Origin of the sequence: Streptomyces corallincola, assembly GCF_019104725.1 — a bacterium.
GTDB classification, from domain to species: domain Bacteria; phylum Actinomycetota; class Actinomycetes; order Streptomycetales; family Streptomycetaceae; genus Streptomyces; species Streptomyces corallincola.
Window position 1 is genome coordinate 1 of sequence record NZ_JAHRXF010000006.1, and the last position, 213,628, is coordinate 213,628.

Below are 213,628 nucleotides of genomic sequence, written 5' to 3' on the forward strand. Positions count from 1 at the left end.
CCCCCCGCCCCCGGGCGGGCCGCCCCACCCCCCCCCCCCCCCTCGTCCGGCCCCCGCCCCCGCAGGGGGGGCGGCCGGGGGGGGGGCGCCCCCCCCCCGCCGCCCCCCGCCCCATCCCCGTACCGCCCACCCCCGCACCACCCGCTCCCGCGCCACCCGCTCGGCGTAACTCCCGCCCCGCCGGGGCATCGCACGGCCCAACCCGGCGTGCGGCACGCACCGGCCACGGGTCGGATGAGGGGTGTGCGAAGCCATATAGCCTCCCCCCGCCGCCGCGCGCGCTGGTCGGTCACCGGCGCCCTCACCGGCCTGCTGCTCATCCTCACCCTGCCCGGCGCGCTGCCCTCCGCCGCCGAGTCCCTGCCCCGGCGCGGCAGCGCCTACATGGGCATCGGAGTCCTCACCCACGACAACCTGGACGTCCTCGCCGAGGACGCCGCGGCGATGGCGAGCCAGACCGCCGCCACCGTCACGAGCGCGGAGAACGCCACCCGCGTCACCCAGACCGAGGGCGTGGACGTCTCCAGCTACCAGGGCACCGTCGCCTGGCCCACCCTGTGGAACAGCGGCGTGCGCTGGGCCTACACCAAGGCGTCCGAGGGGACGTACTACAAGAACCCCTCCTTCACCTCCCAGTACGACGGCGCCCTCAAGGCCGGAATGGTGCGCGGTGCCTACCACTTCGCCACCCCCGACACCACGGGCGGCGCCGCCCAGGCCGACTACTTCCTCGCCCACGGCGGCGGCTGGACCAAGGACGGCAAGACCCTGCCGGGCGCCCTGGACATCGAGTGGAACCCCTACGGCGACGACTGCTACGGCAAGTCCACGACCGCGATGGTCACCTGGATCAAGGACTTCCTGAACCGGTACAAGGCGCGCACCGGGCGCCACGCCGTGATCTACACCGCGACCAGCTGGTGGACCCAGTGCACCGGGAACTACGCCGGGTTCGCCGCCAACAACCCGCTGTGGATCGCCCGTTACGCCTCCACCGTCGGCACCCTCCCGGCCGGATGGAAGGTCCAGACGATGTGGCAGTACACCTCGTCCGGGGCGACCGTGGGGGACCACAACCGGTTCAACGGGGCGCTGGACCGGGTGAAGGCACTGGCCACCGGGTGAAGACGTCGGTCACCGGGTGACGCGCGCCGCCCGGCGCGGGGACGCCTCGCGGTCATGACCCGTCTCACGACATCATGATCCCGAACGTCCCCGCGACGCCCGCCGCGTAGACCAGCACCGCGAGCGGCAGCCCGCCCCACAGCCGCCAGCCGCGTCGGCGGAAGGTCGCCCCGAGCGCGGCCCCGACCGCCGCCGCGAGCCCCGCCCACGGCAGCAGCATCGTCAGCAGGATGCCGCCGGTGCCGCAGCGGAACACCGGGTTCTCCAGCGAGCAGTTGTCCGTGGAGAAGACGGACACGAAGAACACCAGCGCGTTCACCAGACACGCCAGCGCGCACAGCACGCAGACCACCACCACGTACGCCGTCGTCCACGGCGCCGGCCGGTGGACCCCCGTTCCGGCGTACGCCCCGCCGCGCACCCCGCCGGCCCCGCTGTCCCGTCCCGCCCCACCGTTCACGCCCGCCCCCTCGCCCCGCCGTTTCCCCGTAACGGGTCCACCGTAGGAGCGGCCCCCCGACGCCCGCCTGAGTACGCGCACTCAGGTGGGCGTCCGCGCTGCTCGGGCGTCCCCTGCCCGCCGGGTCCGGGCCGGTGCGGGGGACGCTTCGGCAGCGCGGTCTGCGTCCGGTGCTGCGTCTTCTTCTCTGTGGCCCGCCCGCCGCCGACGGCAGTCTGCTGCAAAACACGGCATGGAGGCGACAGTGACAGCAGGCCCGGCCCCCGCTGGGGCACCGACCGGCGGCGACATCCCCACCGCATCCTTCGCACAGCGCCGCCTGTGGTTCCTGGACCAACTGGCGGGTCCCTCCGCCGGGTCCACGCTGCCCCTGGCCCTGCGCCTGCGCGGCCCCCTGGACGCCGACCGCCTGGAACGCTCCCTCGCCGCGATCACCGAACGGCACGAGCTGCTGCGCACCCGCTTCACCGCCGTGGACGGCGAGCCGGTGCCCGTCACCGACCCGCCCGCCGGGTTCGCCCTGGAGCGGACCGACGCCACCGGCCCGGACGACCTCTTCGCCCGCCACCTCGGCCGCCCCCTGGACCTCGCCGTTCAGCACCCCGTACGCGCCGTCCTCGCCCGCGTCGCACCCGACGAGCACCTGCTGCTGGTCGAGGTGCACCACATCGCGGTGGACGGCTGGTCCTGGGGCATCCTGCTGGACGAACTCGCCGCCGGATACCGGGGCGAGACCGTCACCGCGCCCGGCACCCGCTACGCCGACTTGGCCCGCGCCGAGGCCGGACGGCTCTCCGGCGACCGGCTGCGCCGCCTCACCGGCCACTGGCGGGACCGCCTCGCCGGACTCGCCCCGCTCGCCCTGCCCACCGACCGGCCCCGCCCGCGCGTCTGGGACGGCTCCGGCGCCGCGCTCCGCTTCGACCTGCCCGCCGACCTCGTCACCGCCGTGGACACCCTGGCCCGCTCCCGCCGCGCCACCCGCTACATGCTCCTGCTCACCGCCTACCAGGCCCTGCTCGGCCACTGGTCCGGCACCACCGACGTCGCCGTGTGCAGCACCCTCGCGGACCGGGGCAGGCGCGGCGCCGCCGAGCTGATCGGGCCGCTCGTCAACACCGTCGTGCTGCGCACCGACCTGTCCGGCCGCCCCGGCTTCGCGGACCTCCTGGACCGGGTGCGCGGCCGGGTCCTCACCGACCTCTCGCACGCCGAGGCCCCCTTCGACCACGTGGTCGGCGCGGTCGGCGGCGAACGCGACCTCTCCCGACACCCCCTCGCCCAGGCGTCCTTCACCCTGCTCAACAGCCCCCTGCGCCCCGTCTCCATGCCCGGCCTGGCCGTCGAACTGGTCGAACCCCCGCTCACCGAAACCCCGTTGGACGTGTTCCTCGACCTCACCCTGCGCACCGACGGCAGCATCGCCGCCGTACTCCAGTACGCCACCGCCCTGTTCGACCCGGCGACCATGCGCGGCTTCGCCGACTCCTACGTGGCGCTGCTGCGCGCCGTCCTCGACGCCCCGGACACCCCGGTCGGCGAACTCGCCGCCGCGCTGCCCCTGTTGGCCTCCGCCGCCCGGCCCCGCCCCGAGTGGCACCGCGCGTCCGACCGGCCCGCCGGACCCGCCGAGCCGGTCCGCTACGCCGGTGCCCCGGACGCCACCGCCCTGATCTGCGGCGACGACCGCGCCACCTACGCCGAACTCGACGCCCTCACCGGCGGTCTCGCCGCCGCGCTCGCCGCCACCGGGGTGGTCCCCGGCAGCCGGGTCGGGGTGCTGCTGCGCCGGGGCCTGTGGTCGGCCGCCGCCGTGGACGGCGTCTGGCGCGCGGGCGGGGTGTATGTCCCGCTCGACCCCGAACTCCCGCCGGAGCGGCTCCGGTTCATGGCGGAGGAGGCCGATCTCGGCTGGGTGGTGGCGGACGCGGCGAACCTCGAAACCGCCCACGGACTCGCCCCCGCAGTCGTGGACACCGGCACCGTCACGCCCGTGGCCGACGCTCCCCGGCACATCCCCGACCCGCGCGAACTCGCCCATGTCATCTTCACCTCCGGCTCCACCGGCCGCCCCAAGGCCGTCGGTGTGGAACACGCCGCGCTCGCCTCGCACGTGGCCGCCGCCCGCGCCCGCTTCGGGATCACCGCCGCCGACCGGGTCCTCGCCTTCGCGTCGTTCGCCTTCGACGCCTCCCTGGACCAACTGCTGCCCGCGCTGACCTGCGGTGCCACCGTGGTCATGCGCCCGGACGAGCCCTGGCTGCCCACCCAGGTCCCCGAGATCGTCCAGCGGCACGCGCTCACCGTCGTCAACGTGCCCCCGACCTACTGGGCCGAGCTGACCCTCTCGCTGGACCGGCGGCTCGCCGCCGCGCTCACCCCGCTGCGGCTGCTGGTCCTCGGCGGCGAGGCCGTCCCCGCCGACACCCTCGCGCTCTGGCGGGCGGCCGTCCCCGGGGTCCGCGTCTGCAACGCCTACGGGCCCACCGAGACCACCGTCACCGCCACCACCTACGACGCCGGGGACCCGCCCGACGGCGCCGTGCCCATCGGCCGCCCGCTCGGCGGGCGCCGGGTGCACGTCGTGGACCCCGACGGCACCGAGGTCCCCGTCGGCGCCACGGGCGAACTTCTCATCGGAGGAACCGAGTTGGCGCGCGGCTACCTCGGCAGGCCCGCCCTGACCGCCGAACGCTTCGTGCCCGACCCGTTCGGCGCCCCCGGCGGGCGGCTCTACCGCACCGGCGACCTCGTCCGCTGGGGCGCCACCGGGGACCTGGAGTTCCTCGGGCGCCGCGACGACCAGGTCAAGATCCGGGGCTTCCGGGTCGAACTCGGCGAGGTCGAGACCGTGCTGCGCGGCTGCCCGCAGGTCGCCGCCGCCGCCGTACGGCCCGACCGCGCCACCGGCCGCAGCCTCGTCGGCTACGTCGTCCCCGCCGACGCGGGCGACCCGGCCACCGGCACGGAGGCGGGCGCCGGTCCGGCGGCCGTGGACCGGGCCGCGCTGCGCGCCTGGTGCGCCCGGCACCTCCCGGGGTACGCGGTGCCCTCCGAGTTCGTCGTCCTGGACGCCCTCCCGGTCGGCGTGTCCGGCAAACTCGACCGGAACGCGCTGCCCGACCCCGCGCACGCCCGCTCCGCCGACGCGGCCTACGTCGCACCCCGCGACGCGACCGAACGCGTCGTCGCGGAGGTGTGGGCCGATGTGCTCGGCGTGGACCGGATCGGCATCGACGACAGCTTCTTCGACCTCGGCGGCCACTCGCTGCTCGCCACGATGGCCGTCTCCCGGATCGCCCAGCGGCTCGGCCGCGAGATCGAACTCCGTACCGTCTTCGAACACCCCACCGTGCGCGGCTTCGCCCCGCGGGTCGCCGCCGCCCGCCTCTCCGGCACCGCCGAGATCGTGCCCGCCGACCGCACCCGGCCGCTGCCGCTGTCCTTCGCGCAGGAACGCCTGTGGTTCCTGGACCGCACCTCCGACCACGGCGAGTCCTACCTGCTCTGGTACTCCTGGCGGGTACGCGGCGGCCTGGACCGCACCGCCTGGCAGCAGGCCCTGGACGACCTGGTCGCCCGGCACGAGGTGCTGCGGACCGCGCTGATCGAGTCCGACGGGCGGCCCGTGCAGCAGATCTGCGACCCGGTCGGCGTGCCCCTGCTGTGGGAGAGCGCGCCGGACGCCCCCGAGGAGACGGCCCGGCTGGACGCCGTACGGCGCCGCGCGGTCGCCCTCGCCACCCGGCGCTTCGACCTCGCCCGGCCCCCGCTGCTGCGGGCCGGGGTGTGGGAGCTGGCCGACGACGACCATGTGCTGGTGCTGTCGCTGCACCACGCGGTCACCGACGGCTGGTCCAAGGGCGTCCTGCTGGACGAACTCACCGCCCACTACCGGGCCCGGCTCACCGGCGGGCCCGCGCCACTGGCCGAACTGCCCGTGCAGTACGCCGACTTCGCCGCCTGGCAGCGCGAGCGTGCCGACAACGGCGCCCTGGAACCCCAACTCGCCTACTGGGAAGAAGCGTTGGCCGACGCGCCTGCCCTGGAACTGCCGACCGACCGGCCCCGGCCGCCCGCCTTCACCGGACGCGGCGGCGCCGTCGAGGTCGAGCTGGACACCGGACTCGTGGGCCGGGTGGACGCGTTCGCCCGGCAGCGGGGCGCGAGCCGCTTCATGGTGCTGCTCGCCGCCGCGCAGGCCGTCCTCGCCCGCTGGACCGGACAGACCGACGTGTCGGTCGGCACCCCGGTGGCCGGGCGCGACCGCGTCGAACTGGAGCCGCTGATCGGCTACTTCGTCAACACCGTCGTCCTCCGCACCGACCTCGCCGGACGGCCCGCCTTCTCCACCCTCGTGGACCGGGTGCGGGACACCGTCCTCGGCGCCTTCGACCACCAGGAGGTCCCCTTCGAACGCGTCGTGGAACGGCTCCGGCCCGCCCGCGACCTCTCCCGCAACCCGCTGTTCCAGGTCATGGTGGACGTCCAGGACGCCGCTACCGGCGGTACCGGACGGCTGCCCGGACTCGACACCGCCGCCTTCGAACTCCCCTGGGGATCGGCCAAGTTCGACCTGACCGCGACCTTCCTCGTCCGGGACGACCGGTTCGCCCTCAACATCGAGTACGCCGCCGACCTCTTCGACGCCGACAGCGCCGCCCGGTTCGCCCGGCACGTCGGCCGCCTGCTCGCCGCCGCCCTCACCGACCCCACCCGCAGAGTGGACGAGGCACCCCTGCTCACCGCCGGTGAACACCGGGACCTCGTGGCCGCCGCCGGACACGACAGCGCACCGGCACCCGCGTTTAGCCCGGCCGGACACGCGGACCGCGTCGCCGTCGTCTGCGGCGACCACCGCCTGGAGTACGCCGAACTCGACGCGCTCACCGGCGGACTGGCCGCCGATCTGGTGGCCGCCGGGGTCGCACCCGGTGACCCCGTGGGCGTCCGGGTCGGCCGGAGCGTCTGGTCGGTGGCCGCGATGCTCGCCGTCTGGCGCGCCGGGGGCGTGTACGTCCCGCTCGACACCCGGCTGCCCGCCGAGCGGACCCGCCTGATGCTGGCCGAGACCGGCGCCCGGCACATCGTCACCGACCCCGGCACCCGCGACGGCGTCACCGGCCTCGACGCCGTCACCGTGGACGTCGGCGCCGTCACCCCGGCCGCCGACGGCCCCCGGCACACCCCCGCACCGGACGACCTCGCCTACGTCATCTTCACCTCCGGCTCCACCGGCCGCCCCAAGGCCGTCGGCGTCGAACACCACGCCCTGGACGCCCATGTGGCCACCGCACGGGCCGAGTTCGCGCTCACCGAGGACGACCGGGTGCTCAGCTTCGCCTCCACCTCCTTCGACGCCTCCCTCGAACAGCTCCTCCCCGCACTCGCCGCCGGGGCCACCGTCGTCGTACGCCCCGAGGAGATCTGGGCACCGGAGGAACTGGCCGAACGGGTGGCCGCCGAGCGGATCACCGTCATGGAACTCACCCCGTCCTACTGGGCGGAGGTCGTCGCCCGCATCGACACCCTCGCCCCGCACCTGACCTCACTGCGGCTCCTGGTCACCGGGGGAGAGGCACTGCCCGCCGACCCGCTCGCCCGCTGGTTCGCCGCCCTGCCGCAGGTGCCCGTCGTCAACACCTACGGCCCCACCGAGACCGTCATCTCCGCCACCGCCCGCCGGGTCGAGCACGCCCCCGAGGGCAGGGTGCCCATCGGCCGCGCCCTCGGCAGCCGCCGCGCCCACGTCGTGGACCCCCTCGGCAACCTCGTCCCGGACGGGGTCCCCGGCGAACTCCTCATCGGAGGACCTGAGTTGGCGCGCGGCTACCTCGGCCGTCCGGCACTCACCGCCGAACGCTTCGTACCCGACCCGTTCGGCGCCCCCGGCGGGCGGCTGTACCGCACCGGCGACGTCGTACGCCGACTCCCCGGCGGGGAGCTGGAGTTCCTCGGCCGCAACGACGACCAGGTCAAGATCCGGGGCTTCCGCGTCGAGCCCGGCGAGGCCGAAGCGGTGCTGCGTGCCCACCCCGGAGTCCGCGCCGCAGCTGTCCTGGTCCGCCCCCTGCACGGCGAACCCGCGCTGATCGGATACGCGGCCGGTGACGGGCTCTCCGCGGAGTCCCTCGCCACCCACTGCCGCGCCCAACTGCCGCACTACCTCGTCCCGTCCGCCTTCGTACTGCTCGACCGGCTGCCGCTCACCGTGCAGGGCAAGCTCGACACCGCCGCGCTGCCCGCACCCGCCGCGCCCGCCGCCCGCGCCTTCACCGCACCGCGCACCCCGGCCGAGACGGTCGTCGCGCAGATCTGGTGCGAGGTGCTCGACCTGCCCCGGATCGGCGTCCACGACGACTTCTTCGCCCTCGGCGGACACTCCCTGCGGGCCGTCTCCGTGGCCTCCCGGCTCCGTACCGCCTTCGACTGCCCCCTCCAGGTGCGGGACGTCTTCGAACACCCCACGGTGGAACGGCTCGCCGCCGAGGTGGAACGGCGCCTGCTGGAGCTGATCTCACAGATGAGCGACGACGAGATCGACCTGTCCCTCACGGCGGACTTCTAGCGCGGGCTTCGAAGGTCCCGTCCGCCCGGCGACGCCAGGCGCGCCCGCCCGCCCGGACCCGCGAAGTACCGCCTCTCCAGAACCTGTTGTACCCGCACCCTGCGCACCTCGCCGTACCCGCCCCGACACACCAGCTTCCCAGCGTGAGAACGGAGTGCCCCCATGACCACGTCCGACGTGCGTCCCGGCCCCCCCACCCCCGGCGACGGCCTCTCCCCGGCGGCCCGGCGGCTGCTGGAGCAGCGGCTGCGCGGCACCGCCGCCGTCCGTGACGACGGTCCCCGGCGCGTCACCGAGCGCCCCGAGCGCGTCCCGCTGTCCCCGGCGCAGCAGCGGCTGTACTTCCTGGACCGGCTCGACCCCGGTGCCGCCACCTATCTGCTGCCCGCCGCCTGGCGGCTCACCGGCCCGCTGGACCGGCCCGCGCTCCACAGCGCCGTCGCCGAACTCGTCGCCCGGCACGAGCAGTTGCGGGTGGTGTTCCCCGAGCACGAGGGCGTGCCGCACCAGCGGGTGCTGCCCGCCGACGGCGCACCGCTCACCGAGGTGGACGTGACCGGCGCGTCCGGCGCCGACCGGGAACGCCGCCTGGACGCGGCCGTGCACGCCGCCGCCGTACGCCCCTTCGACCTCGCCCGTGAACCCGCGTTCCGCGCCACTCTCGTCCGGGCCGCCGACGACGACCACGTCCTCGTCCTCGGCATGCACCACATCGTCTCCGACGGCTGGTCCCTGGACCTGATCGTCCGCGACCTCACCGAGCTGTACCGGGCGCGCCGCGCCGGACACGACGCCGCGCTGCCCCACCTCCCGCTGGACTACACGGACTACGCCCTCTGGCAGCGGGAGAGCGACGAGTCCGCCGCACTCGACCACTGGCGTTCCCGGCTCGCCGGACTCACCCCGCTGGACCTGCCCACCGACCACCCCCGCCCCGACACCCCCGGCGGACCCGGCGCCGCGCACACCGTCACCCTGCCCACCGCGCTCACCGACCGGCTCGCCGGGCTGGGCCGACGGCACGGCACGACCCCGTACATGACGGTGCTCGCCGCCTTCCAGGCCGCGCTGGGCTTCCACACCGGGCAGAGCGACATCGCCGTCGGCACGGTCGTCGCCAACCGCGAGCAGGCCGCGACCGAACAGCTCGTCGGGTTCTTCGTCAACACCCTGGTGCTGCGCGGCGACCTCTCCGACGACCCCACCCCGGCCGCGCTGCTCGCCCGGACCCGCGACCGGGTGCTGGAGGCGTTCTCCCACCAGGCACTGCCGTTCGAGCGGGTCGTGGACGCCCTCAGCCCCGACCGCGACCTGGCCCGCAACCCGCTCGTCCAGGTCCTGTACACCCACACCGACACCACACCCGGCTCCTTCGCCCTCGGCGCCGCCACCGGCACCCCGCACCCGATCGCCCTCACCACCGCCAAGTTCGACCTCACCCTGGACCTGCGCGACGGCAACGGCCGCACCGACCTGGTGTTCGTGTACCGGCCCGACCTGTTCGAGGAGGCGTCCGTCGCCGCGCTCGCCGCGCACACCGTCCGCCTGCTCGACGCCTTCTGCGCCACGCCGGACACCCCGCTCGGCTCCATCGACCCGCTCACCCCGGCCGAGCGCGCCCACCTCCTCGGCCCGGACGGACCCGCAGGCGCCCTCCCGGACGGCGGACCCGCGCCGCGCACCGCCGCCGACCGGGTCGCCGGACACATCGCCCGCACCCCGGACCGCACCGCCGTCACCGGCTCCGGGCAGAGCCTCACCTACGCCGGACTCGACGCCCGCGCCTCGGCGCTGGCCGCCCGGCTGCGCGCCCTCGGCGTCACGCGTGGCGACCTCGTCGGCGTCTGCCTGGACCGCACCCCCGACCTGGCCGCGGCCCTGCTCGGCGTCTGGCGGGCGGGCGCCGCCTATCTGCCGCTCGACCCGACCCACCCGGCCGCGCGCCGCGAGTTCACCGTCACCGACTCCGGGATCACCCTGGTCGTCACCGACCGGGCGACCCGCCCGGCCGTCGAGGGCCTGCCCGTACGACTGGTCCCGGTGGAACCGGACGACGACCACGAACCGGCCGCGCACACCGCCGACCCGCTGCCCGCCCCCGACGACCTCGCCTACGTCATCTACACCTCCGGCTCCACCGGCCGCCCCAAGGGCGTCGAGGTCACCCACGGCAACCTGGCCTGGCTGCTCGGCGCCGCCGACCGGCACTTCGACTTCGGCCCGGACGACGTGTGGACGCTGATGCACTCGCCCGCGTTCGACTTCTCCGTGTGGGAGCTGTGGGCGCCGCTCGCCACCGGCGCGCGGGTCGTGGTGCTCGGCGCCGACGAGGTCCGCGACCCGGTCGCCGTTCACCGGGTGCTGCGCGCGGAGGGCGTCACCGTCCTCAACCAGACCCCGGCCGCCTTCAAGGGCCTGCGCGCCCACCTCGCCGCCGAGGGCGCCGACCTAGGCGAACTCGCCCTGCGCACCGTGGTGTTCGGCGGCGACGCGTTCGACGTACGGGACTACCGCGACTGGTTCGCCGCACCCGGCCGCCGCCCCGAACTGGTCAACATGTACGGCATCACCGAGACCACCGTGCACGTCACCCTCCGCACGATCACCGCCGACGACGTGGCCGCCGAGGTCCGCTCACCCATCGGCCGCCCGCTCGCCGGACAGCACGGCCGGGTCCTGGACCGCTGGGGACGGCTCGTGCCGACCGGCGCCACCGGCGAGCTGTACGTCAGCGGCGGCGGAGTCGCCCGCGGCTACCGCAACCGCCCCGAACTCACCGCCGCGCGCTTCCTCGACGACCCGTTCGCCCCCGGCACCCGGATGTACCGCACCGGCGACCTGGTCCGCGTCCTGCCCGACGGACAGCTCGGCTACGTCGGCCGCGCCGACCACCAGGTGAAGATCCGGGGCTACCGCATCGAACCCGGCGAGATCGAGACCGCGCTGCGCACCCTGCCCGGTGTCGCGGACGTGGCCGTGGTCGCCCGCCGCGACGGCGACGGCGCCCGGCTGGTCGCGCACGTCGTCACCCCCGAGGCCCGCCCCCTGGACGCCCCCGCGCTGCGCGAAGGGCTTCGGCTGACCCTGCCCGACTACATGGTCCCGGCGCTGTTCGTCCGCCACGAGCGGCTCCCGCTGACCGCCAACGGCAAGGTGGACCGGGCCGCGCTGACCGCCGTCGAACCCGCCGCCACCACGCGCGGCGGCCACGTACCGCCCGAGGGGCCGGTCGAGCGGGCGCTCGCGGGGGTGTGGACACAGGTCCTCGGCGCCGAACACGTCGGCCGCACCGACAACTTCTTCGACCTCGGCGGCGACTCCATCCTCGCGCTGCGCCTGGTCGGACTCGCCCGGCAGGCCGGACACGCCTTCAGCGTCGCGGACGTCTTCCGCGCCCGCACCCTCGCGGACCTCGCCGCGCTCGCCACCGACGCCGAGGAGATCCCTGAGCCCGTCGCGCCGTTCTCCCAGCTGGACCCCGCCGACGCGAGCCGCCTCCCGGAGGGCCTGGCCGACGCCTACCCGCTGACCATGCTCCAGGCGGGCATGCTGCACGAGATGCTGGCCGACCCCACGCGCGGCGCCTACCACAACGTCACCGACCTCAAGATCAACGTGCCCGAGGGCTTCGACCTCGCCGCCTTCCAGGCCGCCGTGGACGCCGTCGTCGCCGGACACCCGATCCTGCGCACCTCCGTGGACCTCGTCTCCTACCGCGAACCCCTCCAGCTCGTGCACCGCGCCGCCCATCTGCCCGTCGGCTACACCGATCTGCGCGCACTGCCCCGAACGGAGCAGCGGGCCCGCCTCACCGCCTTCGTGGACGAGGAGTTCGGCCGCCGCTTCGACCTCGCCGCCGCACCCCTGGTCCGTATCCACCTGCACCACGTCACCGACCACGACCTGCGGCTCGTCCTCACCGACTGCCATGTCGTCCTGGACGGCTGGAGCCTGACCTCGCTGATCGCGGACCTGCTCGCCCTGCACCGCGAGGCCGTCGCCCACCGCACCGCGCCCCGTCCGCCCGCAGCCCCCGCCTTCGCCGAGTACGTCGCCCTGGAGCGGGCCGCGCTCAGCAGCGACACCTCGCTCGGCTACTGGCGGGACCGGCTCACCGACCTCGACCCGGTCCGCCTCGCCCGCCGTCCCGACGGCCCCGAGCCGGGGCAGCCCCCGGTGCACGAGGTCCGCCGTTCCTACGCCCACCTCGCCGAGCGCATCGGCCGACTGGCCAAGGAGGCGGGCGTACCGCGCCGTACGGTGCTGATGACCGCCTTCCACCACACCATGAGCCTGTTCGCGCGGGCCGACGACAGCGCCCTCGGCCACAGCATCGGCCTGGTCACCAACGGCCGCCCCGAACTGCCCGGCGCCGACCGGATGCGCGGGCTCTTCCTGAACACCGTCCCGTTCGGCGTCCCCCGCCCGCGCGGCAGCTGGCTCAGCTACCTCCGCGACGTGTTCACCGCCGAGCAGGAGATGCTCCCGCACCGCAGGGTCCCGCTCGTGCGCATCGCGGAACTCCGGCCCACCGAGCCCAGTTGGACCGACGCCGTCTTCAACTACGTCAATTTCCACCGGCTTTCGCACGACTCCTGGGACGACTCCCTGGAGATCGCCCGCACCATGTTCCCGCTGCTGGTCAACGCCGGCGTCAACGCGTTCACCCTGGACGCCGACCCCGAGTACGTGACACCGACGACCGCCGGGCAGGTGGCCGACGTGTACTGCGCCCAGCTGGAGGCGATGACCGCCGATCCGCACGGCCGCGTCACCCGGCCCGCCCTCACCGGCGCCGCCCGTGCCCTCGCCCTCGACGTGTGGGGGCGCGGCCCGGACCTCCCGTCCTCCCCGCTGCTCTTCCACCAGCACGTCGCCGGACACGCCGCCCGCACCCCGGACGCGGTGGCCGTCGAACACGGGGACCAGTACGTCTCGTACGGCGAACTTCAAGCGCGGTCAGAGGAGTTGGCGCGGCGGCTGCGCCGGCTCGGCGTCGGCCCCGAGACCGTCGTCGGCATCTGCGTCGAACGCGGCCCCGGACTGCCCCTGGCCGCCCTCGGGGTGCTCCACGCGGGCGGCGCCTTCCTCCCGCTCGACCCCCAGCACCCCGCCGAACGGCTCGCGTTCATGGCCGAGGACAGCGGGATGCGGGTACTGCTCACCGAGTCGGGCCTCGCCGGTACCGTGCCGTTCGACGGGCCCGTCCTGCTGCTGGACGACGCCCCGGACCGTGACCTTGACCGCGCCCCGGACCGCACTGCGGACGGCGGGCCCGACGCCGAACCGGAGACCTCGCGGTCCGCTTCCGCCACCGATGGGCCCGGCGCCGACACCCTCGCCTACATCATCTACACCTCCGGCTCCACCGGCACCCCCAAGGGCGTCGCCATCCCGCACCGGGGCCTGTCGAACATGCTGGAGGGGCAGCGCGACCTGATCCGGCCCACCGCCGGGGACCGGGTGCTCCAGTTCGCCTCCTTCGGCTTCGACGCCTCGATCCTGGAACTGACCTGGTCCCTCGCCAACGGCGGCCGACTGGTCACCGCGTCCAAGGAGGCGCTGCGGCCCGGCCCCGACCTCGCCCGCACCCTGCGCGAACACCGCGTCACCGGCGGTATGCTGCCGCCCAGCGCGCTCGCCGTCCTCGGGGACGACGACTTCCCCGACCTCCGCGTCCTCCAGGTCGCCGGGGAGTCCTGCCCGGCCGAACTCGCGGACGTCTGGGCACGCGGCCGACGCTTCCACAACGTGTACGGCCTCACCGAGACCTCCGTGTGGTCCCTCGCCGCCGAACTCGCCCCCGGCCAGGGCCGTCCCGCCATCGGCACCCCGATGCGCAACACCCGCGTCCACGTCCTCGACGACGACCTCCAGCCCGTCCCGGCCGGGGTGCCCGGCGAGATCTACCTCGGCGGCGACGCCGTCGGCCGCGGCTACCTCGGCCGTCCCGCCCTCACCGCCGCGACCTACGTCCCCGACCCGCACGGCGCCCCCGGTGACCGGCTCTGCCGCACCGGCGACCTCGGCACGCACCGCCCGGACGGCTCGGTCGAATGGCTCGGCCGCCGCGACTCCCAGGTCAAACTGCGCGGCTTCCGCATCGAACTCGGCGAGATCGAGCACGCGTTGCGGGCCCTGCCCGAGCTCCGCCAGGCCGTCGTCCTGCACCGCACCGACCTGCCGGGCGGCGAACCCGCCCTCGTCGCCTACGCCGTCGCGCACGACGGCGTACGGCCCGAACCCGAGGAACTGCGCCGGGCGCTCCGCGCGTCCCTGCCCGGCTACATGGTGCCCGCCCGGTTCGTCCTGCTGGACGAGATGCCCGTCAACCGCAGCGGCAAGACCGACAAGCGCGCACTGCCGCTCCCGGCGGCCGAACTCACCGGTGAGGAGAGCGAGTACGCCGCGCCGGGCACCCCGGCGGAGAAGATCCTCGCCGAGGTGTGGCGGGAGGTCCTGGGGCTCGCCCGGATCGGAGTGCACGACGACTTCTTCCGCATCGGCGGGAGTTCCCTGTCCACCGTCCGCGTCTCCCTGATGGCTGCCGCCCGTGGACTCACCGTGTCCGTGGGGGACCTGATCGAGCACCCCACCATCGGACGGCTCGCCGCGCACGCCACCCGCACCGCCGACGCGGGCGTCCCCGCCGCCGTCACCTCCGAGGTCCGGCTCCGCGAGGGCACCGGCAGCCCCCTGTGGTGCGTGCACCCCACCGGCGGCAGCGCCGCCTGGTTCGTCCCGCTCGCCCGCGCCCTCGCGCCCGGCCGCCCCGTGCACGCCTTCCAGGCGCGCGGCCTGCTCGGCGGCGTGGACCCGAGCACCGTCACCGGCATCGCCGCCAACTACGTGGCCGAGATGACCGAACGCGACCCCGACGGCCCGCACACCCTGCTCGGCTGGTCGATGGGCGCCAACATCGCCCTGGAGATGGCCACCCAGCTGCACCGCGCGGGACACCGCGCCGACCCGCTCGTCCTGATCGAGCCCTACCTGCCCAACCCGGCCGCCCGCGCCCGCCTCACCGGCGTCACCGACGACCTGCGCGCCGCCCTCCAACTCCGCGACAGCGTCCGGGAGATGGAGCCGTCCGCGCAGCGCGACCGGACCACCGCCGAACTCACCGCCGTCCTCCTCGGCGCCGGGATGAGCCCCGCCGAGGCCGCCCTCGTGGAGAACGCCCCCATCGAGGTCTGGCACTCCCTGCTCGCCGCCCTCGCCGGATACGAGGTCCGCCCCTACCCCGGCCACATCCACCTCGTCGTCGGCAGCGAGGCCGCCGGACTGCCGCGCGGACGGCACATGCCCGGCCTGGACGTGGACTACGACACCTATGTGCGGCGCTGGCGGGAGGTGGCCGGTGACGGACTCACCCTGCACATCAGCGACGGCGACCACATGTCGATGATGGCCGAGCCGAGGGTCACGGGCATCGCCCGCGTCCTCGACGGACTCGCCGCCGGTTCCGCCCCGAAGGAGACCCGATGATCGCCACCACCGTGGCCCCGGCCGCCGTCTGCCCGATGTCCCACGGGGTGTCCGGCACCGCGCCGCTCCCGGCACCCGCCCCCGCCTCCGCCTTCGACAAGGCCGCCACCTTCACCGAGCGCTACCTGCTCGCCCCCGACATGGTCGCCGCCCCCTACGCCCACCTCGACGCCCTCCGCGACCACGCCCCGGTGCACTGGAGCCCGATGCACCACGCGTGGCTGGTCACCGGGTACGAGCAGGTGATGCGCTGCCTGCGCGACCCGGCTGTCTCCGCCGACCGGGTGCGGCCCCTGATGGACGCCGTACCGCAGGGCGCCCGCGACGACGCCGAGCGGGCGTTCGGCATCCTGTCCCGCTGGATGGTCTTCAACGACGCGCCGCAGCACCGCCGACTGCGCCAGGTCTTCCAGGAGTCGTTCGCCGCGCGGGCCGTGAACCGGTACCGGGCGTTCACCGAGAAGGCGACCGCCGCCGTCCTCGCCCGCCGTGCCGCCCCCGGCCGCACCGGCGACCTGATGGCCGACCTCGCCAAGCCGCTGCCCGCACTGGTCTTCGCCCGCTGGCTCGGCATCCCGCGCACCGACTCGGCCGCCTTCTGGTACTGGAACGCCCGGGTGGCCGATCTGGTGCTGGGCACCGCCCAGGAGGAGAGCGAGTACCGCGCCTCCCTCCAGGCGCTGGTCAGTCTGGAGGACTACCTCGCCTCCCTGGTCGCCCGGCGGCGCGCGGAGCCCGGCGACGACCTGATCAGCCAGGTGCTGGCCGAGGGCCGGGTCGGGGACACCGTCACCGAACTCGAATTCGTCGGCATGCTCACCCAGATGGCGTTCGCGGGCGGCGAGACCACCAGCAACCTCATCGCCAACACCCTCCTCGCCCTGCACCAGAACCCCGACGCGCTGACCGCCGTACGGGAGGAACCGGAGCTGGTGCGCGGCGCCGTCGAGGAGACGCTGCGGCTGGACGGCCCGTCCAAGATGTCCATCCGCACCGCCAGGGCCGACCTCGGACTCGACGGGCACACCCTGCGCGCCGGGGACCGGATCTTCCTGGTCACCGCGGCCGCCAACCGCGACCCGGCCCGCTTCCCCGACCCCGGCCGCTTCGACGTACGGCGCACCGGCGCCACGCACCTCGGACTCGGGTTCGGCGCGCACTTCTGCATCGGCGCCGCCCTCGCCCGGCTGGTCGCGTGCGCCGCCGTCTCCGCCCTGGTCCGCGACCACCCCGGCCTCACGGTCACCGACCCGGCCGCGCTGACCTGGCAGCCGTCCCTGCTCAACCGCAGCCTCACCGCCCTGCCCGTCCGCTACTGACACCGGCGAGCACCACCCGCCGCGCCGCCCGGCCGTACGCCGGGCGGCGCGGCACCCCGACCCCGAAAGGCACCCCCTGATGGCCACCACCCTCGCCGGAGCCGAACCCCGCCTGTGGGCACCCGCTCGACAGCGGCCCTTCCAACTCCTCTGGCTGGGACAGTCGTTGTCCCTGCTCGGCGACGGGTTCAGCGTCGTCGCCTTCTCCTGGCTGACCCTCGGCCTGACCGGCTCCACCCTCACCCTCGGCTACGTCCTCGCCTTCCAGGCCGTACCCCGCGCCCTGCTCACCCTGGTCGGCGGCACCCTCGGCGACGCGTGGTCCACCCGCACCCTGATGATCGTCTCCAGCTGGATCCGTGCCGTGCTGATGGCTGCGGTCGGACTCGCTGGGCTCGGCGGGCACTTGACGGTGTGGATGCTGTGCGCGGCGGCGGCGCTGTTCGGCGCGGTGGACGCGTTCTTCCAGCCCGCCCGCGTCTCCATCCTGCCCTCGGTCGTGGACAAGGGGATGCTCACCCAGGCCAACGCCCTGCTCGGCGCGGGCTCCCGCACGGCCGCCGTCCTCGGCCCGGCCGTCGGCGGCGCTGTCATCGCCGTCACCGAGGCACCGGTCGCGTTCGTGGTGGACGCGGTGTGCTTCGCGCTGTGCGGATGGTGCGTCGCGGGCATCCGAACGGCCAACCGGACCAAGCGGGTTGACGAGTCCCCGGCGCCCGCGGCCGAGGCGCCGCCGTCCCTGGGCGCCCGCATCCGCGAGGGTGTCGTCTACACCCTGCGCGACTCCCGGCTCCGCACGATCGTCGCCCTCGACACGGCCGTGAACTTCTGCTACGCCGGACCGTTCACGGTCGGTTTCGCCACCCTCGCGGACCAGGTGCTGCGCGGCGGCTCGGCCACCCTCGGCATCCTCAACGGCTCGCTGGCGGGCGGCGCGATGCTCGGCACCCTCGCGGGCGGCGCGCTCGGCGGCCGTCCCCGCGTCGGCATGCTGGTCGCCGCGCTCGCGGGCTGGCTGGGGGCCGGGATGGCCATGCTCGGCCTGGTGCACAGCACCCCGGCGGTCGTCGGCACCGTCCTGGCGATGGGCTTCGCCATCGGCTTCCAGGGCGTCTTCGGCCTCAGCTGGATTCAGCGCAACATCCCGCAGAACGTCCTCAGCCGCGTCATCTCCGTGGACATGGTCCTCGGCTACGCCGCCGCCCCCCTCTCCCTCATCGTCTGTGGCGCTCTGGCCCGCGTCAGCACGGCCGCCATGTTCGGCCTGGTCGCGGCGGTCCTGGCGGTGACGGCCCTCATGGTCCTGACCTCACGGGAGGTCCGGGCGATGCGCTGACCCCGGCGCACCGGGGCGGTCGCGCGCGGTGTGCGGTGGTGGTCGGGTATACGGCCCCACGGAAGTCCGCGCGGCTTCCGCCGGGCGCCGACGACCCCTCCGCAGTCCTGCTGCCGACCCAACTCCCTTTGCATGCAGCTCACGTCGGCGCGTGTGTGCCCGTCATCAGTGCCGCAAGGTCCTCCGGGGCCAGGAACGAAGGGGGCGGAGGCGGGCCCCAGTTGAAGAGGCCCTGGGCGCCCTCGAAGGTCTCCGGGGTCCAGAGCTGGTCGTCCACGACGCAGTCCATGTCGGAGTAGTACTCGGAGAAGTTGCCCGCCGGGTCCTTGAGATACCAGAAGAAGTTGGAGCCGGCGTGGTGGCGGCCGAGGCCCCAGATGTGCCGCTCGGGGTGGCCCTCCAGCATGCGAGTGGCTCCGCGCCCGACCTCGTCCACGTCGTCCACCTGCCAGGACGTGTGGTGCAGGAAGGCGACCGGGGCACGCAGCACCAGCACGTTGTGGTGGTCGGTGGAGCAGCGCAGGAAGGCGCCCTCGCCCGCGATGCGGTCCGACAGCCGGAAACCGAGCCCGTCCAGGAAGAACCGCTCGGTCGCGGCCACGTCCGTCGTGCCGACGACCACGTGCCCCAGTTTGCGCGGCTGTACCGCGCCGGTGCGCAGCACGCCGGGCGCCCGGCCGACCCGCTCCAAGCGGCCCGGCCCGTTGTACGGCGTCGCGGGCAGCGTCCGCTGGGTCTGCCGGTGCTCGGTGCGGACGACCACCCGGACGCCGGTGACCGGCTCGACCGCGCCGAGTCCCTCCGCCGTCCACTCGGCCGCCGTACCGAGCCGTCCCAGTGAGGCCGCGATCCGGCCGAGGTCGTCGGCGTCGTCCGCGCCGACGTCGATCTCCACCAGCCGACGCGTCGGGCTCGGTACCAGGCGCAACTGTTCGCCTCCGTCGGTGGTGGCGAACGCCCGCTGGTCCGCGCGGGTGTCCAGCAGCGGGCGCAGGCCGAACTCCCGGTAGTAGTCGCCGGTGCTCGCTACGTCGGGGACTCCGACGACCACGCGGGACAGTCGGTGCAGACTCATGGCGTCTCCTCGTTCGGTTGCCGGTGCGTTGCGATGCCCTGTCGTCGTGCGCGTACGGGGTTCAGCCGGTCACGAAGCTCTGCCGCAGTTCCCCGATTCCCTCGATCCGGCTGGTGAGAACGTCGCCCGGTGCCAGGAACCGCTGCGGCGACCGGCCGAGGCCGACCCCGGCGGGCGTACCCGTGAAGATCAGGTCACCGGGGTGCAGCGGCAGCACCGCCGACAGCCCCTCGATCAGCTCGGCCACCGGGAACAGCAGGTCGGCCGTGGTGCCGTCCTGCACCTGCTCCCCGTTGACCGCACAGCCGAGCCGCAGCACGGCCGGGTCGGCGAACTCGTCCGGCGTGACCAGCCACGGCCCGGTCGGCGCGAAGCCGGGGTACGACTTGCCGAGGCTGAACTGCGGTGCGGGACCGGACAGTTGCAGTTCGCGCTCGCTCAGGTCCTGGCCGACGGTGAGACCCGCGACGTACTCCCAGGCGCGCGCCGCCGGGACGTTCCGGGCGGTACGGCCCACCACCACGACGAGTTCCACCTCCCAGTCGGTGCGCCCGCCGTCCGGCAGCCGGACCGTGGTCACCGGACCGGACAGCGAGGAACGGAACTTGGTGAAGACCGGCGGGAAGCGGTCGGGGCGGTCGAAACGCGACTCCGCCGCGTGCTCCGCGTAGTTGATGCCGATGGCGAAGACCTGCTCCGGGGCCGGGGCGGGCGCGCCGAGGTCCGCCGCGTCGAACTCCGCCGCCCCGGCCGTGTCCGCCCCCGCCGCCCAGGCCAGGAAGTCGTCCCAGTGCGCGAACACCGCCTGCGGGTCGGCCGCGAACCGGCCGCCCGACTCCTTCTCCACGTCCACCGCCCGCACCGGAGCGTCACCGGTGAACAGCGTGAGCCTGCCCGCGAGATTTCCGATACGCACCGCCGACCTCCTCCGCCGGGCCCTCCGGCCTGCCGTCCAGCCTGGACCCGCAATATCGGTAGGTCAAGATAATTTCGACATTTGAGCTGCACATCGAACACCCTTACGCTGTTCGATGTGCAGCGAGCGACGACGACACGGACCGAGCAGACCTACACCGCGCTGCGGGCGGACATCCTCGCCGGGCGCCGCCGACCCGGAGACCGCCTGCCTTTCGCGGAACTCTGCGCCGCCTACGGCGCCAGCATGGGCGTGCTCCGCGAGGCCCTGTCCCGGCTCACCGCCGAAGGGCTGGTGGAGAGCCTGCCCCAGCTCGGTTTCCGGGTCCGCTCCGTCTCCCTGGAGGACCTGCGCGAACTCACCGACGCGCGCTCGGAGATCGAGACCCTGGTGCTGCGCCGCGCCATCACGGACGGCGGCCTCGACTGGGAGTCCCAGGTGCTCGCCACCCACCACCGCCTGGAGCGCACCCCGCAGGCCGACGCGGACGACCCCGAACGGCTCAGCGAGGAGTGGGTCACCGCCCACGCCGCCTTCCACACCGCCCTGCTCGCCGGATGCGCCAACCAGCGCCTGCGTACCGTCGCCCACTCCCTGCGCGACGCCGCCGAGCTGTACCGCCGCTGGTCCGTCCCGCTCGGCACCGGCAGCCGCGACATCGCCGCCGAACACCGCGAGATCCTCCGCGCCGTCCTGGACCGCGACGCCGACGCCGCCGTCACCGCCCTGGACGCGCACATCCGCCGCACGACACGGGCACTGGACGACGGGACGGAACCGGCGGAGGACCGAGAACCGTGACCCGCGCGCCCCGTCGCCCGGTCAAGTGCGGTGCGGCAAAAGGTCGTTGACGCGCTTCGGGCCGAACGGCCCACCGCGAAGAACGTGTTCACGGACAGCGCCCGAACCGGCACCCCGCCTCACACCCCGCGCAACTCCGCCGACCTGGCGCACAGATCCGCCCGGTTCACCGCTCCCGTCTTCGTCATCAGACTGGCGATGTGCTTCTCCGCCGTACGGGGTGAGATGAACAGCCGGTCGGCGAGGTCCTTGTTGGTGAGGCGCTCAGCGAGGAGCCGGAAGACCTCGAACTCCCGCACCGTCACGCCCTGCGCCCGCAGCGCCTCCGGGATGCCGCTCGTACCGGAGCGGTGCTGGTGGACCGAGGCGCCCAGGCGGCGCAGCGCGGCCCGGCAGGCGCCGGTCACGGCGGCCACGTCCCGTTCGTGGAAGTGGTGTTCGGCCCGGCGCAGCCAGCCGACCGGGTCGCCCCAGCCGTCCGCGTGCGCCGCGTCCGCGATCAGCCGCAGCCCGAGATGCTGGGCCACCGGATACGGCTCCGCCAGCGCGAGCGCCTCCGCGACGGCCGCGTCAGCCCGCTCACCCGCGCCCTCCCGGCCGAGCAGCACCGCGTCCGCGAGGAGCACGAACTGCCGGTTCCAGCGCAGCCGCGCCGGAGCGGTCGCCGCGACCTCCTCGTGCCCGGCACGGTCCGCCTCCCCGGCGAGCACGTCCAGCAGCAGCGCCAGCCCATGCGTACCGCCCAGGTGGAACGTGGACGGGTTGTCCGCCTCCAGGGCGCGCAGCACGCCGAGTTCGGCCCGGCCGCGCTCCACGTCCTCCTCCAGCAGCGCGCAGAACGCGCGGGCCAGCCCGAAGCAGAGGGGTTCCTCCTGCGACCCCGGCCCGTCCCACTCCGCGAACGCGGCGAGCGCCGCGTCCATGCCCGTACGGTCGCCCCGGTGCGCCGCCAGGGTGGCCTGCGCCATCAGGACGTAGCGGACGGCGGGCGCGAGACGGAGCCTGCGGACGACGGCCAGGGTGTCCGCGGCGGCCGAGGCGGCGCCGTCGTACTGCCCGCGCAGCACGCCGTCGAGTACGAGGATTCCGTCCACGGTGTGCACGATGGAGACCGAGCCGAGGCGTAGCGCCTCCTCGCGGGCGGTGAGCAGGCCCGAGGCGTCACCGGTCGCCAGCCAGGTGCCGCCGCCCATCCGGGTCGCCGCGTACATCCGCTGGAGCGGCAGCCGGTGCCGTTCGGCGGTGGCCAGGGCCTGTTCGAGCATCGCCCGCGACTCCTCGGGGTCGCGTTCGCGGGCCACGGTGGCGAGCAGTTCGCGGGCCTGGCAGACGACGACCGGCAGGCCGTGCCGCTCCGCGGTGTCCACGGCGGCACGGGCCAGCTTCTCCGCGTGCTGGGTGCGGTCCTGGCCCGGCGTGTCCAGTGCCAGGTAGGCGGCGGTGACGTCCACGGCCGCCGCCACCCCCTCGTCCGGCGCGGTCGCCAGCACCTGCCGGGCGCGGGCGATCTGCCGGTTGCCGTCGGCCCAACGGCCCGCCGTGTGCGCGACCTTGGCCAGCCGGGTGTGCAGGGTCGCCAGCCGGGCGGCGCTCAGCCCCGAGCCGCCGAGCGCGTGCAGATCCTCCGCGAGATCGAAGGCGCGGGCGAAGTCCCCGGACTCCGCGAGCGCCGGAAGCAGATGCTCCAGCACCCCGGCCCGCGCCTGCGCGTCGCTGCCCGAGGCGAGCAGCGACTCGGCCCGGCCGAGCAGCGTCACCGCCGACCCGAGTGCGCCCGCCGCCAGCGCCCGCGCGCCCGCCTCCGCGAACAGCTTCCCGGCCGCCGCCGTGTCCCCGGCCGCGCTGCGCAGCCCGGCCGCGAGCGCGCACCAGTCGCCCTCCAGCTCCGGGTGCAGCGCCTCCACGGCCTCCGCGCCGCGCCGGGCCAACTCGGCCCGGCGGCCCGGCGTCATCTGCGTGAACAGGGCCTCCACGGTCAGGGAGTGGCGGAACGCGTACCAGTCGGGCGCGGGCTCGTCCGGCAGCACCAGCCGGGCGGCGACCCCCGCGTGCAGATGGCTGAGCAGCGCGCGGTCCTCGACGCCGGTCATGCGTTGCAGGACGGTCAGCGGGAATCGTCTGCCGAGCACGGCGGCGGCCGACAGCAGGGTCAGCCCCTCGCCGCCGAGGCGGTCGATACGGCGGAGGATGCCGCGCGCCAGTGTCGAGGAAACGTCACTGCGGAGGTCACCCACCGCCCGCCAGCCGTCCAGGCCCTGTACCAGCGTGCCCGAGCCGATCATCGACTGGAGCAGTTCCTCGACCAGATACGGGCTGCCCGCGCTGTCCTCCCACAGCCGCCGCAGCACCGGCTCGGGCACGTCCTCGGGGGTCCGGGTGCCGAGCTGGGCCGCGATCATGTCGTGCACCTGGGGCCGGGTGAGCGGCGGGAGTTCGACCAGGGCGGCGGCCCCGCGCCGACGCGCGGACTGGGCCAGGTCCAGCGCGTCGCTGAAGTCGGTGCGCACCGTCGCCAGCAGCAGTACGGGCGTGTACTCCAGGTTGTCCACGAGGTATTCGAGGACGCCCAGCGTCTCGGGGTCGGCGTCGTGCAGGTCCTCCAGCAGCAGGAGCTGGCCCTGTCCGCGCGAGGCGGCGATCAGCAGCCGCAGCACCGCCTCGCCCAGGATCACCATCGAGCTGCTGTCGCGCTCGCCGGTGTCCCAGTCGGGTATCAGCCGCCCGAGGACGGGACGGTACGGCCCGAGCGCCAGGTCGTCCATCGGCTCGCCGCCCCGGAACAGCGACATCAGCGCCTCGGTCAGTGGCCGGAACGGCACCGCCGGACCGGTCGTACTGCTGCGGCCCCGCAGCACCCGCATCCCGGCACCGAGCGCACCGCCCACCGCCTCGGCCGCGAGCCGGGACTTGCCGACACCGGCCTCACCGACCAGGAACACGACACCGCCGCGCCCCTGCCGGGCGTCGGACACCGCTCTTTCGAGCAGGCCCAGTTGGGGGTCCCGCCCGACCAGGGAGGGTGCATGGGAGCGCATGAAGGCTGATGATAATCAGAATGTGGGGACGTGGGGGAGGTTGCGTGAACACGGCTGGTTCCGGGCGCTGTGGCCGGAGTCTCCCCTGGTGGGCGGCGGGTTTCCCGGAAGCGGCGGTTCCACGCCCTGGTTCGGGGCGCGGCGCGGGCGGGGACCGGTGGCGCATGGCGCCCGAAACGGGCGATGCGGTGCGGGAGACGGCGGTGCGGATGGCCGGGGTGCGGACGGCGGCGGTGGGGAAGGCGGCGGTGCGGGAGATGGTGGTCCGGCAAGGAAAACGGCGGGACGGACCCGTGAGGCACGGAGTCGTCCCGCCGTGGTGGCCCACCGCCGGTGTTCCGGCTACCGGGGAGCCGAGACCGAGGTGTCCATCGAGCTGAGCGTGATCACGATGCCGCTGGTCAGCACCATTCCGGCCAGCACGCGAGCACGGGCGCAGGCACGGTTGCGGCCCTTCAGCGTGATGCCGCCCGCCGCGTCCTGCTCGGCGCCCGCGGCGACACCGGTCCGCTCGGCGGCGGTGGTGTCGAGAGCGGCGGCGTCGAGGGCGGAGGCGGCGGTGGTGAAGTGCTGGTCCATGACGGTGGTCCCCTTCCGAGGTCCCGTGCGGGCGAGCACGGGGGAGTGAGGTGGAGCAGGGTCGTGGTGCGGGTCTCGCTGGGTTGCTCGGGTTGCTCGGGTGACGCGTGTGGTCGGCCGTTCCCGGGCCGGGGCGCCGGGTGGCGGGGGAGGGGGTCCCGTACGGGGGAGCCCTCACGGGAACTCCCCTACGGGGAAGCCCTGTCGGGGATCTTCCCTACGGGGAAGCCCTCATCGGGATCTCCCTCACGGGAAGCGGCCCTCGGGCCGGTGGCCGGACCGCGCCGGAATCGCACTCGGGTGTTCGAGGAGCAGGACGGACGGGACGGCGTCGGGGCGGGCCAGTCGCAGCAAGCCGTAGCCGATGCCGGACAGGCCGTCCAGCAGGCCGGGGGAGGGCACGTGGTCCGGGGTGGCGCAGTGGTGGGCCTGCGCCTCGACCAGGGCGAGGGCCTGCCCGCCGAGCCGGGTCAGGGCCGGTGCGGCGGCCGGGTCCCCGGCCCGCGCGAGCACGGTCAGTGCTTCCAGGGAGCCGAGCGCGCCGTCCCCGAGGCTCAGACCGGGTGACACCTCCGCCTCCGTGAGCGCGTCCCTGAGGGCCGTGGGTAGTGGGTGGCCCGGCAGTGCCGCCGAGGCGGCCACTGCGCCGGCCAGCCCGGAGGACCAGGAGGTGTCCCGCCAAGTCGTTCCCCCAGTGGATTCGGAAAGAGCCGAGGTGAGCAGGGCGTATGCGGTGGCCGTGTGGGCGGCGGCCCGGCCGGGGCGGTGGACCGCGTACCGGAGCAGCGCCTGCGCGATGCCGGTGCCGCCGTCCGCGAAACCGTGTCCCAGGCCGGTGTCGGCCGTCAGCGCGAGCAGACGGTCCGCCACCGCGTCGGCCAGGGCGAGGGCCTGCGGGACGCCGGTCGCCTCGTGCGCCGACAGCGCGGCGGCCAGCGCACCGGCGGTGCCGGACGCGAACCCCGGTTCGGGGCAGGCGGCCACGGCGTGCGCCAGCGCGGTCAGCGCGTCCGGCAGACAGCCCGTGAGGTCCTCGTCCAGCAGAGCCGACAGCCGTACCAGGGCGTGCACGGTACCGCCCAGCCCGTCGTACGCGCCCGGTCCGGCCGCCGCGCTCAGCTCGGGGTCGGCTGCCAACGCCCTCAGCAGTGAGGGCAGTTGACGTACGGCCTCCCGTGCCAGGGGTGCGTACCGGCCGCCGCCCGTCAGCGCGTCGGCCTGCGCCAGGAACAGCGCGACGCCGGTGTAGCCCTGCGCGAGCCCCGCGCCCATCGGCAGCACCGCCCAGTGCGGACCCGAAACCCGTTCCAGGCCCAGCCAGTTGGTGCGTCCGCCGGAGCGGACGGCGCGGGCCGCGATCTCGTCGGCGATCCCGCAGGCCGCCGCCAGCAGCCCGGACGGCTCCGGCACCACGGCCGGTACCGGTGTCACCGCCAGCGCCGAACGCGGCCCGGCGAGCGGGGAACCGGAGCCCCGCGCGGCGAGGGTCGCCGCCACGATCCACTCCTGGTCGTGGCAGTCCACCTCGTCCATCCGGGCCACCTTCTCCCGGACCGCCGTCAGCGCGGCCACCGGCAGCAGACCCGGCACCCGGGTCCCGTCGCCCGTCAGCACCCCCGTGTCCGACGGGCGATGCGCGAACAGGGGTACGTCACCGCGCCACAGGTCGGCGGTCTCGTGCTCGACCAGCCGCCCGCGCACCGGGTCGCCCTCCGACTCGGTCCACAGCACCGCGAACACCCCCTCGCGGGCCAGGGCGTCGCCCAGCAGGGAGGGATGCGTGGACTCCTCCAGCAGCGTCGCGTACAGCCGGGTGGCGCGGACGATCAGCCGGGCCGGGCTGTCGGCGCGGCGAGCCAACGGACCGTCCTCGGCGGTCAGTTCGGCGCCGTGTTCGGCGATGGCCGCGTAGGCGGTGCGGAACCCGGCGAGCAGCGCGGCCCGATGGTCGGCGCCCTCCAGCGGGCGGCCCTCGGGTAGCGGCTGGTTCTGCGCCGCCGGGCTCGGCAGCGGCGCCCGTACGGCCCGCATGGTGTCCGTGCCGCAGTCCTCCCAGCGCAGTCCCTCGCTGGGGAAGGTGCCGTCGGTGGACCGGCCGAGTGCGGAGATGTCCAGCGCGCCGTGCTCACCGATCAGCAGGTGCGGCAGCAGACAGGTGCGGTGCACGGAGGCGTGCAGGGCGTCCGCCGCCGGGTCGGCGCCCGCCGTCATGGCCTGGCCGAGCCCGGTGTGCAGCAGCGTCTCGGCGTCCACCAGGACCGGCTGGTCGCCGCACGCGATCACGTTCTCGTAGTGCATGTCGGCGCCGTCCACCGCGTACAGCAGGGCCAGCAGGGCGCCCTGGCGCCGGTAGAAGGTGTCCGCCTCGGTGACCGTACGGCACCAGCGGTGCGCGACGAACTCCAGCCAGCCGTATCCGTCGCGGCGCACCCCGCGCGGGGAACGCAGCAGCAGACCGGGGACCTTGGCGTTGAGCCAGGCCGTCAACTCGTCGAGCAGGGCGTGTTGTTCGAGGGTGCGGGGCTTGTAGACGACCCGGTCGCCGTGCTCGAAGCGGAGGATCGCCACCGACCGGTTGCCGTGGTGCGCATCCCCGAGCCCCAGGTCGGCGGCGGCCAGGCGGCCGGGGTCGCGGCCGTCCAGCAGTTCGGCGGCCAGCTCGCTCCGGTCGGCCTGGAGGCGCCGGACCAGTTCGGCCGCCGCGTCCACCGCGTCCAGCGCGGTCTGCGCCATCATGCGGGCCAGCACCGGGTAGGCGGCGAACAGCGTGGTCAGGCCGTGGCGGGTGGCGGTCGCCGTGACGAACGAGGTGAACCGCTCGCGCGGTCCGGCACCGGCGAGGCGTCCGGCCCGGCGGGCCGAGGACAGCTCGTGCACGAGGGTGCGGGCGGCCTGTCCGACCAGCTGATGGGTCAGGCGCTCGGTGAACGCCCGCCGCCAGACGGCCCGCTCGGCGTCCGCGACGCCCTTCAGCAGGCTGTCGAGGCGGAGTTCGGCGGCGGTGACCAGGGGGCGGACGACGGGGGCGAAGGCGCCGGGGCCGTCCGCGCCGGACTCCGTCTCCTCGTACCGGGTGACGACGTCCTCCGCCGCGTCCAGGGCCTCCTCCACGTACCGTGCCCAGCGGGGCCGTTCGGTCCGGGCGGCCAGCCGACCGGCGGGCTCCAGAACGAGGGCCGCCGCGGTCGCCGCGTCCACCCCCAGGTGGTCCAGCCGTACGGCGAACCCGTCCGCGTCACCGGCCGCCCAGGGGGCGGACACGGCTGCCGCGTCGGCGGGCGCCGCCGGGAGGCCGGGGGCGGCGAGGCGTTCCACGAGGGTCAGCGCCGGGGCCCACCAGGAGAGCGGCAGGCCGGCGCTCCGGGGAGTCGGGAGGCTGGCTGTATCGGTCACGAGAAGAAAGGTCGCAGAGGCCGTACGACCCCCACATGGGGAACCAGCCCCCATATTCTCTGCGGGCCCCCACCCCACCTCCCCATGCCCCGGGGGAAGGCCCGTAGGGGAAGGGAGAAGGTGCAGGTCAGCTTATGGGCACCCACGGTCCCGACAGGGGTGTGGACAGGCGGGAGAAAAACCTCCGGGGACTCCTTGCGGGCCCCGAAACCCCGTAGGTACCCATCCGCGACCCCCATACGGGCACGCCCCCACCCCTACGTGACACCCCGGCCCCGCCCTCAGCGCCCATGCCGGGGACCGGCGACCCCCATCCCCCACCCGTACGGGCCGTGCCGGGGGTCGGGCCGGGGGTCGCTGCGGCCCGTACGGGTAGGGGCGGGGTGTCCCGTACGGGTCGGAAGCCCCCTTCTGCCTCCCCGACACCGACCCGGACCGCCCTCGTACCCCCGTGCGGCGGGCAACGCCGGACAAAGCTGGGTGCCGACTACGGATGCCGCTCCCGCCCGCCGACGGCAGGCTGCGGTGCAGTACCCACACCGCACCCGGTGCCCCGTACGGAGCCGACCGGGCGAACTACCTTCCAAGGAGCAGAAGATGGGAGCACCCGTACCCGTCGGAGTGACCGCGCTCGACCCGGTTCTGGAGGCGGGCACGCGCAGCACCCTGCACGCCTGCCCCGAGCTGGCGGTGTGCGGGCCCGACGACGCCCGCGTCGCCGTCCTCACCGTGGACCGGCTCGGGCCCGCCGAACTCGACATGGTGCGCACCACCCGCGCCACCCGGAACCACCCGGCCGTCGTGCTGGTGGCCGGTGCCCTCGCCTCCGGTGACGCCCTGCACGCCCTCGCCGCCGGGGCACGCGGCCTGCTGCTGCGCCGCGAGGCCGACGCCCCGCGCCTCTCGCACGCGGTCGTCGCCGCCGACCGGGACGACTGCACGCTCCCGCCGGAACTGCTCGAAGAGGTCCTCGACCGTCCGAACGGTGCGCGTGGCGGCCACGGCGGCTGGGCCGAGGGCGCGCTCTCCGAGCGGGAGCGGTCCGTGCTCCAGCTGGTCGCCGACGGGCACGAGACGGCCGAGATCGCCCAGCGCCTCGCCTACTCGCCGCGCACCGTCACCACCGTCGTCCACGACATCACCCAGCGCTTCCGGCTGCGCAACCGCGCGCACGCCGTCGCCTACGCACTGAGAGCGGGCCTGCTGTGACCCTCACCCTGACCGGACCCGAGGCCGTCATGGCCACCGTCGCCCTCCCGCACACTCCGGCCGTGGCGGAGGCCGCCCCCGTCGAGGACGCGGAAGGCACGCGTGTCGCGCGGCTGAGGCTGCGCGTGCTGAACGCCCGGCACGCGGACCGGGTCCGGGCCGCCGCGCGCCGCGCCGGGTTGACCTGCGTACCCGACGTGCCCGGCCCCCACGCGGTCACCGTGATCGTCGCGGACGACGTGGAACGGGCGCTGTGCGCGGCCCGCGAGGGCGAGCCGGTGCTCGTGGTGAGCGAGACGGTGACCCGTGCAGGGCTGATGCGCGCCGTGCGCGCCGGAGCGCTCGTGCTGCGCACCGCCGACCTGGGCGCCGAGAACCTCCTCGCCGCCGTACACGGCGCCGGACGCCCGCACCAGAGCATCCCCTACCCGGTCCTCTCCCACCTCCTGACCTCCGGCCACCGCCCCGCCGATGAGGCCCCGGAAGCCGCCGCGACCACCCTCACCGGCCGCCAGACCACCGTCCTCCGCCTCATGGCCGACGGCCACGCCAACGCCGACATCGCCCGCCTGCTCTCCTGCTCCGAACACACCGTCAAGAACACGGTCTACGAACTGATGTCCCGCCTCCACGCCCGCAACCGAGCCCACGCGGTCGCCCACGCGGTCCGGCACGGCCTGATCTGAACCGGGGTTCCGGTGCTCCGTCGTCGCCCGTCGCCCGTCGGTGGCTCTCGGGGCGGACCTTTTCCGCTGGCGCCGCGTCCGCCCGAACTGGTCGAATGCGTACGCCGCACGCGCGCACCGGTGCGCGGGGAAGCGATCCGTCGCTCGGGCGAGAGGAAGTCGAGGCGCCGTTGTGCGAGGTCCGGAGAGTCCACGTGCCCGAGACGCCGCGATCGCCGCCGCCCGGACGCTCGGGCTGGCCGTGGAGGACGCCGTCGTGCTGCACGACTCCAACAGGCTCACCCTGCGGCTGTCGCCCTGTGACGTGGTCGCCCGGGTGGAGCCCGGCGGTGGGAGCACCGCCGCGTTCGAGGTGGGGCTGGGGCGGAAGCTGGCGGACGCCGGGTGCCCGGTGGGCGAACCGGCGCCCCGAGCGGGGGAGCGGGTCCATGAACGGGACGGGTTCGCGGTCACGTTCTGGACGTACTACGAGCCCACCGGACCGCCGGAGATCCCGCCCGCCGCGTACGCGCGGGCGCTGCGGCGCCTGCACGCCGGTATGCGCACCCTCGATGCCCCGGTCCCCCGTTTCACCGAGCGGGCCGAGCGGGCGGAACGGCTCGTCGCGGACCCGGAACGCACGCCGGGACTGACCGGCGCGGACCGGGAGTTGCTCGGCCGTACGCTCCGTACGCTCAAGGTGTCCATCGGCGCGCACCGCTGCGGCGAGCAACCGCTGCACGGCGAGCCCCACCCCGGCAATGTCCTCGCCACCGCGCGCGGACCCCTCTTCATCGACCTGGAGACCTGCTGTCGCGGGCCCGTCGAGTTCGACCTCGCCCACGCCCCGGAGGAAGTCGCCGCGCACGTTCCGGAAGCCGATCAGGCCCTCCTGGACCAGTGCCGCCTTCTCGTGCTCGCCATGATCACCGCGTGGCGCTGGGACCGGGAGGACCGGTTCCCGGACGGACACCGGCTGGGCGTGGAATGGCTCGCACGGATCAGGGACGCGGCCGGTAGCCGGTAGCCGGTAGCCGGGTAGCCAGTGTCAGTGCTTGGTAGCTCAACGGCATTGAGAGAGAAGCTACTTGGCGTACAACGCCCGCGGTTCCATGCGCTCCTCCACCGCCCGGTCACCCTCGCGCCGCACCACGTACGCCGCCCTGCCCGGCAACTCCGCCACTGTTTCGACCAGTTGGGTGCCCCTGTAGACCAGTCCCACCCCGTCGTCCGTGCAGTGGGCGGTGGGGATCGTGCCGTCCGCGACCAGGCGGTGGATGAGGGGGCGGCGGCCGGGGTCGGAGTCGTAGTGGACGCCGTTGCCGTAGGGGAGGAAGCCCAACCCGTTCGTGACGGGGCGGAGTTCGGGGCCGAAGGAGTCGGTCGCGCCGCCCTCGTACCAGCACAGGGAGCCCGCGCTGACCCCCGCGAGGACCACGCCCGCCTGCCAGGCGCGCCGCATCACCGCGTCCAGCTCGTGCACCCGCCACACCGCGAGCAGATTGGCCACCGAACCGCCCATCACCCACACCACGTCATGGTTCAGCACCGTGCCCTCGACGTCCTCGACGTTCGGCATGGGAAAGAGCTGGAGCGGCGTGAGGTCGTACCCCGCCACGCGTGCCGATTCCGCGACCCGCGCGGTGACGTGCTCGGCGTCACCGGTCGCCGTGCCCACGTAGAGGACTCGGGGGCGCCGCCCGTGCACGCCGGAGAGATCCACCGCTTGGTGGACCAGGGCGTCGAAGAGGAGCCGGGTGCGGGTGCCGGGGCGGTGGCCGCCCGAGGTGGCGAGGATGGTGGGTTCCGGTGCCGTCACGGGCGCGATCGTAGCGTGACGGACGGTCCCCGCGGGGCCACCGGGACGGCCGCGCGATACGGCCGAGGCCGGTCAACGGACGTGCGGGGGTGGGCCGTTCGGTGACCCACCCCCTGCCCCGTCCGCACCGTCGCTCCTACCCTCCCCTCCGTAGCGCCACCGCCGCCGCGTACCCCGTCGGGACCGTCACGTCCCGCAGCGCCCAGTGCGGATCGGGCGCCGCCGGACGCGGCCCCGTGCCGACGTAGTCCAGCGCCGGATCGCGCACCAGACCGGTGCCGAGCCCCTTGAGGTACGCCTCCTTGCGGACCCAGGCGCGGGTGAAGGATGCGGCGCGGGCGGGGGCCGGGAGGCGGGCGAGTTCGTCCGCCTCGACGGGGTGCAGCGCGGACTGGGCGCTGAGCACGGCCTGGGCGGTGGCCAGGCCCTCCACATCGACCCCCACGGGTTCCTCGGCCAGCGCCACCAGCACCAGGCCCCCGCTGTGCGACAGCGAGAAGTGCACGCCCGGTGTGCTCAGCGCGGGGCGGCCGTGCGGTCCGCCACAGCCCGCGCACGGCTCACGGACCAGCGGCAGCGCCTCCGCCCGCATACCGAGCAGCACCCCGAGGACGCTGCGCAGCGCCGCGTGCGCCACCACGTAGGCGTCCCGGTCGCGGATGTGCCGGAAGGCGCGGGCCCGCGCCCGCTCCTCCGCGTCCAGCAACTCCTGGGCGCGGACCAGGGATTGGTCGTCCAGGGCGCCGACGCGGGCGAGATACAGCTCCAGCGGGCCGTCCAGCGCGCGCGGCGGCGGTACGTCCGGACGGCGTCCGAGACCCGACAGGTCGAGCACGGCCGGGCACAGCAGCCCCGGCGGGGCGTGCGGGGCGTACACCGGGTCGGTGCGGAGCCCGCCGGGGTACCGGTCAGACATCAGCCCCGGCCAGTCGGCGGCGCAGGCTGAGCGGGCGCATGTCCGTCCACACCACGTCGATGTGGTCCAGGCACTCCCGCCGACTGCCGCGCAGCCCCTCCGCGTGCCAGCCCGCGGGCAGTTCCAGACCGGCGCGCCAGATCGAATACTGCTCCTCGTCGTTGCGCACCACGAGGTACACCTCGTCGCTGTCCGGGCCGACGTGCTCGCCGCCCGTCCCGGTCGCCAGGTCGTCGTGCGTCACGGTGAACCTCCCACACAGGTGATGAGCCGGCCGCAGGTCAGGGGCCGACGGGTCCCACCGCACACACCGACGCCCGTGGGGGAGGCCCCGTACGGGCATGTCACGTCGTACGGAGCCGTCCGGCGGAGCGCGGTCCGGCGGCGGAACGTAGGCCAGCGTGCCTCCGCTCCCGCCGCGCGGGCAGGGACGAACGCGCTGGACCGGCCGCACGCGTTGCTGCCGGATTTTCTCTGGTGACGCACCCGCCCGGCGCGGGACGGTGCTCTCCGGCCGCTGAGGGCCCGGAACCGGTGCGCACCGCACCGGGCCGTGACCCGGCCGAGCCGCGCGAGAACCGCGCACCCCCTTTCCGGAAGGAGCCACGCGATGTCGGACGAGCACGCACCAGTCCTGCTGCCGGGCGGAGGCTGGCGGCTGTGGGAGCACTTCGCGCTGCGCGGCCCCGGCTTCCCCGCCGACGGCGTCCTGCGCCTCGCCCCCGCCGGACTCGCCGAGGCCGCCGACAAGTTCGGGCCCGGCACCGAACTCACCGGCCCGGACTGGCAGGCGTTCACCGACGAGCTGCGCGAGGCCGCCGTGGGCACCGCCCGCCACCTCCAGGAGATCGCCGCCCGCCCCCGCTTCCAGGCCGCGCTTGCCTGGCAGAACCCGGCCGTCCTGCGCACCGGCATCGCGCCGTTCCTGCGCTGGACGCCGACCGCCGACAGCCGCAGCAGCATGCCGAGGCAGCGGGAGGAACTGGTCGCGCACTACTGGCAGCGGTTCTGCGTGAAGAACGACACCATCGGCTTCTTCGGCCCGGTCGGCTGGGGCCGTTGGGACACCGCCGCGCAGGACGCCGTCGCCGTGCACCCCGGTGCGGGCTTCCTCGCCGCCTCCGAGGTCTACTTCTCCGGCTGGGCCATCGACGCCATCGCCCAAGTCCTCGCCGAGGACGCCGAGTTGATGCGCTGGATTCCGCCGTGCCGGGTGTCCTTCGTCCGCGTCGAGAACGGCACGGTACGTGTCCCCGGCCGCCCCGCGCAGCAGCCGGACGCCCGTACGCTCGCCGTCCTGGGCCGCTGCGACGGCACCCGCACCACCGACGCCGTCGCCGCCGAGCTGGGGATCACCCCGGACGAGGCCGCCGACACCGTCCGCGCCCTCGTCGCCCGGCGCTGGGTACGGTGGAGACTCGACGTGCCCGCCTCCACCCACCCCGACCGGGCCCTGCGCGCCATCCTCGAACGCGTCCCCGACGGGGAGGCCCGTGACCGCGCCCTCGGCCGCCTCGCCGTCCTGGAGCGCGGCCGGGACGCGGTGCGCGCCGCCGGGCACGACGCCGACGCGCTCACCGCCGCCATCGGCGCCCTGGAGGCCGACTTCGCCGCCCTCACCGACAGCGACGCCCAGCGCGCCAAGGGCGAACGCACCGCTCCCTGCCGGGGGTTGGTGTACTCCGACGCCCGCCGCGCGGCCACCGCCACCGCCGGTGCCGGACTCCTCGGCCACCTCGAACCGCTCACCCTGTGCCTGACCGCCGCCCGCTGGATGACCAACCGGTTCGCGGAGGGCATCCGCGCCCGCCTGCGCACCGCCCACGACCAACTCGCCTCCTCCGGTGCCCCGGTGGACCTCGGCGCCCTGTGGCTGCACACCCTGCCCTCCCCGCACCCGGAGGCCGGCGACCTGATCGACGCCGTACAGGCCGAACTCCGCGCCAAGTGGGCCCGCGTCCTCGACCTCCCGGACGGTGCCCGCCGCGTCCACCGCACCACCGCCGAACTGGCCGACGGTGTACGGCGGGAGTTCGACGAACCCGGCGACGGCTGGTCCCTCGCCCGCTACATCAGCCCCGACGTGCTGGTCACCGCCGAGGACGACGCGGCCCTCGCCCGAGGGGACGTGCGACTCGTCCTCGGCGAGATGCACTGCGCGCTCAACACGATGGGCGCCTCCCTCTTCGTCCACCAGCACGCCGACCGGGACGAGCTGATCGCGGAGACCACCCGCGACTTCCCCGGCCCGCGCCTGCTCCCCATGCTGCCCAAGGAACTGCCCCTGAAGTGGTCCTCCCGCAGCCGCCCCTCCCTGGAGCGCCCCGAGGACCACTACGTCGCCCTCGTGGACCAGACCGGCGACCCGCACCGCCCGCACACCCTGCTCGGTGCCGACGTCACGGTCGAGGACCGCGCCGGACGCCTCTTCGCCGTGCTGCCCGACGGCACCGCCCACGACCTGCTCGACGTGTACGCCAACACGCTCACCCAGCGCGTCATGGACCGCTTCACCCTGCGCCCCGAGGGCGACCACACCCCGCGGATCACCGTGGACCGGATGACCCTGGCCCGCGAAACCTGGCAACTCCCCGTCTCCGGAATCGACTTCGCCGACGAGAAGGCGGAGGCAGCGCGGTTCGTGCGGGCCCGGCACTGGCAGCGGCGGCACGACCTGCCCCGGTTCGTGTTCGTCGTCTCCCCCACCGAACCCCGTCCGTTCTACGTGGACTTCGACAGCCCCGTCTACGTCACCATCCTCGCCAAGGCCGCCCGACGCCTCGCCCGCAAGGACCCCGACGCCCGGCTCAAGATCAGCGAGATGCTGCCCACCCCCGAGCAGTCCTGGCTCACCGACGACGCGGGCAACCGCTACACCTCCGAACTCCGCTTCGTCGCCGTGGACCAGACCGTCACCGGTCCCAACTCAACTGCCCCCGGCACCCGTTCCGGCGAGGGGGACGCGTGATGATGCGCACCCTCGCCGACGACCTCCTCGCCCACGGCGCCCGGAACCCGGACCGCGTCGCGCTCAGCACCCCCGAGGGCGAGACCACCTACGCCCAACTCGCCGCCCACATCGAGGAGATCACCCGAACCCTGCTCGCCCACGGAGTCGGACCGGAGACCGTGTGCGCGGTCGGCGTCGAGCACGGCACCCGCGCGGTCGCCGCGATGGCGGCGGTCCTGCGCTGCGGGGCGGCCTTCCTCACCCTGGACGTGCGGCAGCCCCGCGAACGCCTCACCGGATTCACCCGCAGCGCGGGCGCCCGCCTGCTGCTGACCACGTCACAGCTCGCCCCCGCCCTCGACCTCGGCCTGCCCGCCGTCCACCTCGACCGGCCCGGCCCGACCACCGCCCCCGTCCGCCCGCCGTCCGGTGCCGACCCGCGCGCCCTCGCCTACGTCAGCCACACCTCCGGCAGCACCGGCGAGCCCAGCGCCGTACTCATCGAACACCGCGGCCTGGACGGGTACGTGAGGGACACCGCCCGCGCCTTCGGACTCGGCCCGGACACGGTGGCGCTGCAGAGCGCGCCGCTCGGCTACGACGCCTCGCTCCGCGACACCTTCGTACCCCTGCTCGCCGGGGCCCGTCTGGTCGTCGTGGACCGGGCGCGGCTGCTGCGCCCCGAGGAGTTCGTCCGCACGGTGCGCGAGCACCGGATCACCGCCCTGCTCAGCACCACCCCGTCGTTCCTCGCCCACCTCGCCGGACAGCCCGGCGGCGACAGCCTGGCGGGCGTCGGGCTGGTGGCGTGCAGCGGCGAGTCCCTGCGGCCCTTCCTGGCCGCCGGGGGACGGGCCCTGGTGCCCGGCACGCTGATCAACCAGTACGGGCCGACCGAGTGCACCATGACCACCACCCGGTACGCCGTGCCCGCCCACGTCCAGGACGGCGACCCCGTCGGCACCGCCCGCCCGGACACCGTCGTCCGTGTCCTCGACGCCGACCTGCGCCAAGTGCCGGACGGCACGGTCGGTGAGGTCCACATCGGCGGCGCCGGGGTGGCGCGGGGCTACGGCGGCCGACCCGCCCGGACGGCCGCGAGCTTCGTACCCGACCCCTACGGGCCGCCCGGCACCCGTCTCTACCGCACCGGCGACCTCGGCCACCTCACCGACGGCGTCCTGCACTACGCCGGGCGCACCGACCGGCAGGTGAAGATACGCGGCCACCGTGTGGACCCCGCCGAGGTCGAGGGCGCCCTGCTGGGCCACCCGGAGATCACCGGTGCCGTCGTCACCGCGCACCGCGACGACCGGGCCCGCGTCCACCTCGTCGCCCATGTCACCGGCGCCCTCACCGGCACCACCGACGCCGAACTGCGCCGCCACCTCGCCCGCTCACTGCCCCCGCACCTGATGCCCCGCCGCTTCGCCCGCCTCGACACCCTGCCCACCAACCGCGCGGGCAAGGCCGACCGCCGCCTCCTCGCGGCAACTCCCGCGGGGGGCACGGCATGAACGCCACCGACCTGCGCACCGCACGGCGGTACAGGCCAACTCCACTACCGGGCACTGCCGTTGTCGGCGGCTACGACACGGCGGGTGTCAACTCCCCACTCACCGACGGTGGACCCGGCTCCGTATCCGGCACCGGCACCGCACCCGCACCGTCCGACTCCGTGCTCGGTCACGCCGACCTCCTCGCCGCCGCCGCGCGCATCGCGCCGTACGCCGTCCACACCCCGCTGCTGCCCGGTCCCCGCGCGGCGGGCGGTCCACGGGTGCTGCTGAAGGCCGAACACCTGCAACCGGCGGGCTCGTTCAAGGTGCGGGGGGCCGCCAACGCCGTGCTCGCGCTGGGCGCCGACCGGGTGGTGACCGGCTCGTCCGGGAACCACGGCATCGCCCTGGCCCGGCTCGCCGGTACCCTCGGCTTCCGGCTCACCGTGGTCCTGGCGGCGGGCGCCGCACCCGCCAAGGCCGCCGCCATCCGGGGGCTCGGCGCCGAGACGGTCACCGTCGGCGGGGGAGTGGCCGAACGGGAGGACCGCGCGCGGGAACTCGCCGCCCGCAGCGGAGCCGTACTGATCCCCTCCTCCGACCACCCGCTGGTCGTGGCCGGACAGGGCACCGTCGGAACCGAGATCCTGACCGACGCCCCCGACACCGAGACCGTCTACGTCCCGGTCGGCGGCGGCGGACTCCTCGCCGGAGTCTGCCTCGCCGCTCAGGGCCGACCCGTAAGGGTCGTCGGCGTGGAACCCGCCGGGACCCCGCGCTACGCCCGCTCCCTCGCCGCCGGGCACCCCGTCCGGCTGCCGCCCGGCACCACCGTCGCCGACGGACTGCGCGGCCAGTACCCCGGCACCGTCACCTACCCGGTCGTCCGCGACCGTGTGGACGAGCTGATCGCCGTGGGCGACGCGGAGATCCTGGCCGCCGCCGCCCTGCTCCACCGGCTCGGCACCGACGCCGAACCCAGCGGGGCCGTCGCCCTGGCCGGAGCACTCCGGGCCGGGCGCCGCGAACACGCCGTGGCCGTCGTCTCCGGCGGCAACACCCCCGACCGCCTGCACACCCTCCGCACCACCACCTACTCCGAGGAGCACACGTCATGAGCATCGACACCGCCAACGCCGCCGCCGTCTCCACCCTCGACCTGCTGGTCGGCATCTTCCGCGAGGTGCTGGACCTGGCCGACCTCACCCCGGACACCGACTTCTACGAGGCGGGCGGCGACTCCCTCACCGCCTTCCAGATCACCGGCCGCCTCCAGGACGCCCTGGGCGTGGACGTGCCCGTCTCCCTGGTCTTCGCCTACCCGACGCCGCGCGACCTGGCCGAGGTGGTGGACGCGGACTTCGGCGCGGCCTGACCGGGCCGTACGAGCGGATTCCCCCCGACCGCGTCAGGGGGCGCGGCTCCCCACAGCCGCCCCCGGCCCCTCCACGCACCCCGCACCGCGCTCCACCCCCCTTCTTCGCAACGGACTCGACCGCCTACCCGCCAAGGAGAGCCCCGCCATGACCGAAGACCTCGCGCCGTCCCTCGGGCGCTGGCGGCTGTGGGACCAGTTCGCCCTGCGCGGACCGGGCTTCCCCGCCGACGGTGTGCTGCGCCTCGCCCCGGCCGGACTGGCCGAGGCCGCCGACAAGTTCGGCACCGCAGATCCCCTCGACGGCACGCCCTGGGGCGAGTTCACGGGTCTCTTCGCGGACACCGCCGTGGAGAACGCCCGCGTCCTCCAGGACATCGCCCGCGATCCCGCGTTCCGCACGGCCGTCGCCTGGCAGAACCGGCCGGTGCTCACCTCGGGCATCGCGCCGTTCCTGCGCTGGACGCCGACCGCCAACAGCCGCAGCAGCATGCCCAGGCAGCGGGAGGAACTGGTCGCGCACTACTGGCAGCGGTTCTGCGTGAAGAACGACACCATCGGCTTCTTCGGCCCGGTCGGCTGGGGCCGCTGGGACACCGCCACGGAGGGCGTCACCCTGGAACCGGGCGCCGGACTGACCGCCGACTCCACGGTCTACTGGGCCAGTTGGGGCATCGACGCACTGGCGAAGACCCTCGACGACGACCCCGCGCTCCACGAATGGACCGCGCCCCGGCGCGTGCCGTTCCTCGTCCTCGACGGCGACCGGGTCCGGGTGCCCGGACGGCGCCCGGTGACCGTCCCCGAGGAGACCGCCGCCGTCCTCGCCCGCTGCGACGGCATCCGCACCGCCCGCGCCCTCGCCGCCGAACTGCCCGGCACCGACGTCCCGGCCGTCCTCGCGGACCTGGTCGCCCGCCGCTGGGTGGTCCGGCGGCTGGAGATCCCCGCCGGAACCCACCCCGACCGCGCCCTGCGCGCCTGGCTGGAGACCGTCGGAGCGCCCGAGCCGCGCGAGCGGGGCCTCGCCGCCCTGGACCGCCTGGAGGAGGGCCGCCGCAAGGTCGCCGCCGCCCGCGACACCGACCAACTCATCAGCGCCATGAGCGAGTTGGAGGAGACCTTCGTCGCGCTCACCGGCACGCCCGCCGTCCGGGAGAAGTCGGCGTCCACCGCGCCCTGCCGGGCCCTCGTCTACTCCGACACCCGCCGCTCCGTCACCGCCCGGCTCGGCCCCGCCGTCCTGGACGCGCTGCACCCGCTGGGCGCCCTGATGGACAGCGCGGGCTGGCTCACCGCCCGGCTGGCCGCGGCCGTCGAGGCGGAGGCCCGTACCGTGTACGCCCGGCTGGCCGCCGAGGGCGGACCCGTTGACCTCGCGTCCTTCTGGTTCGGGTGCCTCCCCGTACTGCACGGTCCGGCCCGCGCGGCGGCCGACCGCCTCCAGGGTGAGTTCGCCGCCCGCTGGAGCCGCGTCCTGGCCGTACCGGACGGCGCCCGCCGGGTGGACGTCGCCGTCGAGGACGTGGAGGCCCGGGTGCGGGCGGAGTTCGGCGGCGAGGCCGGTGGCTGGACCGCCGCCCGCTACCTCAGCCCGGACATCATGCTCGCCGCCGACGGCGCCGACGCCGTGGCACGCGGCGACTTCACCCTCGTCCTCGGCGAACTCCACCTCGCCTCCAACACCCTCGGCGCCTCCCTCTTCACCCACCAACACCCCGCTGTCGAGGAGCTGTTCGCCCTCACCGACCGCGACCACCCCGGCCCGCGCCTGCTGCCGCTGATCCCGAAGGAGAACCGCTCCCGGCTCTCCGTACGCGTCCGCCAGACCCTCGTACGCCCCGAGGACCACCAGGTGGCGCTCGCGGACTTCACCGCCGACCCGGCCCGGCCGCGCACCGTCCGCAGCGCCGACGCCACCGTCACCGAACGCGACGGACACCTGCTCGTGCGGCTCCCGGACGGCTCCGAGTTCCCGGCCCTGGACGTGTTCGCGCACGTCCTGACGACCCTGGCGATGGACCTGTTCCGCCCGCTGCCCGCCACCAACCACACCCCGCGGGTCACCGTCGGCCGACTGGTCGTCGCCCGCGAGACCTGGCAACTGCCCGCCGCCGAGGCCGGGTTCGCGGACGAGAAGGACGAGGCCCGGCGCTACGTCCGCGCCCGCCGCTGGCGCGAACGACTCGGCCTGCCCCGCTTCGTGTTCGTCGTCTCCCCGACCGAACCCCGCCCGTTCTACGTGGACTTCGACAGCCCCGTCTACGTCACCGTGCTCGCCAAGGCACTGCGCCGCCTCGCCCGCAAGGACCCCGACGGCAGGATCACCGTCACCGAGATGCTGCCGACCCCGGAACAGTCCTGGCTCACCGACGACGAAGGGCGGCGCTACACCTCGGAGCTGCGGTTCGTGGCATTCGACACGGCAGGGGAGGGGTGAGGACGGCCGACCGGCGTGCCGGTGCGCGGCCACGCACCGGCAGCCGCCGCTACGGCTCGGCGGGGTGGCGCGCCCGGCCGCGCAGCGTGCGCAGCACCGCCCACACCACCGAGACGAACGGCACCGCCACCACCGCCCCGATCACCCCGGCCACGATGCTCCCCGCGATCACCGACACGGCCACCACCAGCGGATGCAGCCGCACCGCCCAGCTCATCACCAGCGGATGCAGCACATGCCCCTCCAGCTCACCGATGAGCACGATCAGCACCAGCACCGCCGCCGCCGTCAGCGGACCGCGCCCCGCTAGCGCCACCACCGTGGCGATCCCGAGCGCCACCGGCGAGCCGACCAGGGGCACGAACGCGGCAACGAACTCCAGCAGGGTCAGCGGCAGCGCCAGCGGCACCCGCAGGACGAACAGCGCGACACCCACCAGCGCGGCATTGGTGGCCGCCACGATGATGATCCCGCGCGTGTACCCGGCGAACGTCCGCCAGGCGGCGCAGCCCGCGAGATCCCACACCGGCCGGGCGTGCCGGGGCAGCAGCTCGTCGCAGATCCACTCCCACATCCGGGGCCCGGAATGGATGAAGAAGATCGCCGCGAACAGCGCCAGCGCACCGGCCGTGATCACCTCCACCACCCGGCCCAGACCGGAGACCGCGCTGCTCAGCAGGCTCGCCCGATGCCCCGAGAGATACGCGGTCACCTGGCGCTGCAACTCGGTGAGCTGCCCCGGACCGATCCGGAACGGCGGTCCCTGAAGCCACACCTCGATCCGCCGGACACCGCCCCGGAACTCACCGGCGAGCCGCGCCCACTCGCCCGCCACCGCGTTCCCCATCAGCGCGAGCAGCCCCAGCACCACCAGGGCGCTCCCGACCACGGTCACGATCACCGCGAGCGGTCGCGGCATGAACCGGTCCAGCAGATCGGCCAGGGGATGCAGTACGGAGGTGATCACCAGAGCCAGGAACACGGCCACCGCGATGAGCTGGAACCGGCCCAGCACCCCGAAGACGCCGTACACGATGGCGCCGACCAGGATGAGCCGCCAGGCGTAGGCGGCGGAGACGCGCAGCCACGGCGCGGGACGACGGGGTACCGGCACGTCCGGTGCGGGACGAGCTCCCGGTGGGAGCCGTACGGAGTACCCCGGCCGACTGCTGGGCACCCCACGGCCGGTCCCGCGTCCCGCTCTCGTGCGCCGCCCCCGCCCGGTACCGCCCACCACGCCGACCGCCTCCGCCCGGATGCTGACTCTCCGTCACGTCCCGAGAACGGTAAGCGCACGGTGGAGGGCGGGGCGGACAACGCGCCGGGGCGGGTCATCGGCGGAGAGGGCAGGATTCGAACCTGCGTGGGCCTCGTGAAAGGCCCGACCTTGGAGGCATGCTCTGCGGTCCCCGATCAGCCACTCCGGGCACCTCTCCCTGTGACCGGCTTTCCGGTTTCCCGTGCCGCTCACAAGAAGAACTGTGCCGGAGGAGGCTGACAGCACGCTGACGCGTGGCTGACGTGGGAGTCCGGACGCGGGATGGGGAGACTGCGGGATTGCATGCGGCGTGCGGATGGCGGCGTACGGCGTGCGACAGGCCGCATGCGGTCAGCACGCGCTCGGCCGCTCCGGGCCGTCCTGCTCGACGGACTCGACGGACTCGACGGACTCGACGGGGTTCACGGGCTCCCTGCTCTCCGCGCCACCACCGTCCCGCTCCGGCGGCCCTTCCGCCCTCTCTGGGTCGCCCGTCCCCGCCACCGCCCGCCTCCGCCGAGCCGTCCGCGACCTCCGCGCCTCCACCAGCAGCGGAAGCGCCGACAGCGCCACGATCGCCAGGATCATCGGCAGCAGGAAGTCGTCCACGTCGGCCAGGGACGAGCCCAGCAGATACCCGGCCAGCACCACCGTCTGCGACCACAGCACCCCGCCGACGGCCGCCCACAGGGTGAACGTCCGGGTCGGCACGCCCAGGGCGCCGGCGGCCGGATGCAGGACGGACCTCAGCAGCGGGACGAAGCGGCCGATCACCAGCGCCTTGCGGTAGCCGTAGCGGGCGAGCAGTTCCTCGGCCCGTGCCGCGCTCTGCCGTACGCGCCGCCGTGAGGTGCGGGCGAGCAGGGGACGGCCGCCGTGCCGTCCGATCAGATAACCGACCTGGCCGCCCGCGACCGCGCCGACCGCCGCGCACAGCAGCACCTGCCACAACGCGAGACGCGGCGCCCCGGCCCCGCTCGCCGCGCACAGCACCCCGGCCGGGAACAGCAGGGTGTCACCGGGCAGCAGGAAACCCACGACGAGCAGCCCGGACTCCGCGAAGATCACCGCCAGGACGCCCAGCGCGCCGAACGCGGCGAGCAGTGACGCGCTGTCCGTGGGATCGACGGCGTACACCGCCACTCGCCTCCCGTAATCCGCCGATACATCGCTTTCCGCCCAGTGTCCCGTGATCGCCGCGCGGGCGCGCGCAGAGCGGCCGGGACGCGCCGCGGAATACCTGCCGCCGCTTCGCGCCGTGTGTCGCCGAGTGGACGTGCACCAAGCTGGGCATATCCCCTGCGCGACCCCTCCGGACCGCCGTAGACTTTCTCTTCGCGGCTGCGGGGGCAGTCGCAACGGGGGGAGCACATCATGTCCGGCGATCAGTACGGTCCTCATCAGGGGCACCAGGACCAGCACGGGAACCAGGGGAACGAGGGGACCCGGCCGCCCGGCGGCAACCCGCCCCCGCCCCAGGCGTCCCCGCCGTCCCATCCGTACCCGACGCCCCCGCCCGATCAGGACTACCACGGCTACCAGGTGCAGCAGGGCTATCAGGGCGCCCAGGGGCATCCGGGCTTTGGCGGGGTGCCGCCCCGACCCGCCGCGCCGCCCCTCGCCCCGCCGGACGGCGCCCGTGCCGCCGCCGTCGCACTGCTCAACCTCAGCGGCCTCGGCCTGGGGTACGCCCTGCTCAGGCGTTGGCTGCCGATGGCCGTGTGTCTCGCGGCCACGGTGGTCCTCCTCCTCGTCGCCCTGCCCGCCGACGCGGACGGCGTCTCCAGTGGCGCCCTGGTCGCCTACGGCGTCGTACTGCTGCTCGCGGCCGTGCACGGTGCCTTCGTCGGCCTGCGGCACCGCCTCACCTGGCCCGGCCGCGCGCCCCTCGCCCTGCTGCTCGGGTTCGTCCTCCTCGCCGTACCCGTGGGCGGGACGCTCTGGTACCGGGACGCGCACGAGGAGGCCGTGCAGCAGGCGCTGCTCGACCGGCTGGAGCGGGCCGACCGGCTGGTGACGGCGTCCGGCGGGGAACGGTTCGAGTCCGCCCGGTCCGACTACGGCACCGCCCTCGGTGTGTACCGGGACCTCGCCGTCCACCACGCGGGCAGCCGCGCCGCCGACCGGGTCCCGGACCGGATGCGCACCTTCTACACCACCGTCGGCGCCCCCTACGGCCACCAGGACTACTGCGACGCCGTCGCGCCGCTGAAGTATCTGCGCACCGTTCCGCGCACCATGCCCCGCGACCAGCTCGGTTCGCTGACCCGCTGGCCCGACGACCGGCTCGCCACCTCGCTGTACGCGTGCGGCTCGGACGGGCTCGCGCGGGACGGCGCTGCCGACTGGGTGACCAGCTTCGGGGACCTTCTGGGCACCTTCCCGGACTCCGCGCCCGCCGCGAAGGTCGCCCCGGCGGTGGACGCGGCGGTGGCGAGCGCCGAGAAGGGCGTCTCCGGGTCCCAGCCGTGCACCGCCGTGCAGCGGCTGCACGACCTGTCCACACGGATCACCGGCCTGGTCCCGTCCGCCGGGGGCGCGAGCGGCGACCTGACGGCCTCGGCGGGCCGTGCCGGGCGCAGCGGGGATGCCGGGGAGTACGCCTGCGGCGTCCAGCAGTACAAGGACAAGGACTTCGCCGCCGCGCAGAAGACGATGGAGGGGTACGTCTCCGCCGACGCGCGCGGCAAGAACCGCGACCGGGCCAAGAAGATCGCCATCGGTGCCGAGGTCGCGCAGACCCTCCCGGACGCGGGCAGGTCGCTGCCCACCACCGACTCCGGCGGCAGCATCTCCGTCACCGTCAAGAACGACAGCCCCGACGACGTCACCGTCCTCTACACCGGCCCCGTCACCGGCAGCTTCACGCTGAAGGGCTGCGGCAGCTGCCGGGCGTACTCGTTCAGCAGCACCCTGCTGATCGGGTTCAAGCCCTGCAACGACAGCGGCAAGAACTACCCGCAGCGCACCCTCAGCCTGCCCGTCGGCACCACCTACTTCGTGCACAAGCCGAGCAGCACCGCCGCCCGGCCCGCCTCCGACACCGCCAAGCTCCGCTCCGGATACGTCTACACGGAGTGCGCGTACACCACGCAGACCCTCGGCGGCTCGACCCTCTGACCTCCGCCGGGGTGCCCGTCAGCCCGCCGCCGGGCGCAGGAAGGCCGACCAGCCGCCCGGCGGACTCTCCCCGACCTCCAGCGAGCGCAGGACGCGCAGCATCTCCGGATTCTGCGCGTCCAGCCAGTCCACGAACTGCCGGAACGACACCAGTCGCACGTCCGGCCAGTACGAGATCTGCCGCAGCGCCTGCTCGGCCGCGTCCATGTAGATGCCGCCGTTCCACTCCTCGAAGTGGTTGCCAATGAACAGCGGCGCCCGGTTGGTGTCGTACGCCCGGCGGAACCCGGCGAGGTACGACTCGGTGGCCTGCGACCGCCAGGCGGGGTGATGCTGGGCGGGGGCGCGGGTGGAGTTGCCGGACTGGTTGGCCAGGATGTTGTAGTCCATCGACAGGACCTCGAAGGAGTGGCCGGGGAACGGAATGCTCTGCAATGGCAGGTCCCACAGCCCGCCCCGCCGCACCGGCCAGCGCTGCACCCCGCCCGGCGAGGACGCGTCGTACCGCCAGCCCAGCGCACGGGCCGTCGGCAGCAGGCTGTCCTGGCCCAGCAGGCACGGGGTCCGGCCGCCGATCAGCTCGGTGCCGTAGTCGAAGGGGAGCGGAGGTTCGTCGCGCCACCCCGTGTGGGTGCGCCAGGACGTGACGAAGGTACGCGCCTGGTCGATCTCCGAGCGCCACTGCTCCGGTGTCCAGTTGGCGACCGAACCGTCGCCCGAGCAGAAGTGGCCGTTGAAGTGCGTGCCGATCTCGTGCCCTTCGAGCCAGGCGCGGCGGACCAGCCGGAGTGTGTCGCGGATGTGCGCGTCGGAGAGGTAGCCGATGTCGGAGGCGCCGACCGGGTTGCCCGGCGGGCGGTACAGCCCCTTCTTGGATTCCGGCAGCAGATAGAGCCCGGAGAGGAAGAACGTCATCCGCGCGTCGTGGGCCCTGGCCAGGTCCAGGAACCGGGCGAAGAGTCCGGTGCCGACCTCGCCCGCGCCGTCCCAGGAGAACACCACGAACTGCGGCGGGGTCTCGCCGGGTTCCAGCGGGACGGGTGCGTCCGGCTGGCGGGGCTGTCGGCCGGTGTGGGCGGTCGAGCCGTCCCCGATGGCCCGCGCCGGTTCGGTGCCCGCCAGCGGGCCGCCCGCGTCGTCCTCGTCACCGGGCCCGTTCAGGGAGACGGTCGCCAGACCGAGCCCGGCGGCCAGCCCGAGGCGTACCGCGCCCCGGCGGGTGATTCCACTCATAGGCATCCCAACCCGCGCCGTCGCCGGGCGCGTTGTGCGCTCCCCCTGTGCTGTCCACGACACACGGCACCGTAGAGTCGATAAGCGTATGAAAGGGGCATTTGCGGCGGCGTGGCGGGCAAAGGCGCCGCCAAACCCGGATCACGCCCACCGGACGCCGGGTCCGTGGCGCGCTCAGGGCGCACTGTCGGTCCGGGGAGCGCTCAGGGGGCGCCGTCGGGTCCGGGGTGCGCTCAGGGCGCCGCCCGCTCCACCAGCCACTCCAGTGCCGCCTCCGCCCCGGCCAGCGCCGACAGGTGGCCGTCCTCCGGCCGCTCCCGGAACTCCGCGCCCGGACAGCGCGCCGCCAGCCAGCGGCCGTGGGACACGGGGACGACCCGGTCCCGGCCGCCGTGCAGGATCAGCACCGGGGCGGTGGCGGTGGCCGGGTCGCAGCCCCACGGGCGTACGTAGGCCAGGTCGTCGTCGATCAGACCGTCCGGACCCCCGGCGACGGCCGGTCCGACGACCTCCGCGAACCACTTCCACGGTCCGGCCAGGGCCGCGTGGTCGGCCGGGGTGAACATCTCCGGGTCGTAGTCCGCCGTCGCCACGTGCCGCTCCTTGGCCGCCCGGCCCGCCACGGCCGCCGTCAGCGACGCCCGGCAGGACGGTGCCATCCCCGCGAACCAGTCCAGCCCCGCGGCGCCGTACGGCGCCAGGCCCGATCCGGCCGCCACCGCCGTCACCCGGTCCCGCAGCACCGCCGCGCACGCCAGGGCGTGCGACGCGCCCCCGGAGTGGCCCAGCACCGCGAACCGCCCGATCCCCAGCGCGTCCGCCACCCGCGCCGCGTCCCCGGCCACCGAACCGAGGGTCCGCCCCGGCACGCGCGTGGACCCGCCGTAGCCGGGCCGGTCGAACCCCACCCAGCGCACCCCGAGCCGGGCGGACGCGGCGAACAGCGGCCGGGGCGGCGTCCCCACGTTCGGCGTGCCGTGCTGCCACAGCACCACCGGGCCACCGGCCGGACCGGTGTCGTACACCCGCAGCCGCCGCCCGCCGGGCAGTCCGATCTCCAGGTCGGTGATGTCGTACGCGCTCACGGTGGGGCACCTTCCGGTAAGGGGGACAGGTTCACCGGTGACGACCGCGCGGGGCGCCGGAACTCATCGGTCGCCCCACCCGCCGGGCCCGTACGCCTCCGGAGCCGTCAGGCGCCCACCACGGCCGGGCCGCCGCGCTCCGCCTCCTCCGCGTCCCACGGCTCCGGCGGGCCGTCGGGCCACTCCGTCTGCTCGCGGGCCAGCCACTCCAGGTACGGCGGCGACTGCCGGGCCGCCTCCCAGTAGGAGTCCGCCAACTCCGGGTAGTTCTCCTCCAGTTCTTCCTCCGTGCGGGCCGCGAGCAGCAGGCGCACGCCGATCGGGTCGCCCGCCAGAGGACGGATGGCGAGGTCGGAACGCGGACGGGCGGTGGGCTGGCTGACCGTGACCACCTCGCCGATCGCGGCCAGGGAGTACGCCGTCAGATAGTCGCCGTGCAGCAGATCGGCGTCCAGGCCCGCGCCGCGCAGCACCCTGGACAGGCCGTCCCACTCGCCGTCCACCGAGCCGTCCACCATCCAGCGGTCCCCGGCGAGGTCGGCCAGCGCCACCACCGGCCGTTCCGCCGCCGGATGATCGGCGGCCAGCGTCACGAACTGCGGCTCGCGCTCCACCAGCACCCGCACGCACAGCCCGGCGGGGACGCGCAACGGACTGCCCTCCACCTCGTGCACGAACGCGAGGTCGAGACGGCCCTCGGCCACCAGCCGCAGCAGGGAGTTGGCGGAGACGTCCATCCGCAGGCTCGGCTCCACCGCCGGAACCCGCTCGCGCAGGCGGCGCAGCCAGCCCGGCAGCGCCCGGCTCGCCGTCGCCCCGATACGCGGCCGGGGCCCCGCCGCGTACCGCGCGGCGGCAGCCCGCGTCTCGGACACCAGCGCCGCCAGCTCCGCGACCAGCGGCCGGGCCCGGCCCAGCACCAGCCGCCCCAGCGGAGTGGGACGGCTGCCGGTGCGGTCACGGGTGAACAGCTGACCGCCGAGGGTCTGCTCGATGCGCCGCAACTGGGTGCTCAACGAGGGCTGGGCCATGCCGAGTTCACGCGCGGCCCGATGCAGGCTCCCGGCGTCGGCTATCGCGCACAGCACTCGCAGGTGTCTCACCTCCAGCTCCATGCCGGGAGCCTAAGCGTGCCCTGTGAGAGGGCGCCAGATGTGCAAACACCTTCGAATCAGCACGAGTTGGGGATCGATAGCCCCGCGCTATCCCCACTTGCCATCATTCCGGAGGCCGTTGTGCTGACTCAGACTCTTGGTGACCGATCGTTCACACACCCCACACGAACGAGAAGGAGCCCCCACATGACCACGTCCAAGGCCCCCAGGAGACTCGTCGCGCTCGCGCTCGGCGCCGGTCTGGCCGCGGCCGCGCTCGGCACCGCCGCCCCGGCCGGAGCCCAGACGCCCACCGCTTCGGTCTCCCGCTACACCGGGTCCGCGGAGGAGGCCAAGAACAACAAGGCGTTCTTCGACGCCGTCCTCGCCTCGGTCGCCAAGAAGCAGGCCGCCAACCCGAGCCTGAAGGTCGTCACCGTCTACTACAACGCCTCGCAGGCGCCGAGCTTCCGCTCCCAGATATCCAGCTCCGCCTCCATCTGGAACAGCGCCGTCTCCAACGTGAAGCTGGCGTCCACCTCCGGCTCCGGCGACTTCGCGTACTACGAGGGCAACGACTCGCGCGGCTCCTACGCCTCCACCAACGGCCACGGCAGCGGCTACGTCTTCCTCGACTACGCGCAGAACCGCCAGTACGACTCGATCCGCGTCACCGCGCACGAGACCGGCCACGTCCTCGGCCTGCCGGATCACTACAGCGGCCCGTGCAGCGAGCTGATGTCCGGCGGCGGCCCCGGCACCTCCTGCACCAACCGCACCCCGAACTCGGCCGAGCGCTCCCGCGTCAACCAGCTCTGGGCCAACGGCCTCGCCGCGGCCGTGAAGAAGCTGAACGCCACCCGCTGAGTGCCACCTTCTGAGTGCCGTCCGGCTCCGGCCGGACGACCTCGCCCGCACCACCTCCGCCGGACCCCACCCGGCGGGGGTGGTGCGGCGGTCTGCGGCCCGGTGGGGCGGTAGACCGGTGGCTGGTGGCCGGTGGGGCAGTGGACTGGTGGCAGGTGGGTGGTGGCCGCTGGGTGGTGGCCGCTCAGCGGTACGCGAGCCGTGCCACGCCCCGGCTCAGCACCACCACGCCCACCACGATCACCGCGAACCCGCACGCCTCCGGCAGCAGCCACCACCCCGTGCGGATCGACTCCCCGAACAGCGCGACACCGAGCGCCAGGCTCACGATCGCGTCCCCGATGGTGAGCGCCGGCTGCGCCGCGTACAGCGGTCCCGCCTGGAGCGAGTTCTCCAGCAGGACCACCGAGACCGCGCCGGTGAGCGCGAAGCCGTAGGTCTGCCAGGCGGACATGAAGGCCGCGAACCCCTCGTCCGCGAACGTGCCCGTCGCCGACTTCAGCAGGGCCGCCGTGAGCGCGTTGCCGACCGCCGACGCCCCCGCCAGCAGCGCCGCCCGGCGCGCCTGGGGCCGCCCGCGTCCGGCCAGGGTCACCGCGGCCACCATCGCCCCGACGCACAGCACCAGCGCGGGCACCCAGCGGGTCATCGGCGCCTGGTCGGCCGCCCCGCTCGGAGCGGCCGACACCAGCAGCAGCGCCAGGCCCGCCACCACCCCGGCCACGCCCCACCACCCCGAACGGGGCAGCCTGCGGTGCATCAGCGGACCGGCGATCATCAGCGCGAACGGCAGCTCCAGGATGAACAGCGGCTGCACCAGCGCCAGCGGCCCGTTCACCAGCGCCAGACTCTGGAACACCGCCGCGCACGCCACCCCGAGCATGCCCAGCACCCAGGCGGGCCGCCGGATCAGCTCGGCCAGCAGCCGCAGACCGCCGTGGCGGCTCACGGACGCCGCCTTGCGCTGGAGCGCCGTACCGGCCGCGTTGCTGGCCGCTCCCGCGACGGCGAACGCCGCGGCCAGTTCGATCACGACCGCCTCCCGCCCGCGGGGACACCCCGGCACCAGTTCCGATCTTCGGAATCTCAGCCTACGTAAGCCCCGCTGGACGCGCCCCCGAAGCGGGCGCGGGCCGTCGCGCCGGAGCACGCCCCACCGCGCGCCACTCGGCGCGCACCCCGCCAGCGTCACTCGTACGGGGCATATGCCCGACGTGTCGCGCGGTGCGGCGCATGACCCGGTGAGAGGCGGACAGACACCCGGCATGGAGAACCCGACACCGAGCGGTCCGGTACCGGCTCCGCGCCCCTCGCCCCCGTCCGACGTGATCCTCACGGCCGATTTCGCCTCCGCCGCCCAGTGGGTGGCCGGACGCTCCTGGGCGTATCCCGGTGGCGGCCCGGTCAACCCCGGTGACAACAAGCTGGACCACCTCGTGGCCGACCCCGCCTACTCCCGCTCCGGGGTGTTCAGAGCCAGACGGCGCCCCGACGGCGACTGGAACACCGGGCTGCTCACCACCGAGGGCAGCACCCAGGGGTTCATGGTCCGCGCCGGGGACGTCCTGGAGGCACGGGTCAGGCTGCCCCGCGAGACCGGCGCCTGGCCCGCCATCTGGACCTGGCGCGACGGCGGCCAGGAGATCGACGTCTTCGAGTACCACCCCGACAACCCCGACCTGCTGGAGTTCAGCAACCACCTGCGCGGCTCCGGCGACTACTTCCGCTCCGCCGCCGTCCGCCCTGGCGCCTGGCTCGACCTGCGCACCGAGTTCGGCGCGAGATCGGTCGTCTGGTCGGTCAACGGCACCCGCGCCTACGCCGACGGACGCGGCGTGGGACGCGACTGGCACGCCTACCTCATCGTCAACCTGTCCGTCTCCGCGGGCCGCTACCACCCGGCACCCGCCCGCACCACCACCGAGATGTCCTTCGAGGTGAGCCGCCTCGTCGTACGGCGGCCGGGCACCGTGACGGACCCGGCCGCACCGAGGATCGCGGAGGGGGCGGGGGAGGGGTGACCGCGGCCCGCGGGCCCGGAGGAGGGACCACCGGGACGCGCGGGCCGGCAGAAGGAACGACACGACTGGGGACGCGCGGGCCCGCAGGAGAGCGGCCGGGACGCTACTCGCTCCGCCACTCCCCGTACGGCACCCGCGCCAGCTCGCTCAGTTCACCGACCGTGCTCCACTGGTTGCCGCCCAGCCGGGCCAGCGGGCGCAGCCGCCGGATGTCGGGCGCGCCGTCCACCAGGACGCCCTCGTCCACGGCCACGTGCACCACCCGGCCGAACACCACGGTGGAGTCGCCCAGCCGGAGCGTGGAGTGCAGCACGCACTCCAGGGCCACCGGGGAGGCGGCCACCCGCGGCGGGCGCACCCGCAGCGAGGGCTCGCGCGCGATGCCCACCGCGTCGAACTCGCCCTCGTGCCGGGGGAAGTCCGTCGCCGTCGCGTTGATCTCCGCCATCAACTGCTCCGGGGCCAGGTTCACCACGAACTCCCCGGTCTCCTCCGCGTTGCGCAGCGAGTCCTTGCGGCCCACCGAGGTGAACTGCACGATCGGCGGATCGGTGCAGGCCACCGTGAAGAAGGAATGCGGGGCCAGGTTCGCCGTCGCCCCGTCGGCCGTGACGGTGGAGACCCACGCGATGGGTCTCGGGACCACCACGGCGGTCAGCAGACGGTAGAACGAGCCGGGGTCCATGACCTCGGGCGAGTGATCGACGCGCATGGGAGCACGCTATGCGGCCCGCCGCGCGCCGACGGCACCGGGTGCCCCCCCGGGGCCGGGTCCGGCGCCGCTCAGTCAACCGGCCAGGTGTGCACGGGGGCGTTGAGATGCATGTAGTCGATGTACAGCGCGGTCATCCGGCGCAGCGCCTCGTGGCGGCCCGCGTGGTCGGCGTCCTCGATGCGGTGCAGCATCTCCTTCTGCCACACCGCGCCGTTGCGGGCCGTGACACACCGCTGTTCGACGATCCCGAGCAGCGGCTCCCGCCAGGCCGCGTCCATCCCGGACCGTTCCAGACCCCGGTGGGCCAGCGGAAGCAGCCGCCGCAGCACCAGTTCCGGCACCGGCACCTCGCCCATGCCCGGCCAGTACAGCAGCGCGTCGATGCCGTGCCGGGCGGCCGTGTGCAGGTTCTCCTCCGCCGCCGCGAACGACATCCGCGACCACACCGGCCGGTCCTCCTCGGCGAGCGCCCGCGTCAGGCCGTAGTAGAAGGCGCCGTTGGCGAGGGTGTCCGCGACCGTCGGACCGGCGGGCAGCACCCGGTTCTCCACCCGCACGTGCGGGCGGCCGTCCGCGACCGCGTACACCGGGCGGTTCCAGCGGTAGATCGTCCCGTTGTGCAGGCTCAGCTCGGCCAGCTCCGGCACGTCGCCCCGGTCGAGGGTGTCCAGCGGGTCCTCCTCCTCGCACAGCGGCAGCAGCGCCGGGAAGTACCGCAGGTTCTCCTCGAACAGGTCGAAGACACTGGTGATCCAGCGCTCCCCGAACCACACCCGCGGCCGGACGCCCTGCACCTTGATCTCCTCCGGGCGGGTGTCCGTCGCCTGCTCGAACAGCGGCACACGGGTCTCGTGCCACAGCTCCTTGCCGAACAGGAACGGCGAGTTCGCGGAGAGCGCCACCTGCACCCCGGCGATCGCCTGCGCCGCGTTCCAGTAGGCGGGGAAACTCTCCGGGGACACCTGGAGATGGAACTGCGTACTCGTGCAGGCCGCCTCCGGGGTGATCGTGTCCGCGTACGTCCGCAGCCGGTCCACGCCGTCCACCTCGATGCGCAGATCCTCCCCGCGCGCCGCGAACACCTGGTCGTTCAGCAGTCGGTAGCGCGGGCTCTCCGACAGCGACTCCGCCCCGATGTCCCGCTGCCGCAGGCTCGGCAGGATGCCCACCGTGACCAGCCGGGCGCCCGCCGACGCCGCCCGCTCGTCCGCGTGGTTCAGCGCGGCCCGGATCTCCGACTCCCAGGCGTCCGGGCCGCCCGCCGTCAGACCGCGCGGCGGCACATTGATCTCCAGGTTGAACCGGCCCAGCTCGGTGGACCACGCCGGGTCCGCGATGGCCTCCAGCACATCCGTGTTCCGCATCGCGGGCTCGGCCCGGTCGTCCACCAGGTTCAGTTCGATCTCCAGCCCGACCCGCGGGCGCTCCCCCTCGAAGCGGTCGTCGCGGAGCATCCGCGCGAACGCGTCCAGGCAGTCCCGCATCTTGATCCGGTACCGGCGGCGGTCCTCGCGCGTGAACACGAGCGCCGGGACGTCCCGTCCCATCGGCCCTCCAGGGTTCCGCTCCACGGACCCCTCAAGCGTCGCACCAACGGCCGTACGCCACCACGCGGACCCGGCACGCCCCCCATGCCGTTCGCGCGGCGCGGGGCGACCCGGCCCCGGCTACAGCGCCCGCGCCACCAGCAGCGCCACGTCGTCGTGGTCGTCCGGGTGCCGCAGCCCGTACAGCAGCAGGTCGCAGGTCTCCTCCAGCGGACGCGACGGCCGGTCCAGGAAGCCCAGCAGCACATCGAGCCGGTCGTCGATCGGATGCTGTCGGGTCTCCACCAGGCCGTCCGTGTAGAGCACCAGCAGATCGCCCGCGCCCAGCTCCAGCGTGACCTCCTCGAACGCGACCCCGCCGACCCCGAGCGGTGCCCCCGTCGGCAGGTCCAGGAACTCCGGCGGCCGGCCCTCACGGGCCAGGGCGGGCGGCATGTGGCCCGCGTTGGCGAGCGTGCACCGCCGGGTCGCCGGGTCGTACACCGCGTACACGCAGGTCACGATGTAGTGCTCCAGATCGCACGTCACCCGGTCGAGATGGCGCAGCACCTCGCCGGGCGCCAGGTCCAGGTCCGCGTACGCGCAGGTCGCCGTGCGCAGCCTGCCCATCGTCGCGGCGGCGTCGATGCCGTTGCCCATCACGTCGCCCACCACCAGCGCCGTCTTCCCGCCGGTCAGGGTGATCACGTCGTACCAGTCGCCGCCCACCTCGCTGGTCGCCTGCGCCGGTTCGTAGCGCGAGGCCAGCTCCAGACCGGTGTGGTGCGCCGAGTGGTCCGGGAGCAGACTGCGCTGGAGGGTGAGCGCGGTGTTGCGGACGCTCTGGTACCAGCGGGCGTTGTCGATGGCCACCGCCGCCCGCCCGGCCAGCTCGGTGGCGAGGACCACGTCGTCCTCGTCGAACGGCAGCGGATTCGCGGTCCGCTTCAGGTCCAGCGCGCCCAGCACCTCGCCGTGCGCGATCAGCGGCACCGCCAGGTACGAGTGCACCCCGGCCTCCCTCAGCAGCGCCGTCGCCTCCGCGCTCCGGGCGATCCGGCCGAGGTCCTCCTCCGCCACTCGCCGCACCAGCACCGGCCGCCCGGTCCGCACGCACAGCGTCACCAGCCGGTCGCCGTCGTACGCCGCGAGATCACCCGGCGCGTCCGCCGCGCGCAGCGCCACCGACGGCCGGGCCGCGCGCAGCGCCAGCGCCCGGAACAGCTCGGGACCCGCGTCCGAGCGGCGCACCCGGCGCAGCGCCAGCGCCGCGTCCAGCACGTCCACCGCCACCACGTCGGCCAGCTCAGGGGTGCAGATCCCGGCCAGCTCGTGCGCGGTCTGGTCCACCTCCAGCGTGGTGCCGACCCGCGCCGACGCCTCCGCGACCAGTGCCAGCCGCCGCCGCGCCCGGTCCGCCTCGGCCGCCGCCCGGTGGCGCTCGGTGACGTCCACCACGGACGCGGCAGCCCCCAGCACCCGGCCGCCCGGGTCCTCAAGACGGTAGAACGACAGCGACCAGGCGTGCTCCCGGTCCGGGTCGGACGCCGGCCGGCCCACATGGAACTGGTCCAGCAGCGGGGTGCCCGTGGTGAGCACCTGACGCAGCGCCGACTCCACACTGTCCGCGTCCGGGAACGGCAGTGTCTCTCGCAGATGGCGCCCGATGTGCTCCTCCGCCGGGATGCCGTCGAGCCGCTCCAGCGCCGGGTTGACCAGCAGATACCGCAGATCCGGGTCCATCAGGGCCAGCCCGATCGGGGACTGGCTGATCAGCCGCTCGCACAGCGCGAGATCCGTCTCCACCCGCTGCAGCAGCGAATGGTCGGCGGCGATCCCCAGCGCGTACACCGCGCCCCGGTCGTCCAGCAGGCGCATCGTGCGGAACTCGGTGAGACGGCTGCTGCCGTCCCTGTGCCGGATCGGGAAGGCACCGGCCCAGCCCCGCCCGGTCGCCAGCACGTCCGCGAACAGGCCGACCGCGGCGTCCAGATGCTCGGGACGCACCAGCATCCGGGCCGCCTGCCGCCCCAGCGCGTCCCGCGCCGCGTACCCGAACAGCTCCTCCGCCTGCGGGGTCCAGAACACGATGCGGCCCTGCGTGTCCAGCACCACCGCGGCCACGCTCAGCACGTCCAGCAGACCGGTCGGCGGCGGCGACCCGGGAGTCCGCCCCGTGCCGCCGTCGTGCGCCGCGTTCACCGCCATGACCGTCCACCTCCAGCGGCCGGCCACCGTACGGGCCGGCCCCGCCGACGCCAGGGGGACGCCGGTGACCGGGTCCCTCCATGCTGCCCCCAACCGCGCCCGCCCCCCAGTCGGGGCCGCCCCCGCCGCCATACCGCGTCCGGAGCCCGGGCGGTCCGCGCGGCGGGCGGGACCGCTGGACAGGCAGTACGCCGGGGGAGGACGGAGGATGGAACAGATGGAACCTGGGCGAGAGGGCTTCGGCACGTCGGCGTCCACGGGAGACGACTCCACGGGACCGCGCGACGTCCTCGACGCCTCCACCGACGCGGCGGCGGTGCTGGCACCGGACGGCACGGTGACCGGCTGGACCCGCGCGGCGTGCGAACTCCTCGGCTTCCGCCCCGCGGAAGTCGTCGGACGGCCCGCCGCGGCCCTGCTCGCCGGACCCGCCGACCTCGCGCGCGCCGCCGGTATCGCGGAGCACTGCCGGGCCGGTACGGGGTGGAGCGGCCTGGCCGCCGTACGGCACAAGGACGGCCACACCCTGGAGATCGACCTCCGGGTCTCCGCGTCGTTCCCGCTGGACGGCCGTGAACGCTTCCTGCTGTCGGCCCGGAGACGGCAGGCCCGCTGGCCCCTCGGCCGCTCCGTCCTGGACGGCTTCCTCACCCACTCGCCGATCGGCATGGCCGTCCTCGACCCAGACCTGCGCTACCTGTGGCTCAACGAGACGCTGGAACGGTTCGGCGGGGTGCCCCGCGGCCACCGGCTCGGACGCCGGATGGGCGACGTACTGCCCGGCCTGCCCGCCGAGGCCCTCGAAGGACTGATGCGCAAGGTCCTCACCACCGGCGAACCCGTCACCGACTACGAACACGTCGGCTGGAGCTGGGCCGACCCCTACCGCAGGCACGCCTACTCCACGTCGTTCTTCCCGCTGCTCGACGCCGACGGCACCGTCACCGCCGTCTGCTACATGGTCCTGGACGTCACCGAACGCTGGCACGCCCGGCGGCTGCTCACCCTCGTCAACGAGGCGGGCACCAGCATCGGACGCACCCTGGACGTGGTCCGCACCGCGCAGGAACTCGCCGACTTCGCCGTACCGAGGTTCGCGGACTTCGTCATCGTGGACCTGCTGGAACCCGTGCTCAGCACCGAGGGGCACGGCGCCTGGCTCACTGACGCCGGACCCGCCCCGGCCCGCCCGGCGATGCGCCGCGCCGCGCTCGCCTCCGTCCGCGAGGGCGCCCCCGAGGCCGCCGCGCGCGTCGGGGACGTGGTGGACTTCGTGCCCCCGCCGAACGACGGCACCCTGCTGGTCAGCGGGGCCCCCGTGCACATCCCCTACCTCGACCCGGCCGATCCGCTCTGGCTGGCCGAACAGCCCCTGCGGTCCGAACGCATCCGGGAGTTCGGGATGCACTCGCTGATCTCCGTGCCCATGCGCGCCCGCAACACCGCCCTCGGTCTCGCCACCTTCGTACGGTCCCTGAACCCGCTGCCGTTCGGCCCCGACGACGTGCTGCTCGCACAGGAACTCGTGGCGCGGGCCGCCGTCTGCGTGGACAACGCCCGCCGCTACACCAGGGAGCACACGGCGGCCCTCACCCTCCAGCGCAGCCTGCTGCCGCACGCCCTCACCGGCGGCACCGCGATGGAGGTCTCCTCCGCCTACCGGCCCGCCGACCCCACCGGTGGGGTCGGCGGCGACTGGTTCGACGTGATCCCGCTGTCCGGCGCGCGCGTCGGACTCGTCGTCGGGGACGTCGTCGGCCACGGCATCGCCGCGGCGGCCAGCATGGGCAGGCTCCGGACGGCCGTGCAGACCCTCGCGGACATGGAGCTGCCACCCGACGAACTCCTCGCCCACCTCGACGACCTGGTGCTCCGGCTGGGCGAGGAGGAGGGCGACTGGGCCACCCGGGGCGACGCCACCTTCCTCGGCGCGACCTGCCTGTACGCCGTCTACGATCCGGTCACCCGACGGTGCGCGATGGCCCGTGCCGGACACCCGCCGCCCGTCGTCGTCACCCCCGACGGGCGGGCCATCTATCCCGAGATCCCCGCCGGACCGCCCCTCGGACTCGGCGGCATGTCCTTCGAGTCCGCCGAGGTCGAACTTCCCGACGACAGCCTCCTGGGCCTCTACACCAACGGTCTGATCGACGGACCCGGCCACGACCTGGAGGCGGGCATGGCCCGGCTGGGGGCCGTCCTCGGCGAACGCGGGCCCGGTCTCGCCGCGTTGTGCGCGTCCGCAGTGGAACGGCTGGTCCCGGTGCCGCAGCCCGACGACGTGGCCCTGCTGCTGGCCCGCACGCACACCCTCGGCCCCGACCGGGTGGCCTCCTGGGACATCCCCCGCGACCCGGCCGCCGTCGGCCGCGCCCGTGCCGACGTCACCCGCAAGATCAGGGAATGGGGTCTGGAGGAACTGGGCCTCACCACCGAACTCATCGTCAGCGAACTGGTCACCAACGCCATCCGCTACGCCGAACCCCCGCTCCGGCTGCGCCTGTTGCGCGATGCCCGGCTCACCTGCGAGGTGGCCGACTCCAGCAGCATCGCACCCCGGCTGCGGCACGCCCGCAGTACCGACGAGGGCGGCCGGGGCCTGTTCCTGGTGGCCCAGCTCGCCCACCGCTGGGGCGCCCGATACACGGAGGACGGGAAGATCATCTGGGCGGAGCAGGAGATTCCGTAGCGGGGTGCGGGGTGCGGGGTTCGGGGTGCGGGGTGCCGGGTGCGGGGTGCCGGGAACGCGGCCCCGGTGGGAGGCGTACGGTCCCGGAGGTGCAGGCGGCTCGGAAGTGCGGGCCGATCCGAAGAGTTCGGGCGTCCCACGGAGCATCAAAAGATACGGACCATTCGGTTTGTTGGGCGCCCCGTCCTTACGTCCAGCTGGGCGGGGCGAGACGGTACGCATCTGCTTGAAGGCGCTTCTTTTCCGGTGGCAGGATACGTACCTGTCGGTTTCCTTCGCCGGGCCGGCGTTCATCGCGCCAGTGCGGAGGAAGTGTCGTGGCCCTGCAAGAACGAGCGATCAGGACGAGACGCGCCATTTTGGTGGCGGCGGCCGAGCTGTTCGCCGAGGTCGGCTACGAGGGCGCGACCATCGCCGGGATACTCCAGCGGGCCGGTGTCACCAAGGGCGCCCTCTACTTCCACTTCTCCTCCAAGGAGCAGCTCGCCCAGGCCGTCCTCGCCGACCAGCTGAACGCGGTGCCCGTGGCGCCAAACCGTGAACTGGAGCTCCAGCGCGGCCTGGACGCCGCGTTCCTCCTCGCCCACCTGCTCACCTCGGGCGACCCGATGGTCCGGGGCAGCATCCGGCTGACCGTGGACCAGGGAGGACCGCACGACGGGCTCGACCGCCGGGTGCCGATGGCCTCGTGGATCGCCCACAACACCGTGTTCCTCGAACGCGCCAAGGAGAAGGGCGAGTTGCTGCCGCACGTCGAAGTGCCGGTGGCGGCCGAGGCGTTCGTCGCCGCGTTCACCGGCGCGCAGGTCCTGTCGAAGATCATGAGCGATCACGCCGACCTGACGGAACGGCTGATCGCTCTCTTCCGCCACGTGGTGAGCGGTATCGCGGTGCCGTCCGTGCTGCTCGGACTGGACATGTCGCCGGACCGGGGACGACGCGTGTACGAGGAGATCGTGGCCTCGGGGGAGTGGTGAGCGTCCATTCCGGCGGGCCGGGGCGCGGGGCGTGCCGCCCGACACGTTTGTGATCGGCCGCCCGCACCATCGGGTCCCCACCCCCACGCCCGCACCGTCTCTTGCCGTGGTGAGTGACCGTAAAACATACTGGCTTGGCGGTTTGTCGGGGCGAGTTCATGTGGGACCACGGAGACGCCCGCACAGGTACGTCACTCGGGGGAGCGAACGGCATGGTCAAACAGGCACGGGCGGCGCGTACCCGGCAGCTCCTCCTGGAGGCCGCGGCGGAGAGCTTCGTCCAGCACGGATACACGGGTGCCTCCCTGCCCGTGATCAGCGGCCGGGCCGGGGTCAGCGCGGGCGCGTTGCACTTCCACTTCCCGAGCAAGGCCGATCTCGCCGCCGCCGTGGAGGACAGCGCCGCGCTGCGGGTACGGGCACTCACCGCGCGCGGTCCCTCGGCCGGCGGTGGCCCGCTCGCCACCCTGGTCACGGCGATCCGCGAACTCGCCGCCGCGCTCCGGGACGAACCGGTGCTGCGGGCCGGGTTCACCCTGGGCGGCGATCCGGCCCGCGTCGGACGCGCCCCCGCGCTGGACGCGTGGCACGCCTGGGTCCGCGAGACGGCCGGGCGGGCCCGCCTCGCCGGTGAACTGGCGGACGGTGTCACCCCGGAGAGCGTCGCGGGCGCGGTCCTGGCCGCGACCGTCGGCGGAGAGGTCGTGGGGGGCCGCGACCGGGAACTGGTGGCGCCGGAGCACCTGTTGGAGTTCTGGACGGGGCTGCTGCCGGTGATGGCGTCGGGCGCAGCCATTCGGTCGAGTAGCTGAATCGATTCTTCGCGTGCGGGCTCGGTAGGGGCCGGGTGTGTGCCCAGTGGCCGGGTGCGGGCTCGGGACCCGGTGTGCGGCCCGTCTCCGGGCGGAGTGGGGTCGTACCCGTGCGGGTCTCCGGGCGGAGTGGGGCCCGTGCCCGTGCGTGTTTCCGGACGGGGCGGGGCCCGTGCCCCTGTCCGTCCCCGGGCGGAGCGGGGCCCGTGCGCGTGCGTGTTCCGGGAAACGGCTGGTCCCCGGCCCGTCCGGGTGTGGCGTACCCGTCCCGCACGCGTCCCGTGACCACACTGATCGTCGTACCGCATCACGGCCGCAGTGAGGGGAACCCGTTCACCCATGCACATCGATCTCACAGGACGCACCGCCCTGGTCACCGGCTCCACCCAGGGCATCGGTGCCGCCATCGCCGCCGGACTCGCCCGAGCCGGGGCACGGGTGGCGGTCAACGGACGGAACGAGGAGCGCGTGGCCGAAAGCGTGGCGACGCTGGGCCGGGAGGTACCCGGCGCGGAATTCGTCCCCGTGGCCGCCGACGTCAGCGACGAGGAGGGCGCCGCACGAGTGCTGCGCCAACTGCCGCAGGTGGACATCCTCGTCAACAATCTCGGAATCTTCGGCTCCGCCGACCCGCTGGAGATCACCGACGACGAGTGGCGCCGCTACTTCGAGGTGAACGTTCTCGCCGCCGTCCGGCTGACCCGGCAGTATCTCCCCGGCATGACCGAACGCGGCTGGGGGCGCGTCCAGTACATCGCCAGTGACTCGGCGGTCGTCATCCCCGCCGAGATGATCCAGTACGGCATGTCGAAGACCGCGCTCCTCGCGGTGAGCCGGGGCTTCGCCAAGAAGGCGGCGGGCACCGGCGTCACCGTCAACTCCGTCATCGCGGGCCCCACGCACACCGGGGGCGTCGAGGACTTCGTCTACGAACTCGTGGACCGGGACCTGCCCTGGGACGAGGCCCAGCGTGCCTTCATGCGCGAGCACCGGCCGCAGTCCCTGCTCCAGCGGCTGATCGAGCCCGAGGAGATCGCCAACATGGTGGTCTACCTCAGCTCCGACCAGGCGTCGGCCACCACCGGAGGGGCGCTCCGTGTGGACGGCGGCTACGTGGACGCGATCCTCCCCTGATCCCCGTACCGGCCCGGCCGCCGTTCCCTCGTACTCCGCGCCTCGGGCCCCGCGCCTCCGTACTCCGCATTTTGCGCCCCGCACCTTCTTGCGCCCCGGCCCGCCGCACGACGGACGTCGCGGACGGGCCGGGGCGCGCGGTGCGCCGGGTGCCGGTGTCACCGGGCGAGCGGGCCGGGTGCCGGTGTCACCAGAGGACGGGGAGGGTGCGCGGGCCTCTGATCAGGCCCTCGCGCTGGAATTCGACCTGGTCGGCGGGGACCGCGAGCCGCAGATCCGGGAAGCGTTCCAGCACCGTTGAGATCATCACCTCGGCCTCCATACGGGCCAGCAGGGCGGCGAGGCAGAAGTGCGGGCCGTGACCGAAGGCGAGGTGCGCCGCCCCGGACCGCTCGAAGTCCAGGGCGTCCGGGTCCGGGAACACCGACGGGTCGCGGTTGGCGGCCACGTACGCGTTGTAGACGACATCGCCCTTGCGGATCAGCCGCCCGTCCAACTCCACGTCCTCCGTGGCGACGCGCGGGATTCCGACGCCGTTGCGGTGCGGAACGAAGCGATACAGCTCCTCGACCGCCTTCGGCAGCAGCGCGGGCTCCGCACGGAGCCGTGCCAGTTGCTCCGGATGGGTGAGCAGGGCGTACATCATCGAGCCGCTGTTGTTCCGGACCGCGTGGCCACCGCTGACGTAAATGGCCATCGCCAGTGAGATCGCCTCGTCGTCACTGATCTCCCCGGAGGCCGCCGCCGAGGCGAGCACGGTCGCCAGGTCCTCGCCCGGGTCCGCGCGGCGCCGCGCGAGCAGCTCGACCACCCGGCCACGGGTCGCCTTGCGGGCCGCGTCGAGCCGGTCGGTGTCGGCGGACTGGGAGAGCAGCGCCTCGGAGTTGGCCGCCCACTCGTGCCAGTCGTCCTCGTCCGCGCCCAGGAAGCAGCAGACCACGGCGATCGGGAACGGGGTGTACAGGTGCTCCATCAGGTCGCCGGGCCGCCCGGCACGCTCCATGCCGTCGAGCATCGCGTGCGCGGTCCGCTCGGCCATCGGGCGCAGCCGCTCCATGCCCTTGCCGGTGAACGCCCTGGACACCACCCGGCGCAGCCGCGTGTGCCGGGGCGGGTCGATGTACTGCAACCCCGCCGTCTGCGAGGCCACCGCCTCCGGCGCCATGCTCGTCACCTCCCGGCCCACGACCTCCTCACGGGAGAAGCGCGGGTCGGAGACGACGAAACGGACGTCGTCGTACCGCGTGACCAGCCACGCCTCACCGCTGCCGTACGGCAGCGTGATCCGGGTGATCGGCTCGTCGCGCAGCACCTCGTCCAGGAACGGATCGGGGTCCAGCGCGGGCAGATCGTCCACGGCCCACGGCCGCACGCGCGGCTCGGACGAGGGGGCGACGGGGTCGAGCGTCATGGCGCATCACTCCTGACGTGCGGTGGTACGGGTCGGCGGGGTGAGAGTGGGAGCGGGGTGGACGTGGACGTGGATGTGGGGGCGGGGTGGCTCGCACTGCCGGGGCCCGCTACCGCGTGGCCGGGTGCGGGTGGCAGGTGGGGGCCGCTGGTCAGCAGGTGCCGTGTTCCTCGCCGGTGAGGCCGCCGGGCGGTCCGCCTCCGCCGTCGAGGCCGGGGGGCCGCCGGACGACGATCCGTCCCGGCCCGGCGGCGGTACGCGGGCGGTGGGCGCGGTTGGGGGAGCGGGCATCGGGCGGGTCCGGGGTACGGCGGTCCCCGTGGGCGGCCTCTCTCGCGCGCCGATGGGACCGGTCTCCCGGAGCCGTGTCGTCCCGTCCGGGGTGACACGGGTTCCCGGACCGCCGCGACCCGTCCGGCGGCCCGGATGACCCGGAGCGCTCGGACGACCAGGACCGTCCGTCACCGTCGGTCACACCCTGTCCCTTCGCCGTTCCTCCCCGTAGCGTGCCGCAGGCGGCCACGGGCCGCACGCCGGGAGGAAACCGTCTCGGGGGGCCGGTTCGCGCATCGCGGCAGCACACATGGCGTCAGCACATACAGCTCCGGAGCACATGGAGCCGGAGCACATGGCGCCGGGGCACATGGCGCCAGCACACACAGCTCCAGGCACATAGCGCTGGAGCACATGGGGTCAGCACACACAGCTCCCGAGCACACAGCGCCGGGGCACACAGCTCCCGAGCACACAGCTCCAGGCCCCACGGAGCCAGACCCCACAGGAACAGTGCGCCCCCCACATAGCTGCCCCGCACATGTGCGCCCCCGCCACCCCAAGCCGCACAGGAGTGTGCGGCCCCCCTATGGCCGCGTCCCACACCCCCGCCAAAGATGTCCGCATGCGCCCCAGTCGAAGGACCACCCTCCTGTCCGCAGCCCTGCTGGCGGCCACGGCGGTGACGCCGGTCGCCGTCGCCCGTGCCGACGCGGGTCCGCCCGGCCGGAGGCGGCTCACCGTGCCCGGTGCCGAACGGCAGCAGGTGTCCCGCCACCCCGACCTGACCACCGCCGCACTCACCGGCACCCCCTACACCGAACAGGCGGACTGGGCGGGCCTGCACGCCCAGGGCACCCGCAACCCCACCGGAGTGCCCGGCGTCCAGATCGACGGCTGCTTCCCGGACACCTCGCGCCTGAACGTGCTGCACGGCTGGAACCACGACGCCCAGTTCGTGATCCGGCTGCCCGACGACTGGAACGGCAAGCTGGTCGTCACCGGCGCGCCCGGTGTCCGTCGCCAGTACGCGATGGACTTCCTCGTCTCGGACTGGGTGCTCGCCCAGGGCTACGCGTTCGCCGCCACCGACAAGGGCAACAGCGGCCCCGACTTCTACACCGACGGCGACCGCCCCGGCGACGCCCTCGCGGAGTGGAACCGTCGCACCACCCAGCTCACCCGTGCCGCGAAGGCCGTCATCGCCCAGCACTACGGACACACCCCGCGCCGCACCTATATGACCGGCATCTCCAACAGCGGTTATCTCACCCGCTGGCAGTTGGAGAACCACCCCGAGCTGTACGACGGCGGCGTGGACTGGGAGGGCCCGCTCTGGCGCCCCGAGGGGCCGAACCTGTTCACCTTCCTGCCCACCGCCGTCGCCCGGCAGCTCGGCAGGGCGGACGACGAGGCGATGTACCGCGCCGGGTTCGCACCCGGCTCGGAGTTCCTGTGGCCCTACCACGAGCAGGTCTACTGGGGGCTGACCCAGAAGACCTACCGGGCCGCGTTCGACCCCGGCTACGACCCGGTCTGCCCCGGCACCTCGGCGGGGAGCACCCCGGCGGAGATCTTCGCGCCCTGCGCCTCCGACGCCGCCTACGACTACGCGTCCCGCCCGCGCCGGGTACACGACGCCGTCTCCCGCGTCTCGCTCACCGGCCGCATCGGCAGACCCTTGATCACCCTGCACGGCACGCTCGACTCCCTGATCCCGATCGCCGTGCAGTCCGACGTGTACGCCCGCATGATCGCCGACCGGGGCCGCGCCCGGATGCACCGCTACTACCGCATCGAGGACGGCAACCACGTGGACGGGCTGTACGACACCTTCCCCGACCGGCTGCGGCCGATCCTGCCGTGCTACCGGACCGCGTTCACCGCGCTGACCGCCTGGGTCGAGCACGGCGAGGAACCGCCGCCCAGCCGCACCGTGCCCCGCCCGGCCTCCGGCGATCCGGTCAACGAGGGGTCGCTCGACTGACGCGGCACCAGAATCCGATGTCACGTCAAATAGCGACGTGAAAAGCCGAGTTCATCCTCTCGTGCTCTCCTCCGCCGCCCACGTCAGTGCCTCGGCCGCGGCTCCCTCCGCCTGTTCCCGGTCCTCGGGCACCAGGCCGACGCGGGTGCGGCGGTCGAGGAGGTCGGCGGTGTCGAGGGCGCCCTCGTGCAGGGCCGCCCAGACCAGTTCGGCGCGGGTGACGGGGTGGCCCGGTACGACCGGTGCGGCCAGCGACGGGTCCCGGAGCGTGAGGGCGTGGACGGCGGTGGCCTCGGTGCCGTGGCGGCGGACCAGTCGGCGCGGCACCGGCAGGGCGCGCAGCCGTTCACGGGCGGCGGCGCCCACCAGGGGCAGCGCGGCCGTGGGGGAGGGCGGCGCGGACAGACCGCGCGCCGCGACGGCCGTGTCCACCGCGTCCTCGGCCATCCGGCGGTACGTGGTCAGCTTCCCGCCGACCACGGTCGTGACCCCCTCCGGCGAGGTCAGCACCGCGTGCCGCCGCGAGACATCGGCGGTACGAACTCCCTTCTCTCCCGGGCGCCTTGACCCCTCGGCCCCGCTCATGTCCAGCAGCGGACGCAGCCCGGCGAAGGCCCCGGCCACCTCGTCGCGGCGTACCGGTGTGTCCAGGACCGAGCCGAGCACGTCCAGCAGGAAGCCGATGTCGGACTCCGGGACCTCGGGCACGTCCGGCACCGGACCCCGTACCGGCTCGTCGGTGAGACCGACGTACACCCGGCCGTCGCCCTGCGGCAGGACCAGGACGAACCGGTTGCTCTCGCCGGGCACCGGGACGTGCAGCCCCGCCGGGAGGAGGCCGAGCCGCTCCGAGCGCAGGACGAGATGGGTGCCACGGGAGGGCCGGACGCGGATGCCGCCGACCAGGTCACCGGCCCACACCCCGGTGGCGTTGATCACCGCGCGGGCGCGCAACTCGCCCTCCTCGCCGGTGACTTCGTCGCGGAAGCGGACGCCGGTGCCGTACGCGTCGAGTGCGCGTACCCGGGTGAGGATGCGCGCGCCGTGTCCGGCGGCGGTGCGGGCCAGCGCGGTGACCAGTCGGGCGTCGTCGGTGACCCGGCCGTCCCAGGAGAGCAGGCCGCCGCGCAGCCCGTCCGGGCGGACCGCAGGAGCCAGGTGCCGTGCCTCGGTCGCGGACAGGCGGCGCGGCACCGGCAGCACCCGGCGCGGGGTGCGGGCCGCCGTGCGCAGCGCGTCCCCCGCCCGGAACCCGGCCCAGGCCAGCCCGGCCTGCCCGCGCGACACCAGCGGCGTCAGCGGCAGGACGAAGGGCTGCGCGCCGACCAGGTGCGGGGCGGTGCGGGTCATCAGCACCCCGCGCTCCACCGCGCTCTCGTGGGCGACGTCGAACTGCCCGGACGCCAGATAGCGCAGCCCGCCGTGGATCAGCTTGGAACTCCAGCGGGAGGTGCCGAACGCGAGGTCGTGCGCGTCCACCGCGACCACGTCCAGACCGCGCGCGGCGGCGTCCAGCGCGGCTCCCGCACCGGTCGCGCCGAGGCCGATCACCAGCACGTCCACGACACGGCCGTCCGCAGCCTCGGTCAACTCCCTTTCTCGGCGGGCCATGTTGAGGGACGTGCGGCCCGCGGGACCGGTCCGGCTCATGGGGTCAGGGTCCTCTCCAGCAGGACGCGCAGCTCAGCGAGGAAGGCGGCCGAGTCCAGCTCGGGATCGTCCTCGTCGGTCATCGTGCGCAGGGACAGGGTGAAGGACTGCACGATCAACAGCAGTGCGCGCGCCTGCCGTTCGAGCGGTGCGACGCGCACCGAGCCGTCCGTGTGGCCCTCGCGCAGTGCCTCGGACAGCAGGGCGAGCAGGGCGTCCTGGCTGGCGCCGCGCCGGTCGAGGACGTAAGGGAGGAGCAGTTCGGGGTCCACGTCCACGATCTTGTGGAACAGGGGGTGCGCGCGGAACGCCTCCACCCCGGCGACCAGACCCGTGACGATCCGGGTGCGGGTGTCGATGTCCGGCCGGGGCTCGGGAATGGCACTGGTGGCCACGCCGATCCACTCGCGCGTCATCAGGTCTCCGACCAGTGTGCGCAGATCGGGCCAGCGCCGGTACAGCGTCATCCGGGAGACCCCGGCGCGGCGGGCCACGTCCGCGAGCGTGGTGCGGCGCACCCCGACGGCGAGCACGCAGTCGCGCACCACGTCGAGCACGGAATCGGTGTCCGCACCGTTGTGACGAATAGGCGTCATGTGTCACAGTGTAACGCCCCTGGGGTGGACCGGACAGCCCGGCGGACAGCCCCGGCGGACACGGCGCACGGCCTCGCAAGATCCCGCGCGTCCCGTCAGACCCGTAAGGCACCGCGAGACCCCTGTGCTCCGTGAGACCCGTGAGACCTGTGAGGTAGAGCCTGCGATGGACATGCTGTGGAACGGCTGGGGCGACCCGGCCAAGGCGGCCCCGCTGCCCGACGCGGTCACCGGACTGCTCCGCGACCTGCTCGGCGTCACCCCGCGCACCGCACCCGCCCTCGCGCTCGACGACCTCGACGTGCCCGCGCCGGTCGTCGCGCCTGCCGCCCTCGCCGCGCTCGCGCAGGCCGTCGGCGGCGACGCGCACGTCGGCACGGACGCCGAGACCCGTGTCCGGCACACCCGTGGCAGGTCCACCCCCGACCTGCTCCGGATGCGCGCGGGCGACCTCACCGCGATCCCGCAGGCCGTCGTCCGGCCCGGTACGCACGAGGAGGTCGTCGCCGTCCTGCGGGTCTGCGCCCGGCATCGCGTGGCCGTCGTCCCGTTCGGCGGCGGCACCTCCGTGGTCGGCGGACTCGCTCCCGAGCACGACGCGTTCATCGCCCTCGACCTGCGCCGCATGAACGGCCTGCTCGACCTCGACCCCGTCTCCCGCACCGCCGTGCTCCAGCCCGGCCTGCGCGCCCCCGACGCCGAGGGCCTGCTCGCCGAACACGGCTTCACCCTCGGCCACTTCCCGCAGTCCTACGAGTGGGCCACCATCGGAGGCTTCGCCGCCGCCCGCTCCAGCGGCCAGGCGTCCGCCGGGTACGGACGCTTCGACGAGATGGTCCTCGCCCTCGCCCTCGCCACCCCCGAGGGCACCATCGAGACCGGCCGCGCGCCGCGCTCCGCCGCCGGGCCCGACCTGCGCCAGCTCGTCCTCGGCTCCGAGGGCGCCTTCGGTGTCATCACCTCGGTCACCGTCCGCGTCCGCCCCCGGCCGACCGCCCGTCTCTACGAGGGCTGGCGGTTCCCCTCCTTCGAACAGGGCACCGCGGCGCTGCGCCGCCTCGCCCAGGACGGCCCCCGCCCGACCGTGCTGCGGCTGTCCGACGAGACCGAGACCCTGGTCGGCCTCGCCCGGCCCGACGCCATCGGCTCCGCGGCGACCGGGGGAGACGCGGGGTGTCTCGCCATCACCGGCTACGAGGGCACCGCCGACGACACCGCACGGCGCCGCGACCTCGCCGCCGCCGTGCTCCAGGACGCGGGCGGCACCCCGCTCGGTACCGCGCCCGGCGAACACTGGGCCCAGGGCCGCTACGCGGCGCCGTACCTGCGCGACGCGCTGCTCGACGCCGGGGCGTTCGCGGAGACCCTGGAGACGGCCGCCTTCTGGTCCCGCGTGCCCGAGCTGTACCGCGCGGTCCGCACCGCCCTCACCGACACGCTCACCGCCGCCGGGACCCCGCCGCTCGTCATGTGCCACGTCTCGCACGTCTACGAGAACGGCGCCTCCCTGTACTTCACCGTGGTCGGCGCACGGGGCGCCGAACCGCTCGCCCACTGGGCCCGCGCGAAGCACGCCGCCAACGACGCCGTACTCTCGGCCGGCGGGACCATCACCCACCACCACGGAGTGGGCACCGACCACCGCGACTGGTACGTCCAGGAGGCCGGACCGCTCGGCATCGAGGCACTGCGAGCCGTCAAACAGCGCCTCGATCCGGACGGGTTGCTCAATCCGGGCGTGCTGCTGCCCACCGGGCCCGTCGTCAACCGGTCCCGCGCGCAACCACGTCACGCAGGTGTCAACAGGCCCCGCCCATAGCCCAGTTCCCCCCCCCACTCACACCCCACCCGGCCCTGACAGCGGACCGGTTGCCCGCCCCAACCGGTCCGGCTCCCGGCCGGTCCCGACCCCCGGCCCACCTGCCCCCTCCAACCAGCCTGCCCCGCACCGCAGTTCCCGCTCCCACCCGCCCGGAGGCACACCCGATGCGACAGTTCACCGCCGTCGTCAACCCCACGGCGGGCGACGCGACCGGAGCGGCGGCGCTGCTCCATGTGGCCCGGCTGCTCCGCGAGGCCGGAGCCGAACTGGAGACGGAGTACAGCCACAGCCTCGACCACGCGCGCGACCTGGCCCGTGCGGCGGGGGAGCGGGGCCGGGTGGTGCTGGCGGTCGGCGGCGACGGCATGGCGGGCGGCATCGGCGGGGCGCTGAGCGGCACCGGCGCCGTCCTCGGGCTCGTCCCGGCGGGCCGGGGCAACGACTTCGCCCGCGCCCTCGGCCTGCCCGCCGACCCGGCCGCCCTCGCCGACATCCTGCTGCGCGACGAACCCCGGGCCGTGGACACCATCGAGGTCGAATCGGCCGTCCACCGGCGCACGGTGGTGCTCGGCAGCGTCTACGCCGGGGTGGACGCCCTCGCCAACCGGCATGCCAACCGCTCCAGGCTGCTGCGCGGCGCCGCCTCCTACTACGCGGGCGGCCTGCGCGCCGTCACCACCTGGCGGCCCGCCGACTACCGGCTCACCCTCGACGGCGATGAGCACGCCCACCGGGGCTACACGGTCGTCGCCGCCAACTCCCCCTACTACGGCTTCGGTCGGCTCGTCGCACCCGGCGCGCGCGTGGACGACGGGCTGCTGGACATCGTCCTGATCGGCGCGGCGCCCCGGCGGCTGTTCTTCGCCATGATGAACGAACTCAAGACCGGCGCCCACCTCCACCGCGCCGAAGTCCGGGTGCTGCGCGGGCGGGAGTTGCGGATCGAGGCCGCCACACCGGTGCCGTACGGAGCCGACGGCGAGGTGGACGCCACGCTGCCGGTCACGGTCCGGGTCCGCCCGGCCGACCTGCCGGTGCTGTACCGGCCCGCCTGACCGGCGGACACAGCGGCGTCCGCATCGGGCGTGCGTCGGCGGTCGTGCCGTCAACCACCCGTGAGACGAACGATCTTGGGCATGCGGACCGGAGATGATCTTCGCCGTCCGGAAGGCCGCCCATGACCCAGCCCGTCCGTCCGCCGCGCCGCCCGCGTTTCGATCTGCGCGCCACCACCCTGTACTTCACGCTCGCGGCCCTCGCCCTGGTGGCGGCCGGACTCCTCGCCCGCACGGCCGCCGCAGCCGCCGAACGGCGTCCGGTGTGGGCGGTGTCCGTCGCCCTGATCGCCTCGGCGGTCGCTCTGCGCTCCCTGCGCGGGCGGCGTCGGCGCACCTCCGCCACGAGATACGCCCGCCGGGCCGCCGCCGCCCTCGCGGCGGGCGCCCGCACGGCGGCCGACGACCTGGACCGGACGGTACCCGCCCTCGCCGTACCAACCGCCGTGCCGCTGAACGCCGTTGAGGTGCCCGCCGTCACCGCCGTCCTGCCGGACCCGGAGCCCGTCCCCGCGCTTGACTGGGAGGATCTGGACGCCGACGCGTTCGAGGAGGCCATAGCCGGGCTGTGCGAGCGGGACGGCTGCCGGGAGGTCGAGGTCGTCGGTGGAGCGGGTGACCTCGGCGCGGACGTGCTCGGGCTCGCCCCGGACGGGCGGCGGATCGTCGTGCAGTGCAAGCGCTACGCGGCGGACCACAAGGTCGGCTCCCAGGACCTCCAGCGCTTCGGCGGTACCTGCTTCACCGTGCACGCCGCCGACACCGCCGTCCTCGTCACCACCAGCGAGTTCACCGCCCCGGCGCTGGACTACGCCGCCCAGTGCGGGATTCTCTGCTTCGACGGCCGGGACCTGCGCGCCTGGCACGAGGGCAGCGGACCGGCCCCCTGGGACGCGGTGCCGGAGGGCGAAGGCGCCGTACAGGACGGCACGTACGTGCGGCCCGTCGCCGAAGCCTGACCCCGGCCGGGACCCCAGTCCCGTCATGCCGTCGGCGCGCAGGCCCCCGGCGCCTCCCGCTCACCGCCCCGCATCCGCCCCCCGGCGCTCACATCCGGCTCTCCGTCTCCCACCGCTCCGGTCCCAGCCCGCGCCAGTCGATCAGCGGCGAGTCCGCCACGTCCTCCGGTTCCAGATCCAGGCCCGCCCGGCGCAGGAACTCCACCAGATCGCGGACATTGTGCGCGAGGCCCAGGATCTCGCCGTTCACCCGGACCCGGCGACCACCGGTCGGGGACGGAAGCTGCACGGTGACGGGACGTTTGCCGGACATGCCCCCAGGATCGGCCGCGCGGCCCGCCCCCGCACGTGGAGCGCGGTTCGGCCGGTGCCGTGGGGGCACCCGACGTGGTGACCGTGGAGACAGGTGACTTCCAGGAGGCGGCCGTGGCGGTTCGGCATCGGATGATCAAGGCCGTTCCGGCCCGCGTGTGGGAGGTGCTGAGCGATCCGCGCCGTTACGCGGACTGGGTCGTCGGCACCGCGAAGTCCCGCCCCCGCGCCGGACAGTGGCCGCAGAAGGGCGCCTCGCTGGCCTACGAGATCCGGCTCGGCCCCCTCCGCGTCGCCAACGAAACGGTCGTACGGCGCTTCCGCGAGGGTTCCGTCCTGGAGCTGGAGGCCCACGCGGGCGCCCTCGGCACCGCCCGAATCTCCATCGAGGTACGGGAGTGGGGCGAACACAGCCTCGTCATCGTGGACGAGCACCCGTTGCGGGGTGCCGGGGGCGCCCTGCACAACGTGGGGTTCGAGGCCCTGATCCAGCTCCGGCACCGCGCCATGCTGGCCCGGCTCGCCGAGGTCTGCGAAGCTCCGGCCGACGAGGCGTCCGCGCCGCGCTCCCACCGGGGCGCGCCCGGCCCGGGAGCCTCCCGCGCGTGAAGCGGGGTCCGCAGGTCGCGTGCGGGACCAACGCGGCCCGCGCCGCGCGGCCCGGCCAGGCCGCGCGGACCCGCAACCCCCCCTCGCCCCGCCGCTGCCCCGCCGGGGCCTCCCCGACCGGCCGCGCGCTCGGGTGCCGCCCGCCGGGAGTCACCCCGGCTCCCTCTCCACGCGTCACCCGTACGGCACGCTCACGGCGGCCCACGCCGGGTACCCGCGTCACCGTACGAGAGGCGGGTCGTCCGCGACGTGCGGGATCGCCCGGCGTGCGAGAGGGAGCGCGGAATGAGCGACCAGAACGGCCACCGGGACGGACCCGACCAGGCGCACCGGCGCCCCGAAGGGGTGGATGACACCACGGTGGAGGCGCTGGGCGCGCTCTCCAAGGCGCTGGAGACCACCGAGCGGGCGCGCGGCCACCTCTACGCCTTCCACCAGCTCACCGGCGGCGCCGACCGGGAACTGGACCGTGCCGTCCGGCTGCTCCACGAGGCGGGACACCACACGTGGGCCGACCGCCTGCGCTCCGAGATCGTCGGCCGCAACGTCATCCCCGGCCACTGGACCTACCAGATCGTCGAGGCGTACAACCGCACGTACTACCGCCCCTTCCAGGACTTCGAGCGGGCCGCCCTCACGGCGCTCGCCGACGGCCGCGACCACCTCTACGAGGCCGAGTTGAAGGAGGCCCGCCGCACCGTCGGGCACCCCGACCACACCGCGCTCCCGCCGGGGCCGGGGGCGCCTCCGCAGGAAACGTGAAGTACCGCTCAGGAAAAGGGAGTTGAGCGCGATGGGTGAGAAGAAGAAGGGCGCCGCGTCCGGTAAGCGGCTCGCCAAGGGGGACGAGGTGACCTGGAAGAGTCACGGCAGCACTGCAGAGGGCGAGGTCGAACGCAGGATCACCGGGCGGACCGAGGCCGCCGGGCGGACGGTGGACGCCTCACCGGACGACCCGCAGTACGAGGTCCGCAGCGAGAAGTCCGGCCGCACCGCCGTCCACAAGCGGTCCGCGCTCCGGCGGAAGTGAACTCCGCCGGAGGTCAGACCTCGCGCCAGCGGGCGTTGCACCACGAGAACACACCGAACGCGGCCAGACCCAGCGCGATCAGGGCGAGCAGCCAGGGCCCGGCGGGCAGGTCGCGGAAGGAGCGCAGGGTGTCGTCCATGCCGGTGGCCTTGTCCGGGTCGAGCCGTACGGCGGCGACCACCGCGAACACCCCGGCCGTGGCGAACACCAGCCCACGGGCCGTACCGCCCGCGACCCCGAAGACGTCCGTGAACCGCTGGGCGGCGGGGGACATCGAGCCGGTGCGCAGATGCTTGCGGAACTTGCGGAGTATCGCGCGGACCGCGATCCAGCCGCCCGCCACCACCACGCCGACACCGGCGACCGCGACGAGCCACTGCCCGGCCGGCCACTTCATCACCATCGCCGTCACGTCGTGCGTCTGCCGGTCCGAGGAGCCGCTGCCGCTGCCTTTGTCACCGGCCGCGAACGACAGCACGGAGTACGACACGAAGGCGTAGAACACGCAACGGGCGGCGGCCATCGCGCGCTTCGACGCCTTTCCGCCGTCCTCTCCGGCGCTGCCGAAGAGTGCCTCCGACAGTCGCCACAGCGCCATCCCGGCGAGCGCGAGGCCCACCGCCCAGAGCAGCACCGCGCCGAACGGCTTCTCGGCCAGTTCACCGAGGGCGCCGCCCCGGTCCGCCTGTTTGCCGCCGGAGTCGCCCCCGAAGGCCATCTGGAGGGCGATGACGCCGACCAGGACGTATATCAGGCCGCGTGCCGCGAATCCCGCGCGGGCCGCCGCCGACACCGCCGTACTGTCGGCCGCGCGCCTGGCCTGTCCGCTGCCCGTCCGTGCCATCGACTGTGCGTTCATATCAGCCCGGTGCCCCTGAACCCGGCGCCGACACCTGTGCGCACGCATGGGCCCGCCGTGTCCCCGCCGGGGCCGCACAGGAGCGGCCGGGCCGTTTCCGGGTACCCGCGCACGCGAGGTGAGTACGGCTGCTCATGCCGTGACCGCCCGGACGCGCGACCGTGGAGCCGTGGGCGAGGGCCCACGGCGATCGACCCAACAGACTCGGAGGACGGACATGGCGGACACCGGCGGAACGCACACCACGGCGGGCACGGCGATACGGGGGTGGCTGCTGAACCCGGTGGCGCTGGCCTACCTGGCGCTGGTGGCCGTCGTCCTGGTGTGGGTCGGCGTGGACACCCTGTTCGTCGCGCACGAGGACGCGAGCTTCGCGGGTATCTGGGCGTTCGTCGTCACCGGGCCCACCTCCTGGCTGTTCGTCGCGCTGCCGGACCCGCTTCCGGTTGTCGGGCTCGTCATCGGCGCGCTGGTGCAGGCCGCCGCGCTCGGCGCGCTGTACCGGTGGCTGCACGGCCGGTCGGTCCGCCAGCACCGCACGGGCCCGCACGGCGCCTGACCGGCGGGGCTGGGACGGAGGGGAGTCCGACGACAGGCCCTAGCGTGCGGTGCCGAAGTCCTGCGTCCAGTAGTCGCCCGGCTGGGACAGGCCGACGCCGATCTCGCGGAACGAGCAGTTGAGGATGTTGGCCCGGTGGCCGGAGCTGGCCATCCAGCCCGCCATCACCTGCTCCGGGGTGGAGTAGCCGTAGGCGACGTTCTCGCCGTAGGCGCTCCAGGTGTACCCGGCGGCGGTGATGCGGGCGCCCGGGTCGGAGCCGTCCGAGCCGGTGTGGGACATCGTCGCGTGGGACGCCATGTCGGCGCTGTGCTCCTGTGCCGCCTCGGTGAGTTCCGCGTTCAGCGTCAGCGCCGGGCAACCCACCTTCGCCCGCTCGGAGTTGACCAGCGACACGATCCGCGCGGCGAACCCGGAGGCGGAGTCGGCGGTGGCGGTCGCGGTGGCCTCCGGGGTGGCGGCCGGGGCGCTCGGGGAGGGGAGCGTCACCGAGGCGGACACCTCGGCGCGCGGGACGGTGCCGTGCGAGGGGATGGAGCGAGGCGACGGCACGGACGTGGCCTTCGGGCCGTGCTGCCGGGGGTGGGAGGGGTGGTGCCGGTACTTCGGCGGGGTGGTGCTCGGGCGGTGGCCCGGCGTGGCGCTCGACGGGCGCGGGGACGCGGAGGCGGTGGTGGCACCCGCGTAGGGGCGGATCAGCCGGTTCGACCCGCTCAGGTCGCCGGTGAGCCGGGCGGCGTCCGCCGGGTGCGTCGTACCCCGGCTCCACGGCACGCCGTTCCCCCAGTCCACGCAGGCCACGGCGGCGGTCGGGATGCCGACCGCGCCCACCGCGACGGCGGCTATGACCATCCGCCGGTAGTGCTGCTGCTTGCGATGCTTCGCCATGCGTGACCTCACCGGTAGTCGCCGCCGGGCACGCCGCTCGCACGTCGGACCCCACGGTGGCTCCGCGCCTGAACCGCGGAGACCGCCTGCGGTTCGTCATTCTTGGAAAGGTGCCCCGCGCCACGCAAAGGGCCTACGTACTATCCCGCTTCGTAGACCATCGGCGCCCGATTCGGCGGTGCGCGGGTACCGTCGCCCCGGTCGGCGTACGGGGCGGTTCGCTGTCGTCCCGTCAGGAGCCGCCGGGCGCACGGCGAAGCGGGTGCGGGCAGGGCCGGGGCGGCGGGGGAGTGGTGCGGGACGGCACAGTCCCGCACCAAGACGGACAAATCATCTTTATGATCCACACGCTCGTCTACTAAGCGACCCGAACAGGTACGTGCGGGCGCGTGACGCACGTCACGGAACCAACCGCTCCGAGACGGCGTCCGGAGCGGTTCCGCGGTGCCGGGCGGCCCGGCTCAGGCGTGTTCGGGTGTGTCCGTCACCAGCGGCAGCGCGAGGTGGGCCAGGTCGGGGGGCGGCGGCGAACTCAGAGCCCACAGGGGGGCCGCCTCGCCGTCCGCGACGGCCGCGGGCGCGTCCGTCAGGTTCATCCGCTCGCGCAGCCGCCCGTAGAAGTCCATCGGCCCGAGCCGTACCGCCTTCAGCTTGCGCGGGGCCGCGTACACCCCGATCCAGTCGCCGGGGTTCAGCACCCCGCGCACCTGCCCGTCGATGCTGACGGCCGCCCGCCCCGAGCGCTCCAGCACCCGCAGCCCGATCGGCTCGTCCGGCGCGGCCACCACCGACCGGTTGAACGCCATGTGCGGCGCCACCGGCGTGAACACCAGCCCTTCCACACGCGGCGAGACCACCGGCCCGCCCGCCGCGAAGCTGTACGCGGTCGAACCGGTCGGGGTGGCCACCATCAGCGCGTCGGCCGAGTACGACGCCAGCAGGCGGCCCGCGAGATAGACGCCGACCGACACCTGGCGGTCACGGGCCAGCTTCTCCAGCACCACGTCGTTGAGCGCCGTCACGTTCAGCGCCACGCCCCAGTCGTCGCCCTTCGCGCAGTCCCCGCGCACGGCGGGCGGCGGCAGCATGGGACCGCGCCCGTAGCGCACCATCGCCTCCATCTCCTCCGGCACCTCAAGGAGGCGCGAGGCGCGCATGGTGAGCAGCATGCGGTGCTCGACGTTGATCTCGCCGTCCCGCACGGCGTCCAGCGCCGCACGCACGCAGGTCGCGGGCACCTCGGTGAGGAAGCCGACCCGGCCCAGGTCCACGCCCAGCACCAGGGCGTCGTTCTCGGCGGCGAGCCGGGCCCCGCGCAGGAACGTGCCGTCCCCGCCGAGGGTGACGATGAGGTCCGGGTCGGCGGCGGCGGACAGTTCCTCGCGCGCGCTGTGCCGGGCGCCCTCCTGCCACACGTCGATGTCGGCGCAGCCCACGGAGTGCTCGGCGCACCACTCACGCACGGCCCGTGCCGCGGCCACCGCCTCCGGGCGACCTCCGTGCACGACCAGCCCGATCCGCTCCACCGTCATACCCGCCTCCCAGCCGGTCCGCCCGCGCCCGCCCACCGGGCCGCGCCGTCCGCACCACAGTCCATCCGTACCCCAGGCACGCCGCCCCCGCAGTCCGGGGGCGAGGGGGCGAGCATCGGATGCCCCGAGGGGCCGTGGACCAAAACGCCGCCCCGGCCCACCGGTGCCGGGGCCACGGGGGACGGCGCGGCGTACGAGGCGCAACGGGTCGGGGACGCGGGAGGCGGACCCGAGCGCATCGGCGGAACCCCGCGTGTCCGGCGTCGGCGTGGTGCTCACCCGCACTGTCCGGCCGGGTCCTTCGACCTCGGCGCCTTCAAGTGGACGTCGTTCCTCGCCCAGTTCGGCGTCGTCGCGGACGGCCGGATCGGCTGGGCCGGCCGTTCGTCCTCGGCGCTGCTGTGCCGGTGGCCGACCCGCCCGCTCGACATCGCCGCCGGACAGCGGCTCGGTTCGCGGAGGCGGAGGTGGAGGCGGCGGAAACCGAACGGGCCGCGCACGCGCGCCGCGAGCGCGAACATGTGAGGAAAACGTGAAGCCGCACGTCGTGTTGTGACACATCCCTCGCGCACCCCCCTTGTGGCCGTCCGGACGGTGCGGCCCGCTTTTCCTCGAACTAGTCTCCGAAGAACTGTTATCGGGGGCTCGCCATGTGGTCTCCCAGGTGTCGGCCGGAGATGTACGAGGACTTCGAGGACAGGGACGCGAGAGATGAGCACAGAGCACACGCCGGACCCCGCGCAGTTGGTGACCGCCGCACGGGACGGCGACCCGAGCGCGCAGGACGCGCTGGTCGGCATGTACCTCCCGCTGGTCTACAACATCGTGGGGCGTGCTCTGAACGGCTCCCTCGACGTGGACGACGTGGTGCAGGAGACGATGCTCCGCGCCCTCGGCGGACTCGGCGGACTGCGCAGCCCCGACAGCTTCCGGCCCTGGCTGGTGTCGATCGCCATGAACCAGGTCCGCACCCACTGGCAGGACCGCGGGACCGTCACCGGGGGAGTGGAGGAGGCCGCCGAACTCGCCGATCCCGGCGGCGACTTCGTTGATCTCACCCTCGTACGGCTCCAGTTGTCCGGGCAGCGGCAGGAGACCGCGCTCGCCACCCGCTGGCTGGAACCGGAGGACCGGGCCCTGCTGTCGCTGTGGTGGCTGGAGTGCGCCGGGGAGCTGACCCGCGCCGAGGTGGCCGCCGCCCTCGAACTCTCCCCGCAGCACACGGCCGTCCGGGTGCAGCGGATGAAGGCACAGCTGGAGGCGGCCCGAGTGTTGGTCCGGGCGCTCGCCGCGCCGCCCTGCGAGGAGTTGCGGGGCGTGCTGGCCACCTGGGACGGGCGCCCCTCGGCGCTGTGGCGCAAGCGCATAGCCCGGCACGCGCGCGCATGCGTGCGCTGCTCCGGACTCTGGAGCGGACTCGTGCCCGCCGAAGGGCTGCTCGCGGGGCTCGCACTCGTCGGTGTCTCGGCGGGGCTCGCGGAGTCGCTGCGCGCGGGCACCACCACGGCCATGACCCCGGTGGCGGCCGTCTCCCACGGGGAGAGCGGCCCGGACGCATCCGGCACGGCGCCGGGCCGGGCCGCGGCCCGGCGCCGTGCCGGGCGCGCGCCGTCCCGCGGGGAGGCCCGCAGGCGCCGACGGGTGCGCCGACGGGCCGTCGGCGGAGCGGTCGTCGCGGCCTGCGTGGTCGGCGGCGGACTCTGGTACCTCGGCCCGGACACCGGCGGCGGCGACGGGGCGACCGCGACCGCGCGGGCCTCCGGCGATCCGGTCGCCGACCTGTCGGAGCGGAGCCCGGCGGAGCCGTCCGCACCCACGTCCGGCTCCCCCAGCGCTTCCGCCTCCGCCTCCGCGTCGGCTCCCGCGAGCGCCTCGGCCTCCGTGTCGCCCTCCGCGTCGAAGAAGGCAGCGGCCGGGAAACCGCCGACGGTGGGGAAGAAGGCCCCGGAGACCCGCGAGGCGCCCGCACCGCCGGTACGCACCACGCCGACCGCTCCCGCCACCCGCGCCGTCGCAACGGGGACCGTCGCCCAGGTCGTCGCACTCGTCAACAAGGAGCGCTCCAAGGCCGGTTGCGGGCCGGTAGCCGAGAACGCGGACCTGGACCAGGCCGCGCGGGGACACTCCGACGACATGGCCGCCCGGAACTTCTTCGAGCACTCCAACCCCGACGGAGCCGACCCCGGCAAGCGGATCACGGCCGCCGGATACCGCTGGTCCACCTACGGGGAGAACATCGCCAAGGGGCAGCCGACACCGGCGTCCGTGATGGATTCCTGGATGAACAGCCCCGGCCACCGCGCGAACATCCTCAACTGCTCGTTCAAGGAAATCGGCGTGGGCGTGCACAACGGCGGCTCCGGCGGCCCCTGGTGGACCCAGGATTTCGGCGCCCGGCTGTGATCTCCCACCGCGTGATCTCCCGCCGTGTGATCCCGCACCGAACGCGGGACTGATCTCTCACGGAAAGACGACGTGGCCGTGGTCACCGGGCTTGTCCCGGTGACCACGGCCACGACCGTGTTCGTACGGTGCGGCGATCACCAATAGTGACGCCGTCCGGCGACCGCGTGCCCCATCGAGCCCATGATCCACAGTACGGCGCCCACCACGAGAAGAATGACGCCGATGGTCCAGAGAATCGAAATGCCGGTCAGAAAACCGACGACGAGCAGAATGATGCCGAGGGCGATCATCTTTGCCTCCTGCTGGTAGCAGCATTCCTGTACCTCCGAGTGCCCCGGAACGAAGAAATATCCCCTCCCGGCCGAAGAAAAGATTTCAGCGGCCTTCCCTGGTCCCACAGGGCGGGCGCGCCGGGCAGCGGGTGCGGCATCGGGGCGTGGGCGTGCGGAAGCAACAAATCACCACACAACCAAAACTTTGAATCCCTCGGAAGTAACAAATCTTGACGCGCACCGTCATGGTCCGTACCTTCCGCAGCGGTCCGGACGAAATCCAACCCGGTTCTCGCACACACCAGTTGCCCAGCACGTCCCGTCCTTCGAGGAGCAGACGATGCGCGGAAAGAGATCCGTCCCAGCAGTTCTCGTACTCCTGTTCGGTGCCCTGGTCGGTCTGACCGGCACCTCCGAGGCCGCCGGCTCCCTGCCGTGCGACATCTACGGCGCCGCGGGCACCCCCTGTGTCGCCGCGCACAGCTCCACCCGCGCCCTGTTCGGCGCGTACGACGGCCCGCTCTACCAGGTCACCCGCGCCTCCGACGGCGCGAGCCGGAACATCGGGGTCCTCACGGCCGGGGGCTACGCGGACGCCGCGAGCCAGGACACCTTCTGCGCCGCGACCACCTGCCGCATCAGCAAGGTGTACGACCAGACCAGCCGCCACAACGACCTCACCCCCGGCCCGGCGGGCACCGCGGGCATGGGCGCCGACCGGGGGGCCGACGCGAGCGAGATCGCGGTCACCGCGGGCGGCCACAAGGTCTACGGCATCTGGATCTCGCCCGGCGTCGGCTACCGCTACACCGGCGCCGCCTCCGGGGTCGCGGTAGACGGTCGGCCCGAGGGCGTCTACATGGTGGCCAGCGGCACTCACGTCGGCTCCGCCTGCTGCTTCGACTACGGCAACGCCGAGCGCACGCCCGCCGACACCGGCAACGGACACATGGACGCCGTCAGTATCGCCACCACCTGCTACTTCGCACCCTGCACCGGCAACGGTCCGTGGGTCGAGGCCGACCTGGAGAACGGCATGTTCCAGGGCGACAACGGCTCCAACCCCGACAACCGGGGCAACGGCACGCCGTTCGTCACCGCCGTGCTGAAGAACGACGGCCAGAGTCGGTACGCCCTCAAGGGCGGCGACTCCCGTTCCGGGTCACTGACCACCTGGTGGGACGGCGCGCTGCCGAGCCGGGGCGGCTACCGGCCGATGCGGCAGGAGGGCGGCATCATCCTGGGCACCGGCGGCGACAACAGCAACTGGAACATGGGCACCTTCTTCGAGGGCGTGATGGTCGCCGGGTATCCGACCGACGCGGCCGAGAACGCGGTGCAGAGCAACATCGTCTCGGTCGGCTACGCGGGCCAGACCAACGTGCCGAACGGCCCCCAGGGCACCATCGGCGGCCCCGGCGGCACCTGCGTGGACGTGGCCGCCGACGACACCGGGGTCAACGGCACCGCAGTACAGCTCTGGGGCTGCCAGAACTACGCGGAGGACCAGCACTGGACGCACATGGCAAACGGTTCCCTCGTCACCATCGGCCGTTGCCTCGACATCGAGAACAACGGCACGGTGAACGGGGCGCGGGTCGAGCTGTGGGACTGCAACGGAGTCGGCGGGCAGAAGTGGGTTCAGCAGGCGGACGGTTCGCTGGTGAACCCGCAGTCCGGGCGCTGTCTCGACGCGCCGAGCGGTGCCACGGCCAACGGGACCCGGCTGCGGATCTGGGACTGCAACGGCTCCTCGGCGCAGAAGTTCGCCGTCAACGGTGGTGCCCCGGTCGCCTCGCCCGGCGGCACGTGCGTGGACGTGGCCGCCGACGACAGCGGCGTCAACGGCACCGCCGTGCAGCTCTGGGGCTGCCAGTCCTGGGCCGTTGACCAGCACTGGTTCCACCGCACCGACAACTCCCTGAGCACACTCGGCCGTTGCCTCGACGTCGAGAACAACGGCACGGTGAACGGGGCGCAGGTCGAATTGTGGGACTGCAACGGGGTGGGCGGGCAGAAGTGGGTTCAGCAGGCGGACGGTTCGCTGGTGAACCCGCAGTCCGGGCGCTGTCTCGACGCGCCGAGCGGTGCCACGGCCAACGGGACGCGGCTGCGGATCTGGGACTGCAACGGCTCCTCGGCGCAGAAGTTCCGGCTCGGCTGAGAGCGGCACCCCGGCCCGCCGTCCCGTCGGTCGGGCCGACCCGTACCACCCGCATCACAGGTGCGGCACATCCGTGCCCCACCCCGCGCGCTCGGTGAGCGTTCCAAGAAGTTCGGTCCCCGATGTTGACGCCGGGGTGGGGCCGCCGCAGATTACTTCTCGGTAGCCCCATCCGGCAGCCCGCTTGTGCCGACGGCACCGCCCGCCCCTCTCGTCAGAGCCGCCGAGAAGAGAGACCGCCCATGCCCCCACGCGTGTTGACTCGTGTCATGGCCGCGACAGCAGCCGTCACCGGTGCCTTCGCCCTCACCCTGGCCGGTACCCCCGCCCACGCCTCCACGCCCCTCGACTACACCGCCCTGGGCGACAGTTACAGCGCCGGGTCCGGCGTGCTCCCCGTGGACCCGTCCAACCTGCTCTGTCTGCGCTCCACCGTGAACTACCCGCACGTCCTCGCCGCCCGCACCGGCGCCCGGCTCACCGACGTGAGCTGCGGGGCCGCCGACACCGGGGACGTGACCGGCAGCCAGTACCCCGGCACCGCACCGCAGTTGGACGCGGTGAAGGCGGACACCGACCTCGTCACCATGACCCTCGGCGGCAACGACAACAGCACCTTCCTGAGCGCCATCCTGTCCTGCGGCGCGGCGGGCGTGCTCGGTGCCGGACAGGGCAGCCCCTGCAAGGACAAGTACGGCGACTCGTTCGACGCGGCCATCGACGCCACCACCTACCCGGCGCTGAAGTCCGTCCTCCAGGCGGTGCGCGCCAAGGCCCCGCACGCACGGGTCGCGGTGCTCGGCTACCCGTGGATACTGCCCGCCAGGGGAAGCCTGTCCTGCTTCCTGAAGCTGCCGATCGCCGCCGGGGACGTGCCCTATCTGCGCGCCCTCCAGGCCCATCTCAACGCCGTGGTCCAGCGCGCGGCGGCGGAGACCGGCGCCACCTACGTGGACTTCACCGCCGCCTCCGAGGGGCACGACGCCTGCCAGCCGTCCGGCACCCGCTGGATCGAGCCGCTGCTGTTCGGCACGAACGTCGTGCCGGTGCACCCCAACGCCCTCGGGGAGCGGCGCATGGCGGAACAGGCGATGGACGTGCTCGGCCTCGGCTGAACCGGGACCGCCGGACAGATCAGGGGCGCGGGAGCCGGTCGAGCAGCGCGGTCGTCTCCCGCTCCACTAACTCCCACGCATCGCTGGGGAGTTCACCGAGCAGCGTTTCCCGCAGCGCCTCCAGGACCGTGCCGGTGCCCGCCGCGCCCGGCACGGTCCCGCTGAGCACGTCGTACCCCTCGCGCACCGCGACCCGTACGAGCCGCCCGTCGCCGTCGCCGTCGCCGTCGCCGTCGTGCACGGCGAGCGCGATCACGCGCGGGGGCGGGCCGCCCGCCGGTGCGGGGAGTTTGCGGTAGGCGCTGGCGACCGGGTCGCGCCAGCGCAGCGCGAGCAGCAGCGGCCGTTTGGCGACGACCTCGGACAGCTCCGCCTCGTGCGTCCCCTCCGGGCCGAGCACCGTGGCGCGGGCGTCCAGGACCAGCGCGGGCGGCAGCAGACAGCGCAGCGAGCTGCCCACCACGTTCCCGCCGACCGTGGCCGTCCGCCGTACCGCGCCCGTGCCGATCGTGGCGGCGGCCAGCCGCAGCACGTCCGGGACCGCGTCGGACATCCGGTTCAGCACGACCGCCGAGCCCAGCACCCCGGCCCCGACCTCGTTCGCCTCCGGGACACCGCGCAGCGACATGGCGAGCGCGGGGAAGCCGTCCCGCTGCCACTCGGCCCACACCAGGGTCGCGCCGCCGACCGGTACGGCTCCCTCGGCCAGGCACTCCCGAGCCTCGGACACGGAGGTGGGCAGTCGCAGCAGCATGGAGCGGACCTGCTTCCTGGAGAGTCGAGCGACGGGCCGTCCCGGCCGGGCGTCCGTCCACCGGCAGGGCGCATTCTCGTCGTACGAACGGGGGCGCACACAGGGCTCACCTGAGCACGACCAGGGCCGGAGCCGACGACCGCCGCCCGCTCGTCCGTCACACGAGCCCCACGCATCCGCCACACAGGTGAGGCACTCGTCACGTGGGGCGTCACGCGTGAAGGCGGGAACGGCTGGATAGACGCCCCCCGGCAGAAAGGACGGTTCATGGCTATCGGCGAGACCGCGCACCACGAGGACGAGACACCCGACCGCGAGGCGGTCAGACGGCACCCCACGCTGTTCCGGGCCGTACGCCGACGCCGCAACCCACCGTTGCGGCGCACGGACATCACGGTCACCGACGAGCGCGCGGTGAAGCGCGCCGTGAAGGCCGCCGCCCTGGGCAACGCGATGGAGTGGTTCGACTTCGGGATCTACAGCTACCTCGCGGTCACGATCGGCCACGTCTTCTTCCCGTCCGGGAACGGCACCGTGCAGCTGCTGGCGTCGTTCGCCACCTTCGCCGTGTCGTTCCTGGTGCGTCCGCTCGGCGGGTTCGTGTTCGGCCCGATGGGCGACCGCGTCGGCCGCAAGGCGGTCCTCGCGCTGACCATGATCCTGATGGCCATCGGCACCTTCGCCATCGGCCTGATCCCGTCCTACGCGACCATCGGTTTCTGGGCGCCCGCCCTGCTGATCCTCTTCCGGCTGGTGCAGGGCTTCTCCACCGGCGGCGAGTACGGCGGCGCCTCCACCTTCATCGCGGAGTACGCCCCCGACCGGCGGCGCGGCTACTTCGGCAGCTTCCTGGAGCTGGGCACGCTCGCCGGTTACGTCGGCGCCGCCGGTCTGGTGACCGCGCTGACGGCGGGGCTGGGCAGCTCCGGCATGGAGTCCTGGGGCTGGCGGGTGCCGTTCCTGGTCGCCGGGCCCATCGGCCTGGTCGGCCTCTACCTGCGGCTGAAACTGGACGAGACCCCGGCCTTCCAGCGCCTGGAGGACGAGTCCGCGCACCGCGCCACCGACGCGGCCTCCGCCGTGGAGACCACCGCACGCGGCGACCTCCGACGGATCTTCCGCGAGCAGTGGCCCACCCTGGTGCTGTGCATCTGTCTGGTCGGTGCGTACAACATCGCGGACTACATGCTGCTGTCGTACATGCCGACGTACCTCTCCGACGAACTGCACTACTCGGAGACCAGCGGGCTGCTCATCCTGATCATCACGATGGTCGTGCTGATGCTGCTGATCAACCAGGTCGGCCGCCTCTCCGACCGGTTCGGCCGCAAGCCGCTGCTGATGGCCGGGATGCTCGGCTTCCTGGTCCTGTCGCTCCCGTCCTTCCTGCTGGTCGGCATGGGCGGCGTCCTGCCGGTCTCGGCCGGGATGCTGATGCTCGGGCTCTCCCTGGTCTGCCTGCTGGGCACCATGTCGGCGGCGCTGCCCGCGCTCTTCCCGACCCAGGTCCGCTACGGCTCCCTGTCCATCGGCTACAACCTCTCCGCGTCCCTGTTCGGCGGTACGACCCCGCTGGTGATCACCGCGCTGATCTCCGTGACCGGCACCGATCTGATGCCCGCGTACTACGCGATGGGCGCCGCCCTGGTCGGTGTGATCGCGGTGGCCTGCATGAAGGAGACCGCCCGCCGTCCGCTGGACGGCTCCCCGCCCGCCGTCGCCACCCCCGAGGAGGCGGCCGAACTGGTCGAGAGCCAGGCCCACTCGCCCCGGTTCTGACCCCGGTACCGACACCGCCGCCGCCCCGCCGCCCGCCCGGGGCCGCGGGGCGGCGTGAGCGTCCTGCCCAGGCGTGACACCCTGGGGAGAGGCGGAGGTGTTCGTACCAACGGTGGTGCGCATCGGTCGCCCGGACAGGTGGTGCGGGATGGACTGGCGGGAGTACGCCGAAGGGATGGCCGAGCTGGCCCGGACCCTGCTGGAGCGGCGCTCGGTCGAGGACACCCTGGCGGAGATCGCGCGGGCCGCGGTGCGCCTGGTGGACGGGTGCGAGGAGGCGGGCATCCTCGCCGTCAACAAGGGCCGCTCGGTCACTCTGGCCGCCACCGGCGAGCTGGTCCGCGAGAGCGACCGCATCCAGGGCGAGCTGAGCGAGGGCCCCTGCTACGACCTGGCCCGCAGCAGCAACACCGACCGGGTGTACCGCATCCCCGACATGGCCGACCCGCAGCCCACCTGGGAGCAGTTCGCCGTGGGCGCCCGGAGCCTCGGCATCGGGAGCATGACCGGCGTGCTGCTCTACACCGACAAGGAGGACTTCGGGGCGCTCAACCTCTACTCCTCCCGGCCCAAGGCGTTCGGCGAGGAGATCGAGACCGCCGGGTGGCTGCTCGCCTCGCACGCCGCCGTCGCCCTCGCCAGCGCCCGCACCATCGACCAGCTGGAGCACGGCATGGAGAGCCGGCACGCCATCGGCGAGGCGATGGGCATGCTGATGGAACGGCACCGGATGACCGAGGACGACGCCTTCGACGTGCTGCGCCGCATCTCCCAGGAGCACAACATCAAGCTCCGGGACGTGGCCCAGCGCATCCGCAAGGACCGCCCCCAGCCGGGCGGCCCAGCGCATCCGTGAGGACCGCCCCCAGGGTCTGTCCGACCGGATTCCGTACGGGAGCGGGCCCCGGTGCTGTCACAGCACCGGGGCCCGCTCCCGTCGTATCCGCCCGTGTTACGCGCGGCCGGTGACCTCGGGCACGTTGTAGCCGTCCACCTTCAGGCCCGGACGGGACGCCTTGGCGTGCGCGGGCCAGGAGACGGTGACCGTGCGGGACTCGCCGGGCAGCAGCCACAGGTAGTTGTCGCCGTACTCGGCGGGCAGCACCCGGTCGCCGGAGCGGGTGTCCACCAGGGACAGCCGGACCATCGACGCCACCGACGCACCCCGGTTGGTGATCTTCGCGGTCAGTTCGTGCCGCCCGCCCGAGGTGCCGCGCACCCCGCCGACATCCACCGAGACCCTGGTCTGCCGCGCCTTGTTCAGCGCCTGCATGGCCTCCGGCGTCCTGTACCGCCAGTAGGTGTTCTCCGACAGCGTCCTGCCGTGCTCGTCGGCGAGGCGCAGCCGCAGCAGGTACAGGCCGGGCAGGGTGCCCTTCGGGTCGGCCTTGAACGCCTTCGCCGTGGCGGACGCGGCCACGTCCACCGTCGCCTTCTGCTCGGCGGCGACCTGGCGGCCGTCCAGGTCGTACCAGCGGGCGGTCACCGTCGCCCGGCGCAGCGCGCGCGGGGTGTGGTTCACCGCGACGACCTGCCCGTCCACCGGACTGGCCTGCACGTGCAGCGGCTCGGACGCCTTGCGGGAGCCGTAGTAGGCGCCGTTGACGTCGAAGTCGTAGTCGTAGGTCTGCCAGACCGTGCTGTACCAGGCCGGGTGGGACATCCACAGCAGCAGGGCGCTGGCGTCGTCCCACAGCTTGGCGTTCCACGCCTCGAACATGGCGCGGTGGTTCTCGTAGTTGAGGAACTGCGCCTTGCGGGCGAAGTCGTCCAGGTTCTTCGCGGTGCCGAGCCGGGACTCGATGGCCGCGCGGTAGTTCTGCGGGGCCTGGTTACCGCGCGTGCTCCAGTCGTGGTAGTACCAGGCGCCGCCGATGGGCCACTCCGGCTCGTCCCCGACCAGCTTGCGCAGCGTCTCGGCGGTGGACACCACCGGCATGCCGATCTCGGTGTGGAAGCCGTAGCTCTTGCTGCCGTACGTCGCCGCCGAGAAGTAGGTGTCCGGATCGACCCAGCCGTAGGGGCCGCCGCCGGTGATGATGCCGTCCGCCGAGTTGTTCTGGTAGAGGATGCCGGGCGCACCGGAGTGCACCGCGTCGCGCATGCCGTCGTCGATCGCGGCGGGCGGGTTGCCCTCGTTGGCCCCGCACCACACCACGACGCTCGGGTGGATGCGGTAGCGCAGCACCACGTCGCGGGCGGTGCCGTTGAACGCGTCGTGGTCCGGCGGGTCCATCCCCCAGGCGTTGGGGAAGTCGTTCCAGACCAGCAGGCCGTGCTCGTCGCAACTGGCGTAGAACTCCTCGCGGTTGCTGGAGCCGACCCAGTTGCGGATCATCGTGAAGTTCATGTCCCGGTGCATCCGCACGGCCGTGTCCATGCGCTCCCGCGGCATCCGGCGCAGGAGTTCGTCCCAGCCCCAGTTGCCGCCCCGGCAGAACACCCGCACCCCGTTGACGCTGATCTTCAGCGGCGCGATGGAGTTGTCCACCGACTTCACGTCACGCCAGTCGGTGCCGTTGTCGGAGACCTGGATGGTGTACGTCCGCCCGTACGCCTGCTCCCAGGTGATCGCCACCCGGTCGAAGCGCTGCGCGGAACCGAGGTCGAAGCGTATCCAGCTGTCGTCCTCGTAGACCGACGTCCAGCGGGTGTTGACGTCACCGTCCACCGCGTTGCCCGCGACCGTGCCCTCGCCCTCCGAGGAGGCGGTGGCCGGCTTCTTCAGCACCAGGTTGGTGCCCGGCCGGGCGCTGTCCACCACGGCCAGGTCCCACATGGAGAAGCCCCAGCCGGTGGCACGGGTGCGGAGGAAGACCCGCATGTACCGCGCGGTGACCGCGTCGAACTCGACGTTCTGCATGCTCGCCGAGCCCGAGGTGTTGAACGGCAGCGGCGCGGCGGCGTTGTCCACGTCCTTCACGCCGGTCCAGTCGGTGCCGTTCTCGGAGACCTGCACGGTGTACGTCCTGGCGTACGCCTGCTGCCAGTTGATCGACAGACGGTCGAAGGACTCCGAGGAACCGAGGTCCACCTGCACCCACTGCTCGTCCTGGAACGAGGACGACCAGCGGGTGTCGCCGTTGCCGTCGGTGACGTTGCCCGGACCGCGCGCGGGATCGTCGGAGGACGACGCGGTCGCCTTCTTCCCGAGCGCGAGGTCGTCACCGGGGGTGGCGCTGTTGAGGACCGACAGGCTCCACATCGAGGAGCCCCACTCGGTGGCGCGGGTGTGGCACAGCACCCGGACGTACCGCGCCTTCTGGCGGGCGAAGTCCACGGTCTGGGTGAAGATGTCGCTGCTCCACCGGAACGTCATCGGCACGGCGCCGTACTCGTAGCCGAACTGCCGGATGCCGAAGCGGGTGGTGCGCCGGTCGCTCTCGGTGCCGTCCACGGTCGCGGTGAGGGTGAGGTCGTGCAGGTTCGGCTCGCCGTAGCCGTTGGGCCACCACAGCTTCGGGTCGCGCAGCTTGAGCTGGGCGAACTCGGCCGGGGCGAAGGTGACATCGACGCTCTTGCCGCCCGGCACCGAGACGGTCCTGGTGACCTTGACCCGGTCGAACGCGGCGGTGACCGTGACGCGCTTGTCGGCCGTCCCGGCGTTGCGCACCGGGACCACCACGGTCAGCTCCGCCGTGGTCGTCGCGGGCAGCCCCGGCAGCAGGGTGTCCACACGCGGGTCCCCGATGACCGCGGCGCCGGTGGAGCGCAGCCGTACGTGGTTCCAGATACCGGCCGCGCGGTCGCGCACCGCGGGCATCCAGTCCCAGCCCGAAGAGGCCAGGTAGGTGGGGGAGTTGCGGTTCATCATGTTGGCGCCCGCGTCCACGAACGCCAGGCCCGCCGGGCCCTTGTCGGTCGGGCTGCCGGGGAACGGCACCGGGGTGATCTTCACCGCGACCGCCTGCCCACCGGACGCCAGCAGCTTCGTCACGTCGTACGAGGCGCGGGAGAACGGGTTGGAGAAGGCGCCGGCCTTGGTGCCGTTGAACCAGATCTCGGCCTCGTGGTTGACGCCGTCGAACTCCAGCCAGATGTGCCGCCCGGCACCGGTGCGCAGACCCCGGGGCAGCGCGAACTCGCGCCGGTACCACCAGGAGTGCCGGGACAGCGCCTCCGGGACGTGCAGGTTGTTGAACCCGGCGACCGGGTCGGGCAGATGACCCTGGTCCACCAGCGAGGTCAGCACCGTGCCGGGGACCGTCGCCGGGAGCCAGTCGCTGGTGTCGTGCGCGGCGCGGGAGAGGGCGGCGCCGTCGGCACCCGCCCAGTCGTCCATCGTCAGGTCCCAGCCCGACTCCAGCGGGACGGTGCCGTCGGCGGCGGTCCTGAGCGGCTGGGGGTGCCGGGTGCGGGTGCCCCAGTCGGTCCAGCCGGTGACCTCGGGGCGCCGGGTGCGGCAGGTGCCGTACACCTGGAGGCCGTTGAGGCCCAGCGGGTTGGAGTTCGACCGCTTGGTGACCGTCATCCGCACCCAGCGCGCGCTGACCGGCTTGGCGAGCGGGATCCGCACCTCGCCGCCCTTGCCGGAGTCCGTACGGTAGGCGGCCGTCCAGGACTTGCCGTCCTTGGAGGTCTCGATGACGTACGCGACCGCGCAACTGGACAGGATCTCCTGGCCGGTGGTCATGTCGCGGGGGCTGCCGGTGGGGGAGTCGGTGAAGGGCGGGTCGTCCGAGGTGGCCTCGAACACCAGGCGGACCGAGGACACTTCGCACAGCGCCTGGAGGTCCACCTTGATCCACTGCGGATCGCCCGCCGCGGCGCGCCAGCCGCTGCCCTTCACCCCGCGCACCGCGAGGCCGTCCACCGCGAACTCGGCGGGGGTCGGGGCGTAATCGGTCGAGGAGACCGAAACCGGCCGGTAGGCGGCGAGTTCGGCCGTGGAGGCGCCCTTGCCGGGCTGGCCGGTTCCGGCCGTGGCCACGGACGAGAGCGGCCCCATGCCGAGACCGAACCCGGCCAACAGGGTGGACCCCGTGGACAGTACGGTACGGCGTGAGGGCGCGGAGGACTGATCCGACATCGACAAGGCTCCGATCAGGGAGGACCAAGGAGGGTACGGCCGGGGGACCAGGCTGAATGACAACGTTGCCACCCCCTCGGGCACGCTGCCGAACACTGCCCCCACGGCGGCCGACTGTCAAGATGTCGGCAGTGCTTCGACTTTGTTTCTCGTAAATTAGGAATAAATGTTGACAGCGTTTCGGACGGGCGCCACAGTCGTCGCCGTGACGCCGTCGGCCCCGGGGATGTCCGCCCGAGCTGATCCTCGAACACCAGGACCCCCCCAGCACAGTGCGGCCCGCGTCACCCATCCCGCTTCCCAACCTCTGGGAGAGGTACGTGACTTCACGCCCGCTCGTACACGATGCCCGTCGTGTCCGGTTCGCCCGGACCACGCTCGCCGCGGCCATCGCGGTGACCCTGGCCGCCACCGTCACTCCGTCCGCCCAGGCCGCCCCGGCGGTGGACCAGGGAGCGCCGGACTACTACGACAGCGGCCTGGCCCCCACGCCCTACATGGGCTGGAACACCTACTACGGCCTCGGCGCGCCCACCGAGAAGGAGGTGCGCTCGGTCGCGGACAAGCTGGTCAGCAGCGGTCTGCGGGACAGCGGTTACAACATCGTGTGGCTGGACGGCGGTTGGCAGGCCGACAACCCGCGCGACGACCAGGGCCGTCTGGTGGCGAACCCCGAGCGGTTCCCGTCCGGCATCCCCAGCCTCGTCAGCTACCTGCACAAGCGCGGGCTGAAGGCCGGTATCTACACCGACGCCGGTACCTACGACGGCGGCAAGAGCTGCGGTCTGGGCAGCCGGGGCCACTACGAGCAGGACGCCCGGCAGTTCGCCGGATGGAAGGTCGATGCCATCAAGGTGGACTTCCTGTGCGGCATCTCCGAGAAGCTCGATCCGGGGCCCGCGTTCAAGGAGTTCAGCGACGCGGTCGCCAAGTCCGGCCGCAGGATGATTCTGAACCTGTGCAACCCGCTCACCGACGACTGGGGCCTGCCCCACACCTGGGAGCAGGACGCGCACAACACCTTCTCCTACGCGCCGACCATCGCGGACTCCTGGCGCACCGGCACCGACATCGCCTGGGGCACCCCGACGCCCGGCCAGTGGCCCAACATCCTGCGCAACATGGACGCCAACGCCTGGCACCCCGAGGCGCAGGGCCCCGGCCACTACAACGACCCGGACTACCTCATCCCGACCCGCCGCATGTCGGACGGCAACCTGGAGCTGACCGAGGAGGAGTCCACCACCCAGTTCGTGATGTGGGCGGAGATGGCCTCCCCGCTCATCCTCGGCTCCGACCCGCGCACCCTGTCGCCGTCGATGCTCTCCGTCCTGCGCAACCCCGAGATCATCCGCGTGGACCAGGACCGCCTCGGCGTCCAGGGCGTCCGGGTCGCCTCCGACGCGACCGGCGACGTCTACAGCAAGGTGCTCTCCGGGAACGGCCGCCGCGCGGTCGTCCTGCTCAACCGCTCCGACCAGGCCGCGGAGCGGACCGTGAAGTTCTCCGACGCGGCCCTCGGCGGCCGGGTCAAGGTCCGTGACCTGCGCGCCCGCGCCGACCGGGGCACGCACACCGGCTCGTACACCGTCACCGTACCCGCGCACGGCACCGCGTTCCTCCAGCTCACCGGGGACGACGCGCTGCCCGGCAGTTCCCTCGGCGTGCCGGCCTCCGCGAGCCCGGCGGCCGTGCGCACCGCCTCCGGCCCGAGCGCCTTCGTGCGCGGCCCGCGCGGCACCCTGCTCCAGCAGACCGGCGAGGGCAGGCACGCCAAGGTGTCCGACCTCGGGGGCCCGGTCCGCGGCGGCATCCTCGGCCAGCCCGCCGCGTACGCCTCGGCGGGCGGCCGGATCGACGTCTTCGTCCGGGGCGCCGACTCCCGCGTCCACCGGCGCGCGTTCACCGGCGGCCACTGGGGCGCCTGGCAGGACCTCGGCGGCAAGGTCGCCGACGCCCCGAGCGTCGCCTTCACCGACCCGGCGCACTGGACCCTGTTCGCCACCGGCACGGACGGCTCGGTCGTCCAGCGCGGGGTGAGCGGCGGCTGGACCTCGCTCGGCACGCCCGGCACCCGTCCGGCGTACGGCAGGCCCTCGGCCGCCGTGGACGCCGAGGGCCGCGTCCACGTCGCCGTGCGCACCTCGGCGGACGACATCTGGACCCGCAGCCGCGCCAAGGACGGCGCGTGGTCCGACTGGAGCTCCATCGGCGGCACGGTCAGCGGCAGCCCGACCCTGGTCGCCTCCGGCGACAGCGTGCTGCTGTACGTCCGCGCCGGGGACTACACGCTCTGGCAGCAGCGCTACAACTCCGGTGCCTGGCAGGGCTGGAGCAAGCGCGACGAGTTCCCGAGCGCCGCGTTCGACGGCTCGCTCGGCGCCGTCGCGGGCCCGGACGGCACGGTGGACGCGGTCTACCGCGGACTGGACGGCACGGTCCACCGCGCGCAGTTCAAATAAATTAGTAATTAATCTTGACGTGGTGTGAGCACCACGCGAACCTTGATTCGCCGCGACGGGGCCGCCGAGGCCCCCGGCCGCACGGCCCCGTCGCGTGAATCCACAGGGAGCCCTTCATGACGAACCTTCAGACGAGCCGCCGGCGTTTCCTCGCCGGACTCGGTGCCACCGGTACGGCGGCTCTGCTCAGCGGCTGTGTCACCTCCGCCTCCGACGCCAAGACCTCCTCGAAGGGCGCGGTGACCCTCCAGTCGAACCTCTCGGCCCCGCAGGCCAAGGCCGCGATGGAGGACCTGGCCGCCGCCTACGCCAAGAAGGGGTCCGAGCGCGTCAGTCTCAACACCGTCGCCGCCGAGACCTTCCGCACCCAGCTGCCGACGTACCTCACGTCCGCCAACCCGCCGGACGTCCTCACCTGGTACCCGGGCTCGGTCGCCGACGCCTATGCCAAGAAGAACCTGCTGCTCGACCTCGACGACGTCTGGGCCTCCTCGCCCGACCTCAAGCGCTACTCCAAGGCCCTCAACTCGCTGTGCACCTCCGGCGCGGGCAAGAAGGTCTTCGTGCCCTCCACCTACTACTGGTGGGGCATGTTCTACCGGAAGTCCAACTTCGCCAAGTGGGGCGTGAAGGAGCCCAAGACCTGGGACGAGTTCATCGCGCTGTGCAAGACGCTCAAGTCCAAGGGCGTCTCCCCGATCGGCCTCGGCGCCGGTGGCGGCACCGCCTGGGTCGCCTCCGCCTGGTTCGACTACCTCGACATCCGGATCAACGGCGCGCAGTACCACCGCGAACTCCTCGCGGGCAAGCACCGGTTCGACGACCCCCAGGTCCGCAAGGTCTTCGACCGCTGGGCCGAGGTGCTGCCCTACTTCGACCCCAACGGCACCGCCGTCGCCTTCCAGGACGCCACCACCTCGCTGCTCAACGGCCGTTCCGGCATGATGCTGATCGGCACCTTCTTCGCCGACGCGGCTCCCAAGGACGCCCTGGACGACATCGACTTCTTCCGCTTCCCGATCATCGACCCCAAGGTGCCGCTCGCGGAAGAGGCCCCCACCGACGGCTACTTCGCCAGCGCCCGCACCGGCCGCGGCAAGCAGGTCGGCGACCTGATGAAGTACCTGGCCACCGCCGAGGCCCAGGAGATCTACATCAAGGGCTCCTCCGGCACCGTCCTGCCGTGCAACCCCGATGCCAAGGACGCGGGCACCCCGCTGGTGAAGAAGGGCCGCGCGCACATCGAGGAGGCCGCCGAGATCACGCAGTTCTTCAACCGCGACTCCAGCGACGCCCTCCAGCCGACCGCCGACACCGCGCTCACCAAGTTCATCGCCAAGCCCAAGGAGATCGACTCCATCCTGAAGCAGTGGCAGCGCGACGCCGAGAAGATCTGGAGCGCCTGAGGTGGCAGTGCTCACCCCCACGGCGCGCAAGTCCCCGGCCGCCCCGCCGCCCGGCGGCGGACGCGGCCGGGGGCCCGCCCGGCGCACCCCGCCGCTCGTCCTCGCGTTCGTGCTCATCCCCCTCCTCGCCGAGGCGCTGTGGGTCTTCTGGCCCGCCCTCCAGGGCTTCTACCTCGCCCTGACCTCCTGGGACGGCGTATCCGCACCCCGGTTCGTCGGCCTCGGCAACTTCCAGGAGATGGTGCACGACGAGGTCTTCCGCACCGCCGCCATCGACACCGTCCTGTGGCTGGTGCTGTTCGGCGGGCTCTCCGCCCTCCTCGGTCTCGCCGCCGCGATGCTGCTCCAGCAGGAACGCCGGGGCGTCGGCTTCTACCGCGCCGCCCTGTTCCTGCCCGTCGTCTTCTCCCTGGTGGCCACCGCCCTCGTCTGGCAGGCCATCTACCAGCCCGACGGCGTCCTCAACCAGATCCTCCAGGGCATCGGCCTCGGCAGCCTCAGGCACGCCTGGCTCGCCGACCAGGACACCGCCCTGTACGCGGTCATCGTCCCCGCCCTGTGGCGCCAGATCGGCTACGTCATGGTGCTCTACCTGGCCGGACTCAAGGGCATCGACCCCTCGCTGTACGAAGCGGCCAAGATGGACGGCGCCGGACGCTGGCAGCGCTTCCGCCATGTGACGCTCCCTCAGCTGCGCAGCGTCAACGCGGTCGTGCTGTCCGTCATCATCATCGACTCGCTGCGCTCCTTCGACGTCGTCTGGTCGCTCACCCGTGGTGGCCCCTACCACTCGTCCGAACTGCTGAGCACATACATGTACTCCACAGCCTTCCAGTCCCTGCGGCTCGGCTACGGCTCCGCGCTCGCCGTCGTCATCTTCGTGCTGGCCTTCGGCGTCATCTGCTCCTACCTGGTCCGCGCGTTCCGGGAGGCCGACTGATGTCCGCCGACACCGCCGACACCACCGCCAACGCGACCGCGCTGAAGCGCAGGCGGGCCGCGACCGCCGGGTTCCACCTCGGCGCCGGACTGCTGTCCGTGCTCTGGCTGCTGCCCATCGTGCTGGTCCTCGTCACCAGCCTCCGCTCGTTCGACGACATCGCCGCCAACGGGCTCGGCAGCCTCCCGCACTCCTTCACCCTCGGCAACTTCCGCCAGGCATGGGTGGACGGCGGCCAGCAGCGCGCCCTGATCAACAGCCTGATCGTCACCGTCCCGTGCGTGCTGATCACCCTCGCGCTCGCCGCGATGGCCGCGTTCGCCCTCAGCCGCTACGACATGCCGCTGCGCCGCACCCTGCTGCTGCTCATGCTCGGCGGCAACCTGCTGCCCCCGCAGATCCTGCTCATCCCGGTGTCCAAGCTCAGCGAACTCATGGGCATCTACGACACCCTGTCCGCCCTCATCGGCGTGCAGATCGGCTTCGGCGTCGGCTTCTACGTCTTCGTGCTGCACGGCTTCATGCGGTCCATCCCCGACGAGATCCAGCAGGCGGCCGTCGTGGACGGCGCCGGACCCTGGCAGATCTTCTGGCGGATCATCCTCCCGCTCACCCGTCCCGCGCTCGCCGCCCTCGGCGCCCTCGCCTTCACCTGGATCTTCAACGACCTGCTCTGGGCCATCACCGTCCTGCGCAGCGACACCAAGATGCCCATCACGGCCGCGCTGATCGGCCTGCAGGGGCAGTACGTTTCCATGTGGAACGTGATCGCGGCCGGTTCCGTCATCGCGGCAGCCCCCACGGTGGCCGTGTTCCTGCGGTTCCAGCGCCACTTCGTGGCCGGCCTCAACCTCGGAGCGGTGAAATGACCTCGTACGAACGCTGGACCCTGCGCACCGAGCACACCAGCTACACGGTGCGGCTCTCCCCGGACGGACCCTGGGCCGAACTCGACGCCTGGGGACCGCACGGCGCGGAGGACGGCCCGTCCGCCCTGGACTGGTCCCGGCGCACCCACTACATCACCCCGGCCGACGCCGCCCCGGCCGAGTATCTGCCGCAGGGCCAGCGCCCGTTCACCGGCGCCGACCTCGTCGTCGGCCACTCCGGGCACGAACGCGGCGTGTGGTGGGAGTTCACCGGCGCCGAACAGGACGCCGACGGTCTGCGCCTGACGTTCACCGACGCCCTCGCCGGACTGCGCACCACCCTGTGCTACACCACCGTCCCCGGCACCGACGTCGTACTCCGCTGGACCGAGCTGACCTGCACCGGGGAGAGCGAACTCCGCCTGGAGCGGCTCGACTCCGGCGCCGTCAACGTCCCCGTCGCCGCGGGCGCCCGGCTCACCTACCTCACCGGACAGTGGTCGCAGGAGTTCACCCACACCCAACTCACCCTCAAGCGCGGCACGTTCACGATGGGCAGCACCCAGGGCGTCCCCGGCCACGCCTACGTGCCCTGGCTCGCCGTGCAGGACGCCGCCCTCCCCGACGACGGCACCGCGCCCACCTACGGCATCGCCCTGGAGTGGTCCGGCAACTGGCACGTCACCGCCGAGGCCGAACCCGGCGGCGCCGTCCGCGTCCGCGCCGGGCGCGTCCCGCACGAGGGCGTCGTCGTGCTCGCCCCCGGCGAGACCCTCACCACCCCGCGCCTGGCCTGCGCGTTCAGCCCCGAGGGCCTGGACGGCCTGGCCCGCGTCTGGCACCGCTACGACCGGCACCTCACCGGCGAACGCCTGGACCGCACCCGCAAGGTCCTCTACAACTCCTGGGAGGCCACCGGCTTCGACGTCGAGGCCGACGCCCAGCTCGAACTGGCCAAGGCCGCCGCCGAGATCGGCGCCGAACTCTTCGTCGTGGACGACGGCTGGTTCACCGGCCGCGCCGACGACACCGGCGGCCTCGGCGACTGGTACCCCGACCCCGCCGAATTCCCGCAGGGCTTCGGGCAGTTCGTCGAGGACGTACGCGCCCTCGGGCTCGGCTTCGGCCTCTGGGTCGAACCCGAGGCCATCAGCCCCCGGAGCCGCCTGTACGCCGAACACCCCGAGTGGGTCTACCGCGTCGAGGGGCGCCCCGGCCGCCTGGTCCGCAACGAACTCCTCCTCGACCTCGGCCGCACCGACGTCCAGGACTTCGTGATCGGCACCTTCGACCGGCTGCTCACCGAGTACCCCGTCGAGTACCTCAAGTGGGACATGAACCGGCCGCCCACCGAGCGCGGCCGCCCCGGCGAGGGCCCCGCCGACCGGCTCGACCTGGACGCCGGGCACGTCACCGGCTACCTCCGCGTCCTGGACCACCTGCGCACCGCCCACCCGCACGTCACCGTCGAGGGCTGCGCGGGCGGCGGCGGACGCATCGAGCACGCCACCGTGGCCCGCACCGACGTGGTCTGGCCCAGCGACAACACCGCGCCGCTGGACCGGCTCCGCATCCAGCACGGCTTCCTGCACGCGCACGGCCCGCACGTCATGAGTTCCTGGGTCACCGACTCGCCCGGCGTGTTCGACCCCCGGCCCCGCTCGCTGGCCTTCCGCTTCGTACTCGCGATGTGCGGCGTCCTCGGCATCGGCGCCGACCTGCGTACCTGGGACCCGGAGCAGCGCGCCGAGGCCGCCCGCTGGATCGCCCGCTACAAGGAGGTCCGGGACGTCGTCCACCACGGCGAGGCCCGCCTCCTCGGCAGCCCCGACGACGCGACCTGCGGTGTGCAGTACACCGAGGCGGACGGCCCCCGCGTCCTGGTCGCCGCGTTCAGCACCGGCGTCCTCGACGGCGCCCCGCTGGTACCCGGCCGCCCCGCCCGGCTGAGGCTGCGCGGACTCGACCCGGCCGCCCGCTACCGCGACGAGGAGACCGGCACCGAGTACAGCGGCGCCCATCTGCTGCACTACGGGCTGCCGCTGGCCTGGACCGCCGAGCACGACGCCCGGCTCGCCGTCCTCACCCGCGGCTGAACCACCCCGCCCGGCCCAGCCCCCCACTCCCCGAAGGAGCCGAACCCCACGATGGACCAGCCCGCACGACCGTACGGTGCCCGCTTCACCGGCCGCACCGCCGTGGTGACCGGAGCGGCCTCCGGCATCGGAGCGGCCACCGCCGAGCGCCTCGCGCACGAGGGAGCAGCCGTCGTACTCGCCGACATCGCGGACGAACGGGGCGAGGCCGTGGCGGCCCGCATCACCGAGGACGGCGGCCGGGCGGTCTACGTCCGCGCCGACGTCTCCGGCGAACAGGACTGGGCGCGCGTCGTCGCCGCCGCCCACACCTTCGGCCCGGTGGACGTCCTGGTGTCCAACGCGTACACCGTGGACGTCCGCCCGGCCCACGAGCTGACCCCCGAGTCCTGGCGGCGCCAGCTCGACGTCAACCTCACCGGCGCCTTCCTCGGCTTCCGCGCCGTCCTGCCCGACCTGCGCGCACGCCGGGGTGCCGTCGTCCTCACCTCGTCCGTCCACGCCCACAAGGGCATCCCCGGCCACCCCGCCTACGCCGCCACCAAGGGCGCGCTGCTCTCCCTGTGCGGACAGCTCGCCGTGGAGTACGGGCCCGAGGTACGCGTCAACGCCGTCCTGCCCGGACCGATCATGACCGCCGCCTGGGACCGCGTGTCCGAGGCCGACCGGGAGCGCAGCATCGCCGAGACCGCCGCGGGCCGCTTCGGCACCCCGGAGGAGGCCGCCGCCGCCATCGCCTTCCTCAGCGCCGACGAGGCCGGCTACATCACCGGGTCCCACCTCCTCGTGGACGGCGGCTGGAGCGTCGTCAAGTCCTCCGCGTGAGCACCGCCGACGCCCCCCGCCCGCGAACCGAGAAAGGCTCTACGACATGACGCCCTACGCCCGCCGTGGCGTCCACGGCCAGACCGTGGAGGCACTGGCGCGCCGCATCCTGGGCGGTGAGATGCCCGAAGGGGCCACCCTCGACCTCGTGGCGCTGCAGAGCGAACTCGACGTCAGCCTCACCGCCCTGCGCGAGTCCCTGAAGGTGCTCGCCGCCAAGGGGATGGTGGACGCCCGCCAGAAACGCGGCACGTTCGTCAGGGCCCGCGCCGACTGGAACCTCCTCGACGCCGACGTGCTGCGCTGGCAGTTCGAGGGCGGCACCGCCGAGGCCGACCGGCTGCTGCTGCGCAACCTCGCCGAGGTCCGCGCCATCATCGAACCGGCCGCCGTACGGCTCGCCGCCGAACGGCGCACCGACACCGACCTCGCCGCCCTGGACGACGCGCTCACCGCGATGGACCGCACCGAGCCCGACCCCTCGCACGCCGTCGATGCCGACCTCGCCTTCCACCGCGCGCTGCTCGCCGCCACCCACAACGAACTCCTCGAACGCATGGAGATGGTCATCGAGTCGGGCCTCGCCCACCGCGACCGGATCGTGCACAGCTCCCCGCACAGCGGCGACCCCGTCCCCGCCCACCGCGCCGTCCTGGACGCCGTACGCGCCCGCGACCCGCTGGCCGCCGAGGCCGCCATGCGCGCCCTGCTCGACCAGGCCGGCCGCGACCTGGACCGGGTGGACGAACCCGACGACACGAAAGGCAGCGGCGGCAAGTGAAGATCGCTCGCATTGAAACCTTCCTGGTCCCGCCGCGCTGGCTGTTCTGCCGGATCGAGACCGACGACGGCGTGGTCGGCTGGGGCGAACCCGTCGTCGAGGGCCGCGCCGAGGTCGTCCGGGCGGCCGTCGAGGTCCTCTCCGAGTACCTGATCGGCCAGGACCCGCTGCGCATCCAGGACCACTGGCAGGTACTGACCAAGGGCGGCTTCTACCGGGGCGGCCCCGTGCTGTCCAGCGCCGTCGCCGGAATCGACCAGGCCCTGTGGGACATCGCGGGCAAGACCTACGGCGCCCCCGTGCACGCCCTGCTCGGTGGCCCCGTCCGCGACAGCGTGCGCGTCTACGCCTGGGTCGGCGGCGACGAACCCGCCCAGCTCACCGAGCAGATCACCGAACAGGTCGAGGCCGGGTTCACCGCCGTCAAGATGAACGCGGCCGGACCGACCTCCCCCCTCACCACCGCCGCCGAGACCGCCGCCGTGGTCGCCCGCGTGGCCGCCGCCCGCGAGGCACTCGGCCCCGACCGGGACGTGGCGGTCGATTTCCACGGCCGGTTCGGCGCCGCCTCCGCCCGCCGCGTCCTCACCGAACTCGCCCCGCTGCACCCGCTGTTCGCGGAGGAACCTGTCCTGCCCGAGCAGGGCCACCTGCTGCCCGGCCTGGTCGCCGCCAGCCCCGTCCCGATCGCCACCGGGGAACGCCTCTTCTCCCGCGCCGAGTTCCTGCCCGTGCTGAACGCCGGTGTCGCCGTCGCCCAGCCCGACCTCTCGCACGCGGGCGGCATCTCCGAGGTCACCCGGATCGCCGCCCTCGCCGAGACCTACGGCGCGCTGCTCGCCCCGCACTGCCCGCTCGGCCCGGTCGCGCTCGCCGCCAGCCTCCAAGTCGCCTTCGCCACACCGAACTTCCTCATCCAGGAACAGAGCCGGGGCATCCACTACAACAAGGACGCCGACCTGCTCTCCTACGTCGTCGATCCCGAACCCTTCCGGTTCACCGCCGGACAGGCCCACCGGGGCGACACCCCCGGCCTCGGCGTCACCGTGGACGAGAACGCGGTCCGCGCCGCCGACCGCACCGGGCACGCCTGGCGCAACCCGGTGTGGCGGCACGCCGACGGCTCCTTCGCGGAGTGGTGACCGTGACCGCACCCCTCACCTTCACCACCGACCCGGCACACGGCGGACGCTGGACCTCGCTGCGCGCCGGAAACCGCGAATGGCTCTGGCACCGTCCCGACCCCGCCCGCGCACACGTCGTACCCGGCGACGCGTTCGTGGACGCGGGCGGGCTGGAGGAGTGCGTCCCCACCGTGCGCGGCACCCCCGACCACGGGGACGCCTGGTCCCGGCCCTGGACGCGCGACGGCGCCACCGAACGCGTGGACTGCGACGCGTTCACCCTCGCCCGCACCGTCCGCACCACCGCCGAGGGCGTACGGGCCGACTACACCCTCACCGCCGACCCCGGCCACCGTTTCCTCTGGGCCGCGCACGCGCTGCTCGACCTGTCCGAACGCGCCGAACTCCGGGCCCCCGCGGGCACACCCACCCGCGTGTTCCCCGAGGCCGCGCCCCTGCTGGACGGCCCCTGGCCCGACGGCGCCCCCTGGGCGGAGGGCGACTGGCCCGCACCGCGCGGCCTGCGCCTGGACCGGTTCGGCCCCGACGACGGCAGCGCCGCCGGGGCCGTCCTCGCCGCCGGGCGGGTCTGCGTCCACGACGGCGCCGACCGGCTCGCGCTCGCCGTCGAGAGTGAGGGCCAGCCGGTCTCCGTCGCCCTGTGGCGCAACCTCGGCGGCTTCCCCGAAGGCGCCCCCTACCGCAGCACCGGGGTCGAACCCATGCTCGGCCGCACCTTCGACCTCGCCGAAGCGGGCCCGGACGACGCCGCCCGCGTCCCCGCGTCCGGCGAGGTGCGCTGGACGCTCACCCTGACCGCCGGGTGCCGCTGCGACTGAACCCCGCCCCCGGACCACACCGTGTGCGGAGGCGGTCCGGGGAAAGCACCGCCGCTCGCCCGAGCGGCACCGGGTGCGCCCGCCGGGGGGCGGGCGCACCCCCGTACCGAACCGACACAGAAGGAGCCCCAGTCCGTGGACCTACGAGCCGCCCTGGCCGACCGCCGCCTCGTCGCCATCGTGCGGGGCGGCGACCCGGACGCCGCCCTGCGCACCGTGCTGACGCTGGCCGAGGAGGGCATCGACCTGATCGAGGTCTCCCTCAGCGGCGCCGACGCCCTCGGCGTCATCACCCGCGCCACCAAGGAACTCGGGCCCGGACGCCCCATCGGCGCGGGCACCGTGCTCACCGCCGACGACGCCCGCGCCGCCCTGGACGCCGGTGCCGCCTTCGCCGTCACCCCCGGCCTCGGCGCGGGCTCCAACACCGCCCGCGACCTCGGCCTGCCCGTCCTCGCCGGGGTCATGACCCCCACCGAGATCATCGCCGCCCGCGCGCGGGGCGCCGACGCGCTCAAGCTGTTCCCGGCCGCCGACGCGGGCGGCCCGGCCTACCTCAAGGCCCTGCGCGCCCCCTTCCCCGACGCCGTGTTCGTGCCCGTCGGCGGCGTGGACCTCGCCGCCGCCCGCGCCTACCTCGCCGCCGGTGCCACCGCCGTCGGCGTCGGCTCCCCGCTCGTCGCGGACGCCGCCGACGGCGGCAGCCGGACCGCACTGCGCGAGCGCGCCCGCGCCTTCCGCGCCGCCGCCGAGGAGGCCACCGCATGACCGGGCAGCCGCTCCCCACCCGCCCCGACCGCCTGGAACTCGGCGAGGGCATCCGCTGGACCGGTGACACGGTCGTCCTGGTGGACATCCTCAAGGGCCGCCTCTTCACCACCCCCGACGACCCGGACCTGCCGCTGGAGGAGATGCTCAGGCTCCCCGTCCCGCTCGGCGCGGTGGCCCCCGTCGCCGGACGCCCCGGCACCTGGATCGCCGCCGCGGGCACCGGCATCTGCCTGCTCGCCCCCGACACCGCCCCGGTCTGGCTCGCCACCCCCGAGGACCGCCCCGGCCCCGTCATGCGGATGAACGACGGCGTCACCGACCCCTCCGGCCGCTTCTGGGCGGGCAGCATGGCCTACGACAACACCGAGGGCGCCGGGTCCCTGTACCGCGTCGATCACGACGGCACCGTGGAACGCGCCCTCGACGGCATCACCATCCCCAACGGCCCCGCCTTCACCGCCGACGGCCGCACCCTGTACCTCGCGGACAGCGCCCACGCGATCGTCCGCCGCTATTCCGTGGACCCCGGCACCGGCCGCCTCGGCGCCCCCGAGGACTTCCTCACCGCGGACGAGGGCGGCCCCGACGGCATGACCGTCGATGCCGAGGGCGCCCTGTGGTGCGCGTTCTGGGGCACCGGCACCGTCCGCCGGTACCTCCCCGACGGCACCCTCGACCGCGTCGTCACCCTCCCGGCCAGCCAGCCCGCCGGAGTCTGCCTGGAGGGCACCCGGCTGCACATCACCACCGCCACGGTCGGCCTGGACACACCGGGGCCCTACGACGGCGGCGTGTTCACGGTGCCCGTGGAGGTGCCGGGGCGGCCCACGCCCGCGTTCCGGCTCGACCCCTCGGCACCGGTGGCGGGAGACCTCGCGTGACGGAAACCTGGCGCCCCGCACCGGGGCGCGTGGTCTGCGTCGGCGAGACGATGGCCGCCCTGGCACCCGACCCGCCCCGCCCGCTGACCGACGCCGCCCACCTGCGGCTGTCGGTCGCGGGAGCCGAGTCCAACGTGGCGATGTACCTCGCGGACCACGGCACCCCCGTGACCTGGCTCTCCGCACTGGGTGACGACCCGCTCGGCGCCCGCGTCCGCACGGCCGTCGCCGCCGCCGGGGTGGACGTCACCCACGTCCGCACCGACCCGGACCGCCCGACCGGCCTCATGCTGAAGAACCCGGCTCCCGGCGGCACCCGAGTCCACTACTACCGCAAGGGCTCGGCCGCCTCCGCGCTCGGCCCCGACCTGCTCGGCCACGAGGCCGTCCGCACCGCCGCCCTCGTCCACTTCACCGGCATCACCCCGGCCCTCTCCCCGTCCTGCCACGCACTGGTGGCCCGTGCTCTCGCCGTCCCGGCGGCGAGACGCCCGTACGCGATCAGCTTCGACGTCAACCACCGCCCCGCCCTCTGGCCCGAGGGCACCGCCCCGGACACCCTGCGCGGCCTCGCCGACCGCGCCGACCTCGTCCTCGTCGGCCTGGACGAGGCACAGGACCTGTGGGGCGCCGACCTCACGGCGGCCGGGGTGCGCGAGCTGCTGCCCGGCCCGCGCCTCCTCGTCGTCAAGGACGGCTCCCGCTCGGCCACCGCCTTCACCGCCACCGGCGCCGTCACGGTCCCCGCCCTGCGGGTCGCCGTCGTCGAACCCGTCGGCGCGGGCGACGCGTTCGCCGCCGGTCTCCTCGCCGCCCTGCTCCGGGGCGAACCCCTGGACCGCGCCCTCCGCCTCGGCCACCTCACCGCCGCCTCCGCCCTCAAGGTCACCGGCGACCACGGCCCCCTGCCACCCCGCCCGACCCTCGACCACCTCCTCACCCTCACCGACAAGGAGTGGGAGGCATACGAGGAGACACCCCGCCCGGCGTCGGACGGGGCCTCGGGAGGCGGGGAGCCGGAAGGCGCCCGGGCCGAATAGGCACCGGTCGGTACGGGGGAGTTGGTCACGAGGGCGGCCGGGGACCCGCGTCGCAACTCCGTCCCCCTCTGCGAGACCGATGTCGCCCCGTCACTGGAGCCGGGCACCGCACCGGGTCCTCCCCGCTCACGCGTCCACCCGCACGGGATAGCGGTGCACCGGGGGCAGACCGGGGAGCAGTCCGGGCCAGAACGTGTCGATCACATGGGCGCTCGGCGTGAACAGCGGCTGCGGCAGCGCGGCCAGGTCGGCGGGGTCGTGCCACTCCCACCGGGCGATGAGGTGCGGCTCCGCGACGACCGGCGTGCCGCTGTGCACGGTGACCCGGACGGCGGCCGTCAGCCGGGGCACACCGCCCACGGAGTCCATCAGCAGCGCGGCGACCACGGCATCGGCGGCCTCGGCCGTCAGCCCGGTCTCCTCCGCCAACTCCCGTACGGCCGTGACCCGGAACTCCTCGTCGCCGTCGTTCTTCCCACCGGGCAGCTCCCAGACCCCGCGCCGCAGCGAGTACCCCAGCAGTACCCGCCCCGCCTCGTCGGTGACGACGACCCCCGTACCCGTCAGGGCGTGCGGAGTCGGCTGCCCCTTGCCGGAGCAGGTGGTGCGCACGGGCACGGGATCGCGCAGCACGACGAACGCGAGACCGTCCGCGTCGTACCGCTCCGCCGTCCCCCAACCGTCCCGCAGCACCTCGATCTCCAGCTCGTCCAGCGCGATATGCCGCTTGTCCTCCGCCACGGCGTCCACCAGCGGGGTGACCACACAGACGGTGCCGCCGGGACGCAGCCGTTCGCGCACCCGGTTCATCACGCGGGTCCGGTCCTGGACGAACGCCCAGCTCAACCGGAACACGACGAGGTCGTAGGCGGGACGCAGCACCGCGTCCAGGTCGTCACGCTCGATGTCCACGCGCCGGTACGACACCGAGGGGGCGCCGTTGGCCGCGGCTGCCCCGGCACGCTCCAGGGCGGCGTCCGACCAGTCCACGGCGTCCACCTCGAAACCGCTCCCGGCGAGATGACGGGCCAACTCGCCCGGCCCGCAGCCGACATCGAGCGCCACGGCACCCGGCCCGGCGGGCACCTGCTCGGCCAGCAGCCGCCGCTCACTGTCCCGTAACGCGTGGAACATCCTGCCGCTCGCGCAGTGACGGTCCCAGCGGTCGGCGGTGTCGGTGGCGGTGGCGTTGTGCGTCATCGGTCGGACTCCTCGGTGGCGGTGCGGGATCATTGACGGTCGGGGGAGGACGGTCGGTGTGGTCGGGCGGGGTGGACGGGGCGGGCAGTGGTGAGATCCTGACGGGTCCGCGGGCGTCCTGGACCTACGGGAGTGGCGGTGCGGCGGACGCGATGGTTCGGCGGAGGGCGGAGGGCGGAGGGCGGAGTATGGAAGACGGGAGGGCGGCTCAGGACCAACCGGTCTCGCTGTACACCCGACCCTGGCGGATGCCCTCGATGGCGGTCCGCGCGTAGGGCACGAGCCTCTCCGGCAGCGCGTCGGTCGGCCACCAGTCCCAGCCGAGGCACTTGTCCGGCTCCAGCACCCGTGGTTCGCCGGTCCAGCGGCGCGCCCGGAAGACGAGTTGCAGGCGGGGCCGCGCGCCCGGCCCGTGCAGCACATGAACGGTGTGGGCCAGTTCGACATCCTCGGGTGCGACGGTCAGCCCCGCCTCCTCGGCCGACTCCCGGATCAGACAGGCGACGGCGGACTCCAGCTCGCAGTGTCCGGCGAGGAGATGATGCTGGCCCGGTGCGAACGGGGAGTCGGGATGGCGCCGCCCGAGGAGGATCTTGCCGCCGCGCTCCAGGTAGAGGTGGACACCGATGATGTTCGGCACGGTCCGGTTGTCGGTGGCCCGCACGTGGAGGACGGGGAGGGGCACGCCGTCCGCCGGGCGCCGGGCGTCGGGGGTGGCACGGTGCAGGGCGATGATCTCCCTGGCCTTGAGGTCGATGGTGAGCCGGGGGATCTCGTCGGCGTGCGTCCAGCGGAGCAGTACGCCGTCGGGGAGGGAGAGCGCGGTGGGATCGCCGTCCCAGGTGCCCGCGTACACGAGGAAGCGCTTGTTCCCTCCGGCCGCGTCACCCTCGTCCTCGACCACGGCGAACGGCACCAGACCGGCCACGGGGAGAATCCCGGCCCGATCCCTGAGCAACTCCCCGAGCGTGACGTCCAGTTCGGCACCGTCCTCTCGGTGCGCGACGGGCAGGGACCAGACACCGGGATCGTCGATGTGCCGGTGCGTGTCGCGGAGTTGAAGCAGACAGCGCCCGTCGGGATGGACGAGCAGAGCCATCCCGGCCGGGGGAGCGGCGGACGTGGACATGTGAGGTGCCTCCCGTGCTGACGGTGCCGAGAAGAACGCGTTCGACCACCTGTCAACGAAGGACCGGCCCACTTCGAACACACGTGTTTCGGTCGAAGTCGCACACGGCAATTCCCGCCCACGACCGCTCCGGGCGCGCGAACGCGCCCGAGATCTTCGTGGCGGACGAGCGCGGTAGCCAGGGCAGGGATCTGGTCGGACTTGAGTCGCCTACCCGAGCGTGTCGCGCGGTACAGCGGGGATGCCGAATTTCGGAGTGGAGTCGATCTCGCGGATGGCTCGATTTGTCGATGGAGTTGGACATGGCTCATGTGCCGACACTGCCGAACGACCGCACCCGAGAGTATGCATCCGCCACGGGGCGACGCACTCCACCAGGGCCCTGTGCAACCTGGCCCGCGACCTGGAAACTGCCGCCGCCCCGATCAACTACCGCAGGCGCCGAGAGGCACTCCACCGATGGCCCCGACCCCCGACACCTGGCAGGAGATCACCGACCGCCAGCCGCCCGTCCCCGGCCATATCCAGCCCCACTTGGACGACCGAACGCGCCGAGACGCATCCGCGTTCATCTGGACCCAGTTCACACACATTGAGCCCGCATTTCGTGCCACGCACGATTGAGGAAGAACAGCCAGCGCAGCAGCACCGGGGCCACACTCGCCCGACCAGATCGACAGCCTTCAGGCCGACTTCTGGCCCAGCTGCGGATAGCCGATCTCGGAGATGTCCTGGGCGAGGCTCGCCAAGCTGACCTCGGGATTCAGCAACGATACGAGTTCCTGGCTCAGCGGCCGCAAGGCATGAACCCGGCTCACCGCCCCCAGGTCGATGGAGGCCTCGTAGTAGTCCTCAGCGAAACGCTGGAACGCCTCCGGAGAACGGTCGATCAAGAGGCTGAACAGTCTCGTCGCACCGTCAGGATCGACAGCACCCTCGGGGAAGTCGATCGTCCCGTGATGCCACCGCGCGTCCGTCTGCCCCCGCCACAAGCAGGCCGTCACGACGGGCACACCCTCGTGATCGGTGAACGCCGGCTCCTCGACGAAGGGCCTGAAGAGCTCGGGGACCTCGTCGATCACTCCCGGCCAGACCTCGCCGTCGTTACCGAAGGGGCTCATTGGCGATTCGTGATCGAAGCCCCGCACGTAGGCCCCCGCTGCCGAGAACACGATCGAGTACTCGTCTCCCGACCCGTTGTGCATCGACGCCATCTGCTCCCCGTCGGCCCGAACGGCGTTGAAGGAGTAGTACCGGCCCTCCCAGTCCGGGCTCAGGATCGCATCGAGCATCGCCAGCGAACGGCACTTGTCCCGGAGGTCGGCGATGCTGGGGAGTTGGCGGGCCACGTCATAGACAGTCACGTACTCATCCAACCCGACACCACCGACACCGGGACCGCGCCCACCGACACGCCGAGGGCGCCGTTCGGGTGAGTTCCCGTAACTGGCAAGAGGCGTCCACGCGGCCTCGGCCATCGCGCATCGCCGGGCAACCCCCGCCCCCCGTGCATCCCCCCACCCTTACATCGTTGAAATTGACCCGCATTTGGCATGGACCTGATTGCCAACCCTGGCTACTCTCTGCTCAGCCACGTATGAGAGCGCTCTCGGCAGACCCGGTGTTCCACCCCCACTTCTGGAACGACGAAGGGCAACTCCCGTGAAAAGTGCAAGACTTACGCGTGCGGCGCTGTCCGCACTGCTGATTCTCGGTGGACTGAGCACGGTGGCCGCGTTTCCGGCCTCGGCCAGTTCGGCCGCCGCGGTTTCCCCCTCCTCCTCCGACGCGCGTACGGGCGCGACGGCGGGCAAGGCCGCTTCCGACGGGCTGATGGCCGCCATGCAGAAGGACTTCGGCCTCACCCGGCAGCAGGCCGAGGCCAGGATCGCGGCCGAGAAGGCGGCCGGGAAACTGGACCCGAAGGTCCGCGGGATGGCGGGCGGCGCGTTCGGCGGGTCCTGGTTCGACGCGGGCAGCGGACGCCTGACCGTGGGCATCACCGCCGACGCCCCGGCGGCCACCCGCGCCGCGATCGAGAAGGCGGGCGCCGACACCGCCACCGTCCCCCGCAGCGCCCGCGAACTCGACACCGCCAAGAACCGCATCGACCGCCTCACCGCCCCCGCCGGGGTGACCGGCTGGCACGTCGAGCCGAAGGCCGGCACCGTCGTGGTCGATGTCGCGCGCGCCGACAGGTCCTCGGCGGAGGTACGGGACTTCGTCACCAAGGCCCGCGCCACCGGACCCGTCACCGTCCGCACCGTCGCCGACCGCGTCCGCACCTACGCGGCCGGTACCGTCGGTGGTGACCCGTACTACACCGGCAACGTCCGCTGCTCCATCGGTTTCTCGGTGCTGGGCGGCTTCGTCACCGCCGGGCACTGCTCGCAGGCGGGACCGGGCGTCACCGGCTGGGACGGGTCGTTCATCGGGAACTTCCAGGGTTCCTCGTTCCCCGACAACGACTACGCCTGGGTGAACGTCGGCAGCGGCTGGTGGACGGTGCCGGTCGTGCTCGGCTGGGGCCAGGTCTCCGACCAGCTGGTGCGCGGCTCCAACGTGGCCCCGGTCGGCACCTCGATCTGTCGCTCCGGCTCCACCTCGCACTGGCACTGCGGTACGGTCCTCGCCTTCAACGAGACCGTCAACTACAGCCAGGGCGCGGTGCACCAGATGACCAAGACCAGCGTCTGCGCCGAACCCGGCGACTCCGGCGGCTCGTTCATCTCCGGCGACCAGGCCCAGGGCGTCACCTCCGGAGGCTGGGGCAACTGCTCCAGCGGCGGCGAGACGTGGTTCCAGCCCATCAACGAGATCCTCGGCCGCTACGGCCTGACCCTCCAGACGGCCTGACCCCACATAGGGCCCCGCACCACCAGGTGACACGAGAAGGGGGCTCCGCCACACATGTGCGGAGCCCCCACTCCCGTACGGGCGCACCTGTGCCGCCGCAACACGTCCACACGTCCGCAGATCCGCAGGTCCTTCCACGGCAGCCCCTCGCGGCAGGACCGTGCGACCACCCCCTACAGCACCCGTTGCCGCCGCCCCAGCCACGTCTGCGCGATGACCACGACCGCCAGGAACGCCCCGCTGACCACCTGCTGGTACGCCGAGTCCAGCGAGCCGATCTGGTTGATGACGTTCTGGATCACCTTCAGCAGCGCGACCCCCACCAACGTCCCGCTGAGGTAGCCGAACCCGCCGGTCAGCAGGCTGCCACCGATGACCACGGCCGAGATCGCCTCCAGTTCCATGCCGGAGCCGAGGATCGTCACCCCGGACACCAGCCAGGCCGCGTTGAGCGCCCCGGCGAGCCCCGCGCACACCCCCGACAGGGTGTAGACACCGACCTTGGTCCGGGCCACCGGCGCCCCCATCAGCGCCGCCGCGTCCTCGTTGCCGCCAACCGCGTACACGTACTGCCCGAACCGCGTCCGGCGCAGCACCACCGCGCCCAGCACGAACAGCGCGACCGTGATCCACACCGGTACGCCGATCCCGAGCGGCGCCCCCTGTCCCAGGTCCGCGAAGAACGAGCCCTTGTCCACCAGGTACGTCCGTGACCCCTCGTCGGTGAGGGCCAGCAGTACCCCGCGCGCCCCCAGCATCGAGGCCAGCGTCACGATGAACGGCGCCAGCCCCGACCGCGCGATGAGCAGCCCGTTGACCAGCCCGACCAGCCCGCACACCACCAGCGGCAGCAGCAGCGCCACCACCGTGCCGTACTGGGAGCCCCACGCCGCGAGTACCCCGCCGAGGGCGAACAGCGAGCCCACGGACAGGTCAATGCCACCGGTGACGATGACGAACGTCATGCCGAGCGCGACGACGGCGAGGAACGCCGACGACAGCGCCATGTTCTCCAGGTTGTCGCCGGTCAGGAAGGTGTCGAAGCCGAGAGAGGCCGCCACCACGACGACGGCCAGGGTGACCAGCGCGCCGTGCTGCTGGGCGACGGCGCTGAGCCGTTCGGAGCGGCGCGCGCCCGGCGGGTCGTCCCCGCTGACGGCGGCGGTCTCCGCCCGCACGACGGTCTCTTCGGTGCCCGTGGTCATCGCTTCCCCCGTTCGCGGGCCGCGTAGACGGCCCCGACGATCACCACGGCCTGCGCGATCTGTGTCCAGGACGGCGGCAGGTCGTGCTTGACGAGTGTGGTGGTGAGCAGTTGGATCAGCACCGCCCCGGCGACCGTGCCGCCGATGCGGACCCGGCCGCCGCTGAGCGGGGTCCCGCCGACCACGACGGCCGTGATCGCGGACAGTTCCATCAGCGTGCCCAGCGAGGTCGGGTCGCTCGCCGTGAGCCGTGCGGTCGCCAGCACGCCCGCGACGGCGGCGAGGACGCCCGAGCAGACGTAGACCACGACCAGCACCCGGCGCACCGGCAGGCCCGCGAGCCGGGCGGCGGGGCGGCTGTCCCCGATGGCGAGGAGCTGTCGGCCGAACGTCGTGCGCCGCACCGCGAACGCCACCAGCAGCGCGAGCGCGGCGGCGATCAGCACCAGATACGGCACCCCGAGCACGTCGCCCGAACCGAGCGCCGCCATCCCCGGATCGCGTACGTCCTTCAGCTGGGGCAGCAGCACCAGCGCGAGTCCGCGCGCCGCGACCATCAGCGCCAGCGTGGCCACGATGGGCTGGACCCCGACGAACGCGACCAGCGCCCCGTTCGCCACGCCGATCAGGGCACCGCCGACGAGGGCGATCAGCGTGGCGACCCAGGGGCCGTACCCCAGATAGAGGGAGAGCAGGGAGGTGGACAGGGCCATCACCGAGCCGACCGACAGATCGACGCCCTCGGTGCCGATGGCGAGTGCCATGCCGAGCGCGACGATCAGCACGGGTGCGACCTGTACGGCCTGGGTGCGGAAGTTCTCCGCCGACGCGAAGTTGGCGGTGAAGACGAAGTTGAACAGCAGCAGGACGACGACCCCGGCGTAGACGCCGTACTCCTGCGACAGCCGCAGCAGCCGGGCGCGGTCCAACGTGCCCTGGGTGAAGGAGAGTTCAGCCATCACTGTCTCCGGCGGAGGTCTCGGCGGGTCCGGCGGCGGGTGGGGATGCGGGCGCGGCGGTGGGGGTGGCGGCCGGGGGCGCGAGCCGGGTGGGCTCGGCGGGGCGGCCGGGCTCGGCGGCGATGGCGCGCAGGAGTCCGTCCTCCGTCACCTCGTCCCCGGTGAGTTCGCGGACCACCGCGCCGTCCTTGAGGACGATGACACGGTCGCTGCCCTCGATCAGCTCCTCGGGGTCGGAGGAGATCAGCAGCACGGCGAGTCCGTCGTCGGCCAACTCGTCCACCAGCGCCTGCACTTCGGCCTTGGCGCCGACGTCGATGCCCCGCGTCGGCTCGTCCAGCAGCAGCACCTTGGGATGCAGCGCGAGCCAGCGGGCGAGCAGTACCTTCTGCTGGTTGCCGCCGGAGAGCTCCCCGACCTTCTGGTGCGGTCCGGCCGCCTTGATGCGCAGCCGCTTCATGAAGGTGTCCACGATCCGGTCGATCCGCGCGTCGTCCACCAGCCCGAACCGCGACAGCCCCGGCAGCGCGGCGAGCGCGATGTTCTCCCGCACCGAGAGGCCCGGCACGATCCCCTCCGACTTGCGGTCCTCGGGCAGCAGACTGATCCCGGCGCGGATCGCCGCCGCCGTGGAGCCGGGGCGCACCGGCACCCCCGCGACCACGACCCCGCCGTCGTCCAGGGGCAGCGCGCCCGCGACGGCCTTGGCGGTCTCGCTGCGCCCCGAACCCAGCAGCCCGCCCAGCCCGACCACCTCACCGGGCCGCAACGACAGAGAAACGCCCGCCAGTTGGTGCCGGACGGTCAACCCCGTCGCCTCCAGCACCGGTTGGGCGGCGGCGTCGTGCGTTCCGCTGAACTTGGTCAGCCCCTCCGCGCGGACCTCCCCGACCTCGCGGCCCAGCATCAGCGACACCAGCTTCAGCCTTTCCAGCCCGGCCAGTTGACCGGTGTGCACCACCCGGCCGTCGCGCAGCACGGTCACCGCGTCGCAGATCTCGTACAGCTCGTCCATGCGGTGGCTGACGTAGACCACCGCGATGCCCCGGTCGCGCAGGGTGCGGATCACGCCGAACAGCGTGCGCACCTCGCGGGGTTCGAGGGACGAGGTCGGCTCGTCCATGACGACGACCCGCGCGTCCACCGCGACGGCGCGGGCGAGGGCCACCATCTGCTGTGTGCCGACGCCGAGTTCGCGTAGCGGGCGGCGCACGTCCACCTCGACGCCGAGTCCGCGGAGCGTCTCGCGGGCCTCGCGGTGCATGCGCCGGAAGTCGATCAGGCCCAGCCGTCCGCGCGGTTCACGGCCGAGGAAGAGATTGCGGGCCACGCTCATCAGCGGGACGAGATTGACCTCCTGGTAGATGGTGGAGATGCCCGCCTGCTGCGCGGCCAGTGGAGTGGCGAACCGCACCGGGGAGCCGTCGTAGGCCAACTCGCCCGCGTCCGGCTGGTACACACCGGTCAGCACCTTGATCAGTGTGGACTTGCCCGCACCGTTCTCGCCGACCAGGGCGTGCACCTCCCCGGCGCGCGCGGTGAAGTCCACGTCGGACAGCGCCCGCACGCCGGGGAAGGTCTTGCACAGCCCGGTGACCGTGAGCATCAGTACGCCTTGTCCACGTCGGCCGCCGCGTTCGCCTTCGTGTAGGCGCTGTCCTGGATGACGATGTCCTCGGAGACCGGCTCGCCCCGGGTGAAGGCGTCCAGGGTCTGGAAGGCAAGCGGCCCGAAACGCGGGTTGGACTCGATGACCCCGGATATCCAGCCGTCCACGATGCCCCGGACCGCGTTGCGGGTGCCGTCGATGGTCACGATCTTCACATCGCCGGGCTTCTTGCCCGCGCCCTTCAGGGCGTTGACCGCGCCGAGGCCCATCTCGTCGTTCTCGGCGTAGATGCCCTTGATCCCCGGCTTGGACTGGATCAGGTTCTCGGTGACCGACTGGCCCTTCTCGCGGGCGAAGTCACCGGTCTGCCGGAACACGACCTTCAGCCCGGGCGCCTTCTGCTTGATACGGTCCTCGAAACCCTTGGTGCGCTCGGTGGTGACGTTGTTCCCGGCCGCGCCGAGCAGGATCGCTATCTCGCCCTTCCCGCCGGTCGCCTCGATCATGCTGTCCGCGGCCCGCTCGCCCTGCCGTACGAAGTCGGAGCCGATGAAGCTCACGTAGTCCTTGCAGGCCGTGGCGTTGATCTTGCGGTCCACGGTGACGATCGGGATGTGCTTCGCGGCGGCCGTGCGCAGCACCGGCTCCCAGCCGTCCGAGTTCAGCGGCGCGACGACCAGCAGGTCCGCGCCCTTGGCGATGAGGTCCTGCACATCGCTGATCTGCTTGGAGAACTGGGACTGGGCGTTGGCGGTGAGCAGCTTCACCCCGCGCTTGGCCGCCTCGGCCTTGATCGAGGCGGTCTCCGCGATACGGAACGGATTGGCCTCCTTCTCCGACTGGGAGAAGCCGACCGTGGCCGACTTCAGGTCCAGCTTCCCGCCGCCGTAGGCGCCGATCGTGCAGGTCGGGCCGGAGCCGCCGCTCGGTGAGGCGACGACCTGGCCGGGGTCCGACGCCCGCGCGGACGACCCGCCCTTCCCGGCGTCGCTGTCCTCCGACTTGGTGCAGGCGGTCAGGAGCGCCAGGCTCGTGACCAGACCGGTGGCGATGAGGGTCCGCGCGCGGGTGCGACGCAGTGGTGCGATGGGCTTCATGGGAGTCCCCAAACGGCGTTGCCCCGAAGTGCCCTGAGAGCGCTCACGGGGTAGGACGGCTCTTGCGGTCAACTCAACGTGCACGTCGCTCAGGGCAGGTTTTTACATCGTTGGAAGAGTGCTGTAAACCCTCCGGTCCGAAATCCGACCCCATCGCTCCCCGCGCCGCGCCCCCGTTCCGGCCGACGCCCCGTCACCGCCGTCCCAGCGTGCTCTCCCGCTCCACCAGCCGGTATTCGGCGGTCAGTTCGCGCCCGCCGGTCTCGCCCCGACCGGAGAGGCTGCGCAGCAGCGAGGCGACCGCCATCCGCGCGATGGCCTTCTTGTCCGGTGCGATCGTGGTGAGGGTGACCGCGCCGAACCGGCCCTCCGCGATGTCGTCGAACCCGACCACGGCCACGTCCCACGGCACCCGCAGCCCCCGCTCGTGCAGCACCCGCATCGCGCCGACCGCGATCAGGTCGTTCAGCGCGAACACCGCGTCGGGGCGCACCCCGGAGTCGAGCATTTCGGCCATCGCCCGCGCGCCGTCGTCCCGGTCCCAGCCGCCGACCGGCACCACCAGATCGTCCGGCGCGGGCACCCCGGCCGCCGCCAACTCCTCACGCCAGCCCACCAGTCGCAGGTGGGCGGGCCGGTTCGCCGCGTCCGTGCGGGCACCGAGGTAGGCGATCCGGGTCCGTCCCCGCCCGAGCAGATGCCGCACCGCCGCCCGCGCGGCGGCCACGTTGTCCACCGCGATGTGGTCGTACGGCGCGTCGTACTCCCGCTCACCGAGCAGCACCAGCGGCACGTCGTCGTCCCGGCCGTGCAGGTCCTCCGGCTCCAGTTCCAGCGGGCTGAGGATCAGCCCGTCGATCACCCGTGCCCGGAACCCTTGGCTGACCAGCACCTCCTGCTCACGCCGACCGCCCGTGTGGTCCAGCAGCACGGTGAACTCGTGCTCGGCCGCCGCGTCGATCACCGCGCCCGCCAGCTCCGCGAAGTAGGGGTTGCCCAGCTCCGGGACGGCCAGTGCGATGATCCCCGTACGGCCCTTCCGCAGGTGCCGTGCGGTCAGGTTCGGCCGGTAGCCCAGCTCGTCGATGGCCGCCTGCACCCGCGCCCGCATCCCTGGTGTGACGTGCGGATAGTTGTTCACGACGTTGGACACGGTCTTGATCGAGACGCCCGCCCGCGCGGCCACGTCCTTCAGGCTCACCCGCAAGGGATCTCCTCGGCATCGTCGGAAGGCTCCGGCGGCCGGAGCCTTGTCATGACCCTGGACAGCGGCCGGGAGCCGTGCTCTCATGCCAACTGCCGTTTGCTTCCAACGTTGTACAGACTGAAGCAGTGAGCCGCCACCCTTCCTCACACAAGGAGGAACCCGTGCGCATCAGACCCCTCGGAAAACGCCTCTCCCTGCTCCTCGCGGCAGCCCTGGGCGTCGCCGGACTGACGGCGACCCCGTCGGCCGGGGCCGCTCAGGACCCCGTCGAGGTCCACGGACTCAAGGGTGAGTACTACACCCAGTCCGCCCCCGGTGCCTTCGACTTCGACCAGCTCAAGGCCACCGGGTTCGACCCCCAGCTCGACTTCCCGTCCCTGGAGTCCCGGCTGAACTCCGCCACCGGACGCTCCGACGACGTCAGCGTCCGCTGGACCGGCCGGGTCGTCCCCGAGAAGACCGGCGCCACCACCTTCTCCATGATCGGTGACAACGGCTTCCGCCTCTGGGTGGACGGCAGGCTTGTCATCGACCACTGGGTGGACGACTGGGACCAGGAACAGACCGCAGCCCCGGTCGAGTTGACCGCGGGCACCGCCTACGACATCAAGGTCGAGTACTTCGAGCACTACGGAGGCTCCAACCTGCACCTGCGCTGGACCCCGCCCGGCGGTACCAAGGCCGCCGTCCCGCAGTCGGCGTTCCTGCTGCCCGAGGGGTACGACTACGACGGCGCCGTCGCCACCACGGTCCTGAAGGACGGCCGCACCCTGCGGCTCGACTTCGCCCAGCCGCTCGCCCGCCCGGCGGCACGTCTCACCGACCACCTCGACGCCGTCATCGGCGGCGCGACCTGGCCGCTCGGCAGCGCCCGCCCCGACCCCGCCGACCCCAAGTCCCTGCTGGTCGCCCTCAAGGAGCCCGTCGTCGGCAACAGGACGGGCACCGCGCCCGGTCTGGCCGACATCCGCTACGACGGACAGGGCGGCCTCACCGCGAGGAACGGCGACCCGGTCCACCCGTTCTGGAGCAGCGGCGCCAACCGCTCCACGTACGAACTGCGCACCAAGTGGGCCGACACCGTCACCCCCGCCACCGCGCACCGCGAGTACCCGCGCCCCCAGCTCACCCGGGACAACTGGCGCAATCTCAATGGCACCTGGGAGTTCGCGGCGGCCCGCAGCGGCGAACAGCCGCCCGTGGGAAAGAAGCTGGGCGAGAAGATCCTCGTGCCCTACCCGGTGGAGTCGCAGCTCTCCGGGATCGAACGCCACGAGGACCGCATGTGGTACCGCCGCACCTTCACCGTCCCCGAGGGCTGGAGGATCGGTGACGGGCAGCGGCTGCGGCTCAACTTCGGCGCGGTGGACTGGCGTTCCGAGGTCTATGTGAACGGCGTCCGGGTCGCCGAACACCAAGGCGGCTACGACAGGTTCAGCGCCGACATCACCGACGCCCTCAAACCCGGCCGCACCCAGGAACTCATCGTCGGGGTCTACGACCCGACCGACGCCGCGAACGGCGAGAACCCGCCGCTCGGCAAGCAGCGCCTGGACCCCAGCGGCATCTGGTACACCCCGTCCAGCGGGATCTGGCAGACGGTGTGGATGGAACCGGTCGCCCCCGACCACGTGGAGCAGCTCAAGCTCACCCCCGACGTGGACGCGGGAACCCTGACCGTCGAACCGCAGGGTGTCCGGGACGGCCTCCCGGTCACCGCGACCGCGTACGCGGGCAGCCGCAAGGTCGGCACCGTCACCGGACGCACCGGGCAGCCCCTCACCCTGGCCGTCCCGCACGCCCGGCTCTGGTCGCCCGACGACCCGTACCTCTACGACCTCAAGGTGAAGGTCGGCGAGGACCGCGTGGGCAGCTACTTCGGGATGCGCTCGATGGGCGTGGGGAAGGTGGACGGCGTGCCGCGCACCCTGCTCAACGGCAAGCCCGTCTTCATGATGGCCACGCTCGACCAGGGGTTCTGGCCCGACGGCCTGCACACCGCCCCCAGTGACGAAGCCCTCGCGTACGACCTGAAGATGCACAAGAAGATGGGCTTCAACGCGGTCCGCAAGCACATCAAGGTCGAACCCGACCGCTGGTTCTACTGGGCGGACCGGCTCGGACTCATGGTGTGGCAGGACATGCCGGCGATGACGGCGGGCGTCAACCCGTCCACCGCCGCCCGCGCCGAGTACGAGCGCGAGATGAAGCAGATGATCGACCAGCACATCAGCAGCCCGTCGGTCGTCATGTGGGTCGTCTTCAACGAGGGCTGGGGCCAGTACGACATCGGCCGCGTCGCCTCCCAGGCCAAGTCCTGGGACCCCACCCGCCTGGTCAACAACATGTCCGGCCTCAACCTCGGCGCGGACGGCGGAGCGGGCGACATCATGGACGAGCACGGCTACCCGAGCCCGGCCCTGCCCCCGCACCCGGACGGCCAACGGGCGCTGGTGGCAGGGGAGTACGGCGGTCTCGGCCTCGCGGTGCCCGGTCACGCCTGGTCCGTGCAGCAGTCCTACGTGGACGTGGACCCGAGCACGTACACCGACGACTACCTGGAGAAGCTCGGTGAGGTGCACCGGCTCGCCTGCGAGGGCGGCAACGGCGCCGTCTACACCCAGATCACCGACGTCGAGGGCGAGTTGAACGGCCTGCTGACGTACGACCGCAAGGTGGTGAAGCCGGACGTGGGCCGGATCAAGGCCGCGCAGGACGCGCTCATCCATGACGCGTCCCGGGCGACCCCGGCCAACTGCGCCTGATCAAGCTGCGGTTGGCCGAACGATCCGAAGCCCGGTCCGTGCCCCGCCACTTCGGTGGGGTACGGACCGGGCTTCGACGCGCCTGACGCGAGCGGCGCTTCGGCGGAGAGGGCAGGATTCGAACCTGCGTGGGCCTGGTGAGAGGCCCGACCTCAAGACGTGCTCGTGGTCCCCGATCAGCCGCTCCGGGCACCTCTCCTCGCTCCCGGCTCCGGCTTCCGCCGCCGCCGTTCACAAGGACAACAGTGCCCGGGGCCGCTGACGCGGCGCTGACCTCTCCCTGACAGCCGGGCGCCGGGGTCAGCGGAAGTAGTGCCCCTGGTCGAGGTCCGCGAGCAGACCCGGTCCCCTGGGGGTCCAGCCGAGCAGGTCACGGGTGAGGGCGCTGGAGGCCGGGGCGTCGAAGCCGACGAAGGCGCCGAGCCAGCCGAAGTGCTCGCCCGCCCGCTCGGGGGCGACCGACGCCGTCTCCACCCCCAGATGGCGGCCGATCACCTCCGCCACCTCCCGCAGCGCGACCCCCTCCTCCGCCGTGCCGTGCAGCACCGACCCGGCGGGTGCCTGCTCCACGGCCAGCCGGAACAGCCGCGCCGCGTCCAGCCGGTGCACGGCGGGCCAGCGGTTGGCGCCGTCCCCGACATACCCGGAGACACCCCGGGCACGGGCGGTGTCCACCAGGGTCCGCATGAACCCGTTGTCCCCCTCGCCGTGGCAGGTGGGGGAGAGGCGTACCACTGACGCCCGCACGCCGCGGTCCGCCAGGTCCAGCGTCGCCCGCGCGGTCACCGCGCGCCCGGACACGGGGGAGCCGTCGAGCACCGGCATGTCCCGCTCGGTCGCCGTCCGGCCGGGGGCCAGTCCGGCCACACCCGACGCGATCACCAGCGGACGGCCGGATTCCGCGAGCGCGTCCCCGAAGGTGTCCACGGCCGCCCGGTCGGCGTCGGAGGCGCCCCGGTAGTCGCCGGAGAAGGCGATGTCGTGCCGGAACGCCAGGTGGATCACGCCGTCCGACCCGGCCGCCGTCCTCCCCAGCAGGTCCAGGTCGTCCAGCGAGCCGTGGACCACCTCGGCGCCCGCCGCGGTGAGCGCTGCGGCGGAGGTGCCGGACCGGGCGAGCCCGACGACCGAGTGCCCCGCGGCGGTCAGCTCGGGAACCAGGGCGGAACCGATCCAGCCGGAGGCGCCGGTCACGAAGTAACGCATGGGAGGGACCCCAAACTGTTGATGTCATTGACTGACATCGAACCTAACACCGATGACAGGCACTGTCATCACGTAGGATCTGCGGCATGGGTAGATGGGAGCCGAACGCGCGCGGGCGCCTCGCTCGCGCCGCGCTGGAACTGTTCGCGGAGCACGGGTACGAGCAGACCACCGTGGCCGGGATCGCCGGGCGCGCCGGACTCACCGAGCGCACCTTCTTCCGGCACTACGCCGACAAGCGGGAGGTGCTGTTCACCGGCTCGGCGGAGCTGGAGCAGTTGTTCGTCGGGCCGGTCGCCGAGGCCGCCCTCACTCTTCCGCCCGTGGACGCGCTGCTCGCCGGGCTCGACGCGGTCTCCGCGTTCTTCGTGGACCGCCGCGACTACGCGCGCCGCCGCCAGACCGTCATCGCCGCCAACGCGGAACTCCGCGAACGCGAACTGATCAAGATGGCCTCCCTCACCACCGCCCTCGCCGACGCCCTACGCGGCGCCGGTGTCGCGGACCCCGCCGCCGGGCTCACCGCCGAGGTCGGCGTCGCCGTCTTCCGCGTCGGCTTCGAGCGCTGGATCGCACCGGGCGAACGGCGCGAGATGGCGCCACTGCTGCACGAGGCGCTGACCGAGCTGAAGACCGTGGCGGCGGGCGGGGGCGGGCGCGGGGGTGGAGCGGGGGCGTGACGACAGGCGTGCGCCGGGCGGGGGAGGGGTCGGGGCGTCCGCCCGCCGCGTCCGCGCCGCCCTTCGCCCGGTGCGCGCCCTTCGCGCACGCGGCCGGGTCCGGGGCGAGGTCTGCACGACCCCGCCCCGGACCCGGCCCGCCGGGCGACGGATGCCCGCCCGGCGACTCGCTCAGGCGCTCACCGCCGCACCGAACCACCGCGACAACCGCGCGTCCAGCTCGCCCTGTTCGTCCCCGACCCAGACCACGTGCCCGTCGGGACGCAGCAGCGCGGCAGGGAAGCCGAGTTCCTCGCCGGTGTCCTCCACCCGGTCCACCCGGTCCGCCCAGCCGGAGACCGAGAGCGCGCCGCCGGTGCGGTCGAGAAGGAGACCGCGCCCGGTGTGCAGGTGCTCGTAGAGCCGCCCCTGCTTCAACGGGAGGTCGCGCAGCCGCCGACCGAGCGGCTCGGGGCCGTCCCCGACGTCGTAGCGGATGTCCACCCCGATGATCATCTCCGTGATGTGACGGTTCACCTCGGGCAGGTCCATCAGCTCGGTCATCAGCCGGTGCACCGCCCTGGCGCCGGGATCGGGGACCATGAGGGACATCGCGGCCCGCGTGGTGTCCAGGACACGCGCCGCGACGGGGTGCCGTTCGGCGTGGTACGAGTCCAGCAGGCCCTCCGGCGCCCAACCGGCGACCTCGGCGGCCAGCTTCCAGCCCAGGTTGAACGCGTCCTGCACCCCCAGGTTGAGCCCCTGCCCACCCGCCGGTGGATGGATGTGCGCGGCGTCACCCGCCAGCAGCACCCGGCCCACCCGGTACCGCTCCGCCAGCCGTGTCGCGTCACCGAACCGCGCCAGCCGACGCGGCTCACTGACCTCGAAGTCCGTGCCCGCGACGGCCCGCAGCCGCTCCTTGAACTCCTCGAACGTCGGCTCCGCACGGTCCGGGGCGACCCCCTCGGCGGGCACGATCGCGCGGAACACACCGTCCCCCAACGGCATGAAACCGAACCGCAGATGGGTCTTGCGGACCTCGGCCACGACAGCCGCCATCCGCTCCGGGTCCGCCCCGACCCGCATCTCCCCGATCAGCGTCTCCACCCGGCTCGGCTCGCCGGGGAAGTCCACCCCGAGCAGCCGTCGCACCGTACTGCGCCCGCCGTCGCAGCCGACCAGATAGCGGGCGCGCAGCCGCGAACCGTCGCCCAGCTCCGCCGTCACCCCCGCCGCGTCCTGCTCCAGCCCGACCAGCTCGCACCCGCGCCGGATCTCGGCCCCCGACTCCGTCGCCCACGCGGCCAGCAGCCGTTCGGTGTCGGCCTGCGGGATGGCCAGCCCGTAGGGGTGCGCGGTGTCGGCCCGCTCCGGCCAGGGCGTCACGATCCCGGCGAACAAACCGCCCACCGAGAACTTCCTGCCCTCCGCGAGGAACCGCTCCAACAGGCCCCGCTGATCCATCACTTCGACACTGCGCGCGTGCAGCCCCTGCGCCCGCGACCACTCGCTCGGCTCCGTCAGCCGCTCCAGCACGACCGTCCGCACACCGTGCAGCCGCAGTTCACCGGCGAGCATCAGCCCGGCCGGGCCGCCCCCGACCACGATCACGTCAAACAAACCGAACCACCATCCAGAAGAACGAGACCCGACCCCGCCGCCCGTCACGGCACCGGGCCGGACGTACCCCGCGAACCTCGTATTTCCGCAGGTACGGGCAACGGCCGCTCATTGTGCGGGAGCCGGGGGGCCTTGCCGCAAGGCCCCCCGTGCGCTATACGTTGAGAGTGGCAAGGAGTGAGTACGCCTCCTGAGCCCCGCTTCCCCGGCTCCTCGGCGGACCTCCCCGCGCGTGAAATCCCGCGCGGCACGCGGCTTTTCCGCAGCCTGCCCCACGTCCTCCGACCGCTCCGCCTCAGATCGCCGCGCTGAACCGCGGCAGGTAGCCGAAGGACTGACCCGGCGCCGTCGGGTGGTACGACTCCGTCGGGTGCAGCACGTCCACGCTGCGCAGCCACGGCGTGGACGAGCAGATCTCGTGCCCGGCGAAGGAGTCGCGCACGTCCACGAAGGTGAAACCGTGGTCGGCGGCGCGCTTGGCGATCACGAGGTTGAGGCGGTCCACGGCCACGTTGATCGCGGACCGCGCGGGGGTCTGGAGACCTGAGGAACAGGCCCCCGGCAACTGGTAGAAGTGCGGATAGCCGAGGACGACGACGCGTGCCGCCGGGGCCCGCGCGTCGATCGCCGCGTAGAGGCGGTCCAGATCGCCGGGCAGGACACCGTCCACATGGGCCAGCGCCTTGTCCACCGCGCTCAGGCACGCCCGCTGCCCCGCCACCACGCACGTGATCATCACACCGGAGAAGCCCGAGTCACTGCCGCCCGCCGTGACACTGACCAGCCCGGTACGCGGTCCGAGCGCCCCGAGCTGGCTCTCCAGCACGTCCGTCGTCCGGGCCCCGTTGCACGCCACGAACGTGAACGACGAGGGAGCGTGAGCGGCGGCCCACAGCGCGGGATACGCCCGGCTGCTGCGTCGGCAGTCGCCCGACGAGGCCAGGTAGTCGCCCGCGCCCACCCCGGAGGAGTACGAGTCGCCGAGCGCGACATAACCGGAGGCCGCCGGTCCGGGCGCCGCCTCGCCCACCAGCGGGCCCGCCACGGTGAACGCGACGGCCAGTAGCAGCGAGGTCACGGCGTACGCGGTTCGGGACTGTCTCATGGCTCCCGTCTATCGCGGCCGGTACACGTCCGCCCCTCGCGTCCCGGTTCCTGTTGACAGCGGGGCACGGCCCGCGAGCGGCGCCCGTAGGGGGCGCCGGACCGCTGTCGGGACGTAGCTCGAACGGCGGAACATCACCCGATGGGCGGTCACTCGAACGGCGCAGCGGGGTGTTCCCCCGCGGGTCAGGGCTCGCGCCGCGCCCGCAGCACCGTGTCGTGCCGGTGGTGAGGGCTCCCCGGAGCCGGAGCCGGGGCAGCTGCGGGCGCGGCGCGCGGGCGTGTCTCGTCCACCTGGACGGTCCACCCGGGGCCGAGGAGCCCGGCGACCTCGGCGGGCCCGTAGAGGGCGCCGGGGTCGAACTCGCGCACGACCTCCGGGGTCAGGTCCGCCAGGTCGTGGCCCACGAAGAGGAGGCAGCCACCGGGCGCGACGGCGGACAGCAGGCCGCGCAGCGCGGCGTGGTCCGGGGTGCGGGGGAGCGGAAAGTAGTGCACGGACACCAGGTCGTACGCCCCGGCCGGGGGCGCCGTCCTGGTCACGTCGGCCTCCCTCCACTCCACGCGGCCCGCGAGGTCCGGACCGGCCGCCCGCGCCGCCCGCAGCAGCGCGGTGGGGGAGACGTCGATGCCGGTGACATGCCAGCCCCGCCGGGCCAGCCACACCGCGTCACCGCCCTCCCCGCAGCCCACGTCCAGCGCGCGGCCCGGCGGCAGCGCCGACACCTCCGCGACCAGGACACCATTGGCGCCGCCGCTGAAAAGACGGTCCTGGGCGCGGTACCGCTCGTCCCACCGCTGTGCGTCCACGGGCTGGCCTCACCTTCCGAGATCCGACGGGGAGACCGAATCTCCCCGCACCCCCGTCCCCACGACAACATCCGTTGCCGAAACCGCAAAACCGGCCGCGCCGCACCCCCGACACGGCCCCCGACGTCCGTGAGGTGCCGGGGGAGGGCCCCTGCGTGATCCTGTAGGGGTGCGCGGAGTCTTCAAGGGGGCGATCCCGGCGGCCTACACCGCACCGGGCCGACAGGCGGTGCGGGTCACCCTCGCCGCCGTCACCTGCTTCTACGTCTTCCGCTACGCGCTCGGCATGCCCGTCGCCGCCACCTACGGGCTGTTCGCCGCCGTAGCGGTCGGCGGCCTCTCCAAGATCCCCGGCTCCGGACGGCAACGGGCGACGACCGGGCTCTGTCTGCTCCCGGTCTGCCTGCTGCTGGTCGTCCTCGGCACCTACCTCTCGGTGCGCACCTGGAGCGCCGTCGCCGGCATGCTCGTGATCGGGTTCGCGCTCGCCTTCTCGGCGGTCGGCGGCCCACGTGAGGCGGGCGCGGCACCCGGCCTCCAACTCCTCTACATCCTCCCGTCGTTCCCGCCCTACGACCCCGCCTCGCTCCCGGAACGCCTCCTCGGCACGACCGCCGGACTGCTCCTGTTCGCCGCCGCCGAGGTACTGGTCCTGCCCGCGCCGGGCGCCCCGCCGTACCGGGAGCGCGTCGCGCACGCCGCGGGTGTCGCCGCCGACTGCGCGGCGCGGCTGACCCGGCCGCCGTACGCGCTGACCCCGGCGGAGGTGCGGACCGCCGCCGAGGCCGGGCACGCCCTGCGCCCGCTGACGGTGCCGGAGGCGGAGCGTCCGGCCGGGCCCGGCGTGCGGGACCGCGCGCTCACCCACGTCGGACTGGCCACCCGCACGCTGTTGAGCCGCCTCGCCCAGCCGCCCGCCCCGCCCTGCGCCGGAGCCGGGCCCGAGCCCACCGCCGTCGTCCGCGCCGTCGCCGGTCTCGCCACGGCCACCGCCGCCTGCCTGCGCGGGGGACCGTCACCGGGCGCGGAGTACGAGGAGCTGAGCGCGGCCCGGCAGCGGCTGGTTGGGGCACCGGTGGCGGACGCGCGGACGGCCGCCGCTCCGGAAAGCGCCTTCGACGCGCACCCCGTCACCCCCGCCGTGCTGCGCCGCCAGGCCGCCGCCCTGGAGATCGCGGACGCGGCGCTCGCCATGAGCACCGCCGCCGACCTCGCCGTACACGGCCGCCACGCCTCGGTACGGGTTGCGCCGGGCCGCTTCTGGTACGCCACCACGTCCGCGCCGCTGCTGTGGTGGCACCGGCTGGAGGGGCACGCCGGACGCCGGTCGGTGTGCTTCCAGAACGCGGTGCGCATCGCGCTCGCCCTCACGGCCGCCCGGCTGGTCGCCGGGGTGGACACCCTGCCGCACGGCTTCTGGGCCATGCTGGCGACCCTGACCCTCACCCGGACCACCACCGAGGAGACCCGCAGCACCGTCCGCCGGGCCCTCGCGGGAACGGTCGTCGGCGCGCTGGCGACCGCCGGACTGTTGGTCGTGGCCGGCACCGACTCGCCCGTGTACGCGGCCTTCCTGCCCCTGTGGATGCTGATCGCGTTCACGGTCGGACCGGTGAAGGGCGTCGGCTGGGCCCAGGGCATGTTCACTGTGGTCGTCGCCCTCGTCTTCGCTCAACTGGAACCCTCCACCTGGCAGTTGGCGGAGTTCCGGCTGCTGGACGTGCTGGTCGGCAGCGCGATCGGCATGGTGTTCGGACTGGTCGCCTGGCCACGCGGCGCCCATAACGAACTCCGTTTCGCCGCAGCCCAGTTGCTGCGCGGCGCCGCCGAGATCGTGGTGGCGACCAGTGCCTCGGTGACGGGCGGCGGTACGGCGGGTGCGTCACCGGGCGAGGCCGGGCACCGCTCGCTGCGCCGGGCCGTCATCCTCGCGGAGTCCGCGTACGCGCAGTACCAGAGCGAACCCGCCCCCTACGGACCCCGCGCCCACGGCACCGCACCACGCGGGGTGGACTGGCAGGCGACCCTGATGGCGGGCCACCACACCCTGTGGGGGTCGGAGCGCCTGCTGGACCCGCCGCCCGGCCCGCTCCGCCCCGAGGTGGCCACCACCCTCGGCGCCCTGGGCGACCGTGTCGCCGGACGCATGCTCCTGGTCTCGGCGGCCCTCGACCCCGGCGGCGACACCCCCACCGCCCCGGTACCGCACCTCACCCCCGACCACGCCGCCTTCAGCACGGAACCACCCGGCGCACCCCGCCGCTACTACGCCACCGTGTCCTGGCTGGAGTCCCTGATGACGGACCTGTCCCGCATCGCACGTGACGGCTCGACGGCAGAACTCCCGCCCGATCCGTAACGCCCTTTCTCATACGGCCACTTGGCGTGACGCGATGGTGTCCGATCGGCAACCCGACCGCCACCCGGAGACACGGAGCACACTTCTACGCTCAGGCCATGCGCAGACCACCGGCCGCGAACAGCATCCCCCCGCGCGACGGCACTCCGGCCGCTCCCGGCCAGGAGACCCCGGTGCCGGGGCCGTTCGCCCGGACCGTCTCCAACTGCTGTCTGGCCCTGCTGATGATCCCGGTCGCGCTGCTCACCTGGTTCTGGTTCGAGGTCTGGCACTCCGACCACGTCACCGCCGAGCGGGAGCGGGCGGCCACGCGATCCGTGGCCGTACAGGCACACGAGGCGTCGGACCGCGCCACCCGCGCGCTGAACTCCGCCCGCCCCACCGCGCCCGACGCGGTGATCGCCGTCATAGCCCGGCACACCGAGGCACCGCTCGTCACCTACGACCCGGCCCGCCGCACCTACACCGCCGTCGCCTCCTGGACCGCTGACTACACCAGCGAGTCGTTCTCCCTCAACGGGGACGGCTACAACCAGGTGGAACGCTGCTTCACCCTGGTCTTCCAGCGCCCCGGGGGCACGGTGTGGGCCGTGCGGTCGGCCGAACGGCACGATCGTCTGTGCTCGTCGGGCACGGACATCGCTTACGACGTGACCCTCATCCGCTCCCGCATCGAGGGAGTGCCCCTGGCGGACCTGACCCGGACCGAACTGGCCCGCGCGGTCGGTTCCACGAGGGGGCACCTCCCCAACCTCCTGCGGACCGTGCGCCGATCCCCCGACACGGTCGTCGTCACGGTGCTCGTCCGGACCGATCCGGGCGGCACGCCCGTCGAGCAGTGCTACGGGATCACGAGCCACGTGGACGCGACCGTTGGCCGCGCGGTGAATCAGGTGATCTCCGTGCCGCTGGCCACCTGCTGACCCCCGGCCGCGGGGAGCCGCCCCGATCCACGGCGCCCCGCCCCGCCCCGTCCCGTCGCGCGGCCGGGCCTCGGCCCGTGGTCCCGTCCGCCCGGCCCTTGACGTCGTCCACGCGGGCCGTGGTGCCGTTCCCCCCGGCCCGTGGTGTCGCCTAAAGGATGAACCCGCCGCTCATACGGCGTGTCGCGGTCGGCGGGGCTGCACCCTTCGACCCCGAGAGCGTCGGACGGACCCTTAGGGGGCGGATGTGGCAGAGCGGCGACAGCGACCGGTGTTGTTACGGGACCGGGCGCGTTACCTGTTCGACCGGACACTGGCCCGCAGCACGGCGAAACTGCTCGGCTGGCTCTCGGTGTGCTGTCTGGGCGTGGTCGTACCGGTCAGCGCGCTGCTGGTGTGGACCGACCCGCACGCACCGCACTCGCTGGGGGGCCGACTGCTCGCCGTGTGGCGGACCAGCGCCGAGACCCTGCGCCTCGGCGCGGTCGGCGGGGCCCCGCTGCGGATGCTGCTCTCGGCGCTGCTCGGGCTGATCGCGCTGCTGTGCGTGTCCACCCTGGTCGGCGTCATCACCACCGGCCTCGGGGACCGCCTCTCGGATCTGCGCCGGGGCCGCTCCACCGTGCTGGAACGCGGCCACGCCGTCGTCCTCGGCTGGTCCGAGCAGGTCTGCACGGTGGTCGGCGAACTGCTCGCCGCACGGGAGCGCGGGGTCGTCGCGGTGCTGGCCGACCGGGATTCCGAGGACACCGAGTCCCGGCTCGTCGCCGCACTCGGGCCCGGAGCGCGGGCCCGGCTGGTCTGCCGCAGCGGGGCACCCGCCGACCCGGAGGCGCTGAAGCTGCTCACCCCGGCCGCCGCCCGCTCCGTCGTGGTCCTCCCGGCGGACGGCGCCGACGCCGACCTCCACGTCGTACGCACCCTGCTGGCCCTGCGCGCGGTGCTCGGCGCGGACGCGGGACCGCCGGTCGTGGCCGCCGTGCGGGACGAGCGGCTGCTGCCCACCGCGCGGCTCGCCGCCGGAGCGCACGGCACCGTCCTGGAGACCGAGGCGACCACCGCACGGCTGCTGCTCCAGGCCGCCCGGCGTCCCGGTCTGCCCGCCGCGCTGCGCGACCTCCTCGACTTCGCCGGGGCCGAGTTCCATCTCATCGACGCCCCCGCGCCCGACGGCGCCGACTTCGGTGACCTGGCCCTCCGGTACGACGCGTCCTGCGTGGCCGGTGTCCTGCGCGCCGACGGCACGTTTTTGCTGACGCCCGCACCGGACACTCCGGTCGGGACGGGCGACCGGCTCCTCGTCGTCGCCCACGACGACACCGCCGAACCGCCCGCCGACTTCCGTGAGCACGTCGATCCCACCTGCGTGGCCGTTCCGGTCGCCGTCCCGGAGACACCCCTGCGGGTCCTGCTGCTGGGCTGGAACCGCCGCGCCCCGCTCCTCGTGGACGGCCTGCGCGGCAGCGCGCCGCCCGGTTCCGTCCTGGACGTCGTCACGGGGGCCGAGGGCGGACTCGTACCCTCCCAGCCGGGCCCGCCCCCCGACACGGCCGCCTGCCGACCGGCCTTCCACCCGGGGGACTTGCTGCATCCCGCGACCCTGGACGCGTGCGACCCCTTCACCTACGACAGCGTCATCGTCCTCGGCCCCGAACCCGGACCCGGTGCCGAACGGCCCGACGACCGCACCCTCGCCGTCCTGCTGGCGCTGCGCGCGCGGGAGGAGGCGGCCGGGCGGGCGCTGCCCGTGGTGGCCGAACTGTCCGACCGGCGCAGCCGCCCGCTGGCCCCGCTCGGACCGGCCGCCGACGCCGTCGTACGCGGGGAACTGACCGCGCTGCTCATGGCCCAGCTCTCCCACACGCCCGCGCTGGCACCGGTGTTCGAGGCGGTCTTCGGCGCGCGGGGCGGCGCGCTGGACCTGCGGCCCGCCGGTCAGTACGTCCGGCCCGGCAGCCTCACCTCGTTCGCCACGGTCGCCGCGGCGGCGCTCGCGCGCGGGGAGTGCGCCATCGGCTACCGCGCCCACGGAGTCCGGGCCGTCCGCCGCGACGAGGGCATCCGGCTCTGCCCGCGCAAGACCGACCGGCGGGTGTGGGGCGAGGGCGACGAGATCCTCGTACTCGCCGCCGCCCCGGCACCGCACGGCGGCCCGGCGCCCGGCCCTCCCGCCGCACGGCAGGAGTCCGCGGTACGGCGGGAACAGTGGGGCGACGGCTCCTCGGCCGCCGCAGCGCCGTGACGGCCCGCGGCGCCCCCGCCCGGAACACGCGGAGCCACGCCCACGAGGGCGGTCGGCGTGCGCCGGGCGGTGTGGTCGCACGGCTGCCCGGACGGCCGCTGATCTAGCATCGCCGCCATGAGTGGCCCGAAGGCGCGCCAACCCCTCGCCCGGTGGCCGCACTTGAGCCTCGCCCACCCCCACGCTTCGCAGAGGAAGGCGACCATGAGAATCCACTCCGCCGAAGTCGTCGTCACCAGCCCCGGACGGAACTTCGTCACCCTGCGCATCACCACCGACGACGGTGTCACCGGACTCGGTGACGCCACCCTCAACGGCCGTGAAATGGCCGTGCGTTCCTATCTGGAGGACCACGTCGTCCCGCTGCTCCTCGGCCGGGACGCCTCCCGCATCGAGGACACCTGGCAGTACCTCTACCGGGGCGCGTACTGGCGGCGCGGCCCCGTCACGATGGCCGCCGTCGCCGCCGTGGACACCGCCCTGTGGGACATCAAGGCCAAGTGCGCGGGCATGCCCCTCTACCAACTGCTCGGCGGTGCCTCCCGCACCGGTGCCCTCGCCTACGGCCACGCCTCGGGCCGCGACGTGCCCGAACTCCTCGACTCCGTCCGCGCCCACCTCGACCAGGGGTTCCGCGCCATCCGCGTCCAGACCGGCGTCCCCGGCCTCGGCACCGTCTACGGGGTCGCCGCCTCCGACGCGGGCGACGGCGGCCGGTACGACCACGAACCCGCGCGGCGCCGCCCCCTCCCGGTGGTGGAGACCTGGGACACGCCCGCCTACCTCCGCCATCTGCCCACCGTCTTCGAGGCCGTCCGTGCCGAGTTCGGGCCCGAACTGCCGCTGCTGCACGACGGCCACCACCGCATGACCCCGATTCAGGCCGCCCGCCTCGGCAAGTCCCTGGAACCGTACGACCTGTTCTGGCTGGAGGACGCCACCCCGGCCGAGGACCAGGCGGCGCTGCGCCTCATCCGGCAGCACACGACGACCCCGCTCGCCATCGGCGAGGTGTTCAACTCGGTCCACGACTACACCACGTTGCTCGGCGAGCGGCTGATCGATTACGTCCGCTCCTCCGTCACCCACGCCGGGGGAGTCACCGCGATGCGCAAACTCCTCGACCTCGCGGCCGTGTACGGCATCCGCTCGGGGCTGCACGGCCCCACCGACATCTCCCCGGTCGGCATGGCGGCGGCCCTCCATCTCGACCTGGCCGTGCACAACTTCGGCATCCAGGAGTACATGCCGCACACCCCCGCCACCCTGGAGGTGTTCCGCACGTCCTTCCGGTTCGAGGACGGCCTGCTGCACCCGTCCGACACCCCCGGCCTCGGCGTCGAACTGGACGACACGGCCGCGCGGGGCTTCCCGTACGAACCGGCGTACCTCCCGGTCAGCAGACTGCGGGACGGGACGGTCCACGACTGGTGAACGCCCGCCGCGACGCCTGATGGAATATCCTCCGCAACACCGTCCGGAAACAAGCCTGTTGACGGTTCACTGGCGGAGGCTGAACCACGTGGTCTTGCCCTCGTCCGTCGGCCGGATGCCCCAGTCGTCCGCCACGGCCCGCACCAGCAGCAGCCCCCGGCCCGACTCCTCGTCCTCGGCCGCGCGCCGGGGCCGGGGCAACTGCGGGCTGGTGTCGCTGACTTCGATGGTCAGCTCGGTGTCCGTCCGGCACATGTCCAGCCGGATCGGGCCCCCGGCGTGCAGCACGGCGTTGGTGAGGATCTCCGACAGCAGCAGGCGGGCGTCGTCCGCGCGGGAGGTCGCGTCCCAGGCGGTCAGGGTCCGGGTCAGGAACTCGCGCGCCTCCCGCACCGACCGTGGGTCCGGGGCGAGTTCGGCCACCGCCTTGGCCAGCGGCGCGGCCGGGAGCTGTGCGAACAGCAGCGTGACGTCGTCGTGGCCGCTCTGGTCGGGCAGCAGCGTGGTCAGCACGTGGTCGGCCGCCGCCTCCAGATCGAGATCCATCCCCGCGAGCTTGTCCAACAGCCCGCTCAACAGCGTGAGCTGGTCCTCGATGTCGGTCCCCGGAGTCTCGATCAGGCCGTCCGTGTAGAGGACCAGGGTGGCGCCCCGCGCCAGGGTCGCCGTCCGGTGCTCGTAGATCACCCCGCCCACCCCGAGCGGCGCGTTCACCGGTGCCTCCAGCGTGCTGGTCCCCTCACCGGGCACCGCCACCAGCACCGGCAGATGCCCGGCCGAGCACACCACCACGTCACCCGAGTCCGCCGCGATCACCAGATAGCAGCAGGTCACCAACTGGTCCGGCACATCCAGGTCGGCCACCACACTGTCCAGGGCCTGCATGAGCTGACGCGGCTGCATCCCCGTCTTGGCAAGCGCGTGCGCCGCCGACCTCAACTGCCCCATCACTGCGGCCGCTTCGAGACCGCGCCCCATCACATCACCGATCAGCACTCCCACCCGGCCCGCGCCCAGCGGGATCAGGTCGAACCAGTCGCCGCCCACGCCCGCGCCCTGCGTGGCGGGCAGGTACCGGCTCGCCGTCGCCAGATGCGGGATGTCCGGCGGGGTGCCCATCAGACTGCGTTGCAGCGTGAGCGCGATGTGCCGCTGCTGCTCGTACAGTTCGGTGAGTTCCGCCTCCGCCCGCTTGCGGTCCCCGACATCCCGGACGATGGCGCACGCCCCGGTCACCGCGCCGTCCGGGTCGCGGGTCGGCCACAGGGTCACGTCCACGTCCAGCAGACTGCCGGTACGGGTCATACGCAGCGCCTCGAAGTGCTCCACCCTCTCGTCCCGGCCCAGCCGGTCCAGCAACTGCCCGATCTCCGGGACCCGTTCGGGCGGCGCCAGCATCGACACGTTCCGGCCGACCGCCTCCGCCTGGGAGTAGCCGTACAGCCGCTGCGCGGCGGCGTTCCAGTACGTGATGCCGCCGTCGAGGGTCGTGGCGAGGATCGCGTCCTGGGACGACTCCACCAGCGCGGCCAGCTGGTTGATGCGGGCCTCGGCCGCCTTGCGCTCGCTGACGTCCCGGACGGCGGCCGAGACCAGCAGCCCCTCGGCGGTCTCCAGCGGGCTCAGACTGATCTCCGCCGGGAACTCGGTGCCGTCCTTGCGCAGCCCGTGCAGATCCAGGGCGCCCATCGGCCGCGGCTCGTTGTGCGCGTAGCCGGTCCGGTGGCCGCTGTGGTGGGCGCGGAAACGGCCGGGGACGAGTATCTCCACCGGGTGGCCGAGCAGTTCCTCGCGCCGGTACCCGAACAGCGCCTCCGCCTGGGCGTTCACGAGCCGGATGACACCGCCGCCGTCCACGATGACCATCGCGTCCGGTGCCGCCTCCAGCAGCCCCCGGAACCGCTTCTCGGCGGCCCGGCGCTCGCTCACGTCGCGGACGGCGGCCGAGACCAGCAGTCCGTCCGGGGTCTCCAGCGGGCTCAGACTGATCTCGACCGGGAACTCGGTGCCGTCCTTGCGCAGCCCGTACAGGTCGAGTCCGGCGCCCATCGGGCGGACCTGCTGATTGTGGGCGTAGCCGTCCCGGTGCCGGGTGTGGTGCGCGTGGAACCGCGCGGGGACCAGAAGTTCGACGGGACGGCCGAGGAGTTCGTCGCGCCGGTAGCCGAACAGGGCCTCCGTCTGCGCGTTGACCAGGCGGATGACGCCCGTGTCGTCCACGATGACCATCGCGTCCGGCGCGGCCTCCAGCAGCCCCCTGAATCGTTCCTCCTCGGCGTGCGCGCCGGTCGCGGACGCCGCGCCGGACCGCCCCCGGCGACGCGGACGGCGCTCCGGCGCACCGGCCGTCCCGGACGGCACTGCCTCCGCCACATCGTTCATGCCCCCACCCCGATCCGCGGCTCTCACCATGAGGCGGTCATCCCAGCGCACACCGGCCGTCCTCGCCCGGGCTTGTCGCCAAGTGACCCGCAACGGCCGAACGTGTCACCGCGCTGCTCCCCGACGACCGAATCGCGCCATCGTGGCTCCGTCTGTCATGTGCCGCGACCGGATGCGCGGCGAACCGGGCCGGTCCGACCGGTGATCCGGGCGCCGTCGCGGGCAGTCGCTGGGGGAGAGCCCCGAGGCACCCCGGACCGCCGGGGAGCCAACCCCACAGGGAGGACCAGGTGACGAACAAGATCCTGCTGGTGGAAGCGTCCGACATGGTGAGGCACCCCGTCGCGGACCTCCTCCGGCACCACGGCTTCGACGTGACCGAGGCGGCCGACGGCGAGGCCGCGCTCGACCTGCTCGCGGCGGCGGTCACCTACGACGCCGTCGTCACGGACATCGAACTGTCCGAGGCGGACGGTCTCGCCCTCGTCCACGAGGTGCGCAAGGACGAACGCTACGCCGCCGCACCGGTGATCGTCCTGACCCCCGAACCGGAGCCCGCGAGGCAGCGCGAGGCGCACCGGGCGGGCGCCACCGGCGCGCTGGTCAGGCCGTTCGACGGACCCCGGCTGCTCGCCGAACTGGGGCGCGCGCTGGGGGAGTCGGCCGTCGCGCCGGGTACGGACCCGGTCGTGGAGCATGCGTGAGCGAGCACGGCGGCCGGGCGTGAGCACGGGGGTACGGGGAAACCGGCACCGGACCGGTGCGCGACCCCGCGCCACCGCGGCGGACCCGGCCGGAGGAGGCCCCATCGTGTCGAAGACGCGGCTCGCAAGTGCCGTGGCCCTGCTCGTCCTCACCGCTTCGCTGAGCGGCTGCGCGGACCGGAACGGGACGGCGGCGGACGGCGACGGGAAGCGCGGGGGCACGGCGTCGAGCGGCGCCCCGTCCTCGGGCACGCCCTCGCCGGGCACCGGTGCGCCGGACTCCCCGTCCGCCGGAGCCCCGTCGGACGGGGGCGGCGCGAGTGACGGCGCGGGCACCTCGTCCGTCCGGGCCGTCCGCGACGCCTACCGGGCGACGGTCGCCGCCGGTTCGGCGCGGATGACCCTCAGCACGCGGGTGCGGGCCGAGGGCCAGGCGCTCACCGCGCACGGGGACGGGGTCGCCGACCTCGCCTCCGGGGCCAGCCGGATCACCCTCACCTCGCAGGGCGCGTCCGTCGAACAGCGTGTCCTCGACGGTGTCCTCTACAAGAAACCGCCCGCCGGGGCCGGACGGCAGGCGGTGCCCGGCGGCAGGACCTGGCTCCGCATCGACCTCGCCCGCCTCACGGGCCGGGCGGACGGACTCGCGCAGGTGACCGACCCGGCGGCACCCGTCCGGTACCTCAAGGGACTCGACGGCCGGAACGTCACCCGCACGGGCACCGAGCGCCTCGACGGCGAACCCACCACCCGCTACCGGGTGTCGGTCCCCGTCTCCGCGCTCACCCGCGGCGCGACCGGCCCGGCCCGTGAACTCGCCCGCCGAGTGGGCGCGTCCACGATACCGGTGGACCTCTGGCTCGACGCCGAGGGCCGGATGCGCCAGGAGAGCGTGCGGCTCGCCCTGCACCCCCTCAAGGGGCGCGTGCCGGGTCACGACGACACCACCATGACCAGCACCACCGTGCTCCGGCTGTCGGACTTCGGCACCGAGGCGGCCGTGTCCGCACCGCCCGCCGCCGACACGGCGGACGTCACGGACCGCATGCTGAAGAACGGCGGCGGCACCGGCTGACGCGTCACCCCCTGCGCACGCGGCGGGAGCCCGCTTCCCTTCCAGGGAACGGGCTCCCGCCGCCCACACGGTCCGCCGTCCACCGGTCAGGCGCTGTCCCGCAGTTCGGCGAGGTTCGCCTCCGTCAACGTGCGGGGCGCCGCGTCCGGATCGACGAGGACGACCGTGCGGTCCGCGCCGTGGACAAGGGCGGCGGTGAAGCTGCCGTCCGCGAACTGCGCCAGCGGCCCGCGCGGCGAACGCCCGATCGCCACGGCGCGGGCCTGGGCGTCCGCCGCGTGCCGGGCCAGTGCCCGCCCGGCGGCGGCGTGGTCGCCGACGCTGGTGAGGATCTGCCCGGCCGCCACGACGCCCCGCGCGGTGAGCCGGTCGAGGTGGGCGGTGACGGCCGCCCGCGCGCCCTCGTCCGTCTCGGTCTCCGCCGCCTGCCCCTCCACCACGGCCGTCCGCCGCACATGCACGACCTCCAGCGGGCTGCCCGTGGCCCGCGCGAGCCGCGCCGCCGCGTCCACCACGGCCCCGGCCCCCTCGTCGGAGCCGACGGCCACGACGACGGGCGGCGCACCGGCCGGTGCGAGGGCGCGTACGGAAGTGAACGAAGGCGCGGGCGCCGGTGCTTGCACGGTCTCCGGCTCCGCCTCGCGCTCCTCCGCGCGGCGCAGCAGCCCGTGCCCGCTCGCCAGCACGGGAATGGCCAGCAGGAACGTACCGGCACCGAGGTAGAAGGGCACGCTCAGATCGGTCGCGTCGGCCAGCCTCCCCGCGACGTACGGGGCGAGACCCCCGCCGATGAAGCGCAGGAAGCCGTACGCGGAGGAGGCGACCGGGCGCTCGACGGGGGAGACGAGCATAACGGCCTGCGTGGTCAGGGTGTTGTTGATCCCGATGCACGCACCGGAAAGGATCACCGCCACGATCACCACCGCGGGCGTGCCCACCCCGGCCGCGATGACCGCCATGACGACGCCGAGCGCGGCGAGGTTGGCGTACAGCACCGGTGCCGTGCCGAACCGGGCCTGGAGACGCGGCGCGAAGAACACGCTGAACGCGGCGACCAGCAGACCCCAGCCGGTGAAGACCAGGCCCAGCCGATGGGCGTCCAGCTCCATCGGGTACGGGGCGTAGCCGAGCATGGTGAAGAAGCCCCAGTTGTAGAGCAGCGCCATGATGCCCATGACCAGCAGGCCCCGGTGGCGCAGGGCCCTGAGCGGGGCGAGGGGTGAGGTGGGGCGCGCGGGCCGGGGCAGTGCGGGGACGAACGCGAGGGTGGCGACGAGCGCTATGGCCATCAGGGCGGCGACGCCGAAGAACGGACCGCGCCAGCTGATCGCGCCCAACTCCCCGCCCAGCAGCGGCCCCACGGCGATGCCGAGGCCCAGCGCGGTCTCGTACAGGATGATCGCGCCGCCGAAACCGCCGCTCGCGGAGGCCACGATGACGGCGAGCGAGGTGGCGATGAACAGGGCGTTGCCGAGTCCCCAGCCCGCGCGGAAGCCGACGATCCCGCCGATGGAGCCGCTCGACCCGGCGAGCGCCGCGAACACCACGATGATGCCCAGACCGGTCACCAGGGTCCGCTTGGCGCCGATCCGGCTGGACACCCAGCCCACCACCAGCATCGCCACGGCCGTCACGATCAGATAGCTGCTGAACAGCAGGGAGACCTGGCTCGGTGTGGCGTGCAGACTGGAGGCGAGCGCGGGCAGGATCGGGTCCACCAGGCCGATGCCCATGAACGAGATCACACAGGCGAACGCCACGGCCCACACGGCCCTGGGCTGCCGGAACGGACTGGCGCTCTTGGTTCGCGGTGCGTTCATGCGCGTCTCTCTCCACCCTCGGACGACGAACAGGACTGCGACAGCGGTCGTGGCAGGGGCGGTTCAGCCGCCCCGGTTCTCCTCAATGACGCGGGTCTCCTCGATGACGCGGGCGAGCGCGGGGAGCGCGACCCGCACGGCCCGCTGCTCGGCCTCGCCCAGTTCCCGTACGAGCGACTCCAGTGCGAGTGCCCGTTCGGCCCGGCGCTCACGGAACAGGTCCCGTCCGGCGGGCGTGACGCCCACGAGCACGCCGCGCCGGTCGTCGGCGTCCGCGCTCCGGCGCACGAGTCCGGCGCGCTCCATCCGCGTGACGAGCTGCGTCATGTTCGGCTGCGACACCCCCTCCGCCCGCGCCAGTTCACTCAACCGCAGCGGCCCCTCCCGCCCGAGCCGCCCCAGCACGGCCGAAGCGGCCACACTCAGTCCCCCGGACCGCGCGCTCTCCCGCACATGCCGGACCATCCGCTCCAGAGCCACGATCAGCCGGTCCCCGGAGTCGTCGGCATCGGCCGTACCGCTGTGCATAACTGCATTATGCATCTACTTGCGGGCCGGAACAATGCCCCTCCTCGGGGAGAAGGGGCATCGGCCGTCAGTTCCAGGTCATGTTGATCTCGCGCTCGAAGTTGACGTAACCCAGCCGCCGGAACGCCGCCGCCATCGGGGTGTTGCCGAGGTCGGTGGTGGCGCGGACGCGGGGTGCGCCGGAGGCGGCGAGGACGCGGGTGCCCTCGGCGAGGAGGTCGCCGACGTGGCCCTCGCCGCGGTGTTCGGGGAGGACGGCGATGTAGGCGATGATCGGGTTGTAGCCGTTGTGGGCGGGGACGACGAAGCCGACCGGCCGGTCGGAGCCGGGGAGGACGGCGACGCGCCACCAGTCGCGCGGGCTGGCGTAGCGGGCGAGTTCGCCGGTGAAGTGCGCCGACGCGACGTCCTCGGGGGACGCCGACTTCAGGTCGTGCACGCTGTGCGCGTCGAGCGTGCCGTCCAGCACGCGGGTCATCAGCGCGGTCAACTCCCCGTCGTCGTACGGGTTCCGGAACGCCAGGCGGCCGGTCGGCGCGGGAACCGGTGTGCCGGGGCGCCACTCCTGGCGGAGGCGTTCCACGAAGAGGCTGCCGCCGAGCCGCTCCACGACGGCCATCCGCTCCGTCACGACCCGGCGCGCGGCCTCCGTGCCGCGCCAGTCGGGCGGGACGAAGCGGCCGTACTCCGGTGGCCGGGTGCCCGCCGGGACGACGGCCGCCAGCGCGGTGCGCAGCAGCAGCGTGCCGGTCCCGATCCGCTCGGCGTCCGGGAGGGTGTCGTCCATGTCGAGGATGTCCAGCAGGTGCGGCGCGGTGTCGCCGGTACGGCACCACCAGGCGACGCGGGCCACCGGGCGGTCCCCGCGCAGGGCGACCCACATCCACTCCGGACGCCGCCTGCCCTCGGCGAGGTCGTCGGCCAGTTCGTCGTCGAGGACGTAGGACAGGCGGTTGAAGAGGGTGAGTTCGTCGCGGCCGGTGATCGGCCGCAGGGTCAGGTCGTTCGGTTCCACGGTGAAAACGTGCTCCCGTCGAGTGTGCCCGTCCGGAACGGAGGCATCGTCACGCAACTCCGGGAAGAAACGGGCGTGTCGGTCGTACTGGACATCCGCCGCCCCTCCTCTCACCACTCGGTCCCCGGCACACCGCCGGAAGTCGGCCCCCAGATCTACGGGTTGACACCCGCGACCGGCAACTCCTTTTCCGTGTACGGCGACAGCGGGCGCCCGCGCCCACCGCTCCGCGCCCTCAGTGGAGTTCCGCGCCCCGGCCCGTGCCCATGACCACCCGGATCGTCTTGCCGTCCGGCGCGGGCAGCACCGACACCTTGCAGCTGAGCCGCTGGACCAGCGGCCACCCGAAGCCGCCGGGCACCGGGGAACCGTCCCGGACGGACGCGCGCGGGAACAGCGGCGACGCGTCCGCGACCGTGATCGTGATGACGCCGTCGGCGACCACCGCCTCGAATGCGGTCAGACCACCGCCGTGCCGCTGCGCGTTGGTGATCAGCTCGGTCACCACGAGCAGGATGTCGTCGGTGACGGCCCGCGAGGGCGCCGGACCGCCGTCCGCGTGCAGCAGGTCACGGACGCGGGCACGGGCGTCGGCGGCGCTGCCGGGCGGCCGGGGCCGTTCGGGGGCCGGTTCGGTGGGCGTCACGTGCCTGCTTCACTCTCCATCGGTCCGTCAAGTCCCTTCCCCCACCCGCGCGGCCGGCCCGCCCGGCGCCGTACGGCTCTCACTGGCGGCGCGAGCCGCTGCGCCCGGACCTGACCAGCTCGGCCGCGGCCGGGACATGGTCGGCGAGGGTGAACACGCGCGCGATGTCGGTGAGATCGAGCAACCGCAGCACCAGCGGCGGCACATGCGCGAGCACCAGCGGACGACCGTCACGGTCGTGCTCGCCCTGCGCGGTGAGCAGCGCGTGCAGGAAGGAGGAGTCCGCGAACCTCACCCGCGCGAGGTCCACTACGGTGCCCGACACGGAATCGTCGGGCGCGGGGACCAGCCCCCCGGACAGCAGCGTCGCCTCGTCGGGGTCGAAATCTCCGCTCACCCGCACGATGCGCACGCCGTCCACCACGGTGACGGTCACTTCGGCTTCGTCGCTCATCAGGGCATTCTCACAGGTCGATACGTGTACGAGGAAGCCGGGTCCGGTCATCTCGTACTCCGTACGTACGCGCGGGGAGACGCGGTGACCGGGCGGATGCTCCGGCTCGGGACGCGCCCCGGTACGGACCGGGGCGCGTGACGGTCGGCGCCGGAGCGCCCGCCGTCAGGTCTGGGGCGGCGGCAGCGGCGCGCCCGTCGTCGCGCGGTCCGGCTCCGGCGGGGTCAGCTCCCCGGTCTCGGCGCCGTTCGCGGCGAGCACGTCGGAGGTGCCCGTTATCTCAAGAATCCGCTGGAGCGAGGGCGGGCGGTTGAGCAGACGCAGCAGCGTGCCCACCTCGGCGGCCCGGCGCTGGATCATCAGCAGCGAGGCCAGCCCCAGCGAGTCGCAGAGCGTCAGCCGGGCGCAGTCCAGACTCAGACGGCGGGGCGCGGGATCGGCGCCCAGGCAGGCCGACGCGGTCCGGGTGAGATCGTCGGCGGTGTCCCAGTCGAGGGCACCGACGATGCCGATGCGGGGATCACCCGCCTCGTCCCGGACCGTCGTCAGATCGAAACTGTCGTCGTGGTGCATCGTCGTCATGTGTCGAGGGAGGGGGTGGGGGACGGGGGAGTGGCGGAGCGGTCGTCCAGGGTGGCACGCCCGCGCGCGAGGAAGTCCGCCGCGCGCGGGAAGTCCTTCAGTTCCTCACCGAGCAGCGCGAGACCGGGGTCGAGGACCCTGGCCGGTACGCCGCGCGCCTGGAGGATGTCGCCGGTCCAGGTGAGGAACCCGGTGAACAGACCGGCGTCGTCGGTGTAGAGGGCGGCGGCGAGGAAGTCCACGATGTGCGCGACGTCCTCGGCGGTGCGTTCCCGCTGCTCCTCGCTGTAGGCACGCATCGCGGGCAGCCGCGTCTCCAGCCCGCCCAGGGTGTTCTTCACCAACTGCCGCTTGCTGCGCCAGACCAGGGTGTACTCCTGGTCGGCCAGGTGCGGCAGGTCTTCGAGGGTCTGCCGTACGGCGCCGGTGCGCGGCCGGGGCAGCCGGGCGTCGAGGACCGCCGCGGCGGCGCGGGCGTCCGGCGCCCAGGCGTCCGCGCCGAGCAGCCGCGCGTAGCGGCCGTCCGCGCCGAAGGCGCCGCCCCCGGCGAGCACCGGGACGCCGATGGCCTGCGCGGCGGTGATCGCCGTGTGCGCGTCGGGCAGCCGGGTCGCGATGGACGACGACAGCGCCAGCGCGTCCGGGGCGGTCTGGTGCAGATGCGCGATGAGATGCGGGGTCGGCACCTGGGCGCCGAGGAACTCCGTGCCGTACCCGCGATGGCGCAGCACCTCGTTGAGGATGCGGGCGGGCAGGGCGTGCCACTCGCCGTCCACGCAGGCCACGGTGACCGTCCCGGCGCCGGGACGGGGTTCGGGGGGCGGGACGTGGTGCGCCATCGCGGCGATGACCCGGTCGTGGATCGCGGTCGCGGCGTGCTCCTGGGCCACCGTGAACCGGTCGGCGGCCCACTCGGTGCCGACCTTGCGCTGCACGGCGGCGATGACGTCGAGCAGGACGGCCTCGGCGCCCGTGCCGGTGTCGAGGCAGGTGAACACCGCCTGCCGGGCCGCGTGCTCGTCCCGGTCGCACACGGCCCGCCAGAGGTCGCGGCGGGCGCGCCGCAGCGCCGGGCGTCCGTCCGTCGCGGTGGTGGATCGGGTCATGCCGTGTACCTGCCCGCGGTGTGGCCGTCCACGGCGGTGAGATGCGCCGTACGGGCCGCGGTGATCGCCATGACCGCGATGTCGTCGTGCCGGTTGTCGTCCAGCCACTGGCTGACCAGCATCTGCACCCGCTCCACCACCGCCTCGGCGGGCATGCCCGCGCACTCCGCGAGCGCGGCGCGCAGCCGGGACTCGCCGAACATGGTGTCGCCGAGCGGCCCGCCGTGCGCCTCGGTGACGCCGTCGGTGTAGAGCAGACAGGTCTCGCCGGGCCGCAGGGTGAGGTGCGTGGTGGACGACCTGACCTCGGGCAGCGCGCCGATCAGCGTGCCGGAGGTGTCCGCGAGCTCCACCGTCCCGTCGTTCCGCACGATCAGCGGCGCGGGGTGTCCGGCGCTGGTCAGCCGCAGATGGGTGGCGCTGCCCCGGCGGCGCACCGAGGCGAGCACCAGGGTGGCGAACCGGGTGTGCCGGCTCGTCAGCAGGGCGCCGTTGAGCAGCCGGAGCAGATGCCCGTGGTCCCCGGCCAGCGGGAGCAGCGCGTGCAGGGTGTTGCGGATCTTGCCGGTGAGGACGGCGGCCTCCAGCCCCTTGCCGCACACGTCCCCGAGCACCGCCAGGGTCTCCTGGTCGGTCCCGGCGCCGGGGTGGACGTCGTAGAAGTCGCCGCCGACGCGCTCGCTGTCCTTGGACGCGCGGTAGCCGCCCGCGAACTCCACGCCGTGCACCTGCCGCAGGGCGGGCGGCAGCAGCTCGGCCATCAGCGTCGCGGTGATGCCGGTCTGCTCGCCGTACAGCCGGGCCGCCGACAGCGCGGCACCCGCGCGGGCGGCGAAGACGCGTGCGAAGACCTCCTCGGAGGCGTCGAACACGGCCTGGTCGCTGCGGCGCAGCAGGATCAGGGCGCCCGCCGAGACCCCGTGGCCGGGCAGCGGGGTGACGACCACCGAGCCGACCGGACCGGCGAACCCCTCGGGCACCGCCCAGCCGGGCAGCGCGGCGGGGTCGATCCAGCGGGACGGCACCGGCGGGAAACCCTGGAGCGCCTCGGCCAGGCCGGGCACCATCGCGGGGTCGATGCGCAGCGAGTGGTGGGTGACCCGGCCGCCCGTGCCGGTGGCCAGCGGATGCCGCTTGCCGGTGGCCGGGGCGACCAGCACCGCCGCGTCCGCGAGGTACTCGGCGGCCAGCTCGACCGTGACCTCCATGCACCGCTCGGTGTTCAGGGACGCGAGCAGCCTGCTGGAGGCGTCGGCGAGGAAGGCGGTGCGCTCCTGCTCGCTGCGGAGCGCGCGTTCGGCGAGCAGCCGGTCGGTGTCGTCGACCAGCCACCAGACCACGTGACCGTCCGAGCCGGTCGTGGGATACGCCTCCAGGGACCACTCGCCGTGCTCCCCGCCGACGTGCCCCAGGCTGTCCGTGCCGTCCGCGACCGCCCGGCGGTGCGCCTCGGTGAGCCAGCGCGGTGCCACGTCCTCCAGCCACGCCCCGCGCGTCGCGCGCGGGAACAGCACCGCGGCGCGGGTGTTGGCCTCCACGACGGCACCGGCCGCGTCCACGACCAACGCGGGGTAGGGCGCCCGCATCCACGAGGCGCCCACGGAGGACATCAGGCCCTGCGCCGAACGCGAGGGGCCTTCGAAAGTCGTCATGATTGTCGGACCCGCATACCGGCGCGTCCGATCACCTTCCACTGGAAGACTTGGCCCTCACACTCTCTCGTACTCGTCCGACCCCATCAAGCCGTCCCCCACAACCCACACAATCCAGTCACAGACGGCCGGAAAGAAGACGTTCGCGGCCGAACGCGTGATCGGAACGCATCACCCGCTTGGCGTGCGAGTGACGCATTTGTGGCGCAGAGTAAGGAAATGGACATCACATTTCCCGCCTCCGCCTTCCCGCCGCTGGCGCTCGGATTCTTCGGGCTCGGCACCGGCTACCTGATCTGGGGCCCTCAGGAGCTGTTCGGCTGGCCCAAACGGGACGACAAGGTGGACCGGGCCCTCGGTGTCTGGGGCATATGGCTCCCCGGCTTCTGCCAGCTCGTCACCGGCGTCATCCTGTTCGTGGGCCTGACGTGGTTCCAGGTGTTCAAGGAGCCCCCCGTCTACATGGCCGCGCTGGCGTTCTCGGCGTACGGCATCCACTGGTTCGCCCTCGGCTGGGACCGTTACCGGGGCAACGACCCCCGGGTCAACGCCGGTGTGTCGGTCGGCTACATGGTCATGTCCGCCCTCGGCGCCACCGTGTTCTTCGGCTCCGGCGACTGGGCGGTGGGCATCGTCTTCATCGGCCTGTTCTTCGTCTACGCCTGCAAGTTCGTCATGTCGGTGGGCGTGCCGGTCGCGGAGCGGGCGATGGGCCTCTTCCGCATCCTGACGGCGGTCTGGCTGATGTACCTCACCTTCGCCGTCACGGTGGACTTCACCCTCGGGTACCACTGGATCACCTGAGACCGCGCGGCCGGATCACCTGACACCGCGCGGCGACGCGACGCGCCGATCCGTCCGGCCCGCGCGGAAGCGCAGGCCGGACGGGGTGTGCGGGCTGCCGAACAGCCAATCGTGTGACGAGGTGCCGACTCACTCGTTTGACGCAGTGAACGGATCACCGAGTTCTCCGAAAAGGCGATAAGCATGCCGATGCGCCGATCGCGTACCGCAGCTCCCGACATGCGGTCCCTCGACGTCGAGCAGGCCGAGGCCGTGCTCGTGTCCCACTACCCCCGGCTGGTCCGCCTGGCGTTCGTGACCCTGCCGCACACCCTCGGGCGCCACCGGCGGGTCCTCACCGCGCACCGCCTCGTGCAGAGCGCGCTGCCGCGCGGCGGGAACGTCCTGTCCCGCCCGCGCGCCTCCGGCGCCTCCGCCGGTCCGTCCCCCGAGTACGCGGTACTTCGCACCCGCGTCCTGCGCAACGCCCTGGCCGTCGATCACCGGGGCCGCACCCGGCTGCTCGCCCTCGGCCTCGGCGCCCGCATACGGCGGCCCGGACTGCCCGCCGTGTGGGGGCTGCGCGTCTTCCCCCAGCCCGGCGGCTCCGAGGAGTTCGCCCTCGACCGCACCCTCGCCCGCTGCGCGGGCCCGGTGCGGGCCGCCTTCGCCCTCGCCGCCCTCGACGAACTCCCGCACCGCGACGTGGTCCGCGTCCTGCGCGACGCCGGGGTCCGCGAACCCCGCGAGGCCGCCGGAGCCGCCGGGGAACTCCTGCGCCACCACACCCCGCCACCCGCACCGGACCCCGCGACCGACCCGGACGCGGACCCCGCGGCCGACCCGGACGCACCCGCCGCCGCCGAGGTGCCGCACCCTCGGACCCCCGGCGCCGTCCTGCACGCGGCCGAGTTCGACCCGTGTGTCCTGAACGTGCGCCCCACCGACCTGCTGCGCCGCAGGCACCGCCTCCGCGTCCTGGCGCTCGCCCTGGTCCTCGCCGGTTCCGGGGTGGCCACCGCCGTGGCCCTCCCGCTCACCGGACACGACCGCACCGCCCCCGCCATCGCGCACGGCGGCACCGGCGCACCCGCCCCGAGCCCCGCCCGCCTGCTGCGCACCCCGTCCGGCACCTGGGCCGACACCTCCCGCGTGGACTTCACCGCCTGGCCCGCGCGTGGCGGGCGCAAGGACGACGCCGCCCTTCTCGGCCGCGCCCTGCGCACCTGGGCGGACCCGGCGCTCCCGGCCGCCCGTACCACCGAGGCGGGCGCCGCCCGCACCGGCGGTTCCGGTGAACCCCGGCTCCTCTTCGCCGACGACATCTCCGGCCGCGCCGTGGTCGTCCTCTACGACGGCCACGACCTCGTGCGCTACAGCGAGCCCCTGCGCGGCGGCGGACGCCCCATCCTGGTGGCCGCCGACGCCGACCAGGCCGACGTCACCACCGCCGCGGCCGTCGTCGTGGCCCGGCGGGGAGACACCGCGCGGCTGCTGCTCGCCCCCTGGATCGCGGAGGCGGGTCTGCGCGACCTGACCGCACCCGACCGGCCCACCAGGCCGCTCGGCATCGCGCCCACGGGTCTCACCGGCCCCGTCCCGGTACCGTCCGCCTCCGGCTCCTGCGGCGGCTGGCCGGTCGTGCAACTGCGCTCCTCCACCCGGATCGTGGAGAACCACGCCTTCCTCCTCACCGACCTCGGCGCGCTGCTGCCGACCCACCTCACGTACATGCCGCCGCCGGTCGGCGCCGAACGCCCCCGGCCGCCGCGCGAGGCGACCGGCGGACCCGCGCTGGAGGCGTGGGCCCGCACCGCGTGCCGCCTGAACGAGCTGCGGGGGAAGGGTGTACGGGCCGTCAACCACTGGGTGTTCGCCGTCCAGGACCTGCCCGAACGCGCTGGGGCCGCCGACTGGGTGTGCCTGCGCGCGGACACCTGGCAGGGGCGGGGGAGTGTGGAGTACCAGTTCCGCACGCCCGGCGGGCGCGGCACCACGGTGACCGGACGCGCCGACGACACCGCCGAGTGCAGCCGCTTCGGGCAGGACGTGGTGGCGGACACCGTGTGGCGGGCGCCCTCGGGGGCGCGCTATCTGCTCGCGGCGGGCAGCCGGTCCGTCGTCCGTATCGACGCGGGGACGCCGGTCGGTGCCACGGCCGCCGGACGGTTCCTCGCGCTGCGTGCCTCGGGTGATCAACGGCCCGTTGTGACAGCGAAGTTGACGGACGGGACGGTGCGGGCCCGGCGCTGAGGGGGCCCGTCCGGGGGTGAAGCCCGCCGTGCCGGACCGCTGTGCCGTGACGCCGGGCAGTGCCGCCGGGCCGTGTCGCCGTGCCGGGAGACGGCCGCCGGAAGGGATCGCCGGAAGGGATCGCCGGTCCGGAGCGAAACCCGCCGGGCGGCCCGCCGGTTCCGGGAGGGGTCCGCCGGTGCGGAGAAAGTCCGTGCAGGGTGCATCCGCCGGGGCGCCGGGCCGGGAAGAGGGTACGGACACGTGGGGCGCGTGTCCCGCACCCCCCGGTCCCTCCGGTACGCCGGAAGCGCCGATCGGGGGGTGCACGACCGGTCCGCCCCCGCTGTCACCTCGCGGGGGCGGGCCCTCTCACCCGGCGGACCCGCGCGGGGTCCTTTCCCCCGGCCCCCGGTCCCGCACTCACGGACTGCCGGGACTCCGGCGTACGCCCGACGCATCTTCAAGTCGCTTGTTTCTACAGTGCTGTAGATTCACTGTCGCGGAGCCGCGCGACGGCGGACTCCGGACGAGTCGTGCGCGGAGGGATCGGAACATGGGTGTTTCCCTGGCCAAGGGCGGAAACGTCTCACTGAGCAAGGAGGCTCCGGGGCTGAGCGCGGTCCTGGTGGGGCTCGGCTGGGACGTACGCACCACCACCGGCGCGGACTTCGACCTCGACGCCTCCGCGCTGCTGCTGGACGGCTCCGGACGCGTCCCCTCCGACCGGCACTTCGTCTTCTACAACAACCTCACCAGCCCCGACGGCTCGGTCGAGCACACCGGGGACAACCTCACCGGTGAGGGCGAGGGCGACGACGAGAGCGTCAAGGTGAACCTCACGGCCGTGCCCGCCGACGTGGACCGCATCGTCTTCCCCGTCTCCATCCACGACGCCGAGACACGCGGCCAGAGCTTCGGCCAGGTCCGCAACGCCTTCATCCGCGTCGTCAACCAGGCGGGCGGCGCCGAACTCGCCCGCTACGACCTCTCCGAGGACGCCTCCTCCGAGACGGCGATGGTCTTCGGTGAGCTGTACCGCAGCGGCGCCGAGTGGAAGTTCCGTGCCGTGGGCCAGGGGTACGCCTCCGGGCTCGCGGGCATCGCCGCCGACTTCGGGGTGAACGTCTGATGGGCGTCAACCTCGGCAAGGGCCAGCGGATCAGCCTCGACAAGTCCGGCGGGGACCGGCTCACCGCCGTACGCATGGGGCTCGGCTGGCGCGCCGCCCGGCGCAAGGGGTTCCTGGCCAAGCTCGCCGGGCCCCGCGAGATCGACCTCGACGCCTCCGCCCTGCTGTTCGCGGGCGGGCAGCTGGCGGACGTGGTGTTCTTCCAGCACCTCGTCAGCGAGGACGGCTCGGTACGGCACCTCGGGGACAACCTCACCGGCGGCAGCGGCGCCGGAGGGGACGACGAGGTCGTGCTGGTGGACCTCGCGCGGGTCCCGGCCCGCATCGACCAGATCGTCTTCACCGTCAACTCCTTCACCGGGCAGACCTTCGCGGAGGTCGAGGACGCCTTCTGCCGTCTGGTGGACGAGAACACCGGCCAGGAGATCGCCCGTCACACACTCAGCGGCGGCGGCCCGCACACCGCGCAGATCATGGCCAAGCTCCACCGGGCCGACGGGGGCTGGCAGTTGCAGGCACTGGGGGAGCCCGCCGCGGGGCGCACCTTCGAGGACCTGCTGCCCGCCGTGGCCGCGCATCTGTGAGCGGCTCGACGGCCCTGACGCGTGCTCCGGTGCCGGTTCCGGCATCCGTCGCGGCACGTGCCGCGACACGCCCGGCGATCGCGCACGTGCGCGAGATGGGAACCGGAGCGGGCGGGCGCGCGTTGATCACCGAGAAGACGGGTTACCGGAGCGAGTGCGGAGGACGGCAATGGGTGTGGCCCTGACCAAGGGCGGCAATGTGTCGCTGACCAGGCAGGCCCCCGGCCTGACCGGGGTGACGGTCGGCCTCGGCTGGCAGGCGGACACGGGGTACGACCTCGACGCCGCCGCGCTGCTCTGCGGCCCCGCCGGAAAGGTGCTCTCCGACGAGCACTTCGTCTTCTTCAACAACCTGACGAGCCCCGACGGTTCGGTCCGGCACACCGGTTCCGGCGCCCCCTCCGGCCCCGACGACCAGCAGATCCGCGCCGACCTCTCCCGCGTCCCGGACACCGTCGAGAAGATCGTCTTCCTGGTCTCGCTCTACGAAGGTGCCGCGCGCGGCCAGCACTTCGGGCGGGTCCGCCGCGCCCACATCCGGGTCCAGGACCAGGACAGCGGCACCGAACTCGTCCGCTACGACCTGGCACCCGGCACCCTCGCTGGCGAGACCGCCCTCTGCTTCGGCGAGCTGTACCGGCACGGCGCCGAATGGAAGTTCCGCGCGCTGGGCCAGGGGTACGCCTCCGGCCTCGCCGGGATCGCCGCCGACTACGGCGTGGACGTGCTGCGCGACACGGCACCGCCCGCGTCCTCCTACACCCCGCAGAAGTCGTACGAGCCGCCGACGCCCACCCCGGCGCCCGCCCCGGCGGTCGTCGCCGCGCCCGCCCCGGTGTACTCCGCGCCGTCGTACCCTCCAGGGAGCCCCTCCATGACCTGCTTCTTCGACCCCAACCACGGCCCCGGTGCCACTACCGTGAGCTGGTCGCCGCAGTGGGGCTCGCCCCGCCCGGTCCAGGCGTGCGGGAGCTGCGCCCAGCGGGTGCAGACCACCGCCCCGCCCTTCTACACCCCGCCCCAGCAGGGTTATCCGCAGCAGGTCCCGCAGGGCTACCCGCAGCAGGGCCATGCCCAGCAGGGGTACGGGCAGCAGGGGTACGGCCAGCCCTACGGCGGCGACCACCACCACGACCACCAGCAGCAGGGCGGCGGCGGACGCCGCTTCGGCGCGGGTGCGCTCATCGGCGCGGGCGCGGCCGGACTGGTCGGCGGTGCCCTGCTCAACGAGGCCTTCGACGACGACGAACCCGACATGGTGGTGAACAACTACTACGAGGACTGACCCCGGTACCGGCCCCTACACTGGACCCGCACATCGCAGCCGGTGGGGACGCAGGGGACGGGAGAGGACTGTGACGGGGAACGTCGGTGCCTTCGAGGATCGGGATCCGGCCGCCGAGGTCCTCGCCGAAGCCGCCGCCGCGTTCGGGCTGCTCGCCTCCTCCGCCCGGCTGCACCTGATGTGGGCACTGGCGCAGGGCGAGTGCGACGTCACCCGCCTCGCGGACCGCGTCGGCGGCGCGCTGCCCGCCGTCAGCCAGCACCTGGCCAAGCTCAAGCTCGCCGGGCTCGTCCGCTCCCGCCGCGAAGGACGCCGACAGGTGTACTACGTGGACGACCCGGACATCGTCACCGTGGTCCGGCTGATGGTCGGCCAGCTCACCGCACGCGCCGGGCAGCCCGGCCTCGTACCCGTGCGCGAGCTGCACGGGGCCGGTGGCTGAGACGCCCGCCGCGTCCGGGCCGCGTACCGGCGCACCCGGCGGCCCGGCACCGCACCCGGACCCGTCCCCGCACCCGCGTCCTGCGGAGACCGCGCCGACGGCCCGTGACGTGCCCACCGTCCTTGGAACCCTGCGCGCCCTCGGCACCGGGCCGCGCGGTCTGACCGAGGACGAGGCGGTCGAACGCCTCGCCCGGTACGGCGAGAACACCGGACCCGCCCTGGTCGAACCGTCCTGGCCCCGCCTGTTCACGCGCAGTCTGCGCGACCCGTTCACCGCCGTCCTGGCCTGCCTCGGCCTGGTCTCGGCCGCCGTGTTCGCCTGGGGCACCGCCTCGGTGATCCTGCTGCTCGTCGTCGTGAGCTGCGTCCTGCGCGCCTCCGGCGAGCACCGCGCGGGCCGCTCCACCGTCGCGCTGCGCGAGCTGGTCGCCGGTACCGCCACCGTGCTGCGCCGGGCCGACCCGGACGCCGACCCCGTCGCCCGCGAGATACCCGTGGCCGAACTCGTCCCCGGCGACATCGTCCGGCTCGGACCCGGCGACCTTGTCCCCGCCGACGTACGGCTGCTGCGCGCCGCAGGGCTCACCGTGCATCAGGCCGCCCTCACCGGTGAGTCCGTGCCCGTGCCCAAGACCGCCGACGACCTGCCCGGACCGGCTGGTGACGGCGCCCTCGAACCGGCCCAGCTCTGCTTTCGGGGCAGCGGGGTCGCCACCGGCGGGGCCACCGCCGTCGTCACCGCCACCGGGGCCGGCACCCGCTTCGCCGCCGCTCACGCCCGCCCGGCGGAGCGGCCGTCGGCCAGCGCGTTCGACCGCTCGGTGCACGGCATCTCCTGGATCCTCATCCGGTTCATGCTGCTCACCCCGCCGCTGGTGCTCATGGCCAACGCGGCGCTGCGCGGCCGGGGCCTGGAGACCCTGCCGTTCGCGGTGGCGGTCGCCGTGGGACTCACTCCGGAGATGCTTCCCGTCCTCGTCACCCACTGCCTGGCCCGTGGCGCCGCCCGGCTCGCCCGCACCCACGGCGTGATCGTCGGACGGCTCCCGGCGCTGCACGACATCGGCGCGATGGACGTGCTATGCCTCGACAAGACCGGCACCCTCACCGAGGACCGTCCCGTCGTGGACCGCGCCGTCGGACCGGACGGCGGCGACGACCCCGAGGTGCTGCACTGGGCCGCCGTCAACGCCTGGTGGACCCTCCAGCTCGCCGACCTCCCCGAACCCGACGCCCTCGACGAAGCCCTCCTCGACGCCGTGGACGAGGACGCCCTCACCGCCCACGACGGTGTGGCGGCCGTCCCCTTCACCCCCGACCGGCGGCACGCCACCGCCGTGGTCCGTGCCGCGGACCGGCTCGGGGTGCACACCCTCGTCGTCAAGGGCGACGTGGACACGGTCCTCGACCGCTGCGCCCTGACCGGACCCGACCGGGACCGGCTGCGCGCCCTGGCCGCCCGGCTGGCCGACGACGGCGTACGCGTCCTGGCCGTCGCCACCGCCGACCGCGCGGCGGGTCGGCGCGCACCCCGCCCCGCCGATGTCCGGAACCTGGACTTCCGGGGCCTGGTCACCCTGCGGGACGCCCTCGCGCCCTCCGCCGGTGAGGCGCTCCGCGTCCTCACCGGACGGGGTGTCACCGTCAAGGTCCTCACCGGCGACCACCCGGGCACCGCCGTCCGCGCCTGCCGTGACCTCGGCGTCCCCGTCACCGACGACGCCGTCCTCACCGCCGCCCGCATCGACACCCTCACCGACGCGGGACTGGCCGCCGCCGTCGCCCGTACGACCGTGTTCGCCCGGTGCACCCCCGGCCACAAGGCGCGGGTCACCGAGGCGCTGCGCGCCGCCGGGCACACCGTCGGCTTCCTCGGCGACGGCGTCAACGACCTGCCCGCGCTGCGCACCGCCGACGTGGGGATCGCCCCGCGCCACGCCGCCGACGTGGTCCGCGAGAGCGCGGACGTGGTGCTCGCCGACAAGGACCTCACCGCCGTGGCGCACGCCGTCGCGGCGGGCCGGGAAGCGGGCGGCAACATTGCCGCCTACCTGCGCGTCACCCTCTCCTCCAACCTCGGCAACGTCCTGGCGATGCTCTCGGCGGGCCTGCTCCTGCCGTTCCTGCCGATGCTGCCCGCCCAGGTCCTGCTGCAGAACCTGTGCTCCGACGCCGCCCAGCTCGCCTTCGCCCACGACCGCCCGCACCCGGCCGTGTCGCGCCGCCCGGCCGTGCTCGACCCGCGCGGGCTGCTGCGCTTCATCACCGGCTTCGGCGCGCTCAACGCCGTGGCCGACCTCGCCACCTTCGGCGTGCTCGCGCTCGCCGTGCACGGAGCGGACGCCGGTGCGGACCAGGCGGTGTTCCACTCCGGCTGGTTCACCGAGAACCTCGTCACCCAGGCCCTGGTGATGGTCCTGCTGCGCGGCACCCGCCGTGCCGCCGGACCCCGCAGGCCGGGCCCGGTCGCCCGCGCCGCCGTCGCCGTGGCCGCCGTCGGTCTCGTCCTCCCCGCCTCTCCGCTCGGACCGCCGCTCGGTCTGACCGCCCTCCCCGCTGTGTACTACGCCCTGCTCGGCGCCGTCCTGGCCCTCTACGCCGCCGCCCTCGTCGTCGCCGGAAACCGTTACGAGCGCCGCCACGGCACCCGTCTCCCCACCGGCTGAGCCCGCCCCGACGGGGGGCAGCGCTCGTGATCCGTACACCTGGGGCGGAACACCTGGGACGGGGCTCACATCCGCCGCGCCGTCCCCGCTGGCTACGATGGAGGAGCGTCCGCCCCGGCAGGTGCCCGGAGTTCCTCGGAGCCCCGTACGGCCCGGGTGTGCGCTCCCGCGGTCACCGGCGACCGTTCCCCGGCCTCCCCGTGGCCGACCGCGCGACGCGCGCGGCGGTTCCCGCCGACGCTCGTGATCAGGACCACGCGGCCCGCCGCGCACCCGTCCGAAGGGCCCGCCGCCCGGCGGACGCGGGGTGGCGCACCGGTCCCATGACATGCGTCACGTGAGATCGCGGACGCCGACCGTGCTGCTCAGGCCGGGGATTTGTTAGATTGCGCAACTACGCAACCAAGGTGTGGCTCCTGCTTCACCTGTCCGTACACCGCCGCTGACGCCCGGCCGCGCACCCGACGGCCCGGCTCGCCGGTCCTGACCGTTCCTGGGAGTGGGAGAGATGAGCGACCCGTGGGGCGGCGGCGGTGCGGTGGACGACCGGTGGGACGGGGAGAGTGGACGGGCCCCCCGCGATCCCGGTGCCGACACACCCGCCCACGGCGCTCCCGACGAGGACGACACGCCCAGGCCGCCCGGCGGGCGGGCCGCCGCCCGTGCCGCCCAGCGCTCACGGGGCAGCCGCCGCGCGGGCAGCCGCCGGGCCCGGTCCCGGAGCAGGGGTAAGCGGCTCCTGCGGACAGCCGGACTCTGCCTGGCCCTGCTGGTGCTCGGCACCGCCGGTGTCGGCTGGTGGTTCTACGACCACCTCAACGGCAACATCCACAGCGTCGCCCTCGACGGCAAGGGCGGCACCGAGAAGGCGGACGCCTTCGGGCGCACCCCGATCAACCTGCTCGTCATGGGTTCCGACGGCCGCACCAGCCAGGCCGACTGCAAACTCGGCGGCGGCTGCTCGCAGACCGGCGTGCAGACCGGCAGCAACGCGGACGTCGAAATGGTCGTGCACATATCCGCCGACCGCTCCAACGCGACGGTGATGAGCATCCCGCGCGACACCATGACCCAGATCCCCGCCTGCCGTGACACCGCCACCGGCAAGTCCACCCCCGGCTACTACGGTCAGATCAACAGCGCCCTGCAGTACGGCCCCGCCTGCCAGGTCGCCGCCGTGCACGACCTCACCGGCATCCCCATCGACCACTTCGTGAAGCTCGACTTCTCCGGCGTGGTCAAGATGTCCGACGCCGTCGGCGGCGTACCGGTCTGTGTCAGCGCCGACGTGTACGACACCTACTCGCACCTCAAGCTCTCCAAGGGCACCCACACGCTCAAGGGCGTCGCCGCGCTGGAGTTCGTCCGCTCCCGGCACGGCTTCGGAGACGGCAGCGACCTGGGCCGTACCGTCTCCCAGCACATCTTCCTCGGCGCGATGATCCGCAAGTTCAAGAGCGCGGGCACCCTGACCGACCCCACGGCCGTCTACCACCTCGCGGACGCCGCCACGAAGGCGCTGACCGTGGACGACGGCCTGAACAGCGTCAGCAAGCTGGTCTCGCTGGCCGCCGACGTCAACAAGGTGCCGACGAAGCGGATGACGTTCACGACGATGCAGACCGGCGCCGACCCGAACAACTCCAACCGGGTCGTGGTCGGTCCGGGCGCCAAGACGCTGTTCGCCACCATCGCGCACGACCAGTCGCTCACCACCGGCTCGGGCGGCAAGTCGTCCGCCGCCTCCGCGACCGCCAAGGCGGCCACGAAGACCGTCCCGCCCGCCGAGGTCTCGGTCACCGTCGAGAACGGCACCACCGTCACCGGCCGCGCCTCCGACGTGGCGACCTCGCTGGCCGACCAGGGCTTCGGCTCCGCGACGACCGGCAACGCGCCGAGCCCCGCCTCGTCCACCACGCTCACCTACGGCAGCGGGCTGAAGAGCAAGGCGCAGACCGTCGCCAAGGCCCTCGGCCTCCCCTCCTCCCATCTGAAGCAGGGCACCGGCACCGGCGTCACCCTGGTCATCGGCACCGACTGGCCGAGCGGGGACACGTACCCCTCCAGCGGGGGTTCCGCCTCCGCGTCGGACACCGAGGAAGCCGTCTCCAACGCCCACGCCTCCACCGCCGACCAGGCCAAGGAGTGCGCCAAGGTCAGCCCCTACAAGACCGTCGCCCTCAACGGCGTCCCGATGACGCCCTCCCAGGCGTACGCGGCGGCTTCGGCCAAGCCGGACTCGGACAAGTAGCCGCGGGCGGATGCGATCCCGGTCACGTGGCCGGGGAGAGGGCGACCCGCGGTTCCGCACAGTTGTACTGTTGCGCAATACGGCAATCAAGGTGGACGGCGTTCCGTTCCGGTGCGCGCCGCCGCCCAGTGAAAGAGAGGGGTGGTCGGTATGTTCCGCAACGGGCTGGAGCCCTGGCACCTGCTGATCGTCGCCGCCGTCATCATCCTGCTGTTCGGCGCGAAGAAGCTGCCGGACCTCGCTCGCGGACTGGGCAAGTCCATGCGCATCCTCAAGAGCGAGACCAAGGCGATGAAGGACGAGAACAACGCCCCGGCGGCCTCGGACGACACCCACGCCGAACCGGCGGCCCGGTTCATCGACTCCCCCCGGGGCGAGCCCGAGGCGGCTCGGGCGGCCACGGAAAGCCGTGAGGCCCGCTGACCGTTTTCCCGTGACGGCCCCCTTTCGAGGGGGCTGTTGCGCATTTCCGGCCGGGATTCCTCACGGGACGGCCGGTATCCCCGTTCTTGAGGAATGGGTAAGAGAAACAGGTCTCGGGTAAGAAACCGACAAGCCGTATCGCCTGGATTCACCATCAGTTCGATGGTGAATCCAGGCGATACGGCTTGATGTTCTCCGTGCCGCCCGCGAGCTGCGCTCAGGTGGCGTCGATGTCGAAAGCGGAACGCTCGGCGACGGGCTCAGGACCGGCGGTCTTCGTCAGCGGGACGCGCGCGGCGTTCCGGACGCCGGTGCGGGTGTCGTCGGCCGCCTCGCGCACGGTTCCGGCGATCTGGTCCAGCTCGGCGCGCGGGTCGAGCGCGCTGCGGATCTCCTCCAGTCCGAGCCCCTCGGTCTCGCCGTTGAGCAGATGCTTGCGCACGAACGTCTTGGGCCGCAGATCCTCGAAGTCGAAGTCCTGGTATTCCGGCCCCAGTTCGGAACGGATCTCCGTTTTCGCGCTCTCGGACAACTCCCGCAGCTTGCGCAGCACTCCGGCCACGTTCTGAATCATCTTCGGGAGTTTGTCCGGCCCGAACACCAGGACGGCCAGGACCGCCAGCGTGAGGAGTTCCAAGGGGCCCACGTCTGAGAACATGAATCCACTTTAAACGTTGCGCAGTGGATAAACCATGTGGTGCTTATCGCTCTTGGGTCTCCTGTGGCGCTCCGTCGTCAGGCGCGCGGTGGGTCGTCCCGGCGGGTCGCGGTGCCGGGGACCACGGTGGGGGAGTCGGAGGTGCCGGACGCGGCGTCCTCCTTCTTGAGCGCCTTCGCCTCGCTCTTGAGGATGCGGGCCGCCTTGCCCGCCGAACGGGTCAGCTCGGGGAGCTTCTTGAAGCCGAGGACCACGGCCACGACAAGGAGGATCACGGCAAGCTCGCCGATGCCCATCGGGTCAGCCTCTCCTGGATGACGGATACCGGCGACACGGTGGCCGACGGCGCAGTGCGATCTACAGTGCTGTAGAAGTATCCCCCGACAGTGATCGCCCAACAAGTCCGCCACCCGGCCGAGTTCGGGCGCGGACGCCCGCGACAGGAGCCACAGCAGCACGATGCCGGATCAGTACACCCCGACGAGCTCCGTCGCGTTCCGGGCCGTTCGCCGGGACCTGGCACACCGGTGCCGCGACATCACCGAGGCCCGATGGTTCGCGCTGACCGTCTGCGCGGTCATCGTGCTCAACGCGGCCCTCCTCGGCACGGAGACCTACTCCGGTCTCGTCGCCGCCTGGCACCAGTGGTTACGGCTGGCCGAACACGCCTGCCTGGCCGTCTTCACCATCGAGATCCTGCTCCGCCTCGGCGCCCATGCCGACCGCCCCCGCGCGTTCTTCCGCGACCCCTGGAACCTCTTCGACCTCGCCGTCGTCCTGTGTGCCCTCCTGCCCCTGGTCCGCGAGAACACCACGATCCTGCGCCTGCTGCGGCTGGCCCGCGTCCTGCGCACCGCACGCTTCCTGCCCCAGCTGCGCATCATGCTGGTCGCCGTCGCCCGCAGCCTGCCGGGCACCCTCAGCTTCCTCCTCGTCGGCGCCCTGCTGCTCTACGTGTACGCGATGGTCGGCTGGGTCTTCTTCGGCCACCAGGACCCCCGGCACTACGGCTCCATCGGCCGCGCCGTCCTCACCCTCTTCCTCCTCATGACCCTCGACGGCATCGGTGACGCCGTCCACGCCGGTCTGGAGATCTCCCGCTGGAGCCTCGCCTACTACGCCTCCTACGTCCTCCTCGCCTCCTTCGTCCTCGTCAACGTCCTCATCGGCGTGGTCATCACCTCACTGGACGAGGCCCGGGAGATGGAGCGGTCGGCCCGGCCGGACGGAAACGGCCCGGCGGCCCCGCCCGCCCCGGACGCTCAGGACGACCGGAACATCCTCCTGGCCCGCGTCGCTGCGGCCCGCCGAGCCCTGGACGACCTCGAACGCGACCTCACCCACCCACCCGCCGAGCCCCCGGGCGCGACGGAAGTGCCCGCTTCCCCCACCCCGGTGGGCAGCGGATGAGGGGACGGCACGGGGCTGCCACCCATTGGGCGCCGTCCACCCGCCGACCGGCGGGGTCTCCCTCCGCCCGTCTCACGTCTCCCGGACCGGTGTGTACGCCTCCTCCCCGACGCCGAACGTCCAGGCCACGCCCTCCCTGGCCGTGCGGGTGGTCGGGGGGACGCGGAGCCAGTAGGTGCGAGTGGTTCCGTCCGGCTCCGGGGTGGAGTTGAGGACCTCGACCATGACCACGGGCTCGTCGCCGGTGAGGTCGATGCGCCAGAGGGTGCCGGTGGCGTCGTGATGCAGGGGGCGGGCGCCGGAGTCGGTGAGGTAGCGGTCGTAGCCGTAGAACTCCAGCATGACGCGGCGGAGTTCGGCGTTCTCCTCGGCGCGGATACGGTCCGGGGTGAGGGTGCGCAGTTCCGCGACGAAGGATGCCTCGACCGGCATGCCGCGCCACGCGTACAGCGCGAAGCCGTCCGGGAAGGCGAGCGCCGGGCCGTCGCCCCGGTCGAGGCGGCCCGCCTCGTCCCGGTGCAGCGCCGAGGGCCGCTCGCAGACGACGGCGACCTTCTCGAACGGCCACCACCACCCCGCGCTCCGGCACACCTCGGCCAACCCGTCCAGAGCGCTCGCCCGGCCCGCGAAGGCGGCCAGCCACGGTGCGTCGTGCTGACCGAGCACCGCGTCCAGCAGCGCGAGTCGGACCTCCGCCGACCCGCCCAGGTCCGCCAGGACACCGGCCCGGATCCGGTCCACCAGCGCCTGCGTCGTGTCCCACATCCGGCCACCGGTCACCGACCAGTGCGCCGCCCACCCCGCGGGCCCCAACGCCCGGTGCAGCAGCGCGCGTTCCGCCGCCCACGGCACGTTGCGCACCTCGTCCCGGACACTCGCGCCCCGGTGGGGCAGCGACCGCAGCAGCGCGACCCCCTCGCGGGGCGACGCCGCCCACACCACCCGCTCCGGCTCCGGCAATCCGGCCTGGCGGTAGGCCAGCCGGACACCCGCCTCGGCACGCGCCCGGTCCGCGGGTGCCGTCGAGGCGGCCAGAGCACGCCACTCCTCGACCGGATCGGCCTTCACCACCCCCTCGTACGCCCCCGCACTCCCGTACGCCCCCAACGGCGTCGCCGTCTCCACCTGTGCCATCGTCAACTCCCCTCACGAACCCCGTACGGGTCCGTTCCCGATCCGCCCGCAGTCCGCTCTCAGTCCGCCACGATCCGCACCGAACCCGGTACGTACTCCCGCTGCCGGATCACCCGGTACCACCCGAGGGGCAGCGCGATCGGGCCGTGCTCCTCGTGCACCACCCGGCCGCCCTTCGGCAGATGCAGCAGCATCGGTCCCAAGGGGCCCTGCTCGCGCACCAGATCGCCCGGACCGACCACCGCGTGGGCGTGCCCCGTGACCTCGCCCAGGGCCAGCACCAGCCGGCCCCGCCCGTCCCTCGGCTCACGCGGCGCACCCGCCACATGGGGCGGAACCGCCCCCTCATCCACGGGCACGAGCAGAACGTCTCCCTGCCGGTACATACGTCTCTCCCCTCCGGCGCGGTACCACCCGGCACCACGTCCACGGGAACGACCGTAGAACCCACCACTGACAACGCCCCGAAAACCGCCCCGCCGCCCCGCGTTGTCAGTGGCGGTTGGTACAACTGCGTTGATCACAGCCCGCACTCGTTTCAGCCCGGGGAGCAGCTCATGACCATCGGTGCCCACCTGCAGACCTTCCACCGGCTGCCCGTGTTCACCTTCCCCGGACCGGGCGGCGAACGGAAACTGCCCGAACCCGGCACGCACGCCTGGCGCATCACGTCCGAGGTGTACGACGCCGACGAGGACTGGACCGTGGCCTTCGCCCGCTTTCTGGACACCGTGGACACCGAGCACGTCACCGCGCTGATCGTCGGCGCCTGGCAGGAGGCGTACGAGACCGACTCCTCCGCCGTGATCGAGGCGCTGCTCGCCGCCCGCGACCGGCTCCCGGAGCTGCGCGCCCTGTTCCTGGGCGACATGGTCATGGAGGAGTGCGAGATCTCCTGGATCAACCAGACCGATGTCACCCCGCTCCTCGCGGGTTTCCCCGAGCTGACCGAGTTCGGTGTGCGCGGCGGCACCGGCCTGCGCTTCCCCGCACTGCGGCACACCGCCCTGGAGCGGCTCGTGATGGAGAGCGGCGGCCTGCCCGTCGAGGTGGTGCGCGGGGTCGGCGCCAGCGACCTGCCCGCGCTCGCCCACCTGGACCTCTGGCTGGGCACCCCCGACTACGGCGGCGACAGCGAGACCGCCGACCTGGAGCCGCTGCTCTCCGGCGCCCGCCTGCCCGGCCTGCGCCATCTCGCCCTGCGCAACAGCGAGATGGAGGACGCCGTCGCGGCGGCCGTCGCCTCCGCCCCCGTGGTCGCCCGTCTGGAGACCCTGGACCTGTCGATGGGCGTCCTCACCGACGAGGGCGCCGCCGCCCTCCTCGGCGGCCAGCCCCTCACCCACCTCAAGAAGCTCGACCTCCACCACCACTACCTGACCCAGCCCCTGCTCGACCGCCTCCGCGACACCCTGGAGCCCGCGGGCGTCGAACTCGACCTCGACCGCGGCGGTGCCGACGAGGACGACGACGGCGACGGCACGGTGTGGCGCTACGTCTCCGTGGGGGAGTAGGTGACCCCGCACGACGGGACCCCGCGCGACGGGACCCCGCGCGACGGATGGCCGCACGACGGCAGCCCGCCGCGCGGAGGGTCGTACGACGGCACCCCGTACACCGCCCGCCCGCCGCACGGCGGCAGCACCCCGCACCCCGCCGCGACCCCGCTCCGCTGCGCGGTCGTCGGCAACCCCGGCAACCGCCGCGTCGCGCTCTACGCGCGGGCCGTCCGCGCCGCAGGACTGCCCGCGCCGCGTGTCGTCGCCTGGCGGGACGTACTGCGCGACGGCGGCGCCGACTTCGCGCCCGACGAGGTCGTACGGCTCGACTCGCCGGGCGAGGACGCGGAGGTGGACCGCCTGCTGCGCGGACCCGGCGACCCCACCCGCGTGGAGGGCTCGGCCCGTTGGTACGCCGGGCTGACGGCCGCGCTGCGCGGTCTGCGCGGCGGTATCCGGCTGGACGACCCCGGCGAGCTGGCCGTCCTGTTCGACAAGCGCCGCTGCCACGCCGTACTGAGCGCCGCCGGTGTCCCCGTACCCGCCTCGCCCACCTCCGGGACCGGTACCGACGCGCCGCGGGTGCGCGGTTGGGACGACGTCCGCGCGCTGATGGCCGAGCACCGGATGCACCGGCTGTTCGTGAAACCCGCGCACGGCTCGTCCGCGTCCGGTGTGCTCGCCGTGGAGTCCGCGAGCGGGGGCCGTATCCGCGCCACCACCTCCGTCGAACTGGCCCCGGACGGGCGGCTGTTCAACTCGCTCAAGGTCCGCCGCTACGAGGACGAACGGCGGATCGCCGCCGTCGTGGACGCCCTCGCGCCGGACGGGCTGCACCTGGAACGCTGGCTGCCCAAGGCGTCCCTCGACGGCCGCGCCGCCGACCTGCGGGTCGTCGTGGTCGCCGGGCGCGCCACGCACGCCGTGGTCCGCACCAGCACCACGCCGCTGACCAACCTGCACCTGGGCGGTGCCCGGGGCGACCTCGGCGCGGTCCGCGCCGCCGTGGAAGCGGCCGGGGCCCGCTGGAGCGACCTCCTCGGCGTCTGCGAACAGGCCGCCGCCTGCTTCCCCGGCACCCTCTGCGTCGGCGTCGATCTGCTTCCGGCCGTCGGCTGGCGCCGGTTCGCCGTCGGCGAGGTCAACGCCTTCGGCGACCTGCTGCCCCGGCTGACCGGACTGCCCGGCGGCGGCGCCGAGGGGCTCGACACCTACGCGGCCCAAGTCGCCGCGACGCTCGGCCGGTTCACGCCCGCGCCCCACCCGCACCACCCGCACGACACCAGAACGGGGACCGCCCATGCGCTCGCCTGACCCCACGCCGCCCACGCCGACGCCGCCAGCCACGCCACCACCGGTGCCGACACCCGCACCCGAGCCCGCCGCGCCGACCGGCCTGCCCCTGGCCCCCACCGGCGGCCCGGACATGAACCGCCTCGTCGGCACCCACGACCTGCTCCTCGTCACCCTCGACACGCTGCGCCACGACGTGGCCGCCGAACTGGCCGAGCAGGGTCGCATACCCCACCTCGCGCGCCATCTGCCCGGCGGCAGATGGGAGGAACGGCACGCCCCCGGCAGCTTCACCTACGCCTCCCACCAGGCGATCTTCGCCGGGTTCCTGCCCACCCCGGCGGCCCCGGGACCGCACCCGCGCCTGTTCGCCGCGCGCTTCGCGGGCAGCGAGACCACCGCCGACGGCACCTACGTCTACGACACCCCCGACCTCGTCTCCGGACTGGCGAAGGACGGTTACCACACCGTCTGCATCGGCGGAGTCGGCTTCTTCAACCGGCAGGGCCCGCTCGGCTCGGTCCTGCCCGGACTCTTCCACGAGGCCCACTGGGAAAAGGAGTTCGGCGTCACCTCCCCGACCTCCTTCGAGGCCCAGGTCACGCGGGCCGAGGACGTCGTCCGCGCCCTCCCCGCCGACCGGCGCCTGTTCCTCTTCGTCAACGTCGCCGCCTTGCACCAGCCCAACTGGTTCCACCTGCCCGGCGCCACCCGCGAGGACGGCGACACCCGCGCCACCCACGCGGCCGCTTTGGAGTACGTGGACCGGCACATCGGCCGCCTGTTCGCCGCCATGAGCAGCCGCCGCCCCTGCTTCGCCGTCGTCTGCTCCGACCACGGCACCGCCTACGGCGACGACGGCTACACCGGCCACCGCATCGGCCATCCCGCCGTGTGGACCGTGCCGTACGCCCACTTCCTCCTCCCGCACCGGGCGGCGGACACGACGGCGGACAACACCAACACCCCCGGGACGGCTGCCCGATGACCCTCGCACCCCCTTCTTCCAGCCCGTACCGGAACTACGTCTACGCCTACCCCCACAAGACGGCGTACCGGCGGCTGCCCGAGCGCCCCCGGCTCGACGCGCTGTGGGCGCGGGAGCCCAAGGACGCGCTCTCCCTCTACCTGCACATCCCGTTCTGCGAGGTCCGCTGCGGCTTCTGCAACCTGTTCACCCGCATCGGCGCCCCCGACGGCCTCACCGCCGCCTACCTCGATGCCCTGGACCGCCAGGCGACCGCCGTCCGCGACGCCCTGAACGCGACCGGTAACGGCATCGACGACCACGCCGCCACCGGCACCGAAGGCGTCCGCTTCGTCACCGCCGCGTTCGGCGGCGGTACCCCCACCTTCCTCACCGCCGCCGAACTGGAGCGGCTGTGCGACATCGCGGAGCACCGGATGGGCGCCGACCTGCGCGCCGTCCCGCTCTCCGTGGAGGCGTCACCGGCCACCGCGACCGCCGACCGGCTGGCCGTGCTCGCGGACCGGGGCGCCACCCGGCTCAGCCTCGGCGTGCAGAGTTTCATCGACACCGAGGCCCGTGCCGCCGTACGTCCGCAGCGCCGCGCCGACGTGGAGGCCGCTCTCGGCCGGGTCCGCGAGGCGGCGATCCCGGTCCTCAACATCGACCTCATCTACGGCATCGACGGCCAGACCGAGGCCACCTGGCTCCACTCCCTGGACGCGGCCCTCGCCTGGCACCCCGAGGAGCTGTACCTCTACCCGCTGTACGTACGCCCCCTCACCGGCCTCGACCGCCGCCGCGACGGACCCGACCCCGACTGGGACGCCCAGCGGCTGCGCCTCTACCGCCTCGGCCGGGACCACCTCCTCGCGCACGGCTACGTCCAGCACTCCATGCGCATGTTCCGCCGCGCCGACGCCCCCGCCGAGGGCCCCGACGACTACGCCTGCCAGACCGACGGCATGATCGGCCTCGGCTGCGGTGCCCGCTCGTACACCGCGGACCTGCACTACTCCTTCGACTATGCCGTGGACATGCACGAGATACGCGGCATCATCGACGACTACGTCTCCCGCCCCGCCGCCGACTTCGCGCACGCCGAGTACGGCCGCCCGATGACCCCGGACGAGTCCCGGCGCCGCCACCTCCTGCAGTCGCTCCTCCAGGCGGACGGCCTGCCCGCCGCCGACTACCGCGCCCGCTTCGGCACCGATCCCGCCGACGACTTCGGCCCCGCGCTCGACGGCTTCGCGGGCCGGGGCTGGCTGGAGCACGACACCGCCTCCGGGCGGCTGCGGCTCACCCCTGAGGGCCTCGCCCACTCCGACGCCATCGGCCCGGACCTCTTCTCCCCTGACGTACGCGCCGCGATGGCCGCGTACGAGCGGAAGTAGGCGCCCCGCATGGACCTCACCGTGCTCTACCGGGGCCCGCTCGCCTCCTGCGACTACGACTGCCCCTACTGCCCGTTCGCCAAGCGCCGGGACTCCACCGCCCAGCTCCGCGCCGACCGCGCCGCGCTCGACCGGTTCACCGCGTGGGCCGCCGCGCAGCACGGCGACCGGCTCTCCGTCCTCTTCACCCCCTGGGGCGAGGGCCTGGTCCGCTCCTGGTACCAGCGCGCCCTCACGGACCTCTCGCACCTCCCGCACGTGCGCCGCGTCGCCATCCAGACCAACCTGAGCTGCCGCACCGACTGGCTCTCCGACGCCGACCCGGACACACTCGCCCTGTGGTGCACCTACCACCCCGGCCAGACGCCGTACGACCGCTTCCTCACCAAGTGCCACGAGCTGGCGGAACGCGGCGTGCGGTACAGCGTCGGCATCGTCGGCCTGCCCGAACACCTGGACGCCGCCCGCCGGTTGCGCGCCGACCTGCCCGCACATGTCTACCTGTGGGTGAACGCAGCCGAGGGGCACACCTACGACGACACCGAGGCCGCCCGCTGGACCGGCCTCGACCCGCTGTTCCCGTACAGCCGCCACCCGCACACCAGCGCCGGACTGCCCTGCCGCACGGGGGAGTCGGTGATCTCCGTGGACGGCGACGGCACCGTCCGCCGCTGCCACTTCGTCCGTGCCGAACTCGGCAACCTCTACGACGGCTCGTACCGCGCGGCCCTGCGCCCGCGCCCCTGCCCGCTCGCGGTCTGCGACTGCCACATCGGCTACGTCCACCTCGAAACCCTGCCGCTCTACGACGTGTTCGCGGGCGGTGTCCTCGAACGCGTCCCGGCGGCGCACCCGGGAGGCACACGTTTGGCCGGGACCGTACGGGCAACGTGAGGGCCATGACTGAATCGAACAACGAGACGAACAGCCCGTCCGTTCCGCAGCAGGCGACGGCGGCCGACGCGCGGCTGGCCGCGGCCAGGGCGACCGCACCCGTCGGCCACGCCGCGCAGAAGGCCGCCGCCGGTACCGACCAGGCGATGTCCGCCGCGCGCTCCGGCACCGCACGCGCCACCGAGGCCACCAGCGCCGCCGCCCACACGGCCGCGCGCGGCGTCGAACAGGGCCGTCAGGTGCTCATCACCGCGTCCGGCCAGGTCGCGGCCACCGCGAAGACCGCCTGGGCGGCCGTCTCGCAGCGCAAGCTGGCCGCCACCGGCGCCGCCGCCGGACTGACCGCGATCAGCGCCGCCTCGTACGCCCTCGGCCGCCGCGCCGAACGCGGCACCCAGGGCCCCCTGACCCGCATCACCCAGGGCCGTATCTGACCCACCCGCGCCACCGGCTCGCCCCACCCGCGTACGGCCACCAGCTCCGGGAGACCCGCCGGTCTTCCGGGGCCGCCGGCGTTTCCGGCGGCGGCACCCCGCATGCGGGGCAACCGGACAGGCCGCACCCTGAGGGCATGATAGAGAAGCAGCAGCCCGTGGTGGTGTATCCGCCCGCCGAGGACGGCGGGCGCCGGGTCCGCGTCGGGGACGACTTCGTCGGAATGGCGTACACCCCGCTCGACGTGGCCGACTTCCTCCGCCGGACCGGCATGGGCGACATCGCCCCCGAGGACGTGGCGCAGGCGGACTGGGTGCACTGGCAGGGCGGCGGCCCCGAGGTGTGGGAGCACTGAGACCGCCCCACGCGGACGCCGGAACCGGGGCTGTGCACCGCGCCCCACCGGGGGTTAGATGTGAGCGTCACGGACGGACGCCCCGTCCGCGCCGGACCCGAGGAGACGCCCACCGTGAACGACCGCCCGCACGACAGCGGTACGACCTTCCGCACCCTCGCGCCCGGACAGCGCTGCCAGGTGTGGATCGCGGACGTGACGAGCGGCACCGCCGAACTCCGCCACGAAACGGCCGACATCCTCCTGGAAGCGCCCAACTGGACGCTCGACGGCGAGGCGTTGATCCTCAACGGCGACGGCGTGCTCTGGCGACTGCCGCTGACGGGCGGCGAACCGGCCCGCATCCCCCTGACCGGCGCCCCGCCCCTCAACAACGACCACGTCCTCCACCCGGACGGCACCACGGTCCTCGTCTCCGGCGAGGACGGCCACATCCACCGGGCGCCCCTCACCGGCGGCGCCGCCACCCGCCTCACCGGCGAACCGAAGACCCGGCAGTACCTGCACGGGGCCAGCCCGGACGGTCAACTCCTCGCCTACATCGAGACGTTCCGCGACGACCCGGCCGCCCCCGGCATCGTGACCGTCGCCCCCGCCGACGCGAGCACACCCCCGCACCGCCTCGACACCGGCGCCGGACACAGCGACGGCGCCGAGTTCACCCCGGACGGCACCTGGATCGTCCTCAACACCGAGGCGTACGCGGACGCGCCGGGCCACGCCCAGCTGGCCCGCATCCGCCCCGACGGCACCGGCCTCGCCCGACTGCGCACCTCACCGGACGTGGACTGGTTCCCCCACCTCTCCCCGGACGGCCGCCTCGCCACCTTCCTCAGCTTCCCGCCCGGCACCCTCGGCCACCCGGAGAACCTCCCCGTCCACCTCCGCGTCGTCCCCACCACCGACTGGAACACCCCCCTCCTCGACCTTCCCCTCTTCGGCGGCCAGGGCACCCTCAACGTCAACAGCTGGTCCCCCCACTCCAACCGCTTCGCCTTCGTCGCCTACCCACGCGCCGAGGACAGCGCGACGGTGACGGTCGTCCGGCACTGAGACCGGTCAACCGCCCTCGGTCCGCAGCCGCCCGAACAGCGGCCGTGACACCGGAAGGCGCCCCCCGACCGGCGTCAGCCGCTCCCGGATTCGCTCCGCGGCGTCCGGCACGAAGGGCCGCAGCTCCTCGGCCAGCACACCGCAGGCGGCGACCAGTGCCCGCAGGACGTGGTCCAGGCGTGCGCCCGCCCCGGCGTCCCCCGCGCGCTCGGCCCGTGCCAGCTCCCAGGGCCGGGCGGCGTCCACACACCGGTTCGCCTCCTCCACCACGGCCCACACGGCACCGAGCGCCCGCCGGAAGTCGTACGCCGCCAGCGCCTCGTCCACGAGCCGGGACACCGCCCCGCACCCTTCCGCCAGCGCCCCGACGGCCGCCGGTGCCTCCAGGCACGACGGTCCGGACGGCACCACCCCACCACGGAAGCGGTGCAGCGCCGTCACCACCCGGTGCACAAGGTTGCCCACACCCCCGGCGAAGTCCGCGTCGGCCCGGTCCACCAGGCGGTCCACGGAGAAGTCCGTGTCACCCGAGCGCGGGACCTCCCGCAGCAGCCACCAGCGCACCGCGTCCGTGCCGTACGCGGCCACGAGCGCCGTCGGGTCCACCCCGTTTCCCGCCGATTTGCCGATCTTCCGCCCGTCCACCGTCAGATAGCCGTGCACCAGCAGATCCGTCGGCAGCGGCAGCCCCGCCGACAGCAGGAGAGCGGGCCAGTACACCGCGTGGAAGCGCAGCACCCCCTTGCCGAGCAGGTGCGTCCGGCGCCCCGGAGACGCCCACCAGTGCTCGAACGCCGGGCCTTCGGTGCCGAATCCGAGGCCGGTGACGTAACTGCCCAGGGCGTCCCACCACACGTAGACCACCTGCGTGGGATCGCCGGGCACCGGAATGCCCCAGCCCCGCGCGCGCTCGCGGGACCGGGAGACGGAGAAGTCGCGCAGGCCGCCGTCGATGAGCGCCAGCACCTCGTTGCGCCGGGTCGCGGGCTCCACCCGCAGCGCACCGCTCCCGATCAGTTCGCGCAGCCGGTCCGCGTACCGGGACAGCCGGAAGAACCAGTTCTCCTCCGCGACGCGTTGAGGCTCCGTGCCGTGCTCGGGGCAGCATCCGCCGTCCAGTTCGGCGGGGCTGTAGAACTGCTCGCAGCCCACGCAGTACAACCCTTCGTACGCCCTGCGGTAGAGGTCGCCCGAGGCGGCGCACCGGCGCCACAGCTCCTCCACGCCCGCCCGGTGACGCGGTGCGCCGCTGGTGCGGACGAAGTCGTCCAGCGAGAGGGACAGGGGACCGGCCAGCGCGGCGAAGGCGGCGGCGTTGCCGTCCACGAACGCCTGAACGTCCGTCCCGGCGGCCTCGGCGGCCAGGACGTTCTTGAGCGAATTGTCGTCCGTCCCGCTGACGAGCCGGACCTCCCGCCCGCGCAGCCGGTGATGCCGCGCCAGCGCGTCCGCCTGGACCAGCTCCAGCGCGAAGCCCAGATGGGGGCGCGCGTTGACGTACGGGATCGTGGTGGTGAGGTAGTGCCGTGACGTGTCCATCGGTCCTCCGACCGGTCGGGAGACCGGGGAGGGAGCCTGCCCGCACCACACGTGAGGCCCCGTCCCCGGGGCCTCGGATGCGTTACGCGTCCATGCTCAGCAGCCCCGTGGCGGGGGCATCGTGCGGTGCTGGGAGGGAGACGCGATCATGGGGCGGATGCTAGCGGGGCACTGGGCGGACACGCATCCGGAATTCGCTGGGAGGACACGGCGGGGGAACGCGCGTGGGGAGGGCGAGCCCGTGCCGGTGCACGTCCGGTTCCGCGACGCGGGGGACAGGCCGTCGCCGCCCGGGGTGCCCCGGGAGCCGTCCGCCGTGTGGTGGCGGTGAGGGGCCGGGCCCGTGACCGGGTCCGGCCCCTCAACCGGGCTCTGCGGTAGGTGGGTCAGTTCGTCCGGAACCGCAGTCGGATGGTGCGGGCCTCCGGGCGCAGGGCGAACTCCGGCCAGACGTCCGGGCCGCAGGCGCGGGAGCCGAGGCCGTGCTGGGCCGCGTCCACGACGAGGTGGCTGGTGGCGGACTCCGGCAGCTCGTGCGGGTGGCCCGCGCCCGCGATCTCCTGCGGGGTGTTCCGGCTCAGGGTGAAGCCCGGCCGCCGTCCCGTCGTGTCCGGGAGCGCCGTCACCCGCAGCACCGGCGTGCCCGCGCTGGTCAGCGCCAGCCGTCGCAACTCCGAGCGGTGACCGGTCTCCTGGGGGCGGGCGTAGGCCACGGACAGGTCCTCGATCGCGGACGCGAACCGGCCGACCCGCGCCGCGCGGACACTGTCCGGGTACGACTCGAAGGGACCGGTGCCGAACCACTCGGCGCCGTCCACCGGCTCCTCCCCGTCCGGCAGCGCGAAGTGCACACCGATCCGGGGCCACACCGTGCGCCATCCCCCCGAGGGCTGGATCTCCACGCGGAGTTCCAGCTCGTCGCCCTCCACCGACCACACCGACTCCACCAGCACCGACAGCGCGGAGTGTGCCGGGGACACCCTGTCCACCGTACGCAGCGCGCCCGGACCGGCCTCGGTGGACAGACGGCGCGTGGTCAGCCGGTCCAGGCCGTCACGGCGCCACAGCTCGGCACTGGACGACCCGGCCGCGCTGGCGTCGCTGCACTCCAGGTCCCGCGAGGTGCCCTCGTCGTTGTCGGTGGGCGCCCGGAACAGCTCCAGGCGCGGCCCCGAGACCGGCCGCCCGCCCAGCGCCACCAGGGTCCCGCCCTCGAACTGTCCTATACCGAGAGTCAGTTGCTCACCCGGAGCCGTCCCCGTACCCGGTGCCCAGCCCTCCCGGTGCCGCACCGCCGGGACCGGTCGCCGTACGGAGCGGTCGAGTTGGGCGGTGGCGACCACATGGCCCCGCTCCGCCCACGCCGTGTCCGCGCCGAGGACCGCCTCGACGGTCCACCACGTCTCGGCGTCCGCCGCGACCTCGATCGCGGGCAGCGGCACCCGCGCCGAGGTGCCCGCGCCGATCGCCGGAACCTCCAACTCCCCTGAGGCGACCGCCACTCCGTCATGCTCCACCCGCCACCGGAAGCGGAGGTCGGAGGTGTCGGCGGAGTGCCGCAGATTGCCGATCTCCACCGAGTCGCCGTCGAAGGCGAAGCGCACCGGCTGCACCACGGCCTTGAACTCGTGCAGGCTCGGCGTCGGCACGTCGTCGCTCAGCAGCATGCCGTCCATGACGAAGTTCCCGTCGTGCACGACCTCCCCGAAGTCGCCGCCGTACGCGAAGTACGGCCTGCCGTCCGGGGTTTCGGCCCGCATGCCGTGGTCGCGCCACTCCCACACGAACCCGCCGTGCAGCCGCGGGAAGCGGTGCGTCAGCTCCTCGTACTGGTCGAACGCGCCCGGCCCGTTGCCCATCGCGTGCGCGTACTCGCACAGCACGAACGGCTTCGACCGCTGCCGGGCGCTCTGCGCGGGGGTGCAACGCGTCAGGTTCGCGGGGGACGTGCGGCCGATCCGCTCGGCCTCCGGCACCGAGGCGTACATCCGGGAGTACACGTCGGTGTACTCGCCCGTGTAGTCGCCCTCGTAGTGCACCGGGCGTTCCGGGTCGCGGGCGTGCGTCCACGCCGACATCGCGGCGAGGTTGCTGCCCGTACCCGCCTCGTTGCCCAGCGACCACATGACGATGCTCGGGTGGTTCTTGTCGCGCTCGACGGTACGCCGCATCCGGTCCAGGTAGGCGGCACGCCAGTCCGGGTCGTCGCTCGGGTTGCCCTGCCAGCCGACCTGGTCGAAACCGTGCGTCTCCAGGTCGCATTCGAGGACGACCCAGAAGCCCAGTTCGTCGGCGAGGTCCAGCAGACGCGGGTGCGGCGGGTAGTGGCTGGTGCGGATCGCGTTGACGTTGAACCGCTTCATCCGGGCCAGGTCCGCGCGCGCGTGCTCCTCGTCGAAGACCCGGCCGTGCTCGGGATGCGTCTCGTGCCGGTTCACGCCGTGGAAGACGACCCGGCGCCCGTTCACCAGGAACCGGTCACCCCGGATCTCCACTGTACGGAAGCCCAGCCGCAGCGCGACGGACTCGGCCGCCGAGGACACCGTGGCGTCGTAGAGGCGGGGCTCCTCGGCCGACCACGGCGCGACCTCGCCCACCTCCACCGGACCGACCTCGTCCGGCGACGCCCAGGTCCGCTCGACACCGAGTTCCGGGACGCGCAGGCTCACCGGGAACGCGGACGCGTCGGCGGTGACCTCCGGGTCGATCCGGCCGACGCCGTCATGGAACGCGGTACGCAGCCACACGTCCTCGATGCCACCGGCCGGGCGGGCGGACAGCGTGACGTCCCGGAAGATGCCCGGCAGCCACCACTGGTCCTGGTCCTCGACATAGCTCGCCGCCGACCACTGGTGCACCCGCACGGCGACCGTGTTGTCCCCCGCCCGCACCGCCGACGTCACGTCGAACTCGTGCGCCAGACGGCTGCCCGAGGCACCGCCGATCTCGACGCCGTTCACCCACACGGTGAACAGGGACTCCACCCCGTCGAACCGCAGCACGATCCGCTCCGCGTCCGACCAGCCGTCCGGCAGGCCGAAGTGACGGCGGTAGTCGCCGGTCGGGTTCTCGTCGGGCACGTGGGGCGGGTCGATCGGGAACGGGTACTGCACGTTCGTGTAGATCGGGCGCCCGTACGTCCCGTCGCCTTCGAGGACCCAGTGCGACGGCACCGGGATGCTGTCCCACGCACGGTCGTCGAAGTCGTCGGCCGCGAAGTCGCCCGGCACCGACGCGGTGAGGGAGAGGCGGAACCGCCAGGGACCGTTCAGCGACAGGGAGGGCGCGTCGGAGCGCAGCCACGAGCGCGCCGGGCGCAGCGCGCCGCGTCCGGGTGCGATGTCCGAAACATGGGCGGAAAGCTCGCTGGACAAGAGGTCACGACTCTTTCTTGAGAGCGGAAGGGTGGGGGGTGCCGGACTCCGCGCACCGCCCGTGCGGCATGCGGCGGTACCGGCTCCGAGCCCGCCGGGGTGACGCGGGCGGTCGGCGCGGGGGAGGTGGGGAACGGGGCCGATACGAGGAGCCGTGGGCTCCGCGCGGGCGGGGTGGTGGATGCGCTGCGTCGGAAATCCGGCCCGCGCCGGGGAGGTGCGGGCTGTGGGGCGTCACGCGTCCGGCCGGTGGGTGGGGGGGCGGCTACGGCCCCGTCGTACGACGGGAGAGCCGACGGCCGCCGGGGTGGGCGTGGTGCGGTGGAGGCGTACCCGGAACCCGAGCGAACGGCACGCCCGCCCCCGTAACCGACGGCCGGGCGGAGAGCGTCCCCGTACCCGGCGCCCGGACGGACGGCGTCCCCGCCCCCGCCGGACGCCGAGGCCGCCGGGTACCGGCACCGCACCGGCAGCACCACCGTCCGCGCCGCCACCCGCACGCCCCTCACCGCCTCCACGACCGCTGCCCCGCCCCGCACCGGACCGCCTAGCGGAGCACTACGCTCCGGATCTCCCACGGCTGAAGCTCCAGCTCGATCCGGCCGGGAGCCGCCGCCACGGACAGCGGGCGCCCGAGCAGATCGACCGTCGCCACCTCGGTGAACGACCCGGTGAGCACCGCCGTGGTCGCGGAGTCGCGCATCGCGGTGAGCCGCACCTCGACCCCGTCCCCGGCCGCCTCGCCGCTGACCCGCCGGACGCAGGACACCTGCACGTCCCGTCCCTCGACCCCAATCCCGGCGGTGTCGGCGGGCAGCGCCTCCCCGGCCCCGCCGGTACCCCGTACGACCAGCACGTCGTTGCGGAACTCCTCGGCCAGCGCGACCGCTTCGGCGCCCTGCCAGCCGGTGGCCGACGGCAGTACGGCGAACCGGTTGCCGACCCGCATTCCCAGGTCCTGCGCGCCGGGCACCGGGATCTCGCTCGCCGCCGGTTCGTCGCGCAGCGGATGGATGTTGACGCTGATCGAGCCGATGGCCCGCAGCAGGGTGATCGCCAACTCGGAGCCGTCACCGACGAGTTCGTACTCGCTGGTGTGGTCCAGCAGCACGGTCGCGGCACCGGCCGACACGAAGGAACCGGCCGGGAACGTCGGCAGCGGGAACTCGCCCCAGCCGCCCTCGGCGGTCAGCCCGCGCTCGGTGACCGCGAACTGCCCTGCGGAGGCGGACCGTTCGACCCGCTCGGGCAGCGGCACATGGAACCGCAGCCGGTGGTCGGCTGACCGGTTCAGGAACGAGGTGGACACCCGCACGAACGGCTCGCCCGCCCGCAGCTCCACCAGCGTCTCCACCGGCGTCGCCACCGTCTCGCCGGAGCGCAGGTCGCGGTCGTCCGGGGAGAGGGCGACCGGCCACGCGTACGTCCGCGTGACCAGGACCCGTGCGCGCAGCGGGCCGCTCTCCAGCACCTCGGCGGTGACCTCGGCGGGCTCCGAGACCAGGGAGTCACGGGCCGGGGGCGCGTAGTTGTAGCTGTCGCCCCGGTCGCCGCCGTCCACCAGCCGCCCGACCCCGCGCAGTACGGTCCCGTCCGCGCCGGTGACGTCCAGGGTGCCGTCGGCCGCGACCGCGACCTCCACCAGACCGTTGGACAGCCGTCCGGACGTGGCGGTCGCCGGTGCGGCCGGGGAAACGGCGGCGGCGTCGTCGCCCGGCGTCACGCGGACGCCGACCAGACCCGACGCGGGCACGTCCACCGAGACCAGCGCGGTCGCGCGGGCCTCCTCCAGCGTCAGCACCCGCCACTCGCCCGGATGCGCGGCAGCCGCCTCGGCCACCTCGCGGCGCAGGATCAGCAGGTCGAACGGGCCGCTGGTCGGCACCTCGGCCAGATGGAAGACCAGCGAACCGGCGGTCAGTTCGTAGTGGTCGATGAGCCGCCCGAAGAGTTCCCGGCGGTGGATGCGCCGCAGTACGCGCTCCAGCTGCGAGGCGTCCATCCGCTCGTCCGCCAGCACGGTCGGCGCGGTCGAGACGAGCTGCACCGGGCGGCCCGTACCCTGCTCGGCGCCGCCCGCCGAGGCGACGAGCGTCCCCCCGGCCGCCGGGGCCGCGACATCCACCTCGACCAGCGCGGTCCGGGGGAAGGGCAGCGGATTGGCGACCAGATACGCGTCGCTCGGCACCCGCGCGGCGGGCTCCGCGAGCGCCGCGTCCCGCACCGCGCGGGCCGCCTGCGCCGCCTCCGCGAGCCGCGCGTCCACCTGGTCGCAGGTCTCGTCGGTGCCCGAACCGACCACCGAGTCATGCGCCGTGGACTCGATGATCTTGTGCCAGGCCAGGGTGAGGAACGGCGTGTCGTCCCGCTCGGACCACAGGGCGTTCATCCGCTCCGCGTGGTCGATGGTCCGCTCGGCCAGCGCCATCCGCTGCTTCAGGCCGAGCCGCACCGACAGCACGCCCGGCAGGATGTTGCCGCGCACATGACTGCGCAGTTCGCCCGTCACCACGGTGGTCGCCGCGTCCCGGACGTGCTTCAGGATGTACTCGTCCAGCGTGGCCATCGTGATGGGCCGCTCCTCGCCGGACGCCCGCCGCAGCCACTCCGCGAGCGCCGGATCGGGCGCGTTGTGGTCGGTGCCCGCCATCGCCAGCACCGGATCGGACCCCCACCGCTCCGCCGTCATCTGCGCGTACTCACCGAGCGCCCGCCGGATCTGGTCCGGGACCAGCAGCACGTCCAGGCCGTTGTCGTAGCCGTCGAACAGGAACTCGGTCCGCACCTCGGAGCCGTCCGGGGCGCGCCAGCGGAACGCGTGCCCGTCCACCGTGCCCGGTACCCCGCGCCAGAGCGCCGCGTGCTCGAACCCGGCGCGCGCCAGGATCTGCGGCATCTGCGCGACGTGGCCGAACATGTCCGGCAGATAGCCGATCGGCATGGAGCCGCCCAGCGCCTCGGCCGCCGTCCAGCCCATCCGCAGATTGCGCACGATGGTCTCGCCCGAGCAGAGGAACTCGTCCAGCAGGATCAGCCACGGACCCACCGCGAGCCGACCCTCGCGGACCAGCGCGGCGACCCGCTCGCGGTTCTCGGGCCGCATCTGGAGGTAGTCCTCGACCGCGGCCATCTGGCCGTCCACGGTGAACCGGAAGTCCGGGTTCGTCTCGGCCGACTCCAGCACGGTGTCCAGGGCGGACACGAGCCGGTGCCGGAACACCTGGAACGGCTCGTACCACTCCCGGTCCCAGTGGAAATGGGGCACGAAGACGGCGGAGTTCTGCATGACGGGGACCTTCTGTGCGGGCGGAGCCGGTGGGGGAGAAGCCGGTGCGAGGGGCGTCGCGCCGGGGCGGGGCGGGGTCACTTCAGCGAACCGGCCGCGAGCCCGGTGCGCCAGAACCGCTGGAGCAGGATGAAGACGACGATCACCGGCACGATCGACACCAGCGACCCGGTGATGACGGACATCTGGAGCAGCGGCGCGCGGGCCGTCTGCCCGTTCCACTCGAATAGGCCCAGTGTGATCGGGAACAGCGACTCCTTCTGCAGCATCACCATCGGCAGGAAGAAGTTGTTCCAGATCGCCACGAACTGGAACAGGAAGATGGTGACCAGCGCCGGAGTCATCAGCTTGAACGCCACCGAGAAGAACGTGCGGAACTCGCCCGCGCCGTCCAGCCGGGCCGACTCCAGCAACTCCTGCGGCACCGACGCGTTGGCGAAGATCCGCGCCAGGTACACCCCGAACGGGCTGACGATGCTCGGCAGGAACACCGCGAGGTAGGTGTTGACCAGCCCGGTCGCCGAGAACAGCAGGAACAGCGGCAACGCCAGCGCGGTCGTCGGTACCAGGACACCGCCGAGGATCACCGAGAACAGGAACTCCCGCCCCCGGAAACGGAACTTGGCGAGCGCGTACCCGCACAGCGCCGAGATCAGCGTGCCCACGGCCGCGCCGAACACCGCGTAGATCACGGTGTTGAACGCCCAGCGGCCGAAGATGCCGTCGCTGCGGGTGAACAGGGTGTGCAGGTTGTCCCACAGGTTGAAGTGGGTGAACACCAGGCCGTTGGTGGAGGCGAGTTCGCCCTGCGGCTTGGTCGCGGCGACGATCAGGAAGTAGATCGGCAGCAGGAAGTAGACGGCCAGCACGAGCATCAGGGCCATGACGGCCGTACGGCTCATACGGCTCTCGCGGTGGAGGGAAGGGTTGCTCACAGCCCGGCCTTCTTCGACGTCAGTCGCATGAACCCGAAGCTCAGGACGAAGGTGATGACGGCGATGACCACTGAAATGGCCGCCGCCTGCTGGTAGTTGTTCCCCGACGCGACCGCGTAGGCGAGCATGTTCGGGGTGAACGTGCTGGAGATGTTCGAGGAGATCTGCCGCAGCACGGCCGGCTCCGCGTACAGCTGGAGCGTGCCGATGATGGAGAACACCGTGGTCAGCACGATCGAGGGCGCGATGATCGGCACCTTGATCCGCCAGGCGATCGCCCAGTTGCTTGCCCCGTCGATCCGGGCGGCCTCGTACAGCTCCTGCGGGATCGACTGGAGCGCCGAGAACATGATCAGCATGTTGTAGCCGGTCCACAGCCAGGTGGACACGTTCGCGGCCGACCACAGCACCGCGCCCGGACCGAGAAAGTCGGGGTGCAGCCCGATGTCCTGGAGCAGGTCCACGACCGGGCTGAGCTGCGGGGAGTACAGATACGACCACATGATGGCCGCGATGACACCGGGCACCGCGTACGGCATGAACGCGGTGATCCGGAAGAACGCCTTGAGCTTCAGCAGCGGGGTGTCCAGCAGCAGCGCGATGATCAGCGCCACGAACAGCATCACCGGCACCTGCACGATGCCGAACAGGCCGATCCGGCCGATGCTGGACCAGAACTCCCCGTTCTGGAAGACCTGTTCGTACTGCTCGAAGCCGCCGAACGTGGTGTACGACGTGCCGTACTGGCCGCCGGTGCGGCGCACGACGAGGAAGCTCTGCCACAGCGCGTAGCCGACCGGGACCAGATAGAACAGCACGAACGGGAGGAAGAACGGGGTCAGGAACGCGGCTATAGTGCCCGGCCGGGGCCCGCCGCCACGGAGGCGGCGGCGGGTCCCGGCGGGCGCCGCCACGGGCAGCGCGCGCGTCGCGGTGTCGGTCATCGGTGCGTCACTTGCCCGCCGTCGCCGGGATCGCCTGGTCCTTCATCGACTTCAGCGCCGACGCCTGCGCGGCGGCGAGCGCGTCGGACAGCGTGCCGCTCCCGGCCGCCGCCTTCGCCATCGCGTCCTGAAGCGACAGGTTGACCGTCTTCTGGGTCGGGCCCCAGGCGAAGTTGGTGTCGATCTTCTTGGAGGAGTCCGCGAACACGTCGAAGATCTTCTCGTTGTTGTAGTACGGCACGCCCTCGGACAGCGCCGGGAGCTTCAGCCCGTCGTTGGCCGCCGGGTACAGGCCGCCGAGCTTGTTCTCCATCGCCAGCGCCTCGGGGTCGGAGGTCAGCCAGGTGTTGAACTTGACCGACTCGTAGAGGTGCTTGCCGCCCTTCATGAACGCGACCGTCGAACCGCCCCAGTCGCCGGAGGAGCCGTTGGAGCCCCAGGTCGGCATCGGTACGATCGACCACTTGCCCGCCTGCTTGGGCAGGTTGTCGCGGAACATGCTGTAACCCCAGGCGGCGCCGACGTAGCTGGCGATCTGGTTCTTCTCGAACGCCGCGTACATCTGCGTCGAGCCGTTGGCCAGGTCGGTGCGGACCAGCTTGTCGGAGATCATCTTCTGCCAGTACTCCGCGACCTGCTTGCTCTGCGCGGAGTCCACGGTGACGTGCCACTTGTCGCCGGAGTAGCTGTACATGTCGGCCTTGTTCTGCCACAGCAGGCCGTTGAACCACTCGGCGTTGTTCGGGTCGAAGAACGTGATGTCCAGGTTCGGGTCCGCCTTGTGCAGCTTCTGCGCGGCGGCCTGGTACTCGTCCCACGTCTTGGGGATGGCGATGCCGTGCTGCTTGAAGATGTCGCTGCGGACGAACAGGGCCATCGGGCCGGTGTCCTGGGGCATGGCGAACACGCCGGTGTCCCCGAAGCTGGCCTGCGACCACGTCCACGGCACGAACTTGGACTTCGCCTCGGTGGCCTCCTTGCAGCCGGAGGCGTCCACGAACGCGTTCTGCGTACGCAGCGAGGGCAGTTCGTCGTAGCCGACCTGCGCCAGGTCGGGGGCCTTGCCCGCCTTCAGCGCGTTGCCGATCAGACCGTACTGGTCGGTGGAGATGTTCTTCGTCTGGACCTGGATGTCCGGGTTCTTCTTGTTCCAGAGGGCGACGACCTTGTCCATGCCCGGCACGGTGTTCCAGTACTGCAGGACCACCTTGCCCTTGGCGGGCTCGCAGGAGCCCTTGGCCGCCTTGTCGGTCGTACCGGGCGACGAGCACCCGGCTACGACGACGATGCTGGCTGCGGCGGCGACCGCCGCGAGACGGGTGCGCGTAACTGTGCTGCTCATAACTTCCGTTCCAGAGAACGACTAGCGGCCGGCGCTAGACGGGTCGGCGTTGACACCTCAGGAGGAATGCCTTCAGTCTTGAAGGCCGTGAACGTTCCCGTGAACGTTCACGGGAGCGCTCACGTGAACGTTCACGGGGGAGCTGGCTGAGAAGTGATTGGGAGTTTGCGCGCCGATATGGGCGAGTGTCAAGGCCCTTGAGTCACGCACGGGTCCGGCAGGTTAAAGGTGTATGACACAAGGTCGTGGCCCTCCGCCGGGCGGGAACGGGTGGGCGGGACCCGCCCGTACGCCCCCGCACCCCCCTCGGCCGCCCCCGCCCACCCGCTCACGGGGGCTCGCACCGCGCCTTCGGGCCGGTGCATACTCGGTCACCCTCGACGCGCCCGCGTCGAGCCGGCACGGAGGTGAAAGATGGCGTCGTCGGGGACCGCACCCCGCCGCGTGACGATCCACGACGTGGCCCGGAGCGCCGGTGTGTCACGCCAGACCGTGTCCCGGGCACTCAACGACAAGGGCGAGATCGACGCCACCACCAAGGAACGCGTCCTCGACGCGGCCCTCGCCCTGGGCTACCGCCCCAGCCGCTTCGCCCGCGGCCTGGTCCGCCAGGACACCATCAGTGTCGGCCTGGTCATCCCCGACCTGCTCAACCCCTTCTTCACCGAGGTCGCCGCGGCCGCCCTCGACGCCGCCCGCACCCGCGGCTGGCACGTCGTCGTCTACGACACCGGCGACCGCCCCGACGAGGAACGCGGCACCCTGGAAATGATCGCCTCCCAAGTGGACGCCGTCGTCGGCTACTTGAGCCGCCCGGAGGAGGAGATCGACAAACTCGCCCGCGGCCTTCCGGTGGTTCTCATCGACCGCGAGCACCGCGCCGAACGCTTCAGCACCATCCGCATCGACGGCGAGGCGGGCGTCCACGCCGCCATACGGCACCTGTACGACGCGGGGCACCGGCACATCGGCATGCTCGACCACGCCGGGCGCTCCGAACCCAGCGTCCGGCACGACTGGTTCGCCGGTGCGATGGCCTCCCACGGCCTCCCCGCCCACGCCGTCAGCCGCGCCGACCAGAGCGTCGAGGGCGGCGAGGCCGCCCTGAAGGACCTGCTCGCCGCCCACCCCGAGGTCACCGCCGTCTTCACCTTCAACGACATCGTCGCCATAGGCGCCCTGCGCGCCGCCCGCCGCCGCGGCCTCCGCGTCCCCGACGACCTCGCCGTCATCGGCTTCGACGGCCTCAGCCTCGGCGCCCTGGTCGAACCCCCACTGACGACGGTCGCCCTGAACACCCGCGAACTGGGCGCCCTCGCCGTGGAACAGACCGCCCGCCTGCTGACCGGCGAGACTCCGCTGAGCACCGGGGAACTGGTGGTACGGGGGGAGCTGAGGGTGCGGGAATCCGCGTAGGCCGTATGCGCGAAGTCCCGTCGTACGCCGGGCAGGCGGGACTCCGCCGACACGCCCGCGTGGTTCAGTGCTGGTCGGCCGGTGTCAGGAATCGGCCGACCGTACCCACGAACGCGCCGGGGTCGTCGAGCCACGGATGATGCCCCGCACCCCGCTGCACCACGAACGTCGCATCCGCGAACAGTTCCGCGTACTCCCGCAGCACCCGGGGCGGAGCCCCCACGTCCACCCCGCCCGCGAGAACGAGCACCGTGCGCGGGAACGTCCCAAGACCCGCGCGGACCGCCTCGGGGGAGAACGCGCCCTCGCCCCCGAACGCGGCCACGACCTCCGGCCTGGTCCCGGCTTCGACCCGCGCCTGAAGCGCCCGCGCCCCGTCGTCCCAACGCCCGTGGGAGAACGGGGTGATGGCCGCCCAGTCCACGCCCTCTTCCCCCGCGACAGCCCGGGACAGCGCGGCGAACGCCTCCGCGAACCAGGGCTCCCCGCTCCGCAGCCGAGCCACCTCCACCCGCTGCTCCGCACGCACCTCAAGGCCGACCGCCCGCACACTCGGAGTGACCAGCACCAGCCTGCCCACCCGCTCCGGATACCGGGCGACGTACTGCGCCGCGACATTCGCACCCGCACAGTGGGCCAGCAGATCCATCCGGGCGAGTCCCAGCTCCACTCGCAACGCCTCGACGTCATCGACAAGCCGGTCGCACCGGCACGAGGCGAGATCCACCGGCATCGCGGAGGCTCCCGTGCCCCGGGGATCGAGGCGGATCAACCGCCGGTGCGCGGACAGCCCGCCGAGATCACCGAGGTACGCCGAATCGGTGGGCCCGCCCGGCAGACAGACGAGGGGCGGACCCTCCCCGGACACGTGGTGGGCCAGTGGGGTCCCGTCGGGCGCGGAGAAGGTCGGCATGGCACGGATGCTCCACCGCCCGGAGCGGGCCGGGCAACCCCATTACCCTCTGCGCACACCTCAGTCGGCGCAGCACGCCCCGCCCTGCCACCCGGCCGTCCACCGTAGGATCACCCGGTGACCCGGACCGCCACCCTCGCAGGCCTCTTCGACGACCTGGCCGACAGCTACGACCACGAACACCACGAGAAGATCGCCGGGGCACTGCTCGCCCAGGCCCGGCCGGGGGCGGCCGACGCCGTGGCGGACGTGGCCTGCGGAGCGGGGGCGGTCGCCCTGCGGCTCGCGGCCGACCGTCCCGAAAGCGCGCCCGCCGTCCTGGCGATCGACGTGTCACCCGGGATGATCGACGCGGGCAGAACCCGAGCAGCGGCCCAACTCCCCGGCCGCACCGACGCGATCGACTGGCAGGTCGGGGACGCCGTGCCCCTCCCCGTCCCCGACGGCTCCCTCGACACGGTGCTCTGCGCGTCCTCCCTGCACTTCCTCGGCACCCGCGCCCTCACCGACTGGCGCCGCGCCCTCCGCCCCGGCGGCCGGATCGGCTTCACCCTCCCCCTGGCCACCCACTTCCGCCCCTCCGACCGCTTCGCGGCACTGCTCGCGGCCGATATCCCCCTACCGAACAGCACGGCCGAGGCGACGAGTTGGGCCACGGCGAACGGCTTCACCGACGTGCTCTCCTGCATCGAGATCCTCGGCACCCGCCGCGTGGTGATGACGACGGCGACCTCACCCGCCCACCACTGATACCGGCTTCCTGCGGCCGTGCCGGGTCCGAAACGATGCCCGGATCAACCGAGTCGGGCCGCAGGGGAAGCGGAGATGTTCGGTTTCGGCCTCCCGTCCGAAGCCGGACGATGGTCTGCCCGGCGCGGGTCAGAGTGGCCTACGCTGCCGAGGTGGCCGTCGGTCGTGAGTTGCCCGCCATTCGGCTGCTGTCAGGCTTCGATGTGAAGCCACGTGTCGCCGGCGCGAAGCCATAGAAGACCGTCGCGACCCTGACCGCAGCCCCTGACCACCCGTCCGGGCACTCGAATCTTGCGCCGCTCGGTCACACCCCAGGTATCACCATCCAACTCGGCTCGCACCACTTCGGTTGACCGCTGGTTGTGAACACGCTTGGTCAGGACCGCTCGATGGTCGCGCACGGCGAACCCGTCCGGGGCATGTACTGGGCTGGGCCAACTGGTCACCTCACCGGTCGACGGGGTGATCTGCGTCAAGAACGTGCCTCCGCGCCGACTGCCGGAATACCAGACCAGCCAGACCCGGTCCCCCTCGGTGGCAGCGGTGCATCCCTCCAAAGGCACGTCAGGAAGGCGACCTCCCGGAGCCCAGGTAGCCCGACCATCGGCACTCCAGCCGGCAAGACCGGCTGCGGACTCGGGATGCTCTCCGTAGATGCCTTCGTCTCCGTAAGCCGTCCAGATCGATCCCCCGGGATCGGTCACCAGAGCAGGGATGTCGTCGCCGATGCAGAAGGTGGCCTCTTGGTCACCGCTTTCGAGCGAGAACACCACGGCGTTCGGGCGCCAAGCTCCCGACTTCTCCTTGGCCGCTCGACCGCCTGCTACGAGAAGTCGGGCCTCCGGCAGAAGAGCGATGTGGCTCGGCCTGACCGGGACGTCCTTGATCGGTCGCCGTTGAAACGAACCGTCAGCCTGGCGAATCACGAGTACCGCATCGAATGGGACCTGCGTGCCCCAGCCCATCCACCCCTTCATGTGACGATTTCGGCGTAGGGACTGCCGATGGACGAGGAGAACAGCCAACTCCCCCGTCGGTCCAACGGTCCACCACAGAGGGCGTCGCCCCGCCCAGAATTCCGCTACGGACGGCTTCCAAACCCTCTGCACGCCGACCTTCGACACCACATCCCCCTGCTTCCTGCCGCAGCACCCGCACGTGAGCGCAGACGAGAGGAGTCTATTGATGCCAGAACCAGGCACCGCGCTGCGTCGTCCGACTGTCCGCGCTGATCTCACGCACGCCATTCCACACAGTGGAATATCCGGACCTGCCGATGCTCACGCCCCAGCCGCCGGATACCAGCGCAGCTCGACCGTGTTCCCGTCCGGGTCCCGTACGTACAGAGAGACCGCGACACCCTGCGCGCCGCAACAAAGCTTCGATCAGAACCCATTCCGCGCCGGTGATGTCGGAGGGACAGCGACGCTGGCGCGTGGTGGCGGCTTACCTCCAGGCCAGAGTGAAGAAGAGGCCCGACCTGAAGCCGGGCGCCCCTGACGGGTGTCAGGCTGAGGCGACGAGATCGATGGTGGATTCGATGGAGTTGAGCTGAGCGATGAGGCGCTTGACCCACTCGTCGCCCGGGTAGGCGGCGGCGTGAGGGGCGACCGTGCCGGTGGTGAACCGGCGGAACTCAGTCAGTTTCTCGGTGAGTACGGCTCGTTCGTATGCCTCCAGTGCGGCGCGTTCGGCGCCGAACTGATAGCAGTCGGCCCTCGTCCAGATTGGCGATGACCAGCCGTCTTCGGCGATGACGTCACGCAGAGCTGCAGGCCCACCGGCCTCGACAGCGAGATCTGCAAACGCCGCAACGAGTTCCAGCGCACGATCAACCGGATCAAGAACTCCCGGGCCGTCGCCACTCGCTACGACAAGAGGGCCCACGTCTTCCACGGCATCGTCACGGTCGCAGCGATCCGCTTATGGCTCCGGCCATGATCCGCCGGACAGGACCTAGCCTGAGCGGCCTCCACGGCCCGGATGCCGCCCGCCCCCGCCCACCCGCTCCAGATAGCTGCCCCGCTCCCTGTCCCACTCCCGCCGCAACGGATCACGCACCAGCCGCACCCCCCGCCCCAGCGGTGTGACCACCCCGAAGTACAGGATCACCAGACCGACTTGACCCACCCGCTCAGTCCATCGGGATCGCCGCACGCCAGTCACCCTCCTCGCGCCACTCCGGCTGGTCCCGCTTGTCGAGGACGAAGTCGCCCAGTACCAGCAGGTCGATGCGGGTCCGCATGAAGCATGCGTAGGCCTCCGCCGGGTCCCGCACGATCGGCTCGCCCCGGACGTTGAAGGACGTGTTCACCAGCACCGGGCACCCCGTGCGCTCCCGGAACGCGGTCAGGAGGGCGCGGAAGCGGGGGTTGCGGTCCGCCGTGACCGTCTGGACCCGAGCCGAACCGTCCACGTGTGTCACCGCGGGGACGGCCGAACGCGGCACCCGCAGCAGGTCCAGGCCGGTCAGCCCGGCCGCCTCCGCGTCCACCTCCCGGCGCCGGGCGGCGGCCACCTGGGCGGTCAGCAGCATGTACGGGCTCTCCTGCCCCAGCTCGAACCAGTCCTTCGCCTCCTCAGCGAGCACCGCCGGGGCGAACGGGCGGAACGACTCACGGAACTTGGTCTTCAGATTGAGCGTGGACTGCGTCTCCGGATCACGAGGATCGGCCAGGATCGACCGGTTGCCCAGCGCGCGCGGCCCGAACTCCATCCGCCCCTGGAACCAGCCCACCACCTTGCCCGCCGCCAGTTCGCCCGCCACCCGCTCCGGCAACTCCCGCTCGGGCAGCCGCACGGCCGGGTAACCGCCCCGCCGCAGGAACTCCTCCACCTCCCCGGCGGAGAACGCGGGCCCCAGCAGCGCCCCCGCCATCGCGTCCGTACCCCGCCGCACATGCGCGCGCGGAGCACCCCGGCGGTGCGACTCCGCCAGTGCCGCGCCGAGCGCGCCGCCCGCGTCCCCGGCCGCCGGTTGCACCCACACCTCCTCGCACCCGCTGTCGGCCGAAACACGCCCATTGGCCACGCAGTTGAGCGCGACCCCGCCCGCCAGACAGAGCCGCCGCTCACCGGTACGTGCCAACACCGTGCGGGACAGGCGTAGTACGACCTCCTCGGTCACCTGCTGTACCGAGGCCGCGAGGTCGAACTCCCGCTCCGTCAGCGGGCCTTCGGGGGTACGGCGCGGGCCGTCGAACAGGTCCTCGAAGGCGCGGCCCGTCATGGTCCGCCCGTACTGGAAGGTGAAGTACCGCAGATCCAGCCGGAACGAACCGTCCGCCTTGACGTCGATCAGCCGCTCCCGGATCAGCCGCGCGTACCGGGGCTTCCCGTACGGCGCGAGACCCATCAGCTTGTACTCGCCCGAGTCCACCTTGAAGCCGCAGAAGTAGGTGAACGCCGAGTACAGCATGCCCAGCGAGTGCGGGAACCGCAGTTCGGCCAGCGGCAGCAGACTGGTGCCCCGGCCGTGCCACAGGGTCGTCGTCGCCCACTCACCGACCCCGTCCACGCACAGCACGGCCGCCGACGGGTACGGGCTCGGGAAGAACGCCGACGCCGCGTGCGACGCGTGATGCCGGTGCGCGACGACCGGCGGCAGCGGACCCCCGCCCGCGACGGCGGACAGCCGCGCCCTCACGTCGTCCAGCGCCCGCCGCTTCCAGCCCGTCCACTGCGGGAACGCCCGCCGGAACACGGGGAAGCCGTGTGGGGCCGTCGCCAGCCAAGTGGCCAGCACCCGGCGGAACTTCAGCGCCGGGTCCTCGTAGAAGGCGACCGCCGCCAGCTCGTCCGGGCGTAGCCCCGCCTCCCGCAGACAGGACGCGACGGCGCGCTCCGGGAACCCCGGATCGTGCCGCTGCCTGCTGAACCGCTCCTCCTGAGCGGCGGCCACCGGCACCCCGTCCACCACCAGGGCGGCGGCGCTGTCGTGGTAGTAGGCGGAGATTCCCAGCACCGGGCCGCCGACGGCTGCCGCCACGTCAGAACAGCGGATAGACGGACGCGTCGTCCTCCGGCTGCGGGCGCAGCGGAGACGACGGCGGGGGAGAGGCGTGGGGACCGTCGCCCCGAGCCGGGTCCGGTACCGCCCCGGCGCGCGGGTCCGATGCCGCCCCGGCACCAGGGTCCGATGCCGCCGCCGCGCGCCGCCCCCGCAGCCACGTGGCGAGGCGACGGGACCCCGGACCCCTCTCCGGGTCGCCCGCCCGCTCCTCGGAACCCTCCGCCCCGCTCACGACAGCTCCAGCCGGTCCGCGAGCTGCCGGGCCACGAGGTCGTATCCCAGGTCGGTGCAGTGCACCCGGTCGATGAACAGCCAGTCCTCCGGTCCCGCGACCTCGCCGAGCGCCACGTTCATGTCCACGAACGGCACGCCCAGTTCGCCGCAGCCGAACGCCAGCCCCTCGGCGTAGGAACGGCCCACCCGCATGGTGGAGATGTCGTTGTGGAAGCGCCGGAAGTTGGACACCTCGTCCAGCTCGTCGAACAACGCCTTCTCGCGCGGCAGCGGTTCCTCCCGCACCCACGGCGCGAGCGGCTGGAGCGCGAAGGTCAGCTTGGCCCCGAGCCCGTCCGCGAACCGCTTCCAGCCGGTCAGGTGACGTAGCGTCAATTCTGTTGCGTGAGACACCCGTTGCTCGGTCGGCGGGATGACGTCCGGGGCGGGGCCGCAGTCGAAGAACGCCCCGTGCCGTCCCTGCTGCTCCTGGGGCAGCCTGCTGAGCACCAGGTTGTTCACCCCCGACAGCAGCACGATCTCCTCCACCTCGGGGAGTTCGTGCTGGAAGAGGGTGAACAGCATCAGCTCCTGCACCGAGTTGTGGCTCTGCCCGGCGAAGTTGACCCAGGGCAGCCGGGGCGCGTACGCGTTCCACAGCCGGGCGCTGATCGTCGCCGCGTCGCCGGTGGCGCCGACCCCGAAGACGGCGGAGCTGCCCGCCAGCACCCGTACGGGACCCTCGGGACGATCGTCCCCGACCGTCGCCCGCTCCCCGCCCGGGCCGGGCGTGACCCGGAAGCCGTGCCGGTCGGTGGAGTGGACGGGCGTCTTCTCACCGCCGTACTGGAAGTAGCCGATGTACGGCTGGTCCTCCAGGACGAACGTGTAGTGCTCCATGTGCGGGGTGAACTCGGCGCGGGCTGACGTCATCGAGAGGGGCTCCCGTCGGGTGCGCGGTGCGTGACTGGGGCTGCGGGGGTGCGCCGGTCAGGGCGCCGGGTTCGGGGGCGGCGGCTCGGGCAGCGAGCCGGGCCGGTCCTCCCGGATCAGGTCGGCGTTGACGGCCATGCCCGCCAGGCCGCCGCTGGCCGCCGCCATCGCCGCCTGGTGCATGTTCCGGCCCAGGTCACCGGCCACGTACAGCCGGGGCACCCGGGTGCGCCCCCGGTCGTCGCTCTGCACGGCCTCCAGGTCGGCCGCGTCCACCCACGGGCGCAGCGGGTCGATCCGGGGCTCCATGTCCAGATGCAGGAACAGCGCGCCGTAGCTCGCGGTGCGCCCGTCCTCGAACACCACCCGCACACCCTCCTGGTTCCCTTCGAGGCGGGCCACCCGGTCCGCGACGACCGGCACCCCGGCCGCCGTGAGCCTGCCCCGCTCGTCCTCGGGCAGCTCTCGGGCGTCGCTGAGATAGGTGAGATCGTCGGACCACACCGTCAGCGTCGAGGCCAGGCACTCGCTGGGCACCGAGCCGCCGTACACGGCGATGGTGCGCTCGCGCACCTCCCAGGCGTGGCAGTACGGGCACTCGAACACCGTCTTTCCCCACAGGTCCGCGATGCCGGGCACCGGCGGCAGGACCGAGCGCACTCCGGCCGCGTAGAGCAGGGTCCGGGCGCGGAAGGTGCCCGACTCCTTGGTGGAGACCACCACGGTGTCGCCCTCGCCGCTCGCGGACACCACCTCGTCGTCGCGGAACGACACGTCGTACTTGGCGAGTTCGGCCCGCGAACGGGCCCGGAAGTCCGCGATGCTCGCACCGTCGTTGGTGAGCACGTTGTGCATCACCCCGGCCGCCATGTTCCGCGCGTCACCGGAGTCGATCAGCAGCACCCGGCGGCGCGAACGCCCCAGGTACAGAGCCGCGTTGAGCCCGGCCGGGCCACCCCCGACGATCACCGTGTCGTAGAGCTGCGTGTCCAATGGTCACCCCTTGTCGGGAAGGTCGGTCTGGGGACGAGGCCGCGCTCCGGCGGGCGGATCGGACCGCCCGCCGTCCCGCAGCGGAGCGAGGAGGAAGACGGCGCCCAGCGCGAGGACCGCGCCGCTCACCACGAACACGGCCGGGATGGACAGGACTTCGGCGAGGAGACCGCCCAGCAGCGCGCCGACCGGCATCGTGCCCCAGGCGCACAGCCGGGACACGCTCATCACCCGGCCCTGGAGAGCCTCCGGCGTGAGGCGCTGGCGCAGCGACATGACCGGGATGTTCCAGCCCATCATGAACACCCCGTTGACGGCGAGCGCCAGCGCCGCGAGCACCGGCCGCTGCACCAGCCCCAGCAGGACGTACGCGCCGCCCGACGCCACCAGCGACCAGCGGGCCAGCCGTACCGTCGGAACCCGGTCGGCGGCGCGCGGCGCCAGCCAGCTGCCCGCGACGGCCCCCAGCGAACCGGCGGCCAGCAGCAGCCCGTACCCGGTCCCGCTCAGCCCCAGGGTGCGGTCGCTGAGCAGGACCAGCATGGAGAACGTCGCGGAGAACACCAGGCCGTACAGCGCGCTCGCGGCGAGGGTGAGACGCAGGGTGCGGTGGCGCAGCACGAAGGAGACGCCCTCGCGGATGTCCCGCAGAACACCGGCGCGCAGCTTCTCCACCCCGGCACATGTGCCCCCGGCCCCGGCCCCGGTCCCGTCCCGTGGACTCTCCGCCCCGTCCCGCGCTCCCTCGACCCCGGTCCGCGCCGCCTCGGCCCCACCCCGTGTCCCCGTGCCCCCGGCCGCGAGGGGCGCCAGCCCGAGGAGCAGCAGGGCCGCCACCGCGTACAGCGCCCCGCCCGCCGCCAGCGCGGCAGCAGCCGTGAGCCCGGCGAGCAGACCGGCCAACGGCGGTCCGGCCGTCTCGTTGAGTACGATCTGCGCCGCCGACAGCCGCCCGTTGGCCCGTTCCAGGTGCCGCTGGTCCACCAGACGCGGCAGCATCGCGGGCGCCGCCGTGTCCGCCAGGGTCTCGGCGATGCCCAGCAGGAACGCCAGCGCGTAGAGCAGCGCCAGCGGCCGGTGATCGGCCAGGACGAGGACGGCGCCGAGCAGCGCCGCCGCCCGGACCGCGTTGGCGCCGAGGACGATCCGGCGCCGGTCCACGCGGTCCACGAGGACACCGGCGGGCAGCGCGAACAGCAGCCAGGGCAGCATGTTGACGGCGGTCAGGCCCGCGACCGCCGCCGGGTCGGGATGGTGCGCGACCACCAGCAGCGGCAGCAGCGTCCTGGTGATGCCGTCGCCCGCGTTGGACGCGGCGGCCGAGGCCCACAGCCAGCGGAAGGGGCGGCCCAGGTCCGCCCGTCCCGCCGTGCCGGTGCCCGGCGAGGTCGTGCTAGCCACCCACGACGCCTTCCCCGTGCCAGTCCCGCATCCCCAGCAGCCGCTCGCCCAGCCCGGTCAGCCGCGCCGGGCCGTACAGGTCGGCCTCCGCCTTGCGGACCCCGCCCTCCGGCGGGTGCGGCGGCACCCGGTCCCGCCAGAACCGGACGCGGTTCTCGCGCAGTTCGGTGTGCTCCTCCCAGGCCGGTGCCATCGTCAGGTACTGCGCCATCCGCACCCGGTCCTCGGAGACGTTCGGGTGCACCCCGTGCGGGAGCAGGCTGTTGAAGATGATCAGGTCACCGGGCGCCACCTCGGGCGTGGTGATCGAGTGGCCGGTGATGTCCGGGGTGAACGGATCGCGGTCCTCGGGCTGTCCGGCGACCCACTTCTCCCACTCGGTGAAGATCTCCGGCACGCACTGGAAGCCGCCGATCTCCTCGTTCCCGTGGGTCAGCGACAGCACCGCCTGGCAGCTCACCGGCAGCGGATCGCCGGAGGTGTCCACGTCCCAGTGCACGAACCCCTCGAAGGCCCGCGTGCCCCGGTTGGGCGGATTGACGTTGGCGAAGTCGATCGTCACCCACAGCTCGTCCTGGTCCCAGACGTCCGCGAACGCCTCGTACACGCGGGGCGTCTGCCGTACGTCCCACTGCGCCTGGTGGTTGTACATCTCCACCAGCCCGCTGTGGCCGGGCAGCCGGTCGTTGCCGGTGTGCGGGGAGGTCCAGGTGGCCGGGTCGTCGGGCCGCATGTCGAGGAACGAGCAGAGCCCCCCGGTGAGCGCCGCGACCGTCTCGGGCGCGACCGCCTGCCGGACGACCACGAAACCACGGGTGGTCCAGTGCTCCCAGTCGGCGGGGGACAGCACCCGCAGGGGCTGCGTCTTGCGGATGTCGCGGAGTTGGGTGGCGGGCACGTGCACTCTCCAGGGGACGACGCCTGCTAAGGATTGGGGGACGAGGGGCGAACCCGGCACCGGCTTTTTCGGCCATTTCCCCGCCGGCCGGACCGGGAGGCTCCCGGGGGCCGCGCGGAGGGGGCGGCTCCACGGACGGAAGGGAGTCGCTGCCGGACGGACCTGATCAACTACGCGATGATCAGGCGGTGTTCGGGCAGGACGATAGCGTCCAGTTCCGTCCCGGTCAGCAACTCCAGTGCCTCGTCCAGGTCGTTGAGGATGGGGCGACCGCCTCCGTTGGCGCTGGTGTTGATGAGCACGGGCAGCCCGGTGCGGTCACCGACCGCGCGGCACAGCCGGTGCAGCAGCGGCTGCGTGTCCGCGCGTACCGTCTGCAGCCGGGCGGTGCCGTCGATGTGCCGTGCCTCCGCGAGCCGTTCGGCCGCCTCGGGCCGCACCCGCACCGCGAACAGCATGCTCTCGGCGTGGTCCAGCGGCCCGGAGAACCAGTGGTCCGCGACCTCCTCGGGGCAGATCGGCGCGACCGGCCGGAACCACTCGCGCTGCTTGATGGTCTGCGAGACGTACCGCCGGGCGCCGCTCCAGTGCGCCGACACCAGCAGCGAACGGTGCCCGAGCGCACGCGGCCCGGTCTCCATACCGCCCTCCAGCCAGGCCACGCACTTCTGCTCGGCGAGGAGTTCGGCCACGGAGCGGACGAACTCCTCCTCGTCCGAGGCGTACCGCGCGCCCAGCCCGAGCGCGGCCAGCCTGTCCCGCAGCCCCGTACGCCCGGCCGCCGCGAGGTCCCCGGCGGCCGGGCCGTCGGCGTCGAGGCCCTCCAACGGATCTCCGGAATAGGCGAGTTGCGCCCAGCCCGAGCGACCGGCCAGCGGCGGGCGGTCCGCCGGGTCGGCCACCGCCAGCGCCGCGCCCAGAGCGATCCCCGAGTCGTCGCAGCACGTCGGCACCGACACACGGGTGAACTGCCCCGACTCCACCAGACAGCTGTTGGCGGTGATGTTGAGGGCGCAGCCGCCCGCGTAGCAGAGCGTGGAGTAACTCGGGAAGCGGCGGCTGATTCCGGTCGCCAGCCGGGTCAAGTCCCGTTCCACGGCGGCCTGGAGGGTCGCGGCGAGGTCCCGGCAGCCCCGGTCCTCCGGTGAGGTGCCCACCACGATCGTCCGGCCGTCCGCCGTCCGGATCGCCTCGGGGAAGATGGAGCCGAACGAGTGCACCACGTCGTCGTCGGAGGAGTCCGCGAGCCCCACGTCCAGGTAGCCGCCGGTGACCGGGTCGTACTCCCACCAGGAACCGGCGTAGCACAGCGCCGACCCCGTCAGCCCGGCCTCGTCCAGCGGCTCGTAGAGATCCGGCGAGGCCCGCCGGGTGGCCTGCGGGATCAGCATCGCCCGCAGGACGGGCAGCAGCGCCGGGTCCGGCTCGCCGGTGGCCGTCAGCCCCAGCAGCTTGCCGGTGTCGAACTGGCTGCCGTGCACCCGGCGGGCCAGCGCCTCGTAGACCAGCCCGAAGCGCGGACCGCCGCGATTGGTGAACGACATCACCGGGGTCAGCTGGTCGCCGTCACCGAGGCAGACCATGCCGCACTCGGCGTAGTTCCCGGTGCCGTCCAGCGCGAGCACCAGGGCCTTACGGGCACCGGAGGTGTAGTACGCGAGCGCGCAGTGCGCGTAGTGGTGGCGCACGGCGGTCAGCGTGATGTCGCCGAGGGCGTCGGCGAGCGGCCAGCCCACCGGCTTGATCACCCGCGTGACCGCGTCCGCGAGACCGGTCCCGCCGGTCGCCGTCCAGCGCGCGTCCTCGCCCACCAGCTCGACCAGCGCGGGCGGCAGCACCTCGCACACCGGGGTGTACCAGTCCGCCACCGCCACCCGCGTCACCGGACTGACCGCCCGCTCCCGCAGCTCCGCCAGCCAGTCGGCGGCCTCCCGCGCGAACCCGCTGTTGCCGCCGCACACATGGCGCAGCCCCAGCCGCCGTTCGGCCTCCACGACCCGGTACCCGCCCGCGTCGGTGAGGGCGGCGCCCGCGTCGTGGCCGAAGTGCACACCGATCGTTGCCATGAGGAGAAGTGATCCTTTCCGAGCCCTGGGACGACGACGGGGACACGCTCACACCGGGGCGGTCCTCACGCCGGGGCGGCGAGGCTCTGCGCGTGGTGCCGCTCCAGCAGCCCCTGCACCACCTCGCGCATGTAGGCGCAGTAGCCGGGCGACATCAGCTGGATCGAGCCGTTCTCCTCCTCCAGCGCGCCCGCCGAGCCGCCCGAGCAGGTGCCCTGCAGCTCGCAGCCCTGGCAGCCGGGCCCGTTGGTGTAGGCGCGCATGCCGTAGTCCTGGTACGCGGGGGAGGCGAAGATGCCCCGCCAGTCCTCGATGGTGCCGAGCATCCGGGCGGTCGCCTTGCACGCGAAGACGCTGCCGTTCGGCTCGATGGAGAGCTGCCTGCCGACCGCCGGGCACGTCTTGTAGTCGGCCTGCTCGGCCCACTTAGCCTCGTCGATGATCATCTGGAAGGTCTGGTACCAGTACCCGCTGAGCTGCACGCCCCGCGCACGCCCGTAGTCCACCGCGTCCAGCAGCCGCCGCGCCACGTCGCGCGGGCTGTGCCGCTCGAAGAACTCCTTCGCCTGGAACGACACGATGACGTCGAGCGAGTCGATCCCCGCCTCCGCGACGAAGTCGATCAGCGGGTTGCCCCACTTGTCCCACGTGTACTGCGAGAGCACGGAGGTGATGCTGACCGGGACCCCGGCAGCCTTCATGTCCAGGATCGCCTTGCGGACCACCGCCCACGGGGTGCGCTGCTGCTGCCCGCCCCGGAACTCGCCGGTCTCCGGGACCAGGTAGTCGATGGAGACCGTGGTGTCCACCCGGTGCTCCGCGAGCGCCCGCATCAGCTCGTCGTCGATCCGCGAGCCGTTGCTCGTCAGGTCGTACGACAGCGTGACGCCGTCGTGGCTGTCCCCGAAGGTGCGCAGCACGTGCAGGATGGTGCCCCGCGCGAGGGTGGGCTCACCGCCGAAGAACGACACCGTGAGGTGGCCGCCGCCGTTCGCCTTGCGCAGCGCGATGGCCTCCTGGATGGTCTTCTCCGCCACCTCCCGCGACATGTGCATCGACGGGTTGCGGCCGGAGTCCGAGCCGTGGTTCCAGTCGCCCTGGGCGAGCGTCGGCCCCGAGTCCTGCCGCGCCGGTGCCTCCCCCTCGTCCCGCGAGCGGCGCAGCTCCACCAGCACCGGGCCCGGCTTCACCGACTCGCCGGAGGTGTTCCGCTCCTCCACACCGCCGTCGAAGTTGTACGCGAAGCAGCCCTGGCAGGAGAAGTTGCACGCGTTGGTCAGCACCAGCTGGATCGAGGAGTGGAACACCCCGGTGTCCAGCACGTTCTGCCGGCTCTCCAGCAGGCCGTCGATCTCGTGCGCCTCGTCGTGCCCCGCCTCGACCAGGAACCTGGCCTCCAGCAGATCCCGCAGCGACTCCTCGTCCACCCGCTCGCGCAGCCGGTCCGCGGTCATCCCGCCGGACGCGTCCCGCAGGAGCTCCACGATGTCCCTGTCGATGAGCCGCGCATTTCCGTACAGCGAATGAAAGGCCATCGTCCGCTCGTCGTCCCCGAAGGAATCGAGCCGCCCCCCGAAAGACGTGAAATCCCGGTCGTCCGAGGCACGCAGGGTGCGGACGTAACGCGAGGACTGGTACACCGAATTCTGCATACTGAAGACTTCTCCCTGCGTCTCACGGCTTTTCGACACGGCGGACGGTCTGCTTGCGACACGGTGGGCGGCGTACGGTTTCGCGGGCCTCTCCGGGACGGCGCCCGGGAAAACGGAAGGTGCCGTCGCGGAGGGCGTTGGACGCGGACCGACCCCGGCCGGGGGTACGGTCCGCGCGACAGCCCGGAGCCCGGCCGACCGGCCGAACCCCGAACAGCCTCAGCGGCTAGGCCGAGGTGGACTCTTTCCGCTGCTCGGCCGGGGCGGTGTCGGCCTCCGCCCGCGCGCGCACCGGCGTGATCGTCGGCGCGTTGCCCTTGTCCGGAGAGACGAACGCGCACGGCCGCGACGACGCGGTGACCGCAGGTCGGGCGACCTTCTTGACTTCGGCCATGTGGCCTCCTCGATAGGTGCGGGACACAACGCGTTCCACTGAAGCAGAGGAGAACACGGCCGATAAGACTTCATCCGGACACGCTGGGAATCAGGGGTGCCGAATGGTTTGCGCAATGGAATTGATCTTCCATTGAACGCCGGTCGCCGGTCCGGACTGCCAATATCGCGGCAGTATTTCCTTGATCGCGGGCGGCGGGGGAGAGGGCGTCGATCTTCGTATGACCGGAGCCGCGATGAAAACCGGCCACATGGCGTAACCGGAGCGCACCATTACGGCCCCGACCTTGGCGCGACTTGAGGGGAGCGCGAGCTTCGCCCGACCGCGCGCCGGAACGGACCGCCCCCGCACGCCCCACCCCGCACGCCCCCGTCCGGCCTTCCATCAGAACAGCGGCTCGCTCAACTCCACCGCTCGCCGCACCGACACCAGCGCCGCCGCGTCCCCCACGCCGAGCGCGGTGTCCGCCAGCTTGAGCACATGCTCGTCACCGTGCGCCAGCGCCCGCGCGAACACCTCGTCCGGATCGAGCGCACCGGGCGGCGCGTACACCACGGGCGAGCGGGGCGCGTACATCGCCGTCACCGCCGCCGACGCCGTCCAGGCCGCCCGCAGACTCGGCACCCACAGGGCGCGCGGCAACGCGGGCAGCGTACGCAGCACGGCAGCCGGTGCCGTCGCCGCGTGGACGAGCATCGTCTCCTCACCGTGCCCGTGGGTGGCGTATCGGTGCGTCGCCGCCCGCACCAGCTCGGCCAGCCGCAGCCGCGCCTCGTCGGGACCGGTGACCGACTCCGGCCACACCGGCAACCCCGTCAACAGCCCGGTCCGCGCCGCGAATGCGCCCTCCGGCGCCACGAGCGGCGGTACGGCGTCCAGCGCGGCGGACGCCCCGGCCGCACCCGGCAGTGGGGCGAGCGTGCCGACCGGCCGGTGGCGCGCGGCCCAGTACCCCAGGGCGTGCGCCAGTTCCGCCAGCCGGGGCGCGGTGGGGTCCTCGGCCAGCAGGGTCCGCACGGCGTGGCCCGTGCGGATCACCGGATGCGTGGACCCGCCGAACAGGCCGGGCAGCAGCCGGGGCCACCACCGCGCCAGCACGTCCCGCCAGGGGTGTGCGCCGATCTCCCGGCCGAAGTGGTCCGTCCAGTCCATGACCCGGCGCGGTTCCCCCAGCGCCCGGCGCCAGTTGTCCGCCGTGACCGCTTCGACCCGCGCGGGCGGCTCCTCCAGCTTCGGCGCGTACCGGTCGATCCACCGGTGCACCGACTCCGCCCGCCCGCGCGCCACCAGGGCCTCCACCACCATCGGCGCATGGTTGATGAGCCGCCCCAGCCGCTCCGGGCCGTAGGTGTGCAGACGCTGGAGCGCTTCGTCGAGGTGTCCCGTGGTCGTCATGCCGGGACGGTAGAAGAGCGGCCGGGCCGGGTGTAACGGGCTTCAGGACCAGGTGAGTCGGGACATCCGGCGGAACCGGTGGGACCGGGGACGTAGGCCAGGAACGGAAGGGTGCTCTCCCCGAGGGCGTACCGGCCGGAGCGCGTCGGCGGGAGAGCGCGAACGGGGACCGGCGCCATCGGCCCGCCTTTCGTGCGAAGGTCTCCCGCCGCCGGGCCTCACACGCCCGCGGCCACCCGCCTCTCCTCCGGCGAGCGCCGCACGATCTCCCGGTACGACGTGACCAACGGCCCGTACACCGCGTCGAGTTCGCTCTCCGAGCGGGCGGCGATCAGCAGGCGGACGCCCAGGGGATCACCGGCCAGGGGGCGGACGGCCACGTCGGCGCGGTCGCGGGCGGTGGGCTGGCAGACCGTGACGACCTCGCCGCTGGCGACCAGGGTCGTCGTGGTGAGGTAGTCGCCGTGCACGACGCGCGGTGCGAGGCCCGCGCGGCGCAGCATGCGGTGCACGGCGTCCCACTCGCCGTCCACCGTGGAGTCGATCATCCACCGGTCCTCGGCCACGTCCACGAGCTTCACCTCGGACGCCGACGCGGCGGGATGGTCGCGGGGCAACGCGATGCACTGCGGCTCGCGTTCCACCAGCACCCTGGAGACCAGCCCTTGCGGCATCCGCAGCGGTGAGTCCTCCACCTCGTGCACGAACGCGATGTCCAACTGGTCCTCCGCCACCATGCCCAGCAGCGTGTTGGCGGAGACGTCTATCTGGAGCGTGGGGCGGCTCGGTATCTCCGTCGCCCCACGGAGTCTTCGCATCCAGCCGGGCAGGGCCGGGCTCGCGGTCGCGCCGACCCGCAGTTCCGCGCTCTGGTCCGCCTCCGCCCGAGCCTCCAGCACCAGCGTCCCCATGTCCGCGATCAGCGGCCTGGCTCTCGCCAGCACCGCCCGCCCGAGGCGCGTCGGACGACAGCCCGTACGCTCCCGGTGGAACAGACGGCCCCCCAGCAACCGCTCGATCCGCACGAGCTGGCTGCTCAACGACGGCTGGGTCTGGCTCAGTTGACGAGCGGCCTTGTGCAAGCTCCCGTGTTCGGCCACCGCACACACCATGCGCAGGTGCCTGATCTCAAGCTCCATGACGTGATCCTAGGAGCGCTTTCGGCGGACCCGCAGCATGTGCGCTGGTCAGATGTGGTGGAGTCCTGGTGATAACGCGATGTTGTCGCTCTTTGTGGTCATCACAGCCGTGCCGGAGGTCCTCAATACTCACGGACAGCGACTTCCCCCCACACAAAGGAGTCACTGATGCGACTGCGTACCTCGCGCACCCTGTCCGCCGCGGCGCTCGGCCTGGCCCTCACCGGCCTCGGTGCCGTCCCGGCCGTCGCCGCCCCGGCCTCCGCCGCGCCGACGGCCGCCACCCAGCACGCCTGGACCGCCTACGACGGCTCCCAGCAGGAGGGCGCCGCCAACCAGGCCTTCTTGAAGGCCGTTCTGAAGTCGGTCGCGGAGAAGCGCGCGGCCCACCCGGACGCCGCGGCCGCGGTGACCATCACCTACGACCCCTCGGGCGCCCCGAGCTTCCAGTCCCAGATAGCCAACGCGGCCTCGGTCTGGAACTCCTCCGTCTCCAACGTCAAGCTGTCGGCCGGGGGTTCGGGCTCGGACTTCAGCTACCGCGAGGGCAACGACTCGCGCGGCTCGTACGCGTCCACCGACGGGCACGGCTCCGGGTTCGTCTTCCTGGACTACGCGCAGAACGAGGAGTACAGCTCCAACCGCGTCGTCGCCCACGAGACCGGCCACGTGCTCGGCCTCCCGGACGACTACTCGGGCCCCTGCGGCGAGCTGATGTCCGGCGGCGGCCCCGGCACCTCCTGCACCAACGACCGCCCCAACTCCACCGAGATCTCCGAGGTCAACTCCCTCTGGGCGAACGGCATCGCGGGCGCCATGAAGGCCGCGAACATCCGCTGACACCGGCGGACGTGACCTGACACGGAACGGCGGCGGCACCCCCCACGGTGCCGCCGCCGTCCCACGTCCTGCCGCCCGGCCGCCGGACCCTCACCCCCGGCCGAGGAACGCCGTGACGATCCGGAGGAACTCCTCCGGCGCCGCCCGGTGCACCAGATGCCCCACCGGAACCGTCACCAGCCGCGCGTCGGGAATCAGCTCCGCCAGCTCGGCCACCCCTTCCTGCGGCACATGGCTCCCCGGACCACCGCCGATCACCAGCGACGTGGCGGTGACACGCGCCAGCCCCTCCCGCCACGCGGCCTCCGGCCGGTCGAGCTGCCCGCGCACGGCGACGACCATGTCCCAGTCGAAGTCCAACTCCCCCTCGGGGCGCACCAGTACGCCCGCCTCGCGGGGCCTCGGCGCCGGTACGTCCTCCAGCGCCAGCCGCCGTACCCGCCCCGGCCGCTCCTGCGCGACCAGACACGCGACGAACCCGCCCAGCGAATGCCCCACCAGATCCACCCGCGCGAGCCCCTGCACGTCCAGGAACCCCAGCACGTCGTCCCGCATGAGTTCGAGCGAGTAGGTTTCCGCCCGGCCGCTGCGCCCGTGCCCCCGCAGATCGAGGGCGTACACCCGCCGGTCACGCGCCAGCGCGGGCGCGATCCCGTCCCAGTCGGCCCCGGACTCCCCGAGCGCGTGCAACAGAACGAGCGGCACGCCCCCGTCCGCCCCCTAGATCCGACAGGCGAGCGACACCCCTCCAACTCCCGGCTTCAGGTCATCGTTCACCCCGGCAGCGTACGACCACGGCACCGCCCCGCGGGCGGCCCCCTCACACCCCGGACCGAGCGTTTCGGACCTGCCGGAAATCGACGTACGCCAACCCGACCACCAGCAACGGCGTCACGGACCACAACAGCCCCGTCCGTACCACCCCCCGCGTCAGCCAGGCGATCAGCAGCACCACGACCGCGCCCCCGAGAAACCCCGCGAACTGCCGGTACGAAGCGAAGGAGCCGTACGCGCCGCCCGTCGGACCGTCCTCGTCCAGCACCGCCCCCACCGGCCGCGCCATCCCACGCCGTCGAGCATCCCGCCACGCGAACACCCACCGCCCGACGGCATACAGCACGACCAGCCCGGCAAGCGCGAGAGCCTCCACGAGCGTGCGGGGCGATTCCGGGGCTGCGGTCATGGCGTAGGTGTTCCCCCTTTCGGCGAAACCTACCGATCAAGCGGGCAACCCGGCCGGAGGGCCCACACAGCCGACCCGCTCGCCCCGCCACCGACGCCCCTCACCTCCGTGCGCTCCGGCAGAGCCCACCCGGTACGGCCCCCGGGCGCACCGCGTACGCCCCCGGTCCCGCCCCGTGCGGCCCGGCCGCCCCGACTCCGGCTCCCCACGCCCCCGGACGTACCCTGTCCCGACGACGAGGAGGGCGCATGAACAACCCCGCGCACCCCGATGCGCACCCCAGAGCGGCCCCCGGCGCACCCGCCGGGACGCACCCCGCCGCGTCCCCGGGCGCCGTACTCGTGGTGGACGACGACGCGGCGATCCGCCGCTCCCTGGAACGCGGCCTGAGACTGGGCGGGTTCGAGGTCCGCACCGCCGCGGACGGCCCCGAGGCGCTCGCCTCCCTCGACCGCGCCCGGACCGACGTCCTGGTCCTCGACGTGTCGATGCCCGGCATGAGCGGCATCGAGGTGTGCACCCGGCTCCGCGCCACCGGCTCCGACCTGCCCGTCCTGATGCTCTCCGCCCTCGACGAGACCGCCGACCGCATCGCGGGCCTCCAGGCGGGCGGCGACGACTACCTCGTCAAACCCTTCGCGCTGCAAGAACTCGTCCTCCGCCTGCACGCCCTGCTCCGCCGCCGTCCCCCGGCCGCCGACCGGGACCTCCTGCGCGTCGCGGGCCTCACCATCGACCCGGCCGCCCGTACCGCCGCCCGCGACGGCAGCCCCCTGGACCTGACCCGGCGCGAGTTCGAACTCCTCGAAGTCCTCGCCCGCAACGCCGGACTCGTACTGACCCGCGACCAACTCCTCGACCGGGTCTGGGGATACGACTTCGACGTGCGCACCGACACCGTGGACACCTTCGTCAGCTACCTGCGCCGCAAACTGGAGACCGGTGGCCGCCCCCGCCTCGTCCACACCGTGCGCGGAGTCGGCTTCGTCCTCAGGGAGGCGTCGGCCTCGGGCGAGGCACCCACGGTCCGGGACGCGACCACCCACGGAGGAGCGGCCGTCGGGGGACGAGCGTCCGCCCCGGCCGAGGCCCCCGCTCCCGGGCAGCCCACCACCCACGCGGAAGCCCCCGTCACCGGGACACCCCGCCTCCCCGGCCAGCCATCCCTCCCCGGCCAGCCATCCCTGCCCGGTCAACGACCCCGGCCCGCCCAGCCACCCACCCCCAGGCAAGCACCGGACACCCCGTGAGACTCTCCACCCGCGTAGGCATAGCCGTCGGCACGACCGCCCCCCTCCTGGTCCTCGCCTCCGGCTGGCTGCTGCTGCACCTCGTCGGCCACGACCTGCACCGCGCCGAGGACCAGCACCTGCGGCAGCGGGCCGCCGCCGTCGCCCCCGACGCCCGTCAACTGCTGCGCGCCTCCCGCAACGGGCGGCCCAAAGCCGCCGACCTCAGGGAACGCAAGCTGTTCGACGCGGCTCTCGACGTGGGCGTACGCGTCGTCGCCCCCGGCGTGGATTTCACCGGCGGCCCCCAGCCCGGTCCGGCCGTCGCGCTCCCCGAGCATCCCACCGGCACGGTCGCCGTACACGACGGCAACCGCACCTGGCGCGCTCTCGCCCGCCTGCTCGGCGACGGCTCCGGCACCCTGTGGGTGTTCGCCCCCGACACCGCCGACCGCGCCCAACTCCAGCTCGTCCGGCGCCGCGTGGTGCTCACCGCACTGCTCGCCGCCCCCGTCTCCGGCCTGCTCGCCTGGGGACTCGCCGCCGGGGCGAGCGCCCCGCTGCGCCGCCTCACCCGACGCACCGCCGGACTGGACCCCCGTACCAAGGGCAGCGGCACCCGCCCCGACGAGCGCCGCACCGGCGTCACCGAGGTGGACGAACTCGCCGCCACCCTGCGCACCGTCCTCGCCCGCTACGACGAGCAGGCCGCCCGCACCGCCGAGGCGCTGGACACCGCCCGTTCCTTCTCCTCGGCCGCCGCGCACGAACTGCGGACCCCGCTGATGAGCATGGGCACCAACCTCGACATCCTCGCCGCCCACCCCGGCCTGCCCGACCCCGACCGCGCGGAGGTCGTCACCGACCTGCGCCACGAACACGCCCGTATGCGGGGCCTGTTGGCGATGCTCCGCGACCTCGGACGAGGTGACCTCGTGGAGGCGGAGGCGCTGCGCGACGTGGACCTCGCGGACCTCGCCGACACCGCCGTCGCCGAAGCCCGCCGCCACGCGCCGGACGCCGTGATCACCCTCACCGCGCCCCCCGGTCTGACCGTGCACGGCTGGGAACCGGGCCTGCGGCTGCTCCTGGACAACCTCCTCGCCAACGCCCTCGCCCACGGCCGCGACACCGAGGGCCGCGCCCATATTGAGCTGACCGCGCGCGAGACCGCCGACGGCATCCACCTCACCGTGGACGACACCGGCCCCGGCGTCCCGCCCGCCGACCGTGCCCGCGTCTTCGACCGCTTCCGGCGGGGCCCCGGAAGCGCGGGTTCCGGCCTCGGTCTCACCCTCGTCGCCCAGCAGGCCGCGCTGCACCGGGGGAGCGTCAGCGTCGGGGACACCCCGCACGGCACCGGCGCCCGCTTCACCGTACGACTGCCGTCCGGCGGGGGAGACCTGCCCGGACACCGCGACTGGCTCATCGGAGTCACCCGGACATAACGGTCACAGAGTTTCCCCAGAGAACGCCCCTAACCTCCCGGTCACGGACGGCCGCACGGCCGCCCGGAACAAGTGAACGGAGAGGCAGATGTACGTACGACGACGCACGCGCACGCTGCTCGCGGGGCTCGCCGTGACCGCGGTCGTGGCCGGCACCGCGGGAACGGCGTCCGCCGCCGACACCACGTCCGGTACGAAACCGGCGGGCGACGGCGCCCACGCGCTGTGCAAGCGGGTCCCGAAGATCGACCGGCGGATCGACCGCGCCCTCAAGCGGCTCGACGCGGGCACCGCCCGGCGCGGCTCGGTGGACCGCCTGCAGAAGCGCGTGGACAACGCCAAGAAGGCCGGTCACACCGCCGTCGCCACCTACCTCCAGAACCGCCTGGACTTCCGCACGTCCCTGCGCACCAACCTGAAGCAGCGGCAGAAGGACCTGTCGTCCGTCAAGACATGGTGCTCCGCCAACGACAACGGCGCCAAGGACAAGGGTGCCAAGAACAACGGCACGGGGAGCGACGGCGCCGAGAAGAAGGCGGGAAGCTGATGCACGCGGTGCGCCGCGCCGCGCTCGCGACGGCCGCGCTCACCGCCCTGCTGGCGCTCACCGCGGGCTGCGCCCAGCACGACGCCCCGTCCACCCCGGCCGGGCCGAGCGCAACCCCGTCCGCCCCCTCCGCCGCGCCCTCGGGCCTCGCGGACATGGAGAAGAAGGTGGACGCGGCGGAGTCCGCCGCCTCGGCGGCCGACCGGGACGCCACCAGCGACGCCGACCGCTGACCGGGGCCGGTACCCGCGACGCGTGCGGGGAGCGCCCACAATGAGCGCTCCCCGCAAGCCCGTCCACCCCGGCCGCACACGCCGACGGGCGCCGCCACCCGTGACGGCGCCCATCGGTGTACGCGGGTTCGGAGGCGTACCGCTCAGACGGCGACGGTGCCCGCGCCCCGCCCGCGACGGCGGTACAGCAGGAACCCGCCGACCGCCGCGCCCGCCGCGACGACACCCGCGCCCGCCGCGACCCGAGCCGCCGGGAAGGAAGCGCCGTCCGCGAGGTGCTGCGCCTTCAGGTCCGCCGCGTAGGGCGGGTACACGCCGTGCGCGGAGGCGTACGTCGCGGTGTGCGGGGCGTGGCCCGGCAGCGGCTTCACCGACTTCACCGAACCGTCCCGGTTCAGCAGCACCTGCCGGTCGTTGGGGTGCCGGAAGTCGAACATGCCGTTCAGGCTGCCCGCCCGCCGGTCGAAGGAACCGTCACCGACCCGCGCCGTGCCCCAGTTGCTCTCGATGAACCGGGTGATGGACGCCTGCTCGGTCGGCGTGTGGTCCACCGCGTTGACCTTGCTGTACGGCGACACGACCAGCAGCGGCTGCCGGGTGCCCGGACCGCACCGGTCCGCGTAGCCCCCCGTCGCGGCGGGACCGGACTGGCAGGCGGGGGAGTCCGTGGCCTTGCCGTTGGAACCGGCCGCCGAGTCCTTGGAGCCGTTCAGCACCTTGGACGTGACGTGGTCGTACCAGCCGTCGGAGTCGTCGTACGCGACCACGACCGCCGTGGACCTCCACTCCGGGGACTGCTGGAGCGCGTTGATCTCGTCCACCAGGAAGTGCTGCTCGTCCGTCGGGTCCGAGTAGGCGGCGTGGCCGTCCTGGTACTCGGGCGCCTTCAGGAAGCTGACCGCCGGAAGGCGGCCCGCCTTCAGCGCGGCACCGAAGTCGGAGAGGTCGTAGTTGTGGTTGGCACGGCCCGCGTGCCCGATCTCCGCCACGTTCTTCGGCGCGAGGTGGTGCGGGTTCGACGTGGACCTGTAGTACTGGAACGGCGAGTGGTGCGGGCTGTAGTCCACCGCCGAGGCACCGCCCACGTTGGTGTGCGCGGTGTCGCACTTGGCGTAGTCGCCCTGCTTGCCGTCCCACGGGGTGCTGGGCCGGAACCCGCCCTGGAACCAGCCCCAGCTCACGCCCTTGGCGTTGAGCAGGTCACCGATGTTGCGGCCCTGGAGCGCGGCCAGCGCGTTGGTGGCCGTGTGGTCCTTGTCCGAGCAGTCGTCGTACGCCGGGTCCGGGTCGTTGACGACCGTGCCGACCCCCTGGGCGTCGGGGGAGACCACCGTGTACGGGTCCGGCGTCTTCGTCCGCACCGGGTGCTCCGTGCCGGACGCCGGGTCCATCGACACCACACCGTGCGTCTGACCCGAGACCAGGTTCAGCGCGCCCGGCGTGGACGGCCCGTAGACCGAGCTGAAGGAGTGGTCGTTCAGCGCGTAGTGCTGGGCGTAGTTCCACAGACCGGTGACCGTGTTGCCGTCGTAGTAGTCCATGACCAGCCCCGGCTCGCCGAACAGGCCGCCGCTGCACTTGCTGACCTCGGTGTTCTCGACGTACCGGTCGGCCCTGCCGCCGTCCGCCGCGTACTGCTCCGGGCCGTAGGAGTGGTTCTGGTCGCAGGTCATCGCCTGCGAACTCGCCAGCCGCTTCGGCGTGTACAGGTTCGGGTTCTTCTTCAGCAGGCCCGCGTTCAGCAGATTGTCCGCCTTCGGGGTGCCCTTGGCGGCCCTGAACGGCGTGCCGTCCGTGTTCGCCGCCTGCGGGTAGGTGCCGAAGTAGTGGTCGAACGACACGTTCTCGTCGTACAGCACGACCAGATGCTTGATCGGGGTCGCGGTGCGCGGGGCGCCCTGACCGTGCCCGTGCCCGGAGAGCGCCGACGCGGGCACCGTGCCACCAGCCGCCGCGGCCAGGGCGGCGGCCCCGAGCAGGGTCCCTATCCGTGCGATCCGGCGGCGCCCGCCGGAGGATGCTGCTGTGCCGATCATGCTGTCTCGCCTTCCGAGAACACCGGGTTTTCCGTGGCCGTGACGTCCGTCCACGGCGTTCACGCGGCATCCTGCGCGAGAGCGACGGCCGCCCGGCGGAGGCACGGTGGCCCCGGGGCGAACGGCAGGTCAGGAGATTCTCATCAGATTTTGGCCAACTCTTGACACCGTCCCGCCAAAACCGGCCACCCCGCGACGAAGCCCCACGGGCCACCCGTGCCGAAACCCCGCCCCCGCCGATCGTCCCACCACGCCCGTCGCCCGGACGGGCACCTCACCCCAGCAGCCCGCGCCCCAGCCAGTCCGACCCGTCCCGCACCCCCGGCAGCGCGAAGAAGTACCCCCCGCCGAACGGACTGATGTAGTCCACCAGCGGCTCACCGGCCAGCCGCTTCTGCACGCTCTCGAACTGCCGCTCCAGATCCTGCTGGTAGCAGCAGAACATCAGCCCCATGTCGAGGTTCCCGTTCGCGTCCACACCCCGGTCGTAGTTGTACGCCCGCCGCAGGATGCGCTGATCGGCTGTGGCCGCCGTACGCGGATTAGACAGCCGGATGTGACTGTCCAGCGGGATGATGTCGCCCTTCGGGTCCTGCGGATAGTTGGGTACGTCCCGCTCGTGCCGCCCGTCCAGTGGCGCCCCGGTGTCGCGGGCCCGCCCGAACATCCGCTCCTGCTCCGTGATGGACACCCGGTCCCAGAACTCGACCAGCATCCGGATCAGCCGGACCACCTGGTAGCTGCCGCCCACCGCCCACCCGGGCTCACCGCTGCCCGCACCCACCCAGACCAGCCGGTCCATCTCCCGCGCGTCCCGCACGTCCGGGTTGGCGATGCCGTCCTTGAACCCCAGGTGGTTGCGCGGCGTACCCGACGGCCGGGGCGGGGAGACGAACCCGTCCATCCGCCACCGCACCTGCATCCCGCCCCGCGTGTGCCGGGTGACGTCCCGCAGCGCGTGCAGCACCGCGTCCGTGTTCTCCGCGCAGAACTGCACACTCAGGTCACCGTGGCACCAGGCGTCGTCCAGATCGTCGTCCGGGAACGACGGCATCGCCTTCAGCCGGTGCGGCCTGCGCGCCGCCAGCCCGTACCGCCCGTCGAACAGCGAGGCACCCACCCCGACCGTCACGGTCAGCCGGTCCGCCGCGCCGTCCGGGCCCAGCGTCCCCGAGTCGGCGGGCGGCGCCGTGATACCCAGCTCGTCCGGTGTCCCGCCCGCCGTGAGCAGCCGCGCCCGCTCGGTCACCGTCCGCAGCAGATCGGCCAGTTCGGCCCGGTTCTCCGCCGTCGTGTCGAACGACACGAATGCCGTGGCCCGCTGCGGGGGCGTCACCACCCCCGCCTGACGCACGCCCTCGAACGCCACGGAGGCGTCCCCCGGCCCGCCCGAGGACTGCGCCGCCGACGCGGCCCCCCGCTCGGCGGCGACCAGCCCGCCCCCGGCCACGGCCGCCGCACCCGCCAGAAAACCACGACGTCCGACCTTGCCGACGCGCTTCACGAGGTCCTCCGAATATCGGTCAGGGCGGCCACATCCGCGAGCCGCTCCACGAGTTCGCCGAGATCGGCGTCGGTCTTCTCACGCCGCGCACGGGACAGCTTGTCCAGCGGCGTCCACGTACCGCCCCGCCGGAAGGAGTCCAGCAACCGCGCCGACCGGCCCAGCCACGTGTCGATACCGGGCAGCCCGGTCGCCCGGCCCTTCAGCAGGGGCCGCAGATAGCCGAGCAGCACCCGCGTCCCCTCCAGGTTGGCCCGCGCGGTCGCCAGATTCGACCCGCTGCCGTAGTCCGTACGGCCCGTCAGCTCGAACTGCACCGTGTTCTCCAGGATCTCGTGCGCCCGCAGCCCGGTGTCCAGCGGGTCCATCCGCTCCCCGGACCAACGGTCCCGCAGCGCGCGCACCGCCGCGTCGAGACGGTCGGCGGGCCTGCGCAGACCGCCCGCCGACTCCCCGTGCCACAGCCCGTACTCCACCCGGTGGAACCCCGTGAACCCGGCATCGCGCACCCCACCGGCCAGCCCCGCCGTCGTCCCGTTGATCTCCCCGTCGGCGTCCCCGAACGTGCCGTACGCGGCGCCCATCTCCTCGTACACCAGATGAGCGGGCAGCCAGGCGGCCCGCGCCGCCCCCAGGTCACCCCGGTCCACGGCCGCCTTCAGCACGTCGGTCTTCCGCGCCAGCTCCACGGTCCGCGTCCCGACCCACTTCTGATAGGCGAGCGTCGGCGGAATAAGGTCCTGCTGCGTCACCGGCAGCGCGGCCGGGCCGCCCTCCGCCCTCGCCCCGGTGACGCGCACCGTCGGCCCGGTCACCGCGTCCGCGTCGTCCGGCAGACACTTGAAGGCGTACGACCCGTTCCCCAACGTCACCCGCAACGGCCGCTCGGTACCCGGCCCCAGCCCCTCCACCTCGCCGTACACCGCCCCGGTGCGTGCGTCGGTCAGATACACCTCGGCCGCCACATCGGTCGTGTTGCGCAGATCGAACACCTGCCGCCCCGGCACCGGACGCGACCAGCCCATCCCGCAGGCCGACAGCGCCACGTCGATCGCGGTGTGCCGGAGCCCGTCCCGGGCCACCGGCGCCCTCCCGGCACCACCGGACGAGCACCCCGTCACCAGCACCCCGGCGGCCAGCACGGCCACCGCCACGGATCTCACACCGGAACGACGGCGGACGGCGGCCCGGCCGAGAGACGGGCGGGGAACGGATATCGGACCGGGTTCGGCGTCACGCACAGCGTCGGACACGCCAAGCCTCCAGAAGGTCGTACGAACGAGGCGGCGCCGCTGATCCTAAGCAGCCCCGACCCGCCCGACCGGCCCCCTGACCCTTTCCTGACCAGCGCGGTGCCGAGAATTCCCCACCGGTTCACCCAGCCGTTCCACCGGAACCCACCCCACGGAGACCGTCACCCCAGCACCGAGACGGCGCCCCCAACCCAGCCCCCACAGAAACCGTCAGCCCCCAACCACCTCACCCCAGCACGCCCGCCAACACCGACGCCGCCCCCGCCACCAGCCCGTCATCGGGAACCGCGTCCGCCACCAGCCGCGTACTCAGAACCGACAACACCACCGGCGCACCCGAGGGAGTGACGGCGACCCCGACATCGTTCGCGGTGCCGTACTCCCCGGTCCCCGTCTTGTCGGCCAGCACCCAGTCACCGGGCAGCCCGGCCCGGAACCGCGCCCCACTGGTCGTGTTCGCCAGCATCCACCCCCGCAGCAACGCCCGGTCGGCGGGGGAGAGCACCCGCCCCAGCACCAGCCGCGCATACGTGGTCCCGATGGCCCAAGGTGTCGTGACGTCCGTCCGGCGCCACGGCTCGGCACTGTTCAGCTCCGGCTCCAGGCGGTCCAGCCGCGTCACCGGATCACCTACGGAGCGCGCGAACCGAGTGACCGCCCCCGGCCCACCGACCATCCCGAGCAGCAGATTCGCGGCGGTGTTGTCGCTGTACGAGACGGCGGCCCCGCACAACTCCGCGACCGTCATCCCCCGCGCGAGATTCTCCGGCCTCCCGGTCACCGGCGCGCCGCCCGCCCGCCGAACGTCCTCGATGCCGTAGTACACCCGCCGCCCCAGTACGCCCGGCCCCAGATCCCGCAGCACGGCCCCCACGGCGAGCACCTTGAACGTCGAGCACAGCGGAAAGAGCTCACCCCCGCGGTACCCGACCCGCACCCCACTGCGGACGTTCCACCCGAACACTCCGAGCCGCGCCCCGTGCTCCCGCTCCAACGCGACGAACCGGGCACCCACCCCCTCGGCCGCCCGCGCGTTCCCACCGGTGAGGAACGACGCCCCGGAGACGGCGACGGCCCCCGAGGCAGCCAGCAGAGCACGACGTGAGGTGAGCACAACGACACCAGACCCTTCGTAGCCGAAGGAGAAAGCCTGCGCCCGCACGGCACCGGGTAAACCACCGCACCTGCCACCCCGGCCGACGCCCAGGCCCCCGTCCGCAACCTCGACCGACGCTCAGCCTCCGTCGTCCACTCCGCCCGGCGCTCAGCTCTCGCCCACGACCCGCAACGCCCGAGGCCCCCGCTCCACCGGCTCAGGCAACCGCAGCCCCCCACGCCCCGGCGTGATGTTCCCCAGCACACTGGCATGCCGAGCCCCCGTCCCCGAGGGAAGCGCCCCCGGCAACCCGTGCACGGTCAGGAACCCCAGCACCGCGAACGCCAGCGCCTCCTTGGCATCGGAGGGCAGCCCCAACTCGTCGCTGGGACGCAGCACCACACCGGGCAGCTCCGCGCGCAGCATCCCCATCAGCACCGGATTCCGCGTACCACCGCCGGACACGACGAGACCCGTCACCCCCAGCCCCCGGCAGGCGTCCGCGACCGTCACCGCCGTCAACCGGGTCAGCGTGGCCAGCACGTCATCGACCCCGGCGCCCGGAAAACCCTCCAACGCCCGCAACAGATACGGCAGATGGAAATGCTCCTTGCCGGTGCTCTTGGGGGCGCCCCTGCGGTAGTACGGCTCGTCGAGCAGCGCCTCCAGCAGGCCCGCGTGGACCCGCCCCGCCCCCGCCCGACGACCGTCCTTGTCGTACGCCTCCGCACCCCCGGTGAAGTGCCGTACCGCCGCGTCCAGCAGCGCGTTCGCCGGACCGGTGTCGAACGCCAGCGGCTCGGACCCCGGCGCGACCACCGTCACGTTGGCGATCCCCCCGAGATTCAGCGCGGCCGGAACACCGGCCAGCCCCCGCAACAACAGCACGTCCGTCATCGCCACCAACGGCGCGCCCTGCCCGCCCGCGGCGACGTCCCGGCTCCGCAGATCCGACACGACCGGCACCCCGGTGGCCTCCGCGATCCAGGCGGGCTGCCCGAGCTGCAACGTCCCCCGTACGACACCGTCCTCGACCCAGTGATGCATGGTCTGCCCGTGCGACACGACCAGATCCGCCGTGCCCCCGCACACCTCACGCACCGCCCGCACAGCCGCCCCCGCGAACGCCTGCCCCACCCCGGTGTCCAGCGCGCACACGTCCCCCGTCGTCGTGGACGCCGGAGGCAGCGTCGCGCCGATCAGCGCGCGCAGCTCGTCAGCGTACGGCACGGACAGATGCCCGAGCGTCCGCATCACCAGCACGTCCCCGTCGAACGAGAGGTCGGCGGCAGCCACCTCGATGGCGTCGTACGACGTCCCCGACATCAAACCGATCACACGCATGCGCGCCGCTCCCAACGAACCACACGGAACAACGGACCACACAGGCCCACGGAACAACGGACCACAGAGCCACGGACCGCAGGGCCACAGCCCACAGAGCCACGGACCGCGCAGGCCCCACAACTACGGAACCGCACGAACAGAAGCCGGAACCGCCCTCCCGAAGCGCCCTCTCGAAGCGGCCCCGGCACCAGCGGCCCCGGCACCGATCATTCCCGCCCGCTCCCGGCGACGACCCGCCCCCGTCCGGAACCACCCTCGGCCCCGCCACCATCCGCCCCGGACGGCGCACCGCCCACCCCGTCCGGCACCCGGTGGAACAGACTCGCCACCCCACCGACCACCAGCGTGACCACCACCCCGATCGGCACGAGCCACTGCGCCGCGATGGCCGTCGGCACACTCGCCCCGCCCACCGGCACATCGATCTTCACCACACGCACCACGTACGTCATCACGGCCACCGTCACCAGGAACGCGAGGACGGAATCCGTCTGGTTCGCCCGCCGCACCAACCGCCCCAGCAGGAACGCCCCGAGCAGCGCCCCGTAGGTGTACCCCGCGATGGTCAGACCCGTCAGATACACGTTGCCCGTGCTCGTGCTGAACGCACACGCGAACACCGCCATCAGCACCGCCCACACCAGCGTCATCACCCGCGCCAGCTTCAGCAGCGACTCCTCCGACGGCCTGGACCGGAAGAAGCTGTGAAGGATGTCCGCCACCGTCGAGTTCGACATCGAGTTCAGCGCCGACGACAACGACCCCATCGCCGCACCGAGAATCCCGGCCACCAGCAGCCCCGAGACGACCACAGGCAGCCCGTGCAGGATGAAGCTCGGGTACAGATTGTCCGCACTGGCCAGCCCCAGCTCCTGGAAGGACTTCCCCTGGTTGTACGACCAGAGCAGCGCCCCGACCAGTGAGAACGCGGCGAACTGCAGCGTGACGAACACACCGGAGGCGATCATCGCCTTCTGCCCGTCCCGCAGAGACCGCGTCGCCAGGATGCGCTGCACGATCAGCTGGTCCGATCCGTGACTCGCCATGGCGAAGATGGCACCGCCGACGATCGCCGTCGGCAGCGCGAACGGACTGGTCAGCACATGCGCGAGCCCGAAGTCCGTGTCGAACAGCTTGAACTGCCCGGCGTGCAGCGCCCGCGAGAACCCGTCGCCCCCCACATGCCCGGACAGCACCGTGATCGTCAGCACCGCCCCACCCACATACAGCCCCATCTGAATGGCGTCGGTCCAGATGACCGCCTTGATGCCGCCGAGATAGGTGTAGACGACGGTGATGACGGTCAGCACCACGATGATCACCCGGTACCCCGCGTGCACCCCGAACTCGTCCAGCAGCAGCTTGATCGGAATCGCGGAAGCGAACAGCCGCACCCCCTCCGCCAGCAGCCGCGTGAACACGAACGTCACCGACGCCAGCCCCTGCAACTTCAGCCCGAACCGGTCACCCAGGTACTGGTACGCGCTGACGAACCCGCCCCGCTTGTACAGCGGGATCAGCACCGTCGCCACGACCACCCGCCCGACGACATACCCCAGCGCCAGCTCGACGTTCCCGAACCCCTGCCCGCTGTACGCACCACCGGGCACGCTGATCACGGTGAGCACACTGGTCTCGGTGGCCACCACCGAGAACGACACCGTCCACCAGGGCATATGGCCCTCGCCGACGAAATAGTCCTTCGACGTCTTCTGCCGCCCTGCCAGCCGCAGTCCGATCACGGCGATCGCCACCAGATAGACGACGACCACCACGAGGTCGAGTTGGCGCACAGTCACTCCTGAACGACAGCCGGGCGTACGCACACGGTCGCCGTGGTTGATGGACACGGACCAAGTGCAGCGAGTATCGGAAGGCGAACGTCCGCATGTCAACAAGTAACTTCACGAAACAGAGAACGTAACTTTTTGACGCACCCGCCCGCCCCGCATAATCTGACGGCCACCCCGCAGGAGGGAACGCGCATGCCACCCAGACCCCCGACCGGCACTCCCGGCCCCACCCCCCGGGACACCGAAGCCCCAGACGCCGACGCCCTCGCCCGCATCCGCGCCGCCCTCCCCGCCCTGCCCCCCTCCGAACGCCGGGTCGCCGAAACCGTCCTCACCGACCCCGCCCAGGCCGCCGAACTCTCCATCAGCGCCCTCGCCGAACGCGCGACCACCTCCGTCGCCACCGTCATGCGCTTCTGCCGCACCACGAAATTCGAGAACTACCCCCGCCTCCGCCTCGCCCTCGCCGCCGCAGCCGCCCGCGAGGACGCCCGCGCCAGCGGCGAACGCCCCGCCCCCGGCACCGACATCAGCGCCACCGACCCCCTCGACGAGATCGTGCGCAAGATCGTGTACAACGAGGTCCGCGCCCTGGAGGACAGCGGAGCCGCACTCGACATCACGGCACTCGGCCACGCCGTGGACGCCGTCGCGGCAGCCCGGCGCATCGACATCTTCGGCGTCGGCGCCAGCGCCTTCGTCGGCCAGGACCTCCACCAGAAACTGCACCGCATAGGCCGTACGGCCTTCATCTGGACCGACCGCCACGCCGCCCTCACGGCAGCGGCCCTCCTCGGCCCCGCCGACGTCGCCCTCGCCATCTCCCACTCCGGTGAGACCGAGGACACGATCGAGCCCCTCCAGGCCGCAGCCGAACGAGGGGCCACCACGATCGCCCTCACCAACGTCCCCACGTCCACCCTGGCCACACAGGCGGACCTCACCCTCACCACCCGCGCCCGCGAAACCCCGTTCCGCTCCGGCGCAACCGTCAGCAGAATCGCCCAACTCGCCCTCATCGACTGCCTGTTCGTCGGAGTGGCCCAACGCTCCTACGACGAGACGACCGCCGCCCTCCAGAAGACCTACCAAGCCGTCCAGCAACGCAGGCGCCCCCCGGCCCCCCGCCGCCCGACCACCTGAGACCCCCCGCTCACCACCTCAGGACGCCAACCGCTCCCGGTCACCCATCACGATCACCGGACGCGCGGCCGGGTCCAGCGTCCGCAGCAGCGTCTTCATCCCGGCCTCCGGCACCGTCACACACGCCGACGTGCCGTCCCCGTGGTCCATGTGCAGCCAGATCCCGCCCCCCTTCTCCACCCCGTCCGGCCGACTCCAGTCGAACGGTGCCACACCCCGCAGCCGGTTGTAGTCGATGGCGATGACGTAATCGAAGTCGTGCGCGTGCTCCTCCTCCGGCAGCAGCATCGTCGAATACGCGTTGTCGTCGTACCAGTACGGCAGCCGACTCCCCGGGTCCGCCAACGACCCACCCGCGTCCGTCAGACCGAACACCCCCACCGGACTGCGGTCGTCGTCCAGCCGATGATCGGTCGTCCAGCCCAGCTTCCCGTTGTGCGCCGGCCAGCTCGCCGTACGCTCCCACGTCGCACCCTGCTTCTGATACAGGACGGCAAGCCCCTCCGCCGAATCCCGCTCGTCCCCGTACACCACCACGGCCTGCCGGGTCGAAGCCGGAACCTGCTTCCACAACCGGTCCCCGACCCCCGGAAGCCGATCACCCACCTTGGACCGAGCCGCGGCCGAGGCCGCCCCCGGCGCCCCACCCGGAGTCTTCCGCTCCACTGACGGAGCACACGCCGACGACACCGCCAGCAACATCCCACACGCCACCACCGCCCCGATGGCATGCCGCACCCGCCCCCACCGCACACCCCGAGACCCGGCCAGTTTCTCTTCGCGTATCTGCATGCCCAAAACCCTGCGACCACGCCGCGCCCTCCGCACCCGGACAGAGCATGTGGCGTAACCCACCACCCCACCGAAGGGCTGCCCGCTCCCGCCACATCGCCCGACAACCCCAACCACCGCGAAAGCCGCGCACACTCCCCGAGGCACAACCCCGAACGCCACCGGAAGAACAACTCAAAGGTAAATGAGGTCAGTTGACGGCATTTCATGGAGTAGCGGACAAAGAGAGCGATGGCGCGGGAATCGTTGCCGAGCATCCTGTCACAGGACGCTCGTCAGCTCGTCGAACATGCGCTCTGTGTGCTTCAGGACGGACACATGCCCTTCGTTGGGCCTGAAGCCGAAAATGGCTCCCGGAATGTGCTTGGCCAGCCATTGGCCGTGGGGGCCTGGGACCAGCAGATCTTCGTCACCCTGCCACACGAAGACGGGTACCCGAATGTCCTTCGGTGTGAACCCCCAGGGCCGGGAGAAGGCCAGTAGATCGTCTAGCCACCCGTCAATGCCCGAGGCCAGACCGCCTTGGAAGGCGTCGATCATGTCCTCGCCGAGTTCACCTTCGAAGGCAGACTGGTCGGCTGGGGAGAGCATGCTCCTCACGGCCTCGCCCAGAACGTCCCGGCCGGCAGCGCCCAGTGCCGCAGCCATACTCTCAAGGGCGGGGCGCAGGGCTCCCTCCCCCGCAAAGGCGAGTTCCCACTGCTGGCGGCTGGCTTCACCCCGTCCCGCCTGGAAGTCCAGGTCTGGTTGGTCGCTGGGACCCACTCCGGCGATGGTGAGGACCGCAGCGACTCGTTCTGGCATGGCCTGGGCTGCCGCCAACGCGTGCGGTCCGCCTCCGGAAAGGCCGACCATGACCGTCTGGGACAGGCCGAGCCGGTCCATGATCTCTTCCGTGTCGTTGGCGGCGTCAGCAACCGACCGGCCCGGCGCGCGCGACGACCCGCCGTAACCGGGACGGGCGTACGACACCACACGCAGCCCTCGCGCGTGGGCCTCCCGCTCGATGCCGCGCGGAGCCAGGCCGGCACCCGGGGTCATGGAGTGATAGATGAGCGGAAATCCGTTCTCCGGGCCGGAAACGGTCACCTCGACCAGTCGGCCGTCATTCAACGTGATGGTGCTCATGGGGCTGTGCCCTTCGGAAGATCCAATGAATGCTGCTCGGTAGTACTGCCAAAGATGACCGCACACCTACGGTCATCACGTATGTCCGGGAGCTCTGGGTTCAACGAAGCTCATGATGGGGTGCGCACAGCGGGTGGGCGAGAAGCATGCCGGAGCTTGCGTCGGCCTACCGCCTTCGTGCTGGCCATGTCCTCCAGCGATCGGACGTCAGCATTCATTTTGATGGTATGGAGGTGTGTGTGCTGTCTTTTGTGGGAGTCAGATATTTCCTGGGCTCAGCCCGCAAAACGTGCCTTGTCTGTAGGTGCCGGAATTCACGGAGTGAATTTCTTGAGGGTGTGTCACGGAGTGACGCGCCCTCGGGGTTCGATTCGCGGAGCGGATCGCAGGGCCGGAACGGAGTTCCGGCCATT

162 protein-coding genes and 6 pseudogenes are annotated in these 213,628 nt (G+C 73.2%); 82 read left to right on the top strand and 86 right to left on the bottom strand.

The window, feature by feature from the left end:
- Positions 1-243: 243 nt before the first annotated feature.
- Entirely contained in the window at positions 244-1,125 is an 882-nt protein-coding gene (locus tag KUM39_RS06525) for a lysozyme (RefSeq protein WP_372455719.1), read from the top strand.
- A 64-nt stretch (positions 1,126-1,189) separates the two neighbouring features.
- Here KUM39_RS06525 and KUM39_RS06530 read toward each other — a convergent pair whose 3' ends face one another.
- Positions 1,190-1,585, bottom strand: a complete 396-nt coding sequence (locus KUM39_RS06530) for a hypothetical protein (protein ID WP_217784448.1) — start codon at positions 1,583-1,585, stop codon at positions 1,190-1,192.
- Positions 1,586-1,829: 244 nt separating this feature from the next.
- Here KUM39_RS06530 and KUM39_RS06535 point away from each other — a divergent pair, with 244 nt between their 5' ends.
- From KUM39_RS06535 to KUM39_RS06550, 4 genes are all read left to right on the top strand, one after another.
- The gene (locus tag KUM39_RS06535; RefSeq protein ID WP_217784449.1) at positions 1,830-8,153 is read left to right on the top strand and encodes a non-ribosomal peptide synthetase; all 6,324 of its coding nucleotides are present in this window, start codon (positions 1,830-1,832) and stop codon (positions 8,151-8,153) included.
- Positions 8,154-8,315: 162 nt separating this feature from the next.
- The gene (locus tag KUM39_RS06540; protein WP_217784450.1) at positions 8,316-15,641 is read left to right on the top strand and encodes a non-ribosomal peptide synthetase; all 7,326 of its coding nucleotides are present in this window, start codon (positions 8,316-8,318) and stop codon (positions 15,639-15,641) included.
- Positions 15,638-16,960, top strand: coding sequence for a cytochrome P450 (locus tag KUM39_RS06545; RefSeq protein ID WP_246619720.1), 1,323 nt, complete (start codon positions 15,638-15,640; stop codon positions 16,958-16,960). Before KUM39_RS06540 ends, KUM39_RS06545 begins: the two co-directional genes overlap by 4 nt.
- Before the next feature lie 79 nt (positions 16,961-17,039).
- Positions 17,040-18,296 (top strand): MFS transporter, encoded by a 1,257-nt coding sequence (locus KUM39_RS06550; RefSeq protein ID WP_217784451.1) that lies wholly within the window; start codon positions 17,040-17,042, stop codon positions 18,294-18,296.
- Between the two features lie 139 nt (positions 18,297-18,435).
- Here the strand turns inward: KUM39_RS06550 and KUM39_RS06555 are convergent, their stop codons facing one another.
- A complete protein-coding gene (locus tag KUM39_RS06555) occupies positions 18,436-19,371 on the bottom strand; it encodes a VOC family protein (RefSeq protein WP_217784452.1) in 936 nt (311 codons plus the stop codon).
- A gap of 61 nt (positions 19,372-19,432) precedes the next feature.
- Positions 19,433-20,287 (bottom strand): fumarylacetoacetate hydrolase family protein, encoded by an 855-nt coding sequence (locus KUM39_RS06560; RefSeq protein ID WP_217784453.1) that lies wholly within the window; start codon positions 20,285-20,287, stop codon positions 19,433-19,435.
- A 117-nt stretch (positions 20,288-20,404) separates the two neighbouring features.
- Here KUM39_RS06560 and KUM39_RS06565 point away from each other — a divergent pair, with 117 nt between their 5' ends.
- On the top strand, positions 20,405-21,088 hold the full coding sequence (locus tag KUM39_RS06565) for a GntR family transcriptional regulator (RefSeq protein ID WP_217784454.1): 684 nt from the start codon (positions 20,405-20,407) through the stop codon (positions 21,086-21,088).
- A gap of 119 nt (positions 21,089-21,207) precedes the next feature.
- On the opposite strand, the gene KUM39_RS06570 is transcribed toward KUM39_RS06565, so the two are convergent.
- From KUM39_RS06570 to KUM39_RS06580, 3 genes are all read right to left on the bottom strand, one after another.
- Positions 21,208-24,123 carry a helix-turn-helix transcriptional regulator gene (locus tag KUM39_RS06570; RefSeq protein ID WP_217784455.1) on the bottom strand — a complete coding sequence of 972 codons (2,916 nt, stop codon included), beginning with the start codon at positions 24,121-24,123 and terminating at the stop codon, positions 21,208-21,210.
- A 342-nt stretch (positions 24,124-24,465) separates the two neighbouring features.
- Positions 24,466-24,702 carry a hypothetical protein gene (locus KUM39_RS06575; protein ID WP_217784456.1) on the bottom strand — a complete coding sequence of 79 codons (237 nt, stop codon included), beginning with the start codon at positions 24,700-24,702 and terminating at the stop codon, positions 24,466-24,468.
- A 246-nt stretch (positions 24,703-24,948) separates the two neighbouring features.
- Positions 24,949-28,095: a type 2 lanthipeptide synthetase LanM family protein gene (locus KUM39_RS06580; RefSeq protein WP_308288058.1), complete on the bottom strand. Its 3,147-nt coding sequence runs from the start codon at positions 28,093-28,095 to the stop codon at positions 24,949-24,951.
- Between the two features lie 597 nt (positions 28,096-28,692).
- Between KUM39_RS06580 and KUM39_RS06585 the strand changes: the two genes are divergently transcribed.
- The 3 genes from KUM39_RS06585 (at position 28,693) to KUM39_RS06595 (ending at position 30,996) form a co-directional block, all read left to right on the top strand.
- A complete protein-coding gene (locus KUM39_RS06585; protein WP_217784458.1) occupies positions 28,693-29,304 on the top strand; it encodes a helix-turn-helix transcriptional regulator in 612 nt (203 codons plus the stop codon).
- Positions 29,301-29,990, top strand: coding sequence for a response regulator transcription factor (locus KUM39_RS28675; protein ID WP_217784459.1), 690 nt, complete (start codon positions 29,301-29,303; stop codon positions 29,988-29,990). The genes KUM39_RS06585 and KUM39_RS28675 overlap by 4 nt, the downstream gene beginning before the upstream one ends.
- Positions 29,991-30,162: 172 nt before the next feature.
- A complete protein-coding gene (locus tag KUM39_RS06595; protein WP_217784460.1) occupies positions 30,163-30,996 on the top strand; it encodes a phosphotransferase enzyme family protein in 834 nt (277 codons plus the stop codon).
- A gap of 57 nt (positions 30,997-31,053) precedes the next feature.
- On the opposite strand, the gene KUM39_RS06600 is transcribed toward KUM39_RS06595, so the two are convergent.
- From KUM39_RS06600 to KUM39_RS06610, 3 genes are all read right to left on the bottom strand, one after another.
- Positions 31,054-31,788, bottom strand: coding sequence for a Type 1 glutamine amidotransferase-like domain-containing protein (locus KUM39_RS06600; protein ID WP_217784461.1), 735 nt, complete (start codon positions 31,786-31,788; stop codon positions 31,054-31,056).
- Between the two features lie 136 nt (positions 31,789-31,924).
- On the bottom strand, positions 31,925-32,704 hold the full coding sequence (locus KUM39_RS06605; RefSeq protein ID WP_217784462.1) for a 4'-phosphopantetheinyl transferase family protein: 780 nt from the start codon (positions 32,702-32,704) through the stop codon (positions 31,925-31,927).
- Complete coding sequence (locus tag KUM39_RS06610) at positions 32,697-32,933, bottom strand: MbtH family protein (RefSeq protein ID WP_246619735.1); 237 nt, start codon at positions 32,931-32,933, stop codon at positions 32,697-32,699. The genes KUM39_RS06605 and KUM39_RS06610 overlap by 8 nt, the downstream gene beginning before the upstream one ends.
- 381 nt (positions 32,934-33,314) lie before the next feature.
- Between KUM39_RS06610 and KUM39_RS06615 the strand changes: the two genes are divergently transcribed.
- From KUM39_RS06615 to KUM39_RS06635, 5 genes are all read left to right on the top strand, one after another.
- Positions 33,315-35,672, top strand: coding sequence for a lantibiotic dehydratase (locus KUM39_RS06615; RefSeq protein ID WP_217784464.1), 2,358 nt, complete (start codon positions 33,315-33,317; stop codon positions 35,670-35,672).
- Positions 35,672-37,171 (top strand): amino acid adenylation domain-containing protein, encoded by a 1,500-nt coding sequence (locus KUM39_RS06620; protein WP_246619736.1) that lies wholly within the window; start codon positions 35,672-35,674, stop codon positions 37,169-37,171. The genes KUM39_RS06615 and KUM39_RS06620 overlap by 1 nt, the downstream gene beginning before the upstream one ends.
- Positions 37,168-38,271: a threonine ammonia-lyase gene (locus tag KUM39_RS06625; RefSeq protein WP_217784465.1), complete on the top strand. Its 1,104-nt coding sequence runs from the start codon at positions 37,168-37,170 to the stop codon at positions 38,269-38,271. The genes KUM39_RS06620 and KUM39_RS06625 overlap by 4 nt, the downstream gene beginning before the upstream one ends.
- Positions 38,268-38,528 carry an acyl carrier protein gene (locus KUM39_RS06630; protein ID WP_217784466.1) on the top strand — a complete coding sequence of 87 codons (261 nt, stop codon included), beginning with the start codon at positions 38,268-38,270 and terminating at the stop codon, positions 38,526-38,528. The genes KUM39_RS06625 and KUM39_RS06630 overlap by 4 nt, the downstream gene beginning before the upstream one ends.
- Before the next feature lie 148 nt (positions 38,529-38,676).
- Positions 38,677-40,968, top strand: coding sequence for a lantibiotic dehydratase (locus tag KUM39_RS06635; RefSeq protein ID WP_217784467.1), 2,292 nt, complete (start codon positions 38,677-38,679; stop codon positions 40,966-40,968).
- A 49-nt stretch (positions 40,969-41,017) separates the two neighbouring features.
- On the opposite strand, the gene KUM39_RS06640 is transcribed toward KUM39_RS06635, so the two are convergent.
- From KUM39_RS06640 to KUM39_RS06650, 3 genes and pseudogenes are all read right to left on the bottom strand, one after another.
- On the bottom strand, positions 41,018-42,205 hold the full coding sequence (locus KUM39_RS06640) for an AI-2E family transporter (RefSeq protein WP_217784468.1): 1,188 nt from the start codon (positions 42,203-42,205) through the stop codon (positions 41,018-41,020).
- A 101-nt stretch (positions 42,206-42,306) separates the two neighbouring features.
- A pseudogene (locus tag KUM39_RS06645) lies at positions 42,307-42,404 on the bottom strand.
- A gap of 173 nt (positions 42,405-42,577) precedes the next feature.
- Complete coding sequence (locus KUM39_RS06650) at positions 42,578-43,369, bottom strand: DedA family protein (protein ID WP_308288061.1); 792 nt, start codon at positions 43,367-43,369, stop codon at positions 42,578-42,580.
- 231 nt (positions 43,370-43,600) lie between these two features.
- Here KUM39_RS06650 and KUM39_RS06655 point away from each other — a divergent pair, with 231 nt between their 5' ends.
- A complete protein-coding gene (locus KUM39_RS06655) occupies positions 43,601-45,346 on the top strand; it encodes a hypothetical protein (RefSeq protein ID WP_246619721.1) in 1,746 nt (581 codons plus the stop codon).
- 18 nt (positions 45,347-45,364) lie between these two features.
- Here the strand turns inward: KUM39_RS06655 and KUM39_RS06660 are convergent, their stop codons facing one another.
- The 3 genes from KUM39_RS06660 to KUM39_RS06670 form a co-directional block, all read right to left on the bottom strand.
- Entirely contained in the window at positions 45,365-46,579 is a 1,215-nt protein-coding gene (locus KUM39_RS06660; RefSeq protein ID WP_217784469.1) for a polysaccharide deacetylase family protein, read from the bottom strand.
- 233 nt (positions 46,580-46,812) lie between these two features.
- Entirely contained in the window at positions 46,813-47,664 is an 852-nt protein-coding gene (locus KUM39_RS06665) for an alpha/beta fold hydrolase (RefSeq protein ID WP_308288062.1), read from the bottom strand.
- A gap of 107 nt (positions 47,665-47,771) precedes the next feature.
- A complete protein-coding gene (locus tag KUM39_RS06670; RefSeq protein ID WP_217784470.1) occupies positions 47,772-48,779 on the bottom strand; it encodes a LysR family transcriptional regulator in 1,008 nt (335 codons plus the stop codon).
- 186 nt (positions 48,780-48,965) lie between these two features.
- On the opposite strand from KUM39_RS06670, the gene snpA (KUM39_RS06675) reads away from it, so the two are divergent.
- Entirely contained in the window at positions 48,966-49,625 is a 660-nt protein-coding gene (gene snpA, locus KUM39_RS06675; protein ID WP_217784471.1) for a snapalysin, read from the top strand.
- A gap of 184 nt (positions 49,626-49,809) precedes the next feature.
- On the opposite strand, the gene KUM39_RS06680 is transcribed toward snpA (KUM39_RS06675), so the two are convergent.
- A complete protein-coding gene (locus tag KUM39_RS06680; protein WP_217784472.1) occupies positions 49,810-50,658 on the bottom strand; it encodes a DMT family transporter in 849 nt (282 codons plus the stop codon).
- A gap of 232 nt (positions 50,659-50,890) precedes the next feature.
- On the opposite strand from KUM39_RS06680, the gene KUM39_RS06685 reads away from it, so the two are divergent.
- The gene (locus tag KUM39_RS06685) at positions 50,891-51,646 is read left to right on the top strand and encodes a family 16 glycosylhydrolase (protein WP_217784473.1); all 756 of its coding nucleotides are present in this window, start codon (positions 50,891-50,893) and stop codon (positions 51,644-51,646) included.
- A 103-nt stretch (positions 51,647-51,749) separates the two neighbouring features.
- On the opposite strand, the gene KUM39_RS06690 is transcribed toward KUM39_RS06685, so the two are convergent.
- The 3 genes from KUM39_RS06690 to KUM39_RS06700 all read right to left on the bottom strand — a co-directional run bounded on the left by KUM39_RS06690 (position 51,750) and on the right by KUM39_RS06700 (position 56,095).
- On the bottom strand, positions 51,750-52,358 hold the full coding sequence (locus KUM39_RS06690) for a flavin reductase family protein (RefSeq protein WP_217784474.1): 609 nt from the start codon (positions 52,356-52,358) through the stop codon (positions 51,750-51,752).
- A gap of 71 nt (positions 52,359-52,429) precedes the next feature.
- The gene (locus KUM39_RS06695) at positions 52,430-53,908 is read right to left on the bottom strand and encodes a glutamate-cysteine ligase family protein (protein WP_217784475.1); all 1,479 of its coding nucleotides are present in this window, start codon (positions 53,906-53,908) and stop codon (positions 52,430-52,432) included.
- A gap of 120 nt (positions 53,909-54,028) precedes the next feature.
- Positions 54,029-56,095, bottom strand: coding sequence for a SpoIIE family protein phosphatase (locus tag KUM39_RS06700; RefSeq protein ID WP_217784476.1), 2,067 nt, complete (start codon positions 56,093-56,095; stop codon positions 54,029-54,031).
- Between the two features lie 217 nt (positions 56,096-56,312).
- Here KUM39_RS06700 and KUM39_RS06705 point away from each other — a divergent pair, with 217 nt between their 5' ends.
- The 4 genes from KUM39_RS06705 to KUM39_RS06720 all read left to right on the top strand — a co-directional run bounded on the left by KUM39_RS06705 (position 56,313) and on the right by KUM39_RS06720 (position 61,707).
- The gene (locus KUM39_RS06705; protein WP_217784477.1) at positions 56,313-58,784 is read left to right on the top strand and encodes a SpoIIE family protein phosphatase; all 2,472 of its coding nucleotides are present in this window, start codon (positions 56,313-56,315) and stop codon (positions 58,782-58,784) included.
- Between the two features lie 317 nt (positions 58,785-59,101).
- The gene (locus KUM39_RS06710; RefSeq protein WP_217784478.1) at positions 59,102-59,761 is read left to right on the top strand and encodes a ScbR family autoregulator-binding transcription factor; all 660 of its coding nucleotides are present in this window, start codon (positions 59,102-59,104) and stop codon (positions 59,759-59,761) included.
- Between the two features lie 212 nt (positions 59,762-59,973).
- Positions 59,974-60,573: a ScbR family autoregulator-binding transcription factor gene (locus KUM39_RS06715; RefSeq protein ID WP_217784479.1), complete on the top strand. Its 600-nt coding sequence runs from the start codon at positions 59,974-59,976 to the stop codon at positions 60,571-60,573.
- Positions 60,574-60,912: 339 nt separating this feature from the next.
- Complete coding sequence (locus KUM39_RS06720) at positions 60,913-61,707, top strand: SDR family NAD(P)-dependent oxidoreductase (protein WP_217784480.1); 795 nt, start codon at positions 60,913-60,915, stop codon at positions 61,705-61,707.
- 187 nt (positions 61,708-61,894) lie between these two features.
- Here the strand turns inward: KUM39_RS06720 and KUM39_RS06725 are convergent, their stop codons facing one another.
- Positions 61,895-63,118, bottom strand: coding sequence for a cytochrome P450 (locus KUM39_RS06725; RefSeq protein WP_217784481.1), 1,224 nt, complete (start codon positions 63,116-63,118; stop codon positions 61,895-61,897).
- Positions 63,119-64,016: 898 nt separating this feature from the next.
- Between KUM39_RS06725 and KUM39_RS06730 the strand changes: the two genes are divergently transcribed.
- Entirely contained in the window at positions 64,017-65,378 is a 1,362-nt protein-coding gene (locus KUM39_RS06730) for a tannase/feruloyl esterase family alpha/beta hydrolase (protein ID WP_217784482.1), read from the top strand.
- 51 nt (positions 65,379-65,429) lie between these two features.
- Here KUM39_RS06730 and KUM39_RS06735 read toward each other — a convergent pair whose 3' ends face one another.
- Both KUM39_RS06735 and KUM39_RS06740 read right to left on the bottom strand, forming a co-directional pair.
- Positions 65,430-67,028: a glycerol-3-phosphate dehydrogenase/oxidase gene (locus tag KUM39_RS06735; RefSeq protein WP_217784483.1), complete on the bottom strand. Its 1,599-nt coding sequence runs from the start codon at positions 67,026-67,028 to the stop codon at positions 65,430-65,432.
- Complete coding sequence (locus tag KUM39_RS06740) at positions 67,025-67,624, bottom strand: TetR/AcrR family transcriptional regulator (protein WP_217784484.1); 600 nt, start codon at positions 67,622-67,624, stop codon at positions 67,025-67,027. The genes KUM39_RS06735 and KUM39_RS06740 overlap by 4 nt, the downstream gene beginning before the upstream one ends.
- A 166-nt stretch (positions 67,625-67,790) precedes the next feature.
- Here KUM39_RS06740 and KUM39_RS06745 point away from each other — a divergent pair, with 166 nt between their 5' ends.
- From KUM39_RS06745 to KUM39_RS06755, 3 genes are all read left to right on the top strand, one after another.
- On the top strand, positions 67,791-69,443 hold the full coding sequence (locus tag KUM39_RS06745) for an FAD-binding oxidoreductase (RefSeq protein ID WP_217784485.1): 1,653 nt from the start codon (positions 67,791-67,793) through the stop codon (positions 69,441-69,443).
- A 167-nt stretch (positions 69,444-69,610) separates the two neighbouring features.
- Entirely contained in the window at positions 69,611-70,501 is an 891-nt protein-coding gene (locus tag KUM39_RS06750; protein WP_217784486.1) for a YegS/Rv2252/BmrU family lipid kinase, read from the top strand.
- 122 nt (positions 70,502-70,623) lie between these two features.
- On the top strand, positions 70,624-71,460 hold the full coding sequence (locus KUM39_RS06755) for a restriction endonuclease (protein ID WP_217784487.1): 837 nt from the start codon (positions 70,624-70,626) through the stop codon (positions 71,458-71,460).
- 88 nt (positions 71,461-71,548) lie between these two features.
- On the opposite strand, the gene KUM39_RS06760 is transcribed toward KUM39_RS06755, so the two are convergent.
- On the bottom strand, positions 71,549-71,773 hold the full coding sequence (locus KUM39_RS06760; protein ID WP_217784488.1) for a hypothetical protein: 225 nt from the start codon (positions 71,771-71,773) through the stop codon (positions 71,549-71,551).
- 113 nt (positions 71,774-71,886) lie between these two features.
- Between KUM39_RS06760 and KUM39_RS06765 the strand changes: the two genes are divergently transcribed.
- The 3 genes from KUM39_RS06765 to KUM39_RS06775 all read left to right on the top strand — a co-directional run bounded on the left by KUM39_RS06765 (position 71,887) and on the right by KUM39_RS06775 (position 73,411).
- A complete protein-coding gene (locus KUM39_RS06765; protein ID WP_217784489.1) occupies positions 71,887-72,381 on the top strand; it encodes an SRPBCC family protein in 495 nt (164 codons plus the stop codon).
- Positions 72,382-72,666: 285 nt separating this feature from the next.
- The gene (locus KUM39_RS06770) at positions 72,667-73,143 is read left to right on the top strand and encodes a hypothetical protein (RefSeq protein WP_217784490.1); all 477 of its coding nucleotides are present in this window, start codon (positions 72,667-72,669) and stop codon (positions 73,141-73,143) included.
- 31 nt (positions 73,144-73,174) lie between these two features.
- Entirely contained in the window at positions 73,175-73,411 is a 237-nt protein-coding gene (locus tag KUM39_RS06775) for a hypervirulence associated TUDOR domain-containing protein (protein ID WP_217784491.1), read from the top strand.
- 13 nt (positions 73,412-73,424) lie between these two features.
- Here the strand turns inward: KUM39_RS06775 and KUM39_RS06780 are convergent, their stop codons facing one another.
- Positions 73,425-74,270: a DUF1206 domain-containing protein gene (locus tag KUM39_RS06780; protein ID WP_217784492.1), complete on the bottom strand. Its 846-nt coding sequence runs from the start codon at positions 74,268-74,270 to the stop codon at positions 73,425-73,427.
- 217 nt (positions 74,271-74,487) lie between these two features.
- Here KUM39_RS06780 and KUM39_RS06785 point away from each other — a divergent pair, with 217 nt between their 5' ends.
- Positions 74,488-74,829, top strand: a complete 342-nt coding sequence (locus tag KUM39_RS06785; RefSeq protein WP_217784493.1) for an SCO4225 family membrane protein — start codon at positions 74,488-74,490, stop codon at positions 74,827-74,829.
- Between the two features lie 39 nt (positions 74,830-74,868).
- Here KUM39_RS06785 and KUM39_RS06790 read toward each other — a convergent pair whose 3' ends face one another.
- The 3 genes from KUM39_RS06790 to KUM39_RS06800 all read right to left on the bottom strand — a co-directional run bounded on the left by KUM39_RS06790 (position 74,869) and on the right by KUM39_RS06800 (position 77,770).
- Positions 74,869-75,717, bottom strand: coding sequence for a CAP domain-containing protein (locus KUM39_RS06790; protein WP_217784494.1), 849 nt, complete (start codon positions 75,715-75,717; stop codon positions 74,869-74,871).
- A gap of 461 nt (positions 75,718-76,178) precedes the next feature.
- Positions 76,179-77,249: an NAD(+)/NADH kinase gene (locus KUM39_RS06795; protein ID WP_217784495.1), complete on the bottom strand. Its 1,071-nt coding sequence runs from the start codon at positions 77,247-77,249 to the stop codon at positions 76,179-76,181.
- Positions 77,250-77,524: 275 nt separating this feature from the next.
- A complete protein-coding gene (locus KUM39_RS06800; RefSeq protein WP_217784496.1) occupies positions 77,525-77,770 on the bottom strand; it encodes a hypothetical protein in 246 nt (81 codons plus the stop codon).
- A 190-nt stretch (positions 77,771-77,960) separates the two neighbouring features.
- On the opposite strand from KUM39_RS06800, the gene KUM39_RS06805 reads away from it, so the two are divergent.
- Positions 77,961-79,652, top strand: a complete 1,692-nt coding sequence (locus KUM39_RS06805) for a sigma-70 family RNA polymerase sigma factor (RefSeq protein WP_217784497.1) — start codon at positions 77,961-77,963, stop codon at positions 79,650-79,652.
- A 137-nt stretch (positions 79,653-79,789) separates the two neighbouring features.
- On the opposite strand, the gene KUM39_RS06810 is transcribed toward KUM39_RS06805, so the two are convergent.
- Entirely contained in the window at positions 79,790-79,945 is a 156-nt protein-coding gene (locus tag KUM39_RS06810) for a DUF6131 family protein (RefSeq protein WP_217784498.1), read from the bottom strand.
- Positions 79,946-80,267: 322 nt separating this feature from the next.
- Here KUM39_RS06810 and KUM39_RS06815 point away from each other — a divergent pair, with 322 nt between their 5' ends.
- On the top strand, positions 80,268-82,091 hold the full coding sequence (locus KUM39_RS06815; RefSeq protein WP_217784499.1) for an arabinofuranosidase catalytic domain-containing protein: 1,824 nt from the start codon (positions 80,268-80,270) through the stop codon (positions 82,089-82,091).
- Between the two features lie 242 nt (positions 82,092-82,333).
- Positions 82,334-83,206, top strand: coding sequence for an SGNH/GDSL hydrolase family protein (locus tag KUM39_RS06820; protein WP_217784500.1), 873 nt, complete (start codon positions 82,334-82,336; stop codon positions 83,204-83,206).
- 19 nt (positions 83,207-83,225) lie between these two features.
- Here KUM39_RS06820 and KUM39_RS06825 read toward each other — a convergent pair whose 3' ends face one another.
- Positions 83,226-83,960 carry an FAD binding domain-containing protein gene (locus tag KUM39_RS06825; RefSeq protein ID WP_217784501.1) on the bottom strand — a complete coding sequence of 245 codons (735 nt, stop codon included), beginning with the start codon at positions 83,958-83,960 and terminating at the stop codon, positions 83,226-83,228.
- A 267-nt stretch (positions 83,961-84,227) separates the two neighbouring features.
- On the opposite strand from KUM39_RS06825, the gene proP reads away from it, so the two are divergent.
- Positions 84,228-85,739 (top strand): glycine betaine/L-proline transporter ProP, encoded by a 1,512-nt coding sequence (proP, locus tag KUM39_RS06830; RefSeq protein ID WP_217784502.1) that lies wholly within the window; start codon positions 84,228-84,230, stop codon positions 85,737-85,739.
- Between the two features lie 148 nt (positions 85,740-85,887).
- On the top strand, positions 85,888-86,595 hold the full coding sequence (locus KUM39_RS06835) for a GAF and ANTAR domain-containing protein (RefSeq protein ID WP_217784503.1): 708 nt from the start codon (positions 85,888-85,890) through the stop codon (positions 86,593-86,595).
- A 96-nt stretch (positions 86,596-86,691) separates the two neighbouring features.
- On the opposite strand, the gene KUM39_RS06840 is transcribed toward KUM39_RS06835, so the two are convergent.
- The gene (locus tag KUM39_RS06840) at positions 86,692-90,768 is read right to left on the bottom strand and encodes a discoidin domain-containing protein (RefSeq protein ID WP_217784504.1); all 4,077 of its coding nucleotides are present in this window, start codon (positions 90,766-90,768) and stop codon (positions 86,692-86,694) included.
- Positions 90,769-91,088: 320 nt separating this feature from the next.
- On the opposite strand from KUM39_RS06840, the gene KUM39_RS06845 reads away from it, so the two are divergent.
- The 12 genes from KUM39_RS06845 (at position 91,089) to KUM39_RS06900 (ending at position 104,802) form a co-directional block, all read left to right on the top strand.
- Positions 91,089-93,230, top strand: a complete 2,142-nt coding sequence (locus KUM39_RS06845) for a DUF8189 domain-containing protein (RefSeq protein ID WP_217784505.1) — start codon at positions 91,089-91,091, stop codon at positions 93,228-93,230.
- A gap of 116 nt (positions 93,231-93,346) precedes the next feature.
- On the top strand, positions 93,347-94,636 hold the full coding sequence (locus tag KUM39_RS06850; RefSeq protein WP_217784506.1) for an ABC transporter substrate-binding protein: 1,290 nt from the start codon (positions 93,347-93,349) through the stop codon (positions 94,634-94,636).
- A gap of 1 nt (position 94,637) precedes the next feature.
- On the top strand, positions 94,638-95,576 hold the full coding sequence (locus KUM39_RS06855; protein WP_217784507.1) for a carbohydrate ABC transporter permease: 939 nt from the start codon (positions 94,638-94,640) through the stop codon (positions 95,574-95,576).
- A complete protein-coding gene (locus KUM39_RS06860; RefSeq protein ID WP_217784508.1) occupies positions 95,576-96,445 on the top strand; it encodes a carbohydrate ABC transporter permease in 870 nt (289 codons plus the stop codon). Before KUM39_RS06855 ends, KUM39_RS06860 begins: the two co-directional genes overlap by 1 nt.
- Entirely contained in the window at positions 96,442-98,541 is a 2,100-nt protein-coding gene (locus KUM39_RS06865; protein ID WP_217784509.1) for an alpha-galactosidase, read from the top strand. Before KUM39_RS06860 ends, KUM39_RS06865 begins: the two co-directional genes overlap by 4 nt.
- Positions 98,542-98,592: 51 nt before the next feature.
- Complete coding sequence (locus KUM39_RS06870) at positions 98,593-99,366, top strand: SDR family NAD(P)-dependent oxidoreductase (RefSeq protein ID WP_217784510.1); 774 nt, start codon at positions 98,593-98,595, stop codon at positions 99,364-99,366.
- Between the two features lie 46 nt (positions 99,367-99,412).
- Positions 99,413-100,147 (top strand): FadR/GntR family transcriptional regulator, encoded by a 735-nt coding sequence (locus KUM39_RS06875; protein WP_217784511.1) that lies wholly within the window; start codon positions 99,413-99,415, stop codon positions 100,145-100,147.
- On the top strand, positions 100,144-101,289 hold the full coding sequence (gene dgoD / locus KUM39_RS06880) for a galactonate dehydratase (protein ID WP_217784512.1): 1,146 nt from the start codon (positions 100,144-100,146) through the stop codon (positions 101,287-101,289). The genes KUM39_RS06875 and dgoD overlap by 4 nt, the downstream gene beginning before the upstream one ends.
- Before the next feature lie 2 nt (positions 101,290-101,291).
- Complete coding sequence (locus tag KUM39_RS06885; RefSeq protein WP_217784513.1) at positions 101,292-102,110, top strand: hypothetical protein; 819 nt, start codon at positions 101,292-101,294, stop codon at positions 102,108-102,110.
- A gap of 135 nt (positions 102,111-102,245) precedes the next feature.
- Positions 102,246-102,878, top strand: a complete 633-nt coding sequence (locus KUM39_RS06890) for a bifunctional 4-hydroxy-2-oxoglutarate aldolase/2-dehydro-3-deoxy-phosphogluconate aldolase (RefSeq protein WP_217784514.1) — start codon at positions 102,246-102,248, stop codon at positions 102,876-102,878.
- Positions 102,875-103,762, top strand: coding sequence for an SMP-30/gluconolactonase/LRE family protein (locus tag KUM39_RS06895; RefSeq protein WP_217784515.1), 888 nt, complete (start codon positions 102,875-102,877; stop codon positions 103,760-103,762). The genes KUM39_RS06890 and KUM39_RS06895 overlap by 4 nt, the downstream gene beginning before the upstream one ends.
- Entirely contained in the window at positions 103,759-104,802 is a 1,044-nt protein-coding gene (locus KUM39_RS06900) for a sugar kinase (RefSeq protein ID WP_217784516.1), read from the top strand. Before KUM39_RS06895 ends, KUM39_RS06900 begins: the two co-directional genes overlap by 4 nt.
- A 126-nt stretch (positions 104,803-104,928) precedes the next feature.
- On the opposite strand, the gene KUM39_RS06905 is transcribed toward KUM39_RS06900, so the two are convergent.
- From KUM39_RS06905 to KUM39_RS06915, 3 genes are all read right to left on the bottom strand, one after another.
- Positions 104,929-106,002, bottom strand: a complete 1,074-nt coding sequence (locus tag KUM39_RS06905; protein ID WP_246619722.1) for a bifunctional class I SAM-dependent methyltransferase/NUDIX hydrolase — start codon at positions 106,000-106,002, stop codon at positions 104,929-104,931.
- 208 nt (positions 106,003-106,210) lie between these two features.
- A complete protein-coding gene (locus KUM39_RS06910; protein WP_217784517.1) occupies positions 106,211-107,131 on the bottom strand; it encodes an NUDIX hydrolase in 921 nt (306 codons plus the stop codon).
- A gap of 683 nt (positions 107,132-107,814) precedes the next feature.
- Positions 107,815-108,495 carry a hypothetical protein gene (locus KUM39_RS06915; protein ID WP_217784518.1) on the bottom strand — a complete coding sequence of 227 codons (681 nt, stop codon included), beginning with the start codon at positions 108,493-108,495 and terminating at the stop codon, positions 107,815-107,817.
- Positions 108,496-108,793: 298 nt separating this feature from the next.
- Here KUM39_RS06915 and KUM39_RS06920 point away from each other — a divergent pair, with 298 nt between their 5' ends.
- Positions 108,794-109,987 (top strand): S1 family peptidase, encoded by a 1,194-nt coding sequence (locus tag KUM39_RS06920; protein WP_217784519.1) that lies wholly within the window; start codon positions 108,794-108,796, stop codon positions 109,985-109,987.
- Positions 109,988-110,160: 173 nt separating this feature from the next.
- On the opposite strand, the gene KUM39_RS06925 is transcribed toward KUM39_RS06920, so the two are convergent.
- The 5 genes from KUM39_RS06925 to KUM39_RS06945 form a co-directional block, all read right to left on the bottom strand.
- Positions 110,161-111,192 (bottom strand): ABC transporter permease, encoded by a 1,032-nt coding sequence (locus KUM39_RS06925; protein WP_217784520.1) that lies wholly within the window; start codon positions 111,190-111,192, stop codon positions 110,161-110,163.
- On the bottom strand, positions 111,189-112,151 hold the full coding sequence (locus tag KUM39_RS06930; RefSeq protein ID WP_217784521.1) for an ABC transporter permease: 963 nt from the start codon (positions 112,149-112,151) through the stop codon (positions 111,189-111,191). The genes KUM39_RS06925 and KUM39_RS06930 overlap by 4 nt, the downstream gene beginning before the upstream one ends.
- On the bottom strand, positions 112,144-113,757 hold the full coding sequence (locus KUM39_RS06935) for a sugar ABC transporter ATP-binding protein (protein ID WP_217784522.1): 1,614 nt from the start codon (positions 113,755-113,757) through the stop codon (positions 112,144-112,146). The genes KUM39_RS06930 and KUM39_RS06935 overlap by 8 nt, the downstream gene beginning before the upstream one ends.
- Positions 113,757-114,857, bottom strand: a complete 1,101-nt coding sequence (locus tag KUM39_RS06940; protein WP_217784523.1) for an ABC transporter substrate-binding protein — start codon at positions 114,855-114,857, stop codon at positions 113,757-113,759. Before KUM39_RS06940 ends, KUM39_RS06935 begins: the two co-directional genes overlap by 1 nt.
- Positions 114,858-115,050: 193 nt before the next feature.
- Positions 115,051-116,064, bottom strand: a complete 1,014-nt coding sequence (locus tag KUM39_RS06945) for a LacI family DNA-binding transcriptional regulator (protein WP_217784524.1) — start codon at positions 116,062-116,064, stop codon at positions 115,051-115,053.
- A gap of 161 nt (positions 116,065-116,225) precedes the next feature.
- Between KUM39_RS06945 and KUM39_RS06950 the strand changes: the two genes are divergently transcribed.
- Positions 116,226-118,829 (top strand): PA14 domain-containing protein, encoded by a 2,604-nt coding sequence (locus KUM39_RS06950; RefSeq protein ID WP_217784525.1) that lies wholly within the window; start codon positions 116,226-116,228, stop codon positions 118,827-118,829.
- A 103-nt stretch (positions 118,830-118,932) separates the two neighbouring features.
- Here the strand turns inward: KUM39_RS06950 and KUM39_RS06955 are convergent.
- Both KUM39_RS06955 and KUM39_RS06960 read right to left on the bottom strand, forming a co-directional pair.
- Positions 118,933-119,028, bottom strand: a pseudogene (locus KUM39_RS06955).
- Positions 119,029-119,129: 101 nt separating this feature from the next.
- Complete coding sequence (locus KUM39_RS06960) at positions 119,130-120,035, bottom strand: SDR family oxidoreductase (RefSeq protein ID WP_217784526.1); 906 nt, start codon at positions 120,033-120,035, stop codon at positions 119,130-119,132.
- Between the two features lie 86 nt (positions 120,036-120,121).
- On the opposite strand from KUM39_RS06960, the gene KUM39_RS06965 reads away from it, so the two are divergent.
- Positions 120,122-120,715, top strand: a complete 594-nt coding sequence (locus tag KUM39_RS06965; RefSeq protein ID WP_217784527.1) for a TetR/AcrR family transcriptional regulator — start codon at positions 120,122-120,124, stop codon at positions 120,713-120,715.
- Between the two features lie 171 nt (positions 120,716-120,886).
- On the opposite strand, the gene rox is transcribed toward KUM39_RS06965, so the two are convergent.
- The 3 genes from rox to KUM39_RS06980 all read right to left on the bottom strand — a co-directional run bounded on the left by rox (position 120,887) and on the right by KUM39_RS06980 (position 124,231).
- A complete protein-coding gene (gene rox / locus KUM39_RS06970; protein WP_217784528.1) occupies positions 120,887-122,317 on the bottom strand; it encodes a rifampin monooxygenase in 1,431 nt (476 codons plus the stop codon).
- 295 nt (positions 122,318-122,612) lie between these two features.
- On the bottom strand, positions 122,613-123,422 hold the full coding sequence (locus tag KUM39_RS06975) for an SGNH/GDSL hydrolase family protein (RefSeq protein WP_217784529.1): 810 nt from the start codon (positions 123,420-123,422) through the stop codon (positions 122,613-122,615).
- A 185-nt stretch (positions 123,423-123,607) separates the two neighbouring features.
- A complete protein-coding gene (locus tag KUM39_RS06980; protein WP_217784530.1) occupies positions 123,608-124,231 on the bottom strand; it encodes a class I SAM-dependent methyltransferase in 624 nt (207 codons plus the stop codon).
- A gap of 169 nt (positions 124,232-124,400) precedes the next feature.
- Between KUM39_RS06980 and KUM39_RS06985 the strand changes: the two genes are divergently transcribed.
- From KUM39_RS06985 to manD, 4 genes are all read left to right on the top strand, one after another.
- A complete protein-coding gene (locus KUM39_RS06985) occupies positions 124,401-126,590 on the top strand; it encodes an FUSC family protein (RefSeq protein ID WP_308288064.1) in 2,190 nt (729 codons plus the stop codon).
- A 98-nt stretch (positions 126,591-126,688) separates the two neighbouring features.
- Complete coding sequence (locus KUM39_RS06990) at positions 126,689-127,513, top strand: hypothetical protein (protein WP_217784531.1); 825 nt, start codon at positions 126,689-126,691, stop codon at positions 127,511-127,513.
- A gap of 247 nt (positions 127,514-127,760) precedes the next feature.
- Positions 127,761-129,755 (top strand): CASTOR/POLLUX-related putative ion channel, encoded by a 1,995-nt coding sequence (locus KUM39_RS06995; protein WP_308288065.1) that lies wholly within the window; start codon positions 127,761-127,763, stop codon positions 129,753-129,755.
- Positions 129,756-129,959: 204 nt separating this feature from the next.
- Complete coding sequence (gene manD, locus KUM39_RS07000; protein WP_217784532.1) at positions 129,960-131,189, top strand: D-mannonate dehydratase ManD; 1,230 nt, start codon at positions 129,960-129,962, stop codon at positions 131,187-131,189.
- A gap of 66 nt (positions 131,190-131,255) precedes the next feature.
- Here manD and KUM39_RS07005 read toward each other — a convergent pair whose 3' ends face one another.
- Positions 131,256-133,571: a SpoIIE family protein phosphatase gene (locus KUM39_RS07005; RefSeq protein WP_217784533.1), complete on the bottom strand. Its 2,316-nt coding sequence runs from the start codon at positions 133,569-133,571 to the stop codon at positions 131,256-131,258.
- 290 nt (positions 133,572-133,861) lie between these two features.
- Between KUM39_RS07005 and KUM39_RS07010 the strand changes: the two genes are divergently transcribed.
- Both KUM39_RS07010 and KUM39_RS07015 read left to right on the top strand, forming a co-directional pair.
- The gene (locus tag KUM39_RS07010; RefSeq protein WP_217784534.1) at positions 133,862-134,275 is read left to right on the top strand and encodes a response regulator; all 414 of its coding nucleotides are present in this window, start codon (positions 133,862-133,864) and stop codon (positions 134,273-134,275) included.
- A 106-nt stretch (positions 134,276-134,381) separates the two neighbouring features.
- Entirely contained in the window at positions 134,382-135,350 is a 969-nt protein-coding gene (locus KUM39_RS07015) for an SCO4651 family lipoprotein (RefSeq protein ID WP_217784535.1), read from the top strand.
- An 86-nt stretch (positions 135,351-135,436) separates the two neighbouring features.
- On the opposite strand, the gene KUM39_RS07020 is transcribed toward KUM39_RS07015, so the two are convergent.
- From KUM39_RS07020 to KUM39_RS07055, 8 genes are all read right to left on the bottom strand, one after another.
- Entirely contained in the window at positions 135,437-137,170 is a 1,734-nt protein-coding gene (locus tag KUM39_RS07020; RefSeq protein ID WP_217784536.1) for an MFS transporter, read from the bottom strand.
- A gap of 63 nt (positions 137,171-137,233) precedes the next feature.
- Complete coding sequence (locus tag KUM39_RS07025; protein ID WP_246619724.1) at positions 137,234-137,698, bottom strand: MarR family winged helix-turn-helix transcriptional regulator; 465 nt, start codon at positions 137,696-137,698, stop codon at positions 137,234-137,236.
- A 67-nt stretch (positions 137,699-137,765) separates the two neighbouring features.
- Positions 137,766-138,713 carry a GNAT family N-acetyltransferase gene (locus tag KUM39_RS07030; protein ID WP_217784538.1) on the bottom strand — a complete coding sequence of 316 codons (948 nt, stop codon included), beginning with the start codon at positions 138,711-138,713 and terminating at the stop codon, positions 137,766-137,768.
- 235 nt (positions 138,714-138,948) lie between these two features.
- On the bottom strand, positions 138,949-139,359 hold the full coding sequence (locus tag KUM39_RS07035; protein WP_217784539.1) for an ATP-binding protein: 411 nt from the start codon (positions 139,357-139,359) through the stop codon (positions 138,949-138,951).
- A gap of 79 nt (positions 139,360-139,438) precedes the next feature.
- On the bottom strand, positions 139,439-139,813 hold the full coding sequence (locus KUM39_RS07040; RefSeq protein ID WP_217784540.1) for an STAS domain-containing protein: 375 nt from the start codon (positions 139,811-139,813) through the stop codon (positions 139,439-139,441).
- Positions 139,814-139,978: 165 nt separating this feature from the next.
- On the bottom strand, positions 139,979-140,395 hold the full coding sequence (locus tag KUM39_RS07045) for an STAS domain-containing protein (protein ID WP_217784541.1): 417 nt from the start codon (positions 140,393-140,395) through the stop codon (positions 139,979-139,981).
- Positions 140,392-141,501, bottom strand: a complete 1,110-nt coding sequence (locus KUM39_RS07050) for a cobalamin B12-binding domain-containing protein (RefSeq protein WP_217784542.1) — start codon at positions 141,499-141,501, stop codon at positions 140,392-140,394. The genes KUM39_RS07045 and KUM39_RS07050 overlap by 4 nt, the downstream gene beginning before the upstream one ends.
- A complete protein-coding gene (locus tag KUM39_RS07055; RefSeq protein WP_217784543.1) occupies positions 141,498-143,153 on the bottom strand; it encodes a PP2C family protein-serine/threonine phosphatase in 1,656 nt (551 codons plus the stop codon). Before KUM39_RS07055 ends, KUM39_RS07050 begins: the two co-directional genes overlap by 4 nt.
- A 219-nt stretch (positions 143,154-143,372) precedes the next feature.
- Between KUM39_RS07055 and KUM39_RS07060 the strand changes: the two genes are divergently transcribed.
- From KUM39_RS07060 to tatA, 9 genes and pseudogenes are all read left to right on the top strand, one after another.
- Positions 143,373-143,957 carry a hypothetical protein gene (locus tag KUM39_RS07060; RefSeq protein ID WP_217784544.1) on the top strand — a complete coding sequence of 195 codons (585 nt, stop codon included), beginning with the start codon at positions 143,373-143,375 and terminating at the stop codon, positions 143,955-143,957.
- A gap of 183 nt (positions 143,958-144,140) precedes the next feature.
- Complete coding sequence (locus KUM39_RS07065; RefSeq protein ID WP_217784545.1) at positions 144,141-146,189, top strand: hypothetical protein; 2,049 nt, start codon at positions 144,141-144,143, stop codon at positions 146,187-146,189.
- 535 nt (positions 146,190-146,724) lie between these two features.
- Complete coding sequence (locus KUM39_RS07070) at positions 146,725-147,300, top strand: TerD family protein (protein WP_217784546.1); 576 nt, start codon at positions 146,725-146,727, stop codon at positions 147,298-147,300.
- Positions 147,300-147,884 carry a TerD family protein gene (locus tag KUM39_RS07075; protein WP_217784547.1) on the top strand — a complete coding sequence of 195 codons (585 nt, stop codon included), beginning with the start codon at positions 147,300-147,302 and terminating at the stop codon, positions 147,882-147,884. Before KUM39_RS07070 ends, KUM39_RS07075 begins: the two co-directional genes overlap by 1 nt.
- 169 nt (positions 147,885-148,053) lie before the next feature.
- Positions 148,054-148,611, top strand: a pseudogene (locus tag KUM39_RS28680) (TerD family protein); the annotation flags it as partial.
- Between the two features lie 628 nt (positions 148,612-149,239).
- Positions 149,240-149,611 carry an ArsR/SmtB family transcription factor gene (locus tag KUM39_RS07085; protein ID WP_217784549.1) on the top strand — a complete coding sequence of 124 codons (372 nt, stop codon included), beginning with the start codon at positions 149,240-149,242 and terminating at the stop codon, positions 149,609-149,611.
- On the top strand, positions 149,604-152,279 hold the full coding sequence (gene mgtA, locus KUM39_RS07090; protein WP_217784550.1) for a magnesium-translocating P-type ATPase: 2,676 nt from the start codon (positions 149,604-149,606) through the stop codon (positions 152,277-152,279). Before KUM39_RS07085 ends, mgtA begins: the two co-directional genes overlap by 8 nt.
- Before the next feature lie 508 nt (positions 152,280-152,787).
- Positions 152,788-154,530 (top strand): LCP family protein, encoded by a 1,743-nt coding sequence (locus tag KUM39_RS07095; protein ID WP_246619725.1) that lies wholly within the window; start codon positions 152,788-152,790, stop codon positions 154,528-154,530.
- A gap of 150 nt (positions 154,531-154,680) precedes the next feature.
- A complete protein-coding gene (tatA, locus tag KUM39_RS07100; RefSeq protein ID WP_217784551.1) occupies positions 154,681-154,953 on the top strand; it encodes a Sec-independent protein translocase subunit TatA in 273 nt (90 codons plus the stop codon).
- A 217-nt stretch (positions 154,954-155,170) separates the two neighbouring features.
- Here tatA and KUM39_RS07105 read toward each other — a convergent pair whose 3' ends face one another.
- On the bottom strand, positions 155,171-155,611 hold the full coding sequence (locus KUM39_RS07105) for a sec-independent translocase (RefSeq protein ID WP_217784552.1): 441 nt from the start codon (positions 155,609-155,611) through the stop codon (positions 155,171-155,173).
- 77 nt (positions 155,612-155,688) lie between these two features.
- Positions 155,689-155,907 carry a twin-arginine translocase TatA/TatE family subunit gene (locus tag KUM39_RS07110; RefSeq protein ID WP_217784553.1) on the bottom strand — a complete coding sequence of 73 codons (219 nt, stop codon included), beginning with the start codon at positions 155,905-155,907 and terminating at the stop codon, positions 155,689-155,691.
- A 163-nt stretch (positions 155,908-156,070) separates the two neighbouring features.
- Here KUM39_RS07110 and KUM39_RS07115 point away from each other — a divergent pair, with 163 nt between their 5' ends.
- A complete protein-coding gene (locus KUM39_RS07115; RefSeq protein WP_217784554.1) occupies positions 156,071-157,021 on the top strand; it encodes an ion transporter in 951 nt (316 codons plus the stop codon).
- Positions 157,022-157,093: 72 nt separating this feature from the next.
- Here KUM39_RS07115 and KUM39_RS07120 read toward each other — a convergent pair whose 3' ends face one another.
- Positions 157,094-158,155 (bottom strand): DUF6745 domain-containing protein, encoded by a 1,062-nt coding sequence (locus KUM39_RS07120; protein WP_246619726.1) that lies wholly within the window; start codon positions 158,153-158,155, stop codon positions 157,094-157,096.
- 59 nt (positions 158,156-158,214) lie between these two features.
- Positions 158,215-158,541, bottom strand: coding sequence for a DUF8820 family protein (locus tag KUM39_RS07125; RefSeq protein ID WP_217784555.1), 327 nt, complete (start codon positions 158,539-158,541; stop codon positions 158,215-158,217).
- 171 nt (positions 158,542-158,712) lie between these two features.
- Between KUM39_RS07125 and KUM39_RS07130 the strand changes: the two genes are divergently transcribed.
- The 8 genes from KUM39_RS07130 to KUM39_RS07165 all read left to right on the top strand — a co-directional run bounded on the left by KUM39_RS07130 (position 158,713) and on the right by KUM39_RS07165 (position 166,048).
- Positions 158,713-159,669 carry an STM4015 family protein gene (locus tag KUM39_RS07130; RefSeq protein WP_217784556.1) on the top strand — a complete coding sequence of 319 codons (957 nt, stop codon included), beginning with the start codon at positions 158,713-158,715 and terminating at the stop codon, positions 159,667-159,669.
- Positions 159,670-160,968 (top strand): STM4014 family protein, encoded by a 1,299-nt coding sequence (locus KUM39_RS07135; RefSeq protein WP_217784557.1) that lies wholly within the window; start codon positions 159,670-159,672, stop codon positions 160,966-160,968.
- A gap of 112 nt (positions 160,969-161,080) precedes the next feature.
- Positions 161,081-161,935 (top strand): STM4013/SEN3800 family hydrolase, encoded by an 855-nt coding sequence (locus KUM39_RS07140; protein ID WP_217784604.1) that lies wholly within the window; start codon positions 161,081-161,083, stop codon positions 161,933-161,935.
- Complete coding sequence (locus KUM39_RS07145; RefSeq protein ID WP_217784558.1) at positions 161,932-163,311, top strand: STM4012 family radical SAM protein; 1,380 nt, start codon at positions 161,932-161,934, stop codon at positions 163,309-163,311. Before KUM39_RS07140 ends, KUM39_RS07145 begins: the two co-directional genes overlap by 4 nt.
- A 9-nt stretch (positions 163,312-163,320) precedes the next feature.
- Positions 163,321-164,205, top strand: coding sequence for an STM4011 family radical SAM protein (locus KUM39_RS07150; RefSeq protein WP_217784559.1), 885 nt, complete (start codon positions 163,321-163,323; stop codon positions 164,203-164,205).
- A gap of 5 nt (positions 164,206-164,210) precedes the next feature.
- On the top strand, positions 164,211-164,639 hold the full coding sequence (locus KUM39_RS07155) for a hypothetical protein (protein ID WP_217784560.1): 429 nt from the start codon (positions 164,211-164,213) through the stop codon (positions 164,637-164,639).
- A 137-nt stretch (positions 164,640-164,776) separates the two neighbouring features.
- Positions 164,777-164,995 (top strand): hypothetical protein, encoded by a 219-nt coding sequence (locus KUM39_RS07160; protein WP_217784561.1) that lies wholly within the window; start codon positions 164,777-164,779, stop codon positions 164,993-164,995.
- A 60-nt stretch (positions 164,996-165,055) separates the two neighbouring features.
- The gene (locus KUM39_RS07165; RefSeq protein WP_217784562.1) at positions 165,056-166,048 is read left to right on the top strand and encodes a TolB family protein; all 993 of its coding nucleotides are present in this window, start codon (positions 165,056-165,058) and stop codon (positions 166,046-166,048) included.
- A 6-nt stretch (positions 166,049-166,054) separates the two neighbouring features.
- Here the strand turns inward: KUM39_RS07165 and metG are convergent, their stop codons facing one another.
- The 6 genes from metG to KUM39_RS07195 form a co-directional block, all read right to left on the bottom strand.
- Positions 166,055-167,587, bottom strand: a complete 1,533-nt coding sequence (gene metG, locus KUM39_RS07170; protein WP_217784563.1) for a methionine--tRNA ligase — start codon at positions 167,585-167,587, stop codon at positions 166,055-166,057.
- 386 nt (positions 167,588-167,973) lie between these two features.
- The gene (locus tag KUM39_RS07175) at positions 167,974-170,961 is read right to left on the bottom strand and encodes a glycoside hydrolase family 2 TIM barrel-domain containing protein (RefSeq protein WP_217784564.1); all 2,988 of its coding nucleotides are present in this window, start codon (positions 170,959-170,961) and stop codon (positions 167,974-167,976) included.
- 547 nt (positions 170,962-171,508) lie between these two features.
- On the bottom strand, positions 171,509-174,247 hold the full coding sequence (locus tag KUM39_RS07180) for a glycoside hydrolase family 38 N-terminal domain-containing protein (RefSeq protein WP_217784565.1): 2,739 nt from the start codon (positions 174,245-174,247) through the stop codon (positions 171,509-171,511).
- Between the two features lie 77 nt (positions 174,248-174,324).
- Positions 174,325-175,131 (bottom strand): carbohydrate ABC transporter permease, encoded by an 807-nt coding sequence (locus tag KUM39_RS07185; protein ID WP_246619757.1) that lies wholly within the window; start codon positions 175,129-175,131, stop codon positions 174,325-174,327.
- Between the two features lie 47 nt (positions 175,132-175,178).
- Complete coding sequence (locus tag KUM39_RS07190) at positions 175,179-176,126, bottom strand: carbohydrate ABC transporter permease (RefSeq protein WP_217784567.1); 948 nt, start codon at positions 176,124-176,126, stop codon at positions 175,179-175,181.
- A gap of 7 nt (positions 176,127-176,133) precedes the next feature.
- Positions 176,134-177,468 (bottom strand): ABC transporter substrate-binding protein, encoded by a 1,335-nt coding sequence (locus tag KUM39_RS07195; protein ID WP_217784568.1) that lies wholly within the window; start codon positions 177,466-177,468, stop codon positions 176,134-176,136.
- A gap of 414 nt (positions 177,469-177,882) precedes the next feature.
- Here KUM39_RS07195 and KUM39_RS07200 point away from each other — a divergent pair, with 414 nt between their 5' ends.
- Positions 177,883-178,884: a LacI family DNA-binding transcriptional regulator gene (locus tag KUM39_RS07200; RefSeq protein WP_217784569.1), complete on the top strand. Its 1,002-nt coding sequence runs from the start codon at positions 177,883-177,885 to the stop codon at positions 178,882-178,884.
- A 64-nt stretch (positions 178,885-178,948) separates the two neighbouring features.
- On the opposite strand, the gene KUM39_RS07205 is transcribed toward KUM39_RS07200, so the two are convergent.
- Positions 178,949-179,797 (bottom strand): alpha/beta fold hydrolase, encoded by an 849-nt coding sequence (locus tag KUM39_RS07205; RefSeq protein ID WP_217784570.1) that lies wholly within the window; start codon positions 179,795-179,797, stop codon positions 178,949-178,951.
- A 117-nt stretch (positions 179,798-179,914) separates the two neighbouring features.
- On the opposite strand from KUM39_RS07205, the gene KUM39_RS07210 reads away from it, so the two are divergent.
- Positions 179,915-180,547 (top strand): class I SAM-dependent methyltransferase, encoded by a 633-nt coding sequence (locus KUM39_RS07210; protein ID WP_217784571.1) that lies wholly within the window; start codon positions 179,915-179,917, stop codon positions 180,545-180,547.
- Positions 180,548-180,738: 191 nt separating this feature from the next.
- Here KUM39_RS07210 and KUM39_RS07215 read toward each other — a convergent pair whose 3' ends face one another.
- The 3 genes and pseudogenes from KUM39_RS07215 to KUM39_RS07220 form a co-directional block, all read right to left on the bottom strand.
- Positions 180,739-181,524, bottom strand: coding sequence for a hypothetical protein (locus KUM39_RS07215; RefSeq protein ID WP_246619727.1), 786 nt, complete (start codon positions 181,522-181,524; stop codon positions 180,739-180,741).
- A 303-nt stretch (positions 181,525-181,827) separates the two neighbouring features.
- Positions 181,828-181,917 (bottom strand): annotated as a pseudogene (locus tag KUM39_RS28105) (VOC family protein); the annotation flags it as partial.
- A 136-nt stretch (positions 181,918-182,053) separates the two neighbouring features.
- The gene (locus KUM39_RS07220; RefSeq protein ID WP_246619759.1) at positions 182,054-182,371 is read right to left on the bottom strand and encodes a RacP protein; all 318 of its coding nucleotides are present in this window, start codon (positions 182,369-182,371) and stop codon (positions 182,054-182,056) included.
- Here KUM39_RS07220 and KUM39_RS07225 point away from each other — a divergent pair.
- A pseudogene (locus KUM39_RS07225) lies at positions 182,321-182,488 on the top strand (IS5/IS1182 family transposase); the annotation flags it as partial. The gene KUM39_RS07220 and the pseudogene KUM39_RS07225 overlap by 51 nt on opposite strands.
- Before the next feature lie 193 nt (positions 182,489-182,681).
- On the opposite strand, the gene KUM39_RS07230 reads toward KUM39_RS07225, so the two are convergent.
- From KUM39_RS07230 to KUM39_RS07275, 10 genes are all read right to left on the bottom strand, one after another.
- On the bottom strand, positions 182,682-184,535 hold the full coding sequence (locus KUM39_RS07230) for a carbamoyltransferase family protein (RefSeq protein WP_217784573.1): 1,854 nt from the start codon (positions 184,533-184,535) through the stop codon (positions 182,682-182,684).
- 252 nt (positions 184,536-184,787) lie between these two features.
- Positions 184,788-185,705 carry an SGNH/GDSL hydrolase family protein gene (locus KUM39_RS07235; protein ID WP_217784574.1) on the bottom strand — a complete coding sequence of 306 codons (918 nt, stop codon included), beginning with the start codon at positions 185,703-185,705 and terminating at the stop codon, positions 184,788-184,790.
- A gap of 57 nt (positions 185,706-185,762) precedes the next feature.
- Entirely contained in the window at positions 185,763-186,698 is a 936-nt protein-coding gene (locus tag KUM39_RS07240; RefSeq protein WP_217784575.1) for an NAD(P)/FAD-dependent oxidoreductase, read from the bottom strand.
- 3 nt (positions 186,699-186,701) lie between these two features.
- Positions 186,702-188,099 (bottom strand): MFS transporter, encoded by a 1,398-nt coding sequence (locus KUM39_RS07245; protein WP_308288066.1) that lies wholly within the window; start codon positions 188,097-188,099, stop codon positions 186,702-186,704.
- On the bottom strand, positions 188,092-188,997 hold the full coding sequence (locus KUM39_RS07250) for a phytanoyl-CoA dioxygenase family protein (RefSeq protein WP_308288067.1): 906 nt from the start codon (positions 188,995-188,997) through the stop codon (positions 188,092-188,094). The genes KUM39_RS07245 and KUM39_RS07250 overlap by 8 nt, the downstream gene beginning before the upstream one ends.
- A gap of 170 nt (positions 188,998-189,167) precedes the next feature.
- Complete coding sequence (locus KUM39_RS07255; RefSeq protein ID WP_246619728.1) at positions 189,168-191,063, bottom strand: carbamoyltransferase C-terminal domain-containing protein; 1,896 nt, start codon at positions 191,061-191,063, stop codon at positions 189,168-189,170.
- A gap of 65 nt (positions 191,064-191,128) precedes the next feature.
- Positions 191,129-192,715 carry a radical SAM/SPASM domain-containing protein gene (locus tag KUM39_RS07260; protein WP_217784576.1) on the bottom strand — a complete coding sequence of 529 codons (1,587 nt, stop codon included), beginning with the start codon at positions 192,713-192,715 and terminating at the stop codon, positions 191,129-191,131.
- A gap of 226 nt (positions 192,716-192,941) precedes the next feature.
- The gene (locus tag KUM39_RS07265) at positions 192,942-193,109 is read right to left on the bottom strand and encodes a hypothetical protein (protein WP_217784577.1); all 168 of its coding nucleotides are present in this window, start codon (positions 193,107-193,109) and stop codon (positions 192,942-192,944) included.
- A gap of 384 nt (positions 193,110-193,493) precedes the next feature.
- Positions 193,494-194,504 (bottom strand): questin oxidase family protein, encoded by a 1,011-nt coding sequence (locus tag KUM39_RS07270; RefSeq protein WP_217784578.1) that lies wholly within the window; start codon positions 194,502-194,504, stop codon positions 193,494-193,496.
- Positions 194,505-194,722: 218 nt separating this feature from the next.
- Positions 194,723-195,643 carry a LysR family transcriptional regulator gene (locus KUM39_RS07275; RefSeq protein ID WP_217784579.1) on the bottom strand — a complete coding sequence of 307 codons (921 nt, stop codon included), beginning with the start codon at positions 195,641-195,643 and terminating at the stop codon, positions 194,723-194,725.
- 168 nt (positions 195,644-195,811) lie between these two features.
- On the opposite strand from KUM39_RS07275, the gene snpA (KUM39_RS07280) reads away from it, so the two are divergent.
- The gene (gene snpA, locus KUM39_RS07280) at positions 195,812-196,483 is read left to right on the top strand and encodes a snapalysin (RefSeq protein ID WP_217784580.1); all 672 of its coding nucleotides are present in this window, start codon (positions 195,812-195,814) and stop codon (positions 196,481-196,483) included.
- 90 nt (positions 196,484-196,573) lie between these two features.
- Here the strand turns inward: snpA (KUM39_RS07280) and KUM39_RS28540 are convergent, their stop codons facing one another.
- Both KUM39_RS28540 and KUM39_RS07290 read right to left on the bottom strand, forming a co-directional pair.
- Complete coding sequence (locus KUM39_RS28540) at positions 196,574-197,188, bottom strand: alpha/beta fold hydrolase (protein WP_217784581.1); 615 nt, start codon at positions 197,186-197,188, stop codon at positions 196,574-196,576.
- 115 nt (positions 197,189-197,303) lie between these two features.
- A complete protein-coding gene (locus KUM39_RS07290) occupies positions 197,304-197,666 on the bottom strand; it encodes a hypothetical protein (protein WP_217784582.1) in 363 nt (120 codons plus the stop codon).
- A 341-nt stretch (positions 197,667-198,007) separates the two neighbouring features.
- Here KUM39_RS07290 and KUM39_RS07295 point away from each other — a divergent pair.
- The 4 genes and pseudogenes from KUM39_RS07295 to KUM39_RS07310 all read left to right on the top strand — a co-directional run.
- Positions 198,008-198,664 (top strand): annotated as a pseudogene (locus KUM39_RS07295) (response regulator transcription factor); the annotation flags it as partial.
- 248 nt (positions 198,665-198,912) lie between these two features.
- Positions 198,913-200,343, top strand: coding sequence for a sensor histidine kinase (locus KUM39_RS07300; protein ID WP_217784583.1), 1,431 nt, complete (start codon positions 198,913-198,915; stop codon positions 200,341-200,343).
- A gap of 88 nt (positions 200,344-200,431) precedes the next feature.
- The gene (locus KUM39_RS07305) at positions 200,432-200,890 is read left to right on the top strand and encodes a hypothetical protein (protein ID WP_217784584.1); all 459 of its coding nucleotides are present in this window, start codon (positions 200,432-200,434) and stop codon (positions 200,888-200,890) included.
- On the top strand, positions 200,890-201,123 hold the full coding sequence (locus KUM39_RS07310; protein ID WP_217784585.1) for a hypothetical protein: 234 nt from the start codon (positions 200,890-200,892) through the stop codon (positions 201,121-201,123). The genes KUM39_RS07305 and KUM39_RS07310 overlap by 1 nt, the downstream gene beginning before the upstream one ends.
- Positions 201,124-201,266: 143 nt before the next feature.
- Here the strand turns inward: KUM39_RS07310 and KUM39_RS07315 are convergent, their stop codons facing one another.
- From KUM39_RS07315 to KUM39_RS07340, 6 genes are all read right to left on the bottom strand, one after another.
- Positions 201,267-203,159, bottom strand: coding sequence for a phospholipase C (locus tag KUM39_RS07315; RefSeq protein WP_217784586.1), 1,893 nt, complete (start codon positions 203,157-203,159; stop codon positions 201,267-201,269).
- A gap of 274 nt (positions 203,160-203,433) precedes the next feature.
- On the bottom strand, positions 203,434-204,663 hold the full coding sequence (gene efeB, locus KUM39_RS07320) for an iron uptake transporter deferrochelatase/peroxidase subunit (RefSeq protein WP_217784587.1): 1,230 nt from the start codon (positions 204,661-204,663) through the stop codon (positions 203,434-203,436).
- Positions 204,660-205,826 carry an EfeM/EfeO family lipoprotein gene (locus tag KUM39_RS07325; RefSeq protein WP_217784588.1) on the bottom strand — a complete coding sequence of 389 codons (1,167 nt, stop codon included), beginning with the start codon at positions 205,824-205,826 and terminating at the stop codon, positions 204,660-204,662. Before KUM39_RS07325 ends, efeB begins: the two co-directional genes overlap by 4 nt.
- 316 nt (positions 205,827-206,142) lie before the next feature.
- Positions 206,143-207,030 (bottom strand): class A beta-lactamase, encoded by an 888-nt coding sequence (gene bla / locus KUM39_RS07330; RefSeq protein ID WP_217784589.1) that lies wholly within the window; start codon positions 207,028-207,030, stop codon positions 206,143-206,145.
- 150 nt (positions 207,031-207,180) lie between these two features.
- Positions 207,181-208,356, bottom strand: a complete 1,176-nt coding sequence (locus tag KUM39_RS07335; RefSeq protein WP_217784590.1) for an anhydro-N-acetylmuramic acid kinase — start codon at positions 208,354-208,356, stop codon at positions 207,181-207,183.
- A gap of 209 nt (positions 208,357-208,565) precedes the next feature.
- A complete protein-coding gene (locus tag KUM39_RS07340; RefSeq protein WP_217784591.1) occupies positions 208,566-210,152 on the bottom strand; it encodes a sodium:solute symporter in 1,587 nt (528 codons plus the stop codon).
- Positions 210,153-210,344: 192 nt separating this feature from the next.
- Between KUM39_RS07340 and KUM39_RS07345 the strand changes: the two genes are divergently transcribed.
- The gene (locus KUM39_RS07345) at positions 210,345-211,295 is read left to right on the top strand and encodes a MurR/RpiR family transcriptional regulator (RefSeq protein ID WP_217784592.1); all 951 of its coding nucleotides are present in this window, start codon (positions 210,345-210,347) and stop codon (positions 211,293-211,295) included.
- A gap of 18 nt (positions 211,296-211,313) precedes the next feature.
- Here KUM39_RS07345 and KUM39_RS07350 read toward each other — a convergent pair whose 3' ends face one another.
- Together KUM39_RS07350 and KUM39_RS07355 are read right to left on the bottom strand one after the other, a co-directional pair.
- Positions 211,314-211,868, bottom strand: a complete 555-nt coding sequence (locus KUM39_RS07350; protein ID WP_308288068.1) for a L,D-transpeptidase family protein — start codon at positions 211,866-211,868, stop codon at positions 211,314-211,316.
- Between the two features lie 480 nt (positions 211,869-212,348).
- Positions 212,349-213,215 carry an alpha/beta fold hydrolase gene (locus KUM39_RS07355; protein ID WP_217784593.1) on the bottom strand — a complete coding sequence of 289 codons (867 nt, stop codon included), beginning with the start codon at positions 213,213-213,215 and terminating at the stop codon, positions 212,349-212,351.
- Positions 213,216-213,628: the final 413 nt, after the last annotated feature.

What these genes read in the sequence shown, in the direction of transcription:
- KUM39_RS06540 (WP_217784450.1), top strand. Translation starts at nt 8,316, where the DNA reads ATGACCACGTCCGACGTGCGTCCCGGCCCCCCCACCCCCGGCGACGGC.
- KUM39_RS06545 (WP_246619720.1), top strand. Translation starts at nt 15,638, where the DNA reads ATGATCGCCACCACCGTGGCCCCGGCCGCCGTCTGCCCGATGTCCCAC.
- KUM39_RS06550 (WP_217784451.1), top strand. Translation starts at nt 17,040, where the DNA reads ATGGCCACCACCCTCGCCGGAGCCGAACCCCGCCTGTGGGCACCCGCT.
- KUM39_RS06555 (WP_217784452.1), bottom strand. Translation starts at nt 19,371, where the DNA reads ATGAGTCTGCACCGACTGTCCCGCGTGGTCGTCGGAGTCCCCGACGTA.
- KUM39_RS06570 (WP_217784455.1), bottom strand. Translation starts at nt 24,123, where the DNA reads ATGCGCTCCCATGCACCCTCCCTGGTCGGGCGGGACCCCCAACTGGGC.
- KUM39_RS06575 (WP_217784456.1), bottom strand. Translation starts at nt 24,702, where the DNA reads ATGGACCAGCACTTCACCACCGCCGCCTCCGCCCTCGACGCCGCCGCT.
- KUM39_RS06585 (WP_217784458.1), top strand. Translation starts at nt 28,693, where the DNA reads ATGGGAGCACCCGTACCCGTCGGAGTGACCGCGCTCGACCCGGTTCTG.
- KUM39_RS06605 (WP_217784462.1), bottom strand. Translation starts at nt 32,704, where the DNA reads ATGTCTGACCGGTACCCCGGCGGGCTCCGCACCGACCCGGTGTACGCC.
- KUM39_RS06615 (WP_217784464.1), top strand. Translation starts at nt 33,315, where the DNA reads ATGTCGGACGAGCACGCACCAGTCCTGCTGCCGGGCGGAGGCTGGCGG.
- KUM39_RS06620 (WP_246619736.1), top strand. Translation starts at nt 35,672, where the DNA reads ATGATGCGCACCCTCGCCGACGACCTCCTCGCCCACGGCGCCCGGAAC.
- KUM39_RS06625 (WP_217784465.1), top strand. Translation starts at nt 37,168, where the DNA reads ATGAACGCCACCGACCTGCGCACCGCACGGCGGTACAGGCCAACTCCA.
- KUM39_RS06630 (WP_217784466.1), top strand. Translation starts at nt 38,268, where the DNA reads ATGAGCATCGACACCGCCAACGCCGCCGCCGTCTCCACCCTCGACCTG.
- KUM39_RS06635 (WP_217784467.1), top strand. Translation starts at nt 38,677, where the DNA reads ATGACCGAAGACCTCGCGCCGTCCCTCGGGCGCTGGCGGCTGTGGGAC.
- KUM39_RS06655 (WP_246619721.1), top strand. Translation starts at nt 43,601, where the DNA reads ATGTCCGGCGATCAGTACGGTCCTCATCAGGGGCACCAGGACCAGCAC.
- KUM39_RS06660 (WP_217784469.1), bottom strand. Translation starts at nt 46,579, where the DNA reads ATGAGTGGAATCACCCGCCGGGGCGCGGTACGCCTCGGGCTGGCCGCC.
- KUM39_RS06670 (WP_217784470.1), bottom strand. Translation starts at nt 48,779, where the DNA reads ATGGAGCTGGAGGTGAGACACCTGCGAGTGCTGTGCGCGATAGCCGAC.
- snpA (WP_217784471.1), top strand. Translation starts at nt 48,966, where the DNA reads ATGACCACGTCCAAGGCCCCCAGGAGACTCGTCGCGCTCGCGCTCGGC.
- KUM39_RS06685 (WP_217784473.1), top strand. Translation starts at nt 50,891, where the DNA reads ATGGAGAACCCGACACCGAGCGGTCCGGTACCGGCTCCGCGCCCCTCG.
- KUM39_RS06690 (WP_217784474.1), bottom strand. Translation starts at nt 52,358, where the DNA reads ATGCGCGTCGATCACTCGCCCGAGGTCATGGACCCCGGCTCGTTCTAC.
- KUM39_RS06695 (WP_217784475.1), bottom strand. Translation starts at nt 53,908, where the DNA reads ATGGGACGGGACGTCCCGGCGCTCGTGTTCACGCGCGAGGACCGCCGC.
- KUM39_RS06700 (WP_217784476.1), bottom strand. Translation starts at nt 56,095, where the DNA reads ATGGCGGTGAACGCGGCGCACGACGGCGGCACGGGGCGGACTCCCGGG.
- KUM39_RS06705 (WP_217784477.1), top strand. Translation starts at nt 56,313, where the DNA reads ATGGAACCTGGGCGAGAGGGCTTCGGCACGTCGGCGTCCACGGGAGAC.
- KUM39_RS06715 (WP_217784479.1), top strand. Translation starts at nt 59,974, where the DNA reads ATGGTCAAACAGGCACGGGCGGCGCGTACCCGGCAGCTCCTCCTGGAG.
- KUM39_RS06720 (WP_217784480.1), top strand. Translation starts at nt 60,913, where the DNA reads ATGCACATCGATCTCACAGGACGCACCGCCCTGGTCACCGGCTCCACC.
- KUM39_RS06725 (WP_217784481.1), bottom strand. Translation starts at nt 63,118, where the DNA reads ATGACGCTCGACCCCGTCGCCCCCTCGTCCGAGCCGCGCGTGCGGCCG.
- KUM39_RS06730 (WP_217784482.1), top strand. Translation starts at nt 64,017, where the DNA reads ATGCGCCCCAGTCGAAGGACCACCCTCCTGTCCGCAGCCCTGCTGGCG.
- KUM39_RS06735 (WP_217784483.1), bottom strand. Translation starts at nt 67,028, where the DNA reads ATGAGCCGGACCGGTCCCGCGGGCCGCACGTCCCTCAACATGGCCCGC.
- KUM39_RS06740 (WP_217784484.1), bottom strand. Translation starts at nt 67,624, where the DNA reads ATGACGCCTATTCGTCACAACGGTGCGGACACCGATTCCGTGCTCGAC.
- KUM39_RS06745 (WP_217784485.1), top strand. Translation starts at nt 67,791, where the DNA reads ATGGACATGCTGTGGAACGGCTGGGGCGACCCGGCCAAGGCGGCCCCG.
- KUM39_RS06750 (WP_217784486.1), top strand. Translation starts at nt 69,611, where the DNA reads ATGCGACAGTTCACCGCCGTCGTCAACCCCACGGCGGGCGACGCGACC.
- KUM39_RS06755 (WP_217784487.1), top strand. Translation starts at nt 70,624, where the DNA reads ATGACCCAGCCCGTCCGTCCGCCGCGCCGCCCGCGTTTCGATCTGCGC.
- KUM39_RS06760 (WP_217784488.1), bottom strand. Translation starts at nt 71,773, where the DNA reads ATGTCCGGCAAACGTCCCGTCACCGTGCAGCTTCCGTCCCCGACCGGT.
- KUM39_RS06770 (WP_217784490.1), top strand. Translation starts at nt 72,667, where the DNA reads ATGAGCGACCAGAACGGCCACCGGGACGGACCCGACCAGGCGCACCGG.
- KUM39_RS06775 (WP_217784491.1), top strand. Translation starts at nt 73,175, where the DNA reads ATGGGTGAGAAGAAGAAGGGCGCCGCGTCCGGTAAGCGGCTCGCCAAG.
- KUM39_RS06780 (WP_217784492.1), bottom strand. Translation starts at nt 74,270, where the DNA reads ATGAACGCACAGTCGATGGCACGGACGGGCAGCGGACAGGCCAGGCGC.
- KUM39_RS06785 (WP_217784493.1), top strand. Translation starts at nt 74,488, where the DNA reads ATGGCGGACACCGGCGGAACGCACACCACGGCGGGCACGGCGATACGG.
- KUM39_RS06790 (WP_217784494.1), bottom strand. Translation starts at nt 75,717, where the DNA reads ATGGCGAAGCATCGCAAGCAGCAGCACTACCGGCGGATGGTCATAGCC.
- KUM39_RS06795 (WP_217784495.1), bottom strand. Translation starts at nt 77,249, where the DNA reads ATGACGGTGGAGCGGATCGGGCTGGTCGTGCACGGAGGTCGCCCGGAG.
- KUM39_RS06800 (WP_217784496.1), bottom strand. Translation starts at nt 77,770, where the DNA reads ATGTTCGCGCTCGCGGCGCGCGTGCGCGGCCCGTTCGGTTTCCGCCGC.
- KUM39_RS06805 (WP_217784497.1), top strand. Translation starts at nt 77,961, where the DNA reads ATGAGCACAGAGCACACGCCGGACCCCGCGCAGTTGGTGACCGCCGCA.
- KUM39_RS06810 (WP_217784498.1), bottom strand. Translation starts at nt 79,945, where the DNA reads ATGATCGCCCTCGGCATCATTCTGCTCGTCGTCGGTTTTCTGACCGGC.
- KUM39_RS06815 (WP_217784499.1), top strand. Translation starts at nt 80,268, where the DNA reads ATGCGCGGAAAGAGATCCGTCCCAGCAGTTCTCGTACTCCTGTTCGGT.
- KUM39_RS06820 (WP_217784500.1), top strand. Translation starts at nt 82,334, where the DNA reads ATGCCCCCACGCGTGTTGACTCGTGTCATGGCCGCGACAGCAGCCGTC.
- KUM39_RS06825 (WP_217784501.1), bottom strand. Translation starts at nt 83,960, where the DNA reads ATGCTGCTGCGACTGCCCACCTCCGTGTCCGAGGCTCGGGAGTGCCTG.
- proP (WP_217784502.1), top strand. Translation starts at nt 84,228, where the DNA reads ATGGCTATCGGCGAGACCGCGCACCACGAGGACGAGACACCCGACCGC.
- KUM39_RS06835 (WP_217784503.1), top strand. Translation starts at nt 85,888, where the DNA reads ATGGACTGGCGGGAGTACGCCGAAGGGATGGCCGAGCTGGCCCGGACC.
- KUM39_RS06840 (WP_217784504.1), bottom strand. Translation starts at nt 90,768, where the DNA reads ATGTCGGATCAGTCCTCCGCGCCCTCACGCCGTACCGTACTGTCCACG.
- KUM39_RS06850 (WP_217784506.1), top strand. Translation starts at nt 93,347, where the DNA reads ATGACGAACCTTCAGACGAGCCGCCGGCGTTTCCTCGCCGGACTCGGT.
- KUM39_RS06860 (WP_217784508.1), top strand. Translation starts at nt 95,576, where the DNA reads ATGTCCGCCGACACCGCCGACACCACCGCCAACGCGACCGCGCTGAAG.
- KUM39_RS06865 (WP_217784509.1), top strand. Translation starts at nt 96,442, where the DNA reads ATGACCTCGTACGAACGCTGGACCCTGCGCACCGAGCACACCAGCTAC.
- KUM39_RS06870 (WP_217784510.1), top strand. Translation starts at nt 98,593, where the DNA reads ATGGACCAGCCCGCACGACCGTACGGTGCCCGCTTCACCGGCCGCACC.
- KUM39_RS06875 (WP_217784511.1), top strand. Translation starts at nt 99,413, where the DNA reads ATGACGCCCTACGCCCGCCGTGGCGTCCACGGCCAGACCGTGGAGGCA.
- KUM39_RS06895 (WP_217784515.1), top strand. Translation starts at nt 102,875, where the DNA reads ATGACCGGGCAGCCGCTCCCCACCCGCCCCGACCGCCTGGAACTCGGC.
- KUM39_RS06905 (WP_246619722.1), bottom strand. Translation starts at nt 106,002, where the DNA reads ATGACGCACAACGCCACCGCCACCGACACCGCCGACCGCTGGGACCGT.
- KUM39_RS06910 (WP_217784517.1), bottom strand. Translation starts at nt 107,131, where the DNA reads ATGTCCACGTCCGCCGCTCCCCCGGCCGGGATGGCTCTGCTCGTCCAT.
- KUM39_RS06925 (WP_217784520.1), bottom strand. Translation starts at nt 111,192, where the DNA reads ATGACCACGGGCACCGAAGAGACCGTCGTGCGGGCGGAGACCGCCGCC.
- KUM39_RS06930 (WP_217784521.1), bottom strand. Translation starts at nt 112,151, where the DNA reads ATGGCTGAACTCTCCTTCACCCAGGGCACGTTGGACCGCGCCCGGCTG.
- KUM39_RS06935 (WP_217784522.1), bottom strand. Translation starts at nt 113,757, where the DNA reads ATGCTCACGGTCACCGGGCTGTGCAAGACCTTCCCCGGCGTGCGGGCG.
- KUM39_RS06940 (WP_217784523.1), bottom strand. Translation starts at nt 114,857, where the DNA reads ATGAAGCCCATCGCACCACTGCGTCGCACCCGCGCGCGGACCCTCATC.
- KUM39_RS06960 (WP_217784526.1), bottom strand. Translation starts at nt 120,035, where the DNA reads ATGCGTTACTTCGTGACCGGCGCCTCCGGCTGGATCGGTTCCGCCCTG.
- KUM39_RS06965 (WP_217784527.1), top strand. Translation starts at nt 120,122, where the DNA reads ATGGGTAGATGGGAGCCGAACGCGCGCGGGCGCCTCGCTCGCGCCGCG.
- KUM39_RS06975 (WP_217784529.1), bottom strand. Translation starts at nt 123,422, where the DNA reads ATGAGACAGTCCCGAACCGCGTACGCCGTGACCTCGCTGCTACTGGCC.
- KUM39_RS06990 (WP_217784531.1), top strand. Translation starts at nt 126,689, where the DNA reads ATGCGCAGACCACCGGCCGCGAACAGCATCCCCCCGCGCGACGGCACT.
- manD (WP_217784532.1), top strand. Translation starts at nt 129,960, where the DNA reads ATGAGAATCCACTCCGCCGAAGTCGTCGTCACCAGCCCCGGACGGAAC.
- KUM39_RS07005 (WP_217784533.1), bottom strand. Translation starts at nt 133,571, where the DNA reads ATGAACGATGTGGCGGAGGCAGTGCCGTCCGGGACGGCCGGTGCGCCG.
- KUM39_RS07020 (WP_217784536.1), bottom strand. Translation starts at nt 137,170, where the DNA reads ATGAACGCACCGCGAACCAAGAGCGCCAGTCCGTTCCGGCAGCCCAGG.
- KUM39_RS07025 (WP_246619724.1), bottom strand. Translation starts at nt 137,698, where the DNA reads ATGCACAGCGGTACGGCCGATGCCGACGACTCCGGGGACCGGCTGATC.
- KUM39_RS07040 (WP_217784540.1), bottom strand. Translation starts at nt 139,813, where the DNA reads ATGAGCGACGAAGCCGAAGTGACCGTCACCGTGGTGGACGGCGTGCGC.
- KUM39_RS07045 (WP_217784541.1), bottom strand. Translation starts at nt 140,395, where the DNA reads ATGACGACGATGCACCACGACGACAGTTTCGATCTGACGACGGTCCGG.
- KUM39_RS07050 (WP_217784542.1), bottom strand. Translation starts at nt 141,501, where the DNA reads ATGACCCGATCCACCACCGCGACGGACGGACGCCCGGCGCTGCGGCGC.
- KUM39_RS07055 (WP_217784543.1), bottom strand. Translation starts at nt 143,153, where the DNA reads ATGACGACTTTCGAAGGCCCCTCGCGTTCGGCGCAGGGCCTGATGTCC.
- KUM39_RS07060 (WP_217784544.1), top strand. Translation starts at nt 143,373, where the DNA reads ATGGACATCACATTTCCCGCCTCCGCCTTCCCGCCGCTGGCGCTCGGA.
- KUM39_RS07065 (WP_217784545.1), top strand. Translation starts at nt 144,141, where the DNA reads ATGCCGATGCGCCGATCGCGTACCGCAGCTCCCGACATGCGGTCCCTC.
- KUM39_RS07070 (WP_217784546.1), top strand. Translation starts at nt 146,725, where the DNA reads ATGGGTGTTTCCCTGGCCAAGGGCGGAAACGTCTCACTGAGCAAGGAG.
- KUM39_RS07075 (WP_217784547.1), top strand. Translation starts at nt 147,300, where the DNA reads ATGGGCGTCAACCTCGGCAAGGGCCAGCGGATCAGCCTCGACAAGTCC.
- KUM39_RS07095 (WP_246619725.1), top strand. Translation starts at nt 152,788, where the DNA reads ATGAGCGACCCGTGGGGCGGCGGCGGTGCGGTGGACGACCGGTGGGAC.
- tatA (WP_217784551.1), top strand. Translation starts at nt 154,681, where the DNA reads ATGTTCCGCAACGGGCTGGAGCCCTGGCACCTGCTGATCGTCGCCGCC.
- KUM39_RS07105 (WP_217784552.1), bottom strand. Translation starts at nt 155,611, where the DNA reads ATGTTCTCAGACGTGGGCCCCTTGGAACTCCTCACGCTGGCGGTCCTG.
- KUM39_RS07110 (WP_217784553.1), bottom strand. Translation starts at nt 155,907, where the DNA reads ATGGGCATCGGCGAGCTTGCCGTGATCCTCCTTGTCGTGGCCGTGGTC.
- KUM39_RS07115 (WP_217784554.1), top strand. Translation starts at nt 156,071, where the DNA reads ATGCCGGATCAGTACACCCCGACGAGCTCCGTCGCGTTCCGGGCCGTT.
- KUM39_RS07120 (WP_246619726.1), bottom strand. Translation starts at nt 158,155, where the DNA reads ATGGCACAGGTGGAGACGGCGACGCCGTTGGGGGCGTACGGGAGTGCG.
- KUM39_RS07125 (WP_217784555.1), bottom strand. Translation starts at nt 158,541, where the DNA reads ATGTACCGGCAGGGAGACGTTCTGCTCGTGCCCGTGGATGAGGGGGCG.
- KUM39_RS07130 (WP_217784556.1), top strand. Translation starts at nt 158,713, where the DNA reads ATGACCATCGGTGCCCACCTGCAGACCTTCCACCGGCTGCCCGTGTTC.
- KUM39_RS07140 (WP_217784604.1), top strand. Translation starts at nt 161,081, where the DNA reads ATGAACCGCCTCGTCGGCACCCACGACCTGCTCCTCGTCACCCTCGAC.
- KUM39_RS07145 (WP_217784558.1), top strand. Translation starts at nt 161,932, where the DNA reads ATGACCCTCGCACCCCCTTCTTCCAGCCCGTACCGGAACTACGTCTAC.
- KUM39_RS07150 (WP_217784559.1), top strand. Translation starts at nt 163,321, where the DNA reads ATGGACCTCACCGTGCTCTACCGGGGCCCGCTCGCCTCCTGCGACTAC.
- KUM39_RS07155 (WP_217784560.1), top strand. Translation starts at nt 164,211, where the DNA reads ATGACTGAATCGAACAACGAGACGAACAGCCCGTCCGTTCCGCAGCAG.
- KUM39_RS07160 (WP_217784561.1), top strand. Translation starts at nt 164,777, where the DNA reads ATGATAGAGAAGCAGCAGCCCGTGGTGGTGTATCCGCCCGCCGAGGAC.
- metG (WP_217784563.1), bottom strand. Translation starts at nt 167,587, where the DNA reads ATGGACACGTCACGGCACTACCTCACCACCACGATCCCGTACGTCAAC.
- KUM39_RS07180 (WP_217784565.1), bottom strand. Translation starts at nt 174,247, where the DNA reads ATGCAGAACTCCGCCGTCTTCGTGCCCCATTTCCACTGGGACCGGGAG.
- KUM39_RS07185 (WP_246619757.1), bottom strand. Translation starts at nt 175,131, where the DNA reads ATGGCCCTGATGCTCGTGCTGGCCGTCTACTTCCTGCTGCCGATCTAC.
- KUM39_RS07190 (WP_217784567.1), bottom strand. Translation starts at nt 176,126, where the DNA reads ATGACCGACACCGCGACGCGCGCGCTGCCCGTGGCGGCGCCCGCCGGG.
- KUM39_RS07195 (WP_217784568.1), bottom strand. Translation starts at nt 177,468, where the DNA reads ATGAGCAGCACAGTTACGCGCACCCGTCTCGCGGCGGTCGCCGCCGCA.
- KUM39_RS07200 (WP_217784569.1), top strand. Translation starts at nt 177,883, where the DNA reads ATGGCGTCGTCGGGGACCGCACCCCGCCGCGTGACGATCCACGACGTG.
- KUM39_RS07205 (WP_217784570.1), bottom strand. Translation starts at nt 179,797, where the DNA reads ATGCCGACCTTCTCCGCGCCCGACGGGACCCCACTGGCCCACCACGTG.
- KUM39_RS07215 (WP_246619727.1), bottom strand. Translation starts at nt 181,524, where the DNA reads ATGAAGGGGTGGATGGGCTGGGGCACGCAGGTCCCATTCGATGCGGTA.
- KUM39_RS07235 (WP_217784574.1), bottom strand. Translation starts at nt 185,705, where the DNA reads ATGACGTCAGCCCGCGCCGAGTTCACCCCGCACATGGAGCACTACACG.
- KUM39_RS07255 (WP_246619728.1), bottom strand. Translation starts at nt 191,063, where the DNA reads ATGGCAACGATCGGTGTGCACTTCGGCCACGACGCGGGCGCCGCCCTC.
- KUM39_RS07260 (WP_217784576.1), bottom strand. Translation starts at nt 192,715, where the DNA reads ATGCAGAATTCGGTGTACCAGTCCTCGCGTTACGTCCGCACCCTGCGT.
- KUM39_RS07265 (WP_217784577.1), bottom strand. Translation starts at nt 193,109, where the DNA reads ATGGCCGAAGTCAAGAAGGTCGCCCGACCTGCGGTCACCGCGTCGTCG.
- KUM39_RS07270 (WP_217784578.1), bottom strand. Translation starts at nt 194,504, where the DNA reads ATGACGACCACGGGACACCTCGACGAAGCGCTCCAGCGTCTGCACACC.
- KUM39_RS07275 (WP_217784579.1), bottom strand. Translation starts at nt 195,643, where the DNA reads ATGGAGCTTGAGATCAGGCACCTGCGCATGGTGTGTGCGGTGGCCGAA.
- snpA (WP_217784580.1), top strand. Translation starts at nt 195,812, where the DNA reads ATGCGACTGCGTACCTCGCGCACCCTGTCCGCCGCGGCGCTCGGCCTG.
- KUM39_RS07290 (WP_217784582.1), bottom strand. Translation starts at nt 197,666, where the DNA reads ATGACCGCAGCCCCGGAATCGCCCCGCACGCTCGTGGAGGCTCTCGCG.
- KUM39_RS07305 (WP_217784584.1), top strand. Translation starts at nt 200,432, where the DNA reads ATGTACGTACGACGACGCACGCGCACGCTGCTCGCGGGGCTCGCCGTG.
- KUM39_RS07310 (WP_217784585.1), top strand. Translation starts at nt 200,890, where the DNA reads ATGCACGCGGTGCGCCGCGCCGCGCTCGCGACGGCCGCGCTCACCGCC.
- KUM39_RS07315 (WP_217784586.1), bottom strand. Translation starts at nt 203,159, where the DNA reads ATGATCGGCACAGCAGCATCCTCCGGCGGGCGCCGCCGGATCGCACGG.
- KUM39_RS07335 (WP_217784590.1), bottom strand. Translation starts at nt 208,356, where the DNA reads ATGCGTGTGATCGGTTTGATGTCGGGGACGTCGTACGACGCCATCGAG.
- KUM39_RS07345 (WP_217784592.1), top strand. Translation starts at nt 210,345, where the DNA reads ATGCCACCCAGACCCCCGACCGGCACTCCCGGCCCCACCCCCCGGGAC.
- KUM39_RS07355 (WP_217784593.1), bottom strand. Translation starts at nt 213,215, where the DNA reads ATGAGCACCATCACGTTGAATGACGGCCGACTGGTCGAGGTGACCGTT.